Source organism: Bacteroidia bacterium, from assembly GCA_041391665.1.
GTDB lineage: Bacteria > Bacteroidota > Bacteroidia > J057 > J057 > JAGQVA01.
This window is the reverse complement of record JAWKNO010000002.1, coordinates 1,672,472-1,903,157: the sequence shown is the minus strand read 5'-3', so window position 1 is coordinate 1,903,157 and position 230,686 is coordinate 1,672,472. Positions and strand designations below refer to the sequence as shown.

Sequence of the window (230,686 nt, the reverse complement as noted above, 5' to 3'; positions counted from 1 at the left end):
GGTGATCCGGCAGTTGCAAAAACTGGCTGAAGACAACTCTTTCCAGCTGACAGATACTCTCGGGCAGACCGCAGAAGTTTATCTGACCATTCCTGAAAAAAAATCTGGAAAAGGGAAAATACTAGTAAGCGCGCGGGGCTCGGTACATGAGCTGGAGGCGCTGACGGAAGGAGAAAAAATTTTATCCGGCACGGCCATAAAAGTTGTAAAAATCGAAAACGGAAATATTTTTGTAGAAACCATCTAATAACATAATATGGATCCCCTAATTATTTTGATAGCTGTTATATCCATTGTTCTTTTTGCGACAGTCGCCGCGCTGGCTTCGCGTTACAAAAGATGTCCTTCCGATAAAATTTTGGTCATTTACGGAAGAACGGGCGGGACATCCGCCAAATGTATTCATGGTGGCGGCGCATTTATCTGGCCGGTTATTCAGGATTATGCATTCCTCGATCTAAAACCACTTTCTATCGAGGCCAATCTGACCAATGCATTGAGCCGTCAGAATATCCGCGTGGATGTTCCCTGCCGGTTTACCATTGCGATTTCCACCGAACATGACAATATGAATACTGCCGCTGAAAGGTTGCTCGGTCTTACCTATGAGCAAATTCAGGAACTGGCGAAAGACATTTTGTTTGGTCAGCTGCGTTTGGTAATCGCAACGATGACCATTGAGGAAATCAACTCCGACCGCGATAAATTTCTGGAAAATATCTCGAAAAACGTGGACAGTGAGTTGAAGAAGATTGGATTAAAGCTTATCAACGTCAACGTAACCGACATTAAAGATGAATCTGGTTATATCGAAGCGTTGGGTAAAGAAGCCGCAGCCAAAGCCATCAACGAGGCTAAAATCAGCGTGGCCGAACAGGAAAAAATAGGAGAAACCGGAAAGGCTCTCGCCGATAGAGAAAAAGATACCCAGATTGCCGAAACCCACCGGGACCGCGACGTAAAAATTGCTGTTACCCAAAAAGACCGGGAGGTAAGTATCGCAGCGGCCAAAAAAGACGAGGCAATTGGTAAAGCAGAAGCGGAAAGGGATACCAGGGTGAAAATCTCTGAAGCAAATGCGATCGCCATCACCGGAGAGAATACGGCGAAAATTTCTATTGCAAATTCGGAAGCTCTCCGCAGAGAAAAAGAAGCGGAATCTCTCCGCCTGGCCATCACAGCGGAGAAAGTACAACAGGCAAGAGCCCTGGAAGAAGCTTATCTGGCAGAACAAAAAGCAGAGCTTGCCCGTTCGGAGCGGGAACGCTCAACCCAGATTGCCAACATTGTGGTCCCCGCCGAAATCGCCAAACAGCGGGCGATCATCGAGGCCCAGGCCGAAGCAGAGCGTATCAGGGAAAAAGCCAAAGGCGAAGCCGATGCCATCTTTGCTAAGATGGAGGCTGAGGCAAAAGGTTTGTTTGAAATCCTGACCAAACAGGCAGAAGGATATAAAGACGTAGTCTCTGCGGCTGGCGGTGATCCTACTAAAGCTTTCCAACTCCTGCTCATCGAAAAACTCCCCGAACTGGTAAGAACCCAGGTAGAAGCGGTGAAGAATATCAAAATCGACAAAATCACCGTATGGGATTCCGGCAACGGACAGGGGGAAAATTCTTCCACCGCCAATTTTGTCTCGGGTATGATGAAAACCGTTCCTCCGCTCAACGACCTGTTTAATATGGCCGGATTAAATCTTCCCTCTTACCTGAAAGGCGCCGAACAAACCGAAAAAATCGAAGAAACCGGGGAACAACCTTCCTCAAAATAATCATCATATGTTTCGCTTTCTCTGTATTGCTCTGCTGCTACTGGTTGCCAGTTGTAAGGAAACAAAACAAACTGACAGCCGGGGCGACGGTGGGCAGTCTGTAGCAAGCCAACGTCTGGACCTTATCTTAACAGATACCGCGAGAAACCGCCAGATTCCTGTGGCGGTTTTTTTGCCTGAAAATGAAAAACAGCAGGGCAGACAGCCCGTAGTGATCTTCAGTCATGGATATGGGGAAAATATGCCGGGTAGCAATCTGGCATATTCGTATCTGACAGAAAACCTGGCGGCAAATGGCTATGTTGTGTTTAGCATCCAGCACGAGTTGCCAACAGACGATTTACTGCCCCTTACCGGAATTCCCCAGGTTGTGCGAATGCCTAACTGGGAGAGAGGCAGCGAAAATATCTTATATGTTTTGAGCGAAATGAAAAACCGGTATCCCCAGGCTGACTTTTCAAAACTGACTGTGATGGGACATTCCAATGGTGGCGATATGTCGGTGTTATTCGCCCGTCAGCATCCCGAACTTGTATGGAAGCTGATCACCCTCGATCAGCGTCGGATGGCCTTTCCGCGGGTAAATTCTCCCAAAATCTACTCTCTTCGGTCCAGCGACCAACCCGCAGATGAAGGCGTACTGCCGACAGATGAAGAACAAAGCCAATGGGGAATGACCATCGTAAAGTTGGAAAATACCATTCACAACCAGATGGACGACGACGCCAATGAGACGCAGCGTAAAGAAATCAATGATTGGATTTTGGGGTTTTTAAGGGAGGATGGTTGAATATTGGTTATTCCAAAAGACCCCGTATCATTTTTCTCATAAAAGTTATACCCGTAGTCTCTGCTTCTAAAAGGTCGGAGACCATATGCTTATATCCCAGGTGATTCTGAATATGGGTTTTCTTCAACGTTTTCTTAAAATTTTTAAAATCATCTGGTAATTGGTAGTCAGAAGGAGGTTTGTTGATTTCGGCTAACTCCTGAAGAAGAAATCTTTCAATAGCCGGATCTACAATGAATAAATAGTCGTTGGACGTAGGGTGCTTTTTAAAGGCAACATTAGCGACCTGTTCAACTATTTCAAACTCATCCAGATAAAAAGGCACATTTTTCCTGTCCTTATCAACAAACCCGATATTGAGGTAATTGGGTAAATCTTTTTTTTGAAGTGCTTTGGATACTTCCGAAATGCCCGAGGCATGATTCAGATTACAACTCTCCAAATCTTTGAAAATAATCCTCACCATTTCTGTATCGGCAAAACATTCCGGAATCAAATGAAACTCAGGCATTCGGCACAAACTGATTGAGGTTGAAGAAAATATCCATGCTAAACTGAGAAACCTTGCGAAGTTCTTCTTCGGTTAGTTTGCGGATTTTGGTTTGATAATTTTCGAAGTAGGTGATGAAAACATTTAGCTCACTGGCGTCAAGATTGGAAATCAGGTTTTGAAGCAGATAAGGGCTGTGGGTGGTAATAAAAAACTGGTTGTCCACAGAGTCAATAATTCGATCCGAAAGTTCTTTAGTATAAGGGGGAAAAGAATGCACTTCCGGTTCTTCCAGAATCAGTACCGATTGTTTGTTGGAGTCAATCGCCGCAAAATAGAATACCAGCCGCTGAAAGGTGTCGGCCATGCTGGAATAATGAAATTTACTGACATAACCATCTATATTTTTCTCTATTTCAAACTTATTTTCCTTTTTGTACGCCACAAACTGAAGCCCGTATTCAGCAAAAATTTCTGCGATCTCTTTCCGTAATTCTTTGTTGTGATCGACAATTGTAAACAAATTGCTTCCATTGGGAGGAAGCAAGAAGTAGGGGAATTTGTTTGGAAAAGAGGTCAGAGTACCAAATTGATACTTTTTTACCAGATTGAATGTTGATAATACTAAATCAGAAATATCACCAGTAAGGTTTCCGCTCATTCCAAATGACTTGTAAAGCGATTCAATAGTAGGCGTTTCAGGTAGTAGAGATTCTTTTTTGTGAGCTGTTTTATACGTGTTTTCAATATCTCTGATACTGCCAGTGAAGTTTATTACCTCTTCCACCCAAGCCCCGTTTCCAATCAATAAATCTACCTGATTAATATTGTTGTTATGAGAACGGAGTATTGACCGGCCTTTATCCGTATTCACCTCCACTCGATTCAACAAATCATCATCATAAAACAGATTGGAAATCTCCTCATAGCGGATAAACTCACTCAGATACTTCTGCTCATTTTGTGAATAATGCGCGCCCAACAAGCTGATAGCCTCCAGAATATTGGATTTGCCGACATTGGGTTTGCCGATAAATACATTCACCCGGGCACAATCTGTTTTCAGGTTCTTAATGGATTTAAAGTTTTTGATTTCAACCTCGTTGAGAATGTTCTGCATGTCCACTTCTGTTTAAGGTAAAATTACAAAAAAACCCGTTATCTTTGCGCTGTCTGAACCCGGATACCCCTGAAAAGGTTGTCCGGGCTTAACGTTTTTTATAATAGTAATCCTGACTGTGAAAATTGAAGACATTTTACATCTGTATCAGTCTGACCATCAGCTGATTGATTTTGCGACCAAACTCAAAGAGGCCAAAGGGGAAAAGTTCCACCTCAAAGGTACTGCCGGAAGTCAGCCTTCTTTTCTGATGGCAGCGCTTTACCGTCTGGCGCACCGGAATATGGTTTTTGTGCTCAATGACAAAGAAGAGGCGCTCTATTTCCACAACGACCTTCAGGGAATCATGCCCCGGAAGGAAATATTCTTTTTTCCTGCTTCCTATAAGCGCCCCTACCAGGTGGAGGAAATTGACAATGCCAACGTTTTGCAACGCGCAGAAGTCCTCAATGAAATCAATCACACGCAGTCGGGCAGACAGGTGATCGTCACCTTCGCAGAGGCACTCAATGAAAAAGTCGTAAACAAAAAATCTCTCCAAAGCCATACTTTTGAAATCACTCAGGGCGCAAGTCTCGGGATGGAGTTTATGGAAGAACTCCTCGACTCCTATGGATTTGAGCGCGAAGATTATGTGTATGAACCCGGTCAGTTTGCGATACGTGGCGGAATCCTGGATATTTTTTCCTTCGCCCACGATATGCCGTACCGCATTGAGTTTTTAGGGGATGAAATTGATACGATCCGTATTTTTGATCCGGTAACCCAGATTTCAGAGAAAAAGGTAAACCGCATCTCCCTCATTCCCAATATTCAACGCAGCCTCCAGACAGAAACGAGGGTTTCATTCTTAGATTATATTTCTCCATCCACCCTGATCTTTGCCCGAAATCTGGACTTCGTGCAAGCCGATCTCGACCGGATGTACCACAAAGCAGAACAACATTATCTCAAGTTGGTAAAGGACAGCGGCGGTGCGGCTTTGAGTGGAAAACCTGAAGATTTATATCTTTCCGGTGAAGCCTTTGCCCGGGAACTTGCCGGCTTCCCTGTGGTAGAAGTTTGTCAGTTGCCTTTTTTAAAAAACCATGCGTTTACACTTGAATGGAAAGGAACAGCACAGCCTGCCTTTCATAAAGAATTCGCCCTGCTGGCTCAACACTTTAAAAGCAACAGCAAAACGGGCATCACCAATTATGTATTCTCCGGAAATGACAAACAGATTGCCCGGCTGGAGGAAATCTTTTTTGAAGTAGATAAAGCTGTGGCGTTTGTGGGTGTGTCGGGGGAGTTTCACGAAGGATTTCTCGACCAGAAGCTCAATATTGCCTGTTATACCGATCATCAGATTTTCGACCGTTATCACCGTTTTAAATCCAAGTCCAGCGTACAACGTTCACAGGCACTGACGCTCAAACAATTGCGCGAACTGAGTCCCGGCGACTATGTGGTTCACGTCAGCCACGGAATCGGGCGATTTGCCGGGCTGCACACCATACAGGTAGGCGACCATATTCAGGAGGCAGCGAAAATTATTTATACAAACAGCGACGCTATATTCGTCAATGTAAACGCGCTGCATAAAGTTTCGAAATACTCGGGAAAAGAAGGGGTAGAGCCTAAACTCAGCAAACTGGGTAGCGGCGCCTGGGCGCGGGCTACGGCCAAAACCAAAAGCAGAATTAAAGAACTTGCCTACGACCTCGTTTCGCTGTATGCAAAACGCAAAGTTCAGGAGGGATTTGCCTTTCAGCCTGATACCTATCTGCAGGTCGAACTGGAAGCTTCTTTTATGTATGAAGACACTCCGGATCAGCTTAAAGCTACGGAGGATGTAAAAAAAGACATGGAATTACCTCACCCCATGGATCGGCTGGTATGTGGGGATGTCGGATTTGGCAAAACCGAAATCGCTATCCGTGCGGCCTTTAAAGCAGCGGCTGATGGGAAACAAGTCGCGGTTTTGGTACCCACCACCATCCTTGCACTGCAACATTATAAAACCTTCAGGGAACGACTCAAGGACATGCCGGTTACCGTTGATTATGTCAACCGTTTCAAGTCCTCCAACCAGATTAAAGAAACCCTTGAAGCAGTTGCCGAAGGAAAAACCGAAATCCTTATAGGTACCCATCGCCTCGTTTCCAAAGATGTGAAATTTAAAAACCTGGGCCTCCTGATCATAGATGAAGAACAGCGGTTTGGGGTGAATGTAAAAGACAAACTAAAGGTTATTCGTGAGACCGTGGATACCCTTACCCTTACGGCGACTCCCATTCCACGTACTTTACAATTTTCTCTGGCAGGGATCCGCGACCTTTCGGTGATTGCTACCCCTCCACCCAACCGGCAACCGATTGAAACGGTGATTACGACCTTTTCCCCTACGATTTTGCGTGATGCCTTAACCTACGAACTGAAACGGGGCGGGCAGGTGTTTTTTATTCATCCCAGGGTGAAAGACATCATAGAGATTGCCGGTACAATCAAACAGCTGGTGCCGGATGCGCGAATTCGTGTAGCTCACGGGCAAATGCAGGGAGAAGAACTGGAAGATGTGATGACCGCGTTTATCGAAGGTGCTTTTGATATTTTGGTTTCCACCACCATTGTCGAGTCAGGGCTGGACATTCCCAATGCCAATACGATCATCATCAACGAAGCCAATAACTATGGTCTGGCAGACCTCCACCAGATGCGGGGTAGGGTAGGGCGCTCCAACCGAAAAGCATTCTGTTATCTGTTGGCACCACCTGAAATTGCGCTTACCCAGGATGCCCGCAAGCGGCTAAAGGCAATGGAAGAATTTTCTGACCTGGGAAGTGGTTTTCATATCGCCTTGCGCGACCTCGATATCCGGGGAGCGGGCGACCTGCTGGGCGCCGAGCAAAGTGGGTTTATTTCAGAAATCGGGTATGATTTGTATCACAAAATTCTCGATGAGGCAGTGAGAGAATTGAAAGAAGAACACTTCGCCGATTTGTTTGAAGATGAAATAAAAAACAAAAAAATTGTTTGGGTGGATGATTGTAAAATTGATCTGGACCTTGAAATCCGCCTCCCGGAATCCTATGTCCCCAGTATTCCGGAGCGATTACAATTTTACCGGAGAATTGCCGCCGCCGAAACCGAAGAAGAGTTGTTGGACATCGCCAAAGAGATGACCGACCGGTTTGGCGAAATGCCCCGGCAGGTAAAAGCCCTGTTTGACGCTACCCGTATCAGAGAAACCGCCAGCAGGGTAGGAATCGAAAGGGTTGTGCTGAAGGGCGATGTTTTGCGGTTGTTCTTTGTTTCCAATCCGGAATCGACGTTTTATCAGTCGGCGTATTTTGCACGGATTATTGATTATGTGCAAACTTTTTCGGCGAAGGTTACCCTGAAAGAAAGTGAGAAGTTTTTATCCCTGGTTTACCAAAGAGTGAAAGATATCGAAACTGTTCTCGAAAAAATCAATGATCTGGTACGATTTGTGCAATTCATTCCGGGTGAAAACCAGGTTCAGTAACCCGGTGAAAACTGGCTGTATAAAAAATAAGGGGTAGATATTTATCTTGTTGATTTTTTCCGAATAGCGTAATAAAAAGTGACTTATGTCATTGGTTGCTGGTGCCGATCTTGGTAGTATTACCAGTTGTTTTAGAAGGGTTAAAAATATTTTAAGGGGTTTTTGTTTTGATATAGATGTTTTTATGACCAAAAGGCTATACTTTCCCTACTTGTTTTTGTTCTTTTTCTTTGCTCTGTTTTCTTTTTCTGATCTCTCCGGTCAGACTTTTACTGAAAGTACGCTTTCCGGTACCATCGGCGTAGAACCAACCGTTCTCAAATTTGGTCCGGATGGCCGATTGTACATTTCACAGCAGAATGGGCGTATCCACGTCTATGAAGTAATCCGAAATACTGCCAACGATTATTCGGTTGTACCAGGTACGATTGAAACCATTGACCTGGTGATGAATATTCCCAATCACGATGACGATGGTACGCTGAACCTCACCGAAAATACCCGTCAGGTAACGGGGATGCTGGTTAGGGGCACGGCTTCAAACCCGGTAATTTATGTTTCGTCTTCTGATCCGCGTATTGGCGGCCCTACAGGCGACCTTGGGCTTGACACCAATTCTGGTACAATCTCCCGCCTTACCTGGAATGGTAGTGCATGGGAAAAGGTTGATCTGGTAAGAGGATTGCCCAGATCAGAAGAAAATCACAGCACCAACGGACTGGCCATGCGGGGCGATACCCTCTTTGTCTCCATCGGTGGATTTACCAATGCGGGCGGGCCTTCCAACTATTTTGCCAAAACGAATGAATACGCCTATAGTTCTGCCATTGTACGCATCAATCTTACCGCGATTGATGCGCTTCCCACACAGACAGATGCCCAGGGACAGGACTATAAATATAATATGCCGACAGTAGATGATCCGGACCGCACCAACTCCAGTACTACCCCTGGTTATACCGATCCCAACGATCCCTTTGGCGGGAATGACGGGTTGAATCAGGCAAAAATTGATCCTGCTGGCCCTGTGCAAATCTACGCTACCGGTCTTCGCAATTGTTATGACCTCGTGATTACACAGGCGGGGTATATGTTTACCACAGACAACGGCGCCAATGGCGGGTTTGGAGGCTACCCTGTCGGCGAAGGACCGCCGGTAGCAGGTGTGTCCAGTGCAACCAATGATTACAATCCTGCAGAAACTGGTTCTGTCAACAATAAAAATGGTCTTCATTATGTAACCGGACCTGGTTATTATGGGGGACATCCCAATCCGATTCGCGCAAACCCTACCGGTGCAGGACTGTACACAACCAACGTTTTTCGTACCAGTACCTCAGGCCCTAATCCTTTACCTGCAGACTGGCCGCCGGTGCCCGCAGGAATGGCCAATCCGATCGAAGGCGATTTTCTGATGCCAGACGTGGATAATGCTGCCTTGATGTCCTTCAACCTTTCCACAAATGGAATGGCAGAATACACCGCATCAAATTTCAGCAGTGCCTACAAAGGCGACCTGATTTGCGTCAGTTACAATAAAAAAGTCTATAGAATCAACCTCAATGCGACTGGCAAAGCTGTCACAGGCGGGGCGAATATCCTGATATCCAATGCCGGGGACAAACCGCTGGGTATTGATACACAAGACGACAATGGAGACTTTGCCGGTACGATCTGGATCACCAATCATGGCGATGGTAAAATCAAGGTATATGAACCTTCTGATTACTGTCAGGGAACAAACGCCGCCTCTCAGGTAGTGTTTGATCCATCCGGTACCGGAAATATTGACGTTTCCACCGATGCTTCAGGTTCTTTCCAACTGACCAACAATTCTCCCGCAGGAATGAAAATCGAAAAAGTGATGATCGACCTGCGTACCGGCATGCTTCAGGATATGGTATTTGACCCCAATGGCACTGCCGGTGAAAGTTTTGCGAAAACATTTACTCCTGATGCCGGCGCGGCTACGACCGGATATTCTGCTTTTAATTTTCTTTCGGCGCATGATAACGGCTATGATGTGCTGGAAATATTTTTTACCCACTTTGATCCGGGAGAAACGTTCACCTTTTCTGTTGATATTGACCCCACTTCTATTCAGGGTACCATTGCCCCCGGCCCCAATAATGCCGGATATGTATCCGGGCTCGAACTTACCGGCGTTTCGGTTACTGCCTATTACAGTGGTTGTGCCGAACATACTACCCGGATATTTGCTATCCCCGGCGATGTCGAAGGCGCAGAGAACTGTGTGCAGGAAACCCCTCCGGCCACTCCAACACTGACTATGACAGGGTTGGCAGGGCCAGATGTTACGGTGTTTACGCCTTCTCAAACCGCCCATATTGTGGGCCCCGCCGGAGCAACCGTAAAGCTGCTCGTTGCGGAAGCTGCACGTTATATTTCAGGGGCTGGCTTTGATCTCGATCCCTATGAGGCCAACTCTGTCGTGAATGTCACGGAATACAGCGCGGTGATTGGCGGTGGCGGTTCTGTGGATATCCCGGTTACCCTTACCATTAAAGACGTTTATTCCGGTTATAACCATATCGTGGCGGTGATCGAAAATGGCGGTTGTTACAGCGCACTTTCGACTATATGGCGGGTAAAATATGAGATACCCATTACCCCGCTGGAATATACACTGCATATTAATTCGGGGATGCTTTCCACCCCTGATCTGCAGACATTCCCTTATCTGGCGTTTAATGATACTTCCGTTTTCTCTGTTGACAACTCGGTAGTCCGGGTAGCCTTGGGGCAGACGATCAATTTGAAGGTAATCAACCACGATACCCAGCCACACAATTTTCAGGTTCAGGGGCAGTCATTGAGCGCCGCTGCCATTCCCGCTGGTGACTCGGCAACCTATTCGTTTTCCTACTCTACCGAAGGAATCTATATTTTCTATGATAATCTTTCCGGCCAGGACAACAGTTATATGGGGCTGGCAGGGATTATCGATGTGCAGTTGTTTTCGGGCAATAGATTTTACTGGAATATTCGTGAACACGAAAGCATGTGGAATTTTGTCCTGAACACTGGCGGAACCGTCAATTATCCCGATTATGAGCCTGATTATTTTACTGTAAACGGAAAAAGTTATCCCGACTTACAGGCAGATACAACGGCCATTATTAAAGCAAATGTTGGGGAGACCATTCGACTTATTATCAGTAATACCGGCCTTCATAAACATTCCATCCACTTTCACGGATACCATCTGGAGATTCTCTATTCGACTAAATTTCCTTCACATGTGGGAAGAGAAAAAGATTCTTTCCCGATTGATCCATTCGAAAGTCTGATTCTGGAATTAACCCCTGACAAATCAGGTACTTATCCGGTGCATGACCATAACCTGATTGCAGTAACCGGGGCGGGCGAATATCCCAATGGCATGATTGGCTTCATTACAATTAACTAAATCCATGTTTCTAAAATATATTTCCTTACCTGTTTTGCTCTTTCTGTCGGTATGTAATAGTTCTTTTGCCCAAACCATGAAAACCTTCGACCTCGTCGCCCGTCAGTCCGGTACTGCGGTAATGTGGGATGGCGAAAGTGTGGATTTGTGGGGATTTAAAGAAGGACTTGGCGGCAACGTATCCCTTCCCAGCCCCTTGCTGGTAGTCAATGAAGGCGACTCGGTTACCATAAATGTCATCAATCAGTCTTCCATGCCGCACACAATCCATATGCATGGCCTCGATGTAAACCAGGCCAATGATGGTGTCGGCAAAACTTCTTTTGATATTCCGCCTGTCATGGGAACCGGTACATATAAGTTTAAAGCTACCCATGCCGGTACATTTATCTACCACTGCCATGTGGAGACTGTCGTTCACCTGCAACTGGGTATGTATGGCGGTATAGTGGTAAAAGCAGCAGGTGGCGCCAATAATGCCTGGACCGGTGGGCCTGCATTTGATAAGGACTATACATGGATGATATCTGATGTGGACAAAGGCTGGCATGATAATATTCCGATGAATGGTGCGCTGCCGGGTTTTACGCCTGATTATTTTCTGGTGAATGGAAAATCGAGTCAGCAATTAAATGATACAACGATTTCGATCTCAGCAGATGTAGGAGATAAAGTATATCTCCGGATGATCAATATTGGCTATACGCTTTCCCGTGTCATTTTTCCAGCCTCGCTGAATGCAGAAATTCTTTCTTCAGACGGAAGGCCACTGCCGGTAAAAGAGGTGTCTGATACCGTAGATATCTATCCGGGGGAACGCTATTCTGTTATGCTGGATTTTGCTTCAGCCGTTACAGATAGTATCCTGGTGGAGTATTACAATATGTATGACAACAACAAATTGTTCACCAATAAAGTCCCGCTTGGTGCCACGCCTCCTCCTCCTCCTCCCACGGTGAAATTTAACCAACTCGATGACTTTTCCGACGCTACCACGCTGTCATGGGGAAGTGGCGGCCCAAATCCCAATCCGCCTGTAAACGTCTATAGTGGCGGCCCATTAGGTGCAGGTGATGAGTTTCTCCAGATCACTTCCAATGGAGGTGGGGGTTCCGGTGCCAAACTGGTTGCCTTTAATACTGCTCATTGGACAGGCGATTATATTTCCGAAGGAATTAAGTCTATCCGGATGGATGTCAATAATACCAGCGGGCCCGACCTCAACCTCCGGCTGCGATTTGATGGCCCCGGTGGCACCTTCCTTTCTGTAAATCCTGTTCAGGTACTAGCGGGTTCTGGCTGGCAAACGGTTGTCTTCCCGATTGAAGCTGCTGACCTCACCGGTGGGGCAGATTTTAATGTGACCATGAGCGAAGTCAGCAACCTGTGGTTGTACAACAGCGCAGGGGCAATCTTCCCCGGGCCGGTGACAAACTCTGTTCTGGGCGTTGATAATATTTTGGCTACGGGACCCGCTACGGGTTATCCGGTCGAATGGCTGGCCTTTACCGCCCGGCCTGTAGGAGAGAAGGTCGAGCTGAACTGGACCACCGGAATAGAAAAAAACAACCGGGGATTTGACATTGAAATTACCACCGGGGATATTTTCAACGGATTTGAACCTATTGGTTTTGTAGAGGGAAAAGGCAATTCTGATGTTCGCACAGATTATACATTCACAACCGAGCCGCTTAAGCCCGGTGGGTATCAGTTTCGTATCCGCCAGTTGGATTTCGATGGCGCATTTACCTACAGCAATATTGCATCAGTAGTAATCAATGGTGCCTCGATGGCTTACCTTTATCCCAACCCTGTAGTGGAAAATGGCGCACAGCTGAATGTGAACTTGGCAAAAGAGGAAAAAGCTACCATCGATATTCTCGATATTTATGGAAAACATATAGAGACGATAGTAACGGGGAAACTGGGAAACAATACCCTGTATCTCGATCTGGAAGAATATCTCGACGGGTTGTACATTTGTCAGATTACGACAAAAACACAAAAACTGACCGTCAGATTTATGGTTTTGAGGGGGTAAATGTTTGTTTGACAACCCCACAACGGAGCATTTTATCTCCAAAGTATGGGTTGCGAATCTCCTCAATTTCACTTAGCCATCCGGCGCCTGTATTGTCGAAAGCCATGGGACACCAGGCCTGATAAACGGTGATCTCCGGCAGTGGGAAGTTTCTGATCAGTTGGATAAAAGCATTGGATATGGGTAAAAATGCTTCCCGCTGAACAGAAACTTCCTTTTTTTCTGCGTGAATTTTTTCCCCGCTCTGACGAATGATATGAGAGATTTCTTTCCACTTCTTCTCATAATCGCCGCTTAATCCTGATGCGGAAATCTCGGCTATGCTTTGATTGAGTTTCATGGCAGCTTCTGAAGCGAGTGAAGCGTCAGTTGCCACGAGGGCATTTTTAAGCTCAAAATATGCCTGAAACAGCGGTTGGATTTTTTTGTTAAAATGAGGGGAAACCGTTCCTTCTGCAGCTGGTTTTTCGCCAGCAGGGTGAGGGGGGTGCATCATGCTATATTTGCCGGCAAGCTGGGCCGCAGCGTCTATCTTGAAAGCGCCGTTTACCACTACGAGTTCTCCTTCTTTCAACCCCTGTAATATGACATACTCCTCGCCCAGATCAGGGCCAATGGTGACTTCCCGGATATGAAATGCCGGTGGTGTCACTTCCGGTATCTGTACATAGACCAGCGACCGTCTTCCTGTCCAGAGCACAGCCGTTTTGGGTACAACCAACTGCGGTGTCTTTTCCCTGCCTGAAGCGGCTATTTTTCCATAGACATACATTTCGGGTTTTAGCAGGCGATCGGGATTGGCGACATCTACCCGGATGCTTACTGTACGCGATGTTGGGTTTACGAGTGGATCTATAAAGCTGATTTTTCCGGTAAATGTTTTTCCCGGCACTGAAGGATTGGTAAAAGAAACGACATTTCCAATTCGCAGCCAAGGTACGTCCTCTTCGTAGGCGTCAAATATTGCCCAAATCCGACTCAGGTTTGCTACTTCAAACAGAGAAGAACTTTCACTGACGTATTGCCCTTCGGTGACATTTCTCCGGATAATGGTTCCTGAAACCGGTGCTGTTATCTGGATATTTTTTACGATGGGTTCACCCGTTTCAATCCCATCAATCGTTTCTTCGGAAATATTCCATCTGCGGAGTTTGTTGCGGGCGGTAATGTACACGGCAGGGTTCATTTTCCGGAGACTGGTGGCATCAAAAAACTCTGTCTGTGCTGCAATCAGTTCGGGTGAATAGAGGTCAGCCAGCACCTCTCCCTCCTCTACATAGGCGCCGGTATAATTGACGCGCAGATGGTCAATTCTGCCCGAATACCGTGCGCTCACCTGAAAAGTATTCCGCTCATCAGGTACCAGTCGCCCTTGTAAAAGAATTTCTTTCTCAACTTTACTTTTGATGACGGGTGCTGAGCGAATCATCGCCATTTTTGCATTGCTTTCCGATAAAGTCAGGGTAAGCGAATCGGTCGTTTCGTTGCCATTCATTGGGATCAGGTCCATACCGCATAAAGGGCAGGGTACTGGTTCAGGCAGGCGGATTTCCGGATGCATGGAACAAGTCCAGACAACGGCTGTTTCCGCATGGTCATGGGCAGGTTGCTCGCCGGAAGACCTTCCAAAGATGAGCCATCCTAATAAAAGACCCGAAAAGATATAGAGCAGGGGGATAAACTTTTTTATTTCCATCATCAGGTTGCGGATAATATTTTTTCCTGCCAGGCAGCATACAGCACAGGCACGATAAACAAGGTCACCAGTTCCATCATCATCCCTCCGAAAAGCGGGATCGCCATCGGAATCATAATATCCGATCCCCGCCCGGTAGAGGTCAGGATCGGCAATAATGCCAGAACAGTCGTTGCCGTTGTCATCAGGCAGGGTTTGATACGTCTTTTTCCAGCCTCCAGCACAGCCTTTCGGATTGATGCCCGCGTTTTGGGGTTTCGTTTTTCAAACACCTGGTGCAGATATGTTGCGATCACCACGCCGTCATCGGTGGCAATACCGAATAACGCAATAAATCCTACCCAAACCGCTACGCTCAGGTTGACCGTGTCAATATGAAACAGGCTCCTCAATGAAAGGCTGCCAATATGTATGGACAGAAACCACGGTTCTCCATATAACCAGACCAGGAGCATACCTCCACAGAAAGCAAGCCATATTCCCGAAAAAATCATCAGAGAAGTGACCACTGACCGAAATTGCAGATACAGCAGGCCAAATACCAGCATGATTGCAAAAGGAATAATAATCAATAGTTTTTTTTCGGCTCGTGCCTGTTGCTGGTAACTTCCTGCAAAGGCAAAATTAACCCCTGCCGGTATCACCAGTTTCCCGGATTCAATTTCTTTCTGAATGGCTGCTTGTGCCTGTTCGACCACGCTGATTTCCGATTTTTTCGAACTGCGGTCAAATAGTACATAAGCCACAAGGAAATTGTCTTCTGTGCGAATCATCTGCGGCCCGGAGGCGTAGCCAATATGTGTGAGTTCACCGAGGGGAACCTGAATGCCGCCGGGGGCGGGAACGGGTAGCCGCGCGATGCGGCCGGGGTCGTCGCGGAGTTCGCGTGCATAGCGGAGCCTTATGGCATATCGCTCGCGTCCTTCGACCGACTGACTCAGCGGCATTCCGCCGATTCCCACCTCAATGATTTCCTGAATTTTTTTGACCGTGAGTCCATAACGGGCGATTTTTTCCCGGTCAATATCTATAATCAGGTAAGGTTTGGAGAGAATGCGGTCGGCAAAGACCGTTGCCGGCTGAATATCTTCCACATGTTTTAATATAGTTTCCAGTTGTGTGGCAAATTGCTGTATGCTGTCGAGATTCGTTCCACTGACTTTGATTCCCATCGGCGCCCGCATGCCGGTCTGAAGCATGACAAGACGTGTTTCGATGGGTTGAAGCCGCGGGGCAGAGGTTACGCCCGGCAACTCAATGGCCGCGATCTCCTTCCATATATCATCGGGAGAGTGAATATGATCCCGCCATTGGCGGAAATACATGCCGCTGGCATCGGGAATCAGCTTGCCGTCGGCATCGCGCTCAAACGCCCCCTCGGCGTTGACCCTGAAGCGAACCCGGAATCCGTTGGAATCGGTAATATATTCACTTTTATAGTGTATCAGATTCTCATACATCGAAATCGGTGCCGGGTCCAGTGCTGATTCGGCTCTGCCGAGTTTTCCCACTACACTTTCTATTTCCGGAATGGCGGCAACGGCCATGTCCAATTGCTGTAATACTTCCTGATTTTCTTCCATTCCGGCGTGAGGCATGGAGGTGGGCATCAGCAAAAAAGAACCTTCATCCAGCGCCGGCATAAATTCTTTGCCGAGTCCGGGAAATGTTTTTGAAACAAACTGATAAACTGCATGCTGTTTCAAAAAATCAGGAACGATCGCCGTCATTTTTCCATAACCAAACCACACCGTAAATGTCAATGCAGTGAGGGCCATTGGCAAGGAAAAAAATGCCAGCTTGTGTTGCAGACACCAGGTAAGAATGCGTGTATAATATTTGTGGAGTAAAAGCATGATGCCCAGCAGCCCGGGCACAACGATCGCTGTAAAGAGAAAATGTTGCCAGTTATTTGCCCCGGCCCCCAATGGTGCCCAGTACCGCGCCAGCATAGCCAGCAAAATGAGTGAAACCAGCCAGATATCCGGCCGGGAAAAACCGGTTTTCCGTATGCCTGGCAACCGGGTGATCCATTTTCTACTGTATTCAGCCCATTTTTCCAGCCGGAAGTAGTTGAAGGTAAGGTGTGCAAAGGCGGGTACAATGACCAGTGCCATAGCCAGCGATGATACCAACGCGATGGTTTTTGTGATGGCAAGTGGCCTGAACAACTTCCCTTCTGCCCCTTCCATAAAAAATACTGGTAGAAAACTTACAATGGTCGTGAGAATGGCCGTAAGAATAGCCGGGGTAACTTCTTTGGCCGCTTCCGAAACTTTGCGCCGGGGTGGTGTATCCGTGGTGTCTGTACGCAGTCGCTGAATGATATTTTCAGTCAGCACAATTCCCACATCGACCATCGTACCGATGGCAATGGCAATACCGGCAAGTGAGACAATATTGGCCTCCGTACCGAGAAAACGCATGCCAATAAAAGTCAGTAAAACAGCCACCGGCAGCAATCCGGAGATCAGCAGGGAAGCGCCGATACTTCGGATCATGACAACAATTACCAGCACGGTAATTAGTATTTCCAGGATCAGGGCAGTTTGGAGTGTGCCCAGCGTCTCTTTTATGAGGGTGCTTCTGTCGTAAAAAGGGACGATGGTTAATTGGGAAATTGTACCGTCGCCGAGTGTTTTGCGGGGGAGTCCTGGTCCCAGTTGCTGGATCCGGTCTTTGACCGATTCGATGACTTTCATCGGGTTTGCGCCGTATCGCGCAACTACCACGCCACCGGCGACTTCGGCTCCGCCTTTATCGAGGACTCCTCTTCGGGGTGCAGGTCCTAGCGAAACCCGGGCGATCTGCCGAATGCGTACCGGTACCTGATTGCGTGTGGTGATAACCGCATTCTCTAAATCCTGTATGGACTTTATATAACCAAGTCCTCGTACTGTGTATTCCACCCGATTGATCTCAATGGTACGGGCGCCTACGTCCATATTGGTATTGCGCACGCTTTCCATAATCTGACTAAGCGTGAGATCGTATGCTTTGAGGGATACAGGATCCACATCGATCTGATACTCTTGCAAAAATCCGCCAACTGAGGCGACTTCAGCTACCCCCCCGACAGAAGCAAGTGCATATTTTACCTGAAAATCCTGAACAGATCGTATCTCTTGAAGATCCCAGCCGCCTGTTGGATTTCCTTCTTTATCCCTGCCTTCCAGTGTGTACCAGAATACCTGCCCCAGTGCGGTGGCATCGGGGCCAAGTTGTGGTTGCACATTGTCGGGAAGGGTGCCTGGAGAAAGCGCATTGAGTTTTTCCAGAATACGGGAGCGACTCCAGAAAAATTCCGTACCTTCCTCAAAAATCAAGTAGATGCTGGAAAACCCAAATACAGAATTACTCCGGACCGTTTTTACCCCTGGAATGCCCATCAGCGTTGTCGTGAGCGGGTAGGTGATCTGGTCTTCAATGTCTTTGGGTGAACGGCCTGGCCAGCGGGTGAATACAATCTGTTGATTTTCTCCCAGATCCGGAATCGCATCTACAGAGATACGGGCGTCGTCGGCCCAATCACCCCAAACCGAAGGAAAAGGAGAGGTGAGCGTTCCACCAGCCAGAATAGCGGCAAGCAGCAGGAAAACTATGGGTTTGTGTGTAAGAAAAAAATGTATGGTCCGGTTCAGCATATGTTAAAATTCTCGGGAAGCAGGTTCCGGAACGACAAAAGCAATGAGAGAAAGATTGAAGTCGAATTTGAGGGTAAAGCTACGAATCGGAAATATTTACGTTAGTGATAATTGTCATTGAGGGCGTATTTATTGATAAGTTTAAATATTTTATCAGAATGATTAACTACAAAATTCTTACCTAAATTTCTAAACATTATTCTATGAAACATTCATTTCCAAAGTTAACACTGAATTGGAGTAAGTATTTTTTCTTTTTTCTCTATTTTATTATTTCTGCGTTTTCAGGCTTAGAGCACCTGTCTGCGCAAACTTCTACGACCATTGTTGCAGACCTCGACAATACATTGATTGAAGATGTTGGCGGCTTGCTGAGCAATGGCAGTGGTAATTATTTTTTTGCAGGCCGAACCGGACAGACCGCAGGGTCGATACGGCGCGGACTGGTACATTTTCCTATGGACAATATTCCTGCCAATGCGATCATCGACAGTGTTTCGCTGATGCTGAATATGTCACAGGGATCCGGTACAGGCACTCAAACAGTCAAATTACACCGTGTGATGGCTTCATGGGGTGAAGGTTCTTCCGCTGCCGCTGGCAATGAAGGCGCAGGTGCCGCATCTACTACAGGTGACGCAACATGGATTCACCGGTTTTATGATACTGATTCATGGACTACGGCAGGGGGTGATTTTCTGGCGGTTTCCAGTGGTAGTCTGGACGTGCCTTCCACTGCTGGAAACAACAATTGGTCCGGAGCAGGCCTGGTTGCCGATGTGGCTTATTGGATAACCCAACCCGACTCCAACTTCGGTTGGGTATTGGTAGGAGATGAGTCGAAAGGGAATACAGCCAGAAGGTTTGGTTCTCACAACAACTCGGATGAAGGACTACAGCCCCGGCTTTTTGTCCGCTACACCCTTCCCGATGCCAACGATGACTTACTCGCAAGCTTTGGACTTGAGATTTTTCCCAATCCGGCCAATGAAAGAATTGCCTTAAAATGGGAAGGGAAACAAACTGGTTTTGCCCAGGTGAATATTTTTGATATTAATGGAAAAATTGCTTTGCACCATCCGGAATCTGTTTTATTACAGCAGGGAAATCTTTCACTTTCTATCTCAGGGCTGAATCCGGGCATTTATCTGGTGAAATTTTCTACCGGTGAATTTGATGTTTTCCGAAAGTTAATAATTCAATAGCCAGTGATTTTGTCTGAAAAGTTAATTGTCTGATAATTATTTTTGTATATCTTATCCTGCAGCCCCGGTCCAAAATGCTGGGGCTGCACATTTATTGTTAGTCCAAATGTTTGAGTGATGAATTTGTTTACCAACCGGGTTTTGATTGCATTTCTTGTGTTAGCATTAACTGCTACCGTTTTTTACACTACTACTTCCAGGTATTGGGCAAACCGCAATACCCTCATCGCACACGATATCCCGCTTCATATGGAAGACGAGGGGGAAGAGGATGAACCAACGCTGGAAGAGCGTGCACTTTTTGTTGATGCACGGATTCAGTTTGAATACGATATGATGAAAGATCCCGCTACGGGGCAAATTCCCGAAGGGATACGCCAAATAGAACTTTCTCAGGCATATCGCGCGCCTGTTCAGAACCCAAGCCAAAGGAGTTCTGCATTTACCGTTACGGAAAGAGGCCCCAATAACCTGGGCGGACGCACACGGGCCATCGCTTTTGATACCCGCTATGCTTCCAACAGTACCATTCTGGCCGGGGGGGTGAGTTCGGGCGTCTATCGCACCACCAACGGCGGTACAACCTGGACAAAAGTCTCCTCCAATGACGAAATCCACAACGTAACTGCTATCGTCCAGGACACTCGCTCCGGCCAGGAAGATACCTGGTATTACGCGACGGGAGAAGCCAGCGGAAATAGTGCGTCTCTTAGCAACAACTCCCTTTATTTTGGAACGGGTATCTGGAAATCAACCGATAATGGCGATACCTGGACTTTCCTCGGAAACTCAAACACGGGCTCCCTGGAGAGTTTTGATAATTGTGCAGACTTTATCAGCAAACTGGTTGTCGACCCTACCAACGGGGATATATATGCTGCGGCATTAGGCGAAATTCTCCGCTCACAGGATGGGGGAAGCACCTGGTCTCTTGTACTGGGCCCTGGTTGTGGCTCTCCTTCGAATATGACCGATATCGTGGTAACTTCAACCGGCCGGCTGTATGCTGCATTTTCCGGTGTTCTCTCTTCAACTATAGATGGCGTCTGGACATCCACCACAGGCGATGTCGCTTCCTGGACCCGTATCGCAGGCAATGGTACCCCCGGAACCTGGAGCACCTCCGGAAACTACGGCAGGGTTGTACTTGCCATTGCTCCGTCAAATGAAAATATACTATATGCGTTATACGATAATGATTTTTCCAGCGACTGCGCAGGTACAGCCGGAGTAGAGGCTGATTTTTTTCAGTGGAACCAGGGCACAACAACATGGACCGACCTCTCGGCCAACTTACCCGATGAAACGGGCTGCTCAGATGGCAATGACCCATTTGCTATCCAGGGAGGATATGACCTGGTAGTGGCTGTAAAACCCGACAATGCATCTACAGTTTTTGTAGGCGGAACCAATATTTACCGTTCGACAGACGGATTTACCTCCACTTCGAATACCACAAGAATCGGCGGTTATGCCAATACAAGTGGGTATGCAAAATATACTAATCACCATCCCGATATTCACGCGCTGACATTTGCCCCCAACAACAACGATGTATTGTATAGTGGTACTGACGGCGGGATTCACAGCGCAGATATTACTGCCGGCACACCTTCCTGGACCAGTTTGAACAATGACTATGTCACTTATCAGTATTACCATGTAGCGATTGACCCGACGACGGGAAGTGACGTGGTAATTGGTGGCGCCCAGGACAACGGAACAACCTCTTCTTCCTCCGGAACTACACATAGTGAAATTGGTTCCGGCGATGGCGTTGCGGTAGGAATATCTTCCGGCGGAACAAATTTTTATGGTTCGCAAAACGGTACGCTACGCAGAAACGGAACCTATATCACTCCCAGTGGTGCATCCACCAGTATATTTGTTACCTATTTTCTCCTCGATCCTGACAATACAGAAATTCTCTATTTTGCCGGAGGAACAGATCTGTTTCGCACAACAGCCGCATCGACGGTAACTTCCGGCACATGGACAACAATGACCGGGGTGGGTAGCGCAGTAGGTGATAATATTCGTTCGCTGGCTGTTACACGGGGAAGTGGATACGGAAGTACAGATGCCGGCCGGGTATTGTATATTGGTACACAGGTAGGAGAAGTTTTCCGGTTAAATGATCCGGCTTTTGGTGCGGCAGCGACCGCACCGACAGATATCACCCCAGGTACAGCCGGATCAGGAATTGTAAGCAGTATTGCAGTGAACCCCAACGATGCCAACGAAATTCTGGTAACCTATTCCAACTATAATACCAACAGCGTTTACCACACTACGAATGCCAATTCGGCTACGCCTACCTGGTCGCTGGTGGAGGGGAATATCTCCACAGCCTCTTTCCGGTCGGCTTCGATTTTGGAAGAAGGCGGCATAACCTATTATGTGGTAGGTACATCAATCGGGTTGTATTGTACATCCACGTTAAATGGTGGTTCGACCACATGGACAAGGATCGGGAGCACCAGTATTGGCTACGCCTTGACAAGTTCGCTGGCTTTACGGGCTGACGACAACTTCCTGCTGGCAGGAACCCATGGAAACGGGATGTTTATGGTAGAGCCGCCCCGTGGGCCGGAAATATCATTTGTCCTCACCAGCTCTTCCACGACAGAGGCAACCGCCGCGACAACTTCCTGCCGGGATTATACAGACATAACCGTGACGATGCAGATCGCTGCAGCACCTACCGGGGATGCTACGGTTACGATCAACCTTGCCGGAACGGCGACGGAGGGCACCGATTACGATATACTCAATGTAAGTAAACAACTCACTTTCCCGGATGCCAGTATAGCTACACAGGATGTGGATATCAGAATCTACGATGATAGTGGCGATGAAAGTGCCGAAACCATTGTGCTGACTTATGTGATTTCCGGCACAACAGATGCTACCGCAGCAAGTTATAATCAGTCTCATACCATTACCCTCAATGACAATGATACCGGGCCGGTCGCCGGTTTTACTTTGTTTACAGAGGACTTTGAGACTGCCCTCGTATACGGCGCATTGGGGAGTTCAAACTGGAGCAGAGGACTGTTTGGCGGAGCAACCGGGGCAAACTTATGGGAAGATGGGGCCAACGGAGGAATGACGGGAACCGGGAGCGCCTATGCTTCCAGTGACGGCATAAATGCTACCTATGATAATACCACTGTCGATGATGTAATTCTGAGTACGCCGCAGATTGATGGTACGGCTTACAGTGGAATGGAAGTGAGCTTTGATTTTAAATGTAACGGAGAGTCAGGCGCTGACTACGGGAGACTGTATTATTCTTTGAATGGGACATCATTCACGCTGATTGAAGGCACTACTACTGCGCCTTATGTCGGAGTAACTTCTGCCACTCCCCGGACGGTAACTATTCCCGCTGCGGTTGACAATTCGACCTTTTTTATCGGGTGGCGCTGGACCAATGATGCAAATGGAGTGGGATCTAATCCCGGCTTTGTCATTGACAATGTGGATGTTCATACTACTGGCGGAACAAACGTTGAGACCGTTCTGAATTCTACTGATTCTCAGTACTTTGGGCCTTTTGAAACGGTACATTATTACGACGGATCAGAGATCGTGCTGAGTCTCACCAATAACTCTGCGTATGATTATGGTTGTACTTCGGTTACGGTAGATCGCGCTGGAACAGGGGCACAGTCTGCCTGGTCGCTTACCGCAGGGCACGAGCTGGCGGACAAAACCTTTATTATCACCCCAACCAACAACAGCCCGGGGGGAGGCGATTCCTACGACATTACCCTTTACTATACTGATGCCGAATTTACCGGTTGGGTAGCCAACAGCAACCCCGCCTACACTACTTCTGACTTTAAACTGGTTAAATCTGTCGGGCCCATCAGCGGATTGTCACCGGCCAACCAGAATGCAACCCTGAACCTGGCGGTAACATATGCTGCCCTGGGATCCAATCATGCCTTTACCGCCAACTTTACCGGAGGATTTTCAGGGTTTGGCGGTGGCAACCCCAATACCCCGCTTCCGGTCGAACTGTTGACCTTTACCGGAGAAGAAAACGCCGGAACAGTTGAGCTGGAATGGCGAACCGGTTGGGAGCTCAACAACGATCGTTTTGAAGTGGAAAGGAGTGCCGACGGGGTTGCTTTTGAAACCATCGGGCAGGTAAAGGGCAAAGGCAATTCGCAGGTACCCGTAACTTATCATTTCCCAGACAATAATCCCTTATCCGGTTCCAACTTCTACCGGTTGAGACAAGTAGATTTTGATGGAAAATTTGTTTATTCTGATATCGTGGAGGTATGGTTGGCCAAAGATTTTAATGTACGTATTGCTCCCAATCCATTTTCTGACTTCCTTACCGTCGAAATGTTTGCCGGGGAAAAGACCGAAAGCACATTGAAACTGTTTTCTACCGATGGGAAAGAGGTGTTTGTGAAGAAATGGAATTATGAAGGCCGGTTGAATGAAAAACTTGCGATTCCGGTGCTGCCTCAGGGAATCTATATTTACCAAATAGAAAATCTGGAAAAAATTTATACCGGGAAACTGATTCGAAGATAACCCCCTTACAGATGCGCCTAACCCAGAACCGAACGTTTGTGATTGTGCCAGCTTTCAACGAAGCTGAAATTATCCGGCAGACGGTTTTGGGTTTACTTGAAGCTGGTTATGAGGTGGTGGTGGTGGATGATTGTTCGACGGATGGTACGGGAGACAAAATTGCAGATTTATCCATTCGCTATATACGCCATTCGGTTAATCTGGGTCAGGGCGCTGCCCTGATGACTGGGATGACTTTCGCCCGAAAGCTTGACGCAGACTACGTAGTGCATTTTGATGCCGATGGCCAGCACCGGGTGGAAGATATCCCGGATATGCTCTCACCACTATTGGACGATATCGCTGACATTACGTTGGGATCGAGGTTTTTGAAGGCGGGGCAGGCGGGGGCAGTGCCTATTTTTCGGCGGGTGCTCCTCCGGGTTGCGGTATGGGTCAACGCACTGTTTACCGGACTCTGGCTCACAGATGCACACAATGGCCTTCGGGCGATGAACCGCAGTGCGTTGGAGAAAATTCGTCTAAGAGAAAATGGCATGGCACACGCGACGGAGATTCTTTCGGAAATCCGGCATCATAGCCTGCGATACAGAGAAGTTTCCATGCAGGTAAAATACACTGATTACTCCCGCCAGAAAGGTCAGTCCGCGCTGGATGCTTTAGGTATTCTGACAGACCTCATTATTCGCAAAATATTCCTCTGATGAAACCGATTCAGTTTATCCTCGTGCCGGTATTATTGTTTTTACTGGCGCTGTTTTTTCGCAAGCTACGGCAGCAACCCGTGATGCGGATTTTTGTCATGGCAGTGTTACTCGCCGGACTGGTATTTTCGGTATTTCCGGAGTCCAGTACAGTCATCGCCAATTACCTCGGTATAGGCAGGGGGGCGGATCTGATCATGTATGTCGGGATGCTGGGGCTATCGGCGGTGTCGGTGTTACTGTATCTGCGCACGCTGAAGCTGGAGCTCATGATCACCGAAATTGTGCGTAGAAAGGCGCTGGAGGAATCATAACCGGGGGCTTCGAGAACCTCAGCCCCCGGTTATTTGCGAAATCTTTTGGTGGCTGAGATTCTCAAAGCCCCTTTCGCTATACAAATCAACATCTAACTGTATAGCCCAGCTTTTCAAGAACAATATTCAGTTTAGATTTTGTATCGGGGTGGAATAATACATCTGGCAGATTTTTTACCATCCAGGATTCCATTCCCCCGCCATAGACGATGGAAGCACCTTTCCAGTCGGCGACCATTTCCATGACAAAATGTTCGGGCATGGGGAGAGCCTCTACATTACCCCGGCGGTCAACGGACAACCAATGTTCGGGGTGGTGTTCGTTGTGGGTTTTGTGATGATGCCAGGCAAGCGGGAAAACTTTTTTCATAGCAGCCGCTTTGTCTTTGTCGGAGAAATAGTGGGCGTAGATATCCATTTCTGCCGGGGCAAATTTGGACAAATCATGGACGGCATATTGATAAATATCTGCGTCAGAAATTTGCCCTTTGCAGGCCATGAGGGTTTCCATACCTGCGCGATAGACAGCCACTTTATGAGGTATAAGGGTCTTTTGCAGATAATTGATGACGACAGGATCTGATATTTCAGTGGTGGCAGTAGCCGGAAAAAAACGGCTTTCAAATATTGTGGAGAGGCGTTGCGGTTGGGCGAAATCAATTTGTCCGCAAAAATCGACAAAAACATCATAAAGCGTCATAGGGTACAATTTGTAAACAAAATTAAGAAATCCCGCGTATGAAATTGGAAATATGCGACATGCCGTCTTATATTTGCACCGCGAACAATCGCAGGGCCTATAGCTCAGTCGGTTAGAGCACCTGACTCATAATCAGGTGGTCCCTGGTTCGAGCCCAGGTGGGCCCACCAAAAATCAGGCAGTTAACTCAATCTTGAAGTTGACTGCCTTTTTTTATATTCAACCCGTATGGCGTCTGTAGATCATATCAGATATTAAAATGAACTGAGTTATTAATACAAGAGCCACCCCAATATTTGGGATGGCTCTTGTATTACATGAAAATAAAGAGAAAAAATTATTTAATCTCTGTAAGTGGCGGAACATTTTTTTCCGAGCCTGGATATCCGAGGTTCTGGTTAATACGTCCCTGTGTGTTGGCATTAATCGCAGGTGCCGGAATGGGATATAACACATGATAAGGGCTCATGGTATATTCATCCCCATGGATCGTCTTCACGCCCTGATTGTAAAAGGCCGTAGATTCCATGATCCGGTCATACCAGAAATTGTTCAGATGAAAATCGGAAAGGCTGTATACCTTTCCATTGTAAGCAGGTTTTCCGGTTTGAGCGAAAATAAAGGCAATTCTGGTCAGCTCGGTATTCCGGGGTTCTTCATAATATAATTCCCGGGCGCGTTCATCGAGAATGGTGCCGATATTGATTTCAGATGGTGAAAGATCCGGCGCATTGGCTCTTCTTCTGACCATATTGACGTCTTCGGCCGCTCTGCCCAGGTCATCCTTCCATGTATAAGCTTCAGCCCTCAGCAGGTAGGTTTCTGCCAACCTGAACACATACCAGTCCGAATAACCTCCCGAAGGTCTGGCATTCTGGGGATCCGGTATATATAATTTATACAGTGGGAAATCGTACCAATTTCGTATGGTATCCGAGCAGAGGATCACCCCATCTGTTGTGTACAACTGGAGGGGTTTATTGTAATAGGGATTTCCTGCGGTTTTCAGACTCGGGGCATTGTAGGTGATGTCTTCCATGCGGATCCAGTTGGGATACTTGTGTCTAAGGTCTGTCGTATCCTTCCAGATAAATTTGGTGCTATAGGGCGTTCCCCGGTTACGGCCAATGCCTCTGCCGTATGATTTTACATGTGCTAATTCGGCATCAGGGCTGTCAGACATTCCATTGGCTCCATCAGGAGTGTTGATAAATCTCCACCAAAGCGGAACTGCCTGCCGCATTAAACTGGTGACGCCACCCGCACCTTCATAGCCTAACCTTGAGATCACATTTAGAATAGCCTCCTTGTTTTCAGGAATACTTTTATTCTCCGGGCGATGAAGGTCATAAATGACGTTGCGTGTAGTATTGTCTTTTTCGGATCCAAAGCGCTGGGTCATCAGCGCATAGGTTCCACCGTCAATTACCTGACTGGCCGAAGCAATGGCTGCGTCAAATAAGCCCATGGCCAGGTTGACTTTGGTCAGCAAGTGTAAAACGGCGCCCCTGCTGACTTCTCCCTGATTGACCGATTCCGGAACCCAGAGCGCTGCCTGCTCCAGGTCGGCTTTGATTTTCTGCAGAATCGCCATGCGGGTAGTCGAGACAAAATCAAGTTTTGGTGTAGAGATTTCTTCCATCAGGGCAGGTACATCGCCAAATTGCTGTGTGAGACGGTAATAGCGATATGCACGGTGAAAATAGGCAGCCCCCAGGATCTCGTTTCGCTCTTCCACGGAATTGTAGGTAGCATCATCGATTCTCGATATTACCGTATTTGCATACTTGATCCCTATATACCAGTTTTCCCAAAACCAACCGATTCGATTGCGGTCAGCACTATTGAGATTTGCATCAGGCAATATAAGGAGGTTTAGGTCCTGGGCAGGGCCCGACTTGTCCGTTGTTCCTTCAACAGCTACTTCAGAGAATATATTTTCTGTGATCATCGGGGCTCCATCGCCATAAAATTCGGAACGGAGATTGGTCATGGCCTGGGATAATAATCCGCGCATCCCATCGGCATTGTTCAGCGCATTTCCTGGCGTATAAAACGACAGTTCCTCCGGTTCAAGAAACGATTCTTTACAGCTTATTGAAAACCCGACCATTAACAGGAGCAGGAGGAGGTTGATTTTAAATATTATATTGAATTTCATAATGCTTTCAGTTTGTAGTGAAGAAATTAAAGTGAAAGATTAAGCCCGATAGTATAATATCTGGGTGTGGGCGTTAGTCCGGAAGTACCACTCACATCACTGGATTCAGGATCATAAAGATCCCAGTCAGGCGCCAACACATAGACATTCCGAACGTTGGCATATACCCGAAGTCCTTTTACAGCTATTTTGCTCAGGATCTGATTGGGGATATTATAGGAAAGGGTGAGGTTTTGCAGGCGAACAAACGAGTTGTTGCGATACACGTTAAAACTTGCGCTTCCATCGCTGGAAAACAAACGGGCGTAATTATCGATTTGGTTATCTTTTGTCCAGTAAGGGGTCTGCAACGAATTGGTGCGGTCGATAAAGCCATCTCTGTTTTTGGCAGGATTAAAGGCTCTCATCTGTCCCATCATGGAGTACATCTCTACAGAAAGATTCAAACCTTTCCAGAACTGGAAGTTGTTGACAAAAGTCCACTGGAATCTGGGTGTGGAAAATCCCAGAAAATCATTGTCTTCGATCGTGTAAATCCCATCGTTGTTTTTGTCTTCCAGCTTGAAGTCGCCGGGGAATTTTCCGTATTCAGCTGCGGCATCCGCTTCACTGGTTTTATATACCCCCAATACATTAAGTCCCCATATTTCATCGATGGCATGACCGATAAACCACCGGTTGGTGATGTCATCGAGTTCATTGCCGTTTGCATCGAGGTCGCCATAGAGGCTATTGATCTTGTTTCGGTTCAGGGAGAAATTAAATGTGCTGCTCCAGGCAAAATTTGGCCGTTCGATGTTTCGTGTAGTCAGAATCAATTCCATCCCACGGTTTTGAACTTCACCTAAATTAGTAAATACACTGGAGAACCCAATCACATTGGGTAAGGCCCGGCTTACCAGCAGGTCATTGGTCACCATGTCGTACAATTCCAGTGATCCATCAAGTCTTCCTTTCAGCGTGCTGAAGTCAAACCCCAGGTTCCATGCAGCAGTACGCTCCCATTTCAGGTCGAGGTTCTCCATTGTATTATTGGAGAGCGTGGATACGGTCTGTACAGCACCATTTTTGTCCACGATCAGATTTTTGCCTGCAATCAGCTGGGACAATGCCGCATACCGACCGATATTCCGGTTGCCATTTTCACCCCAGGAAAGTCTGACTTTAAAAAAGTCGATTCCACTCACGTTGAAAAATGATTCTTCGGACAGCACCCAGCCTGCCGCCAGAGAAGGAAAAGTCGCCCTTCGGTTGTTTTCCCCAAAGGCAGAAAACCCATCCCGGCGTATGGTTGCTGAAAGGAGGTATTTTGACTGGAAACTATAGTTTAACCTTCCCATCAGGGCATCCCCTGTGCTCTGTTCATCATTGCCTGTGAGTGATATCGCCGTACCCAGTGACAGGTTGTTGTAGCCCAGCGCATCGTTCGGATCAAATATTCCACTGGTGGTGCGATCGCTGAATATTTTGAATTTTTCAGCATAGGAAAGGAAGGTAGCGTCGAAGGTATGGCCTCCGAACGTTTTATTCCATTTCAAGACATTGTCGATCTGCCATTCGGCAATTTTTGTATGATCCCGGAACGCAGTACCAGTTGCCCACTCCGGACTTACCGAAGACTCGTGGTTGAAAAGATCATTCCATTCATACCGGTTGGTAAAAGCAAATTGATATGAAAAGCCCAGTGGCAAAGAAATCGTGCTGTAGATCCTCGTATTGAGGGTGTTAAATTTCCATGAACGATCAGTATAGGTTCTTCTTAGGAGAGGGTGGCGGGCGCCGGCGCCGGGGTCATCCTGTGGGCTGAATCTGAGTGTCGACCCGTCGTCTGAAAGCTCCGAACCCCAGGGAGAGTCCTGCGAGACCATGTTCCATTCTGCCGGCACTGAACTTTCATCCCGGTCAGCAAACTGAGTATTGGCCCCAACCGTTATCCACTTATTGATTTTACTTTCAATGTTCAGCCTGGAACGAATGGTGGTAAACCGCTCTCCCACAATAATGCCCTCATTGTCTGTGCGACCGATGGACCAGTAATACTTGACTTCGTCCTTTGTGCCAGATAGACTCAGGGTATGGTCATTGCGAAACCCTGCCTGAAATATCTGATCATACCAGTCAACGCTCCGCCCTGCGAGATAATTGGCAATCTCAACATCCTGAAAGCCGATCCGGTTCAGCCAGGCTGTGGTAGGATCTCCCTGTGCCCCATCGTAGGCCAGCCATTGAGCAAGGGTAACACCCGCCGGCAAATTGTTGGGATTGTCAAACTTGCCAGGAGTCTGCTCATGGTTTACATTGATGCTTTTGAATACATCCGTCCGCCAGGCAGCATAACCGTCAGGATCATAGGGCTTGTGTACAATGGCATTCGTGGCAAATCCGGCGCTGCTGCTCAGAGAGATCGTAGGCGCCATGCCATCTCCACGTTTTGTGGTGATCAGCACCACACCATTGGATCCACGGGCACCATATACAGCGGCTGAGCTGGCATCTTTCATCACATCAATTTTGTCAATATCGGCGGGATTGATATCAGAAAGATCTCCGTTATAAATCATACCATCTACAACAATCAGGGGGCTGCCGCCTGCGGTAAGGGTATTTTTCCCTCGTATTTCCAAATCACTTACCCCTTTGGGCGAGTTGTTGAAACCTACGCTCAAGCCCGGCACATTGGCGCGCAGGAGGTCTGTCATGGAATTGGGAGACTGGTTGGCGATTTTCGTCGCATCAATCTGAGCAACGGCGCCGGTCAGATCCTTTTTCTTTACCGTACCATATCCTACCACGACCACTTCATCCAGGGAGGATACATTCTCAACCATGACAATCTGCAATTGCGATTGTCCCTTAACGGGGACTTCTAAACGTAAATACCCAAAATACGAAACGACCAGCGTTTCATCACCAGTGGGGAGGTTCAGTGAAAATTTCCCGGCATCATCAGTGAGTATGCCGGTCGAAGTTCCTTTTACGAGGACATTCACTCCGACCATTGGTTCACCGGATTCGTTGGCCACCGTTCCCGAAACTTTCATTTGTGCATGGGCCGCAACCATACATAGGAGCCCCACAATTATACCCGAACAAAAGTTTTTCCAGTAAATAGTAGTAGTAGCATTTTTCATAAAAAATTTCCTTTAAGGTGAAGAATGAAGATGAACAAATCTTTATAGAATAAGTACATGTATAAATTTCTTCTGAACCCCCCAAAACTGACTGGCTGGCTGGTTACTATATCCTGTTACGGCTCTCAGGCAAAAGGAATCTTTAAAATGCGTTATTTCATATTGGGCTTATTTCAACAAATCAGATAACTATCAAATTCAAAATAATAAACTATCAGGAATTTTCCCACAATTATTTTACCTCCCCTGACGGGTATATGCGACCCTGATTGCGATTGAACCCTTAGCTGGATAAATGATCTCAGGCAAAGATCATTTGCTTCAAATAATTAAATCATCAGTTTTAATAATAAAGTTTCCTCTTAAAAATCTGACTATCAATTATTTTTATTTTTTTCATATATCAAATCTCATCCAGAAACCTAAATATTTGTCAGTGAATGAATGTAACAAAGGAGAAGTTAAACAGGTTTTTTGCTTACGAACCACAAAATTTTCAGATTATGAAAAAACTCCTCCTCCTCGCATTTTTCCTGCTCCCGGCTGCGTTTCTGTCAGCACAGACAGCGATGGTGCAGATCATTCACAACTCTCCTGACCCTGCGGCTCAAACGGTAGACATCTACCTGAATGCCGGAGCTACTCCCGCTATTGACGATTTTGCTTTCCGCAAGGCAACACCGTTCATTTCACTGCCTGCAAACACACCATTGAACGTGGGTGTCGCCCCCGGTACAAGCACCGGCCCTGGCGACATTATTGCTACCATTCCTTTACCCGCGCTTACTGCTGGTGAAAAGTATGTAGTCATCGCTACTGGTGTGCTTGACCCTTTCCAGTTTGATGGTACGGCTAATGGCACGGCGATTGGTTTTGATCTGGAAATCATTACCCCTGCGCTTACTGCTGACCCCGGCAACCAGGTATCGCTGAATGTGTTCCATGGTGCTCCTGATGCGCCTGCAGTGGATGTACTCGCCAATAACGGCCTCACCCCGCTGATTCCCGGCCTGGCTTACCGTCAAAGTACCGGATATGTATCTCTGCCTCCGGCAACTTATTATCTGAGTGTAACGCCTGCCGGCCTCAATAATGTCGTTGTCGGTACTTTTCAGGCATCGCTTGACGGCCTTGGTGGTGGTGCCGGTGTAGTTTTTGCCTCAGGCTTTCTGAATCCATCCCTCAACCAAAGCGGGGCCGCTTTCGGGCTTTTTGCAGCACTGGCCGATGGCACGGTGGTCGAACTCCCTGCTGTCAATTGCAATCTGGGTATCATCGATTTTACGCTGATCGATGCCAAGGCCGACACGGTTATCACTGCCTATGATCCCATCCCTGACGGGGCTGTCATCGACCTCGCAGCGGTGGGTACCGACCGGTTGAATATTCGCGCCAATACCTGCGACGGTTTCCCGGTTGGTAGCATATCCTTCGACCTGACCGGCAGTCAGTCGAAGAGCAAATACGACAACAACGCCCCTTTCTCCCTGTTTGGCGACAACAATAATGGCGGATATTTTATCTGGCCTTCCCCACGCCCCGTTTCTGGAGACAGCTATACTGTAACCGCAACCGCTTATCAGGGAAAAGTAAAAAAAGGAAGCAGCGGTACGCCTGTTTCTGTGAATTTCTCATTTGTGGATTCCAATATTCCTGCTTTTGTCCAGATTATTCACAACTCCGCTGATCCCGGTGCTGAAACGGTTGACATCTATCTCGATGGTGGTGCACAACCCGCAGTGAATGATTTTAAATTCCGCACGGCTACGCCTTTCCTTGGACTTCCCTCCGGAAAAGCTTTTACCGTGGGTATTGCCCCTGGAAACAGCACTGGCCCCAATGATATCATCGCCAGTTTTCCTTTTCCCGCCCTCACTGCCAACGAAAGTTATGTGGTAATGGCTACCGGGGTACTCGATCCGACCCAGTTTGACCAAAGTGTCAACAGCGCGATTGGCTTTACGCTGGAAGTTTTCCCTGCTGCATTACAGGCGTCGGGAAACAGCGATGTGGCCGTACTCGCCTATCATGGTTCTACAGACGCGCCGGCAGTTGATGTCCTGGCCAATGGCCTGACTCCGCCACTGATTCCGGCTATTTCGTATGGGGATTTTGCCGGATACCTGAATGTGGCTCCCGGTGATTATACCCTGACCATTACCCCAGCCGGACAAAATGCTACGGTAGTCGCAGAATATCGCGCCGACCTTACCGGACTCGGTGGCGGGGCAGCAGTTGTATTTGCCTCAGGTGTCCTCGATCCCACTGTTAATCAGAATGCCGCTTTATTTGGCCTATTTGCTGCGTTGCCCGATGGAACGGTGATTGAATTTCCCGCTCCCGGTGCTTATGTACAGATCATCCATAACTCCCCTGATCCTGCGGCAGCGGTCGTGGATATCTATATAAATGGCGGAGCTTTGCCTGCAATTGATGATCTCGGTTTCCGCGAAGCAACACCTTTTCTGACCTTGCCATCAGGCGTGCCACTCACCGTGGGTATCGCACCTGGAAACAGTACCGGCCCCGGCGATATCATTGCATCTTTCCCGCTTCCCGCACTGACATTATTCCAAAACTATGTAGTGATGGCTACGGGTGTACTTGACCCCTCCCAGTTTGACCAGAGTGTCAACGGCGCCTCCATTGGCTTTACGCTGAATATACAGACACCGGCTCAGCAGGATGCAGCTGCGGGGCAGACAGCAATTTTGGCTTACCACGGATCTCCCGACGCCCCCGCAGTAGATGTACTTGCTTTTGGCTCGACTCCTCCGCTGGTACCTAACCTCAGTTACGGTGATTTTGCCGGTTACCTTTCGGTTCCTTCCGCTACCTATGTGCTGGACGTAACCCCCGCAGGTCAAAATAGTACGGTTGTGGCATCTTATCAGGCTATGCTTGACGGACTCGGCGGACAGGCAACTGTCGTATTCGCTTCCGGATTTCTGAATCCCGCCAATAACCAGAGCGGTGCAGCATTTGGCCTGTTTGCTACGCTCAATGACGGAACGGTTATTCCCCTTCCGACCTTCGAGTGTGATCTTGGCGTATTGAACTTCACCCTGATCGATGGCAAAACAGACCTTCCGATTCCGGGTTATGACCCTATCATGGACGGTGCGGTGATTGATCTGGCAGGACTCAATCCTTCCAAGCTGAATATTCGCGCCAATATATGCCCCGGAAACGCGCTCAACAGCGTAGCATTTGAACTTACCGGCAGCCAGACCTTAAATACCGTTGACAACAATGCACCATTTGCCCTGTTTAAAGACAATGGCAAAGGCGGATTCTTTCAGTGGACTGGTGCTGGACCTGCAGCCGGAGACGCGTATACTCTGATGGCAACTGGTTACGATGGAAAAGCAGGCAATGGCGTTGCTGGTACACCGAAAACCATTTCCTTCTCTTTCATTCAGTCTCCGGCACGACTGGCCGGTTTGAGCGAACTCACACTCACCGTATATCCAAATCCGACAATGGGCAAAGTACAGCTCGAAATTGAAGGAGCCAACGGATCGGAAGTAGAAGTTGTCGTTCGGAACCTTATGGGACAAATCGTAAACTCTCCCGTTTTCACGACAGCGTCAAATCTAAAACTTGACCTCAGCGGTCAGCCTTCAGGTGTGTACTTTATTCAGGTCAGCGACGGAAACACCAGTACCATGCAGAAAGTATTGGTACAATAGTTTTTGTGCAATTCTTTTGCCTGATAGTTTGTATAGATGAGCGGGTGCAGAATCAATTTCTGCACCCATTTTTTTTTGTAAAATTCGCGATGACGCAATATTTGTAATACGGCAAGAAGCATGGGGAGAAGCACAATAAGCGCGCGGTACAATCAGAATGAGAATCCCGATTTCCATTAAAAGGTTTATTACCCCTTTTTTTATTTCCAATTTATTCCCTAGCTTTATATCCAATAAGCCTCCCTGAAAGAATTTCCCTGTCACCACTTGACTAATAGACTGATAATCACGTCTTTGGCTGTATGCTTCTGCTTCTTATCATTACAGGTTCGAATTATAAAATCAAATGAAAAGACATTTACCCGTTTTTTTATTGTTCGGAACATTCTGGCTGGGCTCATATTTCGGGCTTAAGGCCCAGGACCCGATTTTCAGCCAGTATTTTGCCAATCCTATGTACCTCAACCCCGCGCTGACCGGGGTGTATGGCGGCACCAATGTAACACTCAACGGGCAGAAAATGCGCTATAAAGCGGGCCAGTTTCTGACCAATAGTGCGGCGATCAGCACAGATGTTCCCTGCGTTCAATCGGCGTTTGGGGTGATTTATTCTGACGACAGGGCAGGGGATAGTCCGGTAAAGTGGCAAAGAATGGGAGCTTCCTGGGCCTGGCATACGAGGCCCAAAGACGACCTCTATTATCCATGGGACCTGAGACTTGGGTTGAACGGAACCTATAACCGCAGGTCATTTGATATGGACGGACTGATTTTCAGCGATCAGCTGCATGCGATTTACGGCAATCAAGGCCCCAGTGCGGTGGATCTGAGTAATTTTGGCGGAAATAACAGCTTTTTTGATCTGGACTTTGGGATGGATTTTGAGAGTAGTATTAAGGAGACCTTTTATTTTAATACTGGTTTTGTTGCAAATCATCTGGTAAAGGTTGATCCCTCACTGATCAATATTAATGATACACTTCCGGTTCGCTTTACCGGCTATTTTAATGGTAGTCTGGAAATGACCAATGGCCTTCGCGATTATTGGGTGATTCCGTTTGCGAAAGTTGATATCCAACGCACTTCCCGGCAATGGGCACAAACTGATACTGCCACCGGAATAAAAACAACCTTTAAATCTGCGTTTATGCACCGGCTCAATTACGGTGTTTTGTTTGCTATGCGTCCGGGAGCAAGAACCGGGCAAAATGTGGGTTTATGGGGTGGATTTATGATGGGGCATAGTTTCAATGGTCTATTCAATCAAAATATCAATACTTTCACGCCGATGATGGGTTTTACCTGGAGCGCAGGTGCCGCTGATTATCGTGTCGGTATGAGCTATGATTACGACTTTTCCGGTCCTCGAAGCGATACGGGGGGGATATTCGAAATCTCTCTGATGATGACCATTCCGGAAGCAACGTTTTTCTGTAGTTCCGGCACCAGGATGATGCGAAGAAGATGTCCCGTACCTGGCATGCCTTCCAGTAGTTTTTCTGCATCACCTCGCAATAGATTAAAATTATAGTAATAGGTCTCTCATTTCCCCTAAGCCTGTTTTCATGAAATTATTTTTTCGCGCCTTGGCACTCATTGTAATATTGGGTGGATATATTCAACTATCTGCTCAATGTAATGCGGGTTTTTCTTTTGTACAGCCTGCGGGCAGCTGTGCCGCTTCGCCGGTTCAGTTTACGGCCACCGGCAATCCTGTAACAATAACCAGTTATTTCTGGACTTTTGGTGATGGGGGTTTTAATGCCAATCCCACAGCACAACATTCCTACCCGGTGACTGCCGTTAATACCAACTATACCGTAACGCTCACTGTCACAGATACCAGTGGCGCTTCGTGTAATACCTCTCAGGTCGTGACAGTTTTGGGTGTAACGCCCATTTCCGCAACGCTGAGCCAGCCGTTTTTTTGTGCGCCGGATACTTCGATCAATACCTTTCCTTTTTCGATTACCATTGACCCTGCCAGTATGGGTGCCGGGCCATTTACCGTAAATTTTGGTGATGGAAGTGCACCCGTAAACAGTGCAGGCCCGGTTATTCCACATACTTATGTTACTTACGGGACATTTAATATCACCATAACCGCAAATGGCGCATCATGTCCGGGGTTTTACACGCAGGTTTATTTTTATACCGATCCGGTAGCGGTTCCTGATCCGGTTCAGCCTTTTATCTGTGAGGGAAATGCCATAACGGTTCACAATCTCAGCGATGTCAGCAAAGGGAATATTGATTATTTTGAATGGGACTGGGGGATTTACGGGCCAACCTATATCGTATATGACACAGCAACTCAGAGTTATACCTACAATCTCGATAGCATTAATATCTGCGTAGGATTACCCTTTCAGGGTTATTCTGATGGGGTAAAACTGACGGCTTATAATAAATGTTCTGATCATTTTGCAATTACACAGATTAAAATCAGGGCTTTGCCGCGGGCAAAATTTGATTGGCCCAAACCCGTTTGTCTGCCCAATGCACCGGTCGCTTTTATCAATCAAAGTTGTCCGGTGAGCTTGTATGTAGATCCGATCTCGTTTACCTGGCTTTTTGAAAATACAACCGGTGGCGTTGACACTTCATATCTCCCATCGCCCATTTATACTTATACTCAACCCGGGCAATACGATGTTACGCTGATTGTGACCAATAATTGTGGTGCAGATACGGTCAAACATACGGTAGATGTGATTCCCCCGCCGGTTGCGGCTTTTGTGGCAGATACCACGTTTGGTTGTATTGATTTTTGTATTAGTGTCACAAATAATTCGACGCCGGGCAGCAATGTCAACTACACCTGGGTGGTGTTTGGCGATACGGCTTGCTGGGATTATGCAGATACAACGCAAAATAACCATTCGTTTCAACCCGGCTTTTGTTTTTCCTGTCCTGATTCTTTTCCCATACGGTTGACTGCGCAGAATGTATGCGGCGTGGATTCTGTGAGAGATACTATTTTTGCCCGGCAGCCGCCTGATCTGGATATGGCTTTTATTGGCGATACGTGTGGGGTGTTTGTGCTGAATGGTATTTTCTATTCTGTGATCGACTATGGCGCACCGATTACGGCCTATAACTGGACATTTACCGGCGGAATACCGGCAACTTTCAACGGCCCTGTCCCTCCGCCTGTTACTTTTTCTCCGGGGAATAATTCTGTTCAGCTTTGTGTGGTGAATGATTGTGGGAATACGTGTATTACCCGCGATTTTTTTATTGCGCCGCTTACCGGTGTTAACGCCGGAGCGGATATGAATATTTGCCTCAATGATACGGTTGTGCTGTCCGCTAATCCTTCGCCAGGTTTTTGGTCAGGACCTTCAGTAGATTCTTTGGGTGTATTTATTCCCGATACTTTTGGTAGCTATCAGCTGATTTATACTCACCTCGCCGCCAGTTGCCGGGAGTATGATACTGTGATGGTCACAGTTCAGGATACACCGACAGTAAATGTACTGACCCCGCTGACCCAGCTTTGCCTGGATACGAGTATCGTCATTACCCTGAATGCAGCCCCTGCCGGCGGAACGTGGCTCGGGTTTGGGTTGTTTAATAATAATCAGTTTCGTGCCGATACTGCGGGAACATTCACGTTTGTATATGAAGTTGCCGATCCGCTTGCGGGTTGTGTCGGACGGGGTTTTGCCACGATTATCGTGGATACCATACCGCGAATCGACAGCATCCCCGCTTTTGTACTGTACTGTTATGGCAATTTCCCCGAACCGCTTCCTGGCGTTGTGCCTGCCGGTGGTACCTGGACGGGGTCTGCCGGGATTCAGGGGAATCAGTTTAACCCCGGCCTGTTGCCTGGCCCGGATACACTGATGATTTATTACACTTTTACGAATAGTAACGGCTGTACCGGAACAGACAGTATGGAGGTGCGTGTGGTAAATCCTTCCAGCGTGGATGCCGGTCCTGCCGATACGCTGTGCCTTAATGCCGGAACAGGTACACTTCCTGGCGGTTTCCCGCAGGGGGGCGAATGGAGCATTCTTTCCGGAAACTACCTCACCGATCCGATAACAGGGGGATACAATACGCTTCAGATGAATTCGGGCAATAACCCATTTACCTATACCATATTTGCCGGAACCAGCTGCGAAACGTCGGATGTTACCAATGTCTTTATTTATGATACTACGCAGGTGGCTATTGGCCCTGATACGACCATCTGTACCTCTGCCGGGCAGTTTTTCCTGACAGCTTCTGTTGCGGGAGGTACATGGGTGGGATTGGGAATCGTCAACCCAACCACGGGTTTATATAATCCGGCTTTGGTTCCACCAGGCACTACCGATCAGGTTTGTTACTCGATAATCAATGCGTTTAGTTGTGAGAGCCGCGACTGTCGGCTGATTTATGTAGACTCATTGCCAACGCCGGGATTTGGCGGTCCATTGGTGGGTTGTATTGGGCAGAATCTGTCTTTTCCGATCAGTTCGGTTTACGCCACTTCTCATTTGTGGAATTATGGAGATGGCACGGCTCTGACAAATTCCAATAGCCATATGTATTCTTTTCCTGGTACATTTACGATTATTCAGTATGCCTACAATGCCAATGGTTGTGTAGATTCTACCAGCAGAACGATCATTATTTCCGAACCTCCCGCTGCCAGCTTTACTGTGGATGTGGACAGTGGTTGTGCTCCGTTGATGGTGACATTTACCAATACAAGTAATATTGCGGGCGGTATCTGCTTCTGGAATTTTGGCGACGGACAGACAGATAATAACTGTTCTCCTGCGCCGCATGTATTTCAGGATAGTGCGGATGTTGCCCATTATACAGTAACCCTCACGATTGCCAATCTTTGCGATACCGTAACAGCTACCCGTGTGATAACTGTTTTCCCCCGGCCACAGATCATTTTTGACTCACAGGTGGATACGGGCTGTTCGGTTTTGCCGATTCAGTTTGGTAACCTCACCACAGGAAAACCCGATGATTTTTTCTGGTATCTCAATACAATTTCTCCCGCGGGATTGTTCTCTACGGATAGCATTCCCCCCATTCAGTATTATTCTCACCCAGGCAGTACGGGTTTTAGTGTGTATGAAATTTTCCTGCTAGCGGTAAACCAATGTGGGGCTGATACCGGCCGTCAGGAGATTGTTGTTTTGCCCAATACGCTCGATGCCTTATTTAATACCAGCGACCTTTCGGGTTGTGCACCGCTGACGGTTACTTTTGCTGACCTTTCAGGCGCACCGTTTTTGTGTTGGGAAATCAATGGAACCAACCCGCCGGGAGATACGGTAAGTTATACATTTACCAACCCGGGAACCTATACTGTCAAACATTGTGTCAACAATGGCTGTAGCTACGACACCAATCAGGTGGTGATAACCGTTTACCCGCAACCGATTGTCGCATTCACTGCTGATACCATGACGATCTGCCAGGGGGACACGATTCATTTTACCAATTTTTCTCAGGGGACCAATACCCAGACCTGGAACTTTGGTGATGGCGCTACAAGCACGGCGTTTAGTCCTTCCCATACTTATAGCCTGGCTGGTAATTATACCGTGACGCTGACTGCATTTGCAGATACCAATTCGTGTAGCAATCAGGCAACTACGGTCATCAATGTTTTACCGCCTCCGGCTGTAAGTTTTTTGCCCTCCGATACGGCGGGCTGTCCTCCGCTTGTGGTGAATTTCTCCAACGTTCCGCCCAACCTGAACTATATCTGGAACTTTGGTGATAACAGCTTCAGCACGGCTGCGCAACCTTCTCATACTTATTCGAATACGGGCTATTATATCGCAAGCCTTACGGTGGTGAACAATCTCGGCTGTCGCAACAAAACCAGCCGGGGCATCAGGGTACATGAGGTTCCAACTGCTGATTTTTCTGCGAATGCGGATACAGTTTGCGGTCCCGGTGTGCCGGTTGTTTTCCAGAACCTTTCTTCGGGAGATACCATCCTTGCTTACGCCTGGGACTTTGGCGATGGTTCACCCGTATCCACGCAGATCAATCCGATACATGCATACAGCACACCGGGTATTTATACGGTTGTGCTCACTACAAGCAACGTCTTTAACTGCGAGGATAATGCCAGCAAGGTGATTGTGGTTTTGCCTCAGCCGCAGGCGATTCTGTCGGCATCTGATACTTTGGGCTGCGTGCCGATGCCGGTGATTTTTACGGACAATTCGCTTAACAGCAGCGGTCGGGAGTGGTTGATTGACGGGCAGTTTTTTACAGCGAATCCGGTGAATATCACCTTTAATTCTCCGCCGGATACGTGTTACCAGATTGTGCTGATTGCCGACACCGCGGGATTCTGTTTTGATACGGCAACCTTTCAGGTGTGTACTTCAAGCTCTCCCCAGGCGGTTTTTGCGCCTGATCAGGCGGAGTTTTGCGGTGCACCAGCGACGGTCAATTTCACCGACCAGAGCCAGTCCACGCGGCCTTATACTGTCGTCTGGAGCTTTGGTGATGGAAGTTCCTCCACGGCGGTCAATCCTTCTCATACCTATACTGCTGTGGGCGAATATGTGGTGACACAAACCTTGCTGACGGATTACGGTTGTACATCGGTGTTTACAGACACGATATATGTTTATCCTCAGCCGCAGGCGATTCTGTCGGCATCTGATACTTTGGGCTGCGTGCCGATGCCGGTGATTTTTACGGACAATTCGCTTAACAGCAGCGGTCGCGAGTGGTTGATTGACGGGCAGTTTTTCGCAACGAATCCGGTGAATATCACCTTCAACTCTCCGCCGGATACATGTTACCAGATTGTGCTGATTGCCGACACCGCGGGATTCTGTTTTGATACAGCAAACTTTCAGGTGTGTACTTCAAGCTCTCCGCAGGCGGTTTTTGCGCCTGATCAGGCGGAGTTTTGCGGTGCACCGGCGACGGTCAATTTCACCGACCAGAGCCAGTCCACGCGGCCTTATACTGTCGTCTGGAGCTTTGGTGATGGAAGTTCCTCCACGGCAGTCAATCCTTCTCATACCTATACTGCTGTGGGCGAATATGTGGTGACACAAACCTTGCTGACGGATTACGGTTGTACATCGGTGTTTACAGACACGATATATGTTTATCCTCAGCCGCAGGCGATATTGGCGGCATCTGATACTTTGGGCTGTGTGCCGATGCCGGTGATTTTTACGGACAATTCGCTTAACAGCAGCGGTCGTGAGTGGTTGATTGACGGGCAGTTTTTTACAGCGAATCCGGTGAATATCACCTTCAACTCTCCGCCGGATACGTGTTACCAGATTGTGCTGATCGCTGATACGGCGGGATTCTGTTTTGATACGGCAAACTTTCAGGTGTGTACCGCGAGCCCGCCGTTGGCAGATTTTCGCACAGCGTGGGATAAGTTTTGCGGCATACCCGCGCAGAACCAGTTTACGGATTTGTCTCAATCCACGCTGCCATTGACCTACCAGTGGTCTTTTGGCGATGGCGGCACATCGGTACTGAAAAATCCGTCTCATATTTACCAGCAGACCGGCACTTTCCCTGTCAGACTTGTGGTTACCAATTCTTATGGGTGTCGCGATACCCTTACGGATCAGGTGGTCGTATTGCCGCAGCCTGACGCAAATTTCCTGCCCAATCCCGACCGGGGCTGTTCGCCTTTGCGGGTGGTATTTGCCAACAACAGCAGTGGGTTCAGCGGTTCATTGTGGGACTTTGGAGATGGGACCGGCTTTTCCACCCAGACAAATCCTGACCATATATATTACCCTACTGATACTGTATTCACGGTAAAACTAATTGTCGATACCGCTGATTTTTGTTTTGACTCAGTGACCACGCAGATTCGTGTGGGCAGCGCCCCGGTCGCAGATTTTGACGCGTCGTTGTATGAAGCCTGTCAGTCCGCTACGGTGACTTTTACCAATCGTTCGTTTTCAGCTGCACTGGGCTTAAGTTACCGCTGGCATTTTGGCAATGGTGACAGTTCCAGTCTGAAGAATCCGGTGGTATTTTTCAACCAGCCGGGCAGCTATGAAGTACAACTGGTAACAATCAATACCTATGGGTGTAAGGACACCTTTACCCAAACCATCAATATTTACCCACAGGCAGAGGCCTCATTTATTGCCGATCCGGTGGATATATGTGAAGGCGAATCCGTATTTTTCCGCGACATGTCGGTCAATGCTACCCGCTGGCATTGGAACTTTGGTGACGGGGCCGTAGTGGTAGATTCGATGCCCATTCACCGGTATGATCAGGAAGGGGTATATGATGTGGAGTTAATCGTCTCTTTCGACGGAAAATGTGCCGATACCCTGCGGTATGACGATCTGATTGTCGTGCACAAAAGCCCGCTGGCAAGTTTCACTGCGAAAGATACCAGCCTGATTCCAGGCCGTCCCGACGGCATGGTGGTATTTACCAATCAGTCCCTTTTTGCAGACCGGTACCGGTGGGATTTTGGCAACGGAGACACCTCTAATGTAGAAAACCCCGTTTACCAATACACCATCAATACTTCTTACGAAGTGATGCTGGTCGCTTATGCTGCCAATGGCTGTACAGACACCGCATGGCAAACCATCAATATCGGTGGGGTAAAGGGGCTGCAAATTCCGAATGCTTTTGCACCTGTGAGCGGTACACAACCCGATAAGGATGACCCCCATTCAGGCGATTTATTCACCGTATTTTTTCCTCGTGGAATTGGTCTCCGGTCGTACCATATCGCTGTATATTCCCGCTGGGGCGAATTGCTTTGGGAGTCAACAAAACTGAGCGATGGCGTCCCGACAGAGTGGTGGGATGGTAAAGATCGGATGGGAAGTTTGATGACCTCCGGCGTATATATCTACCAGGTGCACGAAGCTGTTTTTGAGGATGGCTCCGAGTGGCCGGGAATGCGGAGAAAAAGCCGGACAGGAAATATTACGCTGATTCGATAGAAAGCAGATGCTGTTAATACAGGGAAACAGAAATAGTCAGTGCGAAAAGAAAACCATTCAAAAAACAAAGAGCCTTAGCAATTTTCTGAATGAATCTCTATTTTCACCCGGTGTTTTACTTTAACCTGGAGATCTGATGAAATTCCTTGCCTCCCTCTTTGTTTTTCTATTGCTGACTACTTTTGGTTTTTCGCAAGACATTCCCCTGCCTGAACATCCCCGGCCTGATTTCCAACGATCCCAGTGGATGAACCTCAACGGATCGTGGCAATTTGCTTTCGATTCGCTGATGACAGGTGAAAAAAACGGTTGGCAGAATGGAAAAACTGCCTTTCCCCTCTCTATTTCCGTTCCCTTTCCCTGGGGTTCTGCGCTTTCAGGAGTGGCTGACAAGGCCGATATCGGCTGGTACCAACGCGAAGTGAAAGTACCTGATGCATGGAAAGGAAAAAAGGTTTTTTTGACGATAGGTGCTTCTGACTGGCTCACGAAAGTCTGGCTTGATGGTCACTTTCTTGGCGAGCACAAGGGCGGTTATACACCTTTTTCTTTTGACCTTACGCCTTATCTTAGCTGGGGACAGACACAAAAGCTGGTTGTGATGGTCGATGACGCACGACGCGAATTTACCCTCTACGGCAAACAGGGCTACGGCAATGCCCGCGGTATCTGGCAGACCACCTACCTCGAAGCCCGCGGCAATGACTGGCTGGATGCGCTGCATTTTACCCCTGACACCGACAATCAAAAAGTGAAAGTTACAGCCTGGCTACCGACAGACGCGCCACGCGATCTTTCGCTTACAGTAAATATTCCCAATGCCACCCCTCCGATATCCAGACAGGTTACCATTCCCAAAGGAAGTCATAAGTGGATATTTGAGATTCCTGTCCCCGAACCCCATCTGTGGGATCTGGATGATCCTTTCCTATATGAAGTGGACGCACAACTGGAAGACGATCAGTTACACACGTACTTTGGGATGAGAAAAATTTCAGTCGTCAACCTCCCGGGCAGTGAATATCCTTACGTGGCGCTCAACAATGAACCCATTTATCTGCAACTCACCCTCGACCAATCGTACCATCCGGAAGGATTTTATACCTTCCCCAGCGACCAGTTTATGCGGGAGGAAATTGAAAGGAGCAAGTCGATCGGGCTGAATGGGATTCGTACGCATATCAAGGCTGACATTCCCCGGAAATTGTACTGGGCCGACAAACTGGGGCTTTTGGTCATGTCCGACCTTCCCAATAGCTGGGGGGATCCGGAAGAAAAAATGCAGGCAGAAGCAGAATATACCCTTCGGGAAATGATTCGCCGCGATTACAATCACCCTGCCATATTTTCATGGATTGTGTTTAATGAAACCTGGGGTTTGAGAACGACGATCGAGCAGGACGGCAAAAAAGAAAGACGTTATCTGCCTGAGACCCAGCAATGGGTGGCTTCTATGTATTACCTCACTAAATCCCTGGATCCTACCCGCCTGGTGGAAGACAATTCGATCTGCTGCGGCGCGGGGCATACGGAGACCGATATCAACTCCTGGCATAGCTACCTTCCCGGCTGGGAATGGGAGGATTATCTGAAAAATATGGTCGAAAATACCTATGAAGGCAGCGCTCATGATTTCGAACCAGGGTTTCAGCAGGGAAAACAACCCAATATCAACTCTGAATGCGGCAATGTCTGGGGCTATGAAGGCAGTACCGGTGATGTGGACTGGAGCTGGGATTACCACCGGATGATGAATACTTTCCGCAAATATCCGCTGGTCGCAGGCTGGCTTTATACCGAACATCATGACGTCATCAACGAATGGAATGGCTATTGGCGTTTTGACCGAACGGAAAAAGAAACCGGGGTAGGGGAAATTGTCAATGGAATGACCACAAAAGATTTCCATTCCCTGATCTATCTCTCAACCGGCAACGAAATCTCCCGCACCGTTGCTGGCGGAGAAAAGGTCGAGGTGCCGCTTTATATTTCAGCAATGACGGGAAAAGATTTGGGCTATTCCCTCAACGTAGACTACCAACTGTCTATAACAGATCAGACCGGAACGGAGAGAAATATTTCCTCCGGGCAAATCAGTTTTGACTACCGTCCCTGGATGCAGGAAACCCTGCAGCCACTCAAAATTACGCTGCCTGATATATCGGGACTTGCAAAATTGCAACTGGTGCTCAAAGATGGAAACGGCAAACCCCTGCACCATAATTTTATGTTTTTTGAGATCATTTCAGAGAAAAAACCTGAGGGTATGGTAATTGTGGAGAAAACCCCCTCCGACTTTGCAACAGCACAATGGAGTCAGCGACAGTGGAATGTGCTGGATGGCAAAAAAGTCAACGGAGCGGGCAAAGGCTTCTTCGAATATACCTTTGAGATGCCAGCCGGAGGAAAAATGCCGCGTTCAGTATATTTTGTGGCAGAGTTATCAGCAAAGGAGCTGTTTACCAAAGACCAGACCACGGAGTTTAACCGCAATCAGGATTATATGTTGGGGGCAAGGGTATCGCCTAGCGGTAACCCCAATTCGTACCCCATGACTGACGAGACAATGTACCCTTCTGATATCCGGGTACTGGTAAACGGCGAAAAAGTCATGACCACCCGGCTGGCAGACGACCCGGCAGATCATCGTGGCGTGTTGTCCTGGCATCATCAGTTGCAGGACAAAAAGCTGCGTGAAGCTGGCTCTTACGGTTACCTGGTAAAAGTGCCCATCCCCAAAAAGATGTGGAAGCAGCGCACCGTGAAGATTCGCATTGAGACGGAGGGAGAAGGTGGCGTCGCAGTTTATGGAAAAACGTTTGGCCGTTACCCTGTAAATCCTTCAATTGTAATTGTGAAGTAGTTGTTTACATCAGAAACTCTGTGAAACCGAATCTACTAGGCCTCCCGCCAGAAGAAAGGGGTAAACAACATCAAAACGGTGAAAAGTTCGAGCCGTCCGAGCAGCATCATAAAGGAAAGAAACCATTTGCCCAGATCTGAAAAAAGGGCAAAGTTTTCGCTGTTACCTGGACCAACATTTCCAATGCCCGGGCCAATATTGCCCAAAGTTGCTGCAATTGATCCAATGGCTGTCATAAAATCGTAGCCCATAAATGCCATCACAAAAGAGCCAGTTACAAACAACAAAATATAGATCAGGATAAATGCGAGGATTCTCGAAACTACCTCTGGCGTTACCGCTTTTCCATTAAACCATACGGGCATAATCGCCTTGGGGTGAATCTGTCTCTTCAGGTCGAGGTAACTGTTTTTGGCAATGACGATATGGCGCACCATTTTCATACCCCCACTTGTTGAGCCTGCGCATGCACCGGTAAACATCAAAATCAGAAACAACAGCAGCAAAAATGAGCCCCATGCAGTAAAGTCTGCCGTCCCAAAACCCGTTGTGGTAATAATCGACACTACCTGAAAGGCGCTATCGCGAAACGATTGTTCGAATGAGGTGCGATCATTGACACCAAAATACACAACCAGAGACGTCACGATGATCACCAGAATAGTAAAAAAAAGATAGGCCCGGAACTCTTCATTTTCCCAAAGCTTGCCTGGCTTTCCGCGAAACACAAAGTAGGTTACCGCAAAGTTGGAGCCTGCGATAAACATAAAAATTGTAATCACATACTGGATATAGGGATTAAATGCACCCACGCTTGCCTGCCTGGTCGAAAAACCTCCCGTAGAAAGGGTCGCCATAGAGTGACAGAGCGATTCGAAAAGATCCATTCCCCCAAACATCAGCAAAATCATTTCTGCAAAAGTCAGCGCCACATAGATGATCCACAGGCGTTTGGCCGTTTCTTTTACCCGGGGTGTGAGTTTGTCTGGCGTAGGGCCGGGTGCTTCAGCGGCGTATAGCTGCATGCCGCCAATTCCCAGCAAAGGAAGAATGGCAATGGTAAGTACAATAATTCCCATACCGCCAATCCAGTGAGTCATGGCTCTCCAGAAGTGCAATCCTTTGGGTAATTCTTCAATATGGGTTCCGAGAATGGTAGCGCCAGTCGTAGTAAAACCCGACATGGTTTCAAAGAAAGCATCCGTATATGAGGGAATGGCTCCGCTGACAACATAAGGGATCGCTCCAATGGCAGACATTACCACCCAACCCAGCGTTACAATCAGATACCCATCGCGTTTTTTTAGTTCCTGCCCCTTATGTTTTCGGGTAATAAACCAAACCAGTCCACCCAGCAACATCGTGCTAAGGCCTGAGGCCAGAATGGCACCGAGGTCATCACTTCCATAGTAAATCGAAAACGGCAGGGCAAACAACATGGCAAACCCACAGATGGTTACCAGCATTCCCAACACATTGATGATTACTCTGAAGTTGAACATACATTTTAGTTAGGCCGCAAGTATAGAAAACCCCGGTAGATATTCAAAAGGTTTTTTCGTGTGAATCAAACCGCCCGACGCCATTCCTATCGTTACTTTTTGCCGGTTTTTTCCATTGACTTTTTTTTTCCGTGATGTAGCTTCCGGAAGAATTTAATAAACAACCATGAAACACATCATTTTACCTATGATCCTGCTATGCGCAGGCCTTTCCCTCTCGGCACAATGTGTCTTTATTTCGGAGTATCTGGAAGGTTCGGGAAACAACAAATGTATCGAAATTTACAACGGAACAGCTGCCTCTGTAGATCTGGCTGCCGGCGGTTATGTATTGGCGGTGTATGCGAATGGAAACCCTGCAATCACTTCTTCGATCGCCCTGAGTGGAATGGTCGCCCCCGGAGATGTGTACGTTGTCTGTCATCCCTCCGCATCAGCTGTTTTATTGGCTCAGGCTGACCAGACTTCTGGTTCTCTCAGCATGAACGGCGATGATGCAATTGCCCTGATAGCGGCCGGAACCACGATCGATGTTGTCGGACAACCAGGCGTTGACCCCGGCACAGAATGGACGGGGGCAGGGTGCCCGCAGGGGACAGCCGATGGCACCCTCGTGCGTAAATCGGCGCTGATCTGTCCGGCTTTTGACGGACTTACCAGCTTCGATCCTTCATCGGAGTGGGATTGTTATCCGATGGATACTTTTTCCGGAATAGGTTCACACTTCCTCGCTTCCTGTGTGTTGTATGACCTTGCAGTATGGGAGGATGGATGCAACAACGGGACAGCGTCTGCCCTGTTGGATTTCATCGCTTTCAACCCCGGTTCGACAGGTTTTTCTCTGGTCGTTACTCCTGACCCCGGCGGACTTTCCGGCAATTATCTTTATACCGATCTGCCACTTCCATTGACAGGATTTTGGGGCAATAATGCCACTGCTTACAGTTTTGCCGTTGCCGATTTGCAGAATACCGGATGTGTGGCAGACAGCCTGGGCGGAGTTGTTTTTGACTGTCCTGTTGCAGATGAACTGGTCATCACCCAGATGCCGCCAGGGTGTGCAGAGACGAATCAGCCTTTGCAGTTTGAAATTTGTGCAGTGGAAGGCAGTTCGGGGAAAATTCAGCCCGACTTTGCTGGCATTATTTCCGTAACGCTTGATGCGGGAGCAAATGGTACATTATCCGGCAATATGAGCGTGCCTGCTGTGAATGGCTGCGCAGATTTTTTGCTAAGTTATGATTTGCCGGAAGATATTTCCCTGACCTTTTCCAATGGATTTTTTCCGGATGTACAAACCGCAATCATACCTGTTCGCAATCAATGCGCTTCGATGGCGATTACAACGGCGGTGATCAACCCTTGTGGCAATGATTCGCAGAATGAGTATTTTGGTGCACGGACAGGATCCATTGCATTTTCGGTTGACGAACTGGTGATTGCCTCCATCGATCCTTTAATTGGCATTCAACCTAATACCAATTTTGTCTGGTCTGCTTCCGGAACAGACAAAGGGGGAAATACATCCGAATCTTGCGGCGCGATCGGGCTTCAATGCAACCGGATTCTGGATATAAATCATCCATTGGATAGCCCCATTATCCACAACCTGATTTCTCAATTGAACGCCCAGGCCGGATGTGCCCCGGGATTATTTGTCGCACCCGTGGGTCCCAATTTAGGTTTATTGCCAGCAAACGCGAATGTCGTATTTTTTCTGGGCGCCGGGGGAAATGCCTCGCTTCCGCTGGCGCCCGGGTTTGACGGATTGAGCACCAATCTCGATTTCAGTGGATTTTGCGGCCAGGGCCCCGTTTATGTGTTGTTTGGTTACCACAAAAACCCGACGGCTTCTTTTGGATTTTTTTCCAATACTTCGAGCCGCATTTACCAGGTGATTACAAGTGGAAATATCACCTCCGAAATCCAGTACTTTAATCCGGCAGGAAATGCCGAAGCTGAAATTATTGATTCTTCCGGTGTCTATGTATCTGCAACAGATTGTACGCCTCTCAGTCTTTTTCGCGATCTCTTGTTGGGGGTAGAATGGTTGTGGCTGGAAGGCTATTCCCCCGATGGAACCTCTGCGATATTGACCTGGGAAGCAGAAATAACAGGGGGAATAGGAAAGTTTATTGTTGAAAAGCACGATGGCACTGGCAGTTTTGAACCTATCGGCGAGGTAAAAATTCCGAAGGAAACAGATGAGCCGACTTTATTTTCCTATACCGATCGCCACCTTACCGGCGAATCTCAGGCATACCGGATCATGTATATAGATGCCGATGGTGAACCCTCCTGGTCCAGAGTTGTGGAGGTTTTTATTCCTCCGGTAAAAAAAATCACCCTGCTCAGAGCCTGGCCTAATCCGGCAACTACACAGTTTCAGATGGAGCTGTTGAGCCCGGCTGAAGAGAAGGGGGTAGAAATACATTTATCCACGTCTGCTGGAAATTCAATATTTATGTGTAAATTGGACGTAGTTAAAGGGGTAAATACGATTGCATTAGATATGTCTGATATGACGGGTGGTCTATACCTGTATCGCATCCTTTCCGGGGAAAATGTGATTACAGGAAGGCTTATCGTACAATGAGAATGCATCCCAGGTTACCGTCCTGTTTGCAGAAAAGGCTCCCTTATTTACAAGGGGGCCGATTTTTTTTGTGGTAAATGCTACCGGATTATCAACTTTTTTACTATCGGTTTTCCACCAGAAGCCGGTGTCATGCGCAAAAAATAGATTCCGGAAGGTGTGTCGCCGAGTCTTACCGAATGCCTGTCTTGTGGGCCAAATCGCACCGAGGGCTGTTTCCAGATCACCTTTCCTGCTGCATCCATTACTTCAAGATGTAGCGATTCGGATGATTCGCCTTTGTTTTCCACTTCAAATACGCCGTTGCTGGGGTTGGGGAAAACCGTCAGTTGATCGGGCGAAAGCAAGTCTTCGACGCCTGTTGACATAAGGTAGAGTGTCTGCGAAATGGTATCAGACTGGCAATGTGTGCTGATGATTTGTTTTAATTCATATACACCCGATCCAGCATAGTGATGAAGGGGGTTTTGTTGCGTGCTGGTCTCTCCGTCCCCAAATTCCCATTGGAGAAATTGCCCTCCGGCGGATTTGTCTATCAACTGAATGGAAACCCCGTCGCCAAAAAGGACCTGTTGAAAAGCTGCGACTGGTTTGGGAGAAAGAGAATCACAAATGGTGAAATCCCAGATGCCTCTGCCATAGGTGCCAAATCTGGCTACATGTAGAGCTGGTACATATTCTACTGTCCAGTAAGTCTGGTCTGGTGCGTGAAGGCCATCCATCGGATACCATTGGTCATCAGCCGGAATGTACATATATGGCCCTACAGAAGTTGCGGCAAATACCATACTCTCATCGGGGGTCATATCCATGTCGTAAATCAGCAATGCCGGAAGGCCATTATTGGCAGCGACAAAACTCCCGCCATTATTGTTGGATATATAGACGGGGGAGTTGGAATACCCGCTTCCCGCGATATACAATCTGCCAAATTGTTTGGGAGAGGGGAGGATTACATTCCCGTAAAAATAATGACTACCCGGAATGGCGCCCTGTGATGACTTTGTCCAGTTTTGTCCGCCATTGAAAGAAAAAAAGAATTTTTCATTGTCGGTCAGAACATAGCGGTAGTTGGGATCCTGTGGAGAAATACCCATCGCCGAAATGCTGGCATTGGTTCCTTCGCTAAAATCAAAGGGCTGCTCAACTACTGAAATAGTGCCTCCAATGGCCGTTTGCTGGATAATATTTGCCCCCACACCATCCAGACTTCCTCCGCCCAGATACACGCGGTTGGCCATATTGGGATCGGCAAGCAATGGGGGGAGCCACAAATGCCCGCTTCCGTCAAAATCGCGGGAAAACTGCTGGGTGGAAGTAGCTGCGTTGGGATAATACATCGTAAACCCGGGGTAGTTCGTCCAAATGCTCTGCCCCCCGTCTCCGGATACGATATGGCCGTAATCACCACCGATCAACTGGGAAAAATACAGCACTTCGCCATTGTCCTGCGTTGCCCGCTGATAGCCCTGATCCTGGGTGCCGCCATATACGGTACCGGTATTGGTGCGGTGTGTGTAGGTAGAGTAAAATTGTCCCACCTGAAGGCCGGAAAGCGAAATATTCTGAACAGTTTGCAGGTTGTTGTAAGAAACATAGGTGCCTCCGTCCGTGCTCACAATGACAAATTCGCCCAAAACACTGTCCCGAAATGTCTGGAAAGCGGGTATGTCAGCGTGAAGTTTGTTAACGGGGTTTCCATAATACTCAAACCATTCATTGACCAGTTGCCAGGTAACACCGCCATCGGCGCTTCGGTATGCGTTGACGCCCCCTGCAAAAAGCACCTGCGGGTTGATTGATGAACAGGTGAAACTTCTTCTGGAAAATAGCCTGGTGTCCACAGACCCCTGATACGTCCAGGGCGCACCTGCTACAGATTGATAGACATTTGAACTGTCTCCATTTTCATATAGGGCGTAGAGATATGTGCCTGCGGTTGTTTCTACTCCCTGAAGATGGGCATTTCCGCCCGCTGCGATTACGGGAAGTGTGCCAGCCGGAACCAATGTTGTACCCCCTCCATCGATTTTGAAAAGATGGTTGTTTTCCAGTAAAAAGAGTGCGCCTGGTGTATATGGGTCCGTCCAGATATCAAAACGAGCGATATCACCGAAAGTCGCGCTGTGGAAGTCGGCTATTTGGGAAAAATTCAGCCCTTGATCTGTGGATCGGTACAAAGTTGTTACAGACCCCCAGTTTGCCGAACTATAATCCCATTCATAAGCGAGAATATAGAGGGTGTGGATGCTGTCGGGAATGATAGCCATCCGGGCGGCAAACCCCCAGTTGAGGATATTGCCCAGGCCGTTGGAAATATTCCATGTCAATCCGCCATCATCTGAGTAGCGCAGGCCATCAATGCCCCAATCACCAGATAAGGCCAGCAATCGGGAACTGCCCTGAACCGTAATACGGGAAAGTGTGTTGAGGCCGGGGATGGTTTGGAGATCATTTAATACCTCCCAACTACTACCCTGCATATTGCCTTTCCAGATATTGCCCCCTGCGGATGTTACATAAAGGGTGCCTGATTTTGCATCATATTCGGCGCCGGTAGTTCTTCCTGCCTGGTTGATGCTTCCCACTTCGCGCCAGTGGCCGGTGACATTGCCATTGGCAATGGTATCTTTGTCAAAATCGGCGGAAGTTTTAGAGAGGTTTCGCTGTCTGATTTTCTGGAATCGCGATTCGGCTTTTTCCTTCCTTACCTGTTGATCGATTTTCCTCCAGTCAACACCCGGCGCAGTGCGGTGCATTTTTTCGAAAAAGGCTTCCCTTTCCTGCTTCATTTCGCCATTCTCTTCATGAGATAACGCACGGTCGGTAGGAGAGGGGTATTGCAGGGTTAGGGTGTGATACCACATGCCGATGGCTGCCATCAGTACTGCGATCAATGGGAAAAGCAAAAAAGCCAACGTCTTTTTCATAGACTTTGAAAGGGGGTGATGTACTTAGAAAAACAGGGGAAACTTGTTGGGGGCAGCCTCATGCATCATCGCATAGACGGTTTGAAATACGTCTTCAGCCTGTGGTTTGGAGAAGTAGTCGCCATCATCTCCATATGCAGGCCTGTGTGGCTTCGCTGTAAGTGTTCGTGGTTCTGAATCAAGCAAATAGTATCCGCCTTGTTTTTCCAGTACCTCCTGCATCATGTAGGCAGAGGCACCACCGGGAACATCTTCGTCGAAAAAGACGATACGATTGGTCTTTTTGAGTGAATCGAGAATGAGGTGATGGATGTCAAATGGCAAAAGCGTTTGCACATCGATTATTTCTGCATCTATACCGGTTTCCTGTAACTGTTCTGCGGCCTGCATAGCGATCCGGCAACATGCACCATAGGTTACAATAGTGACATCATTTCCCTGACGCAGGATTTCGGGTATGCCCGGGACTATCCGTATTTCTGATATGTTGTCCGGCACCTTTTCCTTTAGACGGTAGGCATTGAGTACTTCAATGATTACGGCCGGGTCGTCGCCAGCCAGGAAAGTATGATAAAACCCTACAGCTCGTGTCATATCTCTTGGCACGGCTATGTGAACCCCTCTCAGAGAATGTATCATCATTCCCAGGGGAGAACCTGCATGCCAGATACCTTCCAGCCTGTGCCCCCGGGTGCGGATAATCGCAGGCGCACGTTGTCCGCCTTTGGTGCGGTAAAGCAGGGTGGAAAGGTCGTCAGACAGGATTTGGAGCGCGTAAATAAAATAATCCAAATACTGAATCTCTGCAATGGGCCGAAGTCCCCGCATAGCCAGCCCGATTGCCTGTCCGGCAATGGTCGCTTCCCGGATTCCTGTGTCCATCACACGGTGCGGGCCAAATTTATCCTGGAGTCCGGCGAATCCCTGGTTGACATCTCCCAGTTGACCAACATCTTCTCCAAATGCGACAATCAGCGGATTTTGGGCAAACATTTCTTCGAAAGCCTGATTGAGGATTTCAAATCCACTCTTCAATGGCGCTTCCTCGGAATAGACAGGCGCCACCGGTTGGACATTCATCGGGGAAAGCGGCGTACTACTATACAAATGAGAGCCATAACTTTCTCCCCATTCCGCCTGCTTGGCTTTTCTCCATGTAGCAAGTGCCGCAACCGTAGGGTGGTTGATGGCCCGGGCAGCCAGCAGCGCTTTATGAGAATTGATCATGATATCACGACGTGCCGGTTCGAGCAGTTTTTTAAGTCCGGCAATAATCTGGGATAATTGTTCGTGCGCTTTCCCGGAAGCATGTGAAGCAATTTCACCAATCAGAAGCAATAGTTGGGATACTTCCTTTTTGATCGGCGCCTGATAAGCCTGCCACGCATCATTTTTGATTTTGCGTACAATCCGGCGATCTTCTTTTTCCAATTCATCTATTTCCGCAGCGGTCGCAAATCCTTTTTCGATGATATACTCACGAAGTTTGGATATACAGTCGTGCTGTTTTTCCCATTGCAGTCGTTCCTGAGACTTATATCTTTCGTGGCTGCCAGAGGTGCTATGTCCTTGTGGCTGAGTAACTTCCGTTACGTGAACGATAGCAGGGATATGATTGACACGGGCATTTTCGGTGGCCATGCGATACGTTTCAATCAATGCCTCATAATCCCAGGCCTTTACGGTATAAATATCGTATCCCCTTTCATTGTCGGTCCGCTGGAAACCGGAAAGCATTTCAGACAAACTTTGTTTGGTGATCTGAAATTCATTGGGTACAGAAATACCGTATTCATCATCCCAGATGGACATAACAAAGGGCCCCTGAATAACGCCAATCGCATTGATGGTTTCCCAGAATACGCCTTCTGCACAACTGGCATTTCCGATGGTACCAAAAACGACCTCATTGCCATTGTTGGAGAAAACGGAAAAATCTTTCAGTTCGGGTAACAGCCGAAAAAGCCGCGAAGCCTGAACCAGCCCCGCAATACGGGGCATTTGGGAAGCCGTAGGCGAAGCGTCTGCGGTCGTAACCTTTTGTCGGGTCATATCTTCCCAGGAACCATCTTCCCGTATCATGCGGGTAGCAAAATGACTATTCATTTGCCTGCCTGCTGAATGCGGATCGTTTTTGAGGTCTGGGTCAGCGTATAGTTGAGAGAAAAACTGATCAATAGTGGCTATGCCTGTGATAAAGGCAAAGGTCTGATCGCGATAATAACCGGAGCGGATGTCTCCGTTCTGGAAAAATTTTGCCAGGGCAATCTGTGGAAGTTCCTTACCGTCACCAAAAATACCAAACTTCGCCTTTCCTGTAAGTACTTCCCTTCGACCCAAAAGGCTGGCCTGACGACTTTGGTAAGCGAGACTGTAGTCGCGCAGTATTTCTTCTTTCGTCATCCGGAGTCCTGAATTTTCTACAACTTCTTTCGGTTCAATTCGCATGGGGACAAAATATCTCGAAAATTAGGGAAATTTTTATGCAGTCCAAAAACATGTGTGGCGTTTAGCAGTGAGAAATATCATTAGTGGGAGATATTGGAGGAATTTACTATTTTCCGCGCTTATTTACACCAAATCTATGGTATTCACCCGTGCTTTTTCCCTTATCTTACTGATAATCACGCAATTTAATTGCATTTTTTCTCAATCGGCATTCTACTGCGCAACTGGTTATACCGAACAAAAACTCGCAGAAAAAAATCCTGATTACGAAAAAAATTTACTTGACCACGATTTATTTCTGAAAAGGCTGGTATTAGATCATTGGGCCGATCCCCGAAGGGGAACCGATACGGTGATATATACAATCCCTGTTGTATTTCACGTTCTTTACCTGGATCCTACCGAAAATATAGCCAGTTCTAAGATTTATACCGAAATCGAAAATATAAATGAGGCTTTTCGCAATCTGGGCTATTACGATCCTACTGTCGGTGCGGACGCCAGAATCCAGTTTTGTCTGGCAAAAGTAGCACCCGACGGCAGCGGTACTTCGGGGATTGAGCGGATTGAGACGCCGCTGACGGATATCGGGCCCAATGATGATTTTAATATGAAACAGCAGTTTAACTGGGATCCTACCCGTTATCTGAATGTATATATTGCCCGCGACCTGTTAGGGGGCGGCGTGCTGGGGTACGCTTATTATCCTACAAGCCACGGTGAATTTTGGGATGGGATTGTACTTCTGACTTCTATTGTCGGGAGAAGTAAAGCCAATTCTGCCGTCTTTGCGCACGAAATCGGACATTACCTGGGATTGCCGCATCCCTTTGACCGGGGGTGTAAAAATGATGATTGCCTGCTCGATGGCGACAGGGTTTGTGATACACCGCCTGATAATTCGACCTTTGAGGGCTGTGGCGTGTTTAACAGCTGCTCTACTGACGCCGACGACCCCAGTGCCAATAATCCTTTTACTACCGATGTGCCCGACGCAAATAATCAATTCATGGACTACAATGAAGGCCTGTGCCGAAGGGCTTTTACAGACGGGCAGGTGGAGCGAATGCGGATTGTGCTGACCAATATCCGCGCAAGTCTGCTGAATTCCTATGCCTGCCAGACTCCTGTGGCTTTTGATGCCGGCGTTTCGGAGATTATCAGCCCCTCGGTTACAGAGTGTGAAGAGAATCTTTCGCTCGGGATCGAACTGAGAAATTTTGGCCTCACCCCGCTAAACACTATCCAAATCAGCTATCGGTTTGACCAGGGACCGGTTGTTTTGGGAAACTGGACGGGTACCTTGTCCTATACAGAAACAGATACGGTTTTTCTGCCTGTGGCTGCCTCACTTACGCCCGGACTTCACACCGTTACGGTTTACAGTAGCCTGCCCAATGGACAAGCCGATGGGTTTCTGCTCAACGACACCAGTCATACAACTTTCAATTATCAGCCGCTGCTTCAGGCGCCTTTTTCTGAAGATTTTTCGTTGGGTCTGCCTTCCACATGGACCATTGAAAATCCAGGTGGTTCTGGTTGGGAAATTGCCTATGCCGGCTGTGATGATGGCTCGGGTAATACCTGCATGTTTATCGACAATACCGTGATGGCCGCTGCCGGAATCGAAGATGCGCTGATTTCTCCGTTGGTAGATCTTCGCTATATACAAAACGGATATTTGTATTTTGACAGAGCTTTTGCCTCGGACTCAAATACAGCGGGTTTTAGCGAGTCATTTGAGATTCGCTACTCCCTGGACTGCGGCAAAACTTTCCCCGACAATGCAAATATTTATTCTTCCGACCGCAATAATCTGACGACGGTTTACATTTCTTCAGATTCATTTGATACCTGGATTCCTGGAGCCTGTTCTGACTGGCTGAAAGATTCGATAGATATCAGCTGGCTGAGAGGAGAGCAGGTGGTGTTTCGTTTTGATTATTACAAATACGACAATGGCTTTCCGCTTTACCTCGACAATATTCAGGTTCTGGGTAGCTTTAATACAGGTGTTGATGATATTCATTCTGATGATTATCTGGACATCTATCCCAACCCCGGGTCAGGCGATTTTATGTTGAGGATAAATTCTTCAGATCATGGACTTTATGCTCTGCGTGTATGGGATATCCATGGCAGAAAAGTATATGAAGAAAAAGCCGGGAAAACGAGTGGGGAAATCGAAAAACCTCTCCGTGTATCTCATTTGGCAGCCGGACTGTATATGGTCGAAGTGCAATCAGAAAACAGCCGTATGGTGAAGAAAATAAAGATTGAGTAGTGACGAAAAGGAGGCTGCTGGCATATTATTTGATTAAGATATAGAAGAAATTATCTTAATGGCTGTATCGTATGTTTCACCTACCTTGCCTGCTCCCGTTTCTACTCCTCAATTAATTGCAAGTCAACTCCGTGAACGTCATGGTCTTAGTCCCGAACATGATCGGGAAGCAACCAATACGTTGTTGATGCTTCAGGCTGTGGCCAATATTTCTGGCTGGAAAATGGATGCGGAATTTGCCCGCCTTCGCGAAATCATTACCAAATACCAGTCGCTTTCCCATGAAATCAGAGAGTTGGCGGCAGTTGACAGGGACTAAATCTGTTGCTTGAGGGCAGTTATTATTCCTGTTGGGGATATTTTTTAAAAAAAATCAGGCAATAACCGGTGGAATTATCCGGAGAGTGAATATATTTTTTAAATTGCTCTTATAATCAATTGTTTGATTTTATGAAACAATCAACCCCCAGTTTCTTTTTTCTAACCAGAATCCTCGTTTTTAGCCTGATTATTTATTCAGGTTGCAGCAAAAATCCGTGCCCTGCTTCCGATTGTGCATGTGGAGAAGAGATTTGTGAAATGTGTGAAGAGCAGATCGCTTCGGTAGATGGGGCTTTCTGTGGCGATTATTTATCTGAAGCCAATGGCTTTCACAAACTGATTGATGGATTTCATCAGATCAGCCAGCAGAATGGCAGTGCCAAAGAGGTGCTGGATCGTGTGGATGTTTATTTTGATATGTCCGACGGGATGAATTACAAGGTTGCCAAAGCAGAAGATGATGCCGGTCTTCTCACCGATCTTGTGAACCTGATTTCAGGTGAAAAGGCGGAGTATTTTCGTCTTTCTTCCGCATCGGGGAATGAAATAGAAAAACTGCCCAAATCTACGGGTGGGCGTATCCAAACGTATGTCCGCAACCCGCAAAACTATAATTCCGCCAACAACTACGCGCCGTTGGATGTTGCTGCGGATTCCATTGTGCGCAATCACGACCGGCAGAGCGTATTGATTACCGATGGAGAGCTGGCAAATAAAAATGTTTCAGGAGTTGTAGACCCCAAATTTCCGTGGGGACAGATACCGTTTAAAAAATGGCTGGGTGAAGGAAACCGCCTGGATTTTGTAGTAAAAACGGTCAATGAAGAAAGGCTGTTTTTTATATTTTTTACCCCACGACTCACTGCAGAAAAAGGCAACAGCCTGATCGAAGCCTATCTGGAATCTACCGCTGATGTGAAAAAGGCCGATGCCTACCACCATCTGAAATTCACGCTTTCCGACTACGCACTTGAGGAAGTAGATCGGGGACGCCCTGCAAAAGAGGCCGGTCTGAGTACCACCTTTCCCGACTGGGTGGTAGATTATTCCATTCGCCGCAACCTCGACCAGGGGTACGAACACCTCCATATTGAAGATGAGAAAAATTTTAAAGACTTCCTCTCCGGTTTTGAGCAGGGCGAATACAACGAAGACCTGAAGAGTGAATATGAAGAGCGCAATAAACTATTTTACGACCTGCTGTTTACCAATGAATTTGTTAATTATCAGATCGCAGATCTCGAGATTAAGGTAAGAGATTTTTCCGGGCCGCTTGCTGATTATATGAATTACCTCAAATGTGAACAAGCACAATCTGTAACCTTTGAGGATGAAGAAGGCCAGAAAAAAACCTACTGGTGTAATCCCTGGGCTAATTGTCAGGATACTGAAGGATGTGTTTTCCGCACAGATGAAACAGGGGGAAGGGAAATAAAAGAAGTTTTTGGTCTGCATGAAGAATCCAAAATTTCGGTGGATGACAAGCAGTTCAGTACCGCAAAAATCGCGATCAAACCTTCCGAAAACTTCAACGTGGATGAAATGTATGAAATGGCTAGTTGCCGGATTGATCTCTACATAAAAAATGTGGAATACAGCGAAGGTCGCCAAAATTTTGATGTTTTGACCTGGAAGTATAAAAATGTAGATTATACAGGTTTGAGTGAAAGTATCCGGCTGGCCATGCGTGAACTCAAGCCCCAAAACAAGCGAATATACACCTACTATATTACTTTCGGTCTGCCTTATTAAGGATTATTCTACCACAAACATTATACAGCCTAATTTTTTGCCATGATTAAGTCTTTTTTTCTGTTACAAACCACCCGCGTCATTCACCTGTGGGATCTGATATTTGACAACCCGGGCAATGTCTCCGCGACAATGCTGAATAACCTCAAAATGGAGGCATATTTCACCGGAATTCTCTTCACCATCGTGTTTCTCGGTATCGCAATGCTCATTGCATTTCTGATCCCTCACGAGCCGGGTAAAAACCCCAGAGACCCACAGAAAAGAAGGATATGGCTGTTGGTCATGGGCATTTTGCTGGTCATACTTTTGTTTGTCATCAGTATGCTGATCACCAGCGATCTTACCGGTAAAAAGGCCGCAGAACTTCAGCAGGCAGCGTTAATTTCCGTAGCTATCAGTGGCGTTTTGTATTTTCTGTTGGCTTTTGGTCTGTCAAAAGTGTTTCGCAAAACCAAAATGGGAACATGGTTCCCTTCCAAAAAATAACATAACCTACCCATTCACATATTCCGGCTATGGATGAAAGAATTTTTATAATAGGTATTGGCGGAACGGGCATGCGCTGTCTGGAATCCTTTGTTCATCTCTGTGCGATGGGCATGTTTGATGGCACAACTGTCGAAATGCTGGCATTGGATACCGACAGGGAAAACGGAAACTTCCGTCGCCTGTACGATCTTGTGGACACCTATTCCAAATGCAAAGGGGTGAATAAAGAGCAGCATGCACTGAAAGACACCTTCTTCTCCGCAAAAATTAATTATTACCAGTTCAGTCCTGATTATGCCCGCCAGGATACGGGCAATTTTTCCCGCATTACCAAATACGGTGACCTTCAGTATAAAAACAAAGATCAGGCAGCGCTGGCAGAATTACTCCTGACCAAAAATACCCGCGAATTTGACCTCAAACACGGGTATCGCGCGCAAACCAATCTGGGTTCATTCCTCATGCACCACAACATTCTGGAGGAAGTACGCCAAAATCACGATGGGCAACTGGCCAAATTTATAACGGCTCTGGTTACGGCTGGTCAGTCTAAAGTATTTGTTATGGGATCTGTTTTTGGCGGAACGGGCGCTTCGTCTATTCCGGTGATTCCCAAAGCATTTGCCGAGGCAGCACGTATTCTTATGCCCGGCTCGTCCCTTAAGGAGACTTTTTTTGGCGCGATTTTGCTTACCAGCTATTTCTCCTTCAAAGTGCCAAGTTCTGATTATGTATCCCGGCAACTGGTTGTTGCTACCGCCGATAAATTTGCGCTGAATTCGCAGGCTGCGATGATGTTTTACAACGAAGATAAAACCGTCAAACAGACCTATCAGAAATTTTATATGCTGGGTACATCCGGGTTGGATTTTCAGACCAACCACGGTGAGTCAGAAACGCTTACCGGGGGTTCAAACCAGGAGAATGACTCTCACTATATCGAGTTGTTTTCCGCTTTTGCTGCCTACGATTTTTTCCGTTCTACTGTAGACGAACTCAAAAGAACCAAAGGAGATCCGCAAGGCGTAAAATACTATTATCGCACGATACGGGAAGACGGTGTGCTGGAGTTTGCTGATTTTGTAGCGCCCCAGGAAGTGGAAAAACTCGCCAAACGATTTGGTATGCTGGTAGCGATGTCATTTATGGTGAATGTCGCGTATTTTTACGATTCAGCACAGAATGGCGATCTGAAGAAAAATAGTATTTCCGGATACGAGGATATCGATCCACGCGAAGTGGAGGCCATGCATAAATATTTTAACTATTTTCACTTCAGGTTGAATGAGGAAGCAGTTGTGGACGGATGGCTCCGTCAACTGTATCACTCAGCCGGAGGCGGAGAAAAATTTGTATTCCGCTCCGATGTATTTAGCAGTACGAGTGGGCGTGAATTGCGCAAATTTACCTACAACAGCAAGTTGTTTAAGTCTGATTTCGAAAAACACGCCTACAATACCGGCTTTTTTTCCGATTCGTCCACCAAAGCATTTGACTCCTTCAAGGATGCATTTATCAAATACCAGGACGATCCCAATATCAGCAACAAGTGCGAAAAGCTGACCCGGCGAATGTATGCCACTCTTTGTGATTTGTATAGTTTTTCTTAAGCATTTTCAGGAAATACTTTTATGGCTGACACGACCAAAGCATTACTCATAAAAAACAGTTCGACCTCAAAAAGCGGTAAGCGGGGCGAATGGCACCTCTTCGACGAAGCGCAACCCTATATTCAGGGGATTGAAACCAATATTGATAAAGAGGTAGATGCCGACGTGATGAATACCCTGGTTTCAGGGATTCCAACTCCGTGGGCTCGTGCCCGGTTGTTTGGTTTTGCCTTCCCCTATACGCAGGTGGAAGCTAATATCAAAAAGTCGGGGCTTGTTGAGTTTTATGACCGGCTGGTAGCGGAGTGGAAAGGGCTGATGGCCTGTATTGCGCTTTTCCCGGATCGTATCCGCCTGAGTGATCCGATTGCTATGGATTTTTCCGCTGACGGACAATTATTTGATATCCCTTCGGCTCTGGGCCGAATGCTCTTTGAAGATGAAGACCTATGGACCAATCCGACCAAAAGAAAGGAAAATCCTGATGAAAAGCCTACCACGCAACTAATCTATTATGCAGGTAAGCTGATTGGCGCTACTTCGCCTTATTCGCTGGTTTTTACTTCTGTTGATTATACAGGGCTTTCCCAAACTGCAGATATGCCCTGGTACCGCAATGGATCATTTGTCGATCCGCTGCCGTTTATCGAAAGAAATAAAGACCAACTTCAGAAATTGTATCTTCTGGTCAAAAATGTCAATGACCATTTTGAAGATTATGAGCGTGAAGTAAACTTCAACCGGAACAATAAACCACGGCTGGAATTTGACGGATTTAAAGATTTTCTCCGTAAGTGGCAGCAGACGATCAAAACTACCGGAAGTGCGATTGTTGACGAAGGTACGCTCGATGCTGCGCTCAATTTTGCAGAGCCTTTCCACAGTCTCTTCAATGTCAAACAAAGCCTTTATATATTCCGCGATGGAAGGGTTTCCTTTAAGCCCCGCAAAGAGGACGGGGTCGTAGAGGTTGATCCGAAAGATATTCTCCTCAATGAAGACTATATCATTGAGTTTATCGAAGAGGATGAAAAACAGCCGCTTCGTCAGTCGGCAATGCATTTTGTAGAAGTATTGAACCCAGGGTATAATCCGCGCGAGCCGGAGCAGGAACCACAATATTTATATTTCCCCATTCCCCTGAGCGAAAAAGGATTGATTCTTTTCCGCAATCAGATCGGAGACCTCATTGGCACGCCTAAAGACAATCACCACGAGCTTCGCTGTTATGTAAAACCCTCCGATTATAAGCTGGTTGTCGAACTCCATCTGGTGATCGATGACAAAAAAATGAACCTCACCGCCAGGGAATATGAAATGCAGCCGCTTGAAAATGACCGAAGGGTCATCATGTGGCCTAACTTTGTATCAGAACACTGGAACAGTTATTATCTCTATTCAGAATTTCCTCAGGCAGATCGTGGAACCAAGATGGTTCCCTTCTTCAAAAATGCCTCAGACCAGAGTATCCTGGTGAATGAAAAAGGTAAAATTATCTATGCCGACCAGGTAAGTCCTTCTGCTTCTGTAAAAGTAGAAAAGTTGATTTCTTATCCGGGTGGTACGCTCGACAGCTCTTTCCACAAATATGATATCATTAAAACCGATGTTCCGGTTGCGGGTCTAGAGATTCGCAAAAATATAGATGGCGAAGAGCGGGTTGTGGGTTACCTGATTGTGAAAAAGCCCGAAGATGACTCGATGGGAGATCATAAAATAAAAGACCTGAGCCGGGTAAGTTCATTTACCGACGTGGTGATCGGGATAGATTTTGGATCCAACAACTCCTGCGTACAATTTGCCAGAGGCAACGGAAGCGATGTAAAACCCATTCCTTTTTCCAATCGGAGAATGGTACTCGTGGGTTCAGAAAATCTGGATCCCGGCAATCTGAAAATTGCCATGCCGCACGAATTGTATTTCTTCCAAAATGAAAGTGCACCCAATGGGCAGATTAAGTCATGGGTACATGAACACAACCCACAGTATCTGGTTTCGGGTATGGGAGAAGAAGAAATCGCGGGGGGAGTCCCGATTTTCGAACCCAATATTCATATTAAAAGTATGGATAGCCGCCACATTGTAACCAATGCCGGGATACTTCACCACAGCATGAAATGGCTTACAGAAGACGGCGACAATCATAAAAAAAGTGCATATCTCAAGGCGGTTTACCTGAAATCTATAGCCGATTTGTATGCCAATAATTTTCGGCCGTCTAAACTTCGGTGGTCATTCCCCGGATCTTTCACCAACGGAGAAAAGCTTCAGTACGGTCAGCTATTTCAAAACATCGTCAACACGATCGCGCCTATCACCAATGTGACCGTTAAGTTGGATGATGCCGCTCTCACAGAATCCGAAGCCGTTTCCAATTATGCATTGGCTACCGGTGTCTCACTTCAGGAAGATAATGTTTTTCTGGGAATAGACGTCGGGGGTAGTACCAGCGATATTCTGCTGATCGCAATGGATCTGAATGATGGCGGGTATAAACTGGTGAAACAAAGTTCACTTCGCCTTGCAGCCGGATTGATTGCTGACGCGTCCCGCCAGTCGGAAAGTTTCCGCAGGGCATTGGTCAGTTACCACGACAATCCCAAATCGTCACTGACGATTCCCAATATCAAAACGATTAACCAGGACAATGCGCCCTTTTTCCTGAATGCCGTATTTGACCGGCTTCGGGGAAATGAATTTGAGCATTTTTATGCATTCCTGGGAAGGACAAACCCGACATTATTTGCCCTTCCGGCATATATGACCGGGCTGCTGCTGTATTACAGTGGCCAGTTGCTCCGAAAAACGATCGAAGACTATCCTTTCCTGAACGAAGTCAATAAAGTAAACCTCTTCCCCTTTGGAAAAGGCGGGCGAATTTTTGACTGGCTCGATACTTATCCAGGCAAACAAATGGCTTCTGACTATTTTACCCGTTGTTTCCAGACCGGTTTTGGCGAAGGGGGAAATAAAATTGTTGTGGTCAAACAAAATGATATTCGCGAAGACAATAAGTCTGAGGTAGCCAAAGGATTGGTTTCGGCGACCTCTGATGAGCGCGTAAAACTAGGAGAAAACCTTCGGAACAATTCTGATATTTTTGGAGAATCCGGCTTCTCTATCCGGAAAGAAGGAAATGAACTGGAAGAGGTTCCGCGTATTGCTACCATTTCGAGTGAACACTTTGAGAGCCTGAATCTAAAGCTGAAATTCCCGCAAACGTATGAGGAGTTTAATAAATTTCTGGATATCTATCTGGACTTTGTTGGCCCTTCTCAAACCGGGATTATTTCCAATACACGGGCATTGAAGGAAAAGACCAATGAGATTTCCAATTATCTCAAAGGATATATCACCAACGATGCCGAATATAAAAAGGCGAAAAGCAGCAGCAATTTTGAATTTAAACATTCGATGCTGGTGTTGGAAGGCATGTGTTTTCTGGAAAAATTCCTCGTACCTGAGATTTATAAAAATTAACCGCCTGATATTTCATTGGAACCAACCGCTGCCCCCATATTGCCCAAGGTGTCTGGCTATTCCATCCAGGGAAGAAAACCCTCCCAGCAGGATGCTTGGTACACGTCACCGCATACTTTCAATGGCCGCCTGGTATTTGTTGCTGATGGGGTAGGCGGGCATGCACATGGTGAGTTTGCCAGTGAATTGTGTGTGGAGGTGTTTAAACATACCTTCGAAAAAGATCCTTTTATCGTCGATGAAAAGCAGTTTCTTCATGAAACCGCGATGATCGCGGCGGAACGCGTATATCAGAAAAGCCAGGACGATCAGGCTTATTTTGGTTGCGGTACGACACTTTCCGGATTTCTGGTTTCCGGCGGGCGATATCACCTGATCAATATTGGCGATAGCCGGGTATATCTTTACAACAAAGAGGCTCAGCTTGTTCAATTGACCAAAGATCATAGCATCGTGCAGCAATTGCTGGACCGGGGGGAAATCACTTTGGCAGAAGCGCGTACGCATCCACGTCGTAATGTAATGTTTTCGGCTATCGGTATGAATCCTGAAGAAATGAGTATAACCGTCAGCGGCCCATATGAGCTTCAACATGGTGAAATCCTCTTTGCCTTCTCCGACGGTGTACCTGATGCATTATTGGATGATCAAATCCGCGAAGTAATTTTAAAAAACCACCAAAATCCCGACCTTTGCCAGGCAATTGTCGATGCAGCTTACGATGCTGGCGGCAAAGATAATATCACGGCTTGTTGTTACAGACATTGATATGAACAGAACCCTGGCATTATACTTTGATGATTTTTGTGTTATTGGTGCGGTAGAACCTTTTGAGGGGAAATTTACCCGCATCGAAAAAAATGGCAGAGATCGATTTTCTTTGTTTTTTTACCTCGATAGCGGTCGGGTAAATTATGGGCAGTCTTACCAGGCCGATGCTGAAAAAGGCGACGACAAAGCGATCGGTAATTTTTACGAAAGGGTTACAGCGGGGGGGAATTTGGATTTTTTTGGCTACAGTCGTGCTTATGTCGAATTGCTTGACAGTATTGTTGAGGATATACGGGAGTCTTATCTCCGTATTCTTTCCAGCATGTCTGATGCCGGTGAGGAATTGAGTACCTCTGATCTCATCCCCATAAAAGTAGGGTTTTCGCCTAATATTTCGTTTAAAGCTAAAGAGACGATTCTGGAATACCTGGAGCAAAGGTCGTTTGAAAGAGATATTACCTCCGTTATACCCTCGTTTTCGCATTTGATTCTTTCTCATAAAATCAACCGCCGAGAACTTGAAACCCCCGGCGTATTTGCCGTTGTAGAGGGGTTAAACGAAGATTTGAATGTCAGTTTGACGCAGGTGCTGTCTGCCAGCAACCTTCAGACGCTTACTCACCAGTCTTACCCCGGGTTTGGGACTGATCCAAGGGTTGGGGTAATTACGAAGTTTGTGGTGGATAAAGCGGATGAGAGCCTGCATGTGCTTCATACCCAGGCAGATAAAGAATCAGAATACCGGAAAAAAACACGACTCGCAGCGGAATGGAATGAACAATTGCTCAAAAGCCGGAGGCCGTTCATATCTGTCCGGCTTACTCTTTCTCCCGCACCCAATTCTGATTTGAATGTGTCGCTGATTCAAAGAGAAATTGATAACCTGACAATGATCCGCAGCCAGCAGGTAGCCCGATATGCCGAACATTCGATCACCCCACACCTGCCCATGGCTGATCTTAAGGGAATTATCATCTTTGGCGATAGTTTGAAAAATACGCAGGTGCTGGAAGGGTTTTACCGGTTTGGAAAAGAAAAACTGATCGTTTACGGCGATGACCAGATATTTGATGCGTTGAAAGGACTGCTCGCAGATATCAAAGAGCCTGAACCTGTAGTCGCTTCCAATCCACAACCCACGCCTTCATCTGGCCCGAGAACATTCAGTATTCAAAGTGTACGGGTTGCCGACCTGAAGACGGGTGACAGAGTCGAGTTTACCTGGGAACCGGGGCGGTTGGTTGTGGCTGAGCATCTGGGAAATGGCAGCTTCCGTATCGTGTATCATGAAAATTCGAGTATTATTACCGGGGATACCTTTATAGCCGATAAGTTTGGGGTGGGAGAAAAAGCCTTTTTGAAAAATGTCATTCGCCCTTCTTCCGGAAAAGTATTGGGAAATTACAACAGTGGTTTTGTAAAATCGCTGAACCGGATTACTTCCTGAGAAAATCTTCAAATACCCAACCTTCCTGATTGGCTCCAAACCGGATTTTATACCAGATTTTCCCATCAGTCAGTGATACATCAAGAATACTGACAGAGCCCTCTGTAAGGGTATTTCCATTCAGACTAGTGGCGACGACATACCTGCCGTTTTGAATTTCAGGGCTTTGTATAAACAACAATTTGCCTTTTTCGAGGGGTTGTTCAGAACCATCGGATAATTGGAGGGTTGTTTTTCTGCTGGTTACCAGAGTATTTCCCCCCGATTCTGTCTCATTACCGATAACCAGCACCCGATCGCCATTGTCGAGACGTGCGAGGACTTTGCTGTTGTCTGCGGAAGGAAAATCTCTGACGTTGACATTGTTGCCGCGGATACGAGCGGCGAAAGCATTGGCCGGGGTGAAAGCTGCCAGCGGTTCTGCTACCGGGTGATTAAACTTCTGTCCGCAAATACGCATATCCAGCACACGGCCATCGTTGTTGTTCATGCTTCCCACGTAACAACCTGCGGAGGGACTATAAGTCAATTTGCAGGTCGCTGACTGGACATTTCCCGTATATTCAAAAATCTCCAGTTTGTCATTGGCCAGGATTGACCCCATCAAATTGTAAACCTGTCCGTCATTCCGGGAAGGATAAAAATAAGCGCCATTGATCCGGTTTTCACTGTCAGCATTAATCAAAAAATTCGCTTCCAGCTTTCCGACCTTACCGGTGAAATTCGTTTGCGGAATAGCCGGATTTGTCTGCACAACCGGATTGGGATTAAACGGTTCAGATTCTCCCGCACATGGACCGCCACCATTTTGAAATTCCTGTAGCTGGCTGGATGTGATGTTTTCCAGTAATTGTATTTTGGCAGAATAGAGATATCCGCTGCTTCCGTCGCATAACTTTACTGCCCACCAGGCGCCGGTAATTCCCTGATCCACCTGAAAAGTCATATCCGATTTTACAACCGTAACGACCTCATAATTGGTGCCTGGACCAGAGCGAAGATTCATGGCTGTCAGGTCGCTGGTGATTTTTCCAAACCATACGTTGGGAATAGGCACTTCCTCATAGGCGGGTTCTGGGGCAAATGAAAGGCTAGCCAGTGAAAAGGGCCTGTGGGTCAGCCCGGAAGCATTGGCGACGGCCAGCCCCAGCAAAAACAATACTGCGGTTTTAATCGCCAGCTGGATTCGGTTGTGGGCTTTAAACATCTGATACCAGACCGGTGGAATAAAGAATATCGCCAGCGAGAGGAAGTAAAAAACTGCATCAATTGCCCCACGGTTGTTGATTTGCCCGGAATGTGTATCCCATGACAAAATTTCCATGGTAAGTCGGCCAAGACCGGCAGCCAGCAATAATCCTGCGATAATTTTTCCTTTCGAACGACCCTTTCCGCCTGCCCGGGTGTAGAAAAGAAACGTAACGGTAAACCAGGCCGAAAGCCCGATCAACTCATATAGCCAATTGGTGATGATGAGGAAAACAGGGAACACCGTCATAAAAGCCAGGAAGGAAAACCCTGTTCCGCCGCTGATAGAGAGCAATCGTGAAGTAGAAGGATCGGTTGCGCCAGCCAGTTCAAGGTTTTTGCCTGCCCATATTTTAGGTATCAACGCAAGCAGATAGATCGACGCAAATACAAACAGAATAACATAAAAACCGCCGATATAATTGGGGTATTGTTCCGGACTTTCTATGTATTGGCTAAATCTCATTTCTTCAAACAGCTGGCCGATCAGCGGGACACGCGACTCGTTTTCCAGGCCGTATAAGCCGATAATACCAAAAACCGGAATCAGCAGGCAAAGCGCAGCGATAAGCTCTGTCAGGTGATGTCCCAGATTCTGCATAATAGCACCAGACACAAATTTACGCCTGATTGCAGCCAGATTTTGAGGGATGATTGCCTTATCCGCAATCTTATGCCTTTCCTGTACCGTTTTCATGAACTCGGAGAAAACGCCCGGGGCAAACTGAAACAGGCGGCTTTTCTGGTTGAGTGCGAGCGCTTTTTTTGCTCCGCCTTCTTCCAGTTGCTGTTTGATATTTTGTTTCTTAAAAAAGTTACTGAGCGATTTTTCGTAGGTATAAACGGAATGGTATTCCCGGTCTTTATTTACTTTGATTTTGGTGAGATTGATCTGGGTTTGGGTCTGTTCAGAAAAAACACCAAATAAAAACGCATGCCACGATAAATTGACAAGCTCCGGCCTTTGTTTTAGATGAAGGAAAAAATCCCGCTCAATAATCAGGTGAGGGTTTTTATAGCTATCCGGATTGCGGGCAAAAAAGTAGCCCAGATCTTCCAGTGTATCTATTGGCCGGTTTTCCAGATCTTTAAAAGGGCGTTTAAGATTAATCAGGTATATAATCAGTACAATTTTTCGCAGCGCGGTTTCGGTTTCGTTTTCATCCAGCGGAATCACCTCCTGAAAAGTGGTCAGGTAGTCGGTGAATGTTTTTTTATCCTCTGTTCCCAGCGAACCCTGTGTCGAATCGAGGTATTTGCGGATGACGCCAGCCTGCTCGCCCCCCAACGCTTCGTATTGCCTGAGGCTAAATTCGAGGGTAAAAATAGCCAGGCGCAGATCAGCGACAGGTGATTTTTTCCACCGATCGTCAAGATCATTCAAAAACCTTACAATTTCCTGCCAAATGTTGGGGTTTTCATAAATGACGTAGGATTTGCCGCCGGAAATGACAGGCCTTTCTGGCTCAAAATATCGTAAAATGGCCTCTTTCACATAGGCTTTCCCCTGTTTTTTGTAAAACTGGATCATTTGCTCAAAAACCCGGGCAACCTGCAGGTCATACCGGCTGGCAAACCAGTCAATGAGGGCATTAAATCCGGAGGTGCGGCCTACCAGATCCTCATACCATTGGTCCGGGTATTTCTCTATTGTCTGGATGAGCTCTTTTGGTGTCCGGATGGATGGCATACCCGGATAACCAATATTGATCGGTTTGATCAGCGACTGGCCTTTGTAGTTGACCTCCACATGTTCGTTTCGGATCCACTTCTCTACCTCCTTTTCTCCCCAGCGAGCCTGGTGATTGTAAAGGGTAAGGCCTCCGATCAGTTGGTTGATGCGCTGATACTGCGGGTTAAAAGGAAGGATTTCCTCCTGATTGTATTGGTTTTCCCGGATTTTTCCGGACTTTTCTTTATCGACGATCCGGGGATTATCATCGCGGGTAAAATATTCAGGGTACACCAGATGAACCAATACCATGCCGAAGGCATAATAATCTACTTTTTGAGAGATGATGCGGTTGGCCTGTTCCGGAGCCATGTAGGCGTTGGTGGCAATTACGGTATCAAACTGTTTGGCAGACCGGTTGGATTCTTCTTCAAAAGTTTTGGAGGAACCGTAGTCTCCGATCACCAGATCAGTTTTGGCCTCATCGAGGAAAAAAATATTCTGTGGTTTGAGGTCGCAATGATAAATGCGTTTATGATGAAGGGCCTGAATTCCTTTAAAAATTTCAGGTATGACCGTATTCTCCAGAAACGCTTTCGAATATTTTACCCCCCAGTTATCTACATCCAGCAAGTTTCCACCGCGTGCCAGTGCGCTGATTTCAAAGCAGAACTGTTTCTGATATTTTTTTTCTCCCGTTCCGAAATCATATAGTTTCAGAATATCAGGGTTGTTGATTGCCTGAATGCGGGTGAGGGCTTCTGTATTTGGCTCTTCCCCTACATGTTTTTGCGCTTTATAGAGTTTTAATACAAAAGCAATATTTTTTGCATCCCGGACTTCATATATCACTGCCTCCCGGGAGGAATCAGAGATAATCCGCACAATATCATAGGGCTGGTTATTCAGCACAACGCGCGCGCCTGGTGCGAGATTGTGGGTTGTGGTTACTGTTTTTTTTGATATTTCCTCCAGGTGCTCAGGCATGATAAACTGGGAGGGTGAACCTTCTCCCGAGGGCACAAAACTAGAGGCATCAGCTTCAGGTTTGACAAAAGATGACCGACTGTCGTCCTCAGGTTTGACAAAAGATGACTGACTGTCGTCCTCTGGTTTTACAAAAGATGACTGGTTCTCGTATTCTGGTTTGACAAAAGAGGACTGACTGTCGTCCTCCTGCCTTACAAAAGAGGATGCGTCCTGGTCTTCGCTTTCCTGAGTTTCTGTAACGAAGGAAGAATCATTATCTCCGATGAACGAAGAAGATTCCTCAATGACGGGCGCAACTTTAGGCACCTTGGGCAGGTAGGGGGTGATGTCGAAATTTGCCGGAGCAGAATCCAGAATAGCCTCAATCAGGTGATTGCGCGGGCCACCGGAAAACTCTGCCAGATCTAGTTTTTCGGCTAGTTTATCAAGGGATTCACGGGGTAGGGTTTCCAGTGTAGGCCGATCAAGCATAAATGGAAGCTAAGGTTAATAGATAAACGGATTCTGTCAATTACTAAAGTTACAATTTTCTGGCGGAAATTTGCGACTGCTTTACGGATATATACTGAAAGAGCTACATTTTCCGTCAGGGTTGGCAATCTTTACATACCATTTTCGATTCTAAGGATTCTGGCTGCATTTTTATAGTAAAATTTTTGCACAACACTGTCGGGAAGTTCCAACGCTTTTGTTTTTACCGGAAAGGAGATCATCGGGCTATTGTAATTCATCGAATCTTTTCCTCCGAAATAGGCCCAGTCTAGTTCCAGAATTTTTCCCAGATAGGATTGCTCACTTTGAAGGCTTTCCTGGCTGAGTGTTGACTGTGGCTCACTCGTACCCAAATCGGTTCCATACAATACGCGGTCCTGATACCGGATCATAAAATTATGCATTTTTTCGAAATCCTGCCGGGTAAGATCACCTACTCGTGCCGCCGTCTCGACATAAAAGTTGGGAAAACGGTCCAGGCGCTCCGCTACCATATCTACGTCGTGCGACATACTGCCCATATGCGCACCGATAATGGTGAGATTGGGGTTTCTTTCCACCCAATTGTCTCTGGCCTGAATGATTTCTTCATACCGCGGGATCTCCGGATGGTGGAATGCATGATATTGCGGATGGTCTCTGAAATAATTGTAATGCGGGTTGCCTGGCTCCAGTTCCCGCCAGGCTTGCAGCGGTTCTCCGATATGTGCAATGACTGGTATGTTATTTTCTGTCAGGTAGTCCCAGATGGGTTGTAGTCTGGGGTCGTCTATCTGTATAAATTTTCCAGCGGCGTCTTTGGTCACCATTCCGAAGTTTTTCCAGACTTTTACCATTCTTGCACCCGCAGCTATATGGCTTTTGATCATCGCGATTTTTTTTGCTGCGTAATCGGGTGCGTCTATGCCGGTGCCATCAAACCCACTGCACAGAAAAAAGGTTTCCGGATGTGCCTGTTGGTGTGCAACCATGGCATCCCACCTTTGCTGGTCTTTGACCGAATCACCCAGCGCAACGAGGATAAGAATCGTACGCATATTCCACTGGCTGAGTAAAGCAGGCAGAGAATCTCTGTCGTAATTGTAGTGGGTATGCACGTCTATCCGTGGAAAGGGCGCCTGGGAAGTTTCGGAAGGAGTAGTAGCCGTATTACAGGCAAAAATTCCGGCCAGCAAGATCAGGTACAGATTTTTCATAAGCGGGGTTTTATAAAAAGTTATTCTCGGTCAGGCTCAACATGGACGATAATATCGGCAATTTCCGGGATATGGACTTTAAGGGAATCTTTAAGATTATGTGCAATGGTATGACCTTCTCTTACGCTGATATTCCCATTTACTACCAGATGTAAATCGACGTAATAGGTGAAACCGGTTTTTCTCACAAAACATTTTTCCGTGTCGATCACCCCTTCTACTTCCCGGGATATGGCTCTGATTTGAAAAACCAGGTCATCGTACTGGTGTTCATCCATGATTTCCCCCAGTGCTGGTCTGAAAATCAGGTAAGCATTGTACAGAATAACGACGGAGGTAAATAAAGCTGCCCAATCATCGGCGGTTTCGTACCCATCTCCGCCAAACAATGCAATAGAAATACCGATCATAGCTGCAAGTGAGGTAATGGCATCGCTGCGGTGATGCCAGGCGTCAGCTTCCAGTACGGTACTTTTTGTTTCTTTTCCTTTGCGGGAAACGATTCTGTAGGCGATTTCCTTAATCAGTACGATCCCCAGAAGAAAATACAAGGTATAGGCTTCCGGAATTTTGTGTGGTGTGCGAATATGTGCAATACTTTGCACGGCAATCAGGATAGCCGAAAATACAAGAAAGGTACAAACCAGAAACGTGGCGATGGGTTCTGCTTTGCCATGTCCGTAGGGATGATTTTCATCGGCGGGTTTTACAGCGATTTTTAACCCCATATACACAATCATCGAAGAAAATATATCTGTCGTAGATTCAATCGCATCGGCCATCAGTGCATAGGAATGGCCCAAATAACCGACCAGCCATTTGCCAATTGCGAGCAAAATATTCAGGATGATGCTAAAGATACTGGTTTGGATCGCCGATTGGTTTTTCATGAAAATATTTACCCTGTTCAATTCTAGAGATACGCTTACCCTTTCAGCCACTGATCATACCAGTCAAAAGCTTCTTTTTGCATGGCTGCGTCAAATTTGTGGGGCCCGGGATAATAAGAGCAGCGATAGTGGTCCCCGGCTCCTGCTTTTTGAAAGGTTTCTTTGAGGATGTTGTCGGCGCGTTTCATTTCCGGAAGGGTATAGAGCGAATCGTCTTCGTCATTGAGAACCAGTGTGGGCAATGGCGCTCTGATGGCCAATATTTCTGGAAAGTCAAGCTCCGGAGGAAGCAGGGGTACATAGGTCATCCAGGTATGGGTAAATGACTTATGAAGCAAAAAGTCTTTCCATGTCGACATAAAACCCACGCAGACCGCGCATTTGATTCGTGGATCCAGCCCTCCGGCAAATGCGGTACGCATACCGCCGCCAGACAGCCCGCCACAACCAATATTTTCACTGTCCACATCTTCTCTGGCACATAATACATCCAACGCCCGTTGATCCTCAGCCAGAAATACACCTGGCCAGGTGGTGCCGGCACAAAAAAGTGATTTGGCCATGATGTGTTCGTGTTCTCCCGCCCAGCGGTTGTAGGCTTCGATATTTTTGGAGTCTTCAGGATTTTCGTCACTCAGACCGTTTCGGTTGTATTCGGGCACATCATTGAGCATGACTCTCCGGCTGGCAAATGGAAAAGCATCGGATACCAGCACTACATATCCTCTTTTGGCGATTTCATTGGCCCAGGCTTTCCCGCTGTAGTATTCCTGTTGGTGGACAATCATGTCCGGGTGTTGCTGGTCGGAAGTTTTGGTGATTTTGCGTTTTCCAAAATACTTATTTCCTCCATGATCATGGAAGGCGAGAATTCCAGGGAGTTTCCCGGTAGCACCTGCGGGTTTGAGCACAATGGCTTCTGTCGGCTTGCCATAGGGCAACTGCCAGGAAATTTCTTCTACCTGAAGGCCGTCGTAGGTATAGGTTTTATGAATGGTGACGACCGGTACGCCTCCCGTGTCGGGAGAGGCAATTCTTTCGAGGACTTTGGCCCGGGCGATTTTTTTCCATTTGGCGAGGTTTTTAAACTTCTCGTTGCGGAAAGAAAAAGAAGGGATTTTATCCCCGACAATCGAAGCTGCCCACGGACCGTAGGCACCGATCATGTTGAGTTCTGTATTGATAGATGGCATAGCAGAGTCGTATAAAACAGATTCAAAGGGTTGAGATGTCCATCCGGAAGGAATCAGGCTGAATCCTGCCGCTGCGGCAGCAGTAAGTTTTACAAATTTTCGGCGGTTGAAGGGTGGGGTGGGCATAGGGAATTATTTTGACCAAAATAAACATTCCCCCTGAAAGATTTATTTCCAGGACGATATTTTGCTCAGAATCCCTTTGGCCTCCTGTTGCCGGTAATGACCTGTATGGGCTGCGATTGACTGAAAATGCTGTATTGCAGCCGTTTTGTTTTCCTGGCGCAGCCGGATGAGTCCCAGATACCATTCTGCCTGTTGGGAAAATTGATCGTCCTGGGTTCTGAGTACCTTTTCCAGATTTATTGCAGCATTTGCAAATTGATTATCTGCCAGCTGAGACATGCCTGTATAAAAAAAATATGCGATTTCTGAAGTATCCGCCAGACTCAGTTGCTCAAGAATATCAGTGGCTGTGCGATAATCCCTGCTTTGATAAGCGGCGGTAGCCTTCGCCAGTAAGCTGTCCTGCCCATTTCCTCTTATGGTGGTTTTGAATTGATAGGGGACATAGTTTTCTGCAAATAGTTTCTCAGCATCCGGTGTCCCGGAAGAATTGAAATAAAGGAAAACAGCTATCAGCAGGGCAATCGCAGCAGCCACTGCGTAAACCATTGGTGGAAGGAATTTGCGAGATGTCGATACCAGGGTTTCTTTATCTGTCTTTTTAAGTATTTGGACAAACTTATGCATCTCATCATCTGTGATGATGGCGCGGAGCTTTTTTTGCAGATCGAGTTCATCGCGAAAGGTCTGATTTTCGCGGTACAAACGTTCCGTTTCAGCTTTTTCAACATCCGTAAGCGTCGCTGAAAAATACTTTTCAATCAGGCTGTCGTAATGTTCATTAATCATTGATAATCAGCTCTTTAAATGAGGGGTCGTGTCTTATTGACTGGATTAGCTGCTCTTTACAGGTAAATTTCTTTTTCCGGATATAGGAAAGTGTTGTATTAAAATGGTCAGCAATTTCCTGCATGGGGACTTTTCGAAAATATTTCTCCAGCACACCTTTGCATTGTTCACTCAGTGAATTAAAATAATGAAAATATAGGCGATACTCTGCTATCTGGAAAATAGCTTCAAGCGTATCCTTGTCAGGGTCCAGAAATTCCTGATCGTCATTTAGTTGTTCTTCTTTGAGCTTGCGGGACTTTTTAAACCAGAGATTGCGGCAAACGCTTATAAGAAAGGTCTTGACAGAAGCAACTTCTGAAAAGTTGCCCGATCGTATTCGCTGAAAGAGGACCATCATGGCTTCCTGAAACAAATCCCTTACCTCTTCCTCATTGCAGCTGTACCTTTTTAAGTAGCCAACGACTGCCGGTAAGTGATTTTTGTATAAAAAACCTACAATCCGGGGATCACTTTGCCGTAAACCTGCAACTATATCTTTTTCAGTATATGTTCTTCTCCCAATCATAGGTTTTCCAAATCTAAGGCAAATTTATACGAATGCTGGTCAGTGATTTATATTTTTTTTTACCCAGCGGGTAATGTTTTGAATTCTGAGGGTAGTAAGGGTTATGATTTCAAAATTTTTCATAACAACAACACATAACTTAATCATTAACATTATGTATCGCATGAATCGAATTTTAGGATTTGCCTTTCTGGCTTTGCTCTTTGTACAAAGCCAGGCCTTTCCCTCAAATACTCCTATGTCCCGGATTGCTGCTGCTGGCGAACTGGAAACCCGGTTGCAACAGGTATTTCAGGTTTCTCAAATCAGTGCAATCACAAATGAAAATATAGATAGAGCCAGGTATACGGCAACGGCTACAATCGCAGGGGTTCCTGTAAATATTCAGGCAGGTCTGGATGCGGGAGACAATTTTTTGGATATAAATCTGACCTTTACCAAACCTATAGGTTTTGCGGAATTGATTCAGTCCTTCGCCTCCATAAAAAATAAAAACCTTGCCAGTGCGATGAATCTGGCGAATGTAAATGATCTGAAGTTTAATTTTAGTCAAAGTGGTACCAGTCAGAAAGTGACACTTTCGGGAAAACCCTTAAATGGACAGGCGGAAATGGAAGGAAGGATTTCTGCTGATATCACGGGGGTGCCAGCCCTGATGATTGCTTTCAAAACCAATAGCCAGCTGGATTATGCATCAATCTCGCCTCAGTTAAAGCCATTGAATGCAGTCCGCAACCAAATCAATAATATTGTGATCGCTTTGGCAACTTCTGATTTTAGTTCAGGTGCTTATAGTGGTCTTGCGCTGAGCGCAAATTTTCCTTCCACTCTCAGACAAGGATTTAGTATTGTGAGTGGTTATCAATTACCCGTGCGAATCCAGAATCAATATCCCCGGTTTACCGTTTACGGGAATGCCCAGTTAAGCAAACTTTTTCTCGATGGGAGTTATCAGGCAGAGATGAAGTTGTTTGAAAAAGATGGTTGGGGAATGTCGTTTAAGAAAGTAGGAATAAGCACTGAAATCCCGGTTCAGGTAAATGCCATCAATATCGAGCCTTATGTCGAACTCGGCTTTATGGTTGATCGGCAGCCACTGACTTTTTATGGTTCGCTTTCTGCAGAAGTTGCAGGAAATGTTGGCCTTACCGGGAGACTTACGGGAGACAAAGGAATGTACAAGCCGCCATTGATCAACATCCCGGTATATTTTGATAACCTGGGAATTGGCGGCAAAATCAACGTGGCTTCGGGTTATCCTTCACAATTGGCAATGAGTGGCAATTGGCAGCTCGGAAATCAGCCCAATAGAAAGATGGGAGGCAATGTAGTGGTAAACGTTGATGTCAACAACCCGATGAATTCTGTATTTATTGGCGGTATTGACAATTTTGCCCCCGGGAAAGCGCTGGAAATTCTGACGAATGTTGCGATAACCATTCCGGCAAAAGTGGATCAGGTTTTTCATATCATAGCACCTTCCAAAGCTGATATGTATATAGTGCCTAATCTGAGTGGGGCAACCGTACTTGGGAAAAGTTATCCTGTCGGGATGTCATTTGCAATGAAAAAAAATGTGTTGGGGTGGAATGCTGATTTTCTGTTTAACCTCAATCAGCAGGGGATGTTGGTTACTGGTACTGCAGATGCAGTAAGGATGGGAAATACCTTTGAATTTACCGGAGCAAATGGCGTGGGCAATCCTGTAATGAGAATGGATATGACAATCGATAATCTCAACCGGATAGCTGCTTCCAATGATCCAAAGGTTGAAATCGGTAGAGTAGATGGGCGGTTAATCGTATTAGGATTGGTTGCAAACACCTATCTGAAACTTACGCCTTCCAGTTATGATTTTGACATGTATGGAAATGTGTTTGGTGAAATCAGGGGATCTTTAAAAGGTTCAGTTACCAATCTTTCCACACCCCTGCCCAATAGTTCTGTTACTTTTGTTGCGGATGCGGCAGATCTGGAAAACAAACTCCGCCAGTCCGGAGGCCTCGGCAGAATTTTGGTAAACGGATTTTCGGTGAAGTCTTTGGATTTTTCGGGGCGGCTTGCAGATATTCAATCCTCTATAAGTGCAAAAATAGAGTTTACCGTTTTTGGGAATTCACAAATTATTAATGTTGTCTTAAATCCCAATGCTGGAGGTATTGTCAAACAGATTGAGGCTGCTATTCGCAGAGAAGCCAACTATGCAGCCGGACTCGTTACTGGTCTTGACAAAGACATTGAAGGAGTTTGGGGTAGCTCGAAGAATGCCTTTGAAAAGGCTGTAAAGGAAATGGATGAGTTCTTTACAGGTTCTGACAAAAGCCGGAAAAAGATCAGGATGAACGGCCCTATGTTTATGTTGATCCATAAACCAACAGGACAGGCTTTGGGCACAACCTCAGTCGAAAAAGGAGAAGAACCGGTTGCTACAAGCCTCCCCCAAAAATACTGGCAGGTGATTCCCAGTAATGAGAAAAACTATTTTTATGTGGTTTCGACACTGGCCGGATATGATTGGAATGTAGAAGGGCATGCAGATAAAAACTATGCGCAGATATTTATGAAGCAGCATGCTGTGGACGACAGGGCGAATGAAAAAGTCATGGTGATTCCTGTTCCCAATGAACCTGGCTATTATTACTTTCGGTTTAAACATCACAAAGAAAAATACTACGCAACCTATAGCAATGGCCGTTTTTACCAGTTTGCCGGAGTTTCAGAAAATGCAAAATTCAGACTTGAGTATGTCGGGGAAAAGAATTGGTGAGTTTTTTGTTTCGTAAAAAATAAACCAGGAGACTAAAAGCGCAGAGTAATAAGGCCGTGATACCTATCAGGTATCCCCAATATGGGACAGAAACCAAAGGCGTAGTATCTCCCTGGCATATAAATCCAGCCCAGTAAAAAGGGCGTAGTGCATCCGGTTCTGCTGTCTCCAGATAGCGGGACCGGGCTTTTTTCAGGGCTTCATCGCGGGCATCTCCTTCTGCCAGGTATTCATAAAAATAACCCATTAGCTCTGCGGTAACAGCATCTTCTGCCGGCCAAAGACTCATCACAATCCCGGGTACCCCTGCATAAGCAAATGCTCTTCCCAGACTCATGACACCTTCCCCTCTCTGTAGTTTTCCAAAACCTGTATTACAGGCAGACAGTACAACCATACGAGCATTGAGCTGTAGTGGGAAAATCTCCCAGGGGTACAGATCGCCTTCATTGCCTTCTGCCAGCAGCGCGCTATCGGGTGTTGGCGAAAACAAGAGCCGGGAATTTTCCGGATAGTTGTCATCGACGATGGCATGGGTAGCCAGGTGGATTATCGAATAACCCCTGGACAAAGATTTAAATGCAGCTTCATTTGCGGCATCCCCGGTATATTGGGTTCCTTGAAAATATTTATTCAGTAATTGAATCTCCCGGGTTGTTCCGGGGAGTTCTGCCAGATCCGATCCTCTGATCGCTGAAGCATAAAGGGAGTCTCCGGAATAATGCTGATTTTGAAAGGAAGGCGCAAATGCCAGGTAACGATTTCTCAGCTTGCGGGAATATGGCTGGTCGGATAAATGGGCAAACAGGCTGGCAGAAAACGCATAAGATATGGCATATTTTTGAAAAAGATAAGGAAGGGTACGCCAATTGGTGTCTTCATTTTTTGCGGAAATCAAAACTTCAAAAGGCAGATAGGTAAGCAACCCGTCCGGTACAATCACCAGTGCCGGAGTCTGGATTTCCTCACCGATGGGTTTTATCAAAAGATTGTACAGGTCTACTGCCACATTGGAAAAGGCCTTCAGTTCAGCGTGGGGATTTTTGACCAGATTCAGGAAGGTAACGACCTGATCTTCAAAATTTTCCGGTAAAGGGACACGGCGTATAAATCTGGTTTTACCTGCTACGGTGATAAAAAGAGATTTATTTCCCAAAAAATAATTCACCAGTGTTTTATTTTTTTCTACTGCTGTTTGCTGTATGCTGTTTAGAAGAACGATTTCCTGTTTCATCACCAACGCCTCATATGCAGGATAGTTCTTCTGTAGATAATTTTGAAGGGTTTTATATTTTTCAGAAAGCGCAGAATAGGCATTTTCTCTGATCTCAAATAATTCCCGGTTCATGGCAGGGCCTTTGTTTGTTTCTTTTGCCAGCAGATTTTCGTAGCTCAGCATGAGCTGTAAATAATGTTTTTCCAGCGCCACAAGGCTATCGGGTATGCCGGCAAAGTGTTTTGCCTGGTTTTGGCGGAAAACATCATTGAGCGCTGCGGATTTGCTGCGTTCGGTGATTGCAAAAATTTCTTCTGCCAGCTGGTCGGTAGAATCTGCTTCATATAACACCCATGCAGCTTCAATAGCCGTTTCATAGAGTGCATGCGTCTGAGTTTGGAAAACAAGTCTGGAGTCTTCTTTTTGATAGTTATTGCGGATAGCTTCTGCCATTTTCATCGCCATTTTCAGACTTTCAAATGCAGATGTAGCATACTGGATATCGTTATTTTTCTGTTTGGATATGTCAAGGAGAATTTCTCCTTTTTCCTGAAAAAGAAGAAATTCTCCTACCGCATGATTATAGGCTTTATTTTCCGAAGGAAGATCATGGATCGATTTGGGGTGAAAATTGGGGTAAGCAATTGTGAAGGCTTTTTGATTTTGATCAAGGGCTTCCCAAAGGAGATTTTTCTTATGAAGTATTTTGGCAATACTGTTGTACGTCAGGTAGATATCTGATTTCCCTGCTTGTTGATTATGCTCGAAAACCCGAAGTGCCCGGTTGTAATCTGTCAGCGCATCCTCTGTTTTACCCCAGTCCCGCAGGATTTTAGCCCGATTGATAAAACCCAAACCTATATTGATATGAGTAGGCGGGTATTGTCGGGATTGAATTTCCAGTGCCTGATTGATCAGGAGAAATGCCCGTGGGTAGTCTCCGGTAGCAGCACAGGATACGGCCAGTTCAATCAATACATTTGCGAAAGCCGGGTGGTTTTCTCCTGATAAAATCCTGTACAATTCCAGACTTTTTTCCAGATAACGAACAGCGAGCGGCAAATTTCCCATTCGCTCATAAAGGGTTCCAATCTTGCCGTACAACTCTGCAAGCGCTTCCGGATCTTCATCAGAAGCCCCGAGCTGAATGGTCAGCGCCTTGAATGCAAAATCCAATGAATTGCGATAATCATGGGTATTAAAGTATAATTGCTGGATATTTGTGTAAATGGTGGCAACAAAGGATTCACTAACTTCCGTGGAAAGAGCCACAAAATCCAATGCTTCCTGAAAATAGAATATACTTTCTCTTACATTTCCAAGGCCTGCATAAGCTTTGCCGATCTTTACTTTCGAATTGATGATTAAAGGATGATTCTCTCCAAAGGCAGCGAGTGCATGAGCCTGCTCCTGTAAATAAAATGAAAGGGCCGTTTCATAATTTTCCCTCGTGAAATAATAATCTGCCGTATTACTTGCCAACACCATCAGTCTGTAATCCTGACTTTCTGATGATTTTTCGTAAATAACTTTCGCTTTATTCAGGTAATACATCATCGAGTCTCCCTGGCCTGTATTTCTGAAAATATTGGAAAGCGCCTGATAGGAATCACCCACATAGGGGTCGTCTGCACCCAGCAGGTCAATTCTGGCTTTGATGGCTTTTCGCTGGAAAAAAAACGCAGATTCATTGTTTGAAATTTGCTGGTAAGAGATGGCAATATTGCTCAGCAGGCCAGCCATAACTTCATCCACCGGGCGATTGATTTTTTCCATCATTTCCAAAGAACGGAGGTAATAGCTAATGGCAGATTTATAGGATTTATTCAGGTAGTCAATTCCTCCAATATCCATCAATATTCCGGCAACATCATCACTTTCAGCTCCATAAACTTTCGTCGCGACAGAGAGTTCTTCCAGAAATACCGATTTAGCCTGATTGTACTTTCCCGCTGCCTGCAACATCGTCGCAAGAGAATGAAGCGCCAGATCCGTCTGATCCCCGTGGTTTCCCGGTGCAAGCTTTAATACCTGGATTCCCTCTCGGAGAGATACAATCGCATCGTCATATTTTTTTTCTCCGATAGCCACTTTACTGATTCCGCGCAGGCATCGCCGGTAACTTTCCCACTGTGCGGTCTTTCTGTAAAATTCCCCTGCGATACGGTAGTATTTGAGCGAGCTGTCCCACTGCGCGGAATCCAGAAAAGCATCAGCGCGATGTTGCAGCTGGATGGCTTCTTCTGTCGTTTTCTGCGAAATACATGTATTTGGCAGAAAAAAAAATACCCATAAAAGAAAAGTATAGAGAAAATGTGGGATAGATTTGTTTGGGCGGGGATTATTATTTCGAATGATCATACTTTTTATTCCGGGTCTTAACTCTAAATTTACATGGATAAAGTAATTGTGCAAATGTTATTGTAAGGCTTTTTTCAATCCCGATATATCATGAAAATTCGAAAAAAATTCTTTTTCCCGGTATTGTTCTTTCTGATGGTTTTGATCGCTGTTATTATCTGGCTTTCCAATTCTTTGCTGCCGGTTGCAACCGGGTTTGCCGCCAAAACGATGTGCTCCTGTGTTTTTGTCGCTGACCGGGACGAAGAGTCTGTCCGGAAAATGGAACTGGATCGGTTTGCCGTCCGAAACACACGGGTGAAAGTGAACCGGGATGCCAAAAGTGCTTCAGCTTCATTGCTGGGTCTGGCAAAGCAGACGGCAATATTCCGGGAAGGGTTGGGTTGTACACTTGTACTGGGGATAACCGAAGATTCGCTCCGAAATCAGCCATACGCCAATCCCCGCACCAAACTTCCTGCAACGGATACGATGTTCTGGCCCACGGGAGACAAGGATACGTTGCCCGTGCCGGAGAATGTACAGATTGAAAAAGTGAAATTGGCCGTTGAGCAGGCCTTCGAAGAAAATAATCCCAACGGCTTAAAACGCACAAATGCAGTCGTCGTCGTGTACAGGGGGAAAATTATTGGCGAACAATACGCGCCCGGTTTTGATAAAAATACGCCCCAGCGGGGGTGGTCCATGACTAAAAGTATTACCAATGCAATCCTGGGTTCACTGGCGGAAGAAAGCAGGGTATCGGTTATCCAACCGATATATGCCCCGGAATGGGCATCTGGCGACCCGCGTGCAAGCCTTACGCTTGACCAGTTGCTGCGGATGAGCAGCGGGCTGGAATTTAATGAAATGTATGGATCATCCACTGATGTAACCCGGATGCTGTTTACCGTTGAAAATGCCGGTGCTTACGCTGCCTCCAAGCCGCTGATCCATCAGCCGGATGAAGTCTGGAATTATTCCAGCGGTACGACTAATATCATCAACCGATACCTCCGCTTTTTGTATCAGGACTATAATGCCTATTTGAGAATGCCTTACGAAAATGTATTTTCCCGGATCGGCATGTCTTCGGCTGTCATGGAAGTGGATGCTTCGGGGACTTTTGTGGGCTCCTCCTTTTGTTATGCTACGCCCCGGGACTGGGCGAAATTTGGGTTGTTATTTCTCAACAATGGCGTGTGGGGCGGCGATCGTATTTTGTCAGAAGGATGGGTGGACTATAGTCGAAAAAGAACGACAACTGATCCATATGGACGATACGGGGCTCATTTCTGGACCAATGGGACAAAACCTGTACCTGATGATAATGGCTATCATTATTGGCCCAATCTGCCGGAAGACATGTATTATGCTTCCGGCTTCGATGGACAGTATGTCGTAATTGTCCCTTCAAGGGATGTGGTGGTGGTGAGATTGGGGGTTACGACCGACCGGGATGCATTTGACATTGGCGAACTGGTCAGCGGTGTGCTGGACGCTATTCAATCTGAATATTGATCGTGTTTTTGCGACCTTTTTTGTCCAGCAGAAAGCGCTCCCGATACAACATAAATGCTGCTTCTCCCACGTCTTTCATGTACACGTAGTTAAATCCTCCGGAGAATACTGCACCCAGACCGGGTACCAAACCAATGGCTTTTTTGGTGATCGTGCGTTCAACGATTTCTTTAATGATCATTCGGGAAATAAAACTGGTTGCATTGCGTCCCAATTGTTTGGTGGTATAATCTCCTGCGACCTCTCCATATACTTCCGAATTTCTGCCTGCTTCAAAATCCTTTAATTCAGCGAGGGCGCGTTGTTTTTGAATCGTATCAGAAGAGGTGGAAATTTTGAAAATACGCATCATGTATTCCATTTCGTAGGCTTTATCTTCGGGAGTGCTATTTTCCCCGTTGAGGTCAAAACCATAACAAAGGGCAATCTGGTAAATGGTGCGAATGGAGAATGTAAACAATGCAGGCAGGTCAGCGATGAGTCCGGGCCAACCCACGAGGCCTGTTCCTACACCACTCAGCGTTGCCATACGGGTATTCTGGTCAATAAATTTTTCTGCGACATGATCCAGATCGTGAATGGATGATTTTTTCAGGTCGGGGACACTGGTGGCCGTTATTTCAAATTCACGGGTAGCCTTCAGGATTTCGGTAGAGTTTACCGTCCATTGGGTAACGTCCTGTAATTTTTCAACAATTTTTTCAGTGAGACCGGAAACACTTCCTTTTACCTCTTCAGGGGTTAGTTTATCCGTTACCCAACTAATCGGGCGGCTGACAAAATCGGTGGCGCGGTTTAGGAAACTGGGGCCTGAGCCTTTCCATGCGGCGATTTCGTCGAGAATTTTGCTTTCGGATGCGTTCAATTTAGCCATTGGAGAATTAAGTTTTGTAAATCTTCCTTACTTTTACAGATGTTTTAGTAGAATGGTTTAATATAAGAAGAAAAATTCAGATGAAATTTGGTACAAAGACAGTACATGCAGGGGTTTCTCCCGATCCTGCCACCGGAGCTATCATGACGCCGATTTATCAGACGAGTACCTATGTACAGGCCGCTCCCGGTGATCATAAGGGATATGAGTATTCCCGAACGCATAATCCAACACGTACCGCGCTCGAACAATCGCTGGCTGCGCTGGAAAATGGAAAATACGGCATCTGTTTTTCTTCGGGTATGGCTGCAACCGACGCAATCATCAAACTGCTCAATCCGGGCGATGAGGTGATTAGCTGCAACGATCTGTATGGCGGCACATACCGGATATTTACCAAAGTTTTTGGCCGCTTTGGTATCCGCGCTACATTTATCGATATGTCTGACCCTGCCCATTTTGCGGCTGCTATTTCTCCACAGACCAAAATGGTATGGATAGAAACACCTACCAACCCGCTGATGAATGTGATTGACATCAGTGAAATGGTGGCAATCGCCAAAGCCCACCAGATTACGGTGGTGGTGGATAATACTTTCGCCTCGCCCTATCTGCAAAATCCCCTCGACCTGGGAGCAGACCTGGTGGTCCATTCGCTCACCAAATATCTCAATGGCCACTCCGACGTGGTCATGGGGGCAATTATTACCAGTAGCGATTCGCTCAACGAGCAAATTCGGTTTATCCAGAATGCCTGCGGCGCGGTACCTGGCCCTCAGGATAGTTTTCTGACGCTCCGCGGGATCAAAACCCTGCATCTTCGTATGCAACGCCATTGTGAAAATGGGGCAAAAATTGCAGAATTTCTGTCTGCACATCCTAAAGTTGAACGCGTGTACTGGCCCGGACTTCCGTCTCATCCCAACCATTCTGTAGCAAAAAAACAAATGCGCGGTTTCGGCGGTATGCTCTCCTTTACCCTGAAAGATGACCGGATGGAAAGTGCACTCAAAGTGCTGAGCGGCACCCATTTGTTTTCCCTCGCTGAAAGCCTTGGCGGGGTTGAATCCCTGATCGGTCATCCTGCTTCCATGACGCATGCGTCTATTCCCCGGGAAGAAAGATTAAAAAGTGGATTGAAAGATACACTGATCCGGCTTTCTGTTGGAATTGAAGATGTAGAAGACCTTATAGAGGATCTTGACAGGGCGATTTAACACCCGATTTTGACCATTCGCCCAAGTGGCATCATTTTCTGCACTATTATTGCATAGATTGTTTCATTGCTTAAATAATCTTGTGCTCCTGCTATCTGTGGATTAGCCTTTCATTTGTCATTCGCGTTCTCTCATCCCAACCGGTATGCCTGGTGCTATGCTGGTACGTCATTTTTTGATGAAACTTTTTGATGAAACATGCAATTGGCTATGATTTTAGGTCTTAATACAAATAACCAACCCAAATAATCCAAGACAGGTATGCTCTGCATTATTTTTACAAAGAAAAAACTACTTGCCGGCGTTAAAACAGATGGGACCCAACTACTGACCATAGACGGGAAAACCCATATTAATTATGATTCCCGGTCTCCGCATACAGTGCTGAAAGAATCGCTCTCTCAGATCCTTACGGCCTACGAATCCTTTACCGGAGACCGTGCTGAATTTCCCGCTCCTTGTTCCCTGGCCTTTCCGGTGGACATGAATGACTACAGTAAGGAAAAAGTATACGAAGTCATCGATGAATGGGCTGACAGTAAAATTGAACTTATCCATAGCGATAATCTGGTCGTTTCTTATTTGCATGGCCTGCGCGATCAGCCTGCCATCAATGGCGATAATTTTCTGGTTCTTGAAGCCGTTGATGATTATCTGAATCTGTGTTATAGCCTGAAAAAAGAAAATGCCGAACCTCAGGATGTGCAGACCCTGGGCCGGGATGCCCTGTTTACGGATGAGTCTTTTGAATTTTATCCATTTAAGGATTTTGGAAGATCGGCAGGGACAGAAAATGTGCTGAACGAATTGTTATCTGAATTCACCGCTGCGGGTCTGTCGGTAGATGTAAAAGGACAAACCGACCTGGCCATTCAGCTGCTCAATCCCGGGGCTGATTATACTTTTAATGTTTCTAAAAATACAGATACCGTAAGCCTTGAGGCCGAAATCAAACTGACCGAAGACCGGTATTTTGAACTGCTGACTGTCAATAAAGAAAAACTCAGCGACAGACTTCGGGATGAAGCGCTGAATGAAAAACAGGTGAAGAAAGTGATTCTGCTGGGAGATTTTCTTCGCAACAAAGCCCTTCAGGCTTATCTCGAACAAGATCTCAACATGAACGGCAAATTATATCGTCCGGGAGATTTTTCTTCTGATGAAGATTATTTTGCGATCATGCGTGGTCTGGCTTTCCGCTCTGCGCAGGTACAGGAAGCCGAAAAAATTCGTATGGAAGCAGAAGCCCGCAAGCGTGAGGAAGAAGAACTTCGCCGTCAGGAGGAAGAAAGACGCAGACTGGAGGAGGAAAAACGCCGTAAAATTTCTGCTGAGCTGAAAATCAAGGAAGAAAGAGAACTCCTGCTTGAAGAAATTCGCGCCAAATGTACCGATCCTGATCAGAAAGAGACCTACGAAGATATGTTTATCAGCCGTGGTGCAAGCCTGGGTATTCCGGATGTGGTAATCAAATGGAATATCAGCGAAGTGCTGAGCAGTATTGAGCTTGAAAAAGAATTCAGCGAAGTAGGTGAATCTACGGCTTCTGTACTCCCTGAAGAGGTGGAGGAGACGGTCGCAGAGGTGCAGGTTGCTGAAGCAGTCGTTGTAGAAGAAGAAGTTGCCGCAGAAGAAGTGGCAGAAGAAGAAATTCCAGTTGAAGAACCCGTAGCAGAAGAGGTCGTTGCTGAGCTTGAAGAAGAATTGGTGACCGAACCGGAAGTGAGCGCTGTTGCAGAAGAAGTGGTGGTGGAAGAGCCGGTTGCTGAAGAAGCGGTTGTGGAAGCACCTGTAGCCGAAGTCGTCGACGAAAAAGTCGTGGAGGAAGTCGCAGAAGAAGTCGTTGAAGAACTCCCGGTCGTAGCGCTTCCGGAACCGGAAATCGTTGCGCCTGTAGCAGAGAAAAAAACAGCGCCTCAGCCTGAACTGGTAGGTGTTGCTGCTTCTGTTGAAACCAAAGACACGGGCAAAAAAACTGAAAAGGAAATGGTGAAAGAAGCTGTGGTGGCTGCACCCGTTTCCAATGGCTCCGTAAAGCTGGAAAAACCCGAAAACAGAGATTTTCTCAAAGAGCTGAAAACAGCCAAAATGAGCCTCAATGATTTGTTTCTGATCAAAGGCGCTTTGAAAGACAGCGAGTTTTCAACTAAAAAGGTTACCCTGTATGCAGATCATGAGCCTAAGGTGGTAAAAGTGCTCTCTTCAAAAGAAGTCAGCAATCCTCAGAAAGTATCCCAGTTTCTGAAGCTTTACGATAAGGAGTTGACTTACTACATGGAAATGAGTGAATTGGGGGTGGCAAAAGAAGGCCTCTATTATTTCCGGGACTATATCGAAAGAACCACTTTGAAGGAGCATATCGGCAAAATGGGGCTGGACAAAAAGGTAAATGTGGAAGATCTTAACAGTAGCGATCTGAAGTTTATCCTCCAGATTTTCCGTGAAGTCAGAGAACTGGCGGTTCCTCATGCAGATTTGACGGATGAAAACATTTTAGTTGTGTCAAAACGGAAATGGAACCTTCAGAAAAATGTAGAAATTAAATTTGTCGGATTTACATCCGCTGATGTTTCTCACGATGAAATGATTGCGCAGACCCATAAGATATTTGGTAAACTTCTGGGAGAAGAATTCTATCGTGATTTTCGTGAAAAGTTCCAGCTTTAATTGGTGAACGCAATGAGCGCAGATAAGGCAAATATCCTGGACTTTATCCGGGAAAAAGAGCGGAAAGAAAGAGCAGTTCGGAGAAAGAAACTGCTCTTTCTCTTTGGCGGTGTAGCATTGACTGCACTGATAATTACTGGTATCGGTATGGCCAATTCCGGCAGCTCTGCTAAGTGGATGATCTACGATGTTTCTCAGCTTTCTGATGAGACCATCACTACTATTTTCAAGGAAAATACAAACGGTTTTCTGGTGAAAGATAGTCTTTCGGGACGCGTAGATACGCTTAGGAGTATGGATGATTACCTCTTGTTGGTGGCAGCCATCCGCGACCAGCGTACCCAGGTAGATATTACCGAAAACGCAGAGTACGCAGACTCATTAAATGATGTATTCGAACCGGAAATACATCTTCAGGCAGTCAAAAATGCTCCTTCCGAAGAGGTGGATGACAGAGAACCGTTGACGGTTGGTGACATTATGCCCAATTTTCCGGGTGGTGAAACAGCTTTGTATCGTTTTCTTTCTGACAAACTTCGATATCCCACCCTGGCTACGCAAAACCAGGTGGAGGGGAAAGTGTTTGTCCGCTTTGTCATCGAAAGAGATGGCATGATTTCTAATGCTACTGTAATCAAAGGAATCGGCTATGGCTGCGATGAAGAAGCGCTTCGGGTGGTAAACCTCATGCCCCAATGGTTGCCAGGTGAGGTCAATGGAAAAAAAGTACGTATGTACTCCAGCCTCGCAGTAAATTTTAAATTTTTGTAATCTTCTATCTGACCTTTGGTGTAACTCGTGTAACTTACTGCGGAATTGTCTTTTGACATACAATCTGATGGTTTATACAAGTATTAATTTGTACAGACATTCACAACACCAAAGTTATTAGTTATGAAAATTGGATTTATCGGCCTTGGCAAGATGGGGGGCAATATGGTGCGCCGCCTCCTGCTCGACCAGCATGAAGTGGTCGCGTTTAGTCCTGTAAAAGCAGAAGTTGATGCTGTTATGGACGCTGGTGCCAAAGGGGCCTATTCTCTGGAAGAATTAATTCAACAACTGCCGGAAAGAAAAATCGTCTGGCTGATGGTACCAGCAGGCAAACCTGTTGATGCCAATATTGATGCGCTTTTGAGTCATCTCAACCCCGGTGATATTATTGTCGATGGTGGTAATTCCTTCTGGCGTGATTCTGTTGCCCGTGCGGAAAAAGTTGCTGCTGCCGGAAAACACTATATCGACTGTGGCGTAAGTGGCGGTGTATGGGGGTTGCAAAATGGTTATTCCCTGATGTATGGCGGCGATGCGGAAGCCGCGGCTTTTCTGCAACCTATTATCAAAACCCTTGCCCCTGAAAATGGCTATCATTACTGTGGCAAAAGTGGTTCCGGCCACCTGGTCAAAATGGTCCACAACGGCATCGAATACGGCATGATGCAGGCTTATGCCGAGGGATTTGAGATTATGAAAAAATCTCCCTACGACCTTGACCTTCAGGCCATTTCCAAAATGTGGATGCACGGCAGTGTCGTTCGCTCCTGGTTGCTCGAACTCGCGGGCAATGCCCTTACAGAAGACCCCGACCTTTCCGGTATCAAAGGGTATGTTTCCGACAGCGGTGAAGGGCGGTGGACGGTTCAAACGGCTATAGATTTTGATGTTCCGGCACACGTGATTACCGCTTCGTTATTTACCCGGTTTGAATCCCGTCAGGAAGACTCCTTTGCCATGAAAATGCTGGCCGCCTTGCGCAATCAGTTTGGAGGCCATGCAGTAAAAAAATCCTGATTCCATGAAAGCAAAAGATTCGCAAATACTGGTGATCTTCGGCGCGTCCGGTGATCTGACTTTTCGTAAGTTGATTCCAGCGATCTATGACCTGTTTTGTCAAAATCTCCTGCCTCCCTGTTTTGCCGTGCTGGGTGTGGGCAGAACGGCGCTTACTGATGGCGCATTCCGTGAGAAAATGAAGGAGGGGATCATAAAGTTTGCCAACAAAAGTACGGACAAACCTGCGGCAATTGAGAAGTTCCTCTCACTTCTGTATTATTGTGATATAGATACCCAGGAAGTAGAATCGTATGCCAGGTTGAAAATTCGCCTGACCGAACTTGACGAAAGCTGTGATACGATGGGTAATTATATCTACTATCTGGCTACGCCTCCCAGCCTGTACGAAACCGCCGCACACAATCTGGCAGCACACGGGCTTACCCGCAACTCAGACGGGTGGCGCCGGATGATTATCGAAAAACCTTTTGGCTATTCCCTCGAAACTGCCCTGGCGCTCAACAAAAGTTTGTTGAAAGTGCTCAAGGAAGACCAGATATACCGGATCGATCATTACCTGGGAAAAGAGACCGTGCAAAACCTGCTGGTAACCCGTTTTTCCAATGGAATTTTCGAACCGCTATGGAATCGCAATTATATCCATCATGTCGAAATCACTTCTGCAGAAGATATCGGGGTAGGGGACAGAGGGGGATATTATGACGGATCGGGGGCTATGCGCGATATGGTGCAAAACCATTTGCTTCAGCTTGTGGGTATGGTGGCAATGGAACCACCCACAGTCGTCAATTCTACTGCGATCCGCAACGAAATACTGAAGGTATTTCAATCTATCAGGCCCATTCGCCCCGAAGAAGTCAAAGACTATGTGATCAGAGGCCAATATGTAGCTTCTAAGGTGAAAGGCGAAGAAGTAAAAGGATATCGTGAGGAAAAAGGTGTGCCGGAATCTTCCCGTACGCCTACCTATGTTGCGATGAAATTTTTTATTGACAACTGGCGCTGGGGTGGCGTGCCCTTTTATATCCGCACGGGTAAAAGGCTCCCTACCCGCGTAACGGAGATTGTCATCTATTTCCGCGAAACACCTCATCGCTTGTTTAAAGGAACTGACGGCACTTCTGTACAGAATAATCAGCTCGTGATACGTATTCAGCCCAATGAGGGCATATTGCTGAAGTTTGGTATGAAAGTGCCGGGAATGGGTTTCCAGGTGGAAAATGTCAATATGGATTTTCATTACACCGACCTGGCCGATACTTATCTGCCCAGTGCTTACGAACGTTTGCTCCTGGATGCTATGCAGGGAGATTCTACCCTCTACGCACGGGGTGATGCGGTCGAAGCGGCCTGGGAATTTGTAGACCCAATTCTGAAAGCCTGGGAACACGATGATTCTATCCCCGTATTTGGGTATCCCGCCGGAACATGGGGGCCGGAAAACGCCGATAATATGATTGAAGGCGAACATTTGACCTGGCGATATCCCTGTCGCAATCTGGCCGATGACGGAAAATATTGTGAGTTGTGAAAATGGGATAAATCACTGTACTTCACAATATCGAAATAACTACGGCTGCTGCTACCGCAAAATTCTATATTTAACCCAATCTTATGTCTGATTCAAACATATTGATATTTGACACACCCCATTCCGTAGCAGCAGCGTTTGCCGACAAATTGCAGAAATGGACGATCCGTGATCAACCCTTCCATCTGGCGCTTTCGGGAGGCAGTACACCCAAAATTCTTTTTCAGTATCTGGCTTCTCTCCCTGCCGACTTTCTTCCATGGGAGCGTATCCATCTCTGGTGGGGTGATGAAAGGTCTGTCGCACCCGATCATGCGGAGAGCAACTATGGTATGACCAAAACTTTTCTTCTGGATCATATTGCTATTCCGGAGGAAAACATCCATAGGGTGAAGGGCGAAATTTCTCCGGAAAAGGCTGCAACAGAATATATCGAAGAAATCAAAGCATATATACCGGAGAAAGACGGATGGCCGGTATTTGATCTGATTATGCTGGGGATGGGAGATGATGGCCATACAGCATCCATTTTCCCTCATGAAATTTATCTGTTGCGTTCTCCTTCAATTTGTGCAGTCGCCACCCATCCTGATTCAGGACAAAAACGCGTTACACTCACCGGGAAAGTAATCAATGCATCTGCCCGGGTAGCGTTTTTGGTTACCGGAAAAAGCAAAGCAGAGAAAGTATCAGAAATTATGCGGAAAATGCCACAATCTCATATTTATCCGGCGGCTTATATTCAACCAGTTGCAGGAAAATTGTACTGGTTTCTTGACAATGCTGCCCACGGAATAGCATAGCACAGAATGGGTTTTGCGGGGATTCAGAATAATTTTGATGATCTCAATATAAATCACGATTACATTTTCCTTTTATGCATACTGCCCAAAAATTTAAGCATGTGGATTACCTTTGGGATGAATCCATTGCCGAATCGCTCGCCGGTGATGAAATCGGCCTTCTGCTGTATCGCTCCAATATCCTGGGAGCGGATCTTCGTATTACCAATTTTGGCGGAGGGAATACGAGCTGTAAAACAATAGAAAAAGACCCGATCACCGGAGAAAATGTTGAGGTGATGTGGATCAAAGGCTCCGGCGGCGATATTGGTTCTCTCAAAAGAAAGGGCCTTGCCGGATTATACGTTGACAGACTCCGCAGTCTGGAAAATGTCTACCGTGGACTCGAACATGAAGACGAAATGGTCGGCCTGTTTTACCACTGTCTGTATGATCTCGAATCGGCCGCTCCTTCTATTGATACGCCGCTCCACGCATTTCTTCCTTTTAAACATATCGATCACCTGCACCCTGATGCAGCCATCGCGATTGCTGCTGCAAAAGACAGCCGACAGATCACCCAGGATCTTTTTGAAGGTCAGATCGGTTGGGTGAAATGGCAGCGTCCGGGTTTTGATCTGGGCCTTCAACTCGCTGAGTGTCTCGAAGAAAACCCGGCTATACGCGGGATTATGCTGGGCAGTCACGGTTTGTTTACCTGGGGTGATACCGCTTACGAGAGCTATATCAACAGCCTGGAAGTGATTGAAAAAGCTTCTCTGTATATCGAAAGCAAAGCAGGGAAATCCCGCCCCGTATTTGGGGGTGCAAAAATCACCGCTTCCGCTGAAACGGACCGAAAAAAACAGGCCGCGAAAATAGCGCCCGTTCTCCGTGGCCTTTGCTCCAGCTACAACCGGATGGTCGGCCACTTTACCGATGATGCCCGGGTACTGGAATTTATCAACAGCCACGATCTGAGCAAACTTGCTCCCATGGGAACAAGCTGCCCAGACCACTTCCTCCGCACAAAAATTGCCCCGCTGGTGCTTGATCTTCCTGCCAACGCAGATTTGAGCGATCCCCAAGCAATAAAAAAACAGCTGGAGCCTGCATTTGAGCACTATCGCAAAGGGTATGCGGATTACTACGATACCTGTAAACATCCCAATAGCCCCGCGATGCGGGACCCCAATCCGGTGGTGCTTCTCTGGCCTGGAATCGGTATGTTTACCTTTGCCAAAAATAAGCAGACCGCCCGTGTTTCCAGTGAGTTTTATGTCAATGCCATCAATGTCATGCGGGGGGCAGAGGCCATCTCCGAATATACTTCTCTTCCGCATCAGGAAGCGTTTAACATCGAATACTGGCTGCTCGAAGAAGCCAAACTCAAACGCATGCCCGCCGAGCAACCGCTTTCCAGAAAGATTGCGTTGATCACAGGCAGTGCTGGGGGAATCGGTAAGGCCATCGCCGAAAAATTTGTGAAAGAGGGGGCTTGTGTGGTTCTCAATGACCTTGATCCTGTAAGACTGGAAGCCACCAAAGAAGAATTTCTGAAAAAATATGGAAGAGATGCTTCCGTCGCTGTTACACTGGATGTTACGCGTGCTGATTCCGTAAATGCTGCATATGACGCTGCTTGTCTGGCTTTTGGCGGAGTGGATATTATTGTCAATTGTGCGGGTCTGTCCATTTCCCGTTCACTGGAAGAATATACCGAAGAACAATGGGATCTTCTCTACGATGTGATTGTCAAAGGACAATTTCTCGTAAGCCGCGAAGGGGTGAAGATTATGAAAACCCAGGGAACCGGCGGTGACATTGTCAATATCGCCAGCAAAAATGCAGTAGTTGCGGGCCCCAAAAACGCGGCCTACGGCTCAGCGAAAGCTGCGCAGTTGCATATGAGCCGATTACTTGCCGCAGAACTTGGCGACGCCAAAATACGGGTGAATGTCATTAATCCCGATGCCGTCATCGAAGGCAGCCATATCTGGCAGGGTGGATGGGCACAGGAAAGAGCCAAAGCGTATGGTGTACCGCTGGAAGAACTTCCCGCTTTCTATGCCAAACGCACGCTGTTGAATGAAGTCATCCTTCCGGCAGATATTGCCAATGGTGTATTTGCTTTTGTCGGTGGCCTTTTAAATAAAAGTACGGGCAATGTGCTGAACGTCGATGGTGGATTTGCGCAGGGATTTTTGCGGTAAAGATTTTTTGTCAAATAATTGGGTTGATTATGCGGATAACTACTACCAGCATACAGGAGATTAATCTTCAGTATCAACGAGACCATCAGCGGAAATTTGAATTTCTTGCGGAAGTTCTTTCTACTGCCGGCATAAATGTGGAGGAACTGCTCGAAAAAATCGGGCAGTTCCAGATCGCTATCCCTTCATGGGCGTTGGGCACAGGTGGAACGCGCTTCGGGCGTTTTCCCGGAGGCGGAGAACCCGCAAACCTGGAGCAGAAAATGGAGGATGTGGCGGTCATTCACGCCCTCAGCCAGGCAGCAGGTGCTATTTCTCTGCATATTCCATGGGATATCCCTGAAAACCCCGGTCATATCCGCCGCCTGGCAAAAGAGCTGGGCCTCCGGTTTGACGCCGTAAATTCCAATACCTTTCAGGATCAGCCCAACCAAACACATTCCTATAAGTTTGGCTCGCTTTGTCATACAGATTCAGCTGTCAGGCAACAGGCTGTTGAGCATAATATTGAGGTCATTCGCTACGGTGAGGCCCTGGGATCTACTGCTACAACTGTTTGGTTGTCAGATGGCTCGACTTTTCCCGGACAACTCAACTTTCGTTCGGCGTTTGAGCGTACATACAGATCTCTGGAAGAAATCTATCGCGAATTGCCTGACGACTGGAAAATGTATGTAGAATACAAACCCTACGAACCGAATTTTTACAGTATGGTCGTACAGGATTGGGGGACCTCCTTCCTGTTTGCCAATAAACTCGGCCCCAAAGCCTTCACGCTGGTGGATCTGGGGCACCATTTGCCCAATACCAATATCGAGCAGATCGTCGCCACCCTGATGATGGAGGGCAAATTGGGCGGGTTTCATTTTAATGATTCAAAATACGGGGATGATGACCTTACTGTGGGAAGCATTAAGCCTTATCAATTGTACCTGATTTTTAATGAATTGGTGCAGGGAATGGAAGCTGTTGATTCAAAAAATCCTCCTCTGGCCTGGATGATCGATGCCAGTCATAATGTGAAAGACCCGTTGGAAGACCTGATGCAATCTGTCGAAGCGATTCGTCTCGCATATGCGCAGGCACTGCTGACTGATCGTGAAGCCTTATCTTTTGCACAGGAAACCAATGACCCGGTGATGGCACAGGAAGTACTGCAACATGCCTTTCGCTCCGATTTACGACCTTTGCTGGCAGAAGCCAGACTTCGGGCAGGGGGAGCCATTTCTCCGATTGCTTGTTTCCGCGAACTGAAAATCAGAGAGAAACTGATCGCCGAAAGAGGACACAATACGATTGCTACCGGTTTGTAATTTCCGCTGATATGTATGCAGTTTTTGACATTGGAAAAACTAATAAGAAGTTCCTCGTTTTTGACAAAAACTGGTCGGTAGTTTATGAAAAATCGGTGCAGTTTGAAGAATTGCCTGACGAAGATGGGTTTCCTTCCGATGACCTGCTAAAGCTAAAACATTGGGTGAGAGAAACCTTTGAAGATGTTTTTTTTCATTCCGGTCTGGAAATCACCGAGCTCAATGTTTCTGCTTATGGGGCAAGTTTTGTCCACATAGATGCGATGGGACATGCAGTTACGCCGCTGTACAATTATCTCAAACCCTATCCGGAAGCGCTTAAAGCAAAATTTTTTGAAAGTTACGGACCTCAGGCTTCCTTTTCAGCACGTACGGCTTCGCCTTATCTGGGAATGCTCAACTCGGGCCTGCAGATTTACCGTTTGAAATATGAGCAGCCGGATATCTTTTCCCGAATCCAGTTTTCCCTGCACCTTCCACAATATGTGAGCTTCTTGCTTGGAGGCAAAGCGGTAAACGAAATTACCGGAACTGGTTGTCATACGGGTTTGTGGGATTTTACCCAAAACCAACTACACGCATGGGTTGATAATGAAGCCGTGCAACGGGTTTTGCCGCCACTTTTCCCTTCAGATCAATCGCAGAAAATTAATTTTAAAGGAAAATCACTCAGCCTGGGTCCCGGCATTCACGACAGTTCTGCGGCGCTGGTACCCTATCTGCTAAAAATCCCCAACCAGTTTTTGCTCCTTTCTACCGGCACATGGAGCATTGCGATGAATCCATTCAACAGCCAGCCGCTTACAGAAGCTGAATTGAACCGGGATGTATTGTCCTACCTGACCTTCGAAGGCCATCCGGTAAAATCAGCCCGGCTATTTTTGGGCAATGAGCATGATTACCAGTTGGCGCGAATTGCCGCACATTTTGATACCAGCCCGGGATTTGCCCGCGAACTCAACTGGAGGGAGGAAATCTTTCAGTCCGTGGTAGCGGGCGGAACCATAAACTCCTTACAACCCGAAACTATGGCTGGAACAGGCCCTGAGCCTGAATTGAAGAACAGAATCTGGGATTTGTCAACGTTTAAGTCCTTCGAATCGGCTTATTACCAGCTATTATGGGATTTGTCAGGGCTGCAGACTCAATCAATCCGACTGGTAGAGGGGCATACGCCTCCGGGCGAAATTTACATTGATGGAGGTTTTGCGAAAAATACTTTATTCACCCGAATGATCGCCCGAAGGTTTCCGGAAAGAAAGGTGTTTGTAGCAGAAATGGGGCAGGGGACCGCATTAGGCGCCGCACTTGTCTTACATTCTAAAGAGGCAGACCTTCAGTTTCCCCTTATATTCCGGGAGGTAGAAAAATAAAGTCCCTCAGAGAATTGTTGTATATATTTCGGCATTTTGTAATTTTAGCCGAAACCCAACAGGCATGTTCAGAGCATTTCTGAAATTTTTGGCAATAGCCTTCGCAGTAATTGTATTAGCGGGTATGATCTGGATCGCTTTCCGGATTCATGCTGTGCGCGTGCGTGCTTATGGAACGTCAGCAAGCGGAGACAGTTTATCAGCTTCTGTAATTCAATATCTGGGTGATAGTTTGCTTACAGACAGTACCGCTGCGGTGGTTCGTATGGCAGATTTTAACAATGTTTTTCATCCAGACTCTTTTTCCCATCCGCCGGTCGGCTATCGTCCATGGACCCGCTGGTGGTGGCCTGGCAATAATGTCGATCGGCTAGAGCTCATCCGGGAAGTGCAGATGTTTTACGATCAGGAATTTGGTGGAATGGAAATCCAGCCATTTACGGCGGGTATGTTGCCAGAGACGATTACCAATGGCAAAACTTTTACCTACGATACCGATATTTTTTATGAAAATCTGAACATCGTACTCACAATGGCCCAAAAACGCGGGTTACAGATCGATCTGAATGCCGGTTCGGGCTGGCCTTCGGGCGGTAATCAGATTTCGCTGGAAGACAATCTGAAAACTTTGGCGTTTGGAGAGTCCCATATTCTGGGCGGGAAAAAAATAGAAATATCCTTGCCGAAGCCCCGGATGCCGGGCGCGTATTATTTGCTTGGAGGACTGGAGGAGTATATGGGGGGCGAATGGAATAATATAGTCGATTTTTTCCCGGAGAAAGCGCGCCTGCTTACCCTGATTGGGTCAAGAACAAAAAAGGAGTCGAGGACCTTTGTGGCCATGGATTTTACAGATTTTGTTCAGCTTAACCCAGACTCACTTTTTTTGCTGGATGAATTTATTACTGATCACAACCGGCTCGTGTGGGATGCCCCCAAAGGATACTGGAAGATCATCGCTGTATATGGAATGCCCGTAGGAGAAAGGCCGATTTTGCACGCAAAAGCCACTCCCGGATTTGTCGTAGATCATTTTGACTCCGCAAAAGTAATCGCCAACTATCAATACCTTTTTGGAACACGTACCCGTTTGGGCCGGCATTTTGGCCATGGACTTCGCGGTATTTTCAATGACAGCTTTGAGTTTAAGGCAGACCGGCATTTTACAGACGACTTTCTGGCGGAATTTCAGAAAAGGCGGGGATATGATCTGGTGCCCTACCTTCCGGTTGTTCTCCAGCCTGGAAGAGACAACTTTTTGTTTGATGTAGCAGCGGTAAAGACATATCCGGAATATGTCATTACCCCGGAGGACAGCCGGATCCGTTACGATTATTCCCGGACGGTATCGGAACTGTTTTTTGAGCGGTTTTTGCTTCCTTCAGACCATTGGGCAAAGAAAAATCATCTTCGCAACCGCGTACAGGCCTATGGAATGGAGACAGATTTAATCCGTGCAGCAGGCGTAGCTGACATTCCCGAAACAGAGCAGCTATATGCAGGAGGGACAAGCATGTTTTTGAAAATTGCTACTTCCGGCGCGCTGCTGTACAACCGGCCGATGATCAGTGCAGAAGCATTGGTACATCAGGATATGGGTTTTGTCATGTCGCCACAGAGAATGAAAATCGGCATTGACAAGCTATTTGCCTCCGGTATCAATCAGGTGGTGTTTCATGGCTCACCCTATCGGGAAAAGGATAAAAACTATGGAGAAACGGGTTGGCAACCATTTATCAGTAGTATTTATCCCATTAGTTTTTCATCGGTTATCTCTGAAATAAGCCCATACTGGCGCCACCAGCAGGCGATGAACCGATACATTAGTCGTTGCCAATATGTATTGAGACAGGGGAAGCCAGAGACAGACATATTGATCTATTATCCGTTTTTAGGATTTCCCGCTTCGTTTTCGGGCGCAAATGACCATCAGGAGCAGTATTTTTTGGGGAAAGTTGCGGGGCTTGATCCGCAGGGAGCCCCACCTGTTTCTACCCCATGGACAACACAGAGCCCTGAAGCCCTTTGGCTTTCAAAAGTCTGGCCTGTCATCAGAGAAATTGAAAACAGAGGCCTGACCTGGCATTGGATAAATGACGGCTCGATTCAGGATATTCATCTGGAGGAGCAGGGAATGGAAATACGCGGCAATAAGTTCCAGGCACTGCTCTTGCTGGAGGCACCATCGATAGAAGCACCTTCGGCAAGACATATTACCCTTCTGGCCAACCAGGGCGCGCGGATTATTATTTGCGGAGATCCCCCCCAAAAACAACCCGGATTTTACAACTACGAAGAAAACGACCTGATGATATCCAGGTACCTTCGGGAAATCATTACCCCGGCTACGATTCGTACACCGGAGGATATGATCAACTACCTCACCGGATTTCCCCTGCGACAGGATATTGCGTATGCAGGTTCATATAGTTTTCTACAGCATACAAGGCGAAAAATGGCCGATGGCAGCGCCTTTGTATTTTACAGCAATACCCTGAATAAAGACAGGTTTTTTGAGATTATGGTCAACGAAAAATATGACCATGTATATTGGCTGGATCCTGTACTGGGCAAAATCCACGAAGCAAAACCCTTCCATGATCAACGATATCAGGGGTATCTGAAAGCATATGGATCTGCGATTCTTTATTGCAAAAAGGGCCCTCCGCTTCAGGATTCACTCATTAAACCTGTTGGTCTTGCCGACCGAAGCCTGATTACCGACCGCAATGTGAATACCCGAAGCCTTAGCCGCTGGGATCTGATCGTTGCCGGGGCAGATGTACCTGATGGAGAAATTATTTTCGAAGACACAACACTTTTTGAATGGCGGGAAGTGGAAAAACTCCGTTATGTCTCTTCCGAAGGATTATACACGACCTATTTTGAGTTGGGCGATACCTTGCCCGGACTAAAATATTTGCTTGATCTGGGAACGGTATATGGTACGGCTGATGTAAAAGTAAATACAGAACCAGTGGGCAGTCTGATCTTTGCCCCTTACAGGATTGATATTACCCCCTGGCTGATTCCCGGCCCCAATACCATAGAGGTTTGGATTACCCCACCCTTAAGAAACCGATATGTGGGAATGGCCCGGGACGGAAAATCGCAGTATAAAGAATTTACCGGCAGCAAAACCATGACCCTTCCGGCAGGACTGATCGGCCCGGTCAATGTATGGGAACTCAATGAATAATTCTATTCGTTCTGCCACTACCAGCATAAGTAACCAGCATGTATAAAATAAGCTAAAAATACCGGCTCAACCCACACTTTTAGCCCGGGTTTTACTTGTTATTTCGGTCTTACGGGTGTAACTTGCGACGATTTTTTTGGTAACCATTCATACAACTAAAGAATATCTTATATAATGGCAGATTCCACAGTCAATATCGGAAAAGTATCCCAGGTTATCGGTCCAGTCATTGACGTTGATTTCAGCGGAGAGGGGTCCTCGCTCCCCAAAATTCTGAATGCACTGGAAATCGATCGCGGTTCCCAGGGTAAACTTGTACTTGAAGTACAGCAACACCTTGGCGAAAGCCGTGTAAGAGCTATCGCTATGGACTCTACCGATGGGGTAGAGCGCGGCATGCCTGTAGTCGATAAAGGTCAGACGATTTCTGTTCCCGTAGGAGACGAGATCAGGGGCCGTTTGTTTAATGTCACCGGCGATGCTATCGATGGCCTCCGCACGCCGCAAAGAGAAGACTCTTATTCCATCCACGCTTCTGCGCCACGGTTTGAAGATCTTTCTGTAGAACCGGAAGTACTTTATACAGGTATTAAAGTAATCGACCTGTTGGCCCCTTACCTTAAAGGTGGTAAAATTGGCCTTTTCGGTGGTGCAGGTGTTGGTAAAACGGTATTGATTCAGGAACTTATCAATAACATCGCCCTTGCACATGACGGTCTTTCCGTATTTGCAGGTGTGGGAGAGCGTACACGTGAAGGAAATGATATTCTCCGTGAGATGATTGAGGCAAAAGTAGTTCGCTACGGAGATGAATTTGAAAAAAGCCTCCATGCTGGTGGTTGGGCACTGGATAAGGTTGATTATGCCGGACTCCTTGATTCCAAACTTACCATGGTGTTTGGGCAGATGAATGAGCCTCCCGGTGCCCGTGCCCGAGTTGCGCTTACAGGTCTTACCATTGCGGAGTATTTCCGTGACGGCAAAAAAACAGATGCTAAAGGACGCGATGTATTGTTCTTTATTGACAATATCTTCCGCTTTACCCAGGCAGGTTCTGAAGTATCTGCGCTTCTGGGACGTATGCCTTCAGCCGTAGGTTATCAGCCTACACTGGCTTCTGAAATGGGTGCTATGCAAGAGCGTATTACCTCTACCAAAAGGGGTTCTATTACTTCTATTCAGGCAATCTATGTACCTGCGGATGACTATACAGACCCTGCGCCTGCTACCACCTTTGCCCACCTCGATGCTACCACTGAGCTGAGCCGTGCGCTTTCTGCTTTGGGTATCTATCCTGCGGTGGATCCTCTGACATCTACTTCCCGTATTCTGCAGCCTGATATTGTGGGGGATGAGCACTACAACTGTGCGCAGCGTGTGATTCAGATTCTTCAGAAATACAAAGAACTTCAGGATATTATCGCGATTCTGGGTATGGACGAATTGTCTGATGAGGACAAACTCGCAGTAGAAAGAGCGCGTAAAATTCAGAAATTCCTTTCCCAGCCGTTTTTTGTCGCTGCTCAGTTTACCGGCCTCGAAGGTCAGTTTGTGAAAATCGAAGACACCATCCGTGGATTTAGTATGATCCTTGACGGTGATCTCGACCACCTGCCCGAACAGGCATTTTACCTCAAAGGTAATATCGATATGGTAATCGAAGCTGGTGAAAAAATGCTGGCATAGGCTGTTGAGTATAACAAGTTTGGAAATTAACTTCGGGATTTGAATCTTTTTATATATATTGTATCATTGTTGTTCTTTGATGCAATAAACCGGGGTTGATTTCCAAATGATTTAATCAGAATGAAGATATGAAAACATTCGATCTGGAGATTGTAACACCCGAATCCCGCGTATTCTCTGGTCCTGTGAAAAGTGTGAAGGTTCCCGGCTCTATGGGTAGCTTTCAGGTTCTGGTAAACCATGCACCGATTATCTCGACCCTGGGAGAAGGAAAAGTGAAAATCGTAAAAGAAAACGGAGATACGCTGGAATATCATACCAAAGACGGAGTGATTGAGGTTTTGAAAAATAAAACGATCATCCTCGTCGAACAACTTCTTGAAGATGAATAAACTTCTGATTTAGAAGCGAATAAAGAAACTGTGTTTGTTTGTTGTAAAAGGGCTGGCCCATCAGGGCTGGCTTTTTTCGTTTAAAGAATATCCATTCTTTAAATTAATTGACTTTTGCCGAAATAATACCTTAATTCAGGTAAGGTAAATGCGCTTTTCCCTGGCACATTGGCTCGCTAAACCTAATGCAACCCAATGATAAAGCTTTACCTGAATCTCCGTCTTGCTTTTCTGCCCTTTCTCTTGTTGTTTTTTGCGACGTATTCTTCGGTTTTTGCCACCCATAGCATGGGCGCGGATGTCACCTATTCGTGCATAGGCCCCAATCAGTATCTGGTAAAACTTACCTTCTTTCGCGATTGTGATGGCATTTTTCCTATCCCCGTAGAGCATTTGACCTACTCCTCTGCTAATTGTGGCGTAAGTGCTGCGATTAACCTGACGCAACCTTCGGTTGCCGTAGATGTTACGCCGCTCTGTCCGTCTGCAACCAGTAGCTGCTCCGGCGGTAATAGTGCCTTCGGTATCGAACAGTACACTTATACCGGTATCCTGAACCTTCCGCCGGGATGCGGCAATGACTGGATACTTGGCTGGTCCAACTGTTGCCGGAATTTTGCGATCACAACACTGAACATTCCCGGAAATCAGTCTATGTTTGCTTATGCCCGGCTAAACAACACGCTTACACCTTGTAATAATTCTCCGATATTCAACAACATCCCCACGCCCATTGTCTGTCTGAATACGCCTGTGATTTACAACCATGCTGTTACGGATATTGACGGAGACAGTCTGGTGTTTTCCCTTACCAATTGTATGCAGTCCGTGGGGGTTCCGGTGATCTACAATCCTGGATACTCCGCGGTAAATCCGCTTACTACGGTGTCTGGGGTATCTATTGATCCGCAAACTGGAGAAATTACCTTTACGCCCAATCAGCTCCAGATTGGCGTTATCTGTGTGCAGGTAGATGAATACAGAAATGGTGTCAAAATCGGAGAAACTGTCAGAGATATGCAGTTTAGCGTAATAGGCTGTACAAATCTCCCGCCGGTTGCTACAGGAGTCAATGGCAACAATAATGTATTTGATATTGATGTCTGTACCGGTAGTACAGTGTGTTTTGATATCCATATGAGCGACCCGAATGGCAATAATGTGAGTGCTGCATGGAATGCCGGTATCCCCGGGGCGAATTTCACTATTACTGGCAATGGCAGTATCTCACCAACCGGTACTTTTTGCTGGACTCCGGGTATATCAGACCTGGGGGCACACTTTTTTACGGTTTCGGTTGAAGATGATAATTGTCCTTTAACGGCTTCTGCTACTTATGCATTTACGGTAAATGTATCTAATTCCTCTTATATTGTTGATGCGGGTGCCGACGGCTCGGTGTGCAATGGCAGTTCGTTTACCTTAAATGCCACTGGTGCAGGTGCAACTAATTTTTCATGGTCACCTGCCTCCGGGCTTTCCAATCCTAATATTTCCAATCCTTCCGCTTCTCCCGTAGTTTCCACGATTTATACCGTTTCTGCTACTTTCCCTGATGGCTGTGTCCTGACTGATTTTGTTCAGGTTGATGTGAACACGGGCCCTCAGTTGTCTATCGTGCCGGCAAATCCTTATATATGTCCTGGCTCTTCACTTACGCTCACCGCCATTTCTCCGGCTGCAACAGGCTTTCTCTGGAGTACTTCGGCAAGTGGCGCTTCAACCATCGTGAGTCCGTTGGCTACCACGACGTATTCTGTGACCGCAACCGATGCCGACGGGTGTCCGGCAACGGAATCCGTAACAGTAAATGTCAATACCCCGGCTCAGGACCAGTGTAATGTGTTGTATGCAAGTCCTGGTGCAAATGGTACTGGTACTGCCCTTGATCCCGCAAGCCTTACCGGTGCGATTGCAATGGCTTCCTGCAATGATGTTGTTATCAAACTTGATACAGGTACTTATGTAATTAATGCGCCTGTTACGAATATCCTGGGCAATCTTACCCTTGAAGGTGGTTTTGTGCGGCTAAATGGCTGGAAAAAAACGAGCAAAGCGGCGGCAACCAAAATCCGCCGGTCAAACCTGAATCCTGAAGGCCCTGCCAATGGGCAACGGTTGGTGGCTTTTCATATCAGCAACGCTACCAATTTTCGGTTTCAGGATTTGACGATCCTCACTGACAATGCTACGGGCAATGGTATGTCCACTTACGGAGTTTATCTCTCAAATTGCAGTGATTATGATTTTGTCAGGTGTCAGATTATTGCGGGCAATGCAACCAATGGCGCCAATGGGGTTGCCGGTGCCGATGGCCTTAATGGCTCGCCTGGCTCGGATGGTACGGATGGTGAAGATGATTTTCAGGACTATCCGGGGGAAGGCGGTAAGGGCGGTGAAGGTGGCGGTGTAGGGTATGGATCTGGTGGCGCAGGAGGGACTGACCAAAATGGAATTGGCAATTCTTGTTGTGACTTTGGAAACAATAGTTGCTGCTTAAATGGTGACCCGGGGGACGATGGCCTGAATTCTACGAATACACGTGCCGGTGGCGGTGGTGGTGGCGGTGGCAGTGGTGGGGAAGCCAATCACCCCGGGGGTACAGGTGGAAAAGGTGGAGGGGTTGGTGTTGCCGGTGCGCTCCAATGTTGTGGAGGCACTGGTGGGCCCGGCGGTAACCCCGGGCAAGATGGGATAAGTGGCGTAGCCGGAGCAAACGGTACCAATGGGTCCGCAGGTGTAGGTTCGCCCGCAGGTAGCCATATCAGCGGATTTTGGGTTCCCGGTGCCCAGGGAACCTCCGGTGGAAATGCAACTGGCGGAAAAGGTGGAACCGGTGGCGGTGGGGGTGGCGGTGAGCAGTGTGTTCTTTGTTTTGCGGGTGCAGGTAGTGGCGGCGGCGGTGGCGGCGGTGGTGGCGAAGGCGGTGCCGGAGGTACAGGCGGCTATGGCGGGGGATCATCGTATGCTATTTACCTGTACAATAATGGTGCGAATAGTGCTTTTCGCAGTTGTCGTCTGGTAGCAGGCGCCGCCGGAGCCGGAGGTATAGGGGGATCAGGCGGCCTTCCCGGACAGGGTGGCGCAAAAGGGTTAGGAAGCAATTATTTTGGAAATGGCAGCTCTCAAAGCGTAGGTGAAGGAGGCGACGGCGGTAAAGGCGGAAATGGCGGCACAGGAGGAAAAGGTGCAGATGGATCTGCAGGACAATCCTTGACGATTTATCAGAATGGTGGACAAAGCCCGGTTACAGCGGAGTATGCATTTAATCTAAGCGCGCAGCCGGTGATCGATATGGAAAATGTCTCTTGTGTGAATACAGATGTGGATTTTTCTGCCGCAGCTTCCAATCTGTGGGATCTGGGTACAGGTGCTTCTCCTCAGATCACCACCGGCGCTACAGTAACTGCTCAGTATAGCAATACGGGCCGTAAGGACATTTCTTATGCGGGAAATCTCTATGCAGATTTTGCCAATATTATTCTCGATGATGCAGTAAAACCTGAAGCATCTACTAATGCGCCGCAGGTTTTGGGCGAATACCGCATCTGTGCGGGAAGTTCGGTTGACTTTGCCGCACTCAATGGCGGATCCGGGTATTTGTATCAATGGAACCTCGGAGGAGGCGCAACGCCCAATTTATACAGCGGCAGTAGCTACGAAAGTTTGACGGGTATCACTTTTCCCACAGCAGGTACCTATCATATACGGCTTCAATACCAGACAGATTGTTGTGGTTTATCAACTGCCGATACTGTTACGCTGATTGTTGACGAAGCCCCTGTGTTGGCGCTTGCCGGACCCCTGGCTTTTTGTGCAGGTTTGGGAGGGGTGCAATTAAATGCTTCAGGTGCGGACAACTATTTCTGGGCACCATCCGTCGGCTTAAATACTACAATTGGTGCTGATGTGCTTGCAAATCCTGCGGTTACAACTACCTATACGATTACTGGCAGTAATGCTGCCGAAACCTGTTTTGATCTCACAACAGCAACGGTTACGGTCAATGATATTTCTCTTGCTGCCGGCTCGACAGATGCCAACTGTATCCCTGACGGAACGGCTACGGTTATCCCTTCCATGGGAAGCGGGAGTTATCAATATAGCTGGAATACCTCCCCGCCGCAGTCTTCGGCAACTGCTACAGGACTTGCCCAAGGCACGTATAAGGCGGTGGTTACCGACCTGATCACCGGATGTGAAGATTCTGCATCTGTCTATGTAGGAAAGATTCCGGGTGTGCTAGGCGCGCAGGTTGCCTCTGCTACTGAGGTTTCGTGCTTCGGTGGAAATAATGCGACGGCAACCGTAACGGTATCCGGTGTCTCTGGTTCGCTTTCCTATTCGTGGGCACCTTCGGGCGGCTCGGGTTCGACAGCCACAAATCTTTCCGCGGGCAATTATATTGTGACAGTAACAGAAACTCCCACGGGATGTGTCGCTACGGCATCAGTGACAATCATAGAGCCAACAGACCTCGCCATTCAGATTTTGGATTCCACCAATGCAAATTGCAATACGTATGCAGATATTCTGGTAAATGCTTCTGGTGGTACGGGCCCGTTTACCTATCAATGGAATACAACTCCCCCACAGAATACCCAAGCGGCTACGAATCTGGCTCCGGGTTCTTATTCCGTTACTGTGACAGACCAGAATGGTTGTTCTGACCTGCTGAACGCGACAATTCCGGGTCCTCAGTCGCCGGTAACACTGGCATTGGTGGACAGCACTTCCGCCTCAGACTGTCTGGCCGCAGACGGCACAATTGAAGTAATCGGTACAGGTAGCAATGGGAATATCTCCTATGCCTGGCAGACAACCCCGCCGCAATCAGGCCCGGTTGCCCTGGGATTATTGCCGGGGCCCTACACCGTGATCGCTACGGGAGCAAACGGATGTACCGATGTATTGGGAATTACAATTGGCCCTGCTTGTCCATTACCCCTTGATTATCTGTATTTTACTGCGGAGCAAGGCAATGATTTGATACTTTTGAGCTGGGAAACTGTTTCAGAGCAACAAAATTTTGGTTTCGAAGTACAAAAAAGCATGGATGGTACGTTATTTAATCGTATCGGATGGGTTTCATCCCAATCCAATGGTGGGCTTGGCGCAAGTTATGCATTTGAAGATACCATTGTGTACCCCGGAAGGACACATATTTATCGGCTCAGACAGTTGGATGCAAACGGAAACGGCCACTATTCTTCACAGGTAGAAGTGTATTTTCCCAATACAGACAAACCGGAAATTTTACGTGTATTCCCGGTTCCGTCCAGTTCTTTGGTAGAAATTGAAATTTCTTCGCCCATATCATCTCTTCTGGAACTGCATTTGTATAATTTACTTGGACAAGAGGTAGGTATTTTTAATTACCAACTTTCTTTTGGAATAAATCGTTTAATTTTAGACATACATACATTGCCTTCGGGAATGTATACGGGAAGCCTGCTCACAGATGGGCAGGTTCAGACTGAGCTTCGGCTCGTAAAGTCTGAATGATTTTGTGTTGAGGTTTTGGTAAGGAGGCTGGTCCCTGTAAGGGATCAGCTTTTTTGTTTGCATTCCCCCGATTTTCCTTATTTTAGGCCTTTGTTAATGAACTATCCGAATGAAAAATTTCCTTACTCTACCTATTTTATCTATTCTGCTGTTTATGGCAGGATGTAAAGAGAACCCTCCTATTCAGCCGCCATTCCCTGATACAGGCATAAATTATCCGTTTTTTATGAACGATCTGATAAATGGGAAAATGGCTTCAGATCAAATTCCGGGTCTTTCCATTGCTGTCATTCGCAATGGTGAAATAGACTGGGAGGCGGGATACGGAAAGGCAAATATTGCCGAAAATATTGCTGTGGATAATAATACTCGTTTTATCCTGAACCAGGCTTCTGATGTAATTGTGGCAGTTGCGCTAAGCCAGGCAGAACAGCTGGGGTTAATCGATCTCGATGAAAATATCAACAAATATCTCCCCTGGAAATTTGTGCATCCCACATTTCCTCAGGCGATCATTACTACCCGCATGCTGCTCTCGCATACAGCAGGGATTAATGACGATCCCGCCCTGATACAGGGCACATACGGTGCGGGTGATTCACCAGCTAATCTGGGGGATTTTCTCGAAAACTACCTCTCTGCCAGTGGCGCCCAATTCGCTGCAACTAATTTCACCAGCCAGCGCCCCGGTAAAACCTATACGTATTCACGTTTGGGCATCGCATTGGCTGCCCATCTGGTAGAAATTGTATCCGAGATAGATTTTGATATCTACTGTAAAACACACCTGTTTGCTCAGCTGGGCTTGCAAAATGCTTCTTGGTTTCTCCGCGACATTCCCCTGGAGAAAGTGGCGATTCCCTATACGAAAACGCAAAATGGCCTTCAGGCACAAAATAATTACGGATATGTAATCTATCCTAGCGGGCAATTGAGGATTAGTATCACGCATCTTTCCCGGTTTTTGATTGCGATGCTGCAAGATGGCGCTTATGGTAGCCAGGATATTTTGCCTGCATCATCAGTAATGGACATAAACCGGGTACAATATCCAATTGCAGATCCTGCCCAGGCTATGGGATGGCGGTATGATACCATTCAGGGTCAGGTATTATTGGGTAAAAGCGGAACCGATATTGGCTCAAGCACCCGAATGTATATGGATCCGGCGGAGAAAATTGGGGTGATTATTTTGTCCAATGGGGCAGGATATGATGCTTCACTCGATGAGATTCTTGTCAAAGCTTATCAGGTCGCAAGAGATAACTGATTGTACCAGGACCCCAAAATTTAATCCTAAATACCATGGAGGAAACACCAAAACCGAAACGTTCACGGGTTGAACGCTTCCTGAATATTATTGAAATAGGAGGAAATGCACTTCCTCATCCGGGCACATTGTTTGGCATTCTCGCTTTACTTGCAGTCATTATGTCTGGCGTAACCAGTTGGCTGGGAGTAGAGGCTGTGTTGCCTTCCGGAGAAGTCATCGCGCCAAAGAATATGCTCTCGGTAGAAGGACTTCACTGGATACTTACTTCAATGGTCGTCAATTTTACCGGATTTGCGCCATTGGGGACGGTATTGGTTGCATTACTGGGTATTGGGATTGCGGAGGGAAGTGGCCTGATCGGAACAAGCCTCCGGCTTTTAGTGTTGAAAGCACCCGCCAGGCTGCTTACCAGTGTCGTTGTCTTTGCCGGTGTCTTGTCCAATATGGCCAGTGAAATCGGTTATGTGCTGCTGGTTCCTTTAGGTGCCATCATTTTTCTCGCTGTGAAGCGTCATCCTATCGCCGGGCTTGCCGCTGCTTTTGCCGGTGTATCTGGTGGTTATAGCGCCAACTTATTGCTGGGTACGGTTGACCCTCTGCTGGCAGGTCTTTCGCAGGAAGCTGCGCGTACGGTTCAGGGGTTTGATTCCTACACGGTAAACCCTGCCTGCAATTATTATTTTATGGTGGTGTCAACCTTTCTGATTACAATTCTTGGTACGCTTGTTACAGAGCGAATTGTAGAACCCCGCCTGGGTAAATATGAAGGAGATGCCACTACAGAAGAAATGACGGGCTTGACAAAACTTGAAAAGAGAGGACTTTTATTTGCCGGAATTGTCATCGTACTTCTTACTGCTGTGATTTTCGCGGGCTTACTCCCTGCCAATGGCTTCCTTCGCAACCTGAAAGTGGATCCTGCCGACAGTGTATTAAAATCTCCCTTCCTTCAGGGAATTGTAGCGGTGATATTTATTGGTGCTGCGCTTGCCGGTATCGCTTATGGCGCCGGTGCCGGAACCATCAAAAACGATACGGATGTCATGAAAGGGATGTCCAAAAGTATGGAAACCCTGGGTTCTTACATCGTATTGGTGTTTTTTGCCGCTCAGTTTGTCGCATACTTTAAGTATTCCAATCTGGGAACCATCATTGCTGTCAATGGCGCAGAAGCGCTGCAGCCGCTCGCTGATTATCCGATCCCGCTTATGCTGGGTTTGATTCTTATTTCTGCGGTAATCAATCTGTTTATGGGCAGTGCTTCTGCCAAATGGGCTCTTATGGCGCCGGTCTTTATACCGATGTTTATGACCCTGGGATATTCGCCCGAATTTGTCCAAACCGCCTACCGAATCGGCGACAGTGCGACTAATATCATCTCTCCGATGATGTCTTATTTTGCACTTATCGTAGCATTTATGCAGCAATACGATAAAAAGGCGGGGATTGGAACGGTCATTTCAACGATGTTGCCTTATTCAATGGTATTTTTGATTGGCTGGTCGATTCTGCTGATTATCTGGATTTTGCTGGGAATCCCGGTAGGGCCTGGCGCAACCATGCTGCTGGCGAAGTAAATCTATTCGAAGACCTTTTCGGGTGTCTTTTCCTTCAAATAGGCACGCGGTGTGGTTCCGGTAACTTTCTTGAAAGCGCGGTTGAAGGTGGTTTTCGAGTTAAACCCTACGCTTAATGCCAGGGAAAGGAAAGTTTCATTTTGATACTTTTCATTGTTGGCCATTTCTGTAAAGGCAGCAACCCTGTAGGTGTTGATAAAGTCGTAAAAACTTTTCCCGTACCCTTCATTAATCACGCGTGACAAGGTATGCGTATTGGTTTCTACATAATCTGAAAGGTCAGAAAGGGTAAGCTCTGGATTCAAATAGACTTTCTGTTCTTCCATCACCCGCTTAAGTCGTTTTTTATACGTTTCCATTTCCCGGTCGCTCACAGGAGAGTCTTTGTATTTTTCCACTACTTTGGGCAGTTTGAAAATTTCGGGTTGGTTCATGGCAAAATATCCGAGAAAATAGGTGGTAAAAGAAAAAAGTACCCAAAGTATATCCGTACTTCGTTCGCGCAGTAAGGTAATATCAATGTCGAAAGCATAGCCCAGGGCTGAGACGAAATATATAAACACCCACATAATCATACAGATTGCATTCAACCCCATTACTGCATGAAGGTAGTGTAGGTTTTGCTCAAATGACTGGGTTTTGGAGGTGTCTTCTTCGTGAGAAGCGAGGATTTTCCTTACTTTGAGCCAGTAGTATATATTAAAAACCATGGCCAAACCACCGACAAGGGCAAAAATGATATATAGCTTCTGGTCAACGACATTTTGTATAAACAGGAGTTTTTCTCTGAAAAACAGCGGCAGATAGGCGATAAAATGGATAATGGCCGGAAGAAAATGATAGAGCGTTACATTTTTTTTCTCGGGTTCCAGTTTGAGTAGTCTGCGGATGTACAGGTAAAATACGGGCGCATATACAAAAAGAATCATTTCAGGAAGCAGAATAAACTTTGGCTGCCAGTTGAATATCTCCCTGTCGTAGGTAGAAACTCTGCCAACCAGGGCAAAAGAAATCAGCAGGATAAGAATGGACAGCATGCGGTTGGCAGGAATATTCCGCTCCTGAATCCCGTTGATGGCAATAATTAGCAGAATGCCCTGAAAGCTCGAAAACAATAACAGAAAGGAGTAAAAGCTCAATGTGCTGCCCGCGAGATCTTCCCATGATTTGATCTCAACTTCGACCCGGTTCTGGGTGTTAGCTTTTTTTCTGTAAATACGGTTCACTCTGGCTCTTCCATTGGCGCGTCCCTCTACAGAAGACCAGTTCCCCCGGGTAATTTTATAGCCAAATGAGTCTGGCGCATCTGTAATGAAAATAGAATAGGTACTGTCTGGCTGGCGATGCAGAATATAGTTTTCATCTCCGGGGTTCCAGTTATTAAAATCGCCAACCAAAAATAGCGTTGCATCGTGTGGGGTATTGGCTGGAAGACGGGTTACAACAATCTCGACCTGAGCCTTTGTTGAAAGACAGAAGGTCAGTAGAATAATCAGATTGAATATCAGGCGGATTCCCATCCTCAATGTTTTTCAGTAATGGAGTGCAGTTTTTTGCAATACAATTTAACGATCTTAAACCAATTGTGGTAAATAAATCGCAGTATGTGTATAACTGAAAAATAAGAAATTGGGTTTTCCCAAAGCGAATTAAACTCCGATAATGGTCTGCACTTTACCGATGAGGTCTGAAATCCGAACGGGTTTTCGTATATAGTCTGTAACGCCTTCGGCGAGCGCCATTTTGACGGCTGAAGTTTCTGTGCGACAGGTTACCATCAAAAAGGGAATATCTGCGAGGCTGATGTTTTCCTTTATGGCCCGGCAAAGTTCCAGCCCTGTCATTTCTGGCATCATCCAGTCACAAAGTATAGCTGCTGGCTTTTTTTGGCTCAAAAACTCCAACGCGGGTTTTGCACGGTTGAAAGCCTCAACACAAAAGCCTACCCGGAGAAAATTATACTCCAGAAGATCTAATATATCTTCCTCATCGTCGATAATTACCAGCAGTCGTTGTTCCGCCATTACACTCTGATTAACTAGCCAGAAATTTATACCCTACACCTTTAATCGTAACGATATACTGGGCGCCGATTTTTTCACGTAGTTTTCTCACATGTACATCGACTGTACGGTCAGTAACGTGGAGATTGTCCCAAATGCGAACCAGTAAATCTTCCCGGCTGAATACTTTTCCCGGCCGCGAGGCGAGATAAAAAAATAATTCAAATTCTTTTCTTGGAAGTGGAATTCGTTTATGCCCTTTTTTGACGACGTATTCGTCCCTGATGATTTCCAGGTCATGGATCCACAAGGTATTGCTGTCTTTTTTGGGCAGAATCTGATGTCGGCGAAGGAGGGCTTTGATCCTGCTTTTTAACACCCGGGGCTTAATGGGTTTATAAATATAATCATCGGCCCCGGCTTCAAAGCCCGCCACTTCTGAATATTCTTCCGATCGTGCGGTGAGGAAAACGATAATGGTATTTTCCAGTCCCGGGGTTTTTCTGATAGCCAGACAGGTCGAAACGCCGTCCATTTTGGGCATCATAATATCGAGCAGGATCAGGTCAGGTTTTGCAGATTCTGCCGCTTTCACGGCTTCTTCTCCATCTGTTGCCCGAACAATCGTATATCCCTCCTGTTCAAAGTTATACTGGAGCATATCCAGAATATCCTCTTCATCATCAACGATTAATATTTTAGCTGTTGTTGTCAAAGTTTCCAGTTCTAAAAGCATTTTTATTACCTGCTAGATTTATTTCTTTGGACCGATACTGCTAATTTTGTTCTTTTCGTTTATCTATGGAATAGCTGTTGCAGATATTAATGATAAAATAACTGTGCAATAACACACGGCTCACCTAATGATAATATTCTCATAACAACGACCTGTTTTTGTATGGATTACCGAAAACTGAGAGCGTGGATAACCTTGTTTGTGATTTTTTTCTGTTTTTTTATTTCGCTGACTTCTTATTCCGATGGGCCTCCGGAGGGGCGCACCGGGGCTCCGGGTGAGCTTACCTGTTACAATGGGTATTGCCACAACAGCTACCTGGTGAATAGTGGCCCCGGGTTGGTTTCCCTGACTTCGAGCCTTTCTGAGCAGGGATATTCTCCCGGCGAAATCTATGATATCTCCGTGAAAGTAATTCACCCCGGACAATCCGCCTTCGGCTTTCAGTTGTTGCCTTACAGTCCTGATTCAGACGCAGGAATCGGGCAGATTTACGAAACGGATACGGTGATTACGCAACTGAAAACAGATGGTGACAGGACCTATATCATGCATGATTCTGCACTTTTTGTGAACGACTCGGCTATCTGGCATTTTCAGTGGCAGGCGCCTCCGGCTTTTGCCGGCCCAGTCGTTTTCTATGCAGCTTTTCTGGCGGCTGACAACAATGGCAACCGCAGTGGTGATTATGTCTATAAAAGTAATTGGAAGGTAGATCCTGATCCTGCCAGTAGTCTGAGCCAGCCCGATATCCTTCCTTTTCCATTTGTGATCTCTGGCCCGCATGGAAGCCGGCAGCTTAGCTGGAATTTACCCTCGCCCTCTTTTCTGGAAATGATCTGGACAGATATCTCCGGCAAGGAGGTTTTTTCGCTTTCCACCAATCTCTCTACGCCTGTGGGCAATATGATGCTTTCTGTTCCTGGTCTGGTTTCGGGCGTTTATGTGATTCGGTTCAGGATAAAGGATCGTCTTCTGGTGAAGAAACAGTTTCTATAACTACAGGCGGTTTCTGCTGGCTTCTGCGTTTAAGCAGTGCTACATTTTCAACATGAGCAGTTTGGGGAAACATATCTACTGGCTGGATTTTTAGTACCTCATACCAATCGTCGAGCATTTCGAGGTCGCGGGCTTGTGTTGCGGGTTTACAGCTGACATAAATGATATGATGAGGCGCCAGTTCGCTGATCTTTTTTACCACCTGTGGCGCCATTCCCTGCCTTGGCGGGTCAGCGATGATTACCTCCGGACGGCCTTCTTTATTTATCAGATCGTCGTTGAGCAGATCTTTCATATCGCCGGCATAAAAGCTAAACTGGTTTTCCAGGTTATTGATGCGTACATTTTCCCAGGCATCTTCGACTGCGGCATTGACATATTCAATTCCGACAATTTTTTCCGCCAGCGGTGATACATAAATACCAATGCTGCCAGTACCGGAATATAAATCATAAATGGTTTGAAACCGGTTTTGTCCTTCGGGAAGAGCTTCGGTAAGAAAAGATTTAACTACTCCATATAATACCGCGGCCTGTTTAGGATTGGTCTGGAAAAAGGAAGTGGCCCTGATGCGAAAATCATAAGTTCCCAGCCTTTCGGTAATATAGGGTTTGCCTTTCCAGACGTGGAAGGGCAGGTCTGCATATACGCTGTTGACTTTGTGATTGTCAACCCATATAAAGTCTGTGATTTGGGGAAAACGCGCCTCCAAATGGCTGAGTATGGGAGCTATTACTTCCATATCATTGCCATTGACAACGAGGATAACCATCATCTCACCGGTAGAAACAGAGGTTCTGAATACAATATTCCGGAGAAAGCCCGTATTGTCGCGGATATTATAAAATGAGAGATCGTTCTCTCTCGCATATGTGCGAAGTTCGTTGCGAATGTCGTTGATCAAAGGAATCTGAAGCAAACATTCTTCGATGTCCAGCACTTTGTCAAACATTCCGGGCATATGGTATCCCAGCGACCGAAGGTCCATTTCATTAAAAAAATCCAGTTGGTCTTTCGGAACCCACGCCCTGTCACTGAAGGTGAACTCCAGTTTATTGCGATAATAAAAGGGGTTTTCACATCCAAGAATCGGCAACGCCTTTCCGATTTCCACTTTTCCGATCCTTTGGAGGCTGTTGATTACCTGACTTTCTTTAAAACCCAATTGCGCCTGATAAGACATATTCTGCCATTTACATCCGCCGCATAATCCAAAATGCTGGCATGGTGCCTCTACGCGATCTTCGGAGGCTTTGATCAGGCGTTCGATTTTGCCGACGAGGAGTTTGTCCTGTTTGCGAAATACAAATACCTCCGCAATATCTCCCGGCACACCGCCTTCAATAAAAACAACCTGCTCGCCATGCCTGGCTACAGCCCGACCATCGGAGGCCGCGTCTTTGATTTCCATTTCTGCCCTGAACGGCGTGATTCTTCTTCCCATGTAGCAAAAGTATGAAATGAAGCTCAAACATAATTTTTCCTGAAATATAAAATTGTTTTTATCTTCGTCTTAAAGCACAAAATCATGAAAAAAATCACAATGACCCTAATTGTTGGGTTGCTGCTGGCAACTCATTTCTTATCCGCTCAGTTTTCAGATGATTTCTCCGATGGAGAATTTTTGCAAAACCCTGTTTGGTCGGGGGAGCAGACTCATTTTCTGGTGACATCCAACGGTGAACTGCAGTCTGCGGGTACTCCTGCTACGGACACCATCCACCTTTCGATTCCTAATTTGGGTATTCACAACATGGAGTGGCGGTTTTACCTTCGGTATGAATTTGCCCCCAGTACTGCAAATGTGATTCGAATCTATCTGGTTTCTGATCAGGAGAATATCGAATCGTCCCTTTCCGGTTATTTTGTCGGAGTAGGGGAGTCCGGAAATGAGGACAGCTTCGACCTCTTCCGGCAGGATGGCGCTTCAGTTACCAAATTAATCGACGGTATACCCGGAAGGGCCGCGACAAAGGTTCACGCAGTCGTACGGGTGCTGAGAGACTCGCTGGGCAACTGGTCGCTGTTTTCAGACGATGCTGGCGATGGGAATTTTACGTTGGAAGGAGCCGCGTTTGATCAGACGTATGTATCATCGGCGTGGTTTGGGATTTGGGTCAAACATTCGGCTACCCGAAATACCTCATTCTTTTTTGACAATTTTTACGTGGGGAATGTTCAGTCAGATACAATTCCGGTGGTCCCGCCGGTTTATTATCATTTTCAGGATATCATTATCAATGAAATATTTGCCGATCCGACGCCATCTGTGGGTTTACCTGAATCGGAATTTCTGGAATTGTATAACCGCAGCAGAGACACGGTGAACCTGTCCGGATTTTCTATTACCAATGGAACGACAGTCGGGGTTTTACCCGAAAAGTTGGTTATGCCCGGTGGTTATCTGATTTTGGCAAGTTCGGCGACGGCTGCACAGTTTGACACTTATGGAGAGACGCTGAGTCCTTCTGCATGGCCAGCTTTGGTGAATGGTGGCGACAATCTGGGTTTACGCTCGGCTACAGGCGAACTTATCGATAGTGTAGATTATGAATTGCGGTGGTACGGAGATGAGGAAAAACAAAATGGTGGTTTCTCACTCGAAAAAATCAACCCGGAAGCGGGGCGTTGCCCGGAAGCCACCAACTGGATGGCGTCAAAACATATTTTGGGTGGTACTCCGGGTTTTGAAAACAGTGTGTATCATCAACCCGCTGACACGTTGGCCCCACAACTGGTGAAAGTAGAATGGGTTGATTCGCTGTGGATCAGACTTTGTTTTTCCGGGCCTCTTGATCCGGTGGAAGCGGAATCAGTCAATCATTACAGGTTTGACCCAGAAGGCCAAAGACCACTTTCTGCCTGGGTAAGTGCTCCTGAAAACCTTTGCGTGGAACTACTTTTAGAAGCGCCATTAACCCGTGGTACAATGTATCGGATCGTAGTAACAGAAATGCGGGATTGCCGGGGAAAAGAATTTTCAGTGGAAGGAGAATTGGGTTTACCCGAAGAGGTTATGCCAGGGGATGTACTGATCAACGAGCTATTATTTAACCCCTACGCCGGAGGGAGTGATTTTGTGGAAATTGTAAACGTTTCTGGTAAAATGCTGGATTACAGCCAGTTGTTTATTGGGGAAATATTTCCCGGCACGGACTCGATTTATAATGGGAAAATCATTTCAGCGGAGTCCCGGTTATTTATGCCGGGGGAAATCGTATGCCTGACGGCCAATGTTGATTTTCAGAAGAGTACTTACTTACCGCCTGCGGGGGCAAATTTTTGGGAGATGAAGAGTTTTCCGGGATACGACGACCATGCCGGAGAATGTGTAATATTTACTTCAGACCAACTGGTCATCGATCGGGTGGCCTACCTGGATGATTACCATTTTGCCAGTTTGCGGGATAAGGAGGGCGTGTCATTGGAGCGGATTTCGCTACGGCGGCCAGGCAATGATCCGGCTAACTGGCATTCGGCGGCGGAAACGGTCCTTTTTGCCACACCCGGATACGCCAATTCCCAGGCCATAGAGTTGTCGGACGAAAAATCCAATGTATCGTTGGCTTATCAGACTTTTTCCCCAAATGGAGATGGGGAAAAGGATGTGCTTCCTGTCAATTACGATTTTGACTTTTCCGGAGCAAATGCAAGGGTGACTGTATTTGATACAGCGGGAAGAAAAGTCAGAGAAATTCAGTCAAATATTCTGTTGGGAGCACAGCCGGGCACTATTTTTTGGGACGGAACCAATGACCGAAACCAGAAAATGGAAACCGGGATGTACATCATCCTGTTTGAAGTAACCCATTCATCAACAGGTGATAAATATATTTACCGCGAGGTTGCGGTTCTTACCGACAAATTTTAACAACAGAGGGGAGGAAATTTTAGTCTTTCTCTGTCAGGATCACGATTTTACCATCATTCTCTGCGACCACGGCCATAACAAAAGCGGCTTCTTCAAACAGCGCTTTTTTATCAACCCGGAGGGTGATGACATCGTTGTCTTTATTATCATCTTTGAGAACAGCTTCGATCAGCGGAATCAAATCTTCTTTATTCTGAATTTTTTGTTGATTCCAGGCAAAAACGCCATCATCAGTGACGGTTACAAAGTTTTTGCCTTCGGTAGGTTTGTCCGAAGAGCTGGTAGGGAGATCCACTTTCAGACCTACCTGCTCTACGAAAGCGGAAGTAAGCATAAAATAGATCAGGAGAAGAAAAACGATATCGGAGATAGAAGCGGAACTAAATTCTGCGCTTACTCTGTTTCTGCTACGAATACTCATAAGGAAAGGGATTAAGATGCAGGTTCCTGAAGAAGGTCAATAAAATCAGTAGTGGTAAGTTCCAGTTTGAAGACAACTTTACTAACCATGGATACAAGTGTATTGTAAGCCAGGAAGGCAAGGATCCCCACTACGAGACCAGCAGCCGTTGTTACCATTGCTTCAGCGATACCACCGGCCAAATCGACAGGGCTTGCATTTCCTTCACGAATAACGATAGCGTTAAAAGCTTTGATCATACCGAGTACAGTACCAAAGAATCCGATCATGGGTGCGGCCCCAGCTACAGTAGCCAGAAGCGACAACCTTCTTTCCAGTCGGTAGACTTCCAGTTTTCCTACGTTTTCGATAGAACCTTCAATGTCTTTGAGTGATGCCGATCCCAGCCGGGTAATTCCTTTGTAGATCATCCGGGAGAAGGCATCATTGGTTGATTGAGCCAAACCTTTGGCCGCTTCAATATTACCAGCGAGCACATATTTCCGAATCTGCTTCATCAACTCCCCTGAATCCGTATCAGCCTTTTTGATCGTCAGGTACCTTTCAATATAAATGAAGATAGCAAGGATGAGCAGCAGCAGCAAGGGAATCATCGTCCATCCACCGGAAAGGAGAACTTCAAACAGCGATTTACTACCAACTGATTGAGCGGTTGACAGAGAATCTGCAGGGGTCGTCTGTAGGAGAAAAAACATAGAATATAGATTAGGAAAAGGGTTATGGCTAAAAGTAAAGGAAAATTATTAATTCAAAGCTAAAGAATTTTTCGACAATGCAAAAATAACAAACAGGCAGTCAATTGACCGCCTGTTTGTATGAAAAGTTGCAAATATCTTAAGCTTCTGCTTTCACTTCTTCTTTTTCCAAAAGATCGAGAGAAATCGCGCTTGCTACGAATATGGAGGAATAAGTACCTACGGTAATACCCACAATAATCGCGAACATAAATCCTTTAATCACATCACCACCCCAGATGAAAAGAATGACTGCTGTCATAAGGGTTGTAAGAGAAGTGATTAATGTTCTGCTCAGGGTCTGGTCAATCGAGAGGTTGTAGATCTCGCTGAGTTTTACAGATTTCATTTCCCCGATATTTTCCCTGATCCGGTCAAACACTACCACGGTATCGTTGATGGAATAACCAATGATCGTAAGCAAGGCCGCAATGAGCGCCTGGTTGATTTCAACGCTAAATGGAATATTGATCACACTCAGGAAGGAGAATATACCCAGCGTGATGATCACGTCATGGAAAAGCGCAGCTACGGCACCAAGGCTGTACTGCCATTTGCGGAATCGCATCAGGATATAGAAGAAGATAATCAACAGGGAGAAAATGACCGACAGGTAAGCGGCCTCGCGAATGTCGTTCGCTACGGTTGGGCCTACGTCGGAGGTGCTGATAATCTCACTGTCATACTGGCTGAAATTTTGTTTTAAACCAGCTTTTACCAGATCTGTAACTTCGGTGGTTGCTTCCCTGTCATCTACTTTGTAGGAGGTGGTAATCATCAACTGATTATCTGAGCTCAGGGTTTTGATCACAGGTTCTGAATTGTTGAGCGCAGTATTCAGGTCTTTGCGAACCAGTTCTACATCCGAGCTGGAAAGGTTGGCTGGCGAGCCATTTTGTTTGAATTCAACCACAAACTGACGACCACCTTTAAAGTCCACACCTGTTTTAAATCCAAATACCAGTGCGGAAATCAGGCTTAAGGTAACCAGTGTACCAGATACCATGTAAAATATTTTTCTGCGGTTGACCATCTGGATTTTGATCTTGTCAAAAAGCCCAATGGTCCATGGGAAACCAAAGTTCATGGAATCTTTTCCTTTGTTGGCGTAGTAATCAAGGATCAGTCGGGTAATAACCAACGCGGAAATCAGTGAGGTAATGATACCGATCATCAATGATACGGCAAAACCACGGATAGGGCCTACACCGAAAGCGTAGAGTACAACACCGGTAAGGAAGGTCGTAATGTTTGAGTCCAATACAGAGGAGAAAGCATTGCTAAAACCTGCTTTGATACTGGCTTTCAGCGTTTTCTCATGAGCCATTTCTTCCCTGATACGTTCGAAGATCAGTACGTTTGCATCGACAGCCATACCTACTGTAAGTACGATAGCGGCAATACCGGGCAGGGTAAGTACGATGGTAAATGCAGCAGAACAACCCAGGATGAAAATAAGGTTTGCCAGCAGCGCCAGGTTTGCCACCCATCCCGATTTGTTGTAATACACTGCCATAAAGATCAGGATGACCGCAAATGCACCAAGGAAGGAGAACATACCACTGCGGATGTTTTCAGCACCGAGGGTTGGACCTACCGTTTCTTCTCCTTCAATCTGGGCAGGAACAGGCAGCTGACCTGCTTTCAGGACGTTTGCAAGGTCTTTTGCCTCATCGATTTCAAAATCACCGGAAATCTGTGAGCTTCCGCTGAGGATAGCTTCCGTTACGACCGGATATGAATACACCAGATTGTCAAGGAGAATGGCAACGTGTCTGCCGACATTGGCTTCGGTGATACGACCCCAGTCTTTTGTTCCTTCAGCTGTCATACGCATACTGACAACTGCTTTACCGGAAGTAGGGTCAAAATCCTGGCGGGCAAGACTCACCTGATCCCCTTCAAGGTCTGCGGTACCATCATCATTGATACGGATGGCAATCATCTCGTAGAGTTCTTCCTCTGCATCTTCCATGGGTTTGAAACCCCATACGAAGCGCATATCATCAGGAATAAGTGTTTTGATTTCATCCATTCTCAGAATGGCATTAACTTCTGCGGTGTCTTGAGGGCTTGCAGCACCCACACGTGGTGAAGTTGACCTTGCCTGAGACATAGCGTCAAAGTTTGCCGGACGGAGTACCGCAAAAAACGGGTTAGTGCGACGGAACTCTTCACGCTTTTTATCTTGTTCTTCTTTTGACAACTGATCAAAAGGCAGTTCATTGGCAGAATCACCTGCAGCGAGGTTTTCTGTGCTGAAGGTGGTGTCTTTGTTTGTTGAATCAGTTGTAGTGGCGGCGTCAGCAGTTTGGGTCGAATCTGTAGTTGCCTCAGCAGTTGTTTCCTCAGGCTCAACGCCTCTGATTTGCTTCAGTTTTTCATTGATTTCGAGCAATACAGGATATGCATCATTCCAGGGGTGAGTAGCATAAAATTCCAGTTTTGCTGTACCCTGGAGCAGTTTGCGTACACGCGCAGGCTCTTTCACGCCGGGAAGTTCGAGAAGAATCCGGCCTGTTCCTTCCTGCTTTTGAAGGTTAGGAGAAACAACACCAAACTGGTCAATACGGGTACGGAGGATGTTGAAGGTCCTGTCAATGGCAGATTTTGCCTCATTCTCCAGGATTGCCTGAACTTCATTGTCGGGAGTACCTACACTGATTTCAAGTTCCGGGTTGGCAAAAGTAGCACCAAGGCTTCCGGAGGGATTCAGTTCTTTAAAACACTCAACAAACAAAGGCACATAAGCTCTGGCTTCTGATTGTTGTTTGAGGTTGGCACAGTCAATGACTTTTTTGAAGGTACTGTCTGTAGGGTTGCCCGCCATTTGTTTGATCAGGGCTTCAACCCCAATCTCAAGCGTTACAAACATACCCCCCTGAAGGTCAAGACCCAGTGTAAATGAGCGGTCAACTGCTTTTTTGTACCGGTTTTGGTAATCGGGGTCGGAAAGCAGCGCGTCATATTGTTTTTTCGCTGCCGAATCTTCCGGAGTCCATGTTCCTGCCGGTTTGTTGATCGACGCCTGGAGGTTTTCGATTCTCTTTTCAGACGAAAACTGTACGTAAGTCCAGTATAAGTTATAGCCGCAAATTGCCACAAAAACCAGCAGCAAAAACACGACCGTGTTTTTATTTTTCATTTAAATTTAAGTTTGTAAATAATATAATAGACTTGTTGAAGCGGGAATCCTGCTTCAAAGTGATAGAAAACGGATGTTGAGAATTGTAATCAGGGAGCCCTTACCGGAACAAGGTTGTGGTGAAACCTGGAAGGAGGGCGGATAATGCCCGGGAAAACCGGCGTGTATTGCGCGGAGAGACGGAATAAGAAGAGAATCCCGATCGAAAACAGCGCAAAGAATATCCATTGGGAAACGGACACATTCACGGCGGGCATTTCCAGTTGTTGTATCTTTTGGAAAACTCCCATTTCCTGAGAATTTCGCAATTCCACTTCCTCAATTACCCTGAAATAGTGAAAGTAGAAGCTCCGCTTATTGATTTTAAGCAGGAACACCATTGCTACGAGTGCAGCAAAAATCAGGAATAATTGGTATGGACGTAGATACAATCGCATAATCGCGTGGCAAATATAGACAAAAACGATTGTGCGGCAAAATTTTTCCTGAATCTGCCTGACCGCAGATCAGGGGTTTTCGACAGGGGGTTCAGGTTGTTCTGCCGGCAATTTATTTTCTATCGTCTGGCCAGTCCAGGGGATCGAAAAGAAAAATGATGTGCCTTTCCCCGAGTTCGAAGTAAACCACATTCTTCCTCCGTGGTTGAGAACGATTTTTTTACAGATATGAAGTCCCATGCCGATCCCCTTCATATCGTTTTCATATTCTTTTCTAAACAGACTAAAAACCCTTTCATTTTCTTCCCGGTTGAGGCCGAGGCCATTATCTACGACCGAAAAGTTAAATTCTTCTTTATCATCATTCACAGAGGCACCTATCTGAATGACGGGTGGTTCGGCCCCTCTGTGTCTGAGTGCATTTTCAATCAGATTGCTGAAAAGCCGGGTGATTTGCATTCGGTCAGCCCTGATATTGGGTAGTTCTTTTGCAATGATGGTCGCGTGGTTTTCTTTTAGTCTGAATGCGATATTATTGCGAATATCAGCAATTACTGCCATGGTATCGACTTCTTCCAGGATGGGTTTTTCGACTTCTGATACGACAAACATCCACATCCCTTCAATTTTTTCCAGCAGTTGATGGGTGTGATTTGATATTTCATTCAACCAGGACGAAACCATGGGATTTTCATCCCCATTTACAGTTTTCAGTGTTTCTGATATTCTGTGTACCGATTCAGCGGGAACACGCATTTCTTCAGTAGTTTTCCGAACCATGGTTTCCAGGTTATTTTTTTGCCGGATCAACTCATGGTTGGTCATCTCCATGTCCCGGATATGGCTTACCATCTGGTCATTTTCTGTTTTTTCTGAAGAAATGTCGGCCAGCACCATAGAAATGCCCGAAATCTCATTTTCCGGATTAATGGAAGGACTTGCGCTGATTTTTACCCAGAATGGTTCGCCCGTTTTGCGCCGGAGACGGATCTCAAGCTTTTCGGGTTGCCCGGCCAATAAGGTGGAAATTTTTGACTCGGCCAGGGCATAGTCATCCGGCAATACCAGATCCTGAAATGATAATTTGTTGACCAACAGATCTTTTTCAAGACCCGTAAGGCGGCAAATCTGCGCATTTACCATCGTGATTTTCCCCGTTTGGTCGATTTGTATGACGCCACAAAACAGACTTTCAATCAGGCTTTCATACCGCAAGTCTTGAGTAACAAGCCTGTCCAGTGACCTGATTCGGGAGCTTAGAATAAAAAATGCCAGCAATTGTACGCCCGAAAATCTGAACAGAAAAGATTTTGCCTCAGGCGAGGGATCCGGTAAGAGGAAAAAAATCATGGTAACCGTGCTGATCATAAAAAGCTGAAACAGCCCCAGGTGTGAAATCCTCCGAATATAGAAGGCCGCGACCAGGGAATAAACCACAAACCCGGATAAAACACTTTTGGAAAAAGCCGTGATAAAAATCTGGTTTAGAAATCCGAATGCAAATAGGACAAATGCACCCAGAACAAAGAAGTAGAGATTGTCACGAAAATAAGGATAAATATAACTTGTGGTAAAAATCGAAATGCAATACAGCACAGTGAACAAACTGATAACCTGCCCGGCAAGATTTGCAGAGTTTGCAGTGGGTTGCGTAAAGCGAATAATCACTAAAAGTAGAGCGAGGATAAATAGGATAACCCTTCCTGTACTAACTGTAAACAGAGAAGAATTACTCAATCCTACCTGATTTTTGGGCCACATATATCTATTCAGCAGTAAAAGAAAGAATCAACCTCTCTGAAATTTGGATAATTCGAAAGTAATGTACTTCAAAATTTGTAATGAAGCAAATTGTATTCCAAAGAGGTTGATTATCAAAATACCTGATACCCTGTCCAGGAACGGGTATTCACATCGTACAGCCAGAGCAGGCTGTTGGCGAAGGCAAATCGGAAAGCATCATTTACACTCGCTTCAGCGGGAAGGGTAGTGCTACCGGTTTGATTGCCTTTTTTGTTGAAATACAGGACTTTGTAGTCGTTGTAGTCAAGCAAAGCGTATTCGTAACCTTTTTTTCCGGTAAACCCGACACTGGTTGAGTTGATATTGGATGTCGAAAAATCCGAATTACCGTTGAGTGTGATGGTACGGGAATAGGATAGTTTCTTCCGTGAATAAATGCTGATGATTCCGTCTGAATAGTAGATCACTTCTTTCTTTTTGGGATCAAATGTACCGACAGATTGCCATTCAGGCTGTAATTGTTCTTCCACAATTAATCTTGTCTGACCAGTTGGTTTACCGGCGCTGGTCAGGTCAAAGGTAACCCAGCCAGATTCCCCGGGGCCATTCCCTTCAAGGGTACTTCCATTCATCCAGATACCTCTCATGTCAAAACCCGCTTCAGCACTTCCCTGCGGATTTCCTTTTTTGTCAAAAGCCTCGAAGGGGAAAACGGCGTTTCCCGCGATGACGGTGTAGTAAATGCCTTTTGACGGGTCATAGGCTACGCTACTTCCATTTGTGCCGCCTGATTGTTGAATTTTCAGCGTGAGTACAGGCTTTGCTCTTGAAAGGGGACTTTGGGCCTGGGCTACAGACAGGATCATCGTTACACAAAACAGATAGCTAATGGTTTGATAGATTCGATTCATCATTTTATTTTGTTGACTACTTTCCATGCGGATTCATGTGATCCGTTTTTTCATGTATCAAGTTTACACGTTTTTTATTGTCCTCCAAATGATTCTTTTCCGGAGATTTTACTTTTTTATTGCAGGTTTGCCGATTGATCCTAAAAATCCTAATTTTGGCCGATGGATCATAAAGTTCTGATTGTAGATTTCGGTTCGCAATACACACAGCTCATTGCCAGAAGGGTACGGGAGCTACAGGTCTATTGTGAGATTATTCCTTTTCATCATTCGATAGAAATAGACCCAGGCCTGAAAGGGGTGATTCTTTCCGGCGGGCCTTGTTCTGTCAATGAATCAGGTGCTCCGGATATGGATCTGGACACGATTATCGGTAAGGTTCCGGTGCTGGGAATCTGCTATGGGGCACAACTGATTGCCCGTAATCACCACGGAAAAGTAGAAACTTCTGCCAAACGAGAATACGGCAGGGCTGTTTTTCAGACACAAAACGGTTCCCCCTTGTTTCACGAAGTGGCGCCTTCCTCCCAGGTTTGGATGAGTCACGCAGATACTATTACCCGCATCCCTTCTGATTATCATCTTATCGGGAGCACAGAGTCGGTGGAGGTGGCAGCTTTTCAACACAATCATCTGCCTGTATTTGCCCTTCAGTTTCACCCTGAAGTTACACACTCAGAATCTGGTACGGATATTCTGCGCAATTTTCTCTATCAGATCTGCCAGATTCCGGGAGACTGGACGCCTTCGGCTTTTATCGATACTACCGTTAGAGAACTCAAAGCGCAACTGGGCGATGACCGGGTGATCTGCGGGCTTTCCGGCGGGGTTGACTCTACGGTAGCCGCAACCCTGATTCACCGGGCTATTGGCACCAATCTCTATTGTATTTTTGTAGACAATGGAATCCTCCGCAAAAATGAATTCGAGGATGTCCTGGAAAAATATAAAAGACTTGGGCTGAATGTGATCGGGGTAAATGCTAAAGACCGTTTCCTGGGCGAACTTGCGGGTGTTACTGATCCTGAGCAAAAACGTAAAATCATTGGCCGGGTCTTTATCGAGGTTTTTCAGGATGAAGCACACAAACTCGATGGCATTGGGTGGCTGGCACAGGGTACGATTTATCCCGATGTGATTGAAAGCGTTTCGGTGAAAGGCCCTTCCGCTACCATCAAATCGCACCATAATGTGGGTGGACTTCCCGAAAAAATGAATATGAAGGTCGTCGAACCGTTAAAATATTTATTTAAGGATGAAGTGAGAAATGTGGGGCGCGATCTTGGGCTTGAGGAGATGTTTATAGGACGACATCCTTTCCCTGGTCCCGGACTGGCGATTCGCATTATCGGGGAAGTAAGTCCTGAAAATGTGGCACTCTTGCAGGAAGTCGATGCGGTTTTTATCGATGCCCTGAAGGAAAAAAACCTGTATGATGAGGTTTGGCAGGCCTTTGCGGTACTGTTGCCCATCGCATCTGTAGGTGTCATGGGAGATGAAAGGACCTATGAACAGGTAGTAGCTTTGCGGGCTGTCGGAAGCCGTGATGGCATGACAGCCGACTGGTCACGTTTACCCTATGATTTTCTGGGAGAAGTTTCCAACCGGATCATCAACCAGGTCAAGGGGGTGAACCGGGTAGTATATGATATCAGTTCCAAACCACCGGCAACTATTGAATGGGAGTAAACCCACGTAATCCATGTCCCGTTACCTATTATTGCTGACATTCGTTTTTTGCATCATTCGCCCGGGTTTTTCCCAACCAGAAGAACCTGATGAAGATGTAATCGCTGCCGCTCTGGTTGCGCAGGGCAAAAATTACCTGGAATCCCGGCAATACCATAAAGCCCAGGAGGTCTTTGAGGCTGCTGCAATTCGTCCGTTTAACCAAAGTACGACGGCGGCGATTTATCTTAGCGGACTTACCAATTTCCGGTTGGCTGATTTTCGGCGTGCCGGAGAGTATTTCGCTACGATAGTTGAAATTTATCCGCAGTCCCGGTACCTGGATGAATCCAGTTATCATATTGCACTCATCTTGCTTCGCGAAAGAAGTGAGCGTAAAAGCCGGGCCGCCATCGAAGGACTGCTCGCAATTGCCGCTCGTACCTATGATGACAACCTGTCTCGCGATGCCATTGACCGCGTGCGTAAATACCTGTTTTACGAATCTTCCCTTCCGTTTGTGGAAAGCCTATGGGAAACCGGCCCCAAACAATACAGGATGGTTTTTCTTGAGGCACTCTGTTATCATCTGGTCGAAAGGGGGGAACGAGAAGAAGCCCGGGTAAGGTATGAAAACTACCTCCTGGCTTCGGGTGAACCCGAATCAGCCTTTTTGCAAAGATTGTTAGGAAAAGAAGAAGTGGTAAAATTTGTAGATCGGGATGTGGTGCGGCTGGCAATGTTTATGCCTTTGTTTCTCGGCGAATATGATATTTCCGCTATAGATAAAATTCCCTCGAGAAGTGAACTTGCCACCGAGTTTTATGAAGGTTTTCAACTCGCGCTGCGAGAGGCAGAGCAGCGGTGGAATAAAAAGATATACCTGAAAGTATTTGATACCCGCCGCGATACGGTGGTTACACAAAATTATCTGCAGGAACTGGAAAATCTGCAGCCTGACCTGATTGTTGGGGATATTTTTAACGCTCAGTCGAAGGTCATTGGAGACTGGGCGGAAAGGCATCGTACGCCTCAGCTCATTCCCCTGAGTCCGTCAGAAGAACTCGTCAAAGACAAAACCCAGGTATTTCTCGCTCATCCTTCTGCCGAAACCCACGGTCGTAATATGGCCTATTATGCCTGGGATTCTCTGCATCTCAACCGGATAGCGGTATGGACAGATGGACAGCGGAGTACCGAAATTCTTGCAAAGTCATTTTCCCAGACCTTTGATACGTTGGGTGGGGAAATCATCACGCTGGAAGTGGACAGCGCCCTTTCCAATGATGTGGAAAAAGATATATATTCCTATGTACGGTCGCTCAAATTTCAACAGGTAGATGGTGTTTATATTCCGATCATGGGCAATCAGGAGGTTGCAGGACTTATCCTGAGCCAGATCAGTGCGATGGATTTACAGGTGAAAATCATGGGCTCGCCGCATTGGTGGCAGCGTTATGAAAATGTGGACAGAGAGTTGAAGGAGTCCAGCCAGTTGATCTTTACCACTTCTTATATGGAAAACAAAAAAGATCCGGAGTATATACAATTTTTCGAGTCTTACCTGAAAGAATATCTGATGCCCCCCTCTGATTTCAGTGTGCAGGGATATGACCTGGGAATGTATTTGATCGCATTGTTTGAGCAGTATGATTACCGGTCGGGTCAGGCACTGGCGGGATATATCCGGCAGTTTCCCGTTTACCACGGATTGCATATTGACATAGACTTTAAAGAAAACCAAAGCAACCAATTTGTAAATATTGCGGCATTTCGTGATGGCATGGTGCAAAAAATCAATCAACCGGAGAAGTTCCGTTTATCGGAATTCTTCCAAACCAAAGATTAATCCAATGAACCGCTTTTATCTGATTGCAGCTCTGCTCTTATTTACTTCCTGTGGAATTTTCAAACCGGTGGTCACCCCATTGGACACGGAAGCAGACGCCTTAGTTACCCAGGGAAAACGGCTCCTGCAAAATGAAAAATATGCAGAGGCGCTGGATAAATTCGAGTTGGTGCGTAGTCGCAATTTTAACCGTTCTACTACAGCGGCGATTTACCTTTCCGGTCTTTCGGCCTATTATCTCAAATACGATGACATTGCTGCTCAGCGGTTTACTACTATTGTGGAGGAATTTCCGCGCTCACGGTATTTTGATGAAGCCCAGTATCATCAGGCATTGGTAAAACTTCGCAGCAAAAATACCGTGGCCAGATTTCAGGGTTATGAAACGTTACTTTCGCTGGCAGACAATGCCCGTACAAGTAAAATGGCTGCCGATGCGCAAAACAAAATTGAGCAGGTACTTTTTCAGGGATTTACGCCTCAGGAATTGGAAAAAGCCTTTAACAAGGCAGATGTAAAAAATAAACAACGGGTGGCAGAGGCTTTTTTTTACCGAAATTCTGAGACCGGAGAATACGAAAGCACCCGAAAAATGTATAGGGATTATCTGAAGAATGGCGGCAAAGATTCACCCTATATGCAATCGATTTTCCCAAAAATTGATTCGACCAAAAAAATCACTGTTTTTGAGCCCGAGATAATCAGACTCGGTGTGTTTTTGCCACTTTTTTTGCGGGATGGCGAATGGAAAATCAATAAAAATATCAGTCCGGAAACCCTTCGTTCACTCGAATTTTATGAAGGATTTAATATGGCGGTGAATGAGTTTTCGTCCACTTCAGCCAAAAAAGTATATCTGAAACTGTACGATACCCGGAGCGATTCGATGCTGACCCGGTCTTTTTACCGCGACTTGGAAAACTTGCGTCCCCAGATGATCATTGGGGATATTTACAATAATCAGTCCCGTATTTTGTCAGAATGGGCGGAAAAAAACAAAACCCTGCAGATCGTGCCGATGAGTGCGACTGCGGAGTTGGTAGAAAATAAATCATATACCTTTCTTGCGCATCCTTCGGCTTACACACATGGGCAGCGACTGGCAGAATACGCATATAATGAACGCGGAATCACCCGTACTGCTGTTTTTACTGACGGTCAGGAGGCCACGGAGAGTCTGGCGCAGGGTTATATGAGTACCTTTATCCAGTTAGGCGGGAAGATTGATACGTTAAAACTTTCGTTGGATTATAAAGAAGCCGCGATGGGTCAAATCCCAAAGCTTGTGGCAAAAATTCCCGATAATGACCCCGAGATGGGCGTATATATTCCATTGATGGGGAATGAAGAATCCGCCAGTTTGATCGTGAATGTGTTGAAGCGGGAGGGGAAAAACGTAATGCTGATGGGTTCACCGCACTTTCGTTCGAGGTATAATTCGCTGGACCGCGAAACGAAGGAAGGATTTGGGTTGGTATTTACGACATCCCATTTTGAGGATATTGAAGATCCCGCTTACCGGAATCTGTATAAAACTTATAGCGAAAAGTACAATTATCCCCCTTCTGACAATATTGTTCAGGGGTATGATTTGGGCAAATACGTGCTTAAGATGCTGAGTCAGTACGATCCATTGTTGGGGATATCGCCGGATACATTTTTGCGGGTATTTCCCATGTATAAGGGCATCCATTTAGATTACCGGTTTAACTCCTTTCAGAGCAACCAGCGCGTGAACATTGGGATGTACACACAGGAAGGCGTAGTAAAATTGAATAAGGAATAAAAAAAGGCTGCCAGAGTAAACTTTGGCAGCCAGTAAATTTTGAGAAATCCGGAGGAGTTAACGCACTGCGTCAACTACAGCTTTGAAGGCTGCGGGATTATTCATAGCCAGATCGGCGAGCACTTTGCGGTTGAGATCCACCCCGGCGGCGTGAATTTTACCCATGAGTGCGGAATAGCTGAGTCCATGTTCTCTGGCACCGGCATTGATACGGATGATCCAGAGTTTGCGGAACTCACGTTTGCGCGCTTTGCGATCGCGGTAAGCATAAACCCAGCTTTTTTCGATCTGGTTTTTAGCTACGGTCCACACATTCTTTTTTCTGCCAAAATAACCTTTGGCATGCTTCATCATTCTCTTTCTTCTGGAACGGGAAGCAACAGCATTTACTGAACGAGGCATATTTTTTTACAATTAATAAGTTCGACAAAAAGTGAAAATGAGGATTACCGGCCGATCATCATCTCGATGCGATCGTGGTCGGTTTTGTCAACAACTGCAAAATGAGCCAGCTTCAGCTTACGCTTTTTGGACTTCTTGGTCAGAATGTGGTTTTTGAAGGCGTGCTTCCTTTTGATTTTTCCAGAGGCGGTTTTCTTGAAACGCTTAGCGGCCCCTGAATTTGTTTTCATTTTAGGCATAACACTATTTGGTATAAAAATGAGGTGCAAAGATAGGGAGAATATTGGGAAAACAAAATTTCTATTGAAGATGTGAGATTGGAGCTATGGGGAATGAATCTGCCGGTGGCTGAGGTCAAAAAAAACGGTGGCTGAGGTCAAAAAAAATGGTGGCTGAGGTCAAAAAAACCGGTGGCTGAGGTCACTCGAAGCCCCGGTTTCATTATCGCGCCAACGGCGCAGTTTCGGTGGCTTCGAGTGCCTCAGCCACCGATCAATATGCCTCAGCCACCGGTCAATATGCCTCAGCCACCGATCAATATGAGAGACCTCTAGATAGGACTGCGACCCGAAAGAATGGTTAATGGTAAATTGTTAATGGTTAATGAGGTTTGGGGAAAAGGGCTGCTTGGGGCGTGCATTGACGCGCGAAGTGTGGGAAAATTTTTGGTGTGGCCTGTTTGGCTATAAAAATGTCACCCCATTCGGGGTTTAGGCTACGCCTGCGTAAAAGGTATTTGTAGCGCGGTGGTTTTAACCCCGCGCAGCATAGGTGGTTTCAACCCCGCGCACCATAGGCGGTTTCAACCCGCACCATAGCCAGCCATCGGCCCATAAAAACCCGCCAGTCCACCATTCCAAGGGGGACGACAGGCGGCAAGGGGGTTCAACAAACCGCGTGCGACGACGCGCGAAGTTAGAGGAGAATTTTTGGTGTGGCCTGTTTGGCTATAAAAATGTCACCCCATTCGGGGTTTAGGCTACGCCTGCGTAAAAGGTATTTGTAGCGCGGTGGTTTCAACCCCGCGCACCATAGGCGGTTTCAACCCGCACCATAGCCAGCCATCCGGCCCATAAAAACCCGCCAGTCCCCCATCCCAAGGGGGACGACACGGCGGAAAGGGGGTTCTACCATCGGAAAGGGGGTTCCACCATCGGAAAGGGGGTTCCACCTTCACGGATGTGCCGATACCCACACTTCGCCGTCCTCGAAGATTTCTTTTTTCCAGATGGGTACGGTTTCTTTCAGGGTGTCGATCGCGTATTGGCAGGCGGCAAAGGCCGCTGCCCGGTGGGGCGTGGCTACCGCGATCACCACGGCGATATCGCCGGGAACCAATATGCCTGTGCGATGGTGGATGGCGATGCTTTCGGCCTGCCACTGCTCGCGGGCCGTCCTGGCGATTTTTTTCATCTCGTTGACTGCCATTTTTTCGTAGGCTTCAAACTCCAGCCTGACCACCGTCTTGCCTTTGGTATGGTTTCGCACCGTGCCGATAAATACATTGATCCCGCCACAATGTTCGCTGCTCACAAAGTCCGTCGCATGCGATGGCTCCAATACGGCATCGGTCAGCATGATACTGATCGTCGGTTTTTTCATGTTTTCTGTATTCTTTTCATCCTCCGCTTACCGGCGGGATTAATACTACTTCGTCTTTGGACGAAATGGGCTGGTCCCCGGGCGCATATTCGCTGTTAATGGCTACGCGCAAACTGCTCAGATCGCCAAACTTTGGATATTGCCTGGCCAAACTGGCGAGCAGGCTCTCCACACTCGCCGGCTCCGGGATCTCATAATCGATTTCCCGGCTGCCAAGTATGTCTTTGGCGATTCCGTATGCAATCAAGGTGATTTTCATGCCTGAAATTACAAATTTTCCCGTAATTTAAGGCTATCTATGCTTCAACAAAAAATCATACCGGTTTCTGTTTTGCGGGTTTTTCCCGACAAACAGGAGTCGCAGGAAGATCTCCTCGCAGTGGAAGAGCCGCTGGAAATACGCCTGGGTTTTGGCCCGCTGGACAGCCGGGAAACCCGAAGCCTGTCGGTCACCATGCGCACACCCGGTCACGATGAGGAGTTGGCACTGGGTTTTTTGCTTTCGGAAGGGATCGTTCAGGGGCCGTCGGATATCGTGCAAATTCGCCACTGCGAAAAGATCAATGCTCCCGATGATTGGGGAAACGTCATTCGCGCCGAACTTTCTCCCGAAACCGACCTGGACTGGGCAAAATTTCACCGCAATTTTTACACGACTTCAAGCTGCGGGGTATGTGGAAAAACTTCCCTTGAAGCTGTGGCGGCAGTTTGTCCTTTTCCTTTGTCTGAATACCCACTGAAGCTTTCCCCGGAAGTGATTTTCGGATTTGAAAAAGCTATTCAGTCTCATCAGGCAGTATTTGCTGCTACGGGCGGTCTTCATGCCGCTGCTTTGTTTTCCGCTTCGGGCGAATTGCTGCTGTTACGGGAAGATATTGGCCGTCACAATGCGCTCGACAAACTCATCGGTGCAGCCTGCAACCGGGGGATATTTCCCCTGAAAAATCATATCATCCTGCTCTCGGGCAGAATCGGTTTCGAACTGGTTCAAAAGGCCGTAATGGCGGGTGCAGGCGCTTTGGTTGCCATTGGGGCGCCGAGTAGCCTGGCTAAATCGCTGGCGGAAAAGTATCAGCTTCCCTTGGTGGGCTTTCTGCGGAATGGGCGGTATAATCAATATGTTTAACGGTATTCTTTTTTTATATGGACGATTCAATTAATTCCGGCGATTCCTCATCCGCTTCTCCCTTTACCGGTCTGCGGCTGGCTGCCCCCTCCGAATATGCAGGCGGACTGCCTTCTGTCAAACATTCGTTTCGCCATATTCAGCGGGAAATGGGGCTGCTCCGTGGTTTTTCGGTTCTCTTAAAAATGAACCAGATGACGGGCTTTGACTGCCCGGGTTGCGCCTGGCCTGATCCTGATGACAAACGCTCCGTACTGGCCGAATACTGCGAAAATGGCGTAAAAGCTGTATCCGAAGAAGCTACGCTCAAAAGAATTGGCCCGGAGTTTTTTGCCAAATATTCGGTGAAAGAACTGGCGCAGGGTACAGATTTCTGGATTGGCAAACAGGGGCGTATCACCCACCCGATGGTTCTGCGCGAAGGCGCCACGTGTTATGAAGAAATTTCGTGGGAAGAAGCTTTTGGGCTAATCGGTACACAACTTCGATCGCTCCATTCGCCGGATGAGGCAATTTTTTATACGTCGGGTCGAACCAGTAATGAGGCGGCTTTTTTATATCAGTTATTTGTTCGGGCTTTTGGTACCAATAATTTGCCTGACTGTTCAAACATGTGCCACGAGTCGAGTGGGGTAGGGCTGTCACAAACCGTAGGTATCGGCAAAGGATCGGTGACGATGGAGGATATTCACCAGGCCGAAGTGGTGCTTGTTGTGGGGCAAAACCCCGGAACCAATCACCCACGCATGCTCACCTCCCTGCAAAAATGTAAACAGAATGGCGGGAAAATCATTACGATAAATCCTCTGCCCGAAGCCGGACTGATCAGGTTTAAACACCCGCAGCATCTCCCTGATATATTGGGGTCTGGCACACAGATTACCGATATTTTCCTTCAGGTCAAGATCAACGGAGATGTAGCCCTGGCAAAAGCGCTGATATTGTTGCTGCTGGAAGCGGAAGATCAGCAACCCGGTAAAGTGCTGGACAAATCCTTTATTGAAACCTATACGGCGGGGTTTGCCGCATTCGAAGCAGAGATTCGTAAATACAAACTGCCAGAATTGTCAGAAGTATGTGGCGTGATGGAAGCAGATATCCGATCCGCTGCTGATCTGCTTATACGGCACGACAAAATCGTCATTTGCTGGGCAATGGGCCTTACCCAACACAAAAATGGCGTGGACAATATCCGGGAAATGGTCAATATTCTGCTGCTGAAAGGGGCGATAGGCCGACCGGGTGCAGGGACTTGTCCGGTTCGCGGGCACAGCAATGTACAGGGCGACCGTACCATGGGAATCTGGGAGAAACCCGGAAAAGATTTTCTCGACCGGCTGGAAAAACGGTTTGATTTTCAGCCCCCCCGCAATCACGGATTGAATACAGTAGAAGCCATTGAAGCCATGCATTGCGGGAAGGCAAAAGTATTTATAGCCATGGGGGGAAATTTTCTTTCAGCTACCCCCGATACCGCCTATACAGCAGCGGCTTTGCAGCGATGCGAACTGACCGTCCACATTTCCACCAAACTCAACCGCAGCCACCTGACACCGGGGAAAACGGCTTTGATTTTGCCCTGTCTGGGGAGAACAGAGACCGATATCCAGGCAAGCGGGCAGCAGTTTGTGTCGGTAGAAAATTCGATGGGAATCGTTCATCAGTCAATGGGCGATCTTTTGCCGGCCTCTTCGTCTTTGCTGAGCGAACCAGCCATTATAGCGGGCATGGCAAAAGCTGTATTAGGTGAAAACAATCCAATCAATTGGGAAACACACGTGGGTGACTATGACCGTATCAGGGATATGATCGAAGCCTGTATTCCAGGCTTTGAAGACTACAATCAGAAAGTGCGGAGGCCGGGCGGATTTTACCTGCCAAATGGCGCGAGGGAACGCAAATTTAACACACCCGATGGTAAGGCACATTTTTCGGTTACGGCCATTCCTGAAATAAAATTGAAAAGCGACGAATACCTAATGATGACCATTCGAAGCCATGACCAGTACAATACTACGATTTACGGCCTTGATGACAGATATCGCGGAATATACAATGAGCGAAGAGTTGTATTGATGAATGCAGAAGACATGGCCGAAGGAGAAATGCATTCAGGGGAAATTGTCGATCTTGTGAGTGAATACGAAGGAGAAAAACGGGTGGCGAGAAGCTTTATCATTGTGCCCTACGACATATCGCGGCGATGCGTGGCGACGTATTTTCCGGAGGCAAATATCCTGGTGCCCTTAAACCTCAAGGCAGACCATTCATTTACCCCGGCTTCCAAATCAGTGGTTATAAAGATTGGAAAATCAAAAAATTCGATAATCGGTAAATAATTGGCCTGAAATCACCAGTTTTTTTAAATAATATTGATTGGTTTATTATGTTTGTCTTTATAATAACGTTTGAATTTTCTGTCTATCTGTTTAGAAACCCGACCGGATTATGTCCCTGAAAAAGGAACCATACGTACTGCTTGCAGAAGATACCTATGCAGAGGTCCATTTGTTTCATCTGGCATTGCGGGACGCAAAGATTGAAGCTCCACTTAAAATTGTCAATACTGGGCTGGAAGTGCTGGATTTTCTGAATGCAAACGGCGCTTATTCGGGGCGGGATATTTCTTACGATCCCAGCTTACTTATTCTGGACCTCAATCTTCCCCTTCTCAATGGATTTGAAGTATTGACCCGACTTCGGGAAGATCCCCGGTTTGTAGAACTTCCCGTGGTCATTTTTACCTCAAGCGCCCGTTATCGGGACAACAAAGAAGCGATTGCCCTGGGAGCGAATGATTTTTTCCAGAAGCCGATTGATTATTTTGATTTTGTGGAGTCAGTTTCCAAAATGTATGCAAGGTGGGTTAATTGAATGTTAGCCAAATATTAGCTATATCGCTATTTTTTAACCAATTGTTATTTTAGTATTAAACCTCAATTTCCCGATTGAACCGAAAGGGGATTTGGGTTAGTTTTGTTCATATAAACCCAGGCAACCCTCTTTTTATTTCAATTCTATTTTCGATAGGTAAACAAAACGGTATGTGATTGCATACCGGAGGCTTCTGTATTTTCATTAACTACCGGTTAAATATATGACAAATTTAAACCCCCTTTTCCGACTGACTCTTTCTTTGCTGATTGTGATTCTGCCTGCCTGGCTTTTGGCGCAATCCAGTATTTCCCTTGCTCCCATTGGTACGTATGCATCTGGCGTTTTTGACGAAGGTGCTGCTGAAATAGGCGCCTATGACGTCAAGACACAACGCGTATATGTTACCAATGCCAATGCTAACTCCGTAGATGTTATTGATTTTTCCAATCCCACAACACCCGTACTGGATTTTACGATCGACCTTAGCCCTTATGGCGGTGGTGTAAACAGCATTGCCAATTGGTACAGTACAATTGCCGTAGCTGTTCAGGATTCCAACAAACAGGCCCCCGGGAAAGTGGTTTTCTTTAACCGCGACGGACAATACCTCAATCATCTGATGGTAGGTGCACTTCCTGATATGCTGACCTTTACGCCCGATGGAAAATACCTGCTGGTGGCCAATGAGGGTGAACCCAGCAATGATTATTCTGTTGATCCTGAAGGTAGTGTGAGCATCATCAAGATGAAAAAGGCTAAAAATCTTACCCAGGCAGATGTGATGACCGCAGATTTTACTGCGTTCAATAATGCCGTCCTGGATCCCAGTGTTCGTATTTTTGGCCCTGGTGCAACCGTGGCACAAGATCTTGAGCCTGAATATATCGCTGTTTCTGACAATTCTCAGACGGCATGGGTAACGCTTCAGGAAAATAATGCTATCGCAGAAATCAATATCAAAAATGCGACAGTTACCGCTATCAGAGGGTTGGGTTTTAAGGATCATAATCTGCCCGGAAATGGTATTGATGCCAGCAACAGTGATGGTACAATCAATATTACCAACTGGCCTGTGAAAGGGATATATATGCCTGACGCTATCGACTTTTTACATTGGTCAAACAAGTCTTATCTGATCACTGCCAACGAAGGTGATGCACGTGAATACACCGACCCGGGAGGTCTTGTAGAGGCTGTGCGTGTGGGTTCTGGCAGCGTAGTGCTCGACCCGACAGCATTCCCCAATGCTGCAACGTTGAAATCCAACTCAAATCTGGGCCGGCTGAACATTACCAAAACCATGGGCGATACCGATGGCGACGGCGATTATGACGAATTGTATTCCTTTGGCGCAAGATCATTTACGATCTGGCGTACAGATGGTCAGATGGTGTATGATAGTGGTGATGACCTTGAGCAGATTACCGCAGCGCTTTATCCTACTGAGTTTAACTCCACCAATAGTGATAATGGTTCATTTGACAGCCGCAGCGATGATAAGGGGCCTGAGCCGGAGGGAATCGTTGTTGGAAAAGTAAAAGGCCGCACCTATGTTTTTATTGGTCTTGAAAGAATCGGTGGGGTAATGGTGTATGATATCACCAATCCCAATACCCCGGCATTTGTGCAGTATGTCAACAACCGCGATTTTTCAGGAGATGCCGAAGCCGGAACGGCCGGAGATTTGGGGCCTGAAGGACTGGTCTTTATCAAAGACTGGCAGTCTCCGACTCAGAATCCGCTGTTGGTAGTTACCAATGAAATCAGCGGAAGTACTACCGTGTATGAAATCACAGACGTGCCCAACACCAACCGTGAAGCGGGAGTCGCCAATCATTTTACCGCCCCTGCAACACTCCTGCCCAATACACCTAACCCTTTCCGCGGGTTTACCGATATTACATTCAATGTATCAGAAAATGCTCCCGTAGAGATCGCCCTGTTTGACCTCAATGGTCGCCGAATCCGCAATCTCGCTTCGAATCCTTACCCAGCAGGTACGCATACCCTGCGTTGGAATGCTACAGATGAATCAGGTAGTAAAGTAGCGCCTGGTGTTTACCTGTGTATCATGCGTGCTGCGGGTATGACTACCGCCCGCAAAATCGTTTACCAGGGCGAGTAGAGGCATACGATAACAGGCCCCTTTTGGGCGCAAAATTTTTTTTGTCGAATTCAATCAGACCCCGCACAAAGCGGGGTTTTCCTTTTTAGGGGTAAATCAGGATTCCTTTAAAATAGTCGCTTGTTGAATGAGCCAATCCAGTCCCATCACGGAAGCGGCTTTTTGCAATTTTTCAAGGTAGGTATTGAGCCTGCGTTTAAAAATGGAAGGTGTCTGGATGGCCGCATCGGTGCGCAGACGAGAGAGCTTTTTTGCATATCGGAGCAGGTTGTGGTAAGCTTCCCGTTGGTAAGTGGAAAGCAATCTTTGCCGACGGAGATAAGCTTCAAAAGCCTGTGAGAGTGATTCAAATCCCTCATGATCTTCCAGTTCATAGTATATTTTGAGCAAAAGAGTTCTGGCGCCCAATGCATAAAACAGATCGGGGTATTCAATAAAAGCGAGCAGCCGCTGCGCTTCTCTGAGTTTTTTCCGGCTATAGAGCAGGTAGGCCTGATTGTATGACAATACGGCTTCCCGGTAAGAAGGAATAATATGTTGGGCAATGTTCAGCAGAAATTCGTCAGCCCATTCATATTTTTCCAGTCTGGCTCCCAGCGCCACAATGTTTTTGACATCCCCGGGAGAAATCTGACCATCGTTTAGAAGCAGATTTCGCTTCATCATCTCATCGTACAAGTCAAATAATGATTGAAGAAAGACGGTGTTGCCCCTGTTTACCTGAAATATGCAATAGTTTTGGGCAAACTGGTACATAGGCTTAAGTGCTTCGGGGTGAATGCTTTCTCTGCCCAGCGATTCCCGCAGGTTGTGATAATGCGAAATAGTATCGGGTTCGGTAAGGGTGAGCAGGATATAGTAGTAAATGCTGATACCGGGAATATGGAAGTATAAAGGCGCCTGCTCCAGCAGAAAAGGCAAACTGGAAGACAATTCCGGTGGTTGTTCACTTCCTCCGATGACATTATTGCGGCTCAGCCATTCGCAGGAAGTGCGGAGCATAGCGGCAAGATAAAACTTGTGGAGGGAAGCAAGTTTCTGGTCGAGACTTTTGTTGTCTTCGCGACTGGCTTTTTGAAGGAAAAAAAGGTCAGATTCATCAGCCAGAAGGTATTCACAGTAAAAATCTTCTGCAATGGAAGTCTGATGGTTTTCCCGCTTCAGAATATGCTCGAAACTTCGGTTAAGCCCCATTTGACGCGCACCCTGAAGTTTGAAAAAAGAAGCGTAAAATGGATGTTTCTCCCAGGCTTCCTGACCGATAAAATTTTCAGCAGCCCGTGTCAGGTAGGAAAAAAAGTTGTTTATGCGATCAGCGTTGTACAACTCACCGGGAAATAACGCCGCAAACAGGCGCGGTTTGTCCCAATTCTCCGGCTTGTCCTCTGCGAGAAGATCATATAGGTAAAGCAGCCGTTTATCACTGAAAAAATAGGGTGAATCAAGATATTTTCTAAACCGAAGGTGAACATCTTCGGGGACTTTGTGTACAAATTCTGCCAGGCGTTTCATGCCGAAATATAGTATAGAAAATTTCAGAAGTTAAAAATATGGTATAAAAAAATCATAGAATTTTGTGTCTGGGCATATTTTATCCATATTTAATGAGGGTGACAGTATTCAGAGATGGGTTATTCTGTTATATATTTTTGCCATTGTGGCTACTATATTTGAATTCATAAATGATATCAGTCGCAATAAATCAGCAATTATGAATCGAAACACCTTTTTACAACAAATTCTGGCATTGCTTATTTTTTTACCCATCCTTAGCTTTGCCCAATCGCCCCAAGGAATCAATTACCAATCCCAGATAAACGTAAACGGGAATGTGTTGCCTTCGCAGGCTGTCCCCATGCGTTTTTCTATTTTGCAATCCGGTCTGCCGGTATATCAGGAAACCGTCACTGTGCTGACCAGTCCTGAGGGAATCAGCAGCCATGTTATTGGAAACGGAACACCCGTATCGGGTACTTTTTCAGCCATCGACTGGAGTCTGGGGAGTTATTCGCTGGAAGTCGAAATCGATACAACCGGCTCAGGCAGTTATGCTTCTCTGGGAGTACGTGATATGCAGAGTGTGCCTTTTGCTTTGTATGCCCAGACCTCAGACAAGGCACTGGGTATGTCCCTGAATGATCTCACGGATGTCGATACCGCGGGAAATGCTGCGGGACTGGTACTGAAGTGGAATGGCACAGCCTGGGTTCCCTCGCTCGACAACGGCACGCCTTTGGTGGCAGGTGCGGGCATTTCCATCACCGGAGCCACTATCAGTAATACCGGTGATACGAATGCGGCTGATGATATTACAACTTCATCATTTTTCTCTGGTGATGTGTCCGGTACTTTTTCCAACCTGACGGTCGACGCGCTTCATGGAAATCCTGTTTCTTCTAACAATCCGACAGCTGTCGGGCAGGTATTGAAGTGGGATGGTTTACAGTGGACGCCTTCGGCTGATGATGATACCGATGCAGATGCCGACCCGGTGAATGAAATCCAGTCCCTTGCGCTTTTCGGGAATACCTTATCGCTGTCCAGCGGTGGGGGATCGGTAAATCTGCCCTCTTACTTTGGTGGTTCTGGTATCAGCGTCTCCGGAAATATTATAACCAATACCGGCGACCTCAACGCAAATGATGATATTACCCTTGGGACTTCCGCGGGTGGGGATCTGGCCGGTACGTATCCAAATCCGGTAGTAGTGCGTTTAAATGGGTTTCCTGTTACTAATATTACTCCCTCCGCAAATCAGGTGCTGAAGTGGAATGGGACGCAATGGGCGCCTTCGACAGATAACACTTCGAGCTTCTGGACACCCAACGGCACGAATATCACTTATAGCGGAGGGAATGTTTCGGTCACCAATGGTACTGGTCAGACGAGAGTAGAGATGGGCGTAAATACCAATAATGGTTTTGTTCATGTGTATGACAATACCAATACACTAAAAGCGGGAATTATCATCAACGGACTTGGGCAGGGAGAAATTTTTGGCGATGCCAAAAACTTCAGAGTCGCACATCCTACCCGGCCCGATAAGGAAATCTGGTATGCCTCGCTTGAAGGGCCCGAAGCAGCAGCTTATCTGCGGGGCACGGCGCGGCTTATAGATGGAAAGGCAAAGGTGTCATTCCCCGAACACTTCCAGCTCATCGCTTCAGAGGCTGGCATGACCGTAATGGTAACGCCTCTTTCCGGCGAATCGAGAGGCCTTGCCGTTGTGCACAAAGATGCCACAGGATTTGACGTGGCCGAATTGCTTCAGGGAGAGGGCGGCTATGAATTTGACTGGGAAGTAAAATGCATACGTCGTGGCTACGAAAACTTCGAAGTGGTGAGAGAAAGAATGAAATAAAGAAATGATGATGAAAAAATTTATATCGACCGCCCTGCAGCACAGCCTGACTTTTATATATTTTCTTTCTTTCGCACACGGTCTGCTGGCACAACCCGCAACTACCGTAAGAGAAGTTACCGGCAGCGAAGGGAATACGGTTGGCGTCGGAAGTTATTCGGTGAGTTATACTGTAGGTGAAGCTTTTATTGGAACCGGGGCAACCAATTCTTATGTCCTCAATGAAGGATTCCATTTGCCCATATTCTCACTGGTAGCTGCCCTTGACAGCGTATGGCCGGGAGATGCCAACTACGACGGGATAGCGGATGTGTATGATATACTTCCCATGGGGATTGCGTACGGGAGTACCGGTCCAGTCCGGGCGAATGCCACGACGACATGGATTCCTCAACCCGCGATAAACTGGACTGGACAATTTTCCACAGGTCTGAACTACAAACACGCCGATGCTAATGGGGACGGGTCGGTAACGATGGCCGATACCCTTCCCATTCATCTTAATTACGGATTTTCCCATAACAAAACCGGCGAAGAAGTTATTACCGGCAACAATTTGCAGATAGATATTGAGGAGGACTCACTGTTTACGGGAGATACGATGCACGTCAATATTCTGCTGGGCACATCCACTGAACCCATAGACAGTCTGTACGGGCTTGCTTTCAGTATCGATTTTGATACCACACTTGTCGATCCTGCTACGCTAAAAGTTGCGTTTGACAATAGCTGGGTGGGGACGCCAGGAGTTGACATGATCAGCATGTGGCGGGCGTATGGCGGAGGTGCTATTTTGGAGATGGGACTTACGAGAATAGATCAGACCGAACAGACCGGTTATGGCAGGATTGCGAGTATGAGCATCATTATGATCGATGACCTTGGGGGAAAACGCGAACTGATTGAAACATTCAAAATGACAGTCTCGCGACTGGAAGCGCAGCGCGCAGATGAATTTCCGCTCAGTTTGGGAGTAAGAGGTGACTCATTGGTTGTAGGAGACACGGATACAAAAATCAACTGGCTTGCGGAGGGATTCAACTGGCAGGCTTATCCCAATCCGGCGCGAAATTTATTGAAAGTCGAAATGTCCCGTCCGGCAGTTGGAGAATGGATACTCAGCGATGTATTGGGTAACCAGTTGCTCAGAAAGCAGGGGTATTTGGATCGGTTTGTCTGGGACCTTGAATTTTTGCCACAGGGACTATATTTTTTGCATATGAAGAGCAACAGCGGGACGGATAGCAAGAAGATACTGGTCAGGCATTAGGATTAAATATTTCTTCATAAAGTTGGCAGAAGTCATTCCGGATACCGGGGTGGCTTTTGCTTTTTTAGGAGATAAAAGTAGGGATTACAAATAAATCATTCTATATTAGGGAATAAACCCTCCTGTCAGATATTTGTGATCGTAAGACTATACGATTGTATTTATACTTTTATAAAGTTGAAATATGTTTTCTCCTGAAATTGACAACAAGCTGCAGACAAAATATGTCCTTCAGAACAAAGAAGTTTTTATTCAATTAGAGAATTATGAGTTTTTCCACAGTCCGTATTCCACTGATCCGGAAAAAGAGGATACCCGGTTTATTGGCAGGAAAAAACTACTCGACCATCTCCAAATGATTCTGGAAAACTCCAAAACCAAGTCAGGTGCATATCTGATCACCGGGTTTCGGGGGATGGGAAAAACCAGTTTGGTGCGAAAGGTGATAAAGGAGGTAAACGCGCGTATTGGGAATAATTCGAATAACAAAACAGTAGTAAATCTTAAGGCTATTGAAATCAGTCTTGCACAGGATGACCTGAATGAAACAGTTGTATTTCGATTGATATGCAGGCATTTGTTGTATGATATGGAAGAGATTTGGAAGAATGCAGCCCGGTCTGGATTGATTCCTGATAATCCTAAACATTTTGGTTCTGAGAAGATTGACCTGTCCGACAGCAGCGAATTTAGTCAGGTGATGAAAGACTTGCGGGAACTGGATGAAAGGTTATCTGCGCAAATCAGATTCCGGGCAGGAGAGAAAGAAGATTCTGATAATACAGGAAAAGTATCTATATCCAGAGATTCGGACAAAATATATCCCATTGCCGGGCCAAAAGAAATTGAGTGGAGATTGATCCGAATTCTTGAAAATATTGAAAAAATAAGGGGTAACTACTATATCCCCGATTTTATTTTCATATTCGATGAGCTCGACAAAATTGAGCCCAACTCCAAATTGACGATCAGTGAGAAGGAAGCAGAAGATCCCACCTATGACCTTCCCGAGGTAAAAAGCAGCACAGACAAAGTTCGTAAAAGGAAAGAAACTGTAGCTGCATTGTTGGCCAACTTGAAAAATTTCCTCAATAAAGCTCGCTCCAAATTCATTTTTATTGGTGGACGGGAAATGTATGATGCGGCGTTAGCGGATACTGCTGACCGAGATTCCTTTTATAGCAGCATTTTTCACGACGTATTATATGTGGATAGCTTTTTAAAGGATGGTTTAAGCAAACAGGGCTCCGGACTTACAAGAATGACAGAAACGTATTTGTGTAAGTTGTTGATTCCCAGTAGCTATCTGGAAAATTTGAAGCTGGTAGGTACTGACGGGGAAACCCATAAAAGCGAATCCGAGATATACAATCTCAGGATATATTTTAAGTATTTGTCAAGTGGCTTCATGGGCGATGAAAAATCAAACGTTCACCGAACTTTTAACCGTAAAGAACTGTACGAAATTATCTATCTGCTTCAGAACTTTATTATTTACCTCACTTATCGAAGCAACGGGACACCCAAAAAACTGACCGACCTTTTTGAGGATTATATTGTTCCGGAAAATGAAAGCTTCCTTCAGAATCAATATGTACAATTGATAGGCGTCAAAAAAAATGATGAGACCCAACAAAAAGAGCCTTTATATCTTCATTTTACCACTTCAGATCAATATGTGATTGGCCTTACGTCAGTCATTTTTCGCCCCTATATCATTACCCACAGCCGTCACCAGAAAATATGGGGAGACAAATTGCTGTTCTCTACAGCCTATATTATCGACCACATCTTTAAGTTTCATTCGTTTGGTTTTTCCTGGCGTAATCTGGAACTGGTTCCCGAGCTGATTACGATCAACAAAGCTCCTCAATTGCGGACCTTTATCAAGGAATTGCTACAACATTATTCCAATACCTTTATCCGTACCACAACCGGTGGTTTGTTTCATTACAAGTTTTTTAATAAGAATGCGAATGAAATCAAGTGTGTTTCAAAGATATCGGATCTGAGTGCAGCGGCATTTAATTTTACGCTGGATGAATCGCTGATGATCAAACGGCACTATTACAAAAAGCTGAACGAATTGCGGAAATCGTACAGCAATTATATCCGTTATGAGGGAAGAAGTGGTTTTGTTCATTCTATTGGATTTATTCACAGTATCCTCGGAGATCTTCATTATTATGATCAGGAATATGATGAGGCGATAATACAGTATTCGGATGCCATTCAGCATCTGCGTACCATTGATATCAAAAACCTGACAGAACATCAGGTAATATTGATGATTACCAATAAGTTGAAACTCGGTCTTACACTCGAAAAAATTCAGTCATACGAATCAGCTTTTACCGTTTATCGGGAAATAATCGACAAGCTACCTGAGTTTTATGAAGCCAGCTCTGAGCAAGTTGAGAAGGCAAAAATGGCACGGGCACTTAATCAATATATGTTTGGTGAGGATGCAACTGATCCAGAGAAAAATGATTTCCGGGGTTTTCGTCTATTCAACCAGGCTTTTATGGCTATACTGGGAGTTCTGGAGAAAATGCGTGCTGACGGACTTACAGATTTTGACTTGGTAGAATACGAATACTCCTTGAAAAAATTTCTGGGTTTTGAAGGGGAAGAAGTGCTTTTGGGTCGGGAGAAGCCAGGAAGATTGGGTATAAGTGATTGGGAAAAGATGCCTGAACTTAAGAATACCCTGATCGCAAACTACTACAGCAATGTTGGTAGTTTGCTATTCTTTAAAAACAAAAATCTGCCAGCCACTTTAATACGATTTATTGAATACGACTTGAAATTTCGTCGGATGGTACGAAAATCTGCGGCAGCAGGTATTGATTCGGATCAGTTTGATATTTATCATAAATATTTGTCTGAGCTTGGTGGGCTTAATGAATACGACTATAACCCATCTTTAAGTGCTTATGTATATTATCGGGAGAGTCAAAGATGGCTATTGCGGAGGTTTGAGAGAGAGTTAGCACCCATCCGGAAATTAATAATAGAAAACCCCGACGACAGAATCCTGTTTAAAGGGTTTTTGCTAAACGATAAAATTCCCGCCAACCCTTATTTATTTGATATTTTTATTCTTCTGTCAGATAAGGTTGCCCGGCCGCTAAATGCCTATCACGCCAATGATTTGGGAAATATATTTTCAAAAATCGGAGACGCGCTCCTGACTTTTATTTCTGCAAAGTTAAACAGCCCACCATCAATGGAAGTGTTGAAAAAACTTTTTGACGGAAATGTTAAGGAAAGGGGAAAAGGTGATTTTCCGGATAAACCACCGATCCAATCCTGGATAGAAGCATACAACCTGATTACTAAAAATACTGAGAGATTTTACAGTCTGGACCTGGTATTTTTTACCTATCGACTGGCTGCCCAGTTTTATCTCAAAGCCAGTCAGATTTATAGTTATGCCTTTCAGTATAAAAAAGTACTGTATGTACTGAAAGATTTTCTCTCCGGGTATAGGCAGGCAGGAGATAAAGATGCTGCTATTTGTTTTGATCCGGATTTTATAGAATTTATTAAAGACAAGATTGCCGTGCAGATCATCAAGGCAATCACCTGGGAGAATAAAACAGCAAACCGGCCTCAGGTTTTGAAATACAAGGATGTCTTTCATTTGGAAAGAGAATTGATGCCAGGGGATGCCCAATCCATCATCAATAATGTCTCTACAGGTACGGAGACCTGGGAAACCGTCATGCTGGTAAGCGACATTCAGTTAAAACTCACCCGCATTAGTCTTGATTGGGAAAAAGAGAATACACCTCATACCTCTGATAAACTGGATTTGAAGCTGGATTATGTTCGGTATTCCCCTTATATGTCGATCAGTTCAAAATTTGTAAAAATTATGGAACATAAGTATAAGGCCGATGTAAACCGGCTGTTTTTGAAGGAATGGAAATTTGAAGAGATGCTGAGGGCATTTGAAAAAGATAAAAATAAGCCAGACGCTGGCAAATCTGTTCAAGACTATCGATCAAGAGTTGAAATATATCTGGATGAAAACAGTGTGATCTCTATAAAAGAGATGACCAGGAAATTTAGTGCTGTTGACATATTTAAAGACAAAAAGCCAGATGTTGTGGATATGTTGGAGTATCTGATTACTGATTCAATTTATAATTTGGCGGAACTGGTACACCACTTGAATCTCTACGGACTGAATTACATGACAAGTTATTCATATCTGGGTTATACCCATTATAAGTTGGCGACCTGGTGCAGGTTTTACCGAACCATATTGCGCATTCAGGACAAAAAGGATGAAGAAAAAACTATTTTTAAGAAGCTGGAAAAATTGCTTGGGCGCGATTTTTTATATTTCCTGGATATCAAATATCATTACGAACTTTCCATACAGTATTTTCACTCTGCGCTTCAATTACATCGCGAGGGGAAAGCCTACAGGGATGTAATTTCAGGAATGTATTTTCTGGAAGATGATTTTAACGATAATCTGTATCATTTTTGTGCCGGGTTGGAACGATATAAGATTAACACAGGTTCGATCCGGAAAATGATCAACAAATTAAAACAAAAAGTTGAGAGAGGTACGGTTAATCCGGATGATGAAGACACGCCTTCCTTGTTTTACAAATATGATAGCTATGTGAATAATGGGGAATGGGATGATGTGGAGGAGGACGACGATGATGATGATGATGATGATGATGAGAAAGACATGGAAAACTAAAAAACCAAACCCTCCCAAATAGCTGTAAATCGCAAATTTGGGAGGGTTTCGTATGTATAATCTTACGAAATCTACTTTGTAATTACCACTTTCTGCATATACTCACCATCGATTCCGTCGCGGACTTTGATGAAGTAAACGCCACTGTCAAAGCGGTTGAGGTCAATTTCAAGATAGCCATCATTGACATCGACATTATGGTTTTTATAGACAACCTTTCCTACTATGTCCATCATGACTACATCTACTTCGTCATTTTCCACGGCGCTGAATTCCACTACCAGATAATCCTGTGCAGGAATCGGGTAAACAGTGATAGCCGCTGTTCCTGGCAATACGCGGGTAGTTGCAGTTGTTTGAAGCGGAGAAGCTGCGGTTCCATTGCTGCAGATCGATTCTACATAATATTCATAGGTCGTTCCGGAGGATAGTCCTGCAAAAGAAGTCGAAGTACCGGTTGTGGTTTTGGACGAATAAGGACCACCTACGGGGCCGAGATAGGCTTTATAACTATTTGCCCCGGTAGCAGAACCCCATGAGAGCGTAATTTTCTTTCTGGAAGCGCTGGCGCTTACATTCGGTGCATCGCAGGAGGTAACAACACAAGGTGCACAAGACCCTCCGCAGTCAACACCAGTTTCATTGCCGTTCTGAATTCCATCAGAACAAGTTGCACCGCCGCCACCGCCACCAGAGCCACAACCATTGGAAGAAGTAAGACTTGCACGAGGGCCGCCGGGAGCGAGTGTCGCTTGCATACGCGCCTTTTGGCCGACAGTAAATATATCCATACAGGCATCATCGGTATAATCCATATAGTTTTCGATCATATCGAGAGTAGAGCATGAAATATGTCCGTTTGGACATCCGTAGTTTGGTGCATCTGAGGTCGGCGTATCGGCCACAAAGTCATCGACGCTACATCCTCCATCGCCCCAGATATGGCGAAGGTTTAGCCAGTGGCCCACCTCATGTGTAGCAGTGCGACCGAGATGAAAAGGCGGAGTCGCCGTGCCAATTGTGCCAAACTAAGCATAGTCAATGACTACACCATCAGTTGCTGCATTCCCACCAGGGAACTGCGCATAACCCAGCAGCCCACTGCCGAGGTCGCACACCCAGATATTGAGATAGTCTCCGGCTGGCCAAGCATCATGTCCGCCCATGCTGTTAAACTTAACCCCATCGTTGGAATAGCTGAAAGAACGTTTGTTGGTACTGGTGCGGGTGATGCCGGAAGTAGGATTTCCATTGGGATCTACGGAAGCCAGACAAAATGCAATTTCAGAATCAGCGCCTTGTGGCCAGCTGTTACCTTTGGTTCCGAAATCTGCATTAAGAACATCGATCTGAGATTGAATTTGTGCAGTACTGACATTTTGTGAGGATGAGCGATATACAACATGCACGACTGTGGGGATCGTGATTACAGCACGCTGGCTATTGCCATTGTGATTGTTGATGTAGTTTTGTGTAAACTGCTCAATACGAGACATTTGGGCTTCCATTTGAGGATTTTCCTGTAACTGGATATCGAGGTAATCCATCGTATTACATGAGCGTTCTGGCTGCGCAAATAGGACAGAAGGAATAAGGAAAAGGACGAGCGAAAATAAGAGTTGGAAATGTTTCATGAGATCAATCAGTTAAAGCGTTAGAAATGTGATGAAAGCTTAATATAAGAATTCAATAGAAACCATAAAAAAGGAGCTACATATATGCTGTAATAAATAATCATTGACAGCATTTTTTAGTCCGATTTTCCGATTTCCTGGTCATAAAACCTTTTAACCTGAGCGTCGCCGAAACCATAAATTCCCTCCTTTTCTGAAAACACTCTGAAGAGCGGGCCAAACTGCGTGATACCACTTTTGATTATTGCTCTGACTGTGAGAACCGGGCGGCTGGACGCACCATTTGGGGGGAACCGTTCTATATGTGCCTGGCAAACATCTTCTAAGGAGCGGAAACACTCCGAAGGGGTTGAAGAAAGGCGGGAGAGTGTTTCGAAATCCTGTTGTTGAAAGGCGTGCCAAAGATTTTGGCCCAGGAGGAGATCTGCTTCTGTAAATAATATTTTCCTATTGTACGCATGTTCAAGCCGGTTAGAGTCTGACAGTCCAAAACCACGCCAATGATCTTCCCCTTCGAGAGTGATGGGGAAAATCCTGAAAATAGATAATTCAGGTTTGTAAGCTAAGAGAGAGAGCACAAACCACATATTGGTTTGACAGAACAGGTCATCTTCAAACCAGAGGCACACCTCAGCGGGGCCGGAGATTTGGATGATTTTTTCAAATTCAGGGACTACAGATTGGGAGTATGGGTCAGCGGTATCCCCGAAAGCGGAGGCGATGTAATTTGCCCGGTTGTGCATCAATTCTTCAAAGGAATTGCCTTTCAGATCACCTTCAATGAGGCATTCACGGCAGATGATAACATGGCCAGCGAGAGATGTTTGTTTGATTTGCCTGGCGAGAGAATCTCCATTGAGGATATGGTAGGTCATTTTTTTTTGGGGGGGGTAGTAAATGGGAGCCATGACAAGTTTGCGTTTATCAGAATAAGTACCGAATCACAAACTTCAGAGAATAAAGAATTAATTTCTCTTTTTTTTACGAGAGCGGCAAATTGAGGCGGAGAAATGTGGAGAAGGTTGCGGTTTTCATTCAGTTTTCAGCGGTTTATATTTACGGATTCCTTCAAAGACCGGATTGTTATAGGGTTTGTTAATTGATTGATTAGCAGTATTTTATTGGGTTATTTATCCGTTTGCAACGGTTTGTAACGGATTCTAACGGTTTGTAACGGTTTGTAACGGTTTGTAACGAATTCTAACGATTTGCGCCCGCTATATTATCTGTTAATTAATTGATTATCAATATTTTATCGGATTCTTTTTCCGTTTGCAACGGTTTGTAACGGTTTGTAGCGGATTGCAACGGTTTCCAACAGATTCCTAAAAGCAAAAACAACTACAAAACCTCTGCGAAAATCTGCGTTTCCTCTGCGAAAATCTGCGTTTCCTCTGCGAAAATCTGCGTCCCATGTCCACCCAGCATGTCATGGACAAAAAAACGTTTTCCAACGGATTCCAACGGTTTGTAACGGTTTCCAACAGATTCCTAAAAGCAAAAACAACTACAAAACCTCTGCGAAAATCTGCGTTTCCTCTGCGAAAATCTGCGTCCCATGTCCACCCAGCATGTCATGGACAAAAAAATGTTTTCCAACAGTTTCCAACGGTTTGAAACGGTTTGAAACGGTTTCCAACAGATTCCCAAAAGCAAAAACAAACCTAAAAACCTCTGCGGAAATCTGCGTTTCCTCTGCGAAAATCTGCGCTTCCTCATATGTGTGCAACTTAATGAAACTGATCTTTGATCTGAGATGATAGGGTTCACGCAGAGGACGCAAAGGAATCGCAAAGTAACGCAAAGGGGGTTGTGACTTCCGCGTTACTTCCTGTCTGATCTTGCAGATGCGTGGTACTCTGCTTCCTCTGCGAAAATCTGCGTTTCCTCTGCGAAAATCTGCGTCCCATGTCCACCCAGCTTGTCATGGACAAAAAAACGTTTTCCAAAAATTTCCAACAGTTTTCATCCGCAGTTTCTCCTCCCTTCCCGCTCATTCCTATATTTACTTTTGGCGATTTTTTTCCATTGCTCTCCGGTTCCGCTCCCTTAAATTTCTCCTTTAATTATTCAAACCATGAAAAACTACGATCGATTCTGCCCGCATTGCAAAAATGCTGTCTTCGGACGAGCCAACAAGTTGTTCTGTGATATTGACTGTAAAAATCAATATCATTCCGCGCTCCGGCGAAAAGTTGCTGAAATTGTCCGCGAAACTGATAAAATGCTTCACCGGAATTATGCCATTCTCCTGGAAATTTTAGGCGACAATTCCTCCCGCAAAACCATAAGCCGTCTGACCCTCGAAAAAAAGAATTTTCACTTCTCCTGCTTTACGGGTTATACTTCCACTACGCGTGGCAAAATCTGCCGGTATCTCTATGACTTTGCCTGGATTGAATTTAACAGCCAGAAAATTCTTGTCCTCCGAATCTGAGCCCTCATATTTCCTTCAACCACTCCATATACCGGTTGTAAAGATGGTGCGCCTGGGGATATGCAGAATTAGGACTCATAAAATGTGAAAATTCGAAGGTTATCGCTTTCTCAACGCCGGCTTCTTTTGCTGCTTCAAGCTTTAATTTCAACTTTTCCCATTTGATCGGCAGAAATTTAATCGGCATATCACGGTCAAATGACTCTGCATTCGTCCATGAACGCAACCCGTGTTTGTCAGCTAAGGCCTTATTGATGCGCAGATAGTCTGCCAATTCGTGAAAATCTACGTGACCGTCCTGAAACGCTACGATATCTACGGCGTCCTTTAGGCCTGATAATATCTCATTCCACTCTTTTTCGTGCTCTGCCAGCGAAACTGCATCTGATTTGGTCAGGTTGGACTCGTATGACATAATGGCCTTTTTCCCGTCAATATAGGGCGAAATCAAAGTGGGTAAATTCCCTGAAACGGATTTACAATGCCGGCCAAGCAATGCGTATGTGTCTATTATTGACCCCACCCGGCGACTCACCTCCTGAGAGATATACCACCCCTTCCACGAACGGTAATGCCCGTACTTTTCCCATACCTCATCTATCACCGCCCGATTGATGTCTACCTCTGCCGCGTACTGACCCGTTGTCCAGTATTTCCCGGAATCATATAATCCAAAGTAAAAATCCATCTCGTATCTGTCACTCAGCCTCAGATACAGATCTAAAAGATCAACCGGCGGACGATAACAACCTTCCCGGGCTGTAAGAACGCTGGAAGGGTAGGTGATCCAGCGTTTATATCCACTGCGAATAAGAATAACCGTATTGATACCCGCAGCTTTCATGGCCTGAAAATCTGCTTCCCACTCTTTTTCTCCCCAGTTCTGATGAGGAATATCGTGACTAATCTCGTCCAGGAATGTTCCGGTAATAATCATATGAAAATTTGCCTCAAATATAGTTTTTTGGGCTTGCATAAATCGTATCTTTCCCGAAAATTCGGATCATGACCTACTGTTTGGGGATAAAAGTAAAAAATGGCTTAGTTGCAATCGCTGATACGCGTATTACTTCCGGCTCAGAAACGACCACCGCTAAAAAGATTTCTATTCACAAAAAGGGCAATAATAACCTTTTTCTAATGACTTCGGGCCTCCGCTCCATTCGCGATAAGGCGGTAACTTATTTTGAGGAAATTCTTGAAGAGGAAACACCCTCCTACGACAAAATGTATAAGGTCGTCAATGCATTTGGTGAACAACTACGCCGCGTGGCCGCGGAAGATAAACACGCGCTGAGTGAGTCTGGGCTGTATTTTAACTTGTTCGCTATCGTAGGTGGCAAACTGGAAAACGATAAAGAGCATAAATTGTATATGCTTTACCCGGAAGGCAACTGGATTGAAATCGGGGAGGCAACGCCATTTACGATTATCGGAAACTCGGGATATGGAAAACCGATCCTCAACCGGGCGATTACCTACGAATCTTCCATCCGATTTGCCCTGAAAACGGGGTTTCTCTCGTTTGACTCTACACGCGTCAGTGCCAATGATGTGGGGTATCCAATTGATGTCGTCGTCTATCGCTCCGAATCGGGCCTGATGATCGAACGGCGATTTAATGAAGATGTTACAGGTTATATCGGCGACCAATGGGGCCAAAAACTCAAAGATCTCATCAAAGAAATCCCGGATGACTGGACAGACGAACTCATGAGCGCCGGAGACCTCTCTACGCTGCAACAACAACAACAACAACAGCAGTAGCTTCATTACACTTTCGTGGTTTCATTTCTCTTGAACAATTATTTGTCCTGTGAAGTTTGAATTGCCGCTCCGCATTTTGCTAATAAAACCTACACCTAAAGTGGACTTTGGTCTGCAAAAAGGTTCAGGTAAAAATTATGAGACCGTTCAGATACAACAAACGGTTTCAGGGGATTTGTCTTTTACCTGCATGGTTTTGTTTAGCGGGGACAAATCAACAGATGAATATCCTAAAACTGGCGGGCCATTTGTTCATGGGCCTGCCGGAGGGAAATTTATTTATATCAATATAGGCGTGAGTGCAGGCCAGACTCATTCTCTCTGGAACAGGAGATTAAAAATACCCTTAACCGGAATTACCTGGGAAATGACAGATGCGCTACTGGCAGATTCCGGACGAAGCATTGTTACCCATGTTGCCGGAACCGGAAAAGACGGTAGCCCCAATTGTGCGACTGTAAAGCCATTTTCCGGCTGGGAAATTTCGTCCTGACCAACACATTTAATCTTTGAATATGTGGTTTTCAGGGAGGTTTGGCACAAGTTTCGGATCATACACCGCTCCGGCAGCTACCTGCACCATCGTAATGCGTACTTTCGTCGGGAAAAAGTTTTCGTGATCTTCGCGCCTGTGTGCATGGCCCTGTCCGCCGCTGTCGTCTTTGATCACAAGATCCATCCGCCGGATTCCTTCACTCCAGATGATCGATTCATTCTCCCAAAACTCGGTCATCTGTATATCCCTTTCATAAACCCCTTGATCTATATATACACCGGTACTGGTACAACCGTAGTTGTTGTTCTGACCTTTGACTGGGATATAACACAGTGACCATGTAGTAGGGTAGTTTCCGGGTGGTTTTTCTATCACTTCAAGCCGGATGTGAACCGTTCCATTGCGAAAATCTACAGGAGATGTCCAGTCTGTGGGGCGGTCTGGATTGAGGTCGTCCTTTACATAATAATGGGACTTACTCGGTGTTGAATTGTCGGCATCCTCCTTTGTATAAGTAAAGGTAACATCGAATAGTACAAACTGATTTTTATCTGCATTCTGGCCTTTCAGCCAGTAAAAGCCCAGGAGGAAAATCTCCAGCGTAGTCAGGTGTCTTTTCATATCTTTTATTTTGGGAAAGGGTAGAAGTATTACCTGAATATAGCAAATAATTTGTTTTGGGGAATAATTTTGCGCATCCCCTTAACTCTTCCCTTTTTTCCGCAAATCAAGGGTATAAGGAAACTCCGGATCAACTTCGAACTTATGTGTGGGAAATGCCGCTACAGGACGATATTCATTGGAAACATACCGGGTTGTGGTTTCCGAAGTCGTGGTCTGTGATACAATCCGTTCCTCAGAACGTGGGGTGTGATTCTGCTCCCAAAACCGGTTGCCCCTCCGCGATTCGGCTTCATAACTATTGACAGGAAAGGTGTCATAACTCCTTCCTCCCGGGTGAGAAACATGGTAGGTGCACCCTCCGACCGAACGCTGATTCCAGGTGTCGTAAATATCAAATACCAGCGGAACATCCACTCCCAATGTCGGATGTAGCGCCGAGGGGGGATTCCATGCTTTATAGCGTATGCCTGCCACATATTTTCCTCTGGTTCCGGTATAAGTCAGCGGTACAATGGTCTGATTGCACAACAACTGGTACCGCTCTATGGCTATTCCTTCCAGCACTACTTCCACCCGCTCAACCGAAGAATCCACAAACCGTGCAGTACCGGTATTGCTCATTTCCTCACCTAATACATTCCACGGTTCGATGCCCGCCCTGATGGTCAGGTGTATGGACCCCACGGAGACTTTTCCCAATACCGGAAACCGGAATTCAAAAAAGGCATCCAGCCATTCCATCTGAAAATCGATATCATTTTCATGGAGGTAACGGACCACCTCTTTCATGTCTTCCTTCACAAAATGATGAAGCAGAAAACGGTCATGCAGTTCCGTGCCCCATCGAATCAGATCTTTGCGGTAGGGGTTTTTCCAGAAGACGGCTGTCAGGCTGCGAATGAGCAGAATCTGGGTCAGGCACATTTGAAGATGCGGTGGCATATCAAACCCGCGCATCTCTACAATACCCAGTCGCCCGGATTGCGAGTCGGGGCTAAACAGTTTGTCAATACAAAACTCTGCCCGGTGGGTATTGCCCGTGATGTCAATCAACAGGTTGCGAAACAATCTGTCTACCAGCCATGCCGGAGGGTCGGGGTAGCGGTCAAGCTCCCGAAAGGCTATTTCCAACTCATACAACATTTCCTGCCGCCCTTCATCTACTCTGGGCGCCTGACTGGTCGTACCTACAAATGCTGAGGAAAACAAATAGGAAAGTCCGGGGTGATTTTGCCAGAAATTTACAAAACTGCGAAGCATATCGGGCCTCCGGAGAAACGGACTGTCTGCCGGACGAGCACCGCCGAGTGTGATATGATTGCCACCCCCAGTGCCGGTATGTTTTCCGTCCAGCATAAATTTCTCCGTACCCAGTTTGCAGGTTTTTGCCAGCTCAAAGAGTTGTTCGTAATTGTTGACAATCTCCCGCCATGCGTATGCAGGGTGGATATTTACTTCTATTACACCCGGGTCAGGTGCCACTACGAGCTTATCCAAACGATAGTCATATGGTAGTTGATAACCTTCGATGACTACGGGTATCTGAAGTTCTTCTGCTACTTTTTCGATAGATGCCAGAAGGTCAAGTGCGCTTTCTGTTGATTCCAGTGGGGGAAGGAAAATATACAGGTTTCCATCCCTGGGTTCAACACATAAGGCTGTACGGATGGTTTTTACGCGTTGCGGCGGTGGCGACTTTTTTTGTTTTCGGCTTTCACTTTTTGCCGTTAGGTCTGTGTTTGCCGGCAAATGCGGTAAATCCTCCATGGGACTGGGCTCCGCAATAACCTCAATTTCCTCGGGTACGAGATAAGGCAACCGCTCCAGCGGCAAACGCATACCCATCGCCGAATTACCCGGAATGAGGAAAAGATGTTTTCGGGTAAATTCCCAATGGCAACTTTTCCAGCCTGAGCCCAGCAGGTCGTATCGAAGGGGAAGTGTATATCCTTTGGGCTGATTCATGCCCCGCTGAAGGTGTTCTGCAAGAGCTTGTCTTTCGAGTTTATCCTTCAGGTTTACTTTGAGCGGATCGACATTTACCGGAAGATTGCCTTCTTCCCATAGAAAATAAAACACATCCTCATAAGCGGGAATGCAGTTTTCTTCCGAAATCCCCAGATATTGCGCCAGCAGGTGAATAAACTTTTTGGCATGAGGTTCTTCCACGCCGCGTGGTTGATTGGGGTCAGCGAGCAATTCGTGATTTTTCCAGATTGTTTTTCCGTCCTTTCGCCAGTAAATCGAATATTGCCAGCGGGGAATCGGTTCTCCCGGATACCATTTTCCCTGCCCAAGATGAAGAAAACCACCGCGGCCAAAAGTGTTTTTTAATTTTCCGGCCAGTTGGTAAGCCATGTTTCGTTTGTCTTTTCCATCGGCGGTTTCATTCCACTGATCTGACTCCATATCTATCGCCGAAACAAATGTCGGCTCGCCACCCATGGTCAGCCTCACGTCTTCTTCCATCAGGAAGGTATCTACTTTGTCGCCAAGCGCCAACACTTTTTCCCATGTGTCAGGGGAATAGGGTTTGGTTACCCGAGGTTGTTCCCAGATTCGGTCAACGACATTTTTAAATTCAAATGTAACTTCACACGGCTCTGTAAAACCGGTTACAGGCGCTGCGCTTGAAGGATCGGGCGTACACGCCAGCGGAATATGCCCTTCTCCGGCAAATAGTCCGGAAGTGGCGTCAAGCCCTATCCAGCCTGCTCCGGGCAGATAAACTTCCGCCCATGCGTGAAGATCCGTAAAGTCTGCTTCCGGCCCTTCTGGTCCTTCCAATGGCTTTGCATCTGCTTTAAGCTGAACAAGGTAACCGGAGACAAACCTTGCTGCCAGACCCATATGACGAAGAGTCTGCACCATCAACCAGGCTGAATCCCTGCAAGATCCCAGTTGTTTTGTCAGGGTCTCTTCACAGCTTTGAACCCCAGGCTCCATACGAATGGTATAGTTGACCATTTCGCGGATCTTTTCGTTGAGTCTGACAAGAAAAATGACCGAACGTTCGCCTTTAAATTGTTCGGCAACGGATATCAGATTTGTCAACAATGGCCCCGATTCCTTGATCTCAAGGTAAGGCGCCAGTTCTTTGAGCAGTTGTGGATCGTAGGTAAACGGAAAGTTTTCGGCATATTCATCCAGAAAAAAATCAAATGGGTTGATGGTCACCATGTCGGCAATCACCTCAACATCTATGACAAATTCTGTGGTCTTTTCATTGAATACAATCCGCGCCAGATAGTTGCCGAAAGGATCCTGCTGCCAGTTGATAAAATGATTCTCTGGTTGGATTTTCAGTGAGTAGCCTCTGATCGGACTACGGGTATGTGGAGCCGGACGCAGGCGTATGGTCTGCGGGAAAATCTGAATCGGTTTGTTGTAACTATATTTTGTATGATGCCGGATGGCCACCTGTATGCTCATAATCTGAAGTTGTCAGTATTTTTTTTTCAATTTTCAACAAATTGCCTGTTTGTTTTATATTTTTTGTAAATATGTTGAATTATTAGAAAAATTTATTGAAAATTCTTAATCTTATCTGACCTTGTGCTCACTTTATATGAATTGGATTTATGGATGAGAAAAAAGACCTTTTTAATACCTATGAGGTACCTGCCGGATTATTGGATGAAGTGTATAGCGAGCATGCAACTTCCCATATTTCCTATTCTCTGATTAAGTCTCTCTTTCATTCTTTGAGTCCTGCGGATTTTAAAAAGTTGAACGAATACGCAAAGTTGTCTTTTCTCAATCAGGGAATCACCTACGCAGTTTACGACGAAACGAGCAATGGGACGGAAAAAATATTTCCGTTTGACCTTTTTCCCCGCGTTATTCGCAAAGATGAATGGACCATGCTGGAAAATGGCCTGGTTCAACGAAATCTCGCCCTGAATCTGTTCCTCAAAGATGTTTATTCCGACCAAAAAATTCTGAAAGACAAAATTGTGCCTTCGGAACTGGTTTACTCTTCGCCGCATTATCTCGAAATGATGCGCGGGTTTTCTCCTGTAGGCGATATTTTTTGTCATATTTGTGGCACGGATCTTATCCGCCATGCGGATGGAAATTTTTACATCCTGGAAGATAATCTTCGTTGTCCTTCAGGGGTAAGTTATGTGCTCTCCAACCGGGAGACGATGAAACGTACGCTCTCCGATATTTTTAAGATGATGGCCGTCGAGACGGTCAATCAATACCCGGCAATGCTGTTACAGATGCTGCAATCTGTAACGCCCCGGCCACAGGATGAGCCACTTTGTGTATTGCTTACCCCCGGACAATACAATTCTGCTTACTATGAACACTCCTTTCTCGCACATGCGATGGGCATCGAGCTGGTAGAAGGCAGGGATTTATTTGTGGTAAATAATATGGTCTATATGAAGACCATTCGCGGTGCTGTCCGTGTGGATGTGATTTACCGGCGGGTAGATGATGCATTTGTCGACCCGGAAGTATTTCGCAAAGATTCGATGCTGGGGGTGAAAGGCCTGATGCGGGCCTACCTCGCGGGCAATGTTACCATTGTCAATGCGCCGGGTACTGGCGTATCGGATGATAAAGCGATTTGTTCGTTTGTACCCGCGATGATCCGCTATTATCTTAATGAAGAACCGATTCTTCACAATGTGCCTACCTATATCTGCGAAAAAGAAGAAGACATGAAATATGTACTGGAAAACCTGCCTTCATTGGTGGTAAAGCCCGTAGATATGTCTGGCGGATATGGCGTAACGGTCTGCGACCGGCTCACTCAGGATCAACTCGCTGAAGTTAGCGCGAAGATTAAAGCGAATCCGCGCAATTTTATCGCTCAACCCAAAATGTTGCTTTCGGTACATAGTACATATATCGAGGATGAAAATTGCTTTGAGCCCCGACATATCGACCTCCGGTCTTTTACGCTGATGGGTAAAGATTTTACCTATGTATTGCGTGGCGGCCTCACACGGGTGGCCCTGAAAAAGGGAAGCCTGATCGTCAATTCCTCCCAGGGTGGCGGTTCTAAAGATACATGGGTAGTTTCCGAATAACTAAATACTATGCTGGCAAGAGTTGCAAATTCCCTTTTCTGGACAGGAAGATATATTGAAAGGTCAGAACACCTGGCCCGCTATCTCAAAGTACAATACTTTTCGATTCTGGACGCTCCGATGAGCCAGAATAAAGACTTTATCCTCAAGTCTATCCTTACCATGTATGGGATTGGATTTGATACGGAAAAACCTGTAGATGAACAGGAGGCGCTTGTCAAACTGGGCATGGACTCTGCCAATCCCAGTTCTATCCTTTCCACCGTATTCGCAGCCAGGGAAAATGCTCGCAGTGTGCGCTATACCATTACTTCTGAATTGTGGGAAGTCATTAATCAGTATTATCTTTTTGTCAAGGAATATCCGGTTGATTTTTACAAAACACGGGGGCTTTTTGATTTTACCATCAATATCGCCAAACACTGTGCGATGGTGAAATCGCTTCTGGATCATACCCTGATTCATGACGATATCTGGATATTTATCAAACTGGGTATGCATGTCGAGCGATCCATGCAGATTATCCGCATTCTGACCAGCAAAATTCACGATATAGAGGTCGTTACGGATAATGGGCTCAACTTTCCTCTGCGTCAGTATCAGTGGACAATTACCCTGAAAGTACTGGAGGCTTTTGATATGCATCGGCGGGTCAATAAAACCGCTCACACCCAAACTTCTACCTTCGAGTTTCTGATCTCGCACCCTCAGTTTCCCCGATCCCTGGCCTTCAATATTCAACAGGTGCATTCACTAATTTCCCGCCTGAGTTTTTCTAAAAATGAAAATGACCCTATCGTCGTAGCTGCTGCTGCGCTTTCTACCTATTTTCAGCACCTTCCCTTGGAGGATATACGAGAAAACCTTCGTCCTTTTTTATATGAATCCATGCAAAAAATCTTCGATCTCAATAAGTTGATTGAAGAGACCTATTTTGAAGTTAATGGGGAAGACTTTTCCATTCAGGAACAGACGCAGTGATAAGAGGAAAATAATTTCGAAATGATACAGTAATTGGGAATTTCTGCGAACCTCTACGAACCTCTGCATTTAAAGATATGGACCATGATCTCCGATCAACATCGCGAGGGTTCACGCAGAGGACGCAAAGGAATCGCAGAGTTTCGCAAAGGGTGCTGTAGTCTCTGCGTTACTCTGCGTTCTAAAGCAGGGGGAATGATCTCCGATCAATAGATTTTGAATTATTTTTATAATAATCTGCTGGTAAGTCCGCCATCCACCACAATCGCTTGTCCAAGGATAAATCCCGCATCATCGCTAAAGAGGAAAAGTACAGTTTTGGCAATTTCTTCCGGCTGCCCGACTCTGCCAATCGGGTGCATATTTCCCCATGATTTCAGTACGTCTTCCACCGGGCCGTGCTGCGCTGCGCCAAATCGCAGGAGGGGCGTATCCACTGAACCAGGGCAAATACAGTTTACCCGGATATTTTCAGTTGCATAATCCATGGCCATGGACTTCGTCAGGGCGATCACGCCGGCTTTGGAAGCTGCGTAGGCAGAGACGTTTTTCTGCGTTTGTATCGCCTGAACGGAAGTTATATTCACCACGGCACCGCCACCCTGGCGGCGAATTTCGGGAATACAGTATTTTGCCATGAGAAACATACCTTTCAGGTTCACATCAAGGGTGAGATCCCAGGTGGCTTCATCTGTAGTTTCAACGGTTCCGTAAGTCTGTAAACCTGCCGAGCAGCATAGATAATGAAGACATCCGTAGGAGTCAATGGCTGCTTCGGCGATGTGTTTTGCGTCATCGGCAAGGGTTACGTCGCCAGTTACGGCGACGGCTTTTCCTCCGGCCTGGCGGATGCGGGCAGCTACAGCTTCGGCATGTGCGGCCTTCAGGTCGGCGACGACTACATTGCCGCCTTCGGCGGCAAATGCCCGGGCAGTGGCCTCGCCTATGCCAGACCCTGCCCCGGTAATTACGGCGGTTTTGTTGCTAAATCGCATATATTCAGCGATACGCTGGTTATTGAATGAGCTGCCCTGCCGGTATTTGATTGAGATTGTACCAGGCTTCGGTGGACCATATCCTGTGTTCTTCTGCGCTTACAAAGTTTTTCTTCAGGCGGACATACACCACATGGCCTTCTTTCATACCCGGAAGTTCCAGAAATACGCGCTTGCGATCTGGTGAGACTCGCACAGACCGTATGGCAAGATTTTCTTTATCCACTTTCGGACCTCCGTAGTTTTCCGTTGGCACATATTTCCATTGCTGGATCAGATATTCTGCTGCGTTATTACCCTCATTCGTTTTCAGGGGTTCGGTAAACTCGATTTCCATACCGTTGCTTTTTGCTCTTACGGCCAGCATTTCAAATACGGAGTTTCCATTGTAAGCCATTCGCTGCAAACCATACCAGTTTTTGCCCATATGACTCCAGTTTCCGGGATTTCCGACTCCTCCGATATACAAAGCGCCGTCGGGCCCCCATACCAGCCGGTTGACGCCTGACTCCAGCCCCTGTGTAAACCGAAATACACAACCCTGGATTTGTCCGTTGACGACTTCTGTAAATACTCTTTTGATTCCTCCGTGAGTAACTTCTCCATGGATCATTTGTCCCTGGTAAGGACCGACATCCAATGTGGCCGGCTGACTGGGGCTGTTGCCAATTTCATCCTGTGGCAGCCAAACAACCGGTGGTTTTTCTTTCAGATTGGCGGTCCCTTCAAAATCTACTGAACGTGAGCCGTACCATTCGCCTTCTACAATGTGGAGGATTTTGGAAGAAGGCAGCCAGTCTCCCTGATTATCTGCTACAAATATCTCCCCTTTGCCGTCGATCCCGATGCCATTAGGGGTGCGAAGTCCTGAGGCTATGAATGAAAAACTACCATCTGCTTTGGAGATTCGCACTACTTTTCCCCGGTCAGGAATCTGGGGTTTGGTACTGGCGCCTCCCGGGTTGATCGCGGTAGCAAGTGTGCCGTAGAAATATCCGTCTTTATACACCAGGCCAAATGCAAATTCGTGGAAATTGGCAGATACCCGCCATCCATTGCAGACCGTCCGGTATTCGTCTATCATCCCGTCTCCGTTGTGATCGATCAAATGGGTGAGCTCCTGCTTTTGGAGTACATAAATCTCTCCCTCTACAACTTTTACCCCCAGCGGTTCAGCCAATCCTTTGGCAATTCTTTTTACTGTAACCAACTCTGGGTTTCCCTGTGCGACACTTTCTGCGATATGATCCAGCACATAGATTGAGCCTTCCGGATCCCATGTACTTACTACCAGTTTTCCGTCGGGCAAAAAGTCCATTCCTCCCACCTTGGGCTCGAAAGAAGACGGGCGTATTGTTGCCAGATCAAACGCCGGGTGTACATCTTTCAGCGGCAGACTGTCTCCGGGGAAACTGTTTTCCCTTTCGGAAACAGGGACATACGGACGAGCGGTTTGCAGGTCGGCAGAGTCGTGTGTAATGACATCCGGGGGCACAACGGAGAAGGCAGATTCTCCATAAGGCAGCCATTGAAATGATAGCGAAGCATCACCACCCCCCTGATAATAATCCACTGTAAATGGATGATCGCCAGCCTTGAGAATGATTTCTGCGTCTTTTGCCTCCGCACCATGCGGACCATCATGATCGATCAGGACATTTCCATCCATTGTCAGGATCGATCCGTCATCGCTGATGAGGCGGAACACATAGTTTTTCTCTTCACGCACATGAAGCGTTCCCGAAAAACGGGCAAAAATATTGTTCTTTAATTCGTCTGGTAAGATTTTTCCTTCAAAATGAACAACCGGAACCACTGAGGAATAAACCGGAACCTGATCTTCATCTATACCGGGAAAAGCGTCCAGGCTGCTCTCAGCTTTATATAAATTGATAATGGGCCCGTGTCCCGGCGCGGCTTTCAGACTGGTAACATCCACTTCTTCTGTACCGGGCTCTTCCGGTGCATCTTCCCCGTCAAGGGAGAGAATCCATGAGACCATTTTCCGTGCATCAGCAATCATCAGGTCGGGATGTGCGGTCATTGCCTGATCGCCCCACACACCTGCACCTCCTTTTATGACTTTCTGGCTCAACTGCTCGACCATTTCGTTGGAGAACGGGTATTTTTCGGCAACTTTTACATAAGCCGGCCCGATCGTTTTTACTGTTTCATTATGACAGGTTTTGCAATCACTTCTCTCCAGTAATGCCAGTCCGGGGTGAATGGCTGCTTCGTCTGTTTTTTCCACTTCTTTTACCATCGTGGGTTTTGGATAAAACCACAGGGTATAATCTGTATTTCCGCCGCTGTTAAGGGTAAGTTTGGCTGATCCTTCCAGGATATAGGCCCAATCAAACAGCCGGGTTTTGCGGTCTGTCCAGGTCAGTTTGCCGTTAGTTTCGACATCCCGGTCATTGCGCACAGAATTGATCCAGGTATTCAGCACTACTTCTGTACCCGTCGGAACATGATCTGCGTGGAATGTTCTTTTAAGTCCCTTTACGCCATATTTATTAGTTACAACTTCGGGAGTTTCTGTGATGGTAATAACCTGCCCGTGTTCGTCTTTCAATTCGTACTGGAAAGAAACACCATGTCCGTCGATGGAATGGCCCCGGTATTGTACTTCGGGGTTGTATTCGCCTGATTTTGACACCAACCGCCATGGATCGAGATCGGCAGATTCTACCCAGGATGCGCCTTTACTTGTGGGCTGCGGGCCATGAGCGGTCGTAAATACAGGGCCGTCAAACAATACGCCATCCTGCCATACTTTGTATAATCCGCCATCTTTGGCATCATAAGCAACCCAGAATGAGTCTTCAAGGGCGACAGTTGCCATTCTAGCCTTCAGATCCAAAACCGAGCGATATACTTTGGGGAAACCGTCTGCATGTGCAGCAGAGTGTGTGGGCTTCAGGCAGCTGTTGAAAAACAGCAAAGTCAGAGAAATACCGGCAGCCGAGAGTAGAAGCAGTGTTGTTTTTTTCATTCAATACGGGTTTTGCTGAGGAAAGCGGCGGAAAAATACAACAAATTTTGAAAACCCGTAGAGTAAGATGCTTCAAAACGGATCAATCCTCGATGCAAGCTCATGCATAAAGCAATCCCCCTGCTGTCTGCACCTATACATGCGCGGGAAATCAGTTGTTCATTGCGCCCTGATCGACCCAGTCGCCGATGGCGCGAATCTGCTGCTCGGTGAGAAATTTGCCGGAATCCTCTGGTGGCATGGCTCGTCCGGCTGTGCGGGCTTTAATGCCCTGCGAATATTCTTTGACGACCTCGTAAGTGGCAAAACACAGCGAGTTTCCGTCGCAATGGCAGCTACTGATCTGGCAATTGTCGGTAAGGATGGGCCGTATATCGCGCAGGTAGCTTACGAGCGGATTGTCATTGACGAGGGCGATGTTTGTGTTTTCGCAATTGTTTGCGTCTCTGACGGTTACCGTATAGCTGCCAGGTGCAAGGCCCTCGAATATCACCCCCGGCTGAAAATTGATCCCGTCAATGCTATAGGAGAGCGGTTCCTGGCCGCTGCCGCTGACGATGATGCTACCCATTCGAAGACCTTGTACGAAACCCGTTACATTCGCGACACTGACCTGGGGCGGCGTAGAACAGGGATTTAATATTTCGGAAGGGGTATTACATGCAGCAATAAAAAGCATTGCGATGGTCAGCAGGCCGGGGAGTAAACGGAAACGGAAAAACATAGTAGGTCGCAGTTAGGAGTTAAATACCTGTTGCTAAACTGCGGTGGGGTGCGAAATGTTTTTAATTTCCAGAGAACTGGAATTGATTGTGCACTTCCTTTGTATCCGATCGGGCCGAAGTAGTGTTTTGAGGTGGTGATGCTGCGGTCCACCGCCGTTTTTTTCCACTTACGGCCGGCGGCGTCATAGGTGAATTCGATGTATTTGGTGGCGTCGTAGGTGATTTTTGGGGGGAGGTTGTCGATGCTAAATGACATCTGGGTTTGTATGGCGTTTTATGGTAAAAGGGATATGATATAGCACGATTAACGAAAATTAAGAAAAAGAGTAGAAGAGTCAATAGATCATTAGGGTAATATCGCAGATAAAACTATTATGAGTAATTTTGTTAAAAAATTTTACCTTGATGACCCGCACAAACTCTACGATTTTATTTTTCCTGGTTTTTCTGCCGCTTTCGCTCGTGGCTCAAAAAAACGAAGAACGGATTCAAAACTACCTTCAATCCTATGCTGAATCTGCCGGTTTAACACCCGCTGATGTCCAGTCCTGGGAGGTTACAGATGAATACACCTCCCGCCATAATGGCCTTACCCATGTCCATATCCGGCAACTGTATCAGGATATTCCTGTTTATAACGCTGTGGCCAATTTTGCCATGAAAGAAGGCAAAATTCTCAACATGGCCGGTCGCCTGGAAAAAAATCTCGCACAACGCGCGAATGCTGAAAATCCTTCCATTTCTCCCCAACAGGCTATTGAATCGGCTGCCCAAAAGCTGGAACTAGGCGTTGCATTGGGGCTCACCCAACTGGAAATCAAAGGCGAAAACCATTTTCTTTTTTCCGATGGTGGGATTTCCCGCAAAAATATCCCCATCCGCATCATGTATCTGCCAGGCCCGGAAGGAGAACTCTTCCTGGTGTGGGATATGTCCCTGTTTGCACCTGATGGAAAACACTGGTGGAGTGTACGGATAGATGCCGTCTCCGGTGCTTTGCTCGATAAGGTTGACTGGATAAAAGAATGTACCTTCCCCAACCACCCCAAAACCAATCATACCCACGCAGCCGCTTCTGTAGAAAACCTCCTTCAACAAACCGAATCGATGGGTAGCCCCGGCCAGTACCGGGTATTTTCCTACCGGATTGAAAGCCCCAACCACGGTCCGCGAACCCTCGAAATCGAACCTGCTGACTCACTGGCTTCTCCCTTTGGCTGGCATGATACCGATGGAAATGTCGGCGCTGAGTTCACCATTACCCGTGGAAATAACGTATTTGCCCGGGAAGACAGAGATGACGATGATTTGGGTGGTCATAGCCCCGACGGCGGGCCACTGCTGGATTTTGACTTTCCGCTCAATTTCAATCAGCAACCTGCGGGCTACGAAGATGCTGCCATTACCAACCTTTTTTATATGAACAATATCCTGCATGACTACTCATACCAGTACGGTTTTGACGAGCAGGCAGGCAATTTTCAGGAAACTAACTACACCGGAAATGGCCAGGGAAATGATTTTGTATTTGCCGATGCACAGGATGGCGGTGGGATCAACAATGCCAATTTTGGTACCCCTCCCGATGGGGATAACGGATATATGCAGATGTATCTATGGAGTTCCGGTAACAGTGGGAATGACAGCTTTCTGACTGTAAATTTTCCCGGAAGTATTGCCGGTTTATATGTAACTGCTTCTGCCAACTTTGGTCCGGCCGTCGGCCCCAATCCGATTACCGCAGATATTGTAGTTGCCAGCGACGGGACACTGCCCGACACTTCAGACGGCTGCCAACCCTTTACCAATGGCGCTGCGATGGCCGGAAAAATCGTCATGATCAATCGGGGTAACTGTAACTTTGCTTTTAAAGTGGAAGCAGCGCAAAATGCGGGTGCGATTGCGGTCATTATCGTCAATAATACCGGCGGTAATCCTACGGCTATGGGGGGAACTTCTTCGACCATTACCATCCCCTCTGTTATGATCCGGCAAGTCGATGGGAACCTGATCCGGGCACAAATTGTCGCCGGGAATACCGTCAATGCGACGCTTCAGGACCTGTCTGGGAATTTTGACCGTGATGGGGATTTTGACAACGGAATCATCGCCCATGAGTATGGTCATGGTATCTCCAACCGCCTTACCGGCGGAGGCGCCAATGCCAACTGCCTCGGCAATTCGGAGCAAATGGGAGAGGGATGGAGTGATTATTTTTCGCTGATGATGAGTATCGATACCAATTCTGTCAATAGAGGAATTGGAACCTTTGCAGTCTTTGAACCTACTACCGGTGGTGGTATAAGGAATGCGCCCTATTCGTACGATTTTGCGATTAATCCCTATACCTATGACGATACCAATGACCAGTTTGGTGTCTCTCAGCCACATGGAATTGGTTTTGTCTGGTGTACCATGCTTTGGGATCTTACGCTGAAACTTATCGATCAATACGGTTTTGACGCAGACCAGTACAATGGAACGGGCGGAAATAATATCGCCATGCAATTGGTCATGGACGGGATGAAACTTCAGGTTTGCGGTCCCGGATTTGTAGATGGCCGTGATGCGATTCTGCTCGCCGATCAGATTAATAATGGCGGCGCAAACCAGTGCCTGATATGGGAAGTTTTTGCACGCCGTGGTCTCGGTTACAGCGCCAGCCAGGGAAGTGCCAATAGCCGTACCGACCAGACCGAGGCATTTGATCTTCCGCCAAGCTGCCTGACACCCTTAACACCTCCTACTGCTGATTATGTGTTTTCGGTTATCACTTCCTGTAACAATAAAGTAGATTTTACTGATAAATCGACCAATATTCCACAACACTGGAACTGGGATTTTGGTGATGGAAATACGGATACGCTGCAAAATCCTACTCATATTTATCTGAGTAGCGGGACTTATACTGTCATTCTGATTGCTTCCAATACACTGGGCAGCGATACGCTGGTTCAGACGGTAACGATCTCGCTTCCCCCTGCTCCTGTAGTAGCAGATGTCGAAATTTGCATAAACGAGGCCGCTACATTTACCATTAATGCCAATGGCGTGTATAGCTGGTATGATGACAATGGAACTTTGCTTGATACCGGAGCCGTTTTTCAGACTCCTGTACTGACCGCCGATACTACCTTTTATGTGGAGGAAGAAATTGTTGCGCAGGTTCAGAATGTCGGTCCGGCCAATGGCAGCATTGGCGCAGGCAGTTATCACAACACCGGTTTTACCGGTACGGTTAACTTCACCGCTTTCGACGAATTTACGCTTATCTCTGTATGGACCGATGCTGGTTCTGCCGGTTCGCGTACAATCTTTGTCTGGGATGGAGCTGATGGTGGAGGAAATGTCGTAGATCAGGTGACGGTCAATATTCCCGCCGGCCCGCAACGGGTAACTTTAAATCTTCATATTCCCGGTCCGGGTAACTATAGTGTGGGTGGTTCTGGTATTGATCTTTACCGCAATACCAATGGCGCAAACTATCCATATACCATTGGGGGATTGGTATCTTTGACGGGTTCTTCATCTACCACGAATCCTGCGGCGTTCTACTACTATTTGTATGACTGGGAAGTGCAGGGCGTATCCTGTAAAACAGACAGAGTACCGGTAAGTGTAACCGTTTCTTCCGCAGATTTTGAATATTCGCAGGACAGTCTGGTAAAAGAAGTGACCTTCACAGATCTTTCTCAGGGGGCGACCACCTGGTTGTGGAGTTTTGGCGACGGGCTTACCTCTACCCAGCAGAACCCCGTTCACCTTTATCCCGGCATCGGCGAATTTGTTGTTTCTCTGACAGTCAACGGCATCTGTACCCTGACCGATACGATTTTGATACAGCCTTCTGTGGGAATTGAGACATTGTCTCCCGGCCTGGAGGTGACATTGCAACCCAATCCGGCCAATGAACAGGTGCGTATCAGCCTTAGCCAGCCGGTGAAGGAAAACCTCGAAATTACAATGATTGCAGCGGATGGCAGAGTGATTGGCCGAAAGACCCTGCGGTCAGGTGAAACTGCGTTGGACTGGAACATCAGCGACTTGCCGGCGGCGATTTACCTGATACAGGTGCGCAGCGGTCGCGGGCAGCAGAGTCTGCGGCTTGTGGTGGAGTAGGGGATATGAAAAAAAATGTAGGGGCAGAATATATTCTGCCCCTACATACCCATATTGTCACTCCCTTTTTTGACGGCCATATTCGCAAAAATCCTTATTTTGGGAAATCGTCCTGAAAGATTATAGTCCAATGAAATACCTGCCATTTGAAAATCTCACTTATAAGTCGCCTTTATCCGTGGATGAAGTAAGGCAACGCCTCGCCGAAAATATTGAGCCCAAAAAATTCTTCCGGATGCGGGGATTTCTAAGTAGCAAAGACCATCAACCCTACGAAGGCAGTATCGGGGAAAACTCCTTTCAGATCAACCGGATCATTCATTACCGGAACTCGTTTCTTCCGCAGATAACCGGAGAGATCAGGCCTTCGGGAAGTGGCGCTGTCATTGATGTGAAAATGAAGCTACACGTGATGGTCTGGGTGTTTATTGTTATCTGGTGTATGGTCGTAAAAACGGCGCTGATAACAATTCTGCTGCCTTTTTTTCAGGAGGAACGATTTAGTCCGGGCATTTTGATTCCGGTATTTATGCTGGTTTTTGTTTATGTGCTGACCACTGCTGCCTTCAAATTTGAAAGCAGTAAATCCAAAAAGGATATGGAAAGCTTTTTTGACGGGAAACTTGTAGAATATTAATCCCCTGAATTTACCCTATATTGCCACTGGCTTTTTTGCATGGAAAATTAAAAACAACCGTTCTGGTGCCTGATTTTTTCCCCAAATATGTGTTGCTAATTGCGCTGCTTGCCGGTTTTTTTTCCTGCCAGAAACCTTCCAAAGCGCCGTCTGCTCCAGAATATTCCGCTGACCCGATCGCATCTGCATCACCACAGATGTTTCCTTGTATTGATTCGTCATTGCTCACCCGGCGTTTTGTCAATCTTTCTACAGATACCCTGTCGCTTCCGGTTGGCGACAGCCTTTCCTTCTTTTTTGATTATCCTCTGTATTGGGAACCGCGGATAGAATGGACAGATCCCATAATAACAGGAGATTCGCTGGTTGATGCCGCTTTCCGTCGCCTGGAGAAGGTGAGTCTGCCCCGGAAAGGCTGGTTGTTTGGCAATGACTGTTATGATGTTTTTCTCGTCGCTGATTCATCTAAAACCGGGGCACTGGATGTCGGGCTGATCACGGTAAGTAAATCGGGTTTGCTGATTGATCGTATTACGCTGATCCGCGAACGGATGGTGGATGAACTGGATGTGTACTTAACGCAGAAATTTTACATTGGCAAAGATTCTTTGATTTCGGTAAAAGCCTTTTCCGTTAGTCAAAAGGCTGAGATCATGGGGCTTGCCGGATTTGATCAATACCGGATTTTACCTGATGGTGTGATTATTCCCTACTTTGACAAAGACGGGTTTCACAGCCCTCCCGATTCAGCCAGGTTGATGAATGTGAAGGCAACGGGTGAAGTAGCCCGTCATACCGCCAACGGACCGTGGGTCATTACAGGGCTTGATTTGTCGATGGTGTATGTGGATCCCGAATATTCTGGTGATCTGTATAGCCTGAGTTATGGAGAGGGAAATTATGATTACGGAAGAAAAGACGGCGTGTGGAAATATTTCAGCGTAAAAAAAGATACCCATTTATATGAAGGCGGTATTTATTATGCAGTTCCCACTACAAAAAAAGGTCAACAACTCCTGAAGGAAGAATATTATGAAAATGGTGTTCTGACCCGCCAGATTGACTATTTTAAAGTAGAAAGCCGGGTGAAAATGAGAATGGATTTTGTGGGTTATGCGCCTCGGTTTATCCGAAATCACGGGCATCCGCTTACAAAATATCCCCAATCTTCAGGGTATGTCAATCAGCAAGGCGGAACTTTTCTCTGGGCGATTCCCAACTCCACTTCTGTGCGCGCAAAAATCAAGTATGGAGAGCCGGTACAAATCCTCGATGATACCCTGAATCTTAACCAAAACTGGCTGTATAGAGACAATGTGCTGGTCAATTGGTTGAAAGTAGAATACAACGATCAGCAGGGGTTTATGCCCGGAACGTATCTTTCTGCCCTTCCCATGCCTGATAGTACTGAATATATGAAGATGACCCTGTCAGAATATGCCGCCAGATATCCGGCTTCTGTGATATTTACCAAAACTACCAGACAAGAATCTTATCTTTTCCGGAATGCAGATATTTTTGATGTATATACCCTCCTGCTGGCGACAAAACCACCGGTTGCCCAATCCAATTGGAACCTTGCACCGCCTGTTTTGGGAAAACTTTTTGAAAGTACACAACAGTCTCCGGAAACTGAATTTGAAATTATGGAAGGATATTCAGCCATTCCTTTCAGCGAGGATGGCAAAGTAAATCAACTGCTGAAAGCCACATGGAATTTAACCGAATCCGGAAAACTAAAAACCATTCAAATGACCCAGACAGGGGCAGATGTGAAGGTTTTGATTAAGCGTTAAATAGTGTTTTCACGATCGAATACCTGGTCTACTACAAAGGTGGCGATGATACCTTCAACCGGGCGTAAATACCTCTGATGTTATGCATCTCCCGGATGCAAAGCTTGACATTACAGAATTGCCTGCCGGAATATATTTTGTAAAAATTCAGGCAGGCAACCAATATGTTCTGAGAAAAATAATCAAAAATTAGATCAGAAGTCTGTATTCGCTTGTTCGAGGTTCAACTCTTTGATCCAGACATTGCGGTAACGCACATCGTGCCCCTCGGCCTGAAGTTTCAGTCCGCCGGGAGTATCCGTAATGCCTTTGCCTCCGTCATTTCCGCCATCAATTCCCGAATTGGGTCCGCCCCAAACCTGATTGATGGTTTGGTTGACATGTACTTTTTGTCCGTTGAAATACAGCGTAACCATCGGTTTCTCTGTTAGTACACCGTTTTCAAACCGAGCCGCCCGAAATTCGATATCATAGGCATTCCATTTTCCTATCCCATTGTAGGCGTAATAGGGGGAAGGGGTTTCGTTGATGACCGCAGCCAGGCCGTGAGAAGTTGTATCGCCATCCAAAATCTGAATTTCATACCGGTTTTGCAGGTATACTCCGCTGTTTCCGCCGGGTGCAGTGATGAGAAACTCAACGTGTGCGCGGAAGTCGCGATAGGTTTTTTGGGTGACAATATCTGCTGCACCATAAAGTCCGCCTGCAGAGGCCGGATCATTGCTGCTCATACAGGTGCCACCGTCCACGGGGTCAGCGACGATTTCCCATTTGATGGGGAGTTCTGCACCTAGCCGCGGCCCGTCCCAATACGTCCAGTTTGCATCGAGCATCTCACGGGTTCCGTCAAACAGAACTTCCGCATCCGCAGGCGCCGCAAGGCCAACACCCGGCTGGCCCGCGGTTTCTGTATTTGTATCAGTTTCTGATTCGGTTTTTGTTTCGGACTGGCAACCAAATAAAACCAGTACAACTGCCAGTATTGGTAAAATCGTGTGGAAAAGGATCTTCGTTTTTTTCATCGGAGGAATAGTTGGTAGTTAGTGTTAATCATATGATAGAGTACCAAATATAGTTTTTCCTCCGACTTTATCACAATTTCACCAAACGCATTTCCACCCGTCGGTTTCTCGCCCGGTTTGCCTCTGTATCATTGCTGACAATAGGCCGGTCAGGGCCATATCCCACGGCGACAATTCTTCCGGAATCGATACCCGTAGCGATGATATATTCTTTGCATGCCGTCACGCGCTGGTAAGAAAGCGAGAGGTTGAACTTTCTTTCTCCTTCCGAAGAGGTATGGCCGGAGAGTTCAATTTCTGCTGTAGGATTGGCTTTCATAAAGGCGACAATTTTTTCCAGCTCGGTTTTGGACTCGGGGCGAAGGGTGGCTTTCCCCTGATCGAAGAGGATGTTGTTGAGATTAATCGATTCCCCTACTTTGAGGTTTTTGTTGTCGTATTTAGCTACCCCTGTTCCTTTTTCGAGGAATATATACACTTCATAGTTATCATCTCCTTCGCCAACATCTACCGTGCCTCTTCCATCGGTATACCCGGGGTATGAGGCGCCCAAAACCTCAAATCCTGTCGGGATATTTTCAAAAGAAAATTTTCCTTCAGCATCTGTTTGGGTGGAGGCATTGCCAGAGGAAAAAACGGTAGCTCCGGCGATGACTGCCTGTGTCTCTTTGTCCAGGACATATCCTCTGACCGTACCCACGCAGGTGTTTTCGAGTTTGCGATTGACGAGCAGTCTCACAAAATCCACGGCAAAGCCGTCTGCGACGCCGTTTACCTCATCAATTTTAATTTTTAAAGGGGCTCCACTCAGCAGTGCCGGATAAAACTCTTCAGGTATCAGAAAAGATACGAGTTTGCCTACCGGCCCGGTTTGTTCTATGGCATTCAATATTTTTTCGCCTTCGACAAATCGTTTTCCATTGAGCGTGAGCTGAAACCTGGAGCAAAAGACGGGTGCCTGAAAGTCGTCAATAAATATTTGTAGCCAGGCATTGTTTATGGAAGCACTTTTGAGAATACCTGTCGGCAATGACCATTCCACAGGGTCTGTAATCTTTGGGTCATGTTTACCCGAATAACCATCTCCGCCACAGTTATAGGCGATACTGGGGTTGAATCTACTGGAAATAAGAATGCGGTCAAATCCGGGAAGGTCGGAGGGGTTGGCGTCCCAGGGGTAATAATGTGATTCAGTCATTCTTCCACAGAAGGGATCAAAATTTTCAGGCCAGCCAAAACCCAGGTTGTCCACATCCCCGATACGGATAATAAAATCAGCTTCGGGGGCATTGGTCAGCGTAGCCTGTTGTTTGGCCCAGTCGGTGTCGGTCGTAACAGTGCGTTGTGCGGTCGTTTTGACAGAGAAAACAACCAGTAGAAAACAAACAAAGAAGAAATTTGCTTTCAGCATATAGGTGATAAATGGTTAAATTAGTTTTCTAGCAATTTTTTGATGTTACGGATATGCCCATACATGACCATAAGGTCTCCTTTTTCAAGTACAGTTTTGGCAGATGCGACCCCTTTCACCCGTTGTGTTTTGCGGCTTACGCCGATCATATTTATCTCCTGATCCAACTTAATGGTTGTCATCACAAGCACGTCGTATTTGTTTCGCAGGTCGATTTCACCAAGGGTTTTGCCGACATATCTTTCCGGAACTTCTACCTCAACGATATTGTAGTCTTCACATAATTCAAACGATTCTACCACGCCTTTGATATTGAGTTTCTTTGCCCAACGGATCGCGGTTTCTTCTTCCGGGTGGATAATTTCGGTGATTCCCATAGATTCCAGAATGGTCTGATGCAGCGGTGAGACGGCCCGGCTGATCAGCCGTTTGGGCTTGTATTGTTTCATCAGGGCGGTTGTCATCAGGTTGGCGCCTTCATTTTCTCCGATACAGACCATGACGACATCTGTGTCCCGGAGGGGAAGGTTTTCCACCGAAAGGGGATCGGTACTGTTGAGACAAATGGTATGGGTGATTTTTTCCTTTAATGACTCGACTTTCCCCATATTGTTGTCCACGCCAATGACCTCATGGCCCATCTGGGTGAGTAATTGAGCGAGTGTAGAACCGAAATTGCCGAGGCCAAGGATTATATATTTCATACAAAGTTGAGATTAGTTGATAAGAATCGTTTCTGAAGGATAACGGTAGTTGGTGTTTTTTACTTTACGTAAAACGGCAATCATAATAGACAGCATACTTACCCTTCCAATAAACATGGTGATAATGATGACAAATTTGCTGGCTGTGCTCAGACTTCCGGTTATCCCCATACTTAAACCGGTAGTACTATAGGCGGAAAAACATTCAAAGGCCAGTGAGATCAGCGTCTTTTCTTTTTCAAACATGACCAGAAAAAATGTCGCCGTTCCAATTACGATCAGTGAAAGGGATATAATCGTAAAAGCTCTTCTGATGGAGGAATCTGCAACTTCCCGGCGAAATACCTCTACGCGATCTTTTCCCCTTGCCATGCTGAAAAAATTGAGCGTACCAATCGCCAGCGTACTGGTTTTGATCCCTCCTCCGGTTGAACCCGGTGATGCGCCTACCCACATCAAAAACAGTACGATCATAAGGGTTGGTGGCTTAAGCGCACCGGTATCTACCGTATTATAGCCCGCAGTACGAGGCGTTGCTGCCCCAAAAAGGGCCGTTACAATTTTCCCAAAACCGCTGTGCTCCGCCAGGGTGTTGTCGTATTCCAGGATATAAAACAAAGCGCCGCCCACCACGAGCAAAAGCAATGTCGTGATCAGTACGATTCGTGTATTGATATTCAGCACCCAGGGTTTATGGATCACTTCGCGCTGTGTACCCAACGGGATCAATCGATTGGAGATCTGATACCGAAAATATTTCATGAAATTAAACAGGATAGGAAAACCGATGCCACCCAATACGAACAGACCCAGCACGACCAGATGGAGGGGATAATTATACCGGTACCCTTCTTCATACAGGCTGTTGGACAACGTCGAAAACCCCGCATTGCAAAAGCTGGATACTGCATGAAAAAGTGAGAAAAACACCTTTTTTGCGATTGAAGGAAACGGCACATTGCCAAGATTTAAAAAAATCAGTGTGGCGCCTGTCAGCTCAATCCCGATTGTGAGCACAATGATTTTGCGCAGGGCTCCGAATACCTCTCCCAGCTTGTCTGTATTGACCATATCTTTGAGAATCAACTGATTTTCATAGCTGGATTCCCCGCTGAAAAAATAGCTGAAATAGCTGGTAAAAGTCATGATGCCAATTCCGCCAAGCTGAATCAGGACCATAATAAATAATTGCCCAAGTCCGGTAAAGTATGTTCCCGTATCTACTACCGCCAATCCGGTAACACATACGGCGCTGGTCGAAGTGAACAGCGCATCTATAAATGATATCCTGCCATGTGTGGCATTGGGCAGCATAAGCAGACCCGATCCCAAAAGGATCAGCAGCAGGAAACCAGCGATAAACAACTGCGCAGGATTGAGGTATCTTCGCTGATAGTAGATGGTGTATTCAGATAATTCGCGGACAAATAGCACCACAACGGAAGAATATACCCAGGGGTGTACATACATATGTTCCCATGCAAACTCGAAGAGTAGCCAGATTGAAATACCTGAAAAGATCAGAATAAGGAAATCTGCAAGACGCACACGGAAGTTGGCCTTTTTCCCCCAGAAAATCCTTCGCACAAGGATATAGGTTTCCATGAAAAAAATAGCCATATAGAACCATTGCAGGAAAAACGCTACCGGAGGACTTGTATTAAACCCCAGGTCATAGATAATAATAAACAGGGTGCCAGTAAGCGAATAAAACGCCGTTCTTTCAATAATTTCGGTTTTTCCTGCCTTCATCCGGCAAAATTACGAACAAAACCAGATTAACGCCACGTCATTGTGCAAATCAATTTCCGCCAACTTATAATACTCACGCTGTTTATTAGCCTCCTCATATTTTCCTGGTTGGTCTTTGTGCCTCGTACGTACGATGTGCTGCCGTTTGAAAAAATGGATGCCAAACACTACTGGCAGCTTGCTACCGGATCGGACATCAGTTATATTCAAATTCCGGGGAATGGGGATAAAAAACCTTTTCCTATACTGTATCTGCATGGTGGTCCCGGAGGTTTCATTGATGAAAGTAAGGTGAAGCGGCTGGCTCCACTTGCTGAAGATGGGTATGATATTTATCTGTATGACCAGGTTGGCGGCGGACAATCTTCCCGACTCAATAATATCGATGAATATACCCCCAACCGCCATAAACGCGATCTGGAGGAGATTGTCAAAAAAATCGGTGCAGAAAGGGTCCTGCTTATCGCGCAGTCCTGGGGGGCTGTACTGGCTGTTTTGTTTATCGCTGATAACCCGGAAAAAGTCGAAAAAGTAGTTTTTACCGGGCCTGGCCCGATTCCTCCGGTAAATGTGGAACTTGCGCGGGAGAAATCTCCCGACAGTCTGGATCTGCGGCAACCCTATTTTTCCAATGCAGAAGGAAATAAAAAGGCCGGTAACCTCAGAGCAAAAGCTATGAGAAAATGGGCTGAACTGACCGGCAATAAACTTGCTTCAGATCTCGAAGCGGATATGTTTATGGCTTTTCTCAACGACGAGTTGAATAAATCTACCGTTTGCGACACTTCCTTTGATATAAGAACCCCTGTGGGAAGTGGTTTTTATTCACATATTATGACGATGAAATCATTTAACCTGGTAGAAGATCCTCGTCCCGTAATCAGCTCTTCACAGATTCCGGTATTGGTTATGAAAGGACAATGCGATAACCAGAAATGGGGATATACCCACGAGTATCTGACGCTTTTTCAAAATCACCGGCTGGCAGTAATACGCAGCGCGGGGCATAGTATTACGACCGAACAGCCTGCAAAATATCTGCAAACCATTCGGGATTTTTTAGCGGAATAACTGCGTCTGAATGAACGTTATTCTAATTCGTCGAGGGTAAGTTCCATACTCGGTGCGAAGGTTTCCATAAAATAGGTTACTTCGGGCATATTCATATCGTGAACACTTTTCAGCAGCACCTTTTCGGCCTGCGCAAATTCGAGGTTTCCCGCTTTCCGCTCTTCTACACATTTGAAGTACGCCGAAATTTTATCTGCGGCTTTTACCAGTTGCCAGTGAAGATCGTCTGATGGTTCGGGGAAAAACAGGGGCGAAAATTCCTCCTTAAATGCTTCGGGCAGGAAAGAAAACAACCGGTTATTGGCAACAGTTTCGATTTCTTTGTAGGCTTCTTTAATCTGGGGGCTAAAATACTTGATGGGCGTAGGCAAATCTCCGGTAATGACTTCACTCGCGTCATGGTACATGGCAAGAATGACTATCCGTTCGGTGTTGACCGTGCCACCGAAGTTTTTGTTTTTAATCACTGCCAGGGCATGGGCGATCATACAAACCTGGAGGCTGTGCTCCTGGATATTTTCTGTATGTACATTGTGCATGAGCCCCCAGCGCTGGATAAACTTCATGCGGGAGAGGTAAGCAAAAAAGTGAGACATATCTGTGTACTAATTATTCGTACTATTTCTAAGTGCTATTTCTAAGTGCTATTTTTATTTTTTAAGCCATTTTCCCCCGCCCTGATTTGAAAAGCCACATTTTTCAAAAAAGGCGCTGATATCTTCACCGGCAGTTACCAGCAGCCCGGGCAAACCGTACATGGACATCAGCAGTTCGATTATTTCCCTGCCATGGCCTTTTTTTCTGGCCTCCGGCACAACAGCCAAATGGGCAATTTCTCCATCCCCATCGGACAGATAGCGCACACCTGCGATACCCAGTATCACCCCGTTGTCTGATCCAATAAAAAGATCCTGATCAGTTAATTCATTATATTGCATCAATATCACAGACGGGGCAGAATCTTCTGTTCCTGCAGCACTATAGCTCAAAATCTCTTCTATAATTGCCGGGTTGTCATATTTAGAGTCAAATGGACGAAGAATCATCAGATTTTTTTTGTAAAACTACACAATGAATCCAGAAGTATGTGGGTAAAAAAAGGCAGTTTTTTTTAAACTTTTTTGAGTAATAATAGTATTACTATTGATTTTGAGAGTAATATTCTACGATTCAATAGATAAACCACCTTAAGATGGATACAACTAACCAACCTTTTTCCCCGTTGCAGCGGTTTTTTCGGCTGATAAAGGTTGAAAAACAGGAAATTCTGATCATTTACCTCTACGCCGTATTCTATGGTCTGGTCAATCTCTCCTTGCCTTTGGGAATTCAGGCAATCATCAACCTGATCAATGGGGGGATGGTTTCAACCTCCTGGATCGTTTTGGTAGCAATTGTGATCCTGGGGATTGCATTGAGCGGATGGCTTCAGGTAATGCAATTATCTGTATCGGAAAAAATTCAGCAGAAAATCTTCACCCGGTCTGCCTTCGAGTTTGCCTATCGTATTCCGCGGTTAAACCTCGCTTCCGTTGACCGAAAGTATGTACCGGAACTGGTCAACCGCTTTTTTGATACACTTTCTGTACAGAAGGGGCTTTCCAAAATTCTGATTGACTTTTCCTCGGCGGCATTACAGGTGATATTCGGACTGATCTTGCTGTCCTTATATCATTCGTTTTTCATCTTTTTTGGCATATTACTTCTGTTTATTGTTTTTCTCATCTTTCGGTTTACCGGCCCTGAAGGACTCAAAACAAGTCTGTATGAGTCAAAATATAAATACGAAGTAGCGCACTGGCTGGAAGAACTGGCTCGTGCGATGCAGACCTTTAAACTGGCTGGTAAAACAGACTTGCCGATGGAGCGTACCGATGAGCTTGTCGGTGGTTATCTGAAGTCGCGCAAGGCGCATTTCCGTGTGCTGATCTTGCAGTACATCAACATGGTGGGCTTTAAGGTCATTGTAGCGGCCGGGCTGTTGATTCTGGGCGGGTTGCTGGTCATCAGGCAGCAAATGAATGTCGGCCAGTTTGTGGCAGCTGAGATCATTATCATCATGGTGGTTGCTTCAGTTGAAAAACTGATCCTGAGTATGGAAACAATCTACGATGTTCTCACGGCTTTGGAAAAACTGGGTGGAGTGACCGATATCCCACTGGAAAGCGACCGTGGTTTTACGGTAACCCAAAATACCTCGTTACGCGGACTTAAAGTCTCCATCGACCATCTGTCTTATCGTTTCCCGGAGGCTCAGGAAGACATTCTTAAAGATATTACGCTTGAAATCAACCCTGGTGAAAGGGTAGTGATAACAGGATTTAGCGGGTCCGGAAAGTCGTTGTTATTAAATATGATAGCCGGATTGTATGAGGATTTCAGGGGTGCTATTTCCTATAATGATATCCCATTGGGCAGTTTGGATATCGGCAATCTTCGCGCGTGTATGGGCGACAGCCTGGACAAGCAAATTATTTTTAAGGGTTCGATTCTGGAGAACATTACGGTAGGGCGGCCTGGCCTGGGTTTTGAAGAGGCGCGCCAAATATGTCAGGTAATAGGACTGACAGACTATCTCAAAACTTTGCCTGACGGACTTTACACACAGTTGTTACCGGAAGGGCGGCAGATTCCCCGAAGCACGGTAGAAAAAATTATTCTTGCCAGGATTTTTGTCGGCAACCCCCGGCTGATTCTTCTGGAAGAAATGCCTGTTCATCTTGAAACCCAGGATCAGGAACGGTTTATGAAATATCTGCTTGACCCTACCCATTCATGGACGGTCATAGCCGCAACCCATGATATCGGAGTAGCCCGAAAATTTGACCGGATCATTGGTTTTGAAGACGGGCGCGTGATTGATGAAGGGACCTTCGAGCAAATCAGCGAGCGGCCCTGGTTTAAGAAAATTTCCGGCGGAAAACTATCTCAATAATTCCTCGAAAAAAATTATGTTGAATATAAGTCATAATACAATCACAGGTAAAGTTGATATCGAAAAGTTTAAATCTTTTTCGATGGTATCTGAAGCCCGTGCTGCCAGAGTACTCGCTCGTCTGATGGTTGGTGCGCTGGTAGTCTTCATTGCGGTCATGTTTCTTCCCTGGACGCAGTTTATTCGCGCAAAAGGCAATGTGACAGCGCTAAAACCAGAGCAAAGGCCGCAGGCGATCAACTCAATCATTGATGGAAGAATTGAAAAATGGTATGTCCAGGAAGGGCAGCGCGTAAATGCAGGCGATACCCTGATTTTTATTTCGGAGATCAAGGATGACTATTTTGACCCGCAGCTACTTTCCCGTTCACAGCAGCAGATCGATGCAAAAAGCTCTGCCGTCGGCGCCTACTCCAATAAGGCCAAAGCGCTTGAAAACCAGATCGAGGCGCTCAATGAAACCCGTATCCTTAAGCTCAGCCAGGCGCAAAACTACCTGCGCCAGTCCCAACTCAAAGTAACTTCCGACAGCATTGCTTATTACGCGGCGATTACCAACTACGACATTGCGCGTATCCAGTTTGAACGGGCACAGACTCTGTACAATGACGGGATCAAACCCCGTACAGATCTCGAAGAAAAAACCATGAAACTTCAGGAGACGCAGGCCAAAATGGTGGGTGCGGAAAACAAATATCTCATTTCCCAAAATGAACTGCTCAACGCCCGGGTAGAACTTAACTCTATCGAAAATCAATATCTGGAAAAACTCGCAAAGGCTGAATCGGACAGATTCTCCACGCTTTCAGATATGTATGACTCCGAAGGACAGGTAACGAAGCTGAGAAACCAGTTTGCCAATTATTCAAGGCGTACGGGGATGTATTATATCACAGCGCCCCAGGATGGGTATATCACACAGGCAGTGCGTACGGGTCTGGGGGAAACCGTGAAATCCGGAGAACAACTCATGACGGTCATGCCTGTGCGTTATGATCTGGCGGTGGAGGTCTATGTTTACCCGATGGATCTTCCCCTGATCGAAAAAGGACAGCAGGTGCGGTTTATTTTTGACGGATGGCCATCAATTGTTTTTTCTGGTTGGCCGAATGTATCTTTTGGAACATTTGGTGGTAAGGTAGTAGCGATCGACAATTTTATCAGTGAAAATGGTAAATACCGACTGCTCGTGGCTCCTGATCCCAATGACGTGGAGTGGCCGACCGGATTACGGGTGGGTTCTGGTGCGCTGGGTTTGGCTCTGCTCAAAGATGTGCCTATCTGGTACGAACTCTGGCGACAGCTCAACGGTTTCCCTCCCGACTACTATAAAGACGAAACCAAAACCGAAAAATCTGCCAAAAAATGATCGTAAGGATTGTTTCGATTGCTAAAAACATGAAAAAAAATCTGTTCTACTTTCTGCTGTTCTTCGCTGGTTTCCTGTCTTCCTTTGCCCAGAGTCCTATGGTATTTACCCGGGACCAGATGGTGCGAAATATCCTGGAATTTCACCCCGTAGCACAACAGGCGCAGCTTATCACGGAAGCAGGCGCAATGAATGTGCGTAAAGCACGTGGCGCGTTCGATCCATACTTATATGGTTATCTGGACGAAAAACAGTTTGACCAGAAACAGTACTACCAGATGCTCAATACCGGGCTGGAAATCCCCACCTGGTTTGGGATAGAGGTAAAAGCCGGATTGGAGCGTACCGGCGGAGTATATCTGAACCCTGAGAATGCCACGCCCGATGCAGGCTTATGGTATGCAGGGGTTTCGGTGCCGATCGGTCAGGGATTGTTTATTGACGAGCGTAGAAAAACACTTCGCCAGGCGCAGATTTATAGTTCGGCAACGGAAGCTGAACGCCAGACGATCCTCAATGATTTGTTGTATGATGCTTCTGTACAGTATTGGGAATGGGTAAATGCCTGGAATCAGGTGATTGTTTTTACTCAGGCAATTGAGCTGGCGCAAATTGGGCTGGATGCGGTAAAGGAAAGTTATTTTCAGGGGGATAAAGCAGCGATTGATACGGTGGAGGCGCTTATCCAATTGCAAACCCTGGAAGTCAGTCTCAATGAAGCCCAGATCAATTACTTCAACCATACACAAGGGCTTTCGGGTTATCTTTGGGGAAAAAACAATGTCCCTCTCGACATTACAGATGAGCTGGTTCCTCCTTTATTTACCGATGTGCCGATGATCTCTCCGTTGAATGCGGATTCTGTCGCAATGTTTATCTCGCAAATACCCGAACAACATCCCGATGTCCGTATTTACGACTATAAACTGGCTGCCCTCGAAGTCGAAAAACGTTGGAAAAAAGAACAGCTAAAACCTGCGCTTGATTTGAAATATCAGTTTCTGACAGAATCTACCGGCGCTGATGTCATCAATCAGTTCTCTACCCAAAATTACAAATGGGGGGTAAGCCTGAGTTTTCCGGTGTTTCTCCGGAAAGCCAGAGCAGATCTGCAACTGGTCAATATCTACATGCAGGAAACCATGCTGAGCCAGTCTGAGAAAACCCTTTTGCTGAAAAATAAAGCAGAAAGTTATGCCAATCAGATCGCAAACCTTCGCATACAGATCGAACAGTTTTCCAGAACCCTCGTCAACTACGAGCGGATGCTCGAGGCCGAAAGGCAAAAGTTTAATATTGGGGAAAGTAATCTCTTTCTGGTCAACTCCCGGCAAAACAAACTGATCGATGCAAGGCTCAAATGGCTGGATCTCAATGCCAAATACCAGAAGTCCAGTGTTTCTCTGTTGTGGGCACTGGGGATGATGCCTTTGTAGAAATCCGCCTGAAAGCTACCTTTGGGAAAAACTATGCCCCAAATACCTGAAAATCCCTCCCTCGCAAACCTTCAGACTTATCAGCATGAGATCTGCCAGGAACGCGGCTGGGACAAAACTTCTGATGCTGAGACTTTTTTATTGTTTATGGAAGAAGTTGGCGAACTTGCCAAAGCCATTCGCAAGAAGAAAAAGCTCTATGAAGAAAAAGCTAAAGCGCATATAAGCGCAGACCTGGAAGGAGAATTTGCCGATGTACTGAGTTATCTGCTCGAACTCGCCAACCGCTTTGAAGTTGACCTCGAAAAAGCATACCGCGATAAAGAAGCGGAGAACAGTGGCCGGGTCTGGGAATCGTGATTATAGTTGTGCCGGAAGGTTCTCGGGAAACTTCATCATATCCAGATTCCATGCATTTCCCAGAAAAAACCAGGTGTAGAGAACGATAATGGCAATGGAAACCACATTCAGCCATACCCCTGCACGAATCATGTCTTTCATTTCCAACTGCCCGGATCCAAAGACAATCACGTTGGGGGCAGTTGCAAAGGGCAGCATAAAGGCGCAGGAAGAGGCCATGCAGGTCGCCGCCATGAGCGGGAAAGGGTGAACGTCGATAGCCGGAGCGAGCGCGGCAATTACCGGCATCATCAGGGTACATACGGCCATATTTTGTGCGATTTCGGTGAGGAAATTGACAAGGGTAACGAGGATCAGCAGTACAAGGAAAAAGGAAATTCCCTGCATACCGGCGAGGCGTTCTGCCATCCACCCGGCGAGGCCGGTACTCTCAAAGCTGTTCGCTACGGCAAAAGCGCCGCCAAATAACAGTAATATTCCCCACGGCAATCGTAGCGCCGCCGGCCAGTCCATCACCATTTTTCCCGGTTCTGAAGATGGAATCATAAACAAAACTATCGCGCCGCTTAGTGCGATCATACTGTCATGAATGCCCGGAATCAAGGGCTTTAATACATATTCGCTGCTCATCCATCCCAAAGCTACCAAACCAAAGACAATCAACACTACCGTTTCCTCCCGCCGCATTGGCCCAAGAAGCTTCAGTTCGTGTCTGATCTCTTCTCTCCATAGTTCTCCGGGTATTTTGGTCAGAGGGAACGACACATTCACCAGCAACCACCACGAAGCGCCAAGCAACAAAACTGAGACCGGCAACCCAAATACAATCCACTGTGAAAAAGTGATATCCATTTTATAGACTTCCAGGACATAACCGGTAAAAATCAGGTTGGTGGGCGTTCCTACCAATGTCGCCAGTCCGCCAATAGAAGCCGAATAAGCAATACCCAGCATCAGCACTTTGCCTAGTCTCTTAAGGTGTTCGCTGGCCTCATCTGCACCCTTAAATTGCGCCATCTGGCCGACAATCGCCAATGCAATCGGCACCATCATCAATGTTGTCGCTGTATTGGAAATCCACATAGAGATCAAACCCGTAGCAAGCATAAAACCCAGAACGATTCGGCGGGCATTGCTGCCGACCCGTGCGATGATATTGAGGGCGATTCTCCGGTGGAGGTTCCATTTTTCCATGGCAAGCGCAAGCATAAACCCGCCAATAAATAAAAACATGATCGGATTGATATAGGCCTGCGCGACAGGTTTGATCGGGGCGGCCCCAAGCAATGGAAAAAGCACAATGGGAAGCAAAGAGGTAACCGGAATAGGAACGGCTTCGGTAATCCACCACGTCGCAATCCAGCACGTAGCGGCAAGTACAATCCGCCCTTTTTCAGGAAGACCTTCGGGATGCACAACCACAATGACGGTCAAAAACAGCAGTGGACCCAGCCATCGCCCGGTAAATTCTCTTGAACGCGCGCCTTTTCCTTTTTGCATGGGTATGAATATAGGAGTAATTTTGGAAAAGCGTATCTTGCAACCCTCTGCAAAGTATTTTGTGGAATTGAACAGCGACGTTTTTAATCTGATGGAAAATATTCGAGAGGCCCTTTCACATAAAGTTTTTGGTATTCTACAAGAATGTAGCGCGGATTTAGGGGTGAAATCCTATGTAGTTGGCGGTTATGTGAGAGATTTTCTTTTAAGAAGACCCTGTAAGGATATCGATATTGTAGTGGCGGGAAAAGGCATTGATCTGGCCAGGCATTTTGCCTCCAAAGCTAAAATACGCGATGTGGTGGTGTATGAAAATTTTGGGACGGCTATGGTTCGCTATGAGGATTTGGAGGTGGAATTTGTCGGCGCCAGAAAGGAGAGTTATAAGCGAAACTCCCGCAAACCCATCGTTGAAGAAGGTAGCCTTTACGATGACCAGTTACGGCGCGATTTTACCATCAATGCCCTCTCTATTTCGCTGAATAAAGAGGATTTTGGAGAAATTATTGACCCATTCGAAGGAATTAAAGACCTACACCAAAAAACGATTCGCACCCCCCGCACTCCCGGAATCACCTTTTCCGATGATCCGTTGCGAATGATGCGCGCCATTCGTTTTTCTTCTCAACTGGATTTTGAAATTGAGGCAGAGACATTTGCTGCGATTCGCGAAAACAGAAAAAGAATTTCCATCATTTCCCGCGAAAGGATTACTGACGAGCTCAATAAAATCATTCTTTCGAAAGTGCCTTCCAAAGGATTTTTGCTGCTGGATGAGTCAGGGCTGCTGGAAATTATTTTCCCCGAACTGTCTGCCATGAAAGGTGTGGACTATGTGGATGGAAAAGGGCATAAGGACAATTTTTACCATACCCTCAAAGTATTGGATAATGTAGCCGAAATCAGCGACAATTTATGGTTGCGGTGGGTGGCCATTCTTCACGATATCGCCAAACCTCTCACCAAACGCTATGAGCCAGGCAATGGATGGACATTTCACGGGCATGAAGATAAAGGCGCGCGAATGGTGCCCAAAATCTTCCAGCAGATGAAACTTCCGCTCAACGATTCGATGAAATATGTGCAAAAGCTCGTGAAACTCCACCAGCGTCCGATTGCACTTGTATCGGAAGAAGTCAGTGACAGCGCCATTCGGCGGATTGTCGTGGATGCGGAAGATGATCTCAACGACCTGCTCGATTTTTGCCGGTCGGATATTACTTCGCGAAACCAAAATAAGGTGGCCCGGTTTCTCCGCAACTATGCAGCACTCGAAAAAAGGATTCATGAAGTAGAAGAGCGCGACAACCTCCGCAACTGGCAGCCTCCGGTTACCGGCGATATGATTATGGAAACATTTTCAATTCCTCCGGGAAAAATCATTGGCCAGATTAAAAATGATATCCGCGAGGCCATATTGGAGGGTATTATCCCCAATGAACGCGAAGCCGCCCTTGACTATATGAATAAGATCGCACCAAAGTATTTGGAAAAATAAGTAACTTTAGACATGCGAACACAGCTTCTGATTCTATTTTTGGTTCTATCCATTTTTCTTTTGCCCATGTATGCCATGGCGCAAAATGGATTTGGCCTTCGTTTTGCCAGCAACATCAATTATTTTCCCCGTTCTCAGGACTATCAGCTGGTTTCCCATGCCTATACAACGGGGCTTTTTGGGATTTTTTACAGCAGTTATCAACCACGCAACGGCGTAGAAATCGGGTTTAATGTCATGCATAAGGGCGGAGGGTTTAATCTGCCCGTCGTCATGCGGGATTTTACTACTTCCGGCAATACGGTGGGTGTTACCGCTGTGGAAATGGATCTGAAGGTGGGACCGCGATTTGGTGCCTTAAACCCTAAAATCGGGTATGTTTTGGGATATCGGCTGCAATCCTCCGGTTTTCAGGTTGCCGGAGCAGAAGACCATGTCAATCGCTGGTATCTGATGTTGCCCTTTGGTATGTCGGTCAATCTCCCCACCAATTACGGTTCTGTGGGATTTGGCAGTTACTATAATGTAGGAATTTTAAATGTGCTCACCGATCCCACGCCTGGTGGAGGAGCCATTTATGATGGCGGGCGGTTGCGTTATGTAAATCTGGAAATTACCGTAACCTACGATATGCGGTGAGGTTCGGAAGCATAGTGAACCTTCCGCAAAATCTCCATCAGTTGTTCCAGATAGTGCTGATCCACCTCAGAAAAATCATCATACACATCGCTGTCCACATCCAGTATCAGGGCTGTTTTTCCGTCAACCACCAATGGGACGACAATCTCAGACTTTGAGGCACTACTGCACGCGATATGTCCCGGGAATTTTTCCACATCCGGCACAATCAGTGTTTTCTTTTGCGAGGCAGAAGCACCGCACACACCTCTGTCCAGAGCGATTCGGGTACAGGCCAGCGGTCCCTGAAATGGCCCCAGGACCAGCTCGCCTTCCATCATGCGGTAAAAACCCACCCAGAAAAAGTTGTGGGCCTCTTTCAGAATTGCAGCAATATTGGCGAGGTTGGCGACAAAATCCGTTTCCCCCGAAATGACGGCATCGATTTGGGGAAGGATTTCCCGGTAGCGATCTTCGCGGTTTACCCCCTGGGTAAGTATCAGTTCTTCAGCCATTTTCTTGTGATTGAGCCGATAATTTGCGGTATTTTCTAAATTCTTCCATTCCCTCCTGGGTACAAAGCCCGCGGACATAAGGCCAGAGTACATTGGCCAAAAGTCGCTGACTTCCGCCATGGCGGGAGTCGTAAGGATCTTTTTCAAACATAGAACGGAGGAGAAGCGTGAGGGTTTCCGCGCAAAGCTCGATATCAATCGCCTTTGAAAATATCCCTTCGGAAACACCCTGAACCATCAGCGATCGGGTCTGATTGATCCCAAATGCCTCATCGCTGTCCCAGATTTTGGGAAAGTAGCTGGCAATATCATTGAAAAAGTTGGGGTTGATCCGACTGATCGATTCCATCAGCATATTGTAGAACCTGACCAACATGTCAGCGACATTTTCTGAGTCAGCGCGGAGTGCTTCAAATTCTTTGTTGGAGTGTTGTTTATAAAGATCAAAGCAAGTTTCTACCAGCCCGGTTTTGTCACCAAAAATGACGTACAGGGTTTTGCTGGAGATATTAAGCTTAGCCGTAATCTGCCCGACGGTAACGCTTTTTACCCCATACTTCATGAAAAGTTTGAGCGATTCTTTGACGTAAAACTCCTTTTTATCCATACCTCCCAAATATAACAATCGCATTGAAATATAAAGTCTTTCGCAATGCACATTTTAAGGAAATGCTACATTTTATAGCATTTCACCTATTTCCCCTTTTTGTCCGAGTTTTCGGTACACGCTAAACATAGCACGGGCTTCAGCTACGAGTTTTTTTTCATCTTCCTGCCAGGCTTCCATCCGGGTAGAGATGATGCGGTCGCCGCTGCGTATGAGGTAGCCGATGGCGATTAGTGGTTCGGGGGTTGTGCCGCGCAGATAATCCACGCGCATATCGATGGTGGCAAGTTTATCTTCTGCGGAGGTGACAGTTGTCATGGCAGCGGCTCCCCCTACGGAGTCCATGGCAGTAGCGATAATGCCGCCGTGCCAGCGTTTAAAGCGGAAATCCCCGAGCACTTCTTCGCGGTAGGGGATCATGATTTTGCAATAACCTTCGCGGATTTCAAGGACTTTCACCCCGAGAAAACGATGGACAGGAATGGCCTGCTCGATAAATTGTTTGGCGATTTCTTCAGTTACCAGCATATATGTGTTTTAATGGAAATTCAAGGTTAATCAGAATCCCATCAAAAGTAAGGAAAATATAAGCCTTTTAAAATTTTCCGGGAAGGATTTGCGGCAGAAATTCTCAGTCCCATCTGTCAATAACCACAAATACCCACAAAAATCAGCAAAAAACCATTCGTGCAAATTCGCGTCATTCGTGGCTGACATCATCAGACGCAATCTTTAGATAACCACGAATGCCACGAATGCCCACGAAAATCAGCGCAAAAACCATTCGTGCAAATTCGCGTCATTCGTGGCTTACCATCTTTTGGCAAATCGTTGATTAAAAATATTGAGAGACTATTCTGTGTTTTGCCGGGAAGCAGCCAATAGCCTGTTTTGAAGTTATTATCTGCTTTTTCAGTTTTTTTCCCTAAAATACATTCCAGAAAATACAACAATCTCTATGCGATATCTTACCCTTACCTCTTTTTTTGCGCTGATGCTGGCATTCGATATGCAGCTTTTAGCTCAAAACTCCTTCATTATGGGTTTTTCACCTTCAGCTGCTGAAACACAAATTCAGCTCGAAACGGAGTTTGACCAGTTGCTGAAGGCCTCCAACCTCGACCAATGGATGAAACGTCTGGCAGCTCGGCCCCATCATGTGGGTTCGCCTTACGACAAAGAAAACGCCGAATTTATGGCGGCGCTTTTCACCAGTTGGGGATATGAAACGGCTATTGAAGAATATCAGGTGCTGTTTCCTACTCCAAAAGTCCGGCAACTCGAACTGGTGGCGCCCACCACTTTTAAGGCGCGCCTCGCAGAACCAGCCATTGCGGAAGATGCTACTTCCGGTCAGACCAAAGAACAATTGCCCTCTTACAACTGCTATTCAATCGATGGCGATGTGACTGCCGAACTCGTCTTTGTCAACTATGGCGTACCTGCTGATTATGACGAACTGGCGAAAATGGGGGTGGATGTCAGGGGGAAGATTGTGATTGCGCGCTATCAGGGATCGTGGAGAGGGATCAAACCCAAAGTAGCTGCAGAGAAGGGCGCCATCGGCTGCATCATTTATTCTGACCCCAGAGATGATGGTTATTTTCGCGGAGAGGTATATCCGCAAGGCGCTTATAAAAACGAATACGGGGTGCAGCGTGGTTCTGTAATGGATGCCCCTGTTGCGCCCGGCGACCCACTTACGCCCGGTATCGGTGCCACCCCCAATGCCAAACGACTGGATATCAAATCCGCACCGACACTGACCAAAATTCCCGTGATCCCCATCTCCTACGGCGATGCCAAACCTTTGCTGGCAGCAATGGGCGGGCAAGTTGCTCCGGAGGCCTGGCGCGGCGCATTGCCCATTACCTATCATGTGGGGCCGGGTCCGGCCAAAGTACATCTCAAACTGGAATTTGACTGGCAGATCAAGCCCATTTACAACGTTATTGCAAAGCTTACGGGGGCTGAGTATCCTGACCAATGGATTATTCGCGGCAACCACCACGACGCATGGGTAAATGGCGCGAGTGATCCGGTAAGCGGCATGGTCGCCGAACTGGAAGAAGCCCGCGTTGTGGGCGAACTGGCAAAAAAAGGATTTCGCCCCAAACGAACCATCGTCTATTGTGCCTGGGACGCTGAAGAGCCCGGACTGATTGGCTCAACCGAATGGGTGGAAGATCACACGGCCGAACTGCTGGAAAAGGCAGTGGTGTATATCAACAGCGACGGAAACGGGCGCGGATTTTTACATGCTGGTGGTTCCCATACATTGGAGAAGTTTTTTGATCAGATTCCACGCACTGTAACCGATCCTCAAACGAAAGTCAGCCTGTTTGATCGCAATAAAGCCCGTGATCTGGTGCAGGGTAAACCCGAACCGCAGATTTTCCAGTTGGGCGCGTTAGGCACAGGGTCAGACTATTCTCCATTTATTCAGCATTTGGGAATAGCCGCGCTGGATCTGGGTTTTGGCGGAGAAAATGGCGGAGGAGAATACCATTCGATTTACGATTCCTATGATCATTTTGTGCGGTTTAAGGATCCTGGATTTCAATATGGCATCACCCTCTCGAAAGTAGCCGGGCGCGCTACCTTGCGGCTGGCCAATGCCGAATCGCTGCCATTCGAGTTTCAGCGATTTTCCACCACAATCAGCGGATATCTGGATGAAGTAATGAAACTGGCCGATGATATGCGCGAAAAAACGAAAAAAGAAAACCGGCTGATACGCGAAGGCTTATACCAGCTCGCCGCCGATCCCACCCAACCCCTGGTGGTTCCGGAGCCCCGGGAAGATGTGCCATTTATGAGTTTTGCCCCGCTCCAAAACCTGCTGGAAAAGTTAAAAAAACAATCAGTTGAATATGAAAAAGCCATAGCCGAAAACAAGCTGAATGCGGGAACTGCCCAACAGCTAAATATTCAACTAAAAAATATGGAACGCGCCCTGACCAGCTCAAATGGTCTGCCCGGCCGTCCCTGGTACAGGCATCATATTTACGCGCCGGGGTTATACACCGGGTATAGCGTAAAAACCCTGCCTGGCGTTAGAGAAGCCATTGAACAGCGCGACTGGCCGGAATTGGATCGGCAGATTCAAAAGCTGACAGACGTGCTGGAAACATTCAGCATTGAACTGGAGAAAGCCATAGGGCTAGCTGGTAGTCAGGGTAAGAACTAATTGTATTTCGGACAGTCGTTATAAGTGAACCAGATAAAAATACACAGGAAATCCGAGGGTAATATTAAACGGAAAGGTTATCGCGAGGGACATCGGGATGTATAAGCCGGGGTTGGCTTCCGGAGCGGCCAACTTCATGGCGGCAGGTACTGCTATATAGGAAGCACTGGCCGCCAAAATCGTCAATAAAAACCGGTTGCCGATGTCATCAATAACATAAGTACTCAGGAAAGCCATAAGACAGCCGTTGATAAACGGAACTACAATAGCAAAGGCAAAGGGAAACCAGCCATTTTCCCAAAAAGAGGAAAGGCGTTTTCCACTGATGATCCCCATGTCAAGGAGGAAAATAACCAAAAAGCCCTTGAAAATATCCGTGGTAAAGGGGCTTATGCCCTGGGCTTGCTTATCACTTGCCAAAAAGCCAATTACCAGGCTCCCCAAAATCAGCAGTACACTCCCGTTTGTAAGCGCATGGGTAATGATTTTTCGCTTACTTATTTTTATCTGGGAGTCGCCAAACCATTCCATCAACAAGACACCGATAATGATGGAGGGCGCCTCCATGGAAGCCATGACAGCGACCATATGGCCACCAAAAGATAGGTTTCTGATTTCGAGATAGGAGATTGCGGTCACAAATGTAACGGCACTCACCGAGCCATAAGCAGCAGCTATGGCGCCGGCATTGGGAACCCCCAATCTCTTTTTCAGGATAAAAAAGGTATAAAACGGGACAAGCAGTGCGGCCATAATTCCCATGACCATGCCCCAGACAATTTCCATGTCAAAAGGACTGTGAGCAAGTTCATTTCCACCTTTAAATCCGATGGAAAACAGCAGATAAAGGGAAATGAATTTGGAACTGGTAGGTGGAATCTCCAGATCACTTTTAAGGCTTACAGCCAGGATTCCCAAAAAGAAAAAAAGAAGGGCGGGGTTGGTCAGGTTTTCAAGTAGAAGATTCATGAATGATTAACTGGTGGTGAATTCGCCGCAAAGATGAATCGCATAGTTTATATATTTTTATTTATATTCAATATCATAGTCATTAAAAATATTTATGATATTCTGATTGTTGATGTTTCATTGGGTATTGTCAAAACTCTTATACAACTTTCTATCTGGAATTTACCTGTCAATCATTTTATATGAAACACCTCTGTACGGTTTTTATTTTTCTTATACCGGCATACATTTTTAGCCAAAACCCAGCGGCTGAAGCTTATATCCGGCAGTTTTATGATGGTTACAATACCCGGGACTTCAAAAAAATGCATGCGACTATGGGCGCTCCGTTGAAATGGATTTTTTCTCCTGGTTTACTGGAAAAATCTTTTGGTGCCCAATACGATCAACTGGGGAAAAGTACTATTCAGAATATCAAGTGGGGGAGTAGCAGTGCACGTATTATGCTTCGTTATCAGCGGGATACGACGGAACTGGACAATTTTGGGGTTTCTTTTTCCAAAAAGGGGAAAATTATGGGTTTTAACAGCAAACAACCCGAATTTCAATATAAAAAAGATCAGCCCATATATACTGACCACCTCACGGAAAAAATAGACTCTATTGTTCGTTACAAATACCTTGCAGCTGGCTTTAGTGGGTGCGTAGCTGTGGTGGATGGAGACCGTGTGGTGTATGAAAATTGTTATGGAATGGCCAACCAGGAGACGCAAGCGCCGCTGACTCCGGCAACCCGGTTTGACCTGGCTTCATGCAGCAAAGCGTTTACAGCCATGTCGGTGATGCTTCTTCAGGAGCAGGGAAAGCTGCGAATTACAGACAATGCTGCCCAATATCTTCCCGAGCTTGCTGTTTACAAAGGCATTACGATCGAACACCTGCTCACCCATACTTCCGGCATTCCCGACTATATGGAGTTGTTGGAAAAACATTGGGACACCACGCGATTTGCTACCAATGACGATGTCCTTCAACTGCTATCAAAGCACCACCCAAAGAAGGAGTTTTCTCCGGGGACCAATTATTCGTACAGCAATACCGGTTATGTATTACTGGCAATTATTGCCGGGCGGGTATCCGGCCAGCCATTTGAGGTCTTTTTAAAAGAATCGATTTTTGATCCGCTGGGCATGGTGTCGACCCGTATTTATAATACCCGGAGGTCTGCGGATGAAAAGCTTGAAAATACGGCATTGGGTTATATACCTGATATACAAAATCATACCCTAACTCTTCCTGATTCACTCCCCGATTATTCCTATGTACGGTATATGGATGCGATCACCGGTGATGGGGTGGTTAATTCAAACCTGAAAGATATGGTGATCTGGGATAAGGCACTTCGCACAAACCAACTGGCAAGTGCAGAGACTATGGCTGCCATTTTTACACCCTACAAACTTAAGAATGGAGAAAGTACGGACTATGGTTACGGATGGGAAGTGAAGGAAAAGGAGGGAAATGAGACCCTGGTTTTTCACAGCGGCTCCTGGCCGGGGTATGTGAGTTATGTGTTGAGATTTAAAGATCGCCCCGTGACAATTATTGCCTTGTCAAACAACGAATACTTATTTATCAGCTACCTGGCACACCGGATTGCACGATTGTTTAATCAATAACTTTTATTCTAATGATTGTTACCAAAAGCATAAGTATTGGCAAAGTTTTAAACTGGTCTGGGCACCATGCGATATGGCTGTTAAGCGGTGCGGCCATTCTGGCGTTATTTTATCAAATGGACTATATTGCGTTTAGTATTCCCTGGTTGCCTATGTCCGTTATCGGCACTGCTGTAGCATTTTATGCAGGTTTTAAAAACAACCAGGCCTATGACCGTATGTGGGAAGCCCGGAAAATATGGGGCGGTATTGTCAATACAAGCCGGGCATGGGGCATGTATGTCGATGGTTTTGTGACCAATTATTTTACTGAAAATAAAAAAACGAAAGAAGAAATCCTTGAAATCAAACAACGGCTGATATACCGGCACATAGCCTGGTTATATGCCCTGAGAAGCCAGCTGCTTGTCTCAACTTCCTGGGAACATGCCAGCCAGGGCGGACTTTTGGGCGCAAGGGCCAAATACTACCAAAATAAATTTGGGGTAGGGCTCATAGACGATGACGTTACCCGCACCGAGCTAAAACAATTTCTGCCACGTGACGAATACGAGCGGCTGGTAAATAATGTCAATACGGCTACGCAAATTATTAACGAACAATCCAGAGATCTTGCCGCCTTGCGGGAGGATAATATGATTGAAGATTTTCGCCATATGGAAATGACCCAGGTCTTGTATCATTTGTATGAGCATCAGGGAAAATGTGAACGGATTAAAAAATTTCCGCTACCCCGGCAATACGCTTATATGAGCCGGATATTTGTGGGGATATTTATTTTCCTCCTGCCTTTTAGTATGATTCCCGAACTGATAAAACTGGGCGAATGGGGGTTTTGGCTCTCGATTCCTATTACAGCACTTGTCGGATGGGTATATATTATGATGGAAGTGGTAGGGGACTATACCGAAAACCCCTTTATGGGAATGGCCAATGATATCCCCATGTTGTCGCTCTGTCGTACGATAGAAATAGACCTCAGAGAAATGCTCCGGGAAAAAGATTTGCCGCCAGGTATTCAGGCAAAAGATGGCGTTTTGATGTAGGCGACTAATTTTACCTGTAGATTTCAATATCAAGAAGTGAAAATCTCTACATGGAATTTAAGGCATGGCGGAGGCAAAAGGGTCGGCAAGATCATAAATGTGCTTCGCGAAAATTCTGATTCAGATATTTTTATTCTGACTGAATACAGGAATAATCAACAAGGAGAATTGTTGAAAAAGGACCTCTATGAAATGGGCTATGAGTTTCACTATTTTGTGGATTGCGCTCCAAAATTAAACTCGGTATTAATCGCCTGTAAATCCAGTTTTGAAAAAAAAGTTTTCGACGAGCTGGCTGAATTTAAACGACATATTGTCAGACTCGAAAACGAAGACAGTTTGATTTATGGTTGTTATTTTCCGGGTTTGCATTTGAAAAAAACTATTTTTGAATTTCTCATTGTTGAAATAGAAAAAAATAAACACAAAAACATCATCATTGCCGGAGACTTGAATACAGGGAAACACTATCTGGATGAAGCTGGGGCAACTTTTTACCATTCAAAGTATTTTGATGTTTTTGAAGAAAAAGGAATGGTCGATGCATGGCGGGAATTGAATACGGAGAAAAGAGAATATTCCTGGTTCAGCAATAAAGGCAATGGTTTCCGGATTGATCATTTCTTCATAAATGCAGCGCTAAAAAGTCAGATAAAACATTGCAGCTACTCCCATCGGTATAGAGAAGAAAAAATCAGTGATCATTCAATGATGTTGTTAGAGCTAATGTGATCAACCTACGGGTTTTAATCCCAAAACTTCCTCCGCAAAGCGGAAGGTCTCTGCTTGCAGCCTGTCCACCGCACCTGAGGTAAACCTGCTGCCAATGGCGTGAACCCCGGCTTTGGGAAAACTTTTTTTCCTCTTAAGTTCTGGGAGTGTTCCCAGTTGCCGGTACATCTGAAGCATTTTGTGAACCGAAACAGTTTTATCCTGAAACTGGCGGTTTTTGTAATAATAAGCCATAAAAAACGGCTGCTTCACACGTTGAAATATTTCCGGCTTCATGGTGGAGCGAATAAGGTTTTTTAAAGCAATCAGCGCCTCTACCCTGTGCCGGGCAATCCAATACTGTTTTCCCGGCCCTTCAATAATCCTGGCGCGGTAATTTCCCCGGAAAACCAGTTTGGCAAAATGTAGTCCCCAGGGCCCTGCCAGCAAGCGGGTTACATTTGAATAAAGGTCGATATTGGGTGAGTAGCAGATCAGCCCGGCGATTTCAGGGAAATGGGCTGCAATATAAATACCCAGCGTGGAGCCGGTGGAAGCGGTAATCAAAATAACCTTTTCGCCAATTTGTTTCCCTGCCGCCAATGCAAAAAGGCCGGAATCCATAAAGCCTTCAGGTGTAAAATCGAGCATCGGCTCGGGGGTATCTACTCCATGAGCCTGCAGGCGACTTAGGTACACATTACAACCAAATCGCTCGCCAAATGCCCGGTGGATCGGATCGATTTCCATATAACTGGCTGAAAAGCCATGAAGAAATACCAGGCTGTAAGTCGTTTTTTTGTATTCATATCCCTTCGCCCAAATAATCCGCGCTTCATTGTCAGGCCGGAGATAGGGGGTCTGTAGCTCTGATTCGTGTATATATTTTTCCAGATCCTGAAGGTTTGTGGGAAGCTCGGGCAATTCCATCCGGTACACCGGTTTTGGGGGGCGGGGACCAACCCAAAAAATAATACCTGCTACCAGTACCAACACTAACAATATGAGCGAGAATATCATCATGTCTGCGGGCTAACCCCTGTTATCTTCTTTTTAGCTGTACAATCATCACGGCCAGTGATTTTTCGCTACTTACGCCGGAGAATGCAGCTTCGGTACTATTATAACTGATTTCCCGGGCAGAGAGTTTCTCTTTGCCGAGGACTTGTTCCACGCGTTGGAAAATACTCCCTTTGGCCTGCTCAAACTGCTCGGTAAGGTGATACATATTGAGCGGTTTTTGGCTAAACAACACACAAAGGTAATCCTCTCCCAGGCTGGTATGGATCGTGGCGTAACTGCTTGAGGTAGGGATAGAAATGACTTTTCCCTTTACGCCGATTTGGGCGGATTGATCTCTGAGGCCTGGGAATACCTGGTATACCTCCCGATTGGGATTTAGCCCTAAGACATAGACAAATCCTTCCGAACCTTCCATTTTGAGTTTATACCGGGTACCACCTGCATAGGCTTTTCGAAACCTGTAGTAATTCCCATATAGTCTCATGTCCATTTTTTCTCCTGACGCATCGGTAAAGGTGAGTTTTCCCTGTATATTTCGGGAAGCGGATTCCGGGAGTATTGCTCTGGGTTTAACTTCGGGAACCGGCGTGCTGGTTTGATTTTTTGCTGCGATCTCCGGGCGAATGGTGTACTGCTCCAGGATATAGGCGTATTTGGCAAAGGCAGCAAAATCATCGTACCGAACCCAGATATAGCCATTATTTCCCCATTTTGTCCCCCAACTATTCTGAATCTCAAACGCGCCGCCATACTTTACGTTGTCATAACCAACGACACACATCGCATGGCCAAAATAGTTATTGGTGTTGGCACTTTCCGTTGGATTCCAGACATTTTGGCCGTCGGCCTTTTCGAAGGAAGGCGGGCAGCGAAAGCCAATCACGACGGGGACTCTTCTGGCAATACTTTGCCTCACCGTTTCAAGTTTTGTTTCCGGACTGTCTTTGAGATAAAACAGGCGGTTGTATGTTTTGATTTTGTACTGCGCCGCTTCTCGTATCAGGCCTGTTGGAATTTGACTGGGGCAAACTTCCCTGAGGTCAGAAAATTTTACAGTACCGGTTTGCGACATAGCTTTTAATGCTTCGTCTATTGAGGTAGGAGAGTAACAGGATGCGTCCGGGCTGATAAGTTTGTACACAAACCCGGGCGAGAAAGCATTTTCAGTAATAAAAGCCTGATTGGTCCAACCTTCTTTCTGCGCTTCCATGATGGTACGTGCCGCATAAGCAGTTGCCCAGCCAACGCAATTATTGTATTGCCCCTGATCACGCGGTACCGGAGAAAAGTTCTTCAGAGAGACAGCGGGGGCAATTCGGTTTCCGCTTCCGTCAGGGCTGATAATTTCGGCTATAGGAATGGTTTCATAGCTCTCATCATCCATCAACAAACCCGAACCTCTGTGAGATTGGGCAAAAAGGATACTACTCGTGAAAAGAAGCAGGATGAAGAAAAAAACGCGTGTTATCATATGGTAAATTTTCCAGCGTAAAAGAAACGGGTTGTAAATGACACCCTGTTTTCATACATAACTTTCTTCCACGGTAAATAGTATCCTTTTCACAATCAGACAGGCGGGTTGCTTATACCTGCGATATATCCATAGGAACCAGAAACGTGCGAATGATATTTGATACGGTATCTGCATATTCCGGCAGATTTTTCATCGTGTTCCATTCCTCACTGACAATAAAGTCGTTCCAGTTGGCATCCCGTTCTGCCATATCTTTGAAGGTAAGCATATAGGTGAGGTTGGGCATATTGTCGCCGATCAGGGTTTTTCCGAAAAATACAGGATTCATTTTCACCTTGCGAAACAATGCCGTCTCTCCTTTGTCAAACATAGCCACTTTTCTTCTGTGGGCATCTTCATTATGGCTTTGATAGGTTCGGAGTTCAAATATACGCGGACCTTTGGTTTTGGCTGAAGGCGGAACTTCCAGGTCGGGGGCTGAGTCAAAGGCATACATCAGGTTTGATTCGTACCGGCTGAAAAGTGATTTGTCCGAACCTACCTGCAAATAGGGCGCCCAGGCTGCCTGATATACACTATCGGCAACCAGTGCATCAGCCAGTCCGATAAAGTCCTTCAGCTCGGGATAGGTGATCAGTAAATAAATTTTGGTAGGCTGTGGGCCATTCATCTCTGTAAATACGCCTACTGCCTTTACCCCCAGCCGGTTGAGGGCCGGTATCAGGGCATCTTTGAAATAATCGGTCAGCGTTTTTTGGCTACGTCCATAATTGACATGATATACCCGAAGTTCGTGGTAAACATTTCCCTTTTGTTTTTTTTGAGGATCTGCCGCCGAAAGAGACGCGACACTTAGTCCTGCCATGGAAGCAGCGGCAGCTTTTTTTACAAAGTTTCTTCTTTTCATTGTTTTATGAGTTGATAAAATGTTTCAAGATCGATATTGGAACCGCAGGCTATGAGTCCGACTTTTTTGCCGGTAAGCTCTTCCCTCAGCGGGCCGATCAATGCCGCGAGTGACGCAGCAGCAGCAGGTTCGGCTACGAGCTTTAACTCATTGAACATCAGCCGCATGGCATTTCGCAGGTCATCATCCTCTACCAGAACAATTTTTTCCAGAAACCGCCTGCATATATCCATGCTGTAGGGCATGGCAAACGGAGCACCGAGGCTGTCGGCGATGGTGCGTACCGCTTCGATGGATTCGGGATTACCCGAAATAAAACTCCGGTGCATGGTATCCGCGCCTACGGGTTCTACCCCAAAAATCCGGCACTCGGGATTGATCTGGTGGATAGCCGCAGCCATCCCGGCTGCCAGTCCGCCACCGCCAACCGGAATGATGACGGCGTCCATCTTCGCTACGCTCCGGGTATATTCGAGCCCGACCGTTGCCGTTCCCAAAGCCGTCAATGGTCCTTCAAAGGGATGAATAAAAGTTTTCCCCTCTTCATGCTGAATGCGACTGGCTTCCTCGAATGCGCGGGCTACATTGTCTACCAACACCACCTCCGCGCCCAGTTCCTGGCATCGTTGAATCCTGAAAGGGTTAGCGGTTTTGGGCATGACAACTTTTGCGTGGGTTCCCAATACCTGCGCGGCGTAGCCCACAGCAATGGCGTGATTGCCTGCACTGACTGCCGTTACTCCTTTTTCCAGGCTTTCGTCGTCGAGGTTCATCATCACCAGCAACGCACCACGAGGTTTAAAACTGCCCCCGTGCTGGAAAAGCTCAAGTTTTATATACACTTGAGTATCAGGTCCCAGCAAGCGTTCTTTGGTCAGAGAATCCCATGTAACGACAGGCGTTTCTTTGACCCATTTGCTTAATCGTACCTGGGCAGCGATGATTTCGTGGAGGGTAGGGGCAATTGCAACCGGAGACATAAATATCCTTTTGCCCGACAATCTAATATTTTGTGGGCATAAATGGGAAAGGAATCGATATTATCTTAAGGAATGTTTTTTCTGATACTCTTTTGGTGTGAATGTGGTAATGTTTTTAAACCGGCGGTTAAAGTTGGAAGTATTGTTAAATCCACAAAGAAATCCGATCTCCGATATGGGAAATGATTCTTCCCGTAACATACGGCAAGCGTGGCCGATGCGTATTTCGTTGAGAAATTGGGAAAAGGTTTTTTGAGTGCTTCGTTTGAAATAGCGGCAAAATGCAGTCGGACTCATATGCGCCACCGAAGCGATCTGGTCGAGCCTGATGTCATCCTGATAATTGCCCATCACAAAATTAAAAACATCGTTGATCTTGTCGCTGTCTGATTTTTTTAGGGAAGGATCCGAAACCCTGCTGGAGAGAAACACCAGTTCGCTGGAGCGGGAAAGAATATCAAGCATACTTAGCAATTCCAGCAATCGCGGAAGGCCTTCTCTCCCGCCGATTTGAAGCATTTTTTCTGTGATGATTTTGCGGGTTTGCCCCATGATTTTGAGACCTCTTCCTGCCTGCAGGATCAATTGCCTTATGGCGGCAGTTTCCGGAAGAGACATAAACTTCTCGCCGGGAAAATCAGGCGTAAAAAATGCATGAATTGCTCTCGCTTTTAAGTGAGAGCCTGATTCGTAGTACACCGGGTCATTGCGAAAAACGTGAGGGATATTGGAACCCAAAAGCACAAGGTCTCCCGCCTCAAATCGCTCGATATTATCCCCGACAAATCGGGTCCCGGTACTTTCCAGAATTAAAGAAAGCTGGCAGGCATAGTGAAAATGTAAAGGCGTAAAAAAATATGGCCCTTCATCTAAAGAAATACTAAAGGATTCGCCCAGTGATTGAGGAATTTGAAAAAAAATCGGCTTCATAATACGTATTTTCCTAGCCTTAAATGGTGGATAAATAATAATAGCTGCTAAAATAGTACAAAAAAGAGATAAAAATCACGCACATTGTTTTATTCGGTTATTGTACCTTTACTTAGAATTACAATTGTCATAATTAGTCTTTCCCTAACCGATTGCGCCTATGACTACCACAAAACGTATCTGCGTCTGGTCCGGACCGAGAAATGGTGCTTCTACTTTTTTGTATGCTTTTGCCCAGCGCGAAGATACAATGGTAATGGATGAGCCTTTATATGGTCACTATTTGAAGCGGACAGGTGCAAGACATCCGGGTAGGGAAGAAGTGCTGTCAAAAGTGAATACAAAGGCGGAATCTGTCATTTCTGAGGATATTCTCGGTGATCATGCCCGCCCGGTTTTGTTTATTAAGGATATGCCTCATCATCTGGTCGGTCTTGACCTGGGGTTTGTCAATGAGTTAGAGAATATTTTCCTTATCCGTAATCCCCGGGAAGCGATTCCTTCACTGCTTCGATATATCCCCAATCCTGAAATGCTGGACACTGCCTATAAGATGCAATATGAATTGTTTGAAAGGTTGCGCCAGCAGGGGAAAAATCCGATGGTGATTGACGTAAAGCATATCCAAATGAATCCGGAATTACAGATTAAACAAATTTGCAACCGAACCGGCATAGACTATGCTTCTACGATGCTGAACTGGCAATCGGGTATTTTGCCTCAGGAAGGAATCTGGGGAAAATATTGGTATGATCAGGTGCACCAGTCAACGGGTTTTATGCCTTATGAGCAAAAATCCAATGAAATTCCTGAACACCTGGAGTCATTGGTGGAAGAATGTTATGAGTACTACCTTAAGCTTTATGAATATACCATTCTGAACTAAAAAGAATGGTGCTCCCACTCCCCGCCCCGGAGAATTGGGAATTTTGTGTTATGGTTTTAAGCCTTCTGTAACTATTGTTCGGAAGGCTTAACTATTTTTGTACCCACTAAAGATTATTCTTCGCAAAACCAATAAGTATTTCGACATGGCCAGAGTTTTTATTTTTTTGCTGTTCCTGCCACTTTTTTCTTCCGGACAACAAGCTGATCCCGCTCTCCTTACGCTTGAGCGTATTTTTACCAACAGGGAGTTTTCTTCCGAGTCTTTTGGCCCGTCCAAATGGTTGGAAGAAGGCAAGTATTTTACTACACTGGAACCTTCAGCCGGTAAGTCGGGCGGAACAGATATTGTCAGCTATAATTCCAAAACTGGCAATCGCTCTGTACTGGTACCGGCTGAGTGGCTGATTCCTTCGGTGGGCAAAGGACCACTTGAGATTCAAAATTATTTCTGGTCAGCAGACAGAGCCCGGCTGTTACTTTTTACCAATACCCGGAAAGTATGGCGAGATCACACCCGCGGCGATTACTGGGTATTGGATATGGCTTCCCGTAAACTTTCCCAATTGGGAAAAAATGCGCAGCCTTCCACGCTTATGTTTGCCAAGTTTTCTCCCGATGGCAGCCGCGTAGGATATGTGAGGGAAAATAATCTGTATGTGGAAGAGCTTTCTTCCGGGAAAATCACAGCTCTGACCACTGATGGCTCGCGTACGCTGATCAATGGAACCTTCGATTGGGCCTATGAGGAAGAGTTGGCTTTGCAGGACGGATTCCGGTGGAGCCCTGATGGCTTGCATATTGCCTTCTGGCAACTCGATGCTTCCGGTATTCACGATTTTTATATGATCAACAATACGGATTCCCTCTATCCCTTTATTTACGCTATGCCATACCCGAAAGTCGGCCAGCAAAATTCGGCAGCAAAAGTGGGGGTAGTCTCTGCCGATGGCGGCAATATACTCTGGATGCCTGTCGAAGGTGATCCCCGCAACCATTATCTCGCGCGAATGGACTGGATCAGTCAGCATGAAATATTGCTTCAGCAACTCAACCGCAAACAAAATCAAAACCGGGTAATGATTGGCGATATTACTTCAGGGCGAATCAGAAATCTATTTGTAGAAAAAGACTCTGCCTGGGTAGATCTGATGGACGAGTTGATCTGGGCTGAAAAGGGGAAATCCTTTCTCTGGCTGAGCGAAAGAGACGGCTGGCGCCATGTGTGGTTGGTCTCATTACGCGATGGCAATCTTCAGTGCCTGACTCCTGCTGATTATGACGTGGAAAAAATCGTGGGTGTGGACGCAAAAACGAAATGGTTTTATTACACGGCTTCACCCGAAAACCCCAACCAGCGTTACCTGTTTCGCACGCCGCTCAGTGGTACAGGCATTGCCGAAGGTCTTTCTCCCTCCAGTCAGCCGGGCTGTCACGCTTATGATATTTCTCCGGATGGAAACTGGGCCATACATACCTGGTCGGCAATGGGAGAGCCTCCTATGACCGAACTGGTCAGTCTTCCCGATCACCGAACCGTAAATGTCTGGGTGACCAACGCAACTCTGCGGCAAAAACTTGATGAACTGAAGAAAGGCGATTTGGATTATTTTCGGGTACGAACCCGCAACGGTGAAGATCTCGACGGATATTATATTCGCCCCCCTGACTTTGATCCTGCAAAAAAATACCCTGTACTTTTTTATGTGTATGGTGAACCCTGGGGACAAACAGCCAAAGACATCTGGGGTGGCAACCGCTATCTCTGGCACCTTATGCTTAGCCAGATGGGTTATGTGGTGATGACCGTAGATAATCGCGGCACACCCTCTCTGCGGGGCCGTGACTGGCGCAAGGTCGTGTATGGGCAAATTGGTATTCTTGCATCCGATGACCAGGCTGATGCCGCCCGGGAGATAGGGAAATGGGAATGGGTGGATGCTGAACGTATGGGTATCTGGGGATGGAGTGGGGGAGGTTCGATGACATTGAATATGATGTTTCGCTACCCCGGATTGTATAATACGGGAATGTCCGTCGCTCCGGTAGCTGACCAACGGCTGTATGACTGTATCTATCAGGAAAGATACATGGGGTTGCTGGATGAAAATGCAGAAGGCTACCGTCTGGGGTCTCCTGTTACTTTTGCTCAATATCTTCAGGGTAATCTTCTGCTTGTACATGGTACCGGTGATGATAACGTACACTATCAAAATGCAGAAATTCTCATCAATGAGCTCATTCGCCACAATCGACCTTTTGATATGATGGCGTATCCCAACCGGACACACAGCATCAATGAAGGATCTGGTACTTCGACACATTTGTACGGTCTGCTAACCCGGTACCTGACCAGTCATATCGAGCCGGGCGGGCATTAAGATTGGGTATTTTTTCCAGGGAGATTCAAAAAAAAATCCGGGAAGCAAACATTATGAAACACGCAAACGCCGTTCGTCGGTAAATGCCTGCCATTTGGCGGGCTGAGTATTCGTTGGTGGTATAATATAAGGTATTGGTCTGCTAAATCCGTCTGTCTGGCTAAATAACGAAGCTGGAAATGACTATTTTTTGAGAATCTTGTAACTTGCATAGCAGCGAACCAAACTGTTGAAGCAATTATTAACTGATACCTGAGGATGCCACGCCAGGGGAATTGATCCTGCCCCCATATTCCAGAAAGATTGTAAAAATTTTGACCTGCCCACTCCGGTCTGCACCCGTCAGACGGAAGGGCGACTTATGCCCTTTGGGCAGGTCTGTCATTTCGGAATTTCACCTTTAACCTAATTTTTGTATGAGTCTCAAACTACGAATGATTTTTCTCGTTTTTTCCATTTTTATGGTCTTGCACCTACAGGCGCAGGACCGGCTGGTATCCGGCAAGGTTACTTCAGCCGAAGATGGAAATGCGCTTTCTGGCGCAACAATTCTCTTGAAAGGTACGACGGTCGGCGCTTTCACCGACGATCAGGGTAAGTACCAGGTGCGGGTACCTGCCGGCGGCGGTGTACTGATCGTCTCTTTCTATGGATTCAATACCCAGGAAATCGAAATTGGTAATCAGTCGACAATCGATATTCTTCTGGTGGAGGAGATCAATTCTCTCGATGAAGTGGTAATTACCGCTTTGGGGGTGCAGCGCGAAAAAAAGGCGCTGGGCTATTCGGTTCAGGAACTGAAAGGGCAAGATCTGGTAGAGACGAAGGAGTCTAATATTGTAAATTCTCTCTCTGGTAAAATTGCGGGGGTTCAGGTTACCAGTTCCTCCGGTGCTCCCGGTGCTTCTTCCCGAATTGTGATCCGCGGGGCATCTTCTCTGCTTGGCAACAACCAGCCGCTGTTTGTCGTCGATGGTATCCCGCTCGACAATACACAGTTTTCTTCCAGTCCGCGCAACAGCACCAATGAACCTGCCAATGGAACCCGAAAAGGTGATGAAGAGCAGGGGGGCGCTGATTATGGCAATGCGATTTCTGACCTCAACCCTGATGATATCGAGAGCATGAGCGTGCTCAAAGGCCCGACAGCCGTTGCTTTGTATGGATCGCGCGCTCAAAATGGTGCAATCATTATCACAACCAAATCCGGGAAAGCGCAAAAAGGTATAGGCGTTACGCTCAGTAGCTCTTATTCATTACAAACACCTCTCCGACTCCCCACATTTCAAAATGAATACGGACAGGGTGGCTACGGTCTGGTAGATTATCCCGACTATATCGATGTCGATGAAAGCTGGGGATATCCGCTGGATGGTCGCATCATGAAAAACGTATTTGCAGAAGATGTGCCCTGGGTGCCCAATCCCGACAATGTCAAAAACTTTTTTGAAACTGGATACAATTTTGTCAATAATGCTTCCCTGCAGGGAGGAAATGACCTGGCACAATTTCGATTTTCCTTATCTAATCTGGATCAAAAAGGGATTGTCCCCAATACTGGTCTTGGCAGAACAAATATTGGCCTGAAAGCGGGGCTGAAACCTTCGTCGAAGATGAGTATTACTTCGAGTGTCAATTATTCTGTTACTCAGGGAAAAAATCGCCCGCTTACAGGATATGACGGTCAGAATGTGTTTCAGTCGATGTTTAACTGGCATGGCCGTCAGATCGATTATGCCCGGTTTAAAGATTATAAAAATGAAGATGGAAGTCTGATTCTGAACCTGAGTGATCCCAATTATACGGAAGCTTACGGGCAGCCGATTTCTCCTATTCCTGCCTGGCAAAACAATCCATATGTCAATCTGTATGAAAATGTAAACTCTGACCGTCGTGACCGGGTCATCGGCAATTTTAAGATCAACTACGACTTCACTCCCTGGCTGAGTGCCTATCTTCGCGCCGGTACAGATTTTTATTCTGATCGCAGAGAGCAAATTTATCGCGCAGGCCTGAAAGATCCCGCGTCGCTCCGCACCGGTGGATTTGTTCACGACAACTATAATGTCAATACTTATAATATTGACTTTGTGTTGAGTGCTAAGACGGATTTTACTTCCGATCTGAGCGGGAGTCTGCTCGTGGGCGCAAACCGATTCCACAATACATTGGCCAATGAATTTACTTATGTGGAAGGGCTGCTGATCCCCGATATCTATAATATCAGCAATGCAAGGGGTACGCCCGATTCACGGGAGTATCGCACTGCCAAGCGGATCAACGGCGTGTATGCTGCTGCACAATTATCTTTTAAAAATTATTTATTCCTCGATCTTACCGGTAGAAATGACTGGTCCTCAACGTTACCTGCTGGCAGCAGATCGTATTTTTATCCTTCAGCCAGTGGGAGTTTTGTATTCTCTGATGCCATTTCACTTCCTTCATTCTTTAGTTTTGGAAAAGTGCGTGCAGGTATCGCGCAGGTAGGGAATGACACCGATCCCTTTGTACTGCAATCCTATTTTGTGAAGAAACGAATTGCGGACAATAATGCGGACATTACTTTCCCATTCAACGGACAGCCTTCATTTGCCCTGGGTGATGAGTTGGCAAATGCAAATCTTCTTCCTGAATCCACCACTTCCTGGGAAGTGGGTACAGACCTGCGGTTTTTTGAAAACCGACTGGGAATTGATGTTACCTACTACACGGGTTCTACCAAAAACCAGTTGATGAAACTTACCTTGCCTTCTTCCTCTGGTTTCAGCAGTCAGGTGATCAATGCCGGCGAAATTCAAAATAGTGGGATAGAGGTTATGTTCCTCGCGACTCCTGTATCTACAAAGGGAGGATTTGACTGGAATATCGGCGTCAATTTTGCCCGAAACAGAAGCAATGTGGTGGCCCTTCATCCACAGGTTGAATCGATTATTCTGGAGACTCACCGCGCACAACTGGAAGCTCGTCCCGGACAACCTTACGGCACGATTTACGGTACGGCATGGGATCGGGTAACCGATGAGAGCAGCCCATACTTTGGCGAAAGAATTATCGGTGATGATGGCAGGCCCAACCGTGCAGCCGGAGGTAATCAGGCTTTGGGAAATATTCAGCCTGATTTTCTCATGGGAGTTAACAATGCGATCTCATGGAAAGGGGCTTATCTGAGTTTCCTCGTTGACTGGAAACAAGGTGGAGATATGTTCTCCCTGACCAACTTCTTTGGCGGTTATTCAGGTGTATTGTCCTACACAACAGAAGGACGCGACGGAACCTATATCGCAGAAGGCGTTGCCAAAAATCCAGATGGAACATATCGTCCCAATGACATTCCTGTTGATGCGGAAGAATACTGGCACAGAACCTTCTCTGCACAGGAAACGGGAGTTTATGATGCGACTTTTGTAAAACTGAGAGAAGTAAAACTTGGTTATTCTCTTCCTGCTTCCGTCATGGCAAAAACACCTTTCAGTGGCCTGACGATCGCGCTTCAGGGACGCAACCTTTGGATTATTCACTCCAATGTACCCAATGTAGATCCGGAAAGCAGCGGTTATGGTTCCTCCAACGGTCAGGGTTTTGAGGTGAATGGCATCCCTTCTGTCAGAAGTTTTGGCGGCACAATTACCCTCAAACTCTAGTATTTCCCAAGCTAAAAAAAGAAAAATATGAAAAGATTTCTGATAAAAACCTCCTCTGTTTTTGCCCTGGCCTTTTTGATGTGGCTGGGTGCCTGTGAGCAGCGGTTTGACGAATTAAACGCCAATCCCAACGCGCCGGCAAGTGCGGCTCCGGAGTTTGTACTACCGGGTGCCATTGTGGATCTGGCGTATTATACCAACTATCAACTGGGTATCAATTATATCGGTCTCTGGGTCCAGCAGCATGCTTCTGGTGCATATCCTGAAGAAGATCAGTACAGCCCCCGGTTAAACGATATCAACGTATTCTGGAATAATATCTACGACAACAATATGAAGGACCTGCGCTATATTATCGACAATGGTTCACCTAATCAGGTGGCGGTTGCCAAAATTCTCAGCGCGTATGGTTTTATGGCGCTCACAGATGTCTGGGGCGATATTCCCTACTCCCAGGCTTTGCAGGCAGAGAAAGGAAGTGAATATCTCACGCCCGTTTTTGATGCGCAAAAAGATGTCTATGATGGCATAATTAAAGATCTGGATGATGCGGTGAAAATGATGGACAGAAGCAGTATTGATCGCTTTGGGGCCGAAGATCTGATATTGAACGGTGATCTTGATTTGTGGGAAAAATTTGCCAACTCACTCCGGCTCAGGGCATATCTGCATCTTTCCGAAGTAGATCCCACAACTTCACGAGCCGGTATTGAAGCCATGCTGGCAAAACCGTTGATCTCAGACAACAGCGAAAATATTGCTTTGGTTTATGTGGATGTTCCGGGAAACCGTAACCCGATTCATTCCCGTTTTTCCGGCCGCCCCAATGATTTTCGTATGAGTAAGTCCATGGTGGACCGGATGATCGGCTCTGGTGATTCGATTAACCCTGCAGATCCTCGATTGGCTGTCTATTCTGAGCGCAACAGTGATGGTATTTATATCGGGGTTCCCAACGGTGTCAATGGGCTGGGAGATGTCGGGCTTGACAATTTTACTTCCTGTAAATTTGGATCAGGCTTTCTGGCACCCACCGCGCCAAATTATTTTATGACCTATGCTGAAGTCGCGTTTATCCGTGCAGAAGCTGCCGCGAGAGGCTGGATCGCAGAAGACGCCAAAACGGCTTACGAAACTGCGGTAAAAGCATCGCTTAATCAGCACGGCATTACTGACGCTGCGGTCATTGACGCTTTTCTTGCTGACCCAAATGTAGCTTTTGATGCCGCTCGTGGCCTCGAACTGGTGAGCACACAAAAGTGGATTGCGATGTTTGGCCAGCCTATTGAATCCTGGACCAACTTCCGCCGAACCGGATGGCCTTCGTTGCCCATCGCCTTAAATGATCAAAACAATGGGCAATTCCCCAAAAGGATGTTATACCCAAGTGTTGAGCAAACTACCAATGCAACCAATGTCGCCGCAGCTACAGCCCGTCAGGGTGGTGCGGAGCTGGCAAACCCTGTCTGGTGGGATGTGAATTAATCATTTTTTGACCTGAAAAATTAAATATCTCCGGTTTCCCTATGAATTCTATAGTTGTTTTTTGAATGGAAAAATAGCTGTAGTGTGCGTGGCGGAACCCGGAGATGTTTCACAAATAGGAATCACATGAAAAATAATTGTTTTATAGCGCTCGTGTTTTTGGTAATGGTAGGGGGATGTAAACCTGAAATTACCCCTCCTGACAATTCGCTTAAAATATTGATGCTGGCGCTGGTTCATCTTCCGGTACAGTATCCCCTTGATTTTGAGGCAGATGAAATCTCTGGTGACTATAAGCCTTCAACGGGCCTGCTCAGGGTGGAGGGGAAAATGGCGGGAAGCAGCGACCGGATTGAATTGAGAATAAAAAATGTTGGGGATAAAGTTGCCGGAGAATATGAGATCGGAGATTTTTCTTTGTCATCGACCAATGCCCGCGCGGAATTTATCGATGGCTCTGGTTCCTGGAATGGACGCAGCATTTCGGGTAAATTTATTATTACAAAATTTACCCACTCAGAGACCGACAACATTTGGTTTCTTTCCGGAACTTTTTCTTTTCGGGCAAAATCGGGTGTGGAAGAATTTGATGTTACCGATGGGGAAATCGTCAATGCCCTGATTCTGGAGGATGCATAGCGGGTTATAAGGTATTGTAATAATTCACAATCTTCGTAAGATCCGCTTTGTTTTTAGGATTCAGTTGATTTTGCCGGATATAGTCATCGACAATCTCTGATTTTCCCATAAAAAACATTTGCCATTTCCGCGTCTTGCCGGGAACAGGATATGCCGCATCTTTAACGACAAAATACAACTTCTCTTTTTTTACCCACTGAGGCGTGCGGTCGCCAATGTCTATCTGCACATTGTAATTTCCTTCCCGCAGAATAAGGTCATAATGTAGAAATAATTTAAGACTCTTTCCGTCTGCGAGGAGTTCTACGATTTCATGAACAGGATTTTCTTCCGGATAACGGAAACTGTTTCCCTGAATAAAGCGCCTCATGAGACCTGTCGGGTCAAGCCACTCAAATGCGGTCAGCTCAGCCGGATCAAGTGCCCTGATTCCATCCGGAAGCTGTATTTCCAGCCGCCCGGCCTGAAGGTCATAGCGAAGCAGAACATCGGTGATTTGTCCGGAGTCAGGTAAATAGATATTCCCCTTACACCATTCGTCTTCAACATAAAAACTCCCTTTATAACCATCAGGGACAAAGGGAATCTCCTGAATAAAACTATTGGGCAGGCCTTTGTTTACATCCACAAAACCATCATTTCTGGTGACCTGTGCAAAAGCAGATTGGATGCAAACGGAATATCCCACACACACAAATAGAAAGGCGGAAGCAAAGTATTTTCTCATCTTGATATAAATTCAGATGAGTTGTGTGTGAAATTCAATTACGGAAATATCTTCCGAAATGACAAAACTCATTGAGTCGAATAACATGATTTCCTTGTGGTTTCAGCTAGATTTTTTACCTTTAAAATCATTCATATTACTTTAGATTTATAAAGAATTAACTACAATGACTACACGCATTCATACTTTCGATGAGTACAAGGAAACTTACCGCAGAAGTGTGGAAGATCCTGAAGGGTTCTGGGCTGGGGAGGCTTCAACTTTTCAATGGCGGAAAAAATGGGACAAAGTGCTTGAGTGGGACTTCCGCAAACCCGACATAAAATGGTTTGTCGGTGGGAAAATGAATATTACCGAAAATTGTCTGGACCGCCATCTGGAGACCCGTGGTGATAAAGTTGCGATTCTCTGGGAACCTAATGACCCCAATGGGGAAGTGCTCTCCTATACCTACCGCGAACTCCACGCTGCAGTTTGCCGAATGGCCAATGCGCTGAAAGCCAATGGTATTTCAAAAGGCGACAGGGTTTGTTTTTATATGCCGATGGTCCCTGAACTGGCTATTTCTGTATTGGCCTGTGCGCGTATTGGCGCGATTCATTCGGTCGTATTTGCCGGATTTTCTTCCTCTGCACTGGCTGACCGTATTCACGATGCCTCTGCTAAAATGGTGATTTGTTCTGACGGTAATTTCCGCGGAGCCAAAAGTATTCCGGTAAAAAGCGTGGTAGATGAGGCCGTATCTGCTACTGACTCTGTGGAAAAAGTGCTCGTATTAAAACATACCAATACACCTGTTGACTGGATACCCGGGCGGGATATTTGGATTCACGATGCGCTTAAAGGGCAGGCTGACATGTGCGAAGCCGAAGAAATGGATTCTGAAGACCCGTTATTTATCTTGTATACCTCTGGTTCTACCGGTAAGCCTAAAGGGGTGGTTCACACCTGTGGTGGGTATATGGTGTATACAGAATATTCCTTCCGGAATGTATTTCAGTATGACGAGGACGATATTTACTGGTGTACGGCTGATATCGGCTGGATTACCGGGCACTCTTATATTGTCTATGGGCCGCTGCTGGCTGGTGCTACGAGTATCATGTTTGAGGGAGTTCCTACCTATCCTGACGCCGGCCGGTTCTGGCAAATCTGTGAAAAACACAAAGTTACGCAGTTCTATACAGCGCCTACCGCTATTCGCGCGCTTCAGGCTTGTGGTCTTGAATTTGTAAAACCTTACGATTTGAGCAGCCTCAAAGTCTTAGGCTCTGTCGGCGAACCGATCAATGAAGAGGCCTGGAACTGGTATAATGATAATATTGGTGCAGTAGGACTTCCTATTGTAGACACCTGGTGGCAAACCGAAACCGGGGGGATTATGATTTCTCCTTTGGCCGGGATTACGCCGCTCAAACCTTGTTTTGCAACTTTACCGCTGCCAGGCATTCAGCCGGTATTGCTCAATGCGGACGGCAAAGAGATTGAAGGCAATGGGGTCGAAGGGTTATTGTGTATCAGATATCCATGGCCATCCATTATCCGGACTACCTATGGCGATCATGAGCGTTGCCGCCAGGTATATTTCGGACCTTATCAGGATTACTATTTTACCGGTGATGGTTGCCGTCGCGATGAAGAAGGTTTTTACCGGATTATTGGTCGTGTAGATGATGTAATTAATGTCTCCGGACACCGTATGGGTACGGCTGAAGTAGAAAATGCTATCAACGAACACCCCAACGTAGTCGAATCTGCGGTAGTTGGATATCCTCACGAAATTAAAGGGCAGGGAATCTATGCCTATGTGATTTGCCAGGAAAAGCCTGCCGATGAAGCTGCGTTACGCAAAGAAATTCTCGCGGTGGTAACCCGTGAAATTGGCCCTATTGCCAAGCCGGATGTGATTCAGGTTGTAAGCGGACTGCCGAAAACCCGTTCGGGGAAAATCATGCGGCGTATCCTTCGCAAAATAGCCGATGGATCATCCGACAATCTCGGAGACGTATCCACTTTACTTGATCCATCCGTTGTGGATGAAATCAAAGCCGGGGCGCTTCTGCTAAAATGACAATTGATTCACCATAACTCAAGGGTGCCATTTTAGTAAACAGTCTTCGAAAACTGATTCACGCAAAGTTTCGCAAATGCATTCTGCGTTACTTTGCGTGATACTTTGCGTTAATCTGCGTTCAAAAGCAGGGGATGATCTTCGATCAGAGATGACCGGGTTCACACCAAGGATGCAAAGGTATCGGTGTTACGCCACTTTAGAATTTGTCATTTCTTGTTTGTCATTTGTAATTTCTTCTTCGTATATTTTTTCCATGAAACAGCTGAATACAGACTGGTTCCTGGAAGGAACACTCGACTTTGAATACAAGAAATATATTCTGCTGGCATATTTGCAGCAGGTAAGCCGTGAGTTTGCGGAAGTTCGCTTGTATCCATCCTTTTCTGATCTGATTTTTCATTTTAACAATCTGAATCAGTTTAGGGAAAATAAGCAACAACTGTTTTCCCGGTTTCCCACACATATCAGCAAGGAGGAATTTCGAAAACTCCGACTGCAACATGAACCTGAAGTGCAGGATAGTGATGATCTGATCGAAATAGACAGCATCATTGATTATGCGCTTCCGGCTATGCAGCAACGCCTGAAAGAAGGAAAAGAGATTTATACCTATATCGACGAACACCTCAATATTGAGCCGATCGGTATTACGCCCCTTCACAAAAAGGAGGGATATGTAATGCTTCGGGTAAATCCGCTCCGCACGGTGAAAGTATATGAATACCGGATATCCTTTTTTGAAAATACGGATGCCAATTACCACGGAATCAGTCTCAACTATTTGGATTCTTTTACCTATAGTCTGGCCAACACCTACGAATCCAAAAAACTGGAATTGATCCGACACCATACCAAAATGCCTAACCCGGCAACCTGGTTGCTCTACACGATGCACCCTATTCCGGAAGAGGCTTCACTGCTTCCTGTCGCCAAAAGAAAAATGCTGGCGTTTCTGAAATAGACTTGCTTTTAGTCTTTGATCAGCCGTCGGCTAATCTGGCTTCCTCCCTGTTTGAGCTGAATCAGGTATATCCCTTTATTTAACAGGGAGATATCCAGTGTTATTTTTTTGCTGAACACTTGCTGCTCCAACAATCTTCCATTCATATCGAATAGCTGTAATTCTGTGTTGGTTAAAGCAGGATTTGCCGATCTCCATTCGATATGGAGCACATCCTGGGCGGGATTGGGGAAAATGTCAATCATCGGGAAATCAATTTTTTTGCCCAATCCGGTATTGAAAATAATAGGGGATAAACCGTTGAGCCGGGCATTTAGTTGCGCTTCGTAAAGTGATTCGGGCTCAAGTCCAGGTACATTCGAACCTTCGCGATAGCCGGAAGGTTTGCTAAATGGGCCAGTTCCAAGGATTGTACCACGGCAGCCGATAGCATAGTTTTGAGCGGTAGGTGGTTTTTCGACGACTAGCTGTCCCACCTTTACATCGCAATACCATGCAACCGAATGAACCGCTGCCCATCCGTGCGAGGTACCGTAATCTCCCCGGTTGTACAGAGCCAGCAAGCGTAACCCCGTACTTCTGACAGCTATTTCCGTATGGTTGTCGTAAAGCAAACCCATGCTCCACCTCCGGTGTCCTTCGCTCGAAGCATAAGCCGCTTCGGATGTGCAGCGTAGAAATACACATCCGGACACCCATGATGTTCCGTTGGAAACGTAATGATGTCGCCCGTTGCTCGCATGGCAGGCTGAAAACAGGATCTGAGAGGATGCTTTTGAAACGTTAAAATTGTACATATTTCCCCCGGTGACGGTTGCCACAGGGTCAAGTGCCTGGCAGTTTTCTATAGTAATGCGGCTGGCCGTTTCGGTGATTACACCCGATAACCCAAAATGCAGGAAAGTGCAATTTTTCACCCAGGCATCTTCTATCTGCTTCATATTGACAGCGTTCCATGCATGTGCCTCATCGGTTCCTCCTGCCGTTTTAATATCGATTCTCAAGTTTTCAAGCCCCATTTGTGTTTTCAGACCAGCTCTGTCGTATTTGTAGATATAGGATTGAGACAGCGAGCGGTCGAGGTGATTGTAAATGGGTACATCGACCGTGATCAGACTGTCTTGTATGTCTGTAATTCTGCGGTTAAATACCAGCGGCTGGGAGCCTGGCGTCCAGTTTGCACCGGTAGCCGTTCCCCCGCCGTCTACAGCGTCAATCCACGCTTGTGTACAGGGATGGTAGATCACGATATTGTCGCCGATAGCGTAGGGGGTAATGTTTTGTACTTTAAAAGTGGTTTCTCCAACGAGGACTTTTTCTGTAATAATATCGGTCTGCGTTCCTGAAACTTTTCCTGCCCAGGCGGTTCCTGATCCTCCGCCCATAACGAGAAGATCGCGCTGGTTGGGCGTATTGCCGATTCCCACCAAAACGGTATTGAGCAAGGTATCTTCGCCATCTCCTGCACCGCGCAGAACGACCCCGGACTGATTAAAGTTGAGTGTTCCGTGAATTTCGTACCGCCCTGGTGCCAGTTGAATCGCGCCCCTGAAACCCTGTGCATCAAGAGGAAGTTGCGCTGCCTGATCGATGGCTGCCTGAATATGGGCCGTATTGTCGCCCGGAATGGGCGATATGCTGAACTCAATAAGCAGGTTTGGAGTTGAAACGCCCCCACCCATATAACCCGCATAACTAAAATCGGGAATGACATTGCCGGCGGTATCGCGTACATAAGCGAGTGCGCCATTGGGTTCCAGACTTACGATGGCAGAATTCCATTGCGCGGATAGTTCTGAGCAGGACAGCATAAAAATCAATGCTGCCAGATACAGCCGGCGACTATTTATTTTATCATCCATTTTGTCCATCCTTTTTGGTGGTTGCTGATAAGTTGAATGGTGTATAATCCAGATGCCCAATGTTGTGGCTGAATGGTATAAGTTTGGACACCTGCATTTCTCAGGAAGGAATCCTGCCATAAGAGTTGACCCCGTATATCATAGATTTGCAGGTAAAACTGATCTTGTTGCGCTGAATAAAACGCCAGTTCTGTTGCCTGATTTCCCGCTCCCGGATTTGGATATAAATTTAATGGGATGTAGGTAAACTTATTTTCTAATCCGACTGACTGAATACACGCCGAATTATCGTTAGTATCGGGTTTTCCGCCAATGGAAACATAATCGAAGTAAAATTCATTTCCATTAAAATTGGGGACTTCGCGGTCGAGGTAAAACCAGAAATCCCGCAGGTCCGTAGAGTCAAATCCGGCATAATCTGTTCCTGTGAAAGTATAAACCAACTCCGTCCATTGACTGAGATCTCCGGGAACAGATTGCTCAACAACGGCTGTACGTTCTGTCGCAGTTCCTTCTCCGGAACGAAGCACCATGCCTAGCAATACCGGTCTTTTCGAACGAACGCGGGTATAAAAACGCATCTGTCCGGAAACATCGGAAATATCATTACCAAATTCATCCTGAGGATTGATAATCAGGGGTCTGAATGCTGCATGAGGGTCTCCCAGCGTATCGGTTACAGACACTGCCAGCTGACTGCAAAGCGTATCGATCGTTTGGGTAAGTTGTGCAGCACCGGTTCCGCCAAAGACACCTTCCAATGTATCTGCCCAGTGTAAGACGTACGGAAATTCGAATGGCGGGAAAAAGGTGCAGGCGGAATTTTCTGCCGGGTCAGGTTTTTCACCCATTGCCACATAGTCAAAATAAAATTCGTTTCCCGCAAAGTTTTCTGTTCCCTGATCCAGGAAAAACCACAGATCGCGAAGGTCTGTAGAATCAAATCCTCCTATTGTGGCTGAATCAAAAGCAAAGCTTACTTCAGTCCAGTTTGTCGTATCACCAGGTATGACTTGTTGCTGTAAGATTGACCGGAAGGGGGTAGTGCCGTCACCGGAACGCGCAACAAAACCCAGTCTGACCGAGTCTTTGCTGCGCACCCGAGCGAAAAAACGCGCACTGCCTGAAATGTCTGAGATATCTGCGCCCATCGAATCTTTGGGGTTGATGATCAATGCATTAAATGCACTAAGTGGCGCATTTACCGGATCAGTTACGGAAATTTTGATTTGACTGCAAAGGGTGTCCACGGTCTGGGTTAGGGTAGCAGCCGAGCTTCCCGTAAAAATTTCGTCATTGGAGTTAGCCCAATGGAGCGTGTATTGAATCGCCAAAGTCGAATCATTGCCAACGATGCTGTCTGATATGCAGGTGGAGTTCAATGCAGAATCAGGCGCGCTGCCAATGGCTACATAATCGAGATAAAATGCATTCCCCGCAAAATTATCCGTTCCCCGATCCAGATAAAACCAAATGTCGCGGAAGTTGGTCGAGTCAAACCCCGCCAGGTTCGCAGCATTGAATTCGAATAAAAACTCGTTCCATGTGCTCGTATCTCCGGGAATGGTAAATTCGACCCTGTCGCTTCGCTCTGTGCTACTTCCCCCGCCTGACCTAAGCAGGATGGCAAGGCGTACCGACTCCAGGCTTCGGGCACGGACATAGACACGCATATTACCCGAAAGATCGGTAATTTCATTACCCATGTTATCCAAAGGATTAAGTTCATATGCGTTAAATGCCGGCAGCGGGGCAGCGATCGGATCAGCAATAGAGATTTTTACCTGGCTGCAAACACTATCTATGACAATATTGGATACCGTGCCTGCTGTGCCAGTGGAGAGATTGGGGTCATTGCCACTGGCCCAGTGAGATATATAAAAAGGTTGCTGCGCAGTCACCTGCCAGGATTGGAAAAGAATAACGATGAAAATAGAAATCAGTTTAGAAGAATTTCTGCTTTCAGGAGGAAAGACATTAGCCATAGTAGTTGGTTCTGGTTAGGGAGAATAGAGTAATAAAGCCTCAAGTTCACCAAAACTCAGAGGAATGAGGGGGAGTATCGTATGCAATTGGAGGAAAATTGTGTAAATCGGCGTGTAGCTATTCTTGTTTTCATTACTTATGGAGAGATACGCTTAAAACCGAAGAGAATATGACTACTCATCATTTGGCATTTATTTTTTTTGCAGGATTTTTATTTTGCTCCCAGCCAGGTTGTAAAAGCCAACCCAAAGAGCAGCCGATCGGGAGTGTGATATTTGCTGATACCACAGTGATGCGGAATTCGCTTGAAAAAATCCGTTTGGGAGATAGCCGTTACACAAAAGCTTTACAGGCATTGAGAGACGAAGCGGATGCAGTTTTTTCGGAGCGCCCCTTATCGGTGATGACCAAAACCCAGACACCGCCCAGTGGTGACAAACACGACTACATGAGTCAGGGGCCGTATTGGTGGCCTGATCCTTTGAAGCCTGACGGTTTACCTTATATCCGGAGAGATGGAGAAGTGAATCCCGAAGCGGCAGGTTTTTCCGACCATAAGAGTATGTCAAAGCTGTTTCAGCGTGCAGATATACTGGGGAAGGCCTGGTATTTTACCGGGGAGGTACAATATGCTGCAAAAGCCGCTGAAATAATCAGAGGCTGGTTTTTGGATGAATCCACCCGAATGAATCCCCATCTGAACTATGGGCAGGCCATTCCGGGGATCAATGAAGGCCGGGGAATCGGAATTATTGAAACACGAGGTATAACAAAGGTATTGGATGCCATTGCACTGATAAAGTCATCGGGCCAGTGGTCTGAGGAAGATGAGGCCGGAATGCAGGTCTGGTGCAGGGAGTACTTAGACTGGCTGCGAACGAGTCAGCATGGCAAGGAGGAATCGGTGCATCCCAACAACCACGGTACATGGTACGATGTGCAGACTTCGGCACTGGCGATTTACACCGGTCAGCCAGAAATTGCCCGGGAGCTAGCGGAGTTGGCGAAAGTTCGCCGGTTGGAGGCCCATATAGCCGCTGGCGGAAGTCAGCCGGAGGAGTTGGCCCGGACAAAGGCATGGTCTTACAGCTGTATGAACCTATGGGGACTGATGCAACTGGCACGGGTTGCCGAAGCAGTAGATGTCGATTTATGGTTTTACCCGGAGGTTGGCAGCAGCCTGTTACCCAAAGCGTTGGATTATCTGATGCCCTACGTCGAAGCACCGGCGACCTGGCCCCATCAGCAGATCACCGAATTTCGCCCGGAGGCACTCCTGCCGCAGTTGCGGCAGGCATCAGCAATATATCTGGACAGTATTTATGGCGCGGCGGCAGAGGCGCTTGGTGGAAGGCTTGTGGATGATTATGGGGTGTTGTGGGAGTAGGTTATTCCAAAGAAATTTTGCCCGACCTTATTAGGGTTCCTTTAGAACTCAGAATACGATAAGTGTAAAGACCCCTTGCAAAAGAATTTACAGAAATTGATTGTGTGGTTTGTGAGGTTAGATCAATTTGCTCTTCCAACACAAACTGCCCGAGGTGATTAAAAAGCTGAAATGATAACGGAGTATCATTGGCTTTCTTTCCAATAACTTCGATTGTAATTGTAGAAGAAGCCGGGTTGGGATATACTCGAAGTGTGGGATTAACTTCTCTTATAATTGAAATTCTGTTGGAATATTGCGTTGTGCCTGAGACATCGGTGGCTTTAATTCTATATAAATGCTCCGCTAATATTGGCTTCATATCAATAAATCTATATGATGAGTTTGGTTGATTTCGAGACGAAGTACTACCTATAGGCTCAAATATTTGATTGTTGTTCATTCGCTCGATTTCATATCTTTGAATTTCTACTTCGCTCACAACACTCCATTCCAGTCGGTTTCCATGTTCCTCTGCCCATCCCTGAAGTTGTATATCATCCACCGCCAAAGTTCCCGGAGGGCTAAATGCCCGAGTAATACGGTTGCCGTTGGCGTCGTAGGTGTAAATGATTTGGGAGCCGTCGGGGTAGGAAATTTTAGTAATCTGATCTAAATTATCGTATTCGAAAACTACCTGGCTTGAAGCAATGTAAGAGCTAGTTGTTAGCAGTAATAGAGGTATCCATTTCATTTTAATTTTGGGTTTATTCGGTTTAATATGGGAGTAGAAAACATTGAGTGTAAACCAAATTGTCGCAAGCATAAATGCGATTCCTTCCAGAATCGGTACTCAATCCGCATTTGAAATATCTCTGCGCCCAAGTGCATGTAGGTACAAAAGATTCTTTTTCCCAATCAGGAGGAGGACGCTATTGACTTCATGTGCGATATTTTGGTTTACATCCCAATTATTTCAATAAGGTTTTCTGAAATATTACTTAATAAATTAATTTTACTTTTAATTATGAATTGGGATCCCAGTGTTCCTCTTGTTAACTTATATAAATCAGTATCTGACTTTAAGTAGGCTTGTGTGATTCTATTATCGAAAAATCCTTTTTTACTGGCAAATAAATAGCTTTTTTTGCTTATTACTTGTGAAATTTCACTTGCAATAGGGCTGATACCAGCCTTTAAATAATCTGTAATAAAATTTTTAAGTATAAATTCCCCATTCCTAGCTTTCAAAGAATAATCAGCAATAACGTATCCCATTTTTGATCCAGGAATAAGATAATCGATAACATCTACTGCTTTTTCTACAATTTCATAAGTCTTGTCTAATTGGTCGAGGTATATATTATTCCATTCCACAACTTCTTGCCAATATGCTTGTTCTTGAAGTAAAGCTGCTTTAGCTTTTGCATTATATTTATTTGTTTGTTTGGACTGATGATTTTTTTCGGAACATAGCCCCATAGGATCAAGATAGTTAATTGGACTATTGTTTGCATAAATAAGTTTATTGAGGGTTTGGGTTTGGGTTAGTAATGAAGGAAAAGGATCCCTACTCAAAAACCTTCCATTCATTACGTCCAGATACCTTGCCCTTACAAATAGCAGTCCATCCGTTTCCTGCTGTACACCCATTTGACCCATGAAGAGATAAGGCTGGTCGGTCGTTCCTACATGATTGGTTACTGTGCCAAAAGGCTCGTAGGTGTATGAATCACTCAGGGACCCTGTCTGGTCAGTGAGTGCGATGGTATTACCCATTGGGTCATAGTGGTAGTAACGTTCATCTCCATTAGGAGAAATTTGAGACACCAACCCGATTCCATAGACATAGGAATTTAAAATATTTCCTGCGTCATCATATTCACGCAATACCTGAGAAACTTCTCCTATCAAGTCTAAGAGATACTGTCTTTTTGTACCATTTTTATTTTTTTCAATACGGTTTCCCAAAGGATCATAAACAAAGCTGGTGACATCTGGTCCTTTCGTTATTGAAGCAAGCGTACCAGATGCGTGCCATGTGTAGCTGGTATTCCCACCGGGACCAGTTTCTGAACTGCGAAAACCACTGCTGTTGTTGGTATAGCTATTCACTCCGTCTCCTAGCAGTTGATTATCTGAATTGTACGAATAGGTATAGTCTCCTGGCATTGCTGTTGGTATGAGCCCGGCAAGAATCTGTTCAGAAGTTCTGAATCCCCGGTCGTTTAATGTCAGTATCGTTTTATAAATATCTACTCCTCCTGTATTTTTATGAGTGATACCTGTAATTCTTGCTGCGGGATCATAATCGTAATGAGCACTTGCGCCATTTCCGTAGGTGATATCTGTTAATTGTGCTCCGGCGTTGTATTGATAAGAAGTTGTATTATTAAACCAATCCTGCACGGATGTCATTTGATTGAGACCATTATATTGATAATTAACCTGATTGCCTCCCGGGTATGTAATTTTTGTACGATTGCCGTTTGCATCATAAGTGAATGTAGTGGTTCTTCCGAATGGATCTGTACAAACTATTGGAAGATTTCGGTTGTTATAAATAATGCTTGTGGTTCCAACATTTCCTGTTGATTCCGAAAAGTTGCGTAGGTTATCATTTTCATCATAGCTATATGAAAAATCGGGAGAGCCAAAGGCACTGAAAGATTTTCCAGTCAGGCGATATAGGGCATCATAATAAAAATAGGTCGTATTACCTGTCGGCTCAATAACCGAAAACAAATTACCCATATCGTAATATTGATATGAATATGAGTTACCTGCCCCGTCAGTTCGGCTAGTTAGACGGCCTTCGCTATCATAAGTGAAATTCTGTGTAAATCCTTTGGGATCTGTAATCGAAATCAAATTCCCGGCAGGATCATATGCATATAATGCAAAACCCCCAGATGGATCGGTCACTTTTGTAAGTCTTCCTCTATTGTCATACTCATAGATCGTTGACTGATTTAATGCGTCAGAAGATTGCACTACCCGTCCAAGTTCGTCATATACCAACCTTGTTGCTTTTTCAAGAGGGTCAGTGGTTTTTATTAAATGATTTAGGGCATCATATTCATAAGAGGTGATGTTTCCAAGAGGATCAGTCTCCTCTATAAGGTTTCCTGACGGATCATAAGTGTATAGGTTGGTTCCTAATGGGTGCGTTAAACCTGTCACTTGTCCTTTGAGATCATAAGTATATGTGAAGATATTTCCTTTTGGGTCGGTTAGTGATGAAATTCGATCGAGTGCATCATAATTAATACTGGTGAAAAATCCTGCAGGATCAGTAACTTTTATCAGTCGGTTTTTTAGATCATATTCAAACTGGGTGATAAACCCTTTTTTATCTTTTTGGGTTAACATATTTCCATTTAGATCATATGTATATTCAAGCGTTTTACCAAGTGCATCTGTTTCCGTTAAAACGTGATCCTGTTGATCGTAAGTGAATGTGGTTAAGTTATTGTTGTAATCGGAAATACTAGTAAGACGTTTAAAAGGGTCTGAGTACAGAAATTGCATTTCTCCAGAAGGCCTGATAATTTTTGACGGATTTGGTATCCCTCCCGATAATGTATAGTTGAAATTAGTAGTGGTTGCTAATGCATCTACGACGCTGGATAATAGACCTTTTGCATCTAATTGATTTGTATAACTGAAGGTCAGGTTTGTTCCACCGGGTAATGCCTGTGTTGTCATATTCCCAACCGCATCATAGTACATATACGTTGAGTTCCCCAATGCATCCGTTATGGAAAAAATATCATTATTCCCATTGTATGTTATATTGGTTATGGTTGCCTTAGGATCGATAATAGAGACAATGTTGCCACGGGAATCATAAGAGAAGGAGAAAGAATTTCCATTTTCATCAGTAGTAGATATAAGGTTATTCATATCATCATACTGCTTATTTTTCTCGAATCCCAATTCATCCGCTTCTTTAATTAGCCTCAAATCCTGATCATGATAAAATATTCGATTTCCCCCAAGTGGAAAAAATGCAGTTGTAGCACCAATAACTGGTGTATTATATTGAAAGGAGTATAGGTTTCCATATGCATCTGTTTGTTGTGTTACCCTGTTCTGGGCGTCGTAAAGATTATTGACGATTGTATTTCCTAAAGGATCAATAATTGAAGTAATTCTGTGCTGATTGTCATATATATAGGTGGTTACAGCTCCAGCGCCATCCTGTACAGATAATAAGTCTCCCTGAGGAGAATATGTGAATTTATATTTCCTCGTGTTTTGGATAAACATCGAATCGATACGACCTGTACCAGCATTGTTATAAAACTGAATAGTACCTGCTGCGTTCGAGTTTACTGCGATGAGTTTTGAAGCAGAGTAATAGAATAGAATTGCATTTCCTTTTCTGTCAACAATACTGTCTAGCCTTCCGGAAGAGTTAAAACTATAGTATGCCCCTGTCTGGTAACTCAGCCGGTAACGGCCGGTTTGTAGTTGGGTAAGTTCTTCATAAATTCCCTGATAATGAGGTATCGATTGTCCTCCGCCTGTAGGCAGATATTCTACCTCATGCCCATCTCCAAAATGGACGGTCCAAAAATCAGCAGTAATACTGAGAAAAATATCAAAACTATGTGTCCAACCAAATCCTATAGGACCATTGTAGTTAAGATTCCGGGAGTTGTAGCCACGTGTGAAAGTTAGGGGTTCCGGAAATGCAGGTATGTTAAAATCATCGTCGAAGAGAAAATAGGCGCCCGTAGCCATATTTATTGGTTCTGCACAAATGCCATAAGGATAATTCTGACCAAAGGTTTGCTTTTCATTTATGGGTGTATTCTGCTGATCGGGGTCATAAAAAGTATTTGCGTTGGCAGTTTGACCATTTTGTACTGTAATTATTCTATTCGGAGGTGTAACCCATCCTATAACAGGCTTATATTCAATTATGTATGTGCCAACAGGCATATTTGATAATACAGAGCCGGAATTATTCCAGGCTTGCCCACTTATTCTCCATTGAGCACCAGCCGAGACACTCGCTGAGGGAGAAAGAGTTCCACTTATGTTTCCTATGTTACCCACAGCCGTATATGCCCTATTTACAGTAGTTGTTTGATTTGGTAAAAGGTTAACCGTCTCTGAAGGGGGAGCCGTATATCCCGGAATTCCTTTATATTGTATTGTATGATTGCCAGACGATGTGTTGAGCGTATTTCCACTACTATACCATGGAGAATTATCAATTTGCCATTGGGCACCTGCGGCAAGTGCCCCAGCAGGAGAAAGGTTAACAGAAATATTTGCAGGATTAGTGATGGGCGTATAATTTCCTGTTATTGAGACAACGCTAGTTGGCGATGCAAGAACTACGATTTGATTAGGCGGTGTAGTAAAACCTGGAATCGTAGAAAATTCTATTGTATAAGTTCCGACACATAAAGGATTTGAATTTAATCCTGGAGCTTGCCAACACAAATTGGCTGTTCTCCACTGAGCGCCAGCACTTACTGCACTAGCTGGGGTGATGGTCACATCAAGAATGTCAGGCGGGTTCCCTGATGAATATGTTACCTCACTAGCCTTTACCCAGCCCCATTGTAAAGCTGTACCTGAATTAGGATCTACGACATTGTTGGGAAGGTATATTTGATACCAAAGGCTGCCACTAATCGAAGCGTTACCATAGATAGCAAATTTAGAATTATTGTAAATTTTTGCTGTCCCTCCATTAACTATTGCTTTTGTTAAATTTCCCGCTGCTATATAAACGTCTGCGTACCCTGTCGATGATGAAGCTGTTATATAAGGGGAAAAGCAATCTGCGGCCATATAATAACTAGCCTTGGCCATATAACCCCAAGTCTGAGTCCCATTATCGCTGGGAAGATAAACTTTAAACCATTCTTCATTTATCGGATTTCCCGGGTCGCAAACGGTTTCGAAGGCAACCAGCTTATGCTGAAAATTGATCGTTGTCATCTGGCATTGCCCTAAAAACGTGGGAATGCAAGCGTTGATATATAATCCGGATGTGTTATTTGACTGGATAGGAAATTCAAGATTTTGGGCGAAATATGGACTTCCCAAAAGAGACAATATTCCAAATAGTAAATAGAAGGGTGTTTTCCTGTTTATAAGGATTTTTTTATTAATATTTAAAATAACAATCATCCTGTTTTGGATTATTTGTTCCACAGCGTTTGTCTTTTAGGGTTGATCGATGATATTTTCTTAGTAAAAACTTTTTGTGCAACTAGACTATCTCCCAAAATCTTCAGGTGTCATAAAACTTTGGTTAAGCCACCCATCCCCATCCCCCCAAAAGCGAGCAGGCAGCTGACCTGCTCTCCTGAGGGTACCTCCCTGTCAAAGAAGGTGTGTCATTATTTTGGGATAAGAATTATTTGATGTTTGAATCTGCATTTTTTCTATCTGCATTTCGAGGGTAAAAAATGAAGGGGGAATCCACTCATATTCGTATATTGTTATCCTCTATCACTGCTGAAAATGGCCCCGTTTGTTAATCAAGCCTGTTTTCAGTATTATTTGAAATCAACTGATATAATGGAGCGCTGCTGTGAAAGGAAAAAAAATTGCAAAAACACTGACGATTCTTACGCATGAGGAAAGGTTCAGGCTGGTGAAATTCGTCAAAGGGGAGGTCTCCGGAAAAGAAACCGAACTTGTACGGTTGATGGAGCTTGCCGCAAAAAAAAATGCACTTCTATGGGAAGATCCAAAGGTTTGGAAAGCCCTTTATGGAAATCGTCCCTTTGATCAGCAAAAATATAATCACAATTGCAGCCGGTTATTGGCGCTGATTTCACCTTTTTTGCCTATCCTTCAATTTCTTCGGGATGAAAATCGTGTGGAACTCGCTCGTTTACAGATTTTTAATCATAGAGAAACCTTTTCCGAATTTGAACGCTTGTGTAGCGATTTTTCGAAATCCTATTCAAATAAACACTACTCTACACCAGAAGATCAATTTCTGGATTTCCAAATTCAGCTCGAAAAACATCATTATCTGGTTTCAAATCCCCATATTCAATTTCAGGGCAATCTCAATCCGGTGACTCAGTCATTTGACCGGTATTGGGTGATCCAAAAATTTCAGTTGGCCTGTTATAATTCTGTTCATAATAAAGTAACCGGTGAGTCTATCCACGATCCCTTATTGCTTCAAGTTCAGCAGATGGTGGATGAGGATGCTAACCTCTGCCAGGTTCCTGTTATCCATTTTTACCAGGTTCTGTATAAAATAATTGAGAGCGACAGTTTAGTTGGTACTGATCATTTTATAGATTTAATAAGAGATAATAAGGACCATTTGCCCTTTGAAATGGTGAAAGGAGCTTTTGATCTTCTGGTAAACTATCTGGTTCGCTGCCTGAATATGGATGGACATAATCCCAAAATCCAAAATATCTTCCATAAGATTTACAACTGGGGGTTTTCAGATGGATGGGTATACTTGAATGGAAAAATAAGGCCAGGGCATTTTAAAAACCGGGCGCTTCTTTTTATCCGGATGGAAAAATATGAAGAAACGAAACAGTTTGTTGAAACCTATCAGGATAAACTGGATGATTCGATTCGAGCCGATTTGGTTGAGTTTGTAGATATTTATCTCTGTCTGCGACAAAATAAGCTAGAGGGCGTGGAAGGCAGGATTAATGCCGTAAAACTCGATAACCCTTTTTACAAAATTTCCTTAAAAATATTGAGGATAGAGGTGCGTTACGAAAATTACTGGAATAACCCCGACGACTATTATAATTCTGGTACAGTTACATATTTGAAATATTTAATCGGGGAAATAAAAAACATCATCACACTAATTTCTAAGATCAAAATGATTTCTGATTACCATAAAACCAGCTATTATCACAGGCTGCATTATATGACTAAGTTAATTAATGCGGAAAATTATCCCGAAAAACTGGAACTGCTGAAACAGGAAGTGCAAAACGTCCGGCTTGATGATTCTTCCTGGATATTGAAGCAGATTGATAAGCGGTTAGAAGGAAAGTAAAAGGAGGCAGGCAACTTCTGAACTCTGCCTCCCTGAAATTTTATCGAACCTCACCCCGCCAGCACATTGATCAAATCGTATTTGGTGATGATGTCGAGATCGCCGTTTTGGGTTTGGACAAGCACTGCGGGGTTGTCTTTGTTGATGAGTTTGCTGATGACTTCGATGCGGGTGGAACC

At 46.2% G+C, this 230,686-nt stretch carries 145 protein-coding genes and 1 tRNA gene (2 of these 146 cut by a window edge); 81 read left to right on the top strand and 65 right to left on the bottom strand.

What is annotated here, in order from left to right; translation table 11 throughout:
* The 3 genes in view from R3D00_19240 to R3D00_19230 are tightly spaced (at most 9 nt apart) and all read left to right on the top strand, a layout consistent with a single transcriptional unit that may run on beyond the window.
* On the top strand, positions 1-247 hold the end of the coding sequence (locus R3D00_19240) for an NfeD family protein (GenBank protein MEZ4775328.1). Its footprint begins 323 nt before the window's first position; 247 of the gene's 570 nt are visible here — the last part of the coding sequence; its start codon lies beyond the left edge, outside the window; its stop codon occupies positions 245-247.
* A gap of 9 nt (positions 248-256) precedes the next feature.
* Positions 257-1,771 (top strand): SPFH domain-containing protein, encoded by a 1,515-nt coding sequence (locus R3D00_19235; GenBank protein MEZ4775327.1) that lies wholly within the window; start codon positions 257-259, stop codon positions 1,769-1,771.
* A 7-nt stretch (positions 1,772-1,778) separates the two neighbouring features.
* Complete coding sequence (locus tag R3D00_19230; protein MEZ4775326.1) at positions 1,779-2,561, top strand: alpha/beta hydrolase; 783 nt, start codon at positions 1,779-1,781, stop codon at positions 2,559-2,561.
* A gap of 7 nt (positions 2,562-2,568) precedes the next feature.
* Here the strand turns inward: R3D00_19230 and R3D00_19225 are convergent, their stop codons facing one another.
* On the bottom strand, positions 2,569-3,072 hold the full coding sequence (locus R3D00_19225; protein ID MEZ4775325.1) for a hypothetical protein: 504 nt from the start codon (positions 3,070-3,072) through the stop codon (positions 2,569-2,571).
* Positions 3,065-4,171: an AAA family ATPase gene (locus tag R3D00_19220; GenBank protein MEZ4775324.1), complete on the bottom strand. Its 1,107-nt coding sequence runs from the start codon at positions 4,169-4,171 to the stop codon at positions 3,065-3,067. The genes R3D00_19225 and R3D00_19220 overlap by 8 nt, the downstream gene beginning before the upstream one ends.
* Before the next feature lie 118 nt (positions 4,172-4,289).
* Between R3D00_19220 and mfd the strand changes: the two genes are divergently transcribed.
* From mfd to R3D00_19205, 3 genes are all read left to right on the top strand, one after another.
* Positions 4,290-7,679, top strand: coding sequence for a transcription-repair coupling factor (mfd, locus tag R3D00_19215; GenBank protein ID MEZ4775323.1), 3,390 nt, complete (start codon positions 4,290-4,292; stop codon positions 7,677-7,679).
* Between the two features lie 184 nt (positions 7,680-7,863).
* Positions 7,864-11,109, top strand: coding sequence for a multicopper oxidase domain-containing protein (locus R3D00_19210; GenBank protein MEZ4775322.1), 3,246 nt, complete (start codon positions 7,864-7,866; stop codon positions 11,107-11,109).
* 76 nt (positions 11,110-11,185) lie between these two features.
* Positions 11,186-13,150 (top strand): multicopper oxidase domain-containing protein, encoded by a 1,965-nt coding sequence (locus R3D00_19205; GenBank protein ID MEZ4775321.1) that lies wholly within the window; start codon positions 11,186-11,188, stop codon positions 13,148-13,150.
* Here the strand turns inward: R3D00_19205 and R3D00_19200 are convergent.
* Positions 13,131-14,849, bottom strand: a complete 1,719-nt coding sequence (locus R3D00_19200; GenBank protein ID MEZ4775320.1) for an efflux RND transporter periplasmic adaptor subunit — start codon at positions 14,847-14,849, stop codon at positions 13,131-13,133. The genes R3D00_19205 and R3D00_19200 overlap by 20 nt on opposite strands.
* On the bottom strand, positions 14,849-18,490 hold the full coding sequence (locus tag R3D00_19195) for an efflux RND transporter permease subunit (protein ID MEZ4775319.1): 3,642 nt from the start codon (positions 18,488-18,490) through the stop codon (positions 14,849-14,851). Before R3D00_19195 ends, R3D00_19200 begins: the two co-directional genes overlap by 1 nt.
* A 203-nt stretch (positions 18,491-18,693) precedes the next feature.
* Between R3D00_19195 and R3D00_19190 the strand changes: the two genes are divergently transcribed.
* The 4 genes from R3D00_19190 to R3D00_19175 all read left to right on the top strand — a co-directional run bounded on the left by R3D00_19190 (position 18,694) and on the right by R3D00_19175 (position 25,270).
* Positions 18,694-19,695: a DNRLRE domain-containing protein gene (locus tag R3D00_19190; GenBank protein MEZ4775318.1), complete on the top strand. Its 1,002-nt coding sequence runs from the start codon at positions 18,694-18,696 to the stop codon at positions 19,693-19,695.
* Positions 19,696-19,812: 117 nt separating this feature from the next.
* Positions 19,813-24,252, top strand: a complete 4,440-nt coding sequence (locus tag R3D00_19185; protein MEZ4775317.1) for a T9SS type A sorting domain-containing protein — start codon at positions 19,813-19,815, stop codon at positions 24,250-24,252.
* A gap of 11 nt (positions 24,253-24,263) precedes the next feature.
* Positions 24,264-24,956, top strand: a complete 693-nt coding sequence (locus tag R3D00_19180; GenBank protein MEZ4775316.1) for a glycosyltransferase family 2 protein — start codon at positions 24,264-24,266, stop codon at positions 24,954-24,956.
* Complete coding sequence (locus R3D00_19175; protein MEZ4775315.1) at positions 24,956-25,270, top strand: DUF2304 domain-containing protein; 315 nt, start codon at positions 24,956-24,958, stop codon at positions 25,268-25,270. The genes R3D00_19180 and R3D00_19175 overlap by 1 nt, the downstream gene beginning before the upstream one ends.
* An 85-nt stretch (positions 25,271-25,355) precedes the next feature.
* On the opposite strand, the gene R3D00_19170 is transcribed toward R3D00_19175, so the two are convergent.
* Positions 25,356-25,970 carry a DUF5662 family protein gene (locus R3D00_19170; GenBank protein ID MEZ4775314.1) on the bottom strand — a complete coding sequence of 205 codons (615 nt, stop codon included), beginning with the start codon at positions 25,968-25,970 and terminating at the stop codon, positions 25,356-25,358.
* A gap of 93 nt (positions 25,971-26,063) precedes the next feature.
* On the opposite strand from R3D00_19170, the gene R3D00_19165 reads away from it, so the two are divergent.
* Positions 26,064-26,140 (top strand) — tRNA-Ile (locus tag R3D00_19165).
* A gap of 167 nt (positions 26,141-26,307) precedes the next feature.
* Here the strand turns inward: R3D00_19165 and R3D00_19160 are convergent.
* Positions 26,308-28,131: a RagB/SusD family nutrient uptake outer membrane protein gene (locus R3D00_19160; protein MEZ4775313.1), complete on the bottom strand. Its 1,824-nt coding sequence runs from the start codon at positions 28,129-28,131 to the stop codon at positions 26,308-26,310.
* Positions 28,132-28,157: 26 nt separating this feature from the next.
* On the bottom strand, positions 28,158-31,262 hold the full coding sequence (locus R3D00_19155; GenBank protein ID MEZ4775312.1) for a SusC/RagA family TonB-linked outer membrane protein: 3,105 nt from the start codon (positions 31,260-31,262) through the stop codon (positions 28,158-28,160).
* Positions 31,263-31,765: 503 nt separating this feature from the next.
* Between R3D00_19155 and R3D00_19150 the strand changes: the two genes are divergently transcribed.
* The 4 genes from R3D00_19150 (at position 31,766) to R3D00_19135 (ending at position 46,753) form a co-directional block, all read left to right on the top strand.
* Positions 31,766-34,954 carry a DUF4397 domain-containing protein gene (locus R3D00_19150; protein ID MEZ4775311.1) on the top strand — a complete coding sequence of 1,063 codons (3,189 nt, stop codon included), beginning with the start codon at positions 31,766-31,768 and terminating at the stop codon, positions 34,952-34,954.
* A 346-nt stretch (positions 34,955-35,300) separates the two neighbouring features.
* Complete coding sequence (locus R3D00_19145; protein ID MEZ4775310.1) at positions 35,301-36,485, top strand: PorP/SprF family type IX secretion system membrane protein; 1,185 nt, start codon at positions 35,301-35,303, stop codon at positions 36,483-36,485.
* Between the two features lie 34 nt (positions 36,486-36,519).
* Positions 36,520-43,890: a PKD domain-containing protein gene (locus R3D00_19140; protein MEZ4775309.1), complete on the top strand. Its 7,371-nt coding sequence runs from the start codon at positions 36,520-36,522 to the stop codon at positions 43,888-43,890.
* 136 nt (positions 43,891-44,026) lie between these two features.
* Entirely contained in the window at positions 44,027-46,753 is a 2,727-nt protein-coding gene (locus R3D00_19135) for a glycoside hydrolase family 2 TIM barrel-domain containing protein (protein MEZ4775308.1), read from the top strand.
* 35 nt (positions 46,754-46,788) lie between these two features.
* On the opposite strand, the gene R3D00_19130 is transcribed toward R3D00_19135, so the two are convergent.
* Complete coding sequence (locus tag R3D00_19130; GenBank protein ID MEZ4775307.1) at positions 46,789-48,255, bottom strand: potassium transporter TrkG; 1,467 nt, start codon at positions 48,253-48,255, stop codon at positions 46,789-46,791.
* Between the two features lie 166 nt (positions 48,256-48,421).
* Here R3D00_19130 and R3D00_19125 point away from each other — a divergent pair, with 166 nt between their 5' ends.
* A complete protein-coding gene (locus R3D00_19125) occupies positions 48,422-50,851 on the top strand; it encodes a lamin tail domain-containing protein (protein MEZ4775306.1) in 2,430 nt (809 codons plus the stop codon).
* Between the two features lie 80 nt (positions 50,852-50,931).
* Here R3D00_19125 and R3D00_19120 read toward each other — a convergent pair whose 3' ends face one another.
* A complete protein-coding gene (locus R3D00_19120; protein ID MEZ4775305.1) occupies positions 50,932-53,781 on the bottom strand; it encodes a T9SS type A sorting domain-containing protein in 2,850 nt (949 codons plus the stop codon).
* Positions 53,782-53,805: 24 nt separating this feature from the next.
* Complete coding sequence (locus tag R3D00_19115) at positions 53,806-56,229, bottom strand: thiamine pyrophosphate-dependent enzyme (protein ID MEZ4775304.1); 2,424 nt, start codon at positions 56,227-56,229, stop codon at positions 53,806-53,808.
* Positions 56,230-56,365: 136 nt separating this feature from the next.
* On the opposite strand from R3D00_19115, the gene R3D00_19110 reads away from it, so the two are divergent.
* The 8 genes from R3D00_19110 to R3D00_19075 all read left to right on the top strand — a co-directional run bounded on the left by R3D00_19110 (position 56,366) and on the right by R3D00_19075 (position 68,386).
* On the top strand, positions 56,366-58,513 hold the full coding sequence (locus R3D00_19110; protein MEZ4775303.1) for a M43 family zinc metalloprotease: 2,148 nt from the start codon (positions 56,366-56,368) through the stop codon (positions 58,511-58,513).
* A gap of 58 nt (positions 58,514-58,571) precedes the next feature.
* Entirely contained in the window at positions 58,572-58,832 is a 261-nt protein-coding gene (locus R3D00_19105; GenBank protein ID MEZ4775302.1) for a hypothetical protein, read from the top strand.
* Positions 58,833-58,963: 131 nt separating this feature from the next.
* Complete coding sequence (locus tag R3D00_19100; GenBank protein ID MEZ4775301.1) at positions 58,964-60,586, top strand: hypothetical protein; 1,623 nt, start codon at positions 58,964-58,966, stop codon at positions 60,584-60,586.
* Positions 60,587-60,628: 42 nt separating this feature from the next.
* Positions 60,629-61,075 (top strand): hypothetical protein, encoded by a 447-nt coding sequence (locus R3D00_19095; GenBank protein ID MEZ4775300.1) that lies wholly within the window; start codon positions 60,629-60,631, stop codon positions 61,073-61,075.
* A gap of 29 nt (positions 61,076-61,104) precedes the next feature.
* A complete protein-coding gene (locus R3D00_19090) occupies positions 61,105-62,688 on the top strand; it encodes a hypothetical protein (protein ID MEZ4775299.1) in 1,584 nt (527 codons plus the stop codon).
* Between the two features lie 21 nt (positions 62,689-62,709).
* A complete protein-coding gene (locus tag R3D00_19085) occupies positions 62,710-66,168 on the top strand; it encodes a hypothetical protein (protein MEZ4775298.1) in 3,459 nt (1,152 codons plus the stop codon).
* 48 nt (positions 66,169-66,216) lie between these two features.
* Positions 66,217-66,936 carry a protein phosphatase 2C domain-containing protein gene (locus tag R3D00_19080; protein MEZ4775297.1) on the top strand — a complete coding sequence of 240 codons (720 nt, stop codon included), beginning with the start codon at positions 66,217-66,219 and terminating at the stop codon, positions 66,934-66,936.
* Between the two features lies 1 nt (position 66,937).
* Positions 66,938-68,386: a hypothetical protein gene (locus R3D00_19075; GenBank protein MEZ4775296.1), complete on the top strand. Its 1,449-nt coding sequence runs from the start codon at positions 66,938-66,940 to the stop codon at positions 68,384-68,386.
* Here the strand turns inward: R3D00_19075 and R3D00_19070 are convergent.
* The 6 genes from R3D00_19070 to R3D00_19045 form a co-directional block, all read right to left on the bottom strand.
* On the bottom strand, positions 68,376-72,767 hold the full coding sequence (locus tag R3D00_19070) for a protein kinase (GenBank protein MEZ4775295.1): 4,392 nt from the start codon (positions 72,765-72,767) through the stop codon (positions 68,376-68,378). The genes R3D00_19075 and R3D00_19070 overlap by 11 nt on opposite strands.
* Positions 72,768-72,898: 131 nt before the next feature.
* A complete protein-coding gene (locus R3D00_19065) occupies positions 72,899-73,984 on the bottom strand; it encodes an amidohydrolase family protein (protein MEZ4775294.1) in 1,086 nt (361 codons plus the stop codon).
* Positions 73,985-74,004: 20 nt separating this feature from the next.
* Positions 74,005-74,874 carry a cation diffusion facilitator family transporter gene (locus R3D00_19060; protein ID MEZ4775293.1) on the bottom strand — a complete coding sequence of 290 codons (870 nt, stop codon included), beginning with the start codon at positions 74,872-74,874 and terminating at the stop codon, positions 74,005-74,007.
* A gap of 35 nt (positions 74,875-74,909) precedes the next feature.
* On the bottom strand, positions 74,910-76,193 hold the full coding sequence (locus R3D00_19055) for a hypothetical protein (GenBank protein ID MEZ4775292.1): 1,284 nt from the start codon (positions 76,191-76,193) through the stop codon (positions 74,910-74,912).
* A gap of 42 nt (positions 76,194-76,235) precedes the next feature.
* Positions 76,236-76,982 carry a hypothetical protein gene (locus tag R3D00_19050; GenBank protein ID MEZ4775291.1) on the bottom strand — a complete coding sequence of 249 codons (747 nt, stop codon included), beginning with the start codon at positions 76,980-76,982 and terminating at the stop codon, positions 76,236-76,238.
* A complete protein-coding gene (locus R3D00_19045; protein MEZ4775290.1) occupies positions 76,975-77,550 on the bottom strand; it encodes a sigma-70 family RNA polymerase sigma factor in 576 nt (191 codons plus the stop codon). The genes R3D00_19050 and R3D00_19045 overlap by 8 nt, the downstream gene beginning before the upstream one ends.
* A gap of 163 nt (positions 77,551-77,713) precedes the next feature.
* Between R3D00_19045 and R3D00_19040 the strand changes: the two genes are divergently transcribed.
* Positions 77,714-80,317 carry a hypothetical protein gene (locus R3D00_19040; protein ID MEZ4775289.1) on the top strand — a complete coding sequence of 868 codons (2,604 nt, stop codon included), beginning with the start codon at positions 77,714-77,716 and terminating at the stop codon, positions 80,315-80,317.
* Here the strand turns inward: R3D00_19040 and R3D00_19035 are convergent.
* The gene (locus R3D00_19035; GenBank protein MEZ4775288.1) at positions 80,283-83,894 is read right to left on the bottom strand and encodes a CHAT domain-containing tetratricopeptide repeat protein; all 3,612 of its coding nucleotides are present in this window, start codon (positions 83,892-83,894) and stop codon (positions 80,283-80,285) included. The two genes, R3D00_19040 and R3D00_19035, sit on opposite strands and share 35 nt — an antisense overlap.
* A gap of 90 nt (positions 83,895-83,984) precedes the next feature.
* On the opposite strand from R3D00_19035, the gene R3D00_19030 reads away from it, so the two are divergent.
* Positions 83,985-85,394, top strand: coding sequence for a serine hydrolase (locus tag R3D00_19030; protein ID MEZ4775287.1), 1,410 nt, complete (start codon positions 83,985-83,987; stop codon positions 85,392-85,394).
* On the opposite strand, the gene R3D00_19025 is transcribed toward R3D00_19030, so the two are convergent.
* Positions 85,375-86,268: an EcsC family protein gene (locus R3D00_19025; protein MEZ4775286.1), complete on the bottom strand. Its 894-nt coding sequence runs from the start codon at positions 86,266-86,268 to the stop codon at positions 85,375-85,377. The two genes, R3D00_19030 and R3D00_19025, sit on opposite strands and share 20 nt — an antisense overlap.
* An 80-nt stretch (positions 86,269-86,348) precedes the next feature.
* Between R3D00_19025 and R3D00_19020 the strand changes: the two genes are divergently transcribed.
* The 15 genes from R3D00_19020 to R3D00_18950 all read left to right on the top strand — a co-directional run bounded on the left by R3D00_19020 (position 86,349) and on the right by R3D00_18950 (position 112,790).
* Positions 86,349-87,485, top strand: coding sequence for a cystathionine gamma-synthase (locus R3D00_19020; GenBank protein MEZ4775285.1), 1,137 nt, complete (start codon positions 86,349-86,351; stop codon positions 87,483-87,485).
* Positions 87,486-87,746: 261 nt separating this feature from the next.
* Entirely contained in the window at positions 87,747-90,152 is a 2,406-nt protein-coding gene (locus R3D00_19015) for a hypothetical protein (GenBank protein ID MEZ4775284.1), read from the top strand.
* 12 nt (positions 90,153-90,164) lie between these two features.
* Positions 90,165-90,923, top strand: a complete 759-nt coding sequence (locus R3D00_19010) for an energy transducer TonB (GenBank protein MEZ4775283.1) — start codon at positions 90,165-90,167, stop codon at positions 90,921-90,923.
* A gap of 123 nt (positions 90,924-91,046) precedes the next feature.
* Positions 91,047-91,943, top strand: coding sequence for a decarboxylating 6-phosphogluconate dehydrogenase (gnd, locus tag R3D00_19005; protein MEZ4775282.1), 897 nt, complete (start codon positions 91,047-91,049; stop codon positions 91,941-91,943).
* Positions 91,944-91,947: 4 nt separating this feature from the next.
* The gene (zwf, locus tag R3D00_19000; protein MEZ4775281.1) at positions 91,948-93,477 is read left to right on the top strand and encodes a glucose-6-phosphate dehydrogenase; all 1,530 of its coding nucleotides are present in this window, start codon (positions 91,948-91,950) and stop codon (positions 93,475-93,477) included.
* Positions 93,478-93,560: 83 nt separating this feature from the next.
* Entirely contained in the window at positions 93,561-94,280 is a 720-nt protein-coding gene (gene pgl / locus R3D00_18995; protein ID MEZ4775280.1) for a 6-phosphogluconolactonase, read from the top strand.
* A 74-nt stretch (positions 94,281-94,354) separates the two neighbouring features.
* Positions 94,355-96,472 (top strand): bifunctional aldolase/short-chain dehydrogenase, encoded by a 2,118-nt coding sequence (locus tag R3D00_18990; protein ID MEZ4775279.1) that lies wholly within the window; start codon positions 94,355-94,357, stop codon positions 96,470-96,472.
* A gap of 29 nt (positions 96,473-96,501) precedes the next feature.
* Positions 96,502-97,785: a TIM barrel protein gene (locus R3D00_18985; protein ID MEZ4775278.1), complete on the top strand. Its 1,284-nt coding sequence runs from the start codon at positions 96,502-96,504 to the stop codon at positions 97,783-97,785.
* Between the two features lie 11 nt (positions 97,786-97,796).
* On the top strand, positions 97,797-99,158 hold the full coding sequence (locus tag R3D00_18980; protein MEZ4775277.1) for an FGGY-family carbohydrate kinase: 1,362 nt from the start codon (positions 97,797-97,799) through the stop codon (positions 99,156-99,158).
* Between the two features lie 64 nt (positions 99,159-99,222).
* Entirely contained in the window at positions 99,223-102,357 is a 3,135-nt protein-coding gene (locus R3D00_18975; protein ID MEZ4775276.1) for a glycosyl hydrolase, read from the top strand.
* Positions 102,358-102,531: 174 nt separating this feature from the next.
* Positions 102,532-104,043 carry a F0F1 ATP synthase subunit beta gene (gene atpD, locus R3D00_18970; protein MEZ4775275.1) on the top strand — a complete coding sequence of 504 codons (1,512 nt, stop codon included), beginning with the start codon at positions 102,532-102,534 and terminating at the stop codon, positions 104,041-104,043.
* A 128-nt stretch (positions 104,044-104,171) separates the two neighbouring features.
* Positions 104,172-104,435 carry an ATP synthase F1 subunit epsilon gene (atpC, locus tag R3D00_18965; GenBank protein MEZ4775274.1) on the top strand — a complete coding sequence of 88 codons (264 nt, stop codon included), beginning with the start codon at positions 104,172-104,174 and terminating at the stop codon, positions 104,433-104,435.
* Between the two features lie 195 nt (positions 104,436-104,630).
* Positions 104,631-109,940: a T9SS type A sorting domain-containing protein gene (locus R3D00_18960; protein ID MEZ4775273.1), complete on the top strand. Its 5,310-nt coding sequence runs from the start codon at positions 104,631-104,633 to the stop codon at positions 109,938-109,940.
* 226 nt (positions 109,941-110,166) lie between these two features.
* Positions 110,167-111,210 carry a serine hydrolase gene (locus tag R3D00_18955; protein ID MEZ4775272.1) on the top strand — a complete coding sequence of 348 codons (1,044 nt, stop codon included), beginning with the start codon at positions 110,167-110,169 and terminating at the stop codon, positions 111,208-111,210.
* A gap of 35 nt (positions 111,211-111,245) precedes the next feature.
* Positions 111,246-112,790 (top strand): AbgT family transporter, encoded by a 1,545-nt coding sequence (locus R3D00_18950; protein MEZ4775271.1) that lies wholly within the window; start codon positions 111,246-111,248, stop codon positions 112,788-112,790.
* A gap of 2 nt (positions 112,791-112,792) precedes the next feature.
* On the opposite strand, the gene R3D00_18945 is transcribed toward R3D00_18950, so the two are convergent.
* The 3 genes from R3D00_18945 to R3D00_18935 all read right to left on the bottom strand — a co-directional run bounded on the left by R3D00_18945 (position 112,793) and on the right by R3D00_18935 (position 115,529).
* Complete coding sequence (locus R3D00_18945; GenBank protein MEZ4775270.1) at positions 112,793-114,310, bottom strand: helix-turn-helix domain-containing protein; 1,518 nt, start codon at positions 114,308-114,310, stop codon at positions 112,793-112,795.
* A gap of 129 nt (positions 114,311-114,439) precedes the next feature.
* Positions 114,440-114,814, bottom strand: a complete 375-nt coding sequence (locus R3D00_18940) for a response regulator (GenBank protein ID MEZ4775269.1) — start codon at positions 114,812-114,814, stop codon at positions 114,440-114,442.
* A 10-nt stretch (positions 114,815-114,824) separates the two neighbouring features.
* A complete protein-coding gene (locus R3D00_18935; GenBank protein ID MEZ4775268.1) occupies positions 114,825-115,529 on the bottom strand; it encodes a response regulator transcription factor in 705 nt (234 codons plus the stop codon).
* A 162-nt stretch (positions 115,530-115,691) separates the two neighbouring features.
* Between R3D00_18935 and R3D00_18930 the strand changes: the two genes are divergently transcribed.
* Positions 115,692-116,528 (top strand): choice-of-anchor V domain-containing protein, encoded by an 837-nt coding sequence (locus tag R3D00_18930; GenBank protein MEZ4775267.1) that lies wholly within the window; start codon positions 115,692-115,694, stop codon positions 116,526-116,528.
* On the opposite strand, the gene rlmD is transcribed toward R3D00_18930, so the two are convergent.
* Positions 116,485-117,972, bottom strand: coding sequence for a 23S rRNA (uracil(1939)-C(5))-methyltransferase RlmD (gene rlmD / locus R3D00_18925; protein ID MEZ4775266.1), 1,488 nt, complete (start codon positions 117,970-117,972; stop codon positions 116,485-116,487). The two genes, R3D00_18930 and rlmD, sit on opposite strands and share 44 nt — an antisense overlap.
* Before the next feature lie 84 nt (positions 117,973-118,056).
* Here rlmD and R3D00_18920 point away from each other — a divergent pair, with 84 nt between their 5' ends.
* Positions 118,057-120,399, top strand: coding sequence for a lamin tail domain-containing protein (locus R3D00_18920; GenBank protein ID MEZ4775265.1), 2,343 nt, complete (start codon positions 118,057-118,059; stop codon positions 120,397-120,399).
* Between the two features lie 19 nt (positions 120,400-120,418).
* On the opposite strand, the gene R3D00_18915 is transcribed toward R3D00_18920, so the two are convergent.
* The 6 genes from R3D00_18915 to R3D00_18890 form a co-directional block, all read right to left on the bottom strand.
* The gene (locus tag R3D00_18915; protein ID MEZ4775264.1) at positions 120,419-120,820 is read right to left on the bottom strand and encodes a biopolymer transporter ExbD; all 402 of its coding nucleotides are present in this window, start codon (positions 120,818-120,820) and stop codon (positions 120,419-120,421) included.
* An 11-nt stretch (positions 120,821-120,831) separates the two neighbouring features.
* Positions 120,832-121,515 (bottom strand): MotA/TolQ/ExbB proton channel family protein, encoded by a 684-nt coding sequence (locus R3D00_18910; GenBank protein ID MEZ4775263.1) that lies wholly within the window; start codon positions 121,513-121,515, stop codon positions 120,832-120,834.
* 139 nt (positions 121,516-121,654) lie between these two features.
* The gene (gene secDF, locus R3D00_18905) at positions 121,655-124,699 is read right to left on the bottom strand and encodes a protein translocase subunit SecDF (protein MEZ4775262.1); all 3,045 of its coding nucleotides are present in this window, start codon (positions 124,697-124,699) and stop codon (positions 121,655-121,657) included.
* Positions 124,700-124,788: 89 nt separating this feature from the next.
* Positions 124,789-125,136, bottom strand: coding sequence for a hypothetical protein (locus tag R3D00_18900; GenBank protein ID MEZ4775261.1), 348 nt, complete (start codon positions 125,134-125,136; stop codon positions 124,789-124,791).
* A 69-nt stretch (positions 125,137-125,205) separates the two neighbouring features.
* Entirely contained in the window at positions 125,206-126,873 is a 1,668-nt protein-coding gene (locus R3D00_18895; GenBank protein MEZ4775260.1) for an ATP-binding protein, read from the bottom strand.
* A 137-nt stretch (positions 126,874-127,010) separates the two neighbouring features.
* Entirely contained in the window at positions 127,011-127,793 is a 783-nt protein-coding gene (locus R3D00_18890; protein MEZ4775259.1) for a hypothetical protein, read from the bottom strand.
* 159 nt (positions 127,794-127,952) lie between these two features.
* Between R3D00_18890 and guaA the strand changes: the two genes are divergently transcribed.
* From guaA to R3D00_18875, 3 genes are read left to right on the top strand one after another with little or no spacing between them, the layout of a single operon-like run.
* On the top strand, positions 127,953-129,479 hold the full coding sequence (gene guaA, locus R3D00_18885; protein MEZ4775258.1) for a glutamine-hydrolyzing GMP synthase: 1,527 nt from the start codon (positions 127,953-127,955) through the stop codon (positions 129,477-129,479).
* A 13-nt stretch (positions 129,480-129,492) separates the two neighbouring features.
* Positions 129,493-131,307, top strand: a complete 1,815-nt coding sequence (locus tag R3D00_18880; protein MEZ4775257.1) for an ABC transporter substrate-binding protein — start codon at positions 129,493-129,495, stop codon at positions 131,305-131,307.
* 4 nt (positions 131,308-131,311) lie between these two features.
* On the top strand, positions 131,312-133,093 hold the full coding sequence (locus tag R3D00_18875) for an ABC transporter substrate-binding protein (GenBank protein MEZ4775256.1): 1,782 nt from the start codon (positions 131,312-131,314) through the stop codon (positions 133,091-133,093).
* 57 nt (positions 133,094-133,150) lie between these two features.
* On the opposite strand, the gene rplT is transcribed toward R3D00_18875, so the two are convergent.
* The 4 genes from rplT to R3D00_18855 form a co-directional block, all read right to left on the bottom strand.
* Positions 133,151-133,495: a 50S ribosomal protein L20 gene (gene rplT / locus R3D00_18870; GenBank protein ID MEZ4775255.1), complete on the bottom strand. Its 345-nt coding sequence runs from the start codon at positions 133,493-133,495 to the stop codon at positions 133,151-133,153.
* Between the two features lie 44 nt (positions 133,496-133,539).
* Positions 133,540-133,734: a 50S ribosomal protein L35 gene (rpmI, locus tag R3D00_18865; protein ID MEZ4775254.1), complete on the bottom strand. Its 195-nt coding sequence runs from the start codon at positions 133,732-133,734 to the stop codon at positions 133,540-133,542.
* A 934-nt stretch (positions 133,735-134,668) separates the two neighbouring features.
* On the bottom strand, positions 134,669-135,073 hold the full coding sequence (locus tag R3D00_18860) for a molybdenum cofactor biosynthesis protein MoaE (GenBank protein ID MEZ4775253.1): 405 nt from the start codon (positions 135,071-135,073) through the stop codon (positions 134,669-134,671).
* Positions 135,074-135,113: 40 nt separating this feature from the next.
* On the bottom strand, positions 135,114-135,356 hold the full coding sequence (locus R3D00_18855) for a MoaD/ThiS family protein (GenBank protein ID MEZ4775252.1): 243 nt from the start codon (positions 135,354-135,356) through the stop codon (positions 135,114-135,116).
* 39 nt (positions 135,357-135,395) lie between these two features.
* Here R3D00_18855 and fdhD point away from each other — a divergent pair, with 39 nt between their 5' ends.
* The 4 genes from fdhD (at position 135,396) to R3D00_18835 (ending at position 141,225) form a co-directional block, all read left to right on the top strand.
* On the top strand, positions 135,396-136,223 hold the full coding sequence (gene fdhD / locus R3D00_18850; GenBank protein MEZ4775251.1) for a formate dehydrogenase accessory sulfurtransferase FdhD: 828 nt from the start codon (positions 135,396-135,398) through the stop codon (positions 136,221-136,223).
* A gap of 17 nt (positions 136,224-136,240) precedes the next feature.
* The gene (locus tag R3D00_18845) at positions 136,241-138,562 is read left to right on the top strand and encodes an FdhF/YdeP family oxidoreductase (protein MEZ4775250.1); all 2,322 of its coding nucleotides are present in this window, start codon (positions 136,241-136,243) and stop codon (positions 138,560-138,562) included.
* Positions 138,563-138,671: 109 nt separating this feature from the next.
* Positions 138,672-139,097 (top strand): response regulator, encoded by a 426-nt coding sequence (locus R3D00_18840; GenBank protein MEZ4775249.1) that lies wholly within the window; start codon positions 138,672-138,674, stop codon positions 139,095-139,097.
* Positions 139,098-139,320: 223 nt separating this feature from the next.
* On the top strand, positions 139,321-141,225 hold the full coding sequence (locus tag R3D00_18835) for a choice-of-anchor I family protein (GenBank protein ID MEZ4775248.1): 1,905 nt from the start codon (positions 139,321-139,323) through the stop codon (positions 141,223-141,225).
* A gap of 96 nt (positions 141,226-141,321) precedes the next feature.
* Here the strand turns inward: R3D00_18835 and R3D00_18830 are convergent, their stop codons facing one another.
* Positions 141,322-142,737, bottom strand: coding sequence for a hypothetical protein (locus R3D00_18830; protein MEZ4775247.1), 1,416 nt, complete (start codon positions 142,735-142,737; stop codon positions 141,322-141,324).
* A gap of 199 nt (positions 142,738-142,936) precedes the next feature.
* Here R3D00_18830 and R3D00_18825 point away from each other — a divergent pair, with 199 nt between their 5' ends.
* From R3D00_18825 to R3D00_18815, 3 genes are all read left to right on the top strand, one after another.
* Complete coding sequence (locus tag R3D00_18825) at positions 142,937-144,586, top strand: hypothetical protein (protein MEZ4775246.1); 1,650 nt, start codon at positions 142,937-142,939, stop codon at positions 144,584-144,586.
* Positions 144,587-144,596: 10 nt separating this feature from the next.
* Positions 144,597-145,856: a T9SS type A sorting domain-containing protein gene (locus R3D00_18820; protein ID MEZ4775245.1), complete on the top strand. Its 1,260-nt coding sequence runs from the start codon at positions 144,597-144,599 to the stop codon at positions 145,854-145,856.
* A 184-nt stretch (positions 145,857-146,040) separates the two neighbouring features.
* On the top strand, positions 146,041-150,582 hold the full coding sequence (locus R3D00_18815) for an ATP-binding protein (GenBank protein MEZ4775244.1): 4,542 nt from the start codon (positions 146,041-146,043) through the stop codon (positions 150,580-150,582).
* A gap of 71 nt (positions 150,583-150,653) precedes the next feature.
* Here R3D00_18815 and R3D00_18810 read toward each other — a convergent pair whose 3' ends face one another.
* From R3D00_18810 to R3D00_18800, 3 genes are all read right to left on the bottom strand, one after another.
* Positions 150,654-151,601 (bottom strand): zinc-dependent metalloprotease, encoded by a 948-nt coding sequence (locus R3D00_18810; protein MEZ4775243.1) that lies wholly within the window; start codon positions 151,599-151,601, stop codon positions 150,654-150,656.
* A 9-nt stretch (positions 151,602-151,610) separates the two neighbouring features.
* On the bottom strand, positions 151,611-152,216 hold the full coding sequence (locus R3D00_18805; GenBank protein MEZ4775242.1) for a hypothetical protein: 606 nt from the start codon (positions 152,214-152,216) through the stop codon (positions 151,611-151,613).
* A 116-nt stretch (positions 152,217-152,332) separates the two neighbouring features.
* Positions 152,333-153,091: a DUF1835 domain-containing protein gene (locus tag R3D00_18800; protein ID MEZ4775241.1), complete on the bottom strand. Its 759-nt coding sequence runs from the start codon at positions 153,089-153,091 to the stop codon at positions 152,333-152,335.
* 1,202 nt (positions 153,092-154,293) lie between these two features.
* Here R3D00_18800 and R3D00_18795 point away from each other — a divergent pair.
* The gene (locus R3D00_18795; GenBank protein ID MEZ4775240.1) at positions 154,294-154,653 is read left to right on the top strand and encodes a hypothetical protein; all 360 of its coding nucleotides are present in this window, start codon (positions 154,294-154,296) and stop codon (positions 154,651-154,653) included.
* A gap of 4 nt (positions 154,654-154,657) precedes the next feature.
* Here the strand turns inward: R3D00_18795 and R3D00_18790 are convergent, their stop codons facing one another.
* Positions 154,658-155,590 carry a DUF4434 domain-containing protein gene (locus R3D00_18790; GenBank protein ID MEZ4775239.1) on the bottom strand — a complete coding sequence of 311 codons (933 nt, stop codon included), beginning with the start codon at positions 155,588-155,590 and terminating at the stop codon, positions 154,658-154,660.
* A 68-nt stretch (positions 155,591-155,658) separates the two neighbouring features.
* Here R3D00_18790 and R3D00_18785 point away from each other — a divergent pair, with 68 nt between their 5' ends.
* Together R3D00_18785 and R3D00_18780 are read left to right on the top strand one after the other, a co-directional pair.
* Complete coding sequence (locus R3D00_18785; protein MEZ4775238.1) at positions 155,659-156,420, top strand: peptidase; 762 nt, start codon at positions 155,659-155,661, stop codon at positions 156,418-156,420.
* Positions 156,421-156,469: 49 nt separating this feature from the next.
* Positions 156,470-156,913, top strand: a complete 444-nt coding sequence (locus R3D00_18780) for a DUF5990 family protein (protein ID MEZ4775237.1) — start codon at positions 156,470-156,472, stop codon at positions 156,911-156,913.
* Between the two features lie 9 nt (positions 156,914-156,922).
* Here the strand turns inward: R3D00_18780 and R3D00_18775 are convergent, their stop codons facing one another.
* Both R3D00_18775 and R3D00_18770 read right to left on the bottom strand, forming a co-directional pair.
* Positions 156,923-157,537, bottom strand: a complete 615-nt coding sequence (locus tag R3D00_18775) for a hypothetical protein (protein MEZ4775236.1) — start codon at positions 157,535-157,537, stop codon at positions 156,923-156,925.
* 81 nt (positions 157,538-157,618) lie between these two features.
* On the bottom strand, positions 157,619-160,972 hold the full coding sequence (locus tag R3D00_18770) for a transglutaminase family protein (protein MEZ4775235.1): 3,354 nt from the start codon (positions 160,970-160,972) through the stop codon (positions 157,619-157,621).
* 149 nt (positions 160,973-161,121) lie between these two features.
* On the opposite strand from R3D00_18770, the gene R3D00_18765 reads away from it, so the two are divergent.
* Complete coding sequence (locus R3D00_18765) at positions 161,122-162,585, top strand: circularly permuted type 2 ATP-grasp protein (GenBank protein ID MEZ4775234.1); 1,464 nt, start codon at positions 161,122-161,124, stop codon at positions 162,583-162,585.
* 9 nt (positions 162,586-162,594) lie between these two features.
* Entirely contained in the window at positions 162,595-163,566 is a 972-nt protein-coding gene (locus tag R3D00_18760; GenBank protein ID MEZ4775233.1) for an alpha-E domain-containing protein, read from the top strand.
* 227 nt (positions 163,567-163,793) lie between these two features.
* Here R3D00_18760 and R3D00_18755 read toward each other — a convergent pair whose 3' ends face one another.
* The 3 genes from R3D00_18755 to R3D00_18745 form a co-directional block, all read right to left on the bottom strand.
* Entirely contained in the window at positions 163,794-164,561 is a 768-nt protein-coding gene (locus tag R3D00_18755) for a glucose 1-dehydrogenase (GenBank protein MEZ4775232.1), read from the bottom strand.
* A gap of 19 nt (positions 164,562-164,580) precedes the next feature.
* Positions 164,581-167,556, bottom strand: coding sequence for a PA14 domain-containing protein (locus tag R3D00_18750; protein MEZ4775231.1), 2,976 nt, complete (start codon positions 167,554-167,556; stop codon positions 164,581-164,583).
* A 151-nt stretch (positions 167,557-167,707) separates the two neighbouring features.
* Positions 167,708-168,280, bottom strand: coding sequence for a hypothetical protein (locus R3D00_18745; protein MEZ4775230.1), 573 nt, complete (start codon positions 168,278-168,280; stop codon positions 167,708-167,710).
* A gap of 406 nt (positions 168,281-168,686) precedes the next feature.
* Between R3D00_18745 and R3D00_18740 the strand changes: the two genes are divergently transcribed.
* The 3 genes from R3D00_18740 (at position 168,687) to R3D00_18730 (ending at position 174,833) form a co-directional block, all read left to right on the top strand.
* Entirely contained in the window at positions 168,687-172,400 is a 3,714-nt protein-coding gene (locus R3D00_18740; GenBank protein MEZ4775229.1) for a T9SS-dependent M36 family metallopeptidase, read from the top strand.
* 130 nt (positions 172,401-172,530) lie between these two features.
* Positions 172,531-173,037, top strand: coding sequence for a hypothetical protein (locus tag R3D00_18735; protein MEZ4775228.1), 507 nt, complete (start codon positions 172,531-172,533; stop codon positions 173,035-173,037).
* A gap of 65 nt (positions 173,038-173,102) precedes the next feature.
* A complete protein-coding gene (locus R3D00_18730) occupies positions 173,103-174,833 on the top strand; it encodes a hypothetical protein (GenBank protein MEZ4775227.1) in 1,731 nt (576 codons plus the stop codon).
* 194 nt (positions 174,834-175,027) lie between these two features.
* Here the strand turns inward: R3D00_18730 and R3D00_18725 are convergent, their stop codons facing one another.
* The 4 genes from R3D00_18725 to R3D00_18710 all read right to left on the bottom strand — a co-directional run bounded on the left by R3D00_18725 (position 175,028) and on the right by R3D00_18710 (position 179,722).
* The gene (locus R3D00_18725; GenBank protein ID MEZ4775226.1) at positions 175,028-175,855 is read right to left on the bottom strand and encodes a DUF1080 domain-containing protein; all 828 of its coding nucleotides are present in this window, start codon (positions 175,853-175,855) and stop codon (positions 175,028-175,030) included.
* 70 nt (positions 175,856-175,925) lie between these two features.
* Complete coding sequence (locus tag R3D00_18720) at positions 175,926-177,266, bottom strand: OmpA family protein (protein ID MEZ4775225.1); 1,341 nt, start codon at positions 177,264-177,266, stop codon at positions 175,926-175,928.
* Positions 177,267-177,286: 20 nt separating this feature from the next.
* Positions 177,287-177,970, bottom strand: a complete 684-nt coding sequence (locus R3D00_18715) for a TrkA family potassium uptake protein (GenBank protein MEZ4775224.1) — start codon at positions 177,968-177,970, stop codon at positions 177,287-177,289.
* Between the two features lie 12 nt (positions 177,971-177,982).
* Positions 177,983-179,722: a potassium transporter TrkG gene (locus tag R3D00_18710; protein ID MEZ4775223.1), complete on the bottom strand. Its 1,740-nt coding sequence runs from the start codon at positions 179,720-179,722 to the stop codon at positions 177,983-177,985.
* A gap of 117 nt (positions 179,723-179,839) precedes the next feature.
* Here R3D00_18710 and R3D00_18705 point away from each other — a divergent pair, with 117 nt between their 5' ends.
* Positions 179,840-180,793 carry an alpha/beta hydrolase gene (locus R3D00_18705; GenBank protein MEZ4775222.1) on the top strand — a complete coding sequence of 318 codons (954 nt, stop codon included), beginning with the start codon at positions 179,840-179,842 and terminating at the stop codon, positions 180,791-180,793.
* A gap of 17 nt (positions 180,794-180,810) precedes the next feature.
* Here R3D00_18705 and yfbR read toward each other — a convergent pair whose 3' ends face one another.
* Both yfbR and R3D00_18695 read right to left on the bottom strand, forming a co-directional pair.
* Complete coding sequence (gene yfbR, locus R3D00_18700) at positions 180,811-181,389, bottom strand: 5'-deoxynucleotidase (protein ID MEZ4775221.1); 579 nt, start codon at positions 181,387-181,389, stop codon at positions 180,811-180,813.
* 54 nt (positions 181,390-181,443) lie between these two features.
* Entirely contained in the window at positions 181,444-181,839 is a 396-nt protein-coding gene (locus tag R3D00_18695) for a GNAT family N-acetyltransferase (GenBank protein MEZ4775220.1), read from the bottom strand.
* A gap of 146 nt (positions 181,840-181,985) precedes the next feature.
* On the opposite strand from R3D00_18695, the gene R3D00_18690 reads away from it, so the two are divergent.
* Genes R3D00_18690 through R3D00_18675 form a run of 4 tightly spaced genes read left to right on the top strand, consistent with a single transcriptional unit; the run spans position 181,986 to position 186,893 of the window.
* Entirely contained in the window at positions 181,986-183,728 is a 1,743-nt protein-coding gene (locus R3D00_18690; protein MEZ4775219.1) for an ATP-binding cassette domain-containing protein, read from the top strand.
* A 16-nt stretch (positions 183,729-183,744) separates the two neighbouring features.
* Complete coding sequence (locus tag R3D00_18685; protein MEZ4775218.1) at positions 183,745-185,097, top strand: HlyD family efflux transporter periplasmic adaptor subunit; 1,353 nt, start codon at positions 183,745-183,747, stop codon at positions 185,095-185,097.
* Between the two features lie 29 nt (positions 185,098-185,126).
* Entirely contained in the window at positions 185,127-186,533 is a 1,407-nt protein-coding gene (locus R3D00_18680) for a TolC family protein (protein ID MEZ4775217.1), read from the top strand.
* Positions 186,534-186,566: 33 nt separating this feature from the next.
* Positions 186,567-186,893 carry a MazG nucleotide pyrophosphohydrolase domain-containing protein gene (locus R3D00_18675; protein MEZ4775216.1) on the top strand — a complete coding sequence of 109 codons (327 nt, stop codon included), beginning with the start codon at positions 186,567-186,569 and terminating at the stop codon, positions 186,891-186,893.
* Here R3D00_18675 and R3D00_18670 read toward each other — a convergent pair whose 3' ends face one another.
* On the bottom strand, positions 186,894-188,393 hold the full coding sequence (locus R3D00_18670) for a DASS family sodium-coupled anion symporter (GenBank protein ID MEZ4775215.1): 1,500 nt from the start codon (positions 188,391-188,393) through the stop codon (positions 186,894-186,896). It abuts the gene before it with no gap.
* A 91-nt stretch (positions 188,394-188,484) separates the two neighbouring features.
* Between R3D00_18670 and R3D00_18665 the strand changes: the two genes are divergently transcribed.
* Both R3D00_18665 and R3D00_18660 read left to right on the top strand, forming a co-directional pair.
* Positions 188,485-189,891 (top strand): HD domain-containing protein, encoded by a 1,407-nt coding sequence (locus tag R3D00_18665; protein ID MEZ4775214.1) that lies wholly within the window; start codon positions 188,485-188,487, stop codon positions 189,889-189,891.
* A gap of 12 nt (positions 189,892-189,903) precedes the next feature.
* The gene (locus R3D00_18660; protein ID MEZ4775213.1) at positions 189,904-190,530 is read left to right on the top strand and encodes a hypothetical protein; all 627 of its coding nucleotides are present in this window, start codon (positions 189,904-189,906) and stop codon (positions 190,528-190,530) included.
* Here R3D00_18660 and R3D00_18655 read toward each other — a convergent pair.
* The 3 genes from R3D00_18655 to R3D00_18645 all read right to left on the bottom strand — a co-directional run bounded on the left by R3D00_18655 (position 190,515) and on the right by R3D00_18645 (position 192,159).
* Positions 190,515-191,024 (bottom strand): GAF domain-containing protein, encoded by a 510-nt coding sequence (locus R3D00_18655; GenBank protein MEZ4775212.1) that lies wholly within the window; start codon positions 191,022-191,024, stop codon positions 190,515-190,517. The two genes, R3D00_18660 and R3D00_18655, sit on opposite strands and share 16 nt — an antisense overlap.
* The gene (locus R3D00_18650) at positions 191,017-191,631 is read right to left on the bottom strand and encodes a TetR/AcrR family transcriptional regulator (GenBank protein MEZ4775211.1); all 615 of its coding nucleotides are present in this window, start codon (positions 191,629-191,631) and stop codon (positions 191,017-191,019) included. Before R3D00_18650 ends, R3D00_18655 begins: the two co-directional genes overlap by 8 nt.
* Before the next feature lie 72 nt (positions 191,632-191,703).
* A complete protein-coding gene (locus R3D00_18645) occupies positions 191,704-192,159 on the bottom strand; it encodes a PaaI family thioesterase (GenBank protein ID MEZ4775210.1) in 456 nt (151 codons plus the stop codon).
* Positions 192,160-192,589: 430 nt separating this feature from the next.
* Between R3D00_18645 and R3D00_18640 the strand changes: the two genes are divergently transcribed.
* Positions 192,590-194,821 carry a transferrin receptor-like dimerization domain-containing protein gene (locus R3D00_18640; protein ID MEZ4775209.1) on the top strand — a complete coding sequence of 744 codons (2,232 nt, stop codon included), beginning with the start codon at positions 192,590-192,592 and terminating at the stop codon, positions 194,819-194,821.
* Positions 194,822-194,839: 18 nt separating this feature from the next.
* Here the strand turns inward: R3D00_18640 and R3D00_18635 are convergent, their stop codons facing one another.
* On the bottom strand, positions 194,840-195,790 hold the full coding sequence (locus R3D00_18635) for a sodium-dependent bicarbonate transport family permease (protein ID MEZ4775208.1): 951 nt from the start codon (positions 195,788-195,790) through the stop codon (positions 194,840-194,842).
* Positions 195,791-195,972: 182 nt separating this feature from the next.
* Between R3D00_18635 and R3D00_18630 the strand changes: the two genes are divergently transcribed.
* Genes R3D00_18630 through R3D00_18620 form a run of 3 tightly spaced genes read left to right on the top strand, consistent with a single transcriptional unit; the run spans position 195,973 to position 199,187 of the window.
* Positions 195,973-197,409: a serine hydrolase domain-containing protein gene (locus tag R3D00_18630; GenBank protein MEZ4775207.1), complete on the top strand. Its 1,437-nt coding sequence runs from the start codon at positions 195,973-195,975 to the stop codon at positions 197,407-197,409.
* A gap of 11 nt (positions 197,410-197,420) precedes the next feature.
* The gene (locus R3D00_18625; GenBank protein ID MEZ4775206.1) at positions 197,421-198,455 is read left to right on the top strand and encodes a bestrophin family ion channel; all 1,035 of its coding nucleotides are present in this window, start codon (positions 197,421-197,423) and stop codon (positions 198,453-198,455) included.
* Between the two features lie 36 nt (positions 198,456-198,491).
* Positions 198,492-199,187: an endonuclease/exonuclease/phosphatase family protein gene (locus R3D00_18620; protein MEZ4775205.1), complete on the top strand. Its 696-nt coding sequence runs from the start codon at positions 198,492-198,494 to the stop codon at positions 199,185-199,187.
* On the opposite strand, the gene R3D00_18615 is transcribed toward R3D00_18620, so the two are convergent.
* The 5 genes from R3D00_18615 to R3D00_18595 all read right to left on the bottom strand — a co-directional run bounded on the left by R3D00_18615 (position 199,188) and on the right by R3D00_18595 (position 204,480).
* Positions 199,188-200,096, bottom strand: coding sequence for an alpha/beta hydrolase (locus tag R3D00_18615; GenBank protein MEZ4775204.1), 909 nt, complete (start codon positions 200,094-200,096; stop codon positions 199,188-199,190).
* A gap of 112 nt (positions 200,097-200,208) precedes the next feature.
* Entirely contained in the window at positions 200,209-201,660 is a 1,452-nt protein-coding gene (locus R3D00_18610) for a C1 family peptidase (protein MEZ4775203.1), read from the bottom strand.
* A 112-nt stretch (positions 201,661-201,772) separates the two neighbouring features.
* A complete protein-coding gene (locus R3D00_18605) occupies positions 201,773-202,570 on the bottom strand; it encodes an NIPSNAP family protein (GenBank protein MEZ4775202.1) in 798 nt (265 codons plus the stop codon).
* The gene (locus R3D00_18600) at positions 202,567-203,550 is read right to left on the bottom strand and encodes a threonine/serine dehydratase (protein ID MEZ4775201.1); all 984 of its coding nucleotides are present in this window, start codon (positions 203,548-203,550) and stop codon (positions 202,567-202,569) included. The genes R3D00_18605 and R3D00_18600 overlap by 4 nt, the downstream gene beginning before the upstream one ends.
* Positions 203,551-203,610: 60 nt before the next feature.
* Positions 203,611-204,480 (bottom strand): AraC family transcriptional regulator, encoded by an 870-nt coding sequence (locus tag R3D00_18595; protein MEZ4775200.1) that lies wholly within the window; start codon positions 204,478-204,480, stop codon positions 203,611-203,613.
* A gap of 160 nt (positions 204,481-204,640) precedes the next feature.
* Between R3D00_18595 and R3D00_18590 the strand changes: the two genes are divergently transcribed.
* Both R3D00_18590 and R3D00_18585 read left to right on the top strand, forming a co-directional pair.
* Positions 204,641-205,366 (top strand): sulfotransferase family protein, encoded by a 726-nt coding sequence (locus R3D00_18590; GenBank protein MEZ4775199.1) that lies wholly within the window; start codon positions 204,641-204,643, stop codon positions 205,364-205,366.
* A 145-nt stretch (positions 205,367-205,511) separates the two neighbouring features.
* Entirely contained in the window at positions 205,512-207,746 is a 2,235-nt protein-coding gene (locus R3D00_18585) for a S9 family peptidase (GenBank protein ID MEZ4775198.1), read from the top strand.
* Positions 207,747-207,987: 241 nt separating this feature from the next.
* On the opposite strand, the gene R3D00_18580 is transcribed toward R3D00_18585, so the two are convergent.
* Positions 207,988-208,131: a hypothetical protein gene (locus R3D00_18580; GenBank protein MEZ4775197.1), complete on the bottom strand. Its 144-nt coding sequence runs from the start codon at positions 208,129-208,131 to the stop codon at positions 207,988-207,990.
* A 31-nt stretch (positions 208,132-208,162) separates the two neighbouring features.
* On the opposite strand from R3D00_18580, the gene R3D00_18575 reads away from it, so the two are divergent.
* The 3 genes from R3D00_18575 to R3D00_18565 all read left to right on the top strand — a co-directional run bounded on the left by R3D00_18575 (position 208,163) and on the right by R3D00_18565 (position 213,511).
* Positions 208,163-211,387: a SusC/RagA family TonB-linked outer membrane protein gene (locus R3D00_18575; GenBank protein MEZ4775196.1), complete on the top strand. Its 3,225-nt coding sequence runs from the start codon at positions 208,163-208,165 to the stop codon at positions 211,385-211,387.
* Between the two features lie 27 nt (positions 211,388-211,414).
* Positions 211,415-212,872: a SusD/RagB family nutrient-binding outer membrane lipoprotein gene (locus R3D00_18570; protein ID MEZ4775195.1), complete on the top strand. Its 1,458-nt coding sequence runs from the start codon at positions 211,415-211,417 to the stop codon at positions 212,870-212,872.
* A 126-nt stretch (positions 212,873-212,998) separates the two neighbouring features.
* On the top strand, positions 212,999-213,511 hold the full coding sequence (locus R3D00_18565) for a hypothetical protein (protein MEZ4775194.1): 513 nt from the start codon (positions 212,999-213,001) through the stop codon (positions 213,509-213,511).
* A gap of 4 nt (positions 213,512-213,515) precedes the next feature.
* On the opposite strand, the gene R3D00_18560 is transcribed toward R3D00_18565, so the two are convergent.
* Positions 213,516-214,238 (bottom strand): hypothetical protein, encoded by a 723-nt coding sequence (locus R3D00_18560; GenBank protein ID MEZ4775193.1) that lies wholly within the window; start codon positions 214,236-214,238, stop codon positions 213,516-213,518.
* 166 nt (positions 214,239-214,404) lie between these two features.
* Here R3D00_18560 and acs point away from each other — a divergent pair, with 166 nt between their 5' ends.
* Both acs and R3D00_18550 read left to right on the top strand, forming a co-directional pair.
* Positions 214,405-216,309: an acetate--CoA ligase gene (gene acs, locus R3D00_18555; protein MEZ4775192.1), complete on the top strand. Its 1,905-nt coding sequence runs from the start codon at positions 214,405-214,407 to the stop codon at positions 216,307-216,309.
* Positions 216,310-216,565: 256 nt separating this feature from the next.
* Positions 216,566-217,273, top strand: coding sequence for a hypothetical protein (locus R3D00_18550; GenBank protein MEZ4775191.1), 708 nt, complete (start codon positions 216,566-216,568; stop codon positions 217,271-217,273).
* An 8-nt stretch (positions 217,274-217,281) separates the two neighbouring features.
* Here the strand turns inward: R3D00_18550 and R3D00_18545 are convergent, their stop codons facing one another.
* Positions 217,282-219,135, bottom strand: coding sequence for a T9SS type A sorting domain-containing protein (locus R3D00_18545; GenBank protein ID MEZ4775190.1), 1,854 nt, complete (start codon positions 219,133-219,135; stop codon positions 217,282-217,284).
* Positions 219,120-221,120 carry a T9SS type A sorting domain-containing protein gene (locus R3D00_18540; protein ID MEZ4775189.1) on the bottom strand — a complete coding sequence of 667 codons (2,001 nt, stop codon included), beginning with the start codon at positions 221,118-221,120 and terminating at the stop codon, positions 219,120-219,122. The genes R3D00_18545 and R3D00_18540 overlap by 16 nt, the downstream gene beginning before the upstream one ends.
* A 170-nt stretch (positions 221,121-221,290) precedes the next feature.
* Between R3D00_18540 and R3D00_18535 the strand changes: the two genes are divergently transcribed.
* The gene (locus R3D00_18535) at positions 221,291-222,508 is read left to right on the top strand and encodes an alginate lyase family protein (protein ID MEZ4775188.1); all 1,218 of its coding nucleotides are present in this window, start codon (positions 221,291-221,293) and stop codon (positions 222,506-222,508) included.
* Between the two features lies 1 nt (position 222,509).
* Here R3D00_18535 and R3D00_18530 read toward each other — a convergent pair whose 3' ends face one another.
* On the bottom strand, positions 222,510-223,241 hold the full coding sequence (locus R3D00_18530) for a T9SS type A sorting domain-containing protein (protein ID MEZ4775187.1): 732 nt from the start codon (positions 223,239-223,241) through the stop codon (positions 222,510-222,512).
* A 206-nt stretch (positions 223,242-223,447) separates the two neighbouring features.
* Positions 223,448-228,643, bottom strand: coding sequence for a DUF6531 domain-containing protein (locus R3D00_18525; protein ID MEZ4775186.1), 5,196 nt, complete (start codon positions 228,641-228,643; stop codon positions 223,448-223,450).
* A gap of 406 nt (positions 228,644-229,049) precedes the next feature.
* Here R3D00_18525 and R3D00_18520 point away from each other — a divergent pair, with 406 nt between their 5' ends.
* A complete protein-coding gene (locus tag R3D00_18520) occupies positions 229,050-230,507 on the top strand; it encodes a hypothetical protein (GenBank protein MEZ4775185.1) in 1,458 nt (485 codons plus the stop codon).
* 50 nt (positions 230,508-230,557) lie between these two features.
* Here the strand turns inward: R3D00_18520 and R3D00_18515 are convergent, their stop codons facing one another.
* Positions 230,558-230,686, bottom strand: the 3' end of a protein-coding gene (locus tag R3D00_18515) for a cystathionine beta-synthase (GenBank protein MEZ4775184.1). Its footprint extends 1,239 nt past the window's final position; only the last 129 of its 1,368 coding nucleotides appear in the window; the start codon falls outside the window, past its right edge; it ends in the stop codon at positions 230,558-230,560.

Coding starts and splice junctions, on each gene's coding strand:
- R3D00_19235 (MEZ4775327.1), top strand. CDS start 257: ATGGATCCCCTAATTATTTTGATAGCTGTTATATCCATTGTTCTTTTT.
- R3D00_19230 (MEZ4775326.1), top strand. CDS start 1,779: ATGTTTCGCTTTCTCTGTATTGCTCTGCTGCTACTGGTTGCCAGTTGT.
- R3D00_19225 (MEZ4775325.1), bottom strand. CDS start 3,072: ATGCCTGAGTTTCATTTGATTCCGGAATGTTTTGCCGATACAGAAATG.
- R3D00_19220 (MEZ4775324.1), bottom strand. CDS start 4,171: ATGCAGAACATTCTCAACGAGGTTGAAATCAAAAACTTTAAATCCATT.
- R3D00_19210 (MEZ4775322.1), top strand. CDS start 7,864: ATGACCAAAAGGCTATACTTTCCCTACTTGTTTTTGTTCTTTTTCTTT.
- R3D00_19205 (MEZ4775321.1), top strand. CDS start 11,186: ATGAAAACCTTCGACCTCGTCGCCCGTCAGTCCGGTACTGCGGTAATG.
- R3D00_19200 (MEZ4775320.1), bottom strand. CDS start 14,849: ATGATGGAAATAAAAAAGTTTATCCCCCTGCTCTATATCTTTTCGGGT.
- R3D00_19195 (MEZ4775319.1), bottom strand. CDS start 18,490: ATGCTGAACCGGACCATACATTTTTTTCTTACACACAAACCCATAGTT.
- R3D00_19190 (MEZ4775318.1), top strand. CDS start 18,694: ATGAAACATTCATTTCCAAAGTTAACACTGAATTGGAGTAAGTATTTT.
- R3D00_19185 (MEZ4775317.1), top strand. CDS start 19,813: ATGAATTTGTTTACCAACCGGGTTTTGATTGCATTTCTTGTGTTAGCA.
- R3D00_19180 (MEZ4775316.1), top strand. CDS start 24,264: ATGCGCCTAACCCAGAACCGAACGTTTGTGATTGTGCCAGCTTTCAAC.
- R3D00_19175 (MEZ4775315.1), top strand. CDS start 24,956: ATGAAACCGATTCAGTTTATCCTCGTGCCGGTATTATTGTTTTTACTG.
- R3D00_19170 (MEZ4775314.1), bottom strand. CDS start 25,970: ATGACGCTTTATGATGTTTTTGTCGATTTTTGCGGACAAATTGATTTC.
- R3D00_19160 (MEZ4775313.1), bottom strand. CDS start 28,131: ATGAAATTCAATATAATATTTAAAATCAACCTCCTCCTGCTCCTGTTA.
- R3D00_19155 (MEZ4775312.1), bottom strand. CDS start 31,262: ATGAAAAATGCTACTACTACTATTTACTGGAAAAACTTTTGTTCGGGT.
- R3D00_19150 (MEZ4775311.1), top strand. CDS start 31,766: ATGAAAAAACTCCTCCTCCTCGCATTTTTCCTGCTCCCGGCTGCGTTT.
- R3D00_19145 (MEZ4775310.1), top strand. CDS start 35,301: ATGAAAAGACATTTACCCGTTTTTTTATTGTTCGGAACATTCTGGCTG.
- R3D00_19140 (MEZ4775309.1), top strand. CDS start 36,520: ATGAAATTATTTTTTCGCGCCTTGGCACTCATTGTAATATTGGGTGGA.
- R3D00_19135 (MEZ4775308.1), top strand. CDS start 44,027: ATGAAATTCCTTGCCTCCCTCTTTGTTTTTCTATTGCTGACTACTTTT.
- R3D00_19130 (MEZ4775307.1), bottom strand. CDS start 48,255: ATGTTCAACTTCAGAGTAATCATCAATGTGTTGGGAATGCTGGTAACC.
- R3D00_19125 (MEZ4775306.1), top strand. CDS start 48,422: ATGAAACACATCATTTTACCTATGATCCTGCTATGCGCAGGCCTTTCC.
- R3D00_19120 (MEZ4775305.1), bottom strand. CDS start 53,781: ATGAAAAAGACGTTGGCTTTTTTGCTTTTCCCATTGATCGCAGTACTG.
- R3D00_19115 (MEZ4775304.1), bottom strand. CDS start 56,229: ATGCGAATTGAACCGAAAGAAGTTGTAGAAAATTCAGGACTCCGGATG.
- R3D00_19110 (MEZ4775303.1), top strand. CDS start 56,366: ATGGTATTCACCCGTGCTTTTTCCCTTATCTTACTGATAATCACGCAA.
- R3D00_19105 (MEZ4775302.1), top strand. CDS start 58,572: ATGGCTGTATCGTATGTTTCACCTACCTTGCCTGCTCCCGTTTCTACT.
- R3D00_19100 (MEZ4775301.1), top strand. CDS start 58,964: ATGAAACAATCAACCCCCAGTTTCTTTTTTCTAACCAGAATCCTCGTT.
- R3D00_19095 (MEZ4775300.1), top strand. CDS start 60,629: ATGATTAAGTCTTTTTTTCTGTTACAAACCACCCGCGTCATTCACCTG.
- R3D00_19090 (MEZ4775299.1), top strand. CDS start 61,105: ATGGATGAAAGAATTTTTATAATAGGTATTGGCGGAACGGGCATGCGC.
- R3D00_19085 (MEZ4775298.1), top strand. CDS start 62,710: ATGGCTGACACGACCAAAGCATTACTCATAAAAAACAGTTCGACCTCA.
- R3D00_19075 (MEZ4775296.1), top strand. CDS start 66,938: ATGAACAGAACCCTGGCATTATACTTTGATGATTTTTGTGTTATTGGT.
- R3D00_19070 (MEZ4775295.1), bottom strand. CDS start 72,767: ATGCTTGATCGGCCTACACTGGAAACCCTACCCCGTGAATCCCTTGAT.
- R3D00_19065 (MEZ4775294.1), bottom strand. CDS start 73,984: ATGAAAAATCTGTACCTGATCTTGCTGGCCGGAATTTTTGCCTGTAAT.
- R3D00_19060 (MEZ4775293.1), bottom strand. CDS start 74,874: ATGAAAAACCAATCGGCGATCCAAACCAGTATCTTTAGCATCATCCTG.
- R3D00_19055 (MEZ4775292.1), bottom strand. CDS start 76,193: ATGCCCACCCCACCCTTCAACCGCCGAAAATTTGTAAAACTTACTGCT.
- R3D00_19050 (MEZ4775291.1), bottom strand. CDS start 76,982: ATGATTAATGAACATTACGACAGCCTGATTGAAAAGTATTTTTCAGCG.
- R3D00_19045 (MEZ4775290.1), bottom strand. CDS start 77,550: ATGATTGGGAGAAGAACATATACTGAAAAAGATATAGTTGCAGGTTTA.
- R3D00_19040 (MEZ4775289.1), top strand. CDS start 77,714: ATGAATCGAATTTTAGGATTTGCCTTTCTGGCTTTGCTCTTTGTACAA.
- R3D00_19035 (MEZ4775288.1), bottom strand. CDS start 83,894: ATGATCATTCGAAATAATAATCCCCGCCCAAACAAATCTATCCCACAT.
- R3D00_19030 (MEZ4775287.1), top strand. CDS start 83,985: ATGAAAATTCGAAAAAAATTCTTTTTCCCGGTATTGTTCTTTCTGATG.
- R3D00_19025 (MEZ4775286.1), bottom strand. CDS start 86,268: ATGGCTAAATTGAACGCATCCGAAAGCAAAATTCTCGACGAAATCGCC.
- R3D00_19020 (MEZ4775285.1), top strand. CDS start 86,349: ATGAAATTTGGTACAAAGACAGTACATGCAGGGGTTTCTCCCGATCCT.
- R3D00_19015 (MEZ4775284.1), top strand. CDS start 87,747: ATGCTCTGCATTATTTTTACAAAGAAAAAACTACTTGCCGGCGTTAAA.
- R3D00_19010 (MEZ4775283.1), top strand. CDS start 90,165: ATGAGCGCAGATAAGGCAAATATCCTGGACTTTATCCGGGAAAAAGAG.
- gnd (MEZ4775282.1), top strand. CDS start 91,047: ATGAAAATTGGATTTATCGGCCTTGGCAAGATGGGGGGCAATATGGTG.
- zwf (MEZ4775281.1), top strand. CDS start 91,948: ATGAAAGCAAAAGATTCGCAAATACTGGTGATCTTCGGCGCGTCCGGT.
- pgl (MEZ4775280.1), top strand. CDS start 93,561: ATGTCTGATTCAAACATATTGATATTTGACACACCCCATTCCGTAGCA.
- R3D00_18990 (MEZ4775279.1), top strand. CDS start 94,355: ATGCATACTGCCCAAAAATTTAAGCATGTGGATTACCTTTGGGATGAA.
- R3D00_18985 (MEZ4775278.1), top strand. CDS start 96,502: ATGCGGATAACTACTACCAGCATACAGGAGATTAATCTTCAGTATCAA.
- R3D00_18980 (MEZ4775277.1), top strand. CDS start 97,797: ATGTATGCAGTTTTTGACATTGGAAAAACTAATAAGAAGTTCCTCGTT.
- R3D00_18975 (MEZ4775276.1), top strand. CDS start 99,223: ATGTTCAGAGCATTTCTGAAATTTTTGGCAATAGCCTTCGCAGTAATT.
- atpD (MEZ4775275.1), top strand. CDS start 102,532: ATGGCAGATTCCACAGTCAATATCGGAAAAGTATCCCAGGTTATCGGT.
- atpC (MEZ4775274.1), top strand. CDS start 104,172: ATGAAAACATTCGATCTGGAGATTGTAACACCCGAATCCCGCGTATTC.
- R3D00_18960 (MEZ4775273.1), top strand. CDS start 104,631: ATGATAAAGCTTTACCTGAATCTCCGTCTTGCTTTTCTGCCCTTTCTC.
- R3D00_18955 (MEZ4775272.1), top strand. CDS start 110,167: ATGAACGATCTGATAAATGGGAAAATGGCTTCAGATCAAATTCCGGGT.
- R3D00_18950 (MEZ4775271.1), top strand. CDS start 111,246: ATGGAGGAAACACCAAAACCGAAACGTTCACGGGTTGAACGCTTCCTG.
- R3D00_18945 (MEZ4775270.1), bottom strand. CDS start 114,310: ATGGGAATCCGCCTGATATTCAATCTGATTATTCTACTGACCTTCTGT.
- R3D00_18940 (MEZ4775269.1), bottom strand. CDS start 114,814: ATGGCGGAACAACGACTGCTGGTAATTATCGACGATGAGGAAGATATA.
- R3D00_18935 (MEZ4775268.1), bottom strand. CDS start 115,529: ATGCTTTTAGAACTGGAAACTTTGACAACAACAGCTAAAATATTAATC.
- R3D00_18930 (MEZ4775267.1), top strand. CDS start 115,692: ATGGATTACCGAAAACTGAGAGCGTGGATAACCTTGTTTGTGATTTTT.
- rlmD (MEZ4775266.1), bottom strand. CDS start 117,972: ATGGGAAGAAGAATCACGCCGTTCAGGGCAGAAATGGAAATCAAAGAC.
- R3D00_18920 (MEZ4775265.1), top strand. CDS start 118,057: ATGAAAAAAATCACAATGACCCTAATTGTTGGGTTGCTGCTGGCAACT.
- R3D00_18915 (MEZ4775264.1), bottom strand. CDS start 120,820: ATGAGTATTCGTAGCAGAAACAGAGTAAGCGCAGAATTTAGTTCCGCT.
- R3D00_18910 (MEZ4775263.1), bottom strand. CDS start 121,515: ATGTTTTTTCTCCTACAGACGACCCCTGCAGATTCTCTGTCAACCGCT.
- secDF (MEZ4775262.1), bottom strand. CDS start 124,699: ATGAAAAATAAAAACACGGTCGTGTTTTTGCTGCTGGTTTTTGTGGCA.
- R3D00_18900 (MEZ4775261.1), bottom strand. CDS start 125,136: ATGCGATTGTATCTACGTCCATACCAATTATTCCTGATTTTTGCTGCA.
- R3D00_18890 (MEZ4775259.1), bottom strand. CDS start 127,793: ATGATGAATCGAATCTATCAAACCATTAGCTATCTGTTTTGTGTAACG.
- guaA (MEZ4775258.1), top strand. CDS start 127,953: ATGGATCATAAAGTTCTGATTGTAGATTTCGGTTCGCAATACACACAG.
- R3D00_18880 (MEZ4775257.1), top strand. CDS start 129,493: ATGTCCCGTTACCTATTATTGCTGACATTCGTTTTTTGCATCATTCGC.
- R3D00_18875 (MEZ4775256.1), top strand. CDS start 131,312: ATGAACCGCTTTTATCTGATTGCAGCTCTGCTCTTATTTACTTCCTGT.
- rplT (MEZ4775255.1), bottom strand. CDS start 133,495: ATGCCTCGTTCAGTAAATGCTGTTGCTTCCCGTTCCAGAAGAAAGAGA.
- rpmI (MEZ4775254.1), bottom strand. CDS start 133,734: ATGCCTAAAATGAAAACAAATTCAGGGGCCGCTAAGCGTTTCAAGAAA.
- R3D00_18860 (MEZ4775253.1), bottom strand. CDS start 135,073: ATGCTGACCGATGCCGTATTGGAGCCATCGCATGCGACGGACTTTGTG.
- R3D00_18855 (MEZ4775252.1), bottom strand. CDS start 135,356: ATGAAAATCACCTTGATTGCATACGGAATCGCCAAAGACATACTTGGC.
- fdhD (MEZ4775251.1), top strand. CDS start 135,396: ATGCTTCAACAAAAAATCATACCGGTTTCTGTTTTGCGGGTTTTTCCC.
- R3D00_18845 (MEZ4775250.1), top strand. CDS start 136,241: ATGGACGATTCAATTAATTCCGGCGATTCCTCATCCGCTTCTCCCTTT.
- R3D00_18840 (MEZ4775249.1), top strand. CDS start 138,672: ATGTCCCTGAAAAAGGAACCATACGTACTGCTTGCAGAAGATACCTAT.
- R3D00_18835 (MEZ4775248.1), top strand. CDS start 139,321: ATGACAAATTTAAACCCCCTTTTCCGACTGACTCTTTCTTTGCTGATT.
- R3D00_18830 (MEZ4775247.1), bottom strand. CDS start 142,737: ATGAAACGCCTGGCAGAATTTGTACACAAAGTCCCCGAAGATGTTCAC.
- R3D00_18825 (MEZ4775246.1), top strand. CDS start 142,937: ATGAATCGAAACACCTTTTTACAACAAATTCTGGCATTGCTTATTTTT.
- R3D00_18820 (MEZ4775245.1), top strand. CDS start 144,597: ATGAAAAAATTTATATCGACCGCCCTGCAGCACAGCCTGACTTTTATA.
- R3D00_18815 (MEZ4775244.1), top strand. CDS start 146,041: ATGTTTTCTCCTGAAATTGACAACAAGCTGCAGACAAAATATGTCCTT.
- R3D00_18805 (MEZ4775242.1), bottom strand. CDS start 152,216: ATGAAACATTTCCAACTCTTATTTTCGCTCGTCCTTTTCCTTATTCCT.
- R3D00_18800 (MEZ4775241.1), bottom strand. CDS start 153,091: ATGACCTACCATATCCTCAATGGAGATTCTCTCGCCAGGCAAATCAAA.
- R3D00_18795 (MEZ4775240.1), top strand. CDS start 154,294: ATGAAAAACTACGATCGATTCTGCCCGCATTGCAAAAATGCTGTCTTC.
- R3D00_18790 (MEZ4775239.1), bottom strand. CDS start 155,590: ATGATTATTACCGGAACATTCCTGGACGAGATTAGTCACGATATTCCT.
- R3D00_18785 (MEZ4775238.1), top strand. CDS start 155,659: ATGACCTACTGTTTGGGGATAAAAGTAAAAAATGGCTTAGTTGCAATC.
- R3D00_18775 (MEZ4775236.1), bottom strand. CDS start 157,537: ATGAAAAGACACCTGACTACGCTGGAGATTTTCCTCCTGGGCTTTTAC.
- R3D00_18770 (MEZ4775235.1), bottom strand. CDS start 160,972: ATGAGCATACAGGTGGCCATCCGGCATCATACAAAATATAGTTACAAC.
- R3D00_18765 (MEZ4775234.1), top strand. CDS start 161,122: ATGGATGAGAAAAAAGACCTTTTTAATACCTATGAGGTACCTGCCGGA.
- R3D00_18760 (MEZ4775233.1), top strand. CDS start 162,595: ATGCTGGCAAGAGTTGCAAATTCCCTTTTCTGGACAGGAAGATATATT.
- R3D00_18755 (MEZ4775232.1), bottom strand. CDS start 164,561: ATGCGATTTAGCAACAAAACCGCCGTAATTACCGGGGCAGGGTCTGGC.
- R3D00_18750 (MEZ4775231.1), bottom strand. CDS start 167,556: ATGAAAAAAACAACACTGCTTCTACTCTCGGCTGCCGGTATTTCTCTG.
- R3D00_18745 (MEZ4775230.1), bottom strand. CDS start 168,280: ATGTTTTTCCGTTTCCGTTTACTCCCCGGCCTGCTGACCATCGCAATG.
- R3D00_18740 (MEZ4775229.1), top strand. CDS start 168,687: ATGACCCGCACAAACTCTACGATTTTATTTTTCCTGGTTTTTCTGCCG.
- R3D00_18735 (MEZ4775228.1), top strand. CDS start 172,531: ATGAAATACCTGCCATTTGAAAATCTCACTTATAAGTCGCCTTTATCC.
- R3D00_18725 (MEZ4775226.1), bottom strand. CDS start 175,855: ATGAAAAAAACGAAGATCCTTTTCCACACGATTTTACCAATACTGGCA.
- R3D00_18720 (MEZ4775225.1), bottom strand. CDS start 177,266: ATGCTGAAAGCAAATTTCTTCTTTGTTTGTTTTCTACTGGTTGTTTTC.
- R3D00_18715 (MEZ4775224.1), bottom strand. CDS start 177,970: ATGAAATATATAATCCTTGGCCTCGGCAATTTCGGTTCTACACTCGCT.
- R3D00_18710 (MEZ4775223.1), bottom strand. CDS start 179,722: ATGAAGGCAGGAAAAACCGAAATTATTGAAAGAACGGCGTTTTATTCG.
- yfbR (MEZ4775221.1), bottom strand. CDS start 181,389: ATGTCTCACTTTTTTGCTTACCTCTCCCGCATGAAGTTTATCCAGCGC.
- R3D00_18695 (MEZ4775220.1), bottom strand. CDS start 181,839: ATGATTCTTCGTCCATTTGACTCTAAATATGACAACCCGGCAATTATA.
- R3D00_18690 (MEZ4775219.1), top strand. CDS start 181,986: ATGGATACAACTAACCAACCTTTTTCCCCGTTGCAGCGGTTTTTTCGG.
- R3D00_18685 (MEZ4775218.1), top strand. CDS start 183,745: ATGTTGAATATAAGTCATAATACAATCACAGGTAAAGTTGATATCGAA.
- R3D00_18680 (MEZ4775217.1), top strand. CDS start 185,127: ATGAAAAAAAATCTGTTCTACTTTCTGCTGTTCTTCGCTGGTTTCCTG.
- R3D00_18675 (MEZ4775216.1), top strand. CDS start 186,567: ATGCCCCAAATACCTGAAAATCCCTCCCTCGCAAACCTTCAGACTTAT.
- R3D00_18670 (MEZ4775215.1), bottom strand. CDS start 188,393: ATGCAAAAAGGAAAAGGCGCGCGTTCAAGAGAATTTACCGGGCGATGG.
- R3D00_18665 (MEZ4775214.1), top strand. CDS start 188,485: ATGGAAAATATTCGAGAGGCCCTTTCACATAAAGTTTTTGGTATTCTA.
- R3D00_18660 (MEZ4775213.1), top strand. CDS start 189,904: ATGCGAACACAGCTTCTGATTCTATTTTTGGTTCTATCCATTTTTCTT.
- R3D00_18655 (MEZ4775212.1), bottom strand. CDS start 191,024: ATGGCTGAAGAACTGATACTTACCCAGGGGGTAAACCGCGAAGATCGC.
- R3D00_18650 (MEZ4775211.1), bottom strand. CDS start 191,631: ATGGATAAAAAGGAGTTTTACGTCAAAGAATCGCTCAAACTTTTCATG.
- R3D00_18645 (MEZ4775210.1), bottom strand. CDS start 192,159: ATGCTGGTAACTGAAGAAATCGCCAAACAATTTATCGAGCAGGCCATT.
- R3D00_18640 (MEZ4775209.1), top strand. CDS start 192,590: ATGCGATATCTTACCCTTACCTCTTTTTTTGCGCTGATGCTGGCATTC.
- R3D00_18635 (MEZ4775208.1), bottom strand. CDS start 195,790: ATGAATCTTCTACTTGAAAACCTGACCAACCCCGCCCTTCTTTTTTTC.
- R3D00_18630 (MEZ4775207.1), top strand. CDS start 195,973: ATGAAACACCTCTGTACGGTTTTTATTTTTCTTATACCGGCATACATT.
- R3D00_18625 (MEZ4775206.1), top strand. CDS start 197,421: ATGATTGTTACCAAAAGCATAAGTATTGGCAAAGTTTTAAACTGGTCT.
- R3D00_18615 (MEZ4775204.1), bottom strand. CDS start 200,096: ATGGAATTGCCCGAGCTTCCCACAAACCTTCAGGATCTGGAAAAATAT.
- R3D00_18610 (MEZ4775203.1), bottom strand. CDS start 201,660: ATGATAACACGCGTTTTTTTCTTCATCCTGCTTCTTTTCACGAGTAGT.
- R3D00_18605 (MEZ4775202.1), bottom strand. CDS start 202,570: ATGAAAAGAAGAAACTTTGTAAAAAAAGCTGCCGCTGCTTCCATGGCA.
- R3D00_18600 (MEZ4775201.1), bottom strand. CDS start 203,550: ATGTCTCCGGTTGCAATTGCCCCTACCCTCCACGAAATCATCGCTGCC.
- R3D00_18595 (MEZ4775200.1), bottom strand. CDS start 204,480: ATGAAGCCGATTTTTTTTCAAATTCCTCAATCACTGGGCGAATCCTTT.
- R3D00_18590 (MEZ4775199.1), top strand. CDS start 204,641: ATGACTACCACAAAACGTATCTGCGTCTGGTCCGGACCGAGAAATGGT.
- R3D00_18585 (MEZ4775198.1), top strand. CDS start 205,512: ATGGCCAGAGTTTTTATTTTTTTGCTGTTCCTGCCACTTTTTTCTTCC.
- R3D00_18580 (MEZ4775197.1), bottom strand. CDS start 208,131: ATGACAGACCTGCCCAAAGGGCATAAGTCGCCCTTCCGTCTGACGGGT.
- R3D00_18575 (MEZ4775196.1), top strand. CDS start 208,163: ATGAGTCTCAAACTACGAATGATTTTTCTCGTTTTTTCCATTTTTATG.
- R3D00_18570 (MEZ4775195.1), top strand. CDS start 211,415: ATGAAAAGATTTCTGATAAAAACCTCCTCTGTTTTTGCCCTGGCCTTT.
- R3D00_18565 (MEZ4775194.1), top strand. CDS start 212,999: ATGAAAAATAATTGTTTTATAGCGCTCGTGTTTTTGGTAATGGTAGGG.
- R3D00_18560 (MEZ4775193.1), bottom strand. CDS start 214,238: ATGAGAAAATACTTTGCTTCCGCCTTTCTATTTGTGTGTGTGGGATAT.
- acs (MEZ4775192.1), top strand. CDS start 214,405: ATGACTACACGCATTCATACTTTCGATGAGTACAAGGAAACTTACCGC.
- R3D00_18550 (MEZ4775191.1), top strand. CDS start 216,566: ATGAAACAGCTGAATACAGACTGGTTCCTGGAAGGAACACTCGACTTT.
- R3D00_18545 (MEZ4775190.1), bottom strand. CDS start 219,135: ATGGATGATAAAATAAATAGTCGCCGGCTGTATCTGGCAGCATTGATT.
- R3D00_18540 (MEZ4775189.1), bottom strand. CDS start 221,120: ATGGCTAATGTCTTTCCTCCTGAAAGCAGAAATTCTTCTAAACTGATT.
- R3D00_18535 (MEZ4775188.1), top strand. CDS start 221,291: ATGACTACTCATCATTTGGCATTTATTTTTTTTGCAGGATTTTTATTT.
- R3D00_18530 (MEZ4775187.1), bottom strand. CDS start 223,241: ATGAAATGGATACCTCTATTACTGCTAACAACTAGCTCTTACATTGCT.
- R3D00_18525 (MEZ4775186.1), bottom strand. CDS start 228,643: ATGATTGTTATTTTAAATATTAATAAAAAAATCCTTATAAACAGGAAA.